This window comes from Nocardia stercoris (assembly GCF_003696265.1).
GTDB classification, from domain to species: domain Bacteria; phylum Actinomycetota; class Actinomycetes; order Mycobacteriales; family Mycobacteriaceae; genus Nocardia; species Nocardia stercoris.
This window is the reverse complement of sequence record NZ_RFFH01000008.1, coordinates 111,580-342,265: the sequence shown is the minus strand read 5'-3', so window position 1 is coordinate 342,265 and position 230,686 is coordinate 111,580. Positions and strand designations below refer to the sequence as shown.

145 protein-coding genes and 4 tRNA genes are annotated in these 230,686 nt (G+C 69.7%); 62 read left to right on the top strand and 87 right to left on the bottom strand.

Annotated elements, in window-relative coordinates:
- Positions 1-19 precede the first annotated feature (19 nt).
- The 5 genes from EBN03_RS20505 to EBN03_RS20485 all read left to right on the top strand — a co-directional run bounded on the left by EBN03_RS20505 (position 20) and on the right by EBN03_RS20485 (position 6,949).
- Positions 20-1,543 carry an amino acid permease gene (locus tag EBN03_RS20505; RefSeq protein ID WP_122189668.1) on the top strand — a complete coding sequence of 508 codons (1,524 nt, stop codon included), beginning with the start codon at positions 20-22 and terminating at the stop codon, positions 1,541-1,543.
- Positions 1,544-1,617: 74 nt separating this feature from the next.
- Positions 1,618-2,364, top strand: a complete 747-nt coding sequence (locus tag EBN03_RS20500; protein WP_122189667.1) for a DUF1989 domain-containing protein — start codon at positions 1,618-1,620, stop codon at positions 2,362-2,364.
- The gene (locus EBN03_RS20495) at positions 2,361-2,981 is read left to right on the top strand and encodes an urea amidolyase associated protein UAAP2 (RefSeq protein WP_122189666.1); all 621 of its coding nucleotides are present in this window, start codon (positions 2,361-2,363) and stop codon (positions 2,979-2,981) included. The genes EBN03_RS20500 and EBN03_RS20495 overlap by 4 nt, the downstream gene beginning before the upstream one ends.
- A complete protein-coding gene (locus EBN03_RS20490; RefSeq protein WP_122189665.1) occupies positions 2,978-5,074 on the top strand; it encodes a 5-oxoprolinase/urea amidolyase family protein in 2,097 nt (698 codons plus the stop codon). Before EBN03_RS20495 ends, EBN03_RS20490 begins: the two co-directional genes overlap by 4 nt.
- A gap of 87 nt (positions 5,075-5,161) precedes the next feature.
- Positions 5,162-6,949 (top strand): allophanate hydrolase, encoded by a 1,788-nt coding sequence (locus EBN03_RS20485; protein WP_199742891.1) that lies wholly within the window; start codon positions 5,162-5,164, stop codon positions 6,947-6,949.
- A gap of 85 nt (positions 6,950-7,034) precedes the next feature.
- Here EBN03_RS20485 and EBN03_RS20475 read toward each other — a convergent pair whose 3' ends face one another.
- Complete coding sequence (locus EBN03_RS20475; protein WP_233608481.1) at positions 7,035-7,790, bottom strand: DUF4097 family beta strand repeat-containing protein; 756 nt, start codon at positions 7,788-7,790, stop codon at positions 7,035-7,037.
- Between the two features lie 278 nt (positions 7,791-8,068).
- Between EBN03_RS20475 and EBN03_RS20470 the strand changes: the two genes are divergently transcribed.
- Entirely contained in the window at positions 8,069-9,115 is a 1,047-nt protein-coding gene (locus tag EBN03_RS20470) for a Fic family protein (RefSeq protein WP_158675691.1), read from the top strand.
- Between the two features lie 16 nt (positions 9,116-9,131).
- Here EBN03_RS20470 and EBN03_RS20465 read toward each other — a convergent pair whose 3' ends face one another.
- From EBN03_RS20465 to EBN03_RS20440, 6 genes are all read right to left on the bottom strand, one after another.
- Complete coding sequence (locus tag EBN03_RS20465) at positions 9,132-53,261, bottom strand: non-ribosomal peptide synthase/polyketide synthase (protein WP_122189663.1); 44,130 nt, start codon at positions 53,259-53,261, stop codon at positions 9,132-9,134.
- Between the two features lie 264 nt (positions 53,262-53,525).
- Positions 53,526-54,302, bottom strand: a complete 777-nt coding sequence (gene cobM / locus EBN03_RS20460) for a precorrin-4 C(11)-methyltransferase (protein ID WP_122189662.1) — start codon at positions 54,300-54,302, stop codon at positions 53,526-53,528.
- 167 nt (positions 54,303-54,469) lie between these two features.
- On the bottom strand, positions 54,470-54,895 hold the full coding sequence (locus EBN03_RS20455) for a PPOX class F420-dependent oxidoreductase (protein WP_122189661.1): 426 nt from the start codon (positions 54,893-54,895) through the stop codon (positions 54,470-54,472).
- A gap of 162 nt (positions 54,896-55,057) precedes the next feature.
- A complete protein-coding gene (locus EBN03_RS35560) occupies positions 55,058-56,593 on the bottom strand; it encodes an Ig-like domain-containing protein (RefSeq protein ID WP_158675690.1) in 1,536 nt (511 codons plus the stop codon).
- A gap of 182 nt (positions 56,594-56,775) precedes the next feature.
- Positions 56,776-57,393 carry a LuxR C-terminal-related transcriptional regulator gene (locus EBN03_RS20445; protein ID WP_122189659.1) on the bottom strand — a complete coding sequence of 206 codons (618 nt, stop codon included), beginning with the start codon at positions 57,391-57,393 and terminating at the stop codon, positions 56,776-56,778.
- Positions 57,390-58,535, bottom strand: coding sequence for a sensor histidine kinase (locus EBN03_RS20440; RefSeq protein WP_122189658.1), 1,146 nt, complete (start codon positions 58,533-58,535; stop codon positions 57,390-57,392). Before EBN03_RS20440 ends, EBN03_RS20445 begins: the two co-directional genes overlap by 4 nt.
- A 128-nt stretch (positions 58,536-58,663) precedes the next feature.
- Between EBN03_RS20440 and EBN03_RS20435 the strand changes: the two genes are divergently transcribed.
- Together EBN03_RS20435 and EBN03_RS20430 are read left to right on the top strand one after the other, a co-directional pair.
- Positions 58,664-59,764 (top strand): ABC transporter permease, encoded by a 1,101-nt coding sequence (locus EBN03_RS20435; RefSeq protein WP_122189725.1) that lies wholly within the window; start codon positions 58,664-58,666, stop codon positions 59,762-59,764.
- Between the two features lie 35 nt (positions 59,765-59,799).
- The gene (locus EBN03_RS20430) at positions 59,800-60,540 is read left to right on the top strand and encodes an ABC transporter ATP-binding protein (RefSeq protein ID WP_122189657.1); all 741 of its coding nucleotides are present in this window, start codon (positions 59,800-59,802) and stop codon (positions 60,538-60,540) included.
- A 4-nt stretch (positions 60,541-60,544) separates the two neighbouring features.
- On the opposite strand, the gene EBN03_RS20425 is transcribed toward EBN03_RS20430, so the two are convergent.
- Positions 60,545-61,117 carry a hypothetical protein gene (locus tag EBN03_RS20425; RefSeq protein ID WP_147471649.1) on the bottom strand — a complete coding sequence of 191 codons (573 nt, stop codon included), beginning with the start codon at positions 61,115-61,117 and terminating at the stop codon, positions 60,545-60,547.
- Between the two features lie 582 nt (positions 61,118-61,699).
- Here EBN03_RS20425 and EBN03_RS20420 point away from each other — a divergent pair.
- Together EBN03_RS20420 and EBN03_RS20415 are read left to right on the top strand one after the other, a co-directional pair.
- A complete protein-coding gene (locus EBN03_RS20420; RefSeq protein ID WP_122189655.1) occupies positions 61,700-62,050 on the top strand; it encodes a hypothetical protein in 351 nt (116 codons plus the stop codon).
- 114 nt (positions 62,051-62,164) lie between these two features.
- Entirely contained in the window at positions 62,165-62,596 is a 432-nt protein-coding gene (locus tag EBN03_RS20415) for a hypothetical protein (protein ID WP_122189654.1), read from the top strand.
- A gap of 226 nt (positions 62,597-62,822) precedes the next feature.
- Here EBN03_RS20415 and EBN03_RS20410 read toward each other — a convergent pair whose 3' ends face one another.
- The 6 genes from EBN03_RS20410 to EBN03_RS20385 all read right to left on the bottom strand — a co-directional run bounded on the left by EBN03_RS20410 (position 62,823) and on the right by EBN03_RS20385 (position 71,235).
- On the bottom strand, positions 62,823-64,760 hold the full coding sequence (locus EBN03_RS20410) for an acetoacetate--CoA ligase (RefSeq protein ID WP_122189653.1): 1,938 nt from the start codon (positions 64,758-64,760) through the stop codon (positions 62,823-62,825).
- 96 nt (positions 64,761-64,856) lie between these two features.
- Positions 64,857-65,672, bottom strand: a complete 816-nt coding sequence (locus tag EBN03_RS20405) for an HpcH/HpaI aldolase/citrate lyase family protein (protein ID WP_122189652.1) — start codon at positions 65,670-65,672, stop codon at positions 64,857-64,859.
- A 103-nt stretch (positions 65,673-65,775) separates the two neighbouring features.
- Positions 65,776-66,258 carry a MaoC family dehydratase gene (locus EBN03_RS20400; protein WP_122189651.1) on the bottom strand — a complete coding sequence of 161 codons (483 nt, stop codon included), beginning with the start codon at positions 66,256-66,258 and terminating at the stop codon, positions 65,776-65,778.
- Complete coding sequence (locus EBN03_RS20395) at positions 66,255-67,415, bottom strand: acyl-CoA dehydrogenase family protein (RefSeq protein ID WP_122189650.1); 1,161 nt, start codon at positions 67,413-67,415, stop codon at positions 66,255-66,257. The genes EBN03_RS20400 and EBN03_RS20395 overlap by 4 nt, the downstream gene beginning before the upstream one ends.
- Positions 67,412-69,652, bottom strand: a complete 2,241-nt coding sequence (locus tag EBN03_RS20390) for an ATP-binding protein (protein ID WP_407671187.1) — start codon at positions 69,650-69,652, stop codon at positions 67,412-67,414. Before EBN03_RS20390 ends, EBN03_RS20395 begins: the two co-directional genes overlap by 4 nt.
- A gap of 8 nt (positions 69,653-69,660) precedes the next feature.
- Positions 69,661-71,235: a carboxyl transferase domain-containing protein gene (locus EBN03_RS20385; protein WP_122189649.1), complete on the bottom strand. Its 1,575-nt coding sequence runs from the start codon at positions 71,233-71,235 to the stop codon at positions 69,661-69,663.
- A gap of 95 nt (positions 71,236-71,330) precedes the next feature.
- On the opposite strand from EBN03_RS20385, the gene EBN03_RS20380 reads away from it, so the two are divergent.
- The gene (locus tag EBN03_RS20380; protein ID WP_233608480.1) at positions 71,331-71,915 is read left to right on the top strand and encodes an SACE_7040 family transcriptional regulator; all 585 of its coding nucleotides are present in this window, start codon (positions 71,331-71,333) and stop codon (positions 71,913-71,915) included.
- 18 nt (positions 71,916-71,933) lie between these two features.
- Here the strand turns inward: EBN03_RS20380 and EBN03_RS35135 are convergent, their stop codons facing one another.
- Positions 71,934-72,749, bottom strand: a complete 816-nt coding sequence (locus EBN03_RS35135) for an SRPBCC family protein (RefSeq protein ID WP_233608479.1) — start codon at positions 72,747-72,749, stop codon at positions 71,934-71,936.
- On the opposite strand from EBN03_RS35135, the gene EBN03_RS35855 reads away from it, so the two are divergent.
- From EBN03_RS35855 to corA, 4 genes are read left to right on the top strand one after another with little or no spacing between them, the layout of a single operon-like run.
- On the top strand, positions 72,651-72,860 hold the full coding sequence (locus EBN03_RS35855; protein WP_407671192.1) for a hypothetical protein: 210 nt from the start codon (positions 72,651-72,653) through the stop codon (positions 72,858-72,860). The two genes, EBN03_RS35135 and EBN03_RS35855, sit on opposite strands and share 99 nt — an antisense overlap.
- Positions 72,848-73,273: a type II toxin-antitoxin system VapC family toxin gene (locus tag EBN03_RS20365; RefSeq protein ID WP_199742896.1), complete on the top strand. Its 426-nt coding sequence runs from the start codon at positions 72,848-72,850 to the stop codon at positions 73,271-73,273. Before EBN03_RS35855 ends, EBN03_RS20365 begins: the two co-directional genes overlap by 13 nt.
- Before the next feature lie 52 nt (positions 73,274-73,325).
- A complete protein-coding gene (locus tag EBN03_RS20360) occupies positions 73,326-74,171 on the top strand; it encodes a class I SAM-dependent methyltransferase (RefSeq protein WP_122189646.1) in 846 nt (281 codons plus the stop codon).
- A gap of 42 nt (positions 74,172-74,213) precedes the next feature.
- Positions 74,214-75,260 (top strand): magnesium/cobalt transporter CorA, encoded by a 1,047-nt coding sequence (corA, locus tag EBN03_RS20355; protein WP_325052090.1) that lies wholly within the window; start codon positions 74,214-74,216, stop codon positions 75,258-75,260.
- Positions 75,261-75,273: 13 nt separating this feature from the next.
- Here corA and EBN03_RS20350 read toward each other — a convergent pair whose 3' ends face one another.
- The 9 genes from EBN03_RS20350 to mftF all read right to left on the bottom strand — a co-directional run bounded on the left by EBN03_RS20350 (position 75,274) and on the right by mftF (position 118,735).
- A complete protein-coding gene (locus tag EBN03_RS20350; protein WP_122189644.1) occupies positions 75,274-75,909 on the bottom strand; it encodes a hypothetical protein in 636 nt (211 codons plus the stop codon).
- Between the two features lie 78 nt (positions 75,910-75,987).
- Complete coding sequence (locus EBN03_RS20345) at positions 75,988-76,698, bottom strand: NUDIX hydrolase (RefSeq protein ID WP_122189643.1); 711 nt, start codon at positions 76,696-76,698, stop codon at positions 75,988-75,990.
- Positions 76,699-76,844: 146 nt separating this feature from the next.
- A complete protein-coding gene (locus tag EBN03_RS34250; RefSeq protein WP_158675688.1) occupies positions 76,845-77,012 on the bottom strand; it encodes a hypothetical protein in 168 nt (55 codons plus the stop codon).
- Between the two features lie 119 nt (positions 77,013-77,131).
- Positions 77,132-77,392 (bottom strand): hypothetical protein, encoded by a 261-nt coding sequence (locus EBN03_RS33795; RefSeq protein ID WP_147471647.1) that lies wholly within the window; start codon positions 77,390-77,392, stop codon positions 77,132-77,134.
- Between the two features lie 752 nt (positions 77,393-78,144).
- Entirely contained in the window at positions 78,145-78,363 is a 219-nt protein-coding gene (locus tag EBN03_RS20335; RefSeq protein WP_122189641.1) for an MbtH family protein, read from the bottom strand.
- 22 nt (positions 78,364-78,385) lie between these two features.
- Positions 78,386-106,897, bottom strand: a complete 28,512-nt coding sequence (locus EBN03_RS20330) for a non-ribosomal peptide synthetase (RefSeq protein ID WP_122189640.1) — start codon at positions 106,895-106,897, stop codon at positions 78,386-78,388.
- On the bottom strand, positions 106,897-115,113 hold the full coding sequence (locus tag EBN03_RS20325) for an amino acid adenylation domain-containing protein (protein ID WP_147471646.1): 8,217 nt from the start codon (positions 115,111-115,113) through the stop codon (positions 106,897-106,899). Before EBN03_RS20325 ends, EBN03_RS20330 begins: the two co-directional genes overlap by 1 nt.
- A gap of 518 nt (positions 115,114-115,631) precedes the next feature.
- Positions 115,632-117,005 (bottom strand): GAF domain-containing protein, encoded by a 1,374-nt coding sequence (locus tag EBN03_RS20320; RefSeq protein ID WP_122189638.1) that lies wholly within the window; start codon positions 117,003-117,005, stop codon positions 115,632-115,634.
- Between the two features lie 266 nt (positions 117,006-117,271).
- On the bottom strand, positions 117,272-118,735 hold the full coding sequence (gene mftF / locus EBN03_RS20315) for a mycofactocin biosynthesis glycosyltransferase MftF (RefSeq protein WP_122189637.1): 1,464 nt from the start codon (positions 118,733-118,735) through the stop codon (positions 117,272-117,274).
- A gap of 428 nt (positions 118,736-119,163) precedes the next feature.
- Between mftF and mftR2 the strand changes: the two genes are divergently transcribed.
- Both mftR2 and EBN03_RS20305 read left to right on the top strand, forming a co-directional pair.
- Positions 119,164-119,781: a mycofactocin system transcriptional regulator MftR2 gene (gene mftR2 / locus EBN03_RS20310; protein ID WP_122189636.1), complete on the top strand. Its 618-nt coding sequence runs from the start codon at positions 119,164-119,166 to the stop codon at positions 119,779-119,781.
- Between the two features lie 164 nt (positions 119,782-119,945).
- Positions 119,946-121,010, top strand: coding sequence for a ferredoxin--NADP reductase (locus EBN03_RS20305; protein WP_122189635.1), 1,065 nt, complete (start codon positions 119,946-119,948; stop codon positions 121,008-121,010).
- A 4-nt stretch (positions 121,011-121,014) separates the two neighbouring features.
- Here EBN03_RS20305 and EBN03_RS20300 read toward each other — a convergent pair whose 3' ends face one another.
- On the bottom strand, positions 121,015-121,788 hold the full coding sequence (locus tag EBN03_RS20300) for a glutamate racemase (protein ID WP_122189634.1): 774 nt from the start codon (positions 121,786-121,788) through the stop codon (positions 121,015-121,017).
- A 178-nt stretch (positions 121,789-121,966) separates the two neighbouring features.
- On the opposite strand from EBN03_RS20300, the gene EBN03_RS20295 reads away from it, so the two are divergent.
- Positions 121,967-122,266: a hypothetical protein gene (locus EBN03_RS20295; protein WP_122189633.1), complete on the top strand. Its 300-nt coding sequence runs from the start codon at positions 121,967-121,969 to the stop codon at positions 122,264-122,266.
- 49 nt (positions 122,267-122,315) lie between these two features.
- On the opposite strand, the gene EBN03_RS20290 is transcribed toward EBN03_RS20295, so the two are convergent.
- Positions 122,316-123,506 carry an NAD(P)/FAD-dependent oxidoreductase gene (locus EBN03_RS20290; RefSeq protein ID WP_122189632.1) on the bottom strand — a complete coding sequence of 397 codons (1,191 nt, stop codon included), beginning with the start codon at positions 123,504-123,506 and terminating at the stop codon, positions 122,316-122,318.
- Between the two features lie 189 nt (positions 123,507-123,695).
- Here EBN03_RS20290 and EBN03_RS20285 point away from each other — a divergent pair, with 189 nt between their 5' ends.
- Together EBN03_RS20285 and EBN03_RS20280 are read left to right on the top strand one after the other, a co-directional pair.
- Positions 123,696-124,043, top strand: a complete 348-nt coding sequence (locus tag EBN03_RS20285; protein ID WP_122189631.1) for an SPW repeat protein — start codon at positions 123,696-123,698, stop codon at positions 124,041-124,043.
- Positions 124,044-124,667, top strand: a complete 624-nt coding sequence (locus EBN03_RS20280) for a TetR/AcrR family transcriptional regulator (protein ID WP_122189630.1) — start codon at positions 124,044-124,046, stop codon at positions 124,665-124,667. It begins immediately after the preceding gene.
- A gap of 60 nt (positions 124,668-124,727) precedes the next feature.
- On the opposite strand, the gene EBN03_RS20275 is transcribed toward EBN03_RS20280, so the two are convergent.
- Positions 124,728-125,795, bottom strand: a complete 1,068-nt coding sequence (locus tag EBN03_RS20275; RefSeq protein ID WP_122189629.1) for an alpha/beta hydrolase — start codon at positions 125,793-125,795, stop codon at positions 124,728-124,730.
- Between the two features lie 260 nt (positions 125,796-126,055).
- On the opposite strand from EBN03_RS20275, the gene EBN03_RS20270 reads away from it, so the two are divergent.
- Entirely contained in the window at positions 126,056-127,270 is a 1,215-nt protein-coding gene (locus tag EBN03_RS20270; RefSeq protein WP_122189628.1) for a lipase family protein, read from the top strand.
- A gap of 259 nt (positions 127,271-127,529) precedes the next feature.
- Positions 127,530-129,533 carry a hypothetical protein gene (locus EBN03_RS20265; protein ID WP_147471645.1) on the top strand — a complete coding sequence of 668 codons (2,004 nt, stop codon included), beginning with the start codon at positions 127,530-127,532 and terminating at the stop codon, positions 129,531-129,533.
- Here EBN03_RS20265 and EBN03_RS20260 read toward each other — a convergent pair whose 3' ends face one another.
- Positions 129,534-129,971 carry a nitroreductase family deazaflavin-dependent oxidoreductase gene (locus tag EBN03_RS20260; RefSeq protein ID WP_122189721.1) on the bottom strand — a complete coding sequence of 146 codons (438 nt, stop codon included), beginning with the start codon at positions 129,969-129,971 and terminating at the stop codon, positions 129,534-129,536.
- A 137-nt stretch (positions 129,972-130,108) separates the two neighbouring features.
- On the opposite strand from EBN03_RS20260, the gene EBN03_RS20255 reads away from it, so the two are divergent.
- Positions 130,109-130,657 carry a hypothetical protein gene (locus EBN03_RS20255; RefSeq protein WP_122189626.1) on the top strand — a complete coding sequence of 183 codons (549 nt, stop codon included), beginning with the start codon at positions 130,109-130,111 and terminating at the stop codon, positions 130,655-130,657.
- Here EBN03_RS20255 and EBN03_RS20250 read toward each other — a convergent pair.
- Complete coding sequence (locus EBN03_RS20250; protein WP_122189625.1) at positions 130,654-131,742, bottom strand: NAD(P)-dependent alcohol dehydrogenase; 1,089 nt, start codon at positions 131,740-131,742, stop codon at positions 130,654-130,656. The two genes, EBN03_RS20255 and EBN03_RS20250, sit on opposite strands and share 4 nt — an antisense overlap.
- 274 nt (positions 131,743-132,016) lie before the next feature.
- Here EBN03_RS20250 and EBN03_RS20245 point away from each other — a divergent pair, with 274 nt between their 5' ends.
- The 5 genes from EBN03_RS20245 to EBN03_RS20225 all read left to right on the top strand — a co-directional run bounded on the left by EBN03_RS20245 (position 132,017) and on the right by EBN03_RS20225 (position 136,877).
- On the top strand, positions 132,017-133,138 hold the full coding sequence (locus EBN03_RS20245; RefSeq protein ID WP_122189624.1) for a phosphotransferase family protein: 1,122 nt from the start codon (positions 132,017-132,019) through the stop codon (positions 133,136-133,138).
- A 5-nt stretch (positions 133,139-133,143) separates the two neighbouring features.
- Entirely contained in the window at positions 133,144-134,247 is a 1,104-nt protein-coding gene (locus EBN03_RS20240) for a hypothetical protein (RefSeq protein WP_122189623.1), read from the top strand.
- Positions 134,248-134,647: 400 nt separating this feature from the next.
- A complete protein-coding gene (locus tag EBN03_RS20235; RefSeq protein ID WP_122189622.1) occupies positions 134,648-135,328 on the top strand; it encodes a DUF899 domain-containing protein in 681 nt (226 codons plus the stop codon).
- A 101-nt stretch (positions 135,329-135,429) separates the two neighbouring features.
- Entirely contained in the window at positions 135,430-136,506 is a 1,077-nt protein-coding gene (locus tag EBN03_RS20230) for a Fic family protein (protein ID WP_122189621.1), read from the top strand.
- Between the two features lie 83 nt (positions 136,507-136,589).
- A complete protein-coding gene (locus tag EBN03_RS20225) occupies positions 136,590-136,877 on the top strand; it encodes a colicin immunity domain-containing protein (RefSeq protein ID WP_158675687.1) in 288 nt (95 codons plus the stop codon).
- A gap of 10 nt (positions 136,878-136,887) precedes the next feature.
- Here EBN03_RS20225 and EBN03_RS20220 read toward each other — a convergent pair whose 3' ends face one another.
- Positions 136,888-137,277 (bottom strand): DUF2510 domain-containing protein, encoded by a 390-nt coding sequence (locus EBN03_RS20220; RefSeq protein WP_122189619.1) that lies wholly within the window; start codon positions 137,275-137,277, stop codon positions 136,888-136,890.
- Between the two features lie 155 nt (positions 137,278-137,432).
- Here EBN03_RS20220 and EBN03_RS20215 point away from each other — a divergent pair, with 155 nt between their 5' ends.
- The gene (locus tag EBN03_RS20215; protein WP_158675686.1) at positions 137,433-138,326 is read left to right on the top strand and encodes a patatin-like phospholipase family protein; all 894 of its coding nucleotides are present in this window, start codon (positions 137,433-137,435) and stop codon (positions 138,324-138,326) included.
- A 60-nt stretch (positions 138,327-138,386) separates the two neighbouring features.
- Here EBN03_RS20215 and EBN03_RS20210 read toward each other — a convergent pair whose 3' ends face one another.
- The 8 genes from EBN03_RS20210 to hppD all read right to left on the bottom strand — a co-directional run bounded on the left by EBN03_RS20210 (position 138,387) and on the right by hppD (position 146,475).
- Positions 138,387-138,926 (bottom strand): LpqN/LpqT family lipoprotein, encoded by a 540-nt coding sequence (locus tag EBN03_RS20210; protein WP_122189617.1) that lies wholly within the window; start codon positions 138,924-138,926, stop codon positions 138,387-138,389.
- A gap of 170 nt (positions 138,927-139,096) precedes the next feature.
- The gene (gene tuf, locus EBN03_RS20205; protein ID WP_122189616.1) at positions 139,097-140,287 is read right to left on the bottom strand and encodes an elongation factor Tu; all 1,191 of its coding nucleotides are present in this window, start codon (positions 140,285-140,287) and stop codon (positions 139,097-139,099) included.
- 116 nt (positions 140,288-140,403) lie between these two features.
- A complete protein-coding gene (fusA, locus tag EBN03_RS20200; protein WP_122189615.1) occupies positions 140,404-142,506 on the bottom strand; it encodes an elongation factor G in 2,103 nt (700 codons plus the stop codon).
- 189 nt (positions 142,507-142,695) lie between these two features.
- Positions 142,696-143,166, bottom strand: coding sequence for a 30S ribosomal protein S7 (rpsG, locus tag EBN03_RS20195; protein WP_122189614.1), 471 nt, complete (start codon positions 143,164-143,166; stop codon positions 142,696-142,698).
- Positions 143,166-143,540: a 30S ribosomal protein S12 gene (gene rpsL, locus EBN03_RS20190; RefSeq protein WP_122189613.1), complete on the bottom strand. Its 375-nt coding sequence runs from the start codon at positions 143,538-143,540 to the stop codon at positions 143,166-143,168. Before rpsL ends, rpsG begins: the two co-directional genes overlap by 1 nt.
- Positions 143,541-143,847: 307 nt before the next feature.
- Positions 143,848-144,447 carry a DUF3558 domain-containing protein gene (locus EBN03_RS20185; protein WP_122189612.1) on the bottom strand — a complete coding sequence of 200 codons (600 nt, stop codon included), beginning with the start codon at positions 144,445-144,447 and terminating at the stop codon, positions 143,848-143,850.
- Positions 144,448-144,521: 74 nt separating this feature from the next.
- Positions 144,522-145,049 (bottom strand): DUF3558 domain-containing protein, encoded by a 528-nt coding sequence (locus EBN03_RS20180; RefSeq protein WP_122189611.1) that lies wholly within the window; start codon positions 145,047-145,049, stop codon positions 144,522-144,524.
- Between the two features lie 52 nt (positions 145,050-145,101).
- Entirely contained in the window at positions 145,102-146,475 is a 1,374-nt protein-coding gene (hppD, locus tag EBN03_RS20175; protein ID WP_233608478.1) for a 4-hydroxyphenylpyruvate dioxygenase, read from the bottom strand.
- Positions 146,476-146,626: 151 nt separating this feature from the next.
- On the opposite strand from hppD, the gene EBN03_RS20170 reads away from it, so the two are divergent.
- Both EBN03_RS20170 and EBN03_RS20165 read left to right on the top strand, forming a co-directional pair.
- Positions 146,627-147,148 carry an Lrp/AsnC family transcriptional regulator gene (locus tag EBN03_RS20170; protein WP_122189610.1) on the top strand — a complete coding sequence of 174 codons (522 nt, stop codon included), beginning with the start codon at positions 146,627-146,629 and terminating at the stop codon, positions 147,146-147,148.
- Between the two features lie 144 nt (positions 147,149-147,292).
- Positions 147,293-147,631: a hypothetical protein gene (locus EBN03_RS20165; RefSeq protein ID WP_122189609.1), complete on the top strand. Its 339-nt coding sequence runs from the start codon at positions 147,293-147,295 to the stop codon at positions 147,629-147,631.
- 6 nt (positions 147,632-147,637) lie between these two features.
- Here EBN03_RS20165 and EBN03_RS20160 read toward each other — a convergent pair whose 3' ends face one another.
- A complete protein-coding gene (locus EBN03_RS20160; RefSeq protein WP_122189608.1) occupies positions 147,638-148,750 on the bottom strand; it encodes a winged helix DNA-binding domain-containing protein in 1,113 nt (370 codons plus the stop codon).
- A gap of 99 nt (positions 148,751-148,849) precedes the next feature.
- Here EBN03_RS20160 and EBN03_RS20155 point away from each other — a divergent pair, with 99 nt between their 5' ends.
- Positions 148,850-149,260 carry a VOC family protein gene (locus tag EBN03_RS20155; protein WP_122189607.1) on the top strand — a complete coding sequence of 137 codons (411 nt, stop codon included), beginning with the start codon at positions 148,850-148,852 and terminating at the stop codon, positions 149,258-149,260.
- Positions 149,261-149,262: 2 nt separating this feature from the next.
- Here the strand turns inward: EBN03_RS20155 and EBN03_RS20150 are convergent, their stop codons facing one another.
- Positions 149,263-149,805, bottom strand: coding sequence for a nitroreductase family protein (locus tag EBN03_RS20150; RefSeq protein WP_233608477.1), 543 nt, complete (start codon positions 149,803-149,805; stop codon positions 149,263-149,265).
- 75 nt (positions 149,806-149,880) lie between these two features.
- Positions 149,881-150,855 (bottom strand): NADPH:quinone oxidoreductase family protein, encoded by a 975-nt coding sequence (locus EBN03_RS20145; protein ID WP_122189605.1) that lies wholly within the window; start codon positions 150,853-150,855, stop codon positions 149,881-149,883.
- 116 nt (positions 150,856-150,971) lie between these two features.
- On the opposite strand from EBN03_RS20145, the gene EBN03_RS20140 reads away from it, so the two are divergent.
- The 4 genes from EBN03_RS20140 (at position 150,972) to EBN03_RS20125 (ending at position 154,216) form a co-directional block, all read left to right on the top strand.
- The gene (locus EBN03_RS20140) at positions 150,972-151,280 is read left to right on the top strand and encodes a hypothetical protein (protein ID WP_122189604.1); all 309 of its coding nucleotides are present in this window, start codon (positions 150,972-150,974) and stop codon (positions 151,278-151,280) included.
- Positions 151,277-152,371, top strand: a complete 1,095-nt coding sequence (locus EBN03_RS20135) for a lytic transglycosylase domain-containing protein (RefSeq protein WP_122189603.1) — start codon at positions 151,277-151,279, stop codon at positions 152,369-152,371. Before EBN03_RS20140 ends, EBN03_RS20135 begins: the two co-directional genes overlap by 4 nt.
- A gap of 218 nt (positions 152,372-152,589) precedes the next feature.
- Positions 152,590-153,363, top strand: coding sequence for an acyl-[acyl-carrier-protein] thioesterase (locus tag EBN03_RS20130; RefSeq protein ID WP_199742890.1), 774 nt, complete (start codon positions 152,590-152,592; stop codon positions 153,361-153,363).
- A gap of 112 nt (positions 153,364-153,475) precedes the next feature.
- Positions 153,476-154,216 carry a hypothetical protein gene (locus EBN03_RS20125; protein WP_122189602.1) on the top strand — a complete coding sequence of 247 codons (741 nt, stop codon included), beginning with the start codon at positions 153,476-153,478 and terminating at the stop codon, positions 154,214-154,216.
- Positions 154,217-154,946: 730 nt separating this feature from the next.
- Here the strand turns inward: EBN03_RS20125 and EBN03_RS20120 are convergent.
- The gene (locus EBN03_RS20120) at positions 154,947-156,614 is read right to left on the bottom strand and encodes an FAD-dependent oxidoreductase (RefSeq protein WP_122189601.1); all 1,668 of its coding nucleotides are present in this window, start codon (positions 156,612-156,614) and stop codon (positions 154,947-154,949) included.
- A 190-nt stretch (positions 156,615-156,804) separates the two neighbouring features.
- On the opposite strand from EBN03_RS20120, the gene EBN03_RS20115 reads away from it, so the two are divergent.
- The gene (locus EBN03_RS20115) at positions 156,805-157,296 is read left to right on the top strand and encodes a SixA phosphatase family protein (RefSeq protein WP_122189718.1); all 492 of its coding nucleotides are present in this window, start codon (positions 156,805-156,807) and stop codon (positions 157,294-157,296) included.
- Positions 157,297-157,312: 16 nt separating this feature from the next.
- Here the strand turns inward: EBN03_RS20115 and EBN03_RS20110 are convergent, their stop codons facing one another.
- Positions 157,313-157,513, bottom strand: a complete 201-nt coding sequence (locus EBN03_RS20110) for a hypothetical protein (RefSeq protein ID WP_122189600.1) — start codon at positions 157,511-157,513, stop codon at positions 157,313-157,315.
- A gap of 98 nt (positions 157,514-157,611) precedes the next feature.
- Here EBN03_RS20110 and EBN03_RS20105 point away from each other — a divergent pair, with 98 nt between their 5' ends.
- The 3 genes from EBN03_RS20105 to EBN03_RS20095 all read left to right on the top strand — a co-directional run bounded on the left by EBN03_RS20105 (position 157,612) and on the right by EBN03_RS20095 (position 159,522).
- Complete coding sequence (locus EBN03_RS20105) at positions 157,612-157,980, top strand: VOC family protein (RefSeq protein WP_122189599.1); 369 nt, start codon at positions 157,612-157,614, stop codon at positions 157,978-157,980.
- Positions 157,981-158,059: 79 nt separating this feature from the next.
- A complete protein-coding gene (locus EBN03_RS20100; RefSeq protein WP_122189598.1) occupies positions 158,060-158,518 on the top strand; it encodes a MerR family transcriptional regulator in 459 nt (152 codons plus the stop codon).
- The gene (locus EBN03_RS20095; protein WP_122189597.1) at positions 158,515-159,522 is read left to right on the top strand and encodes an aldo/keto reductase; all 1,008 of its coding nucleotides are present in this window, start codon (positions 158,515-158,517) and stop codon (positions 159,520-159,522) included. Before EBN03_RS20100 ends, EBN03_RS20095 begins: the two co-directional genes overlap by 4 nt.
- Positions 159,523-159,558: 36 nt before the next feature.
- Here the strand turns inward: EBN03_RS20095 and EBN03_RS20090 are convergent, their stop codons facing one another.
- Complete coding sequence (locus EBN03_RS20090) at positions 159,559-159,870, bottom strand: GNAT family N-acetyltransferase (RefSeq protein ID WP_122189717.1); 312 nt, start codon at positions 159,868-159,870, stop codon at positions 159,559-159,561.
- A gap of 5 nt (positions 159,871-159,875) precedes the next feature.
- Positions 159,876-160,355 (bottom strand): carboxymuconolactone decarboxylase family protein, encoded by a 480-nt coding sequence (locus tag EBN03_RS20085; RefSeq protein WP_122189596.1) that lies wholly within the window; start codon positions 160,353-160,355, stop codon positions 159,876-159,878.
- A 100-nt stretch (positions 160,356-160,455) separates the two neighbouring features.
- Between EBN03_RS20085 and EBN03_RS20080 the strand changes: the two genes are divergently transcribed.
- A complete protein-coding gene (locus tag EBN03_RS20080; protein ID WP_122189595.1) occupies positions 160,456-161,133 on the top strand; it encodes a hypothetical protein in 678 nt (225 codons plus the stop codon).
- Between the two features lie 34 nt (positions 161,134-161,167).
- Here the strand turns inward: EBN03_RS20080 and EBN03_RS20075 are convergent, their stop codons facing one another.
- The 19 genes from EBN03_RS20075 to EBN03_RS19985 form a co-directional block, all read right to left on the bottom strand.
- The gene (locus tag EBN03_RS20075) at positions 161,168-162,475 is read right to left on the bottom strand and encodes a DUF1254 domain-containing protein (RefSeq protein ID WP_122189594.1); all 1,308 of its coding nucleotides are present in this window, start codon (positions 162,473-162,475) and stop codon (positions 161,168-161,170) included.
- 260 nt (positions 162,476-162,735) lie between these two features.
- Positions 162,736-163,878 carry a Fic family protein gene (locus tag EBN03_RS20070; RefSeq protein WP_122189593.1) on the bottom strand — a complete coding sequence of 381 codons (1,143 nt, stop codon included), beginning with the start codon at positions 163,876-163,878 and terminating at the stop codon, positions 162,736-162,738.
- A gap of 100 nt (positions 163,879-163,978) precedes the next feature.
- Complete coding sequence (locus EBN03_RS20065; protein WP_233608476.1) at positions 163,979-164,881, bottom strand: 2-hydroxyacid dehydrogenase; 903 nt, start codon at positions 164,879-164,881, stop codon at positions 163,979-163,981.
- A 122-nt stretch (positions 164,882-165,003) separates the two neighbouring features.
- Positions 165,004-168,960 (bottom strand): DNA-directed RNA polymerase subunit beta', encoded by a 3,957-nt coding sequence (locus tag EBN03_RS20060; protein WP_122189592.1) that lies wholly within the window; start codon positions 168,958-168,960, stop codon positions 165,004-165,006.
- A 97-nt stretch (positions 168,961-169,057) separates the two neighbouring features.
- Positions 169,058-172,564 carry a DNA-directed RNA polymerase subunit beta gene (rpoB, locus tag EBN03_RS20055; protein ID WP_122189591.1) on the bottom strand — a complete coding sequence of 1,169 codons (3,507 nt, stop codon included), beginning with the start codon at positions 172,562-172,564 and terminating at the stop codon, positions 169,058-169,060.
- Positions 172,565-172,968: 404 nt separating this feature from the next.
- Entirely contained in the window at positions 172,969-173,940 is a 972-nt protein-coding gene (locus tag EBN03_RS20050) for a hypothetical protein (RefSeq protein ID WP_122189590.1), read from the bottom strand.
- 9 nt (positions 173,941-173,949) lie between these two features.
- Positions 173,950-174,696, bottom strand: coding sequence for a hypothetical protein (locus EBN03_RS20045; protein WP_147471644.1), 747 nt, complete (start codon positions 174,694-174,696; stop codon positions 173,950-173,952).
- Positions 174,697-174,784: 88 nt separating this feature from the next.
- A complete protein-coding gene (locus EBN03_RS20040) occupies positions 174,785-176,023 on the bottom strand; it encodes an MCE family protein (RefSeq protein ID WP_122189588.1) in 1,239 nt (412 codons plus the stop codon).
- Positions 176,020-177,240: an MCE family protein gene (locus EBN03_RS20035; protein ID WP_233608475.1), complete on the bottom strand. Its 1,221-nt coding sequence runs from the start codon at positions 177,238-177,240 to the stop codon at positions 176,020-176,022. Before EBN03_RS20035 ends, EBN03_RS20040 begins: the two co-directional genes overlap by 4 nt.
- Positions 177,237-178,502: an MCE family protein gene (locus EBN03_RS20030; protein ID WP_122189587.1), complete on the bottom strand. Its 1,266-nt coding sequence runs from the start codon at positions 178,500-178,502 to the stop codon at positions 177,237-177,239. Before EBN03_RS20030 ends, EBN03_RS20035 begins: the two co-directional genes overlap by 4 nt.
- On the bottom strand, positions 178,502-179,512 hold the full coding sequence (locus EBN03_RS20025) for an MCE family protein (protein ID WP_233608474.1): 1,011 nt from the start codon (positions 179,510-179,512) through the stop codon (positions 178,502-178,504). The genes EBN03_RS20030 and EBN03_RS20025 overlap by 1 nt, the downstream gene beginning before the upstream one ends.
- Positions 179,513-179,629: 117 nt before the next feature.
- Positions 179,630-180,700, bottom strand: a complete 1,071-nt coding sequence (locus EBN03_RS20020; RefSeq protein ID WP_122189713.1) for an MCE family protein — start codon at positions 180,698-180,700, stop codon at positions 179,630-179,632.
- 17 nt (positions 180,701-180,717) lie between these two features.
- The gene (locus EBN03_RS20015; protein WP_267899300.1) at positions 180,718-182,067 is read right to left on the bottom strand and encodes an MCE family protein; all 1,350 of its coding nucleotides are present in this window, start codon (positions 182,065-182,067) and stop codon (positions 180,718-180,720) included.
- On the bottom strand, positions 182,067-182,933 hold the full coding sequence (locus tag EBN03_RS20010; RefSeq protein ID WP_122189586.1) for an MlaE family ABC transporter permease: 867 nt from the start codon (positions 182,931-182,933) through the stop codon (positions 182,067-182,069). Before EBN03_RS20010 ends, EBN03_RS20015 begins: the two co-directional genes overlap by 1 nt.
- Before the next feature lie 2 nt (positions 182,934-182,935).
- Positions 182,936-183,655: an MlaE family ABC transporter permease gene (locus tag EBN03_RS20005; RefSeq protein WP_233608486.1), complete on the bottom strand. Its 720-nt coding sequence runs from the start codon at positions 183,653-183,655 to the stop codon at positions 182,936-182,938.
- A gap of 86 nt (positions 183,656-183,741) precedes the next feature.
- Positions 183,742-184,806: an ABC transporter ATP-binding protein gene (locus tag EBN03_RS20000; protein ID WP_122189585.1), complete on the bottom strand. Its 1,065-nt coding sequence runs from the start codon at positions 184,804-184,806 to the stop codon at positions 183,742-183,744.
- Positions 184,807-185,077: 271 nt separating this feature from the next.
- Positions 185,078-185,464 carry a 50S ribosomal protein L7/L12 gene (rplL, locus tag EBN03_RS19995; RefSeq protein ID WP_122189584.1) on the bottom strand — a complete coding sequence of 129 codons (387 nt, stop codon included), beginning with the start codon at positions 185,462-185,464 and terminating at the stop codon, positions 185,078-185,080.
- 66 nt (positions 185,465-185,530) lie between these two features.
- The gene (gene rplJ, locus EBN03_RS19990) at positions 185,531-186,064 is read right to left on the bottom strand and encodes a 50S ribosomal protein L10 (RefSeq protein ID WP_122189583.1); all 534 of its coding nucleotides are present in this window, start codon (positions 186,062-186,064) and stop codon (positions 185,531-185,533) included.
- A 329-nt stretch (positions 186,065-186,393) separates the two neighbouring features.
- Positions 186,394-187,005: a MarR family winged helix-turn-helix transcriptional regulator gene (locus tag EBN03_RS19985; protein WP_122189582.1), complete on the bottom strand. Its 612-nt coding sequence runs from the start codon at positions 187,003-187,005 to the stop codon at positions 186,394-186,396.
- Between the two features lie 100 nt (positions 187,006-187,105).
- Here EBN03_RS19985 and EBN03_RS19980 point away from each other — a divergent pair, with 100 nt between their 5' ends.
- Together EBN03_RS19980 and EBN03_RS19975 are read left to right on the top strand one after the other, a co-directional pair.
- Entirely contained in the window at positions 187,106-188,533 is a 1,428-nt protein-coding gene (locus tag EBN03_RS19980; RefSeq protein ID WP_122189581.1) for an MFS transporter, read from the top strand.
- A 411-nt stretch (positions 188,534-188,944) separates the two neighbouring features.
- Positions 188,945-189,262 (top strand): hypothetical protein, encoded by a 318-nt coding sequence (locus EBN03_RS19975; protein WP_122189580.1) that lies wholly within the window; start codon positions 188,945-188,947, stop codon positions 189,260-189,262.
- 76 nt (positions 189,263-189,338) lie between these two features.
- On the opposite strand, the gene rplA is transcribed toward EBN03_RS19975, so the two are convergent.
- The 10 genes from rplA to EBN03_RS19925 all read right to left on the bottom strand — a co-directional run bounded on the left by rplA (position 189,339) and on the right by EBN03_RS19925 (position 194,417).
- Positions 189,339-190,052: a 50S ribosomal protein L1 gene (rplA, locus tag EBN03_RS19970; RefSeq protein WP_122189579.1), complete on the bottom strand. Its 714-nt coding sequence runs from the start codon at positions 190,050-190,052 to the stop codon at positions 189,339-189,341.
- Between the two features lie 93 nt (positions 190,053-190,145).
- The gene (rplK, locus tag EBN03_RS19965; RefSeq protein WP_122189578.1) at positions 190,146-190,580 is read right to left on the bottom strand and encodes a 50S ribosomal protein L11; all 435 of its coding nucleotides are present in this window, start codon (positions 190,578-190,580) and stop codon (positions 190,146-190,148) included.
- A gap of 158 nt (positions 190,581-190,738) precedes the next feature.
- Entirely contained in the window at positions 190,739-191,515 is a 777-nt protein-coding gene (gene nusG / locus EBN03_RS19960) for a transcription termination/antitermination protein NusG (protein WP_122189577.1), read from the bottom strand.
- Between the two features lie 147 nt (positions 191,516-191,662).
- Positions 191,663-192,076: a preprotein translocase subunit SecE gene (gene secE / locus EBN03_RS19955; RefSeq protein ID WP_122189576.1), complete on the bottom strand. Its 414-nt coding sequence runs from the start codon at positions 192,074-192,076 to the stop codon at positions 191,663-191,665.
- Between the two features lie 33 nt (positions 192,077-192,109).
- A tRNA-Trp gene (locus tag EBN03_RS19950) sits at positions 192,110-192,182 on the bottom strand.
- Between the two features lie 221 nt (positions 192,183-192,403).
- Positions 192,404-193,459, bottom strand: coding sequence for a fused (3R)-hydroxyacyl-ACP dehydratase subunits HadA/HadB (locus EBN03_RS19945; RefSeq protein ID WP_122189575.1), 1,056 nt, complete (start codon positions 193,457-193,459; stop codon positions 192,404-192,406).
- 184 nt (positions 193,460-193,643) lie between these two features.
- Positions 193,644-193,814: a 50S ribosomal protein L33 gene (gene rpmG / locus EBN03_RS19940; protein WP_011211653.1), complete on the bottom strand. Its 171-nt coding sequence runs from the start codon at positions 193,812-193,814 to the stop codon at positions 193,644-193,646.
- Positions 193,815-193,855: 41 nt separating this feature from the next.
- Positions 193,856-193,928, bottom strand: a tRNA-Met gene (locus EBN03_RS19935).
- Positions 193,929-194,015: 87 nt separating this feature from the next.
- Positions 194,016-194,088, bottom strand: a tRNA-Thr gene (locus EBN03_RS19930).
- Positions 194,089-194,336: 248 nt separating this feature from the next.
- Positions 194,337-194,417: transfer RNA gene (locus tag EBN03_RS19925), tRNA-Tyr, on the bottom strand.
- 265 nt (positions 194,418-194,682) lie between these two features.
- Between EBN03_RS19925 and EBN03_RS19920 the strand changes: the two genes are divergently transcribed.
- Positions 194,683-195,174, top strand: a complete 492-nt coding sequence (locus tag EBN03_RS19920; RefSeq protein WP_122189710.1) for a YajQ family cyclic di-GMP-binding protein — start codon at positions 194,683-194,685, stop codon at positions 195,172-195,174.
- Positions 195,175-195,284: 110 nt separating this feature from the next.
- On the opposite strand, the gene htpX is transcribed toward EBN03_RS19920, so the two are convergent.
- Entirely contained in the window at positions 195,285-196,157 is an 873-nt protein-coding gene (htpX, locus tag EBN03_RS19915; RefSeq protein ID WP_122189709.1) for a zinc metalloprotease HtpX, read from the bottom strand.
- Between the two features lie 151 nt (positions 196,158-196,308).
- The gene (locus EBN03_RS19910) at positions 196,309-197,331 is read right to left on the bottom strand and encodes a polyprenyl synthetase family protein (RefSeq protein ID WP_122189574.1); all 1,023 of its coding nucleotides are present in this window, start codon (positions 197,329-197,331) and stop codon (positions 196,309-196,311) included.
- A gap of 338 nt (positions 197,332-197,669) precedes the next feature.
- Between EBN03_RS19910 and EBN03_RS19905 the strand changes: the two genes are divergently transcribed.
- Positions 197,670-198,947, top strand: coding sequence for a geranylgeranyl reductase family protein (locus tag EBN03_RS19905; protein WP_122189708.1), 1,278 nt, complete (start codon positions 197,670-197,672; stop codon positions 198,945-198,947).
- A 59-nt stretch (positions 198,948-199,006) separates the two neighbouring features.
- Here EBN03_RS19905 and EBN03_RS19900 read toward each other — a convergent pair whose 3' ends face one another.
- Positions 199,007-199,510: a DUF2505 domain-containing protein gene (locus EBN03_RS19900; RefSeq protein ID WP_122189573.1), complete on the bottom strand. Its 504-nt coding sequence runs from the start codon at positions 199,508-199,510 to the stop codon at positions 199,007-199,009.
- A gap of 40 nt (positions 199,511-199,550) precedes the next feature.
- Between EBN03_RS19900 and EBN03_RS19895 the strand changes: the two genes are divergently transcribed.
- From EBN03_RS19895 to EBN03_RS19870, 6 genes are all read left to right on the top strand, one after another.
- Positions 199,551-200,006 carry a DUF3592 domain-containing protein gene (locus tag EBN03_RS19895; protein WP_199742889.1) on the top strand — a complete coding sequence of 152 codons (456 nt, stop codon included), beginning with the start codon at positions 199,551-199,553 and terminating at the stop codon, positions 200,004-200,006.
- A gap of 81 nt (positions 200,007-200,087) precedes the next feature.
- Positions 200,088-201,230 carry a glycosyltransferase family 4 protein gene (locus EBN03_RS19890; protein ID WP_122189572.1) on the top strand — a complete coding sequence of 381 codons (1,143 nt, stop codon included), beginning with the start codon at positions 200,088-200,090 and terminating at the stop codon, positions 201,228-201,230.
- 146 nt (positions 201,231-201,376) lie between these two features.
- Positions 201,377-202,621 carry a DUF1266 domain-containing protein gene (locus EBN03_RS19885; protein WP_158675684.1) on the top strand — a complete coding sequence of 415 codons (1,245 nt, stop codon included), beginning with the start codon at positions 201,377-201,379 and terminating at the stop codon, positions 202,619-202,621.
- A gap of 64 nt (positions 202,622-202,685) precedes the next feature.
- Positions 202,686-203,387 carry a demethylmenaquinone methyltransferase gene (locus EBN03_RS19880; protein WP_267899299.1) on the top strand — a complete coding sequence of 234 codons (702 nt, stop codon included), beginning with the start codon at positions 202,686-202,688 and terminating at the stop codon, positions 203,385-203,387.
- 145 nt (positions 203,388-203,532) lie between these two features.
- Positions 203,533-207,660 carry a bifunctional nitrate reductase/sulfite reductase flavoprotein subunit alpha gene (locus tag EBN03_RS19875; RefSeq protein ID WP_122189570.1) on the top strand — a complete coding sequence of 1,376 codons (4,128 nt, stop codon included), beginning with the start codon at positions 203,533-203,535 and terminating at the stop codon, positions 207,658-207,660.
- 147 nt (positions 207,661-207,807) lie between these two features.
- Positions 207,808-208,077 carry a hypothetical protein gene (locus EBN03_RS19870; RefSeq protein ID WP_147471643.1) on the top strand — a complete coding sequence of 90 codons (270 nt, stop codon included), beginning with the start codon at positions 207,808-207,810 and terminating at the stop codon, positions 208,075-208,077.
- 108 nt (positions 208,078-208,185) lie between these two features.
- On the opposite strand, the gene menD is transcribed toward EBN03_RS19870, so the two are convergent.
- From menD to EBN03_RS19855, 3 genes are all read right to left on the bottom strand, one after another.
- Positions 208,186-209,823, bottom strand: coding sequence for a 2-succinyl-5-enolpyruvyl-6-hydroxy-3-cyclohexene-1-carboxylic-acid synthase (gene menD / locus EBN03_RS19865; RefSeq protein WP_122189568.1), 1,638 nt, complete (start codon positions 209,821-209,823; stop codon positions 208,186-208,188).
- A 474-nt stretch (positions 209,824-210,297) separates the two neighbouring features.
- Positions 210,298-210,744 carry a DUF6918 family protein gene (locus EBN03_RS19860; protein ID WP_122189567.1) on the bottom strand — a complete coding sequence of 149 codons (447 nt, stop codon included), beginning with the start codon at positions 210,742-210,744 and terminating at the stop codon, positions 210,298-210,300.
- A 74-nt stretch (positions 210,745-210,818) separates the two neighbouring features.
- Positions 210,819-211,475 (bottom strand): PaaI family thioesterase, encoded by a 657-nt coding sequence (locus tag EBN03_RS19855; RefSeq protein ID WP_122189566.1) that lies wholly within the window; start codon positions 211,473-211,475, stop codon positions 210,819-210,821.
- A gap of 113 nt (positions 211,476-211,588) precedes the next feature.
- Between EBN03_RS19855 and EBN03_RS19850 the strand changes: the two genes are divergently transcribed.
- From EBN03_RS19850 to EBN03_RS19810, 9 genes are all read left to right on the top strand, one after another.
- Complete coding sequence (locus EBN03_RS19850; RefSeq protein WP_122189565.1) at positions 211,589-212,482, top strand: 1,4-dihydroxy-2-naphthoyl-CoA synthase; 894 nt, start codon at positions 211,589-211,591, stop codon at positions 212,480-212,482.
- 200 nt (positions 212,483-212,682) lie between these two features.
- The gene (locus EBN03_RS19845; protein ID WP_122189564.1) at positions 212,683-213,876 is read left to right on the top strand and encodes a hypothetical protein; all 1,194 of its coding nucleotides are present in this window, start codon (positions 212,683-212,685) and stop codon (positions 213,874-213,876) included.
- A gap of 132 nt (positions 213,877-214,008) precedes the next feature.
- Positions 214,009-214,395, top strand: a complete 387-nt coding sequence (locus EBN03_RS19840) for a VOC family protein (protein WP_122189563.1) — start codon at positions 214,009-214,011, stop codon at positions 214,393-214,395.
- A gap of 78 nt (positions 214,396-214,473) precedes the next feature.
- Positions 214,474-215,649, top strand: coding sequence for an inorganic phosphate transporter (locus EBN03_RS19835; RefSeq protein ID WP_122189562.1), 1,176 nt, complete (start codon positions 214,474-214,476; stop codon positions 215,647-215,649).
- A complete protein-coding gene (locus EBN03_RS19830) occupies positions 215,637-215,924 on the top strand; it encodes a hypothetical protein (RefSeq protein WP_122189561.1) in 288 nt (95 codons plus the stop codon). Before EBN03_RS19835 ends, EBN03_RS19830 begins: the two co-directional genes overlap by 13 nt.
- Positions 215,925-215,959: 35 nt before the next feature.
- A complete protein-coding gene (locus EBN03_RS19825; protein WP_122189560.1) occupies positions 215,960-216,310 on the top strand; it encodes a DUF3349 domain-containing protein in 351 nt (116 codons plus the stop codon).
- Between the two features lie 198 nt (positions 216,311-216,508).
- The gene (gene menE, locus EBN03_RS19820) at positions 216,509-217,651 is read left to right on the top strand and encodes an o-succinylbenzoate--CoA ligase (protein WP_199742894.1); all 1,143 of its coding nucleotides are present in this window, start codon (positions 216,509-216,511) and stop codon (positions 217,649-217,651) included.
- Between the two features lie 129 nt (positions 217,652-217,780).
- A complete protein-coding gene (locus EBN03_RS19815) occupies positions 217,781-218,794 on the top strand; it encodes an ATP-binding cassette domain-containing protein (RefSeq protein WP_122189558.1) in 1,014 nt (337 codons plus the stop codon).
- Positions 218,791-219,630, top strand: a complete 840-nt coding sequence (locus EBN03_RS19810; RefSeq protein WP_122189557.1) for an ABC transporter permease — start codon at positions 218,791-218,793, stop codon at positions 219,628-219,630. Before EBN03_RS19815 ends, EBN03_RS19810 begins: the two co-directional genes overlap by 4 nt.
- A gap of 52 nt (positions 219,631-219,682) precedes the next feature.
- On the opposite strand, the gene EBN03_RS19805 is transcribed toward EBN03_RS19810, so the two are convergent.
- The gene (locus EBN03_RS19805; RefSeq protein WP_233608473.1) at positions 219,683-223,603 is read right to left on the bottom strand and encodes a BTAD domain-containing putative transcriptional regulator; all 3,921 of its coding nucleotides are present in this window, start codon (positions 223,601-223,603) and stop codon (positions 219,683-219,685) included.
- Positions 223,604-223,714: 111 nt separating this feature from the next.
- Between EBN03_RS19805 and EBN03_RS19795 the strand changes: the two genes are divergently transcribed.
- Positions 223,715-224,584, top strand: a complete 870-nt coding sequence (locus EBN03_RS19795; RefSeq protein ID WP_122189556.1) for a 1,4-dihydroxy-2-naphthoate polyprenyltransferase — start codon at positions 223,715-223,717, stop codon at positions 224,582-224,584.
- Positions 224,585-224,590: 6 nt separating this feature from the next.
- On the opposite strand, the gene EBN03_RS19790 is transcribed toward EBN03_RS19795, so the two are convergent.
- The 3 genes from EBN03_RS19790 to EBN03_RS19780 all read right to left on the bottom strand — a co-directional run bounded on the left by EBN03_RS19790 (position 224,591) and on the right by EBN03_RS19780 (position 225,927).
- A complete protein-coding gene (locus EBN03_RS19790; protein WP_122189555.1) occupies positions 224,591-224,980 on the bottom strand; it encodes a phage holin family protein in 390 nt (129 codons plus the stop codon).
- Positions 224,981-225,118: 138 nt separating this feature from the next.
- Positions 225,119-225,706 carry a Clp protease N-terminal domain-containing protein gene (locus tag EBN03_RS19785; RefSeq protein WP_122189554.1) on the bottom strand — a complete coding sequence of 196 codons (588 nt, stop codon included), beginning with the start codon at positions 225,704-225,706 and terminating at the stop codon, positions 225,119-225,121.
- Positions 225,706-225,927, bottom strand: a complete 222-nt coding sequence (locus tag EBN03_RS19780) for a helix-turn-helix domain-containing protein (RefSeq protein WP_122189553.1) — start codon at positions 225,925-225,927, stop codon at positions 225,706-225,708. Before EBN03_RS19780 ends, EBN03_RS19785 begins: the two co-directional genes overlap by 1 nt.
- A 232-nt stretch (positions 225,928-226,159) precedes the next feature.
- On the opposite strand from EBN03_RS19780, the gene EBN03_RS19775 reads away from it, so the two are divergent.
- The gene (locus EBN03_RS19775; protein WP_122189552.1) at positions 226,160-228,124 is read left to right on the top strand and encodes a YhgE/Pip domain-containing protein; all 1,965 of its coding nucleotides are present in this window, start codon (positions 226,160-226,162) and stop codon (positions 228,122-228,124) included.
- Here EBN03_RS19775 and EBN03_RS19770 read toward each other — a convergent pair.
- From EBN03_RS19770 to EBN03_RS19760, 3 genes are all read right to left on the bottom strand, one after another.
- Positions 228,117-229,148 (bottom strand): AraC family transcriptional regulator, encoded by a 1,032-nt coding sequence (locus EBN03_RS19770; protein WP_158675683.1) that lies wholly within the window; start codon positions 229,146-229,148, stop codon positions 228,117-228,119. The genes EBN03_RS19775 and EBN03_RS19770 overlap by 8 nt on opposite strands.
- 94 nt (positions 229,149-229,242) lie before the next feature.
- Positions 229,243-230,328 carry an L-cysteine desulfhydrase Cds1 gene (gene cds1 / locus EBN03_RS19765; RefSeq protein ID WP_122189550.1) on the bottom strand — a complete coding sequence of 362 codons (1,086 nt, stop codon included), beginning with the start codon at positions 230,326-230,328 and terminating at the stop codon, positions 229,243-229,245.
- Positions 230,325-230,666: a DUF4229 domain-containing protein gene (locus EBN03_RS19760; RefSeq protein WP_122189549.1), complete on the bottom strand. Its 342-nt coding sequence runs from the start codon at positions 230,664-230,666 to the stop codon at positions 230,325-230,327. Before EBN03_RS19760 ends, cds1 begins: the two co-directional genes overlap by 4 nt.
- Positions 230,667-230,686: the final 20 nt, after the last annotated feature.

Here is a 230,686-nt window from a genome sequence, read left to right as displayed (position 1 = left end):
CGCCGAAGGAACCGTGCTCATGTCCGCCACCCTGGCCACCGCCACCCTCGCGCCCCCCGACGACGACTCCGACCTCGAAGCGTTCGGCTACCAGCAGGTCCTACACCGCAAGCTCGGCCGCTACGCCTCGTTCGCCGCCGGCTTCTCCTTCGTCTCCATCCTCACCACGATCTTCCAGTTCTTCGGCTTCGGCTACGGATTCGGCGGCACGGCGTTCTTCTGGACCTGGCCGGTCGTCTTCGCCGGGCAGTTCCTGGTCGCACTCAACTTCGCCGAACTCGCCGCCCGGTACCCGATCTCGGGCTGCATCTACCAGTGGTCGCGCCGGCTCGCCGGTGAGGTCGTCGGCTGGTTCGCCGGCTGGATGATGTTCATCGCGCAGATCGTCACCGCCGCCGCGGCCGCCATCGCCCTGCAGGTGGTACTGCCCACCGTGTGGAGCGGCTTCCAGTTCGTATCCGGCGATTCGGCCCTGACCAGCAGCAGCGGTGCCACCAACGCGGTGATCCTGGGCAGCATCCTGCTGGTCCTCACCACCGTCGTCAATATCGTCGGCATCGACTGGATGGCCCGGATCAACTCGATCGGCGTCACCATCGAGATCATCGGCGTCGCGGCCACCATCGCACTGTTCTTCACCCACACCGACCGCGGCGCCGCCGTCGTCACCCACACCACGGGTGCCGCACCCGGGCCGTACTGGGCCGCGTTCCTGGTCTCCGGGCTGATGGCCGCCTACGTCATGGTCGGATTCGACTCCGCCGGTGAGCTTTCCGAGGAGACCCGCAATCCCCGACGCGTCGCGCCGCGCACCATTCTCACCGCGCTCGCGGTGTCCGGGCTCGGTGGCGGCCTGATCCTGCTCGGCGCGCTGATGGCCGCACCCAGCCTCGACGACGGCAACCTGGCGAGCGGCGGCCTGGCCTACGTGATCTCCGCCAAGCTGGACGGGCCGGCGGGCAAGGTGCTGCTGACCTGCGTCGCCGTCGCGATCAGCGTGTGCACACTGGCCGTGCAGACCGCCGGCTCCCGGCTGCTGTTCTCGATGGCCCGCGACGGCCGAATGCCGTTCGCCCGCAAGCTGTCCGCCGTGCACCCGCGACTGGGCACCCCGATCTGGCCGTCCGTCGTGATCGGCGCCCTCGCCATCGCCCTGCTGGTCCTGAACCTCGGCAACGCCGCCCTGTTCGCCACCCTCGCCAGCGTGTGCATCGTGCTGCTGTACGCGGCGTATCTGCTGGTCACCGTGCCGCTGCTGGTGCGGCGGGTCACCGGGACGCTGGAGCCCGCCCCGGCCGGACTGTTCTCGCTGGGCCGCTTCGCAATCCCGGTGAACGCGGTCGCTGTGCTCTGGGGCGTCGCGATGGCGGTGAACCTGGCCTGGCCGCGGACGGAGGTGTACACGCCCAGCGGCGGCGGCTGGTGGATGCTCTGGGCCGCACCGCTGTTCGTCGCGGTCACCGTCGCCGTCGGAGTAGCGCTGTACCGCACCGTCGGCTCGGCCGCGCACCGCGACCCCGACCTCCGGCTGCAGCCCGCCTGACCCCTCCGACTCCCGGGTGGGCGTCCTCCTCCGCCCACCCGGGCCCGATTCTCCACTGCCGAAAGGACATCCGCATGACCAGCACGGCGACCACCAACGGTGCGCGCGACCACGCGCGCGCCCAGGCCGCGACCGCGACCATCGCCCGGCCCGACCTGCCCGCCGGGATCACCGATCCGGCGGTCGCGCAACGGATTCCGGCCGGTGGCTACGCCGGTGTCGTGCTCGGCCGCGGCAGCCGCGTCCGGCTCGGCGATCCGTTCGGCGCGGCCTGCGCCCACCTGCTGCTGCTGCGCGCCGAATCGCCGTGGGAGCGAATGAATGTGGCCGACACCATGAAGGTGCCGTGGCAGGCGTACCTCGGTGCCGGGCATCCGCTGCTCACCGACCAGGGCCGGGTGCTGGCGACCATCGTGTCCGACACCTCCGGGCACCACGACACCCTGTGCGGCCCGAGCGCGCAGGCCCGCCACGCACTACACCTCGCCGGCGCGAAACACGGCCTGGCACCGCGTGATATCGCCCCAACCGTCACACTGTTCCGAGGCGTGCGCGTGGAACCCGGTGGCGCACTGCGGACTACCGGAGCAGCCGGAGCGGGAACGGCCGTCGACCTGCTGCTGCATCTGCCCGCGATCCTGCTCGTCGCCAACGCGCCGCACCCGCTGGACCCGACGCCCGCAACGGATCTCGACCTGGTCGCGTGGGCGGCGCCGGGCGAGCTGAACGCCCTGACGGGCACCGACCCGGAATACCTGCGGGCCGTCGAGAACACCGAACAGGCCTGGCGGGCCGCGCACACCCAGGAGGACCTCCAGTGACCACCTCGACCGGCATCGTCGTCCGCGACGAGATCGTCCCCGCCTGCGCGCCCTGGTCCACCGTGGTGCGCGCCGGTGACCGCCTCGACATCATCGACCTGCACGGCAACCAGGCCGTCGACTGCCTGCTCTACGGCGCCGACGACCCCGCCACGCAGCGCTACAGCGCCCAGGCCACCGTGGCCGCCCAGGGCAACATCTTCCTCACCACCGGCAGCGCGCTGCGCACCGACTCCGGGCTCGTCCTCATGACCGTGGTCGAGGACGAGGTCGGCGACCACGACACCATCGCCGGCGCCTGCTCGCAGGAATCCAACACCCTGCGCTACGGTCACCACACCCGCCACCAGCACGCCTGTGTGGAGAACTTCCTGACCGCCGCCCTCGAATGGGGTTTGGGCAAGCGGGATCTCGTCTCCAACATCAACTGGTTCATGAACGTGCCGGTCGAGGCGGACGGCACCCTGGGCATCGTCGACGGGAAATCCGCTCCCGGCCGCAAGGTTTCGCTGCGCGCCGAGGTCGACACACTGGTGCTGGTCTCGAACTGCCCGCAGATCAACAACCCCTGCAACGGATTCGAGCCGACGCCCGTGCGCATGGTGGTGACGCGATGACACCGGTTCGAGCGGCGACCGCGACGGTCGAGCCCGCGGCCACGCCGAGTCCGGCCCGCGAGGTCGACCCCGGTGTCGAAATCGACGTCCGGGTGGACACGGTCGCGCCGACCGCCGCGGTGGAGGTTCTGCGCCCCGGAATGCTGACCACCGTGCAGGATTGGCCGGCCCGCACCGGGTACTGGCACGTCGGAGTGCCGCCGTCGGGACCGATGGACGACCTGTCGTTCCGGCTCGGCAACCGGGCTCTGGGCAATCCGGAGGGAGTGCCGGGACTGGAGTGCACCATGGGTGGGCCGGCGCTCCGCTTTCCCGACGGTGCCACGGTGTGCGTGACCGGTGCGCCGGCACCGGTCACGGTCGACGGGGTACCGGTGGAGCAGTGGCGGACCGTCACCGTCCCGCCGGGCGGGGTGCTCGACGTGGGGATGGTGCGCGGGCCCGGGATGCGCAGCTACATCCTGTTCGCGGGTGGTCTGGTGTGCCCCGAATACCTGGGCAGCGCCGCCACATTCACGTTGGGCGGGTTCGGGGGCACGGGTGGGGTGCTGCGCGCCGGAGACGTCCTGCGCACCTCCGTGACCGGGACCGGCAGGGAAAAGCACAGTGGCACTGCCGTTCCCGCCGACTGGCAGCCGGTGCTCACCCACCGCTGGGAACTCGCCGTCACCGAGGGACCGCACGGCGCACCGGAGTTCTTCACCCGCAACGACATCGACACCCTGCTGGCCACCGACTACGAGGTGCACTTCAACTCCGACCGCACCGGGGTCCGGCTGATCGGACCGAAACCGCAGTGGGCTCGGCCCGACGGCGGGGAGGCGGGCCTGCACCCCTCCAACATCCACGACACCGCCTATTCCATCGGCGCGCTGGACTTCACCGGCGACACCCCCATCCTGCTCGGCCCCGACGGGCCCAGCCTCGGCGGCTTCGTCTGCCCGGTCACCGTCGTCGCGGCCGAACGCTGGAAGCTGGGCCAGCTGACCCCCGGTGACACGGTGCGCTTCGTCCCGGTGCGGGCCGACCGCGCCGCCTCGCTGGCCGACGTCGGTCCCGCCCGCCGGGCGGACTGGCCCATCGTCCTGTCCACCGGCGGGGACGGCGACGACGGCATCCTCGCGCGCCGGGAAGCCGCGGACGGTACCGCGATCACCGTGCGCCGGGCCGGCAACGACGGCGTACTGGTCGAATACGGCGAGATGACATTGGATCTCGAGCTGCGGGCGCGCGTGCACGCGCTCTACGGTCACCTGCGGGCGGCCCGGGTCCCGGGAATCACCGAACTCACCCCCGGAGTGCGGTCGCTGCAGGTGCGTTTCGATCCGGACCGGCTGTCGACCGGGCGGCTCCTCGCGCTGCTCGCCGACGCCGAATCGTCCCTTCCAGCCGCCACCGACCTGGTCGTACCCAGCCGGACCGTGCACCTGCCGCTGTCCTGGGACGACCCGTCCACCCGGGAGGCCATCCAGCGCTACATGCACGGCGTCCGCGCGGATGCGCCGTGGTGCCCGTGGAACATCGAGTTCATCCGGCGGATGAACGGGCTGCCCGACGTCCAGGCGGTGTACGACACCGTGTTCGACGCCGAATACCTGGTGCTCGGTCTCGGCGACGTGTATCTCGGTGCGCCCGTGGCCACTCCGACCGACCCCCGGCACCGGCTGGTCACCACCAAGTACAACCCCGCTCGCACCTGGACCCCGGAGAACGCGGTCGGGATCGGCGGCGCCTACCTCTGCATCTACGGCATGGAAGGCCCCGGCGGTTACCAGTTCGTCGGCCGCACCACCCAGGTGTGGAACCACCGCTCGGACGGTAACGACGAAAACCCGTGGCTGCTCCGATATTTCGATCGCATCCGCTGGTACCCGGTCTCCACCGAGGAACTGACCGATCTGCGGGCCGACTTCGCGGCGGGCCACTGTGACCTGCGCACCGAGGACGGCGAGTTCCGGCTCGCCGACTACCGGAAGTTCCTGTCCGACAACGCGGACCCGATCGCCGAGTTCCGCGCCCGGCAGGCCGAAGCCTTCGCCGCCGAACGACAGTCGTGGGCGGACGCCGGGGAACTGGCGGGATCCGCGGTGTAGCCGCCACCGGCCGATGTGACACGCGGCGCCGGATCCGTCCGGCGCGCGGCGAACTACGACTTCAGGCTTCGGCCCGAAAGGTGAGACATGACTATCTGGATCGAGCAGCGCGACCCCGCCGAGGTCGAAGCCGACATCGCCTCGGCGCACGGCCCCTTGGCCGGATTGCGGTTGGCGGTCAAGGACAACGTCGATGTGGCCGGGATACCCACCACGGCCGGCTGCCCCGGCTACGCGTATCTGCCCGAGCGGGATGCGGCCGCGGTCGCCGCGATGCGGGCGGCCGGTGCGGTCGTGGTCGGCAAGACCAATCTGGACCAGTTCGCCACCGGCCTGGTCGGCACCCGATCGCCGTACGGCGCGGTGCCGGACACCCGTCGGCCCGAATTCGTCGGCGGTGGTTCGAGTTCCGGCTCCGCGGCGGCCGTGGCGTGCGGGGCGGCGGATATCGCGATCAGTACCGACACCGCCGGCTCCGGTCGGGTGCCGGCCGCTTACCAGGGACTCGTCGGGATCAAGCCGACCGTCGGAGTGATCAGCACCGCCGGTGTGGTTCCCGCGTGCCGGTCCTACGACTGTGTGACCGTTTTCGCGCGCGACCTGGACACGGCGAACCGCGCGATGGGCGTACTCGCCGCGGGCGCACCGGATCGAGCCTGGCCCGCCGACGTCCGGCTCGCCGCACCACCGAAACCGACTGTGGCGGTGTTCGATTCGCTGCCTCGCTGCGGTACCGCCGAGCTTGCCGCCTTCGAGCGCACCGTGAACGAGCTACGCGCCCAAGGTGTCTCGATCGTCACGATCGATCCCGAACCGTTCCTGGCCGCCGCACGACTGCTGTACGACGGCGCCTTGGTCGCCGAACGCTATGCCGCGGTAGGCGAATTCGTCGACGCGCACCCGCACTTGGTCGACCCCACTGTGGGCGCGATCATCGCCGGTGCCCGCGATCTCCCCGCCCACCGTCTGGTCTCCGACCTCGAGCAACTCGACCGGCTGCGCACGGCCGCGATGGCCGCCTTGGCCGGCGCCGATGCCCTGCTCGCGCCGACCACACCCGGACAACCTACGATCGACGAGGTCGCGGCCGACCCGGTCGGTGTCAACTCCTGGGTCGGCACCTACACCAACTTCTGCAATCTCTTCGATCTGTGCGCCGTCGCGGTTCCGGCCGGCCTCGCCGGTGCCGCCCAGTTCGGCGTCACCGTCTTCGCGCGGCCGTTCGAGGACGCGGTCGCCTTGGACATCGCGGCCCGAATCCCGTCCGCGCCGATCGATCCACATCCGTCCCCAGGGCGGGGTCCGCTGGCAGCAGCCCCGGCGATTCATCCACAACCGTCCCCAGCTGCCGATCCACAGCTGTCCACGGAAGCCGATCCGCAGCCGTCCGACAGCAGCGATCCACAGCACGCCGTCACCGGCCCACGCGGTTTCACCGGCACCGATCCGGCCTGGCCACTGTGGGTGGCACCCACCACCGACCTGATCGTCTTCGGCGCTCATCTCTACGACCAGCCACTCATGTTCCAGCTCACCGACCTCGGCGCCCGCTGGGCCGGCCCGGTTCGCACCTCCCCCGCCTACCGCCTCGCCGCCCTCGACACCGTCCCCCCGAAACCGGCTGTCACTCGCACCCCCGAAGGCACCCCCGGCATCTCCGTGGCAGCCGAACGCTGGATCCTCTCCCCCGCCGCCCTCGGCCGTTTCCTCACATCCCTCCCCAGCCCCATGCAACTCGGCGCGGTGGAACTCGACGACGGCACCTGGCACCCCGGCTTCTCCTGCACCGGCGCCGCAGCCGCCGCCGCCCGAGACCTCACCCCCCACACCAGCTGGCGCACCGCCCTCCCCCACCTGATGAGCAACTCGGACTGACCGACCGGCGCAAATCCCGTTGCCGCCCAACCAGAAACGGTCGTCTACCCCCGGAAAGCAGGGGTAGACGACCGTTTCTTCGGCGCTAGCGGCTGAAGGCGGAGATGTCGCCCTGGGTGGTGGTGGCGTGGATGTCGAGTTCGGTGGTGCCGTTGTTCCGCAGCGCGTTGCTGATTCGGCCCTTGCCGGTGTCGGCGTCGAGGGAGGCCGAGACGCCGGGGGCGGCGCCTACCGTGATGTCACCTGTTCGGGTGCTCAGGACGAGCGCGCCGCGCACGGCCTCGCCGATCCGGATCGCGCCACGGGCCGTGGTGATCTGCGCGGGGCCCGCCACCCGGCCGACCTCGACGTCGCCGTCGACCGCGGTCAGGTGCAGGCTCGCGGCCTCGTCGAGCGCGATCCGCCGGTAGGCGCCGTCGAAGTGGACGTCACCCAGGCGGCCGACGCCGCGCAGCTCGCAGCTGTCCGTGTTCGCCTCGACGTGCGAGCCGGCGGGCAGGTGGACGGTGACCTCCAGCGACCCGGAGGACCCGAAGTACTGGTTGCGCGGCTGCGGGGATTCGATCCGCAGGGCGCCGTCGGCGAATTCGACTGTCACCTGCTCGGCGGCTTTGACGTCCCGCCCCTTGGCCGGGTCGGTCGGCAGTACCTCGACGACGGTGTCGGAGCGGTCGGCGGCGATGAACGTGACGGTGCCGCAGGCGATGTCGACGGTGGCGGTGATCGGGCCGGTGGTCTGGAAGGTGGTCATGGCGGTCTCCTCGTGGTGTGCTCTGCTCAGGTCGGCCGGATCCGCGGATCCGGCCCGTGAGCCGGTCGGCGTCTCCGCTGAACTGCTCATGCGACTACCTTCGCCGGGCACGCTGATGCCGCCCTGACATACACCTGACGGATCCGCTGACACGGATCCGTCACCCGGAATCGGTGTGATCGCCGACGGCAGGCCGCATCCGGCGCCCAGTCGAGCCGAGGCCTGTTCCCCAGCGGTGGTGATGCCGGCTGTCAGCGGCGCCGGATACCGTTGTCGTCGGGATGTCGCGCCGGTGGAGGTGCTCAGGCTCCCGATTGTGGGTGTGTGTGGAAACGGGTGGAACTGGAACTGCCGTCTTCGTGCAGGCGATGCGTGAACAGCTCACGGCGGTCACCAAGCAGGCCGCCGAGATCGTGCACGGCGAGGAGACAGCGGCGATCGCGGCGCTCCGCAGCAAGGCCGGGACGGTCCTGGCCGACGACGAGTCGGCCGGCCGCCTGCTGGGCGGCCCGGCGGCGCCGACCGCGCACACGTGGACCGGCAACGAGCCACCAGAAACGATCCTCGGTCTGCACACACGAGCGCAGGTGATGCAGGAAGCCAGCCTGGTGATCGACAAACCGCTGATGGAAGTGGCTCTGGCCCAGGGCTATTCCAACCCCGAGATCCTTTTCGGCCGGGGCGCGTGGAGCGACTACCTGGATGCCCGGGCGTTCACCCGACTACACGGTGATCAGGATCTGAGTGTCGATTTCGTCACCGACCTGCATCGCAAACTCGCCCCGTCGCTGGACGGCCAATTCACGCCGAAGCGGCGCCGGGGCAGCTGGGATCGGCCGGTCACCGACAGCGAGGTGGCCGCCATCGAGGCGAACCCGCACGTGAAATTCCTTACCTCCGAGATTGTCCCGCTCAAGAACTGGGGAATCGAATATGTGACGAACGGGCGGGAAGCCATCGAGCGGGAGCTGAAGGCTACGGCCGACTGGTACAACACCGCCCGGCAGCAGCCCGGATACGACCCGTATCACCTCGCCGCCGAACTGCAGCATCGGATCGTATCCATCCATCCATTCGAGGATTTCAACGGGCGGGTGTCCCGCCTGCTGATGAACTGGTCGCTGGAACGGGACGGCCTGCCACCGAGCGTGTTGGAGGACTTCAACGCGGATATCGGCTCCAGCATTCCGGACTGGACGGATGCGGTGCGCGGCGGCAGCGACCTGTACGCCGCCCGTGCCCAGCGGATCGCCGAACTCGGCGACTCGGCCGATCCGGTCGACGCGTTCGGCCTGCGGCAGATACAGGGGCAGCTGGAGGCCAGTGGCCGGTCGGTACGCCTGGTGCCCGGATACGCGATGGACATCCAGCAGTGCCGGGCGCTGCTCGCCGAGCTGGGCGCCGCCAGCGGGTGACCGGTTCGCCTGCACGCTATTCCGCGATCACCCGGACCCCCGGACCCGCCGCCGTAGTGTCCTCGCCCGTCGCCGCGAACCAGTGCGTCACCTCACCCGACTCCAGATCCCCGGCGGTGTCCCCGGTCGGCAGGACCGACAAGGCGCCAGCCGTGGCGGACGCGAGGAATTCGTCCAGGGCCGTAGCTCCCGCGGTGGCGGTGGTGAACGTGGTCGACTCGTAGTCGATTCTGTTCGCGGTGCGGAGGGCCTCGGCGCGATGCAGCACTTCCGCCTGGGACAAGCGCAGCCATGTGTCGCCGACCGGGATCACGAAGGACGCGTCGCCGTCCTGGAGCGGCCGGGAGCGATCCGCGTAGGACACGGGATGGGCTGGTGCGGCTTCGATTTCGGCCCGAGTCTTCGGGTCGGACGGGACCAGCCAGCGCGCGTTGCTCGTGGCCGATTCGGCGCTGATACCGAAATCCGCTCCGGCGGAGACGATCTCACCGAAGGCGAGGCCGTCCGCGAACAGTGCCGCGGCACCGGCCTTCTGGATCGCCCACAGCGCCACGACCGCGTCGACCGACCGCGGCAGTGTCACCGCGACCACGTCGCCCGGACCGGCGCCGCGGGACATGAGCACCCGCGCCAGCTGTGCGGAGCGGGCGTCGAGCTCCTGGTAGGCGAGCTCGCTGTCCCCGTCGAGCAGCGCCGGAGCCTGCGGGTCCTCCGCGACCACGGCCTGCAGCGCCTTCGCCACCGACACCGCGCCGACCGGGTTCACGACCGCAGCGGATTCCACTGCGGCGACACCCGATTCGGCCAGGATCCGGGCCCGCTCACCGGCATCGAGGATCTCGATATCGCCGACCACGGCCTCCGGATCACCCAGCAGCGCGTCCAGCACCCGGTCCATCCGGTTCGCCAGGGTGGCGACCTCGTCGGCGGTGAACCGGCTCTCCAGGAACTTCCAGGTGATCTCCACCGTCGACTCGGCCACCACCAGCAATGTCAGCGGGTAGTGGGTGGCGTCGGTGGTACCGACCCCGGTGACCGTGAGCCCGTCGATGGAACTGGCCGCCGCGATCGCCTGCTTGTCCATCGGGTACGACTCGAACACCAGCAGGGTGTCGAATTGTGCTCCCGCACCGCCGATCCGCTGGATATCGGTGAGCCCCACGTAGTGGTGCTCGAGCAGGTCGGCCTGGGCCCGCTGCAGTCCGGTCAGCAGCTCGCCGACACCGGCGCGGGCATCGATCCGCACCCGGACGGGCAGGGTGTTGATGAACAGTCCGACCATCGACTCGACGCCGGGCAGTTCCGCCGGGCGCCCCGACACCGTGGCACCGAACACCACGTCGTCGCGGCCGGTGAGCCGGCCGAGCAGCACGCCCCACGCCGCCTGGATCATGGTGTTCACCGTGATCCCCAGCTCCGCGGCGTGTTTGGCGAGGCGGCGGGTCCGGTCCGCGTCGACCTCGGTGACCAGCTTGCCGATCGCGTAGGTCTCCGGCCCGCGCGGCGCGGGCGCCAGCGTGGTGGGTTCGTCGACCCCGGTGAGGGCCGCACCCCAGGCACGCAGCGACTCGTCCCAGTCCCGGCCCGCGAGCCAGGACAGGAAGTTCCGGTACGACGACACCCGGGGCAGCGCGGCCGTATCGCCGCGAACCGCGTACAGCACCAACAGATCCCGCATCAGCAGCGGCATCGACCACCCGTCGAGCAGGATGTGGTGGGTCGTGATCGCCAGGTGCCAGGCGTCGGCGGCGGTCCGGAACAGGGTGAACCGGAGCAGCGGACCGGCCGCCATGTCGAAGTGGGTCTCGCGGTCGACTGTCACCAGCCGATGCAGCTCCGGCATCCGTTGTGCCGCAGGCAGATCCGTCAGATCGACCTCGAACCACGGTGCCTGCGCCCGCGCCGGGACCAGCTGTACCGGACAGCCCGCGGCGTCGGTGGCGAAGGATGCCCGCAGGTTCGGGTAGCGGTCCAGGATGCCCTGCGCGGCGGCTCGCAGCCGCGCGACGTCGAGGACGCCGCCCAGGTCGACTACGGCCTGCATGGTGTACACGTCGACCGTCGCCTGCGTCATCATCGCGTGGAACAGCAGCCCCGACTGCAGCGGCGAGAGCGGCCACACGTCGCTCAGCTCGGGCAACCGCTGTTCCCACAGCTCGATCTCGGCCTGGCCGACCGTGACCAGCGGCAGATCCGACGGCGTCAGGCCACCGGCGTCGGCGTGCCGGGCGTGCTCGGCCAGCGCGGTCAGCGCCGCCACCCACAGCCGCGCGAACTCCTCGACGTCGGCGCGATCCAGCAGCCCGGCCGGGTAGGCGAACGCGGCACCCAGTTCGGGCCCGTCGGCACCGTCGGTGACGATCGCGTTGATATCGATCGTCGCGTTGGCCGGCATGTCCGGGTCCAGTTCGGCGTCGAGCCGGCCCAGGTCGGCCACCGGCACCCAGCCGATCTCGGCGAGCTGCGCGGGCACCTCGCCGGCCGAGACCCGGCCCAGATAGTTGAAGCTGATCTGGCCCGCGGACCCGAGCTGGTTCGCGGTGTCCGCGTTGAGATGACGCAGCAGGCCGTACCCGAGTCCCTTGTGCGGCACCGCGAGCAGCTGTTCCTTGACCGATTTCACGATGTCGCCCAGTGCTTTTCCGCCCGCGAACGCGTCGGACAGGTCGGCGCCGCCCAGGTCCAGCCGGACCGGGTAGGCCGCGGTGAACCAGCCGACAGTGCGCGACAGGTCCGCGCCCGGCACGACCTCTTCCTCGCGCCCGTGCCCCTCCAGCTGGATCAGTGCGGCGTCCCGCCCGCGCCAGCGGCCGACCGCGAGCGCGAGAGCCGAGAGCAGGCCGTCGTTGACGCCACCCCGGTACAGCCCCGGCACCGCGGTGAGCACCGCGTCGGTGACGGCCGCCGGCACCGACACCTCGACCCGTTCCACGGTGGCGAAGGTGTCGAGCACGGGATCGAAGGCCCGCGCGCCGAACAGCGGGTCAGGTGCCTCCGTAATCTGCTGCCAGAACGGCAGTTCCGCCATGCGGGTCGCGTCGGTGGCCGCCTCGGTCAGCGCGTGCGCCCAGCGGCGCATGGAGGTCCCGGTGGGCGGCAGCGTGACCGGCTGTCCGCCGGCCAGTTGTGACCAGGCCACCGCCAGGTCCGGGATCAAGATGCGCCAGGACACTCCGTCGATCACGAAGTGGTGGCCGACGAGCAACAGCACGTCCCGGCGCACCCCACCGTCGAATGCGAACCAAACGAACTGCGCCATCACGGCATTCGCCGGATCCAGGCGGCCGAGAGCGGCGTCGTAGGCCGCGCCGGCCCGCTCGGTCAGTTCGGCGTCGGTGATCTCGCCGGGCAGCTCGACCCGGTGCAGCAAGGCGTGCACGTCGACCGCACCCGGTTCGAGTACTTCGAACGCCCAACCGGCGCCGGCCCGGCGCAAGCGGGCGCGGAGCATGTCGTGGTGGTCCACGACCGCGGCGAGGGTGCCGGTCAGGATCTCGGGGTCCAGCCCGTCCGGCAGGCGCAGCGCCATGGTCTGCGAGAACCGGCTGTAGGTCGCGGTGCGGCCCAGGGTCGCGGCCAGGATCGGCGTCAACGGCACCGCGCCGGTGCCGCCGCCGGGCAGCTCGGCCAGCGCGCGCTGCTCGGATTCACCACTGGCCGTGGCGATCTCGGCGAGCCCGGCCACACTGCGGCATTCGAACACGTCCCGCGGACTGAATACCAGTCCGCGCGCCTTCGCCCGCGAGACCAGCTGGATGGACAGGATCGAGTCCCCGCCGAGGGCGAAGAACGAGTCGTCGAGTCCGACCTGGTCGACACCGAGAACCTCGCAGTAGATCTCCGCGATCACCCGCTCGAATTCGGTGGCGGGCAGCCGGAATTCGGCCGGGGCGAGCTGCGGGGCGGGCAGGGCCCGGCGGTCCAGCTTGCCGACCGGGGTCAGCGGGATCTCGTCGAGCACCACGATCGCCGACGGCACCATGTGCGCGGGCAGGATCCGCGCGGCATACCCGGTGAGCTCGGCGGGATCGATCGTGCGGCCTGCCACCGGGAGCACGTAGGACACCAGAACCGTTGCCCCGGACTTGGTTTCGCGCCCCATGGTGAACGCGAAGTCGAGGTCGGCGTGCCGGCCGAGCACCGCGTCGATCTCGCCGAGTTCGATCCGGAAGCCGCGGATCTTCACCTGGAAGTCGGAGCGGCCCACGTATTCGATCCGCCAGTCCACGGTCGGCACCGCCAGGTTGCCCCCGCGTTCGGCGGCGGGCGCGTACCAGCGCACCACGTCACCGGTCCGATAGAGGCGTTCGCCGGCCGCACCGAAGGGGTTGGGCACGAACCGTTCCGCGGTCAGACCGGGCCGGGCGCGGTAACCGCGGGCCAGCTGCGGCCCGGCCAGATACAGCTCACCGGTGACACCCGGCGGGACCGGCCGCAGCCGGTCGTCGAGGATCAGCGCGGTCATGCCGTGCACCGGCGCGCCGATGGTGATCCGGTCCCCCGGCACCAGTTCGCCGTAGGTCGCGATGACGGTGGCCTCGGTGGGACCGTAGGCATTGTGGTAACTGCGCTCCGGCTGCCACTTCGCCAACAGCTCCGGTGTGGTCACGTCACCACCGACGGCGGCGACGAGCAGCGGCGACTCCGCCGGGTCGACCGAGCCGAGCACCGCCGGCGTGATGATGGTGTGCGTGACCTGCTCGGCGCGCAGCAACTCGCCGAGGTCCGGGCCACCGATGACGGTGGCGGGCACGATCACCAGCGTCGCACCGGTCGAGAACGCGCACACCCATTCCATGACCGAGGGGTCGAAACTCGGTGAGCAGATGTGCAGGAACCGGTGGTGCGGTTCCAGCCGGTACAGGCTCGACGCCACCTCGGCCAGGCTCGCGACCGCGGACTGGATCACGGTGACGCCCTTGGGCAGGCCGGTCGAACCCGAGGTGTAGATGGTGTAGGCCGGATGCTCCGGCCGCAGCGGCCGAATCCGGTCGGCGTCGGTGACCGGCACGGCGAGCTGTGCGGCACAACGGATTTCGGTGGCCGGGTCGTCGAGAACCAGCCAGTCGACGTCGGCAGGCAGTTCACCCGCGTACACCGAACTCGTAATACCCAGCAGCGCACCGGAATCAGCGATCATGTGCCGCACCCGGTCCACCGGATAGCTGGGGTCGACGGGCACGTGCGCGCCACCGGCCTTGGTGATCGCCAGCACGGACAGCACAGTTTCGTAGGAGCGCGGCAGCGCGACCGCCACCAGCTCCTCCGGTCCGACCCCGCGCTCGATCAGCACCCGCGCCAGGCGCGTGGACTGCTCGTCGAGCTCGCCGTAGGTCACCGACGAACCGTTGTGGCGCACCGCGATCCGGTCGCGGCCGAGGTCGAGGCCACGGGTCAGCAGCTCCGGCAGCAGGCCGGTGGCGGCGATGTCCGCCCCGCGCATCGAGGTGAGCAGCTCGTGTTCCCGCGGCGCGAGCAGCGGCAGGTCACCGACCGGTGCCGTCGGCCGCTCGGCCACCCCTTCGAGCAGTCGGATGAACCGCTGCGCGAACACCTGGATCGTCGCCTCGTCGAACAGCGCGCTGGCATAGGCGAATTCGGCGTACATCCCGGCCGCACCGTCGCCGGACTCGCGGATGGTCAGCGTCAGATCGAATTTGACCGTATCGACCGCGAAATCGACTGCCGAGACATGCAATCCGGGCAGTTCGAAGCCGGCGTCCGGCAGATTCTCGAACGACAGCGCCACCTGGAACAGCGGGTTGCGCGCCGTGGACCGCTCCGGCGCCAGCAGGTCGACCAGCCGCTCGAACGGAACATCGCTGTGCGTGAAGGCCCGCAGATCGGTGTCGCGGGCCCGGCTGAGCAGGTCGCCGAAGCTCTGCTGCCCGTCGACCTGGGTGCGCAGCACCAGGGTGTTGACGAACATGCCGACCAGGTCGTCGAGTTCGCGCTCCCCGCGCCCGGCGACCACGGTACCGATCGCGATATCCGAGGTGCCCGACATCCGGGCCAGGAACAGCGCCAGTGCCGCGTGCACCACCATGAACATGGTCGCCTGCTGTTCGCGCGCGATCTCCCGCAGCCGCTCGTGCAGCGGCACGGCGATCGGGAACACCACCCGGCCACCCTGGAACGACTGCACGGTCGGGCGCGGACGGTCGAACGGCAGGTTCAGCTCGTCGGGCAGGCCGGCCAGCGCCTGTCGCCAGTACGCCGACTGGCTGCTGAGCAGACTGTCCGTATCGTCCTCGGACCCCAGCAGTGTTCGCTGCCACACGCTGTAGTCGGCGTACTGCACCGGCAGCGGCGCCCAGTTGGGTGCTTCCCCACCGGCCCGGGACGCGTAGGCCACCATGAGATCCCGGGTCAGCGGGCCCATCGACCAGCCGTCGGCCGCGATGTGGTGGGCCACGAACACCAGCACGTACTCCGGCTCGGCACCCGCGGGACCCGCCGGGTCGTGGACCCGGAACAGGCCGACCCGGAACGGAACCTGGGTCGTCGCGTCGAAGCCCTGTGAGACCAACTCGGTGACCTCGGCGCGGATCCGGTCCGCCGCGATGGGCACCGCGTCCAGCCGCACCGGCAGCGCCGACACCGGCAGCACCCGCTGCACCGGGCCGTTGCCCAGGTCGGGGTAGATGGTGCGCAGGACCTCGTGGCGCGCCAGGACATCGGTGACGGCCCGCGACAGCGCCTCGACCTCGAGTGCGCCGGACAGGCGGATCGCGATCGGGATGTTGTTCACCGACGAGGCCGGATCGAACTGGTTGAGGAACCACATCCGCTGCTGGGCCACCGACAGCGGGATCCGCTCCGGGCGCGGACCGGCGGTCAGCGCGGGCCGACCGGTGCCCGCGTGCCGTTCCACGCGAATCGCGAGCGCCGCCACCGTGGACGCCTCGAACAGCATGCGCACCGGTACCCGGGTGTCCAGCAGCGCGCCGAGCCTGGCCGCGACCTGGGTGGCCAGCAGCGAGTTGCCGCCGAGCCCGAAGAAGTCGTCGTCGGCGCCGATGTGCGCGGCCCCGAGCACGTCCGCGAACACACCCGCGACGGCCTCCTCGATCGGGGTCGAGGGGGCACGGTACGCGGTGGCCTCGAATTCGGGTTCCGGCAAGGCCTTTCGATCCAGCTTGCCGTTGACGGTGAGCGGGAGCTCGTCGAGCACCACGAAGGCGGTGGGCACCATGTACGACGGCAGCGCCGCGCCGAGCGCCGACTTCACCTGCGCCACATCGAGATCCACACCTACCAGGTAGGCGACCAAGCGATCGCCGGTGTGCGGGTCGGAGACGGCCAGCACCGCGGCCCGGGCGATCTGCGGCAGCACCAGCAGCGCCGCCTCGATCTCACCCAGCTCGATCCGGAAGCCACGGATCTTCACCTGGAAGTCGGTGCGGCCCCGGTACTCCAGCTCACCATCGGCGTTCCACGCGACCAGGTCACCGGTGCGATAAAGCCGGTCACAGCGAGGGGAGGAACCTGGAACACTGGCGCCTCGAGCCGAGGTGTCGGCAGAAGTAGTGCCGTGGTGACCGGTGGCCCCAGCGAAGGGGTTTGCGATGAAACGCTCGGCGGTGAGGCCCGGGCGGGCGAGATAGCCGCGAGCCAGTTGCGCACCAGCCAGGTACAGCTCGCCGGTGACTCCCGTCGGTACGGGGTGCAGACGCGAGTCCAGGACGTAGACATGGGAGTTCCACTCCGGCTTGCCGATCGGCACTGTGGCCCGGTCGGCGCCGGTCACCAGGTGGCTGGTGATCGAGACCGCGGCCTCGGTCGGCCCGTACAGGTTGAACAGATCCGCGCGGTTGGCCGCGCGGAACCGCTGAGCCACCGCGGCAGGCAACGCCTCACCGATCGCCAACACCCGCCGCAACGAACCACTCAACACACCACCGGAATCGGTCAACAGCGCATCCAGCATCGACGGCACCACATGCAGCGTGGTCACACCCTCGCGCGCCATCAGCTGGTTCAGATACGCCGGATCCCGATGACCATCGGCCGCCGCGACCACCATCCGCCCACCACACACCGCCGCCGACCAGAACTCCCACACCGACAAGTCGAACGTCGCGGCCGTCTTGAGCAGGACCGCGTCGTCGGCACCGAGACCGAATTCGGCCGTCTTCCACTGCAACTGGTTGACCACCGCACTGTGCGGCACGGCCACGCCCTTGGGGCGGCCGGTCGAACCGGACGTGAAGATCACATACGCCGTGTTCGACACCCGCAGCGGCTCGATCCGCTCGTCGTCGGTCACCGCGCCCGCCGGATAACCGGACAGCGCCGGGTCGTCGAGCCGCACCACCAGCTGTTCGGCGGGCACACCGGCATCGTCGCCGACAGCGAGCACGCAGCGTGGCGCGGCGGCGGACAGGATGTACTCCACCCGCTCGGCAGGCTGCTCCGGATCCACCGGCACGTACGCCCCACCGGCGACGCTCACCGCGTACATGGCGACCACCAGATCCACCGAGCGGCGCATCATCAGCGCGACTGGTGACTCCGGCCCGACACCCAGCGCGATCAGGTGCCGCGCCAAGCGGTTCACCCGCTCCGCGAGCTCGGCGTAGGTGCAGGTCGTACCGTCCGGCGCCACCAGGGCGACAGCGGACGGGGAGCGCAGCACCGCGGCCTGCCACAGGCCGGCCAGCGTGATCGTCTCGTCCACCGCGCGCGTGGTGGCGTTGCGCGCGAACAGCGCTGCGCCGCGCTCGGTTTCGTCGAGCAGTGCGATATCGCCGACCACGGTCCGCGGCTCGGCCACGATCGCGGTCAGCAGGCGCTGGAAGCGGTCGGCGAAGAGCTCCACCGTCTCCCGGTCGAACAGGTCGCTCGCGTAGGTGAGCACACCCGTGATGCCCTGCGGCGCACCCGATTCGCTGTAGCGGTCGGTGACGATCAGGTGCAGGTCGAACTGCGAGACCCCGGCGTCGAGGTCCAGACCGGTCACCGTGAGTCCGGGGAGTTCCAGCGCGGACTGGGTCAGGTTCTGGAACGACAGACCCACTTGGAACAGCGGGTGCCGGGCCGTCGAACGCACCGGGTTCAGCACCTCGACCAGGCGCTCGAACGGCACATCCGCGTTCGCGAAGGCCGCCAGATCCGTTTCGCGTTGCCGGGCCAGCAGTTCGGTGAAACCGGCCGCCGGGTCGACCCGGGTGCGGAACACCAGGGTGTTGACGAACATGCCGATCAGATCGTCGAGGACGGCCTCACCGCGCCCCGCCATCGGTGTGCCGATCGCGATGTCGTCGGTGCCGCTGAGCCGGGCCAGCAGCACCGCCAGAGCGGTGTGCACGACCATGAACAGCGTGGCGCCCTCGGCCCGCGCCAGCTCCTGCAGCTCGCGGTGCAGGTCGGCGTCCAGGCGCAGTTCCACCCGGCCGCCGGCGAACGACTGCACCGGCGGGCGCGGACGGTCGGTGGGCAGCTCCAACTGGTCGGGCAGCCCGGCCAGCGCCTGCCGCCAGTACGAGAGCTGCTGGGCAGCAGTCGATTCCGCATCCTCCTCGCTGCCCAGCACGGCGCGCTGCCAGATGCTGTAGTCCGCGTACTGGATCTCCAGCGGCGCCCAGCCCGGCGCCGCGCCGACGGCCCGGGCCGCGTAGGCGGTCACCAGGTCGCGGGTCAGCGGGCCCACCGAGGACCCGTCGGCCGCGATGTGGTGCACCACCATCGCCAGCACGTATTCCGGTTCCGGCGAACCACTCTCGGTGATCTCGAACAGCGCGACCCGCAGCGGCACCTCGACGGTGACGTCGAACAGCGTTCCCATCAGCTCGAGCACCGCGGCCTCGACGTCGGCCGCCGCGACCCCGCGCACCTCCAGCTCCGGCACGGCCTGCGACGCGGGCAGGATCACCTGCGCCGCACCGGATTCGGTCTGCGGATAGACGGTACGCAGAATCTCGTGCCGGGCAACGAGATCCGCGACCGCCGCCCGCAGCGCGGGCACGTCGAGCGCGCCGGTGAGCCGGACCGCGACCGGCACGTTGTAGGCGGCGGATTCGGCGTCGAAGCGGTTGAGGAACCACATCCGCTGCTGAGCGGGCGAAAGCGGAATGTATTCGGGGCGCGGCCCGGCGACCAAGGCGGTCCGGCCGCCCGTGCCGGCGTGCTCCTCGACCCGGCCGGCCAGTGCGGCCACCGTGGCGGCTTCGAACAGCAGCCGGACCGGCACCCGGGTGTCGAGTGCCGCGCCGAGCCGCGCGGCGACCTGGGTGGCGAGCAGGGAATTTCCGCCCAAGGCGAAGAAGTCGTCGTCGAGCCCGACGACGCCGTCCTCGATGTGCAGCACCGTCACGAAGACGCCGGCCACCAGTTGCTCGGTGGGCGTGACCGGCGCGCGGAACACCGCCTGCTCGAAGATCGGGGCCGGCAACGCATTCCGGTCCAGTTTCCCGTTGGCGTTGAGCGGGAGCGCGGTCAGCGGAACGAATACCGCGGGCACCATGTAGGACGGCAGTTCACCCGCGAGGGCGGCCTGTACCGCGTGCGCATCGAAATCGTCGGCGACGCCCGCGACGTAGGCCACCAGGCGGTCACCCAGGTGCGGATCGGTGTGCGCCAGCACCGCGGTCGCGGTGATCCCCGGCTGCCGCAGCAGGGCGGCCTCGATCTCGCCGAGCTCGATCCGGAAACCACGGATCTTCACCTGGAAGTCGGTCCGGCCGCGATACTCCAGCTCGCCGTCGCGGTTCCACGCCACCAGGTCACCGGTCCGGTACATCCGCTCGCCCGCGGCGAAGGGATCGGCCACGAAACGGTCGGCGGTCAGATCCGCGCGACCGAAGTAGCCGCGGGCCAGCTGCGCACCGGCGAGATAGAGCTCGCCGGATACTCCGGCGGGCACCGGGCGCAGGCGCGCGTCGAGCACGTAGACCCGAGAGTTCCACTCCGGCGTGCCGATCGGCACGCTCGCCACGTCGGCGTCGGTGACCAGATGGCTGGTGATCGAGACCGCGGCCTCGGTCGGCCCGTACAGGTTGAACAGGTGCGCGGCGTTGGCGCGCCGGAACCGCTGCGCGGTCGCCGCGGGCAGTACCTCGCCGATCGCAAGCACCCGGCGCAGCGAACCACTCAGCGCGCCACCGGATTCGGTGAGCAGCGCGTCCAGCATCGACGGCACGGCGTGCAGGGTCGTGACCTGCGCCGTGCGCATCAGTTCGTTGAGGTAGGCGGGATCGCGGTGGCCGTCGGCCGCCGCGATCACCAGGCGGCCACCACAGACCGCGGCCGACCAGAACTCCCACACCGACAGGTCGAAGGTGGCCGCCGTCTTCAGCAGCACGGCGTCGTCGGCGCCGAGCCCGAATTCCGCTGTCTTCCAGAGCAGCTGGTTGACCACGGCCGCATGCGGCACCGCCACGCCCTTGGGCCGCCCGGTCGAACCCGATGTGAAGATCACGTACGCCGGGTCCGACGGATGGATCGGGCGCAGCAGTTCGTCGGCCTCGATCGGGTCGCCCGGATAACCGGACAGGTTCAGCCGGTCGAGCCGGATCACCCCGGAGCCGATCGCCGCGGCGAAGTCCTCGTCGGTGGTCAGCACGCAGGCCGGTGCCGCGGTGTCGAGGATGTAGCGGATCCGCTCGGCCGGCTGCGCCGGATCGATCGGCACGTAGACCGCACCGGTCCGCGCCACCGCGTACATCGCGACCACCAGATCGATGGAACGGCCCACCGCCAGGGCGACCCGGTCCTGCGCGCCGATGCCGGTGTCGAGCAGGAAGCGAGCCAAACGGTTCACCCGGGCGTCGAGCTGCGCATAGGTCAGGGTCTGCAGCGGCGCACCTGGCCCGGCGGTATCGGCCAGCAGGGCGACGGCCGCACCGGCCGCCGCGACGGTGGCGTCCAGCAGCGACACCAGCGTCGCGGCGGCGTCCACCGGTCGCACGGTCTCGTTCCAGGTCCGCAGGATCCGGTCCTGTTCGGCGGGGTCGAGCAGGTCGATGTCCCCGACCCGCACCTGCGGATCGGCCAGCACCGCGTCCAGCACCCGGACGAATCGGTCCGCGAGGTCCTGCACCGTGGCGCGGTCGAAAAGGTCCACCGCGTAACCGAATTCGGTGACCAGCTCGGCGGGTGAACCGTCCGCGGTGTAGCGGTCGGCCAAGGTCACCTGCAGATCGGTCTTGGCCGGCCGCGCGTCGAAGTCGACCGCGCTCACCGACAGCCCGGGCAGCTCGAACGCCTGCTCGGCCAGGTTCTGGAAGGACAGACCGACCTGGAACAGCGGGTTGCGGGCCGTGGACCGCGCCGGATTGAGCACCTCCACCAGCCGCTCGAACGGCACGTCCGCGTGCGCGAAGGCCTCGAGATCGCGGTCGCGGACCTCGGCGAGCAGCCCGGCGAAGGATGCGGCGCCGTCGACCCGGGTGCGGAACACCAGGGTGTTGACGAACATGCCGATCAGATCGTCCAGTTCGCGTTCACCGCGCCCGGCGACGGGCGTGCCGACCGCGATGTCGGCAGTGCCCGACATGCGGGCCAGCAGGACCGCGAGCGCGGCGTGCACCACCATGAACAGCGAGGCGTTGTGCGCGCGGGCCAGATCCTGCAGGCGGGCGTGCCGCCGCGGGTCGATCTCGAAGCGGATCGCGTCGCCGCGGAAGGACTGGGCCGGCGGGCGCGGGCGGTCGGCCGGCAGCTCCAGTTGATCGGGCAACCCGGCCAGCGCCTGGACCCAGTAGGAGACCTGTTCGGCCGCAACCGATTCCGCGTCCGACTCGTCGCCGAGCACGGACCGCTGCCACAGTGCGTAGTCGGCGTACTGGACCGGCAGCGGCGCCCACTGCGGCACCTCGCCCCGCGCACGGGCGACGTACGCGGTCATGACGTCCCGGGCGAGCGGGCCCATCGAGGACCCGTCGGCGGAGACGTGGTGCACGGTGAACGCGAGGACGTGTTCGTCGGTGCCGGTCACCGCGAACAGGCCGACCCGCAGCGGGACCTCGGTGGTGACATCGAAGGTGGTGCGCGCGAATTCGGTGACGGCGGCGATGATTCCGTCCGTGGCCACGGGCACCGGCACCAGCGGCGTCACCACCTGCGCGGGCGTCAGGACCACCTGGTGTGGCCCGTCGGCCGAGCGCGGATAGATCGTGCGCAGCACCTCGTGCCGGGCGATCACGTCACCGACGGCCAGTTCGAGCGCGGCGACATCGAGGGCGCCGCGCAGCCGCACCGCGAGCGGAATGTTGTCCACCGCAGACGCACCGGGGTCGAACTGGTTGAGGAACCAGTAGCGCTGCTGGGCCGGTGACAGCGGAATCGGTGCCGGCCGGGCACCGGCCACGAGCCGCGGCCGGCTGCGCCCGGAGCCCGATGCCTGCTCGGCCCGGGCGGCGAGCGCGGCGACGGTCGGCGCCTCGAACAGGTCCCGCACCGACAGCTGGGTCTGCAGGGCGGCGCCCAGCCGGGCGGTCACCTGGGTGGCGAGCAGCGAGTTGCCGCCGAGGGCGAAGAAGTCGTCGTCCAGCCCGACCCCCGCCGCGCCGAGCACCTCGGCGAAGGTGCCGGCCACGATCTCCTCCACCGCTGTGACCGGCGCCCGGAATGCCTTGACCTCGAACACCGGCGCGGGCAGCGCACGGCGGTCCAGCTTGCCGTTCACCGTGAGCGGGATGGCGTCGAGCACCACCAGCGCGGCGGGCACCATGTAGGCGGGAAGCAGGCCCGCCGCCCCCGCACGCACCGACTCCGGATCCGCCGTCGTGCCCGCGTCGGGCACCAGATAGGCGACGATCCGCTGATCACCGGGCTGGTCCTCGCGCACGATCACCGCCGCCTGCGCGACACCCGGCTGCGCCAGCACCGCGGCCTCGATCTCACCCAGCTCGATCCGGAACCCACGCACCTTCACCTGGTCATCGGCCCGACCCAGATACTCCAGCTCCCCGAAGCGATTCCAGCGCGCCAAGTCGCCCGAGCGGTACAACCGCTCACCGGCGACACCCAGCGGATCGGCCACGAACCGGGTCGCGGTCAGATCCGGGCGCCCCAGATAGCCGCGCGCCAATTGCGGTCCTGCGACGTACATCTCACCTGGCACACCGACCGGCACCGGCCGCAACCGGGCGTCGAGCACATACACCCGCAGACCCGCGATGGCGCGGCCGATCACCGAACCGGTCTCGGCCACAACACTTTCCGCGTCCAGCACCCGGTGGGTCACATGCACCGTGGTCTCGGTGATGCCGTACATGTTCACCAGCTGCGGCGCGGAATCACCATGGCGGGCAACCCAATCCGCGAGCTTGCGCAGCTCCAGCGCCTCACCGCCGAACACGACGTAGCGCAACGACAGCGGTTCGAGCCCGGGGTCGGCGATCCGGTCGGCTTCGGCGAGTTGATAGAACGCCGACGGAGTCTGATTGAGAACCGTCACCCGCTCCCGACGCAACAACTCCAGGAACAACTCCGGCGAACGCGACACGTAATAGTCGACGACCACCAAAGTCCCACCGAACAGCAACGGACCCCACAGCTCCCACACCGAGAAGTCGAACGCGAACGAATGGAACAACGTCCACACGTCATCCGCCCCGAACCCGAACTCCCGATCGGTATTCGCCAGTAGCCGCACCACATTCCGGTGCTCGACCGCCACACCCTTCGGCCGCCCGGTCGAACCCGACGTGTAGATCACATAGGCCACATCACCCGCGGACAGCGTCCCGCGCCGATCCGCATCCGTCACCGGCGCATCCGATTCCGCTGTGCCGTCGGCATTCTCGTCGATCCGCAGCACCGGCAGGCCCGCGGGCAGCTCGATCTCGACCGTGTCGTCGACGATCACGCTCGACGGCCGCGCGTCCGCCAGCACATAGGCGATCCGCTCGGCCGGGTAGCTCGGGTCGATCGGCACATACCCCGCGCCCGACTTGATCACCGCGAGCAGTGCCACCACCAGGTCCAGCGAGCGCGGCAGCACGACCGCCACCAACGCGCCCGGGCCGGCGCCCGCGGCAATCAGCTTGCGCGCCAGCCGGTTCGCGCGCCTGTCCAGCTCGCTGTAGCTCAGCGACTCGTCGTCGAAGCGCACCGCGGTGCGGTCACCGCCCGCGTCGACCGCGATATCGAACAGGTCCGCCAGCGTGACATCGGGATCGGACAGTTCGGCGTCCTCGCCGGAGGACACCCAGTACCGCGACACCTCGTCCCGCTCGACCGCACCGAGCAGATCGATATCGCCGACGATCACGGTCGGCTCGTCAGCGACAGCACGCAGAATGCGCAGCAGCCTCGCCGCGAACGACGCGACGGTCTCGGCGTCGAACAGGTCCACCGCATAGGCGAACCGGGCCATCAGCCCACCGTCGGCGGCGCCGGCCGGCTGGTCGATGTCGAGCTGCAGATCGAACTTGGCGCTGACCGTGTCCAGCGGCAGGCCCTCGACCTGCAGGCCGGGCAGTTCGAAGGTGGCGCTGCCGGTGTTCTGGAAGGTGAGCATGACCTGGAACAGCGGGTGCCGGGCCTGCGAACGCGCCGGATCGAGCACCTCCACCAACCGCTCGAACGGAAGGTCGGCGTGCCCGAAGGCGGCCAGGTCGGTGTCGGTGACCCGGGCCAGCAGGTCGGTGAACCGCATCCCGGGGTCGACGGCGGTCCGCAGCACGAGGGTGTTGACGAACATGCCGATCAACGGGTCGAGGTCGCCTTCGCCGCGGCCCGCGACCGCGGTACCGATCGCGATGTCACCGGTGCCCGAAAGCCGGGCCAGCTCCAGCGCGAAGGCCGCGTGCACCACCATGAACAGGGTGGCACCGTGCGCCCGGGCCAGGTCCTCGAGCCGGCGCTGCAAGGCCGCGTCGACCGAGAACTCGTAGACCGCACCGCGGTTCGAGGCCACCGCCGGTCGCGGCCGGTCGGCCGGCAACTCCAGCCGGTCGGGCAGCCCGGCCAGTGCGGCCGACCAGTAGCCGAGCTGCTGGGCGGACAGGGATTCGGGATCGTCCTCGGCACCGAGGGTGGCGCGCTGCCAGAGCGCGTAGTCGGCGTACTGCACCGGCAGCGGCGCCCAGCCCGGCACCTCGCCGGCGGACCGCGCCGCGTACGCCACCATGACGTCGCGGGCGAGCGGGTTCATCGACCAGCCGTCGCCCGCGATGTGATGCACCACGAACACCAGAACGTGCAGCTCGTCGCCGGTACCGGCCGCGCGCAGCAGGGCGCCCCGGACCGGGACCTCGATGGTGACATCGAATCCGGTCCGGACCAGCTCGACGATCCGCTCCCGGATCTCGGCCTCCGGCACCGTGATCGGGGTGAGGTCGACGACGCGGTACCCGGCGGGCAGGATCTCCTGCACACCCTGGCCCGTGTCGGTCTGCGGATACCGTGTGCGCAGCACCTCGTGCCGGCCCACGACATCCTGCACCGCGGCCTGCAGCGCGGGCACGTCCAGGGCACCGGTGAGCAGCACCGCGAGCGGGATGTGGTCGACGGCGCTCGCGGGATCGAACCGGTTGCGGAACCACATGCGCTGCTGCGCGAGCGACAACGGGATCGGTTCCGGCCGGGGTCCGGCGACCGGTGCGGCCCGGCGTCCGGAACCGGCGTGCGGTTCCAGGCTCGCGGCCAGCGCGCCGACGGTCGGGGCCGCGAACAGCTGCCGCACCGAGATCGAGGTGTCCAGCGCGGCACCGAGACGCGCCACCAGCTGCGTCGCGATCAGCGAGTTGCCGCCGAGCGCGAAGAAATCGTCGTCGAGGCCGACCGGTCGGCTCCGGCCCAGTACCTGGGCGAACGTCGCGGCGACGGTCTGCGCCACCGGTGTGGCCGGAGCCCGGAACACCGCGGTCTCGAAGACCGGCGCGGGCAGCGCCTTGCGGTCCAACTTGCCGGAAGCGTTGAGCGGGAGAGCATCCAGCAGCACGAACGCGGCCGGCACCATGTACGCGGGCAGCGTCGCGGCCAGCTCCGAGCGGACGGCGTCGATATCGACGGCCCGGCCGGGCTCCGGGACCAGGTAGGCCACCAATTGGTCGCCCAGCGCGCTGCCGGTGTGGACCAGCACGACGGCCTGCGCCACGGTCGCATGGCCGGTCAGTTCGGTCTCGATCTCCCCGAGTTCGATCCGCAGGCCACGCAGCTTCACCTGGAAGTCGGTGCGGCCCAGGTATTCCAGCTCGCCGGCCTCGGTCCAGCGGACCAGGTCACCGGTGCGGTAGACGCGGCCCGACTCGCCGAACGGGTCGGCGACGAAGCGGTCGGCGGTCAGGTCCGGGCGGGCGACGTAGCCGCGGGCCAATTGTGTTCCGGCCAGGTACAACTCGCCCGGCACCCGCGGCGGCACCGGGTGCAGCCGCGCATCCAGGACATAGACCCGGGTGTTGTGCACCGGGCGGCCGATCGGCACCGACACCGTGTCGTCGCCGGTGACCTCGTGATAGGTCACGTCGACCGCGGCCTCGGTGGGACCGTAGAGGTTGTGCAGCCGGGCGCCGGTCAGCTCCCGCAGGCGCTGCGCGATGGTCGCCGGCAGGGCTTCACCGGAGGCGAATACCTGTCGCAGTCCGGTGCATTCGGCCGCCGCCGGGTCGGTGACGAACACCGCCAGCATCGACGGCACGAAGTGCACGGTGGTGACCGCCTCGGCCGCGATCACCCGCGCCAGATAGGCGGGGTCGCGGTGCCCGTCCGGCTTGGCGACCACCAGCCGGGCCCCGATCTGCAAGGGCCAGAAGAACTCCCACACCGACACGTCGAACGTGGCGGAGGTCTTCTGCAGCACGACGTCGGCCTCGTCGAGGCCGTACTCGTCCTGCATCCACACCAGGCGGTTGACGATCGCGGCGTGGCTCACCGCGACGCCCTTCGGCCGCCCGGTGGAACCGGAGGTGAAGATGACATACGCGGTGTTGTCCGGACGCAACGGCGCACGGCGATCCGCGTCGGTCACCGTGTCTGCGGACCACTTCGCCAGGTCCAGTTCGTCGATCACCACTGTCGTTGCGCCGGTGAAGGTCTCGGCCGCGGCGGCGGTGGTGAGGACACACACCGGCGCGGCGGTCTCTAGCACGTAGGCGATGCGCTCGGCCGGGTGATCCGGGTCCAGCGGCACATAACCACCACCGGCCACCACGACCGCGTACATGCCGATCACCAGATCCAGCGAGCGCCGCATCCCCAGCGCCACCAAGGTGTCCGGACCGACCCCGAGCGAGATCAGGTGCCGCGCCAGGCGATTCACCCGGGCGTCGAACTCGGCGTAGGACAGACTCGTCCCCTCGAAGGTGAGCGCCGTCGCGGCCGGTGTGCGCTGGGCCTGCGCCCGGAACATCGACGCCAGGGTGGCGTCCCGGTCCACCCGGACCTCGGTGGAGTTCCAGTCGCGCAGCTCCCGGACCACCTCGGCGGCATCCAGCATCGGGATGTCACCGACCGGCCGGTGCGGGGCAGCGGTGACCGCCCGCAGCAGCCGGGTGAAGCGCTGCGCGAACCGGGCGATCGTCGCGGCCTCGAACAGATCTATGGCGTAGATGAATTCGGCCGACATGCCGCCACCGGCGGCCGGGTCGAGTTCGGTGAGCACGAGCTGCAGATCGAATTTCGCGGTGTCGATCGGCAGGTCGACGCCGGTGACCGACAACCCGGGCAGCTCCAGCGTGGTGCGGGCCAGGTTCTGGAACGACAGCATCACCTGGAACAGCGGGTGCCGCGCCTGTGACCGGGCCGGATTCAGGATCTCGACCAGCCGCTCGAACGGCAGGTCGGCGTGCCCGAACGCCGCGATATCGGCGCCGCGCACCGACGGCAGCAGCTCCTCGAAGGGCAGACCGCCGTCGATCTCGGTGCGCAGCACCAGGGTATTGACGAACATGCCGACCAGGTCGTCGAGCTCGCGCTCACCACGACCCGCGATCGGGGTGCCGATCGCGATATCGGCGGTGCCGCTCAGCCGCGACAGCAGCACCGCCAGCGCGGCGTGCACGACCATGAACAGCGTCGCATTGTGCTCCTGGGCCAGCTCGGACAACCGGCCGACCAGATCGCCGTCGACGGTGACGGTGTGCACCGCACCCCGGCCGGAGGCGACCACCGGGCGCGGCCGGTCGGCGGGCAGGTCCAGCTGGTCCGGCAGCCCGGCCAGCGTCCGGCGCCAATACGAAACCTGCTGGGCGATGACCGATTCCGTGTCGTCCTCGGCGCCCAGCGCCGTGCGCTGCCACAGCGCGAAGTCGGCGTACTGGATGGGCAGCGGCCGCCAGGACGGTTCACCGCCCTCCACCCGCGCGCCGTAGGCGACCATGATGTCTCGGGTCAGCGGGCCCATGGAGAAGCCGTCGGCCGAGATGTGGTGCACCACCAGCGCCAGCACGTGCTCGGTCGGGCTGAGCTCGAACAGCCGGGCCCGCACCGGAGCCGCGGCGGTGACGTCGAATCCGGCCCGCACCAACTCGGTGAGCCGCGAGGGCAATTCGGCCGCGTCCACCTCGACCGGAGTCAGAGCGGGCACGACCTGTTCGGTGGGGAGGATCTCCTGGTGTGCCGTGCCGTCCAGGTCGGGGTAGCGCGTGCGCAGCGCCTCGTGCCGGGCCAGGACATCGGCCACCGCGACCTGCAGTGCCTGCCGGTCGAGCAGGCCGGACAACCGCACCGCGACCGGGATGTTGTCGACCGCTGACTCCGGGTCGAGGCGGTTGAGGAACCACATCCGGCGCTGGGCCAGCGACAGCGGTACCAGCGCCGGCCGCTGCTGCGGGACCAGGGCCGAGTGCGAGCCGGCGCCCGCCCCGGACTCGGCGTGCGCGGCCAGGGCGGTGACCGTTGCGGCGGCGAAGATCTCGCGCACCCCCAGCCGTGCGTCCAGTGCGGCGGACAGCCGGGCCGCGAGCTGGGTGGCCAGCAGCGAGTTACCGCCGAGAGCGAAGAAATCGTCGTCCAGGCCGATGTGCTCGCGGCCGAGGACCTCGGCGAAGACACCGGCCACGATGTGCTCGACCGGTGTGACGGGCGCCCGGAACACCGACGCTGCGAACACCGGCGCGGGCAGCGCCTTGCGGTCCAGCTTGCCGGACGCGTTGAGCGGGAAGGCAGCCAGCACGACGATCACCGCCGGCACCATGTAGGCCGGCAGCCTGGCCCCCAGCTGCTCGCGTACCTCGTCGGTGTCGACGGTGAGCCCGGGCGCGGCGACCACGTAGGCCACCAGCTGGTCGCCGGCGTGCGGGTCGGAACGCACCACCACGACCGCCTGCGCGATCTCGTCCAGCGCGGTGGCCGCGGCTTCGATCTCGCCGAGCTCGATCCGTAGACCGCGCAGTTTGACCTGGAAGTCGGTGCGGCCCAGGTACTCCAGTTCGCCGTCGGCGTTCCAGCAGACCAGGTCACCGGTCCGGTACATGCGCGCGCCGGCGGCGATCCGCCCGGCCTGTTCGGCGGCGAACGGATCGGCCACGAAACGGTCCGCAGTCAAGTCGGGGCGCGCTACGTACGCGGTGGCGAGCTGATCGCCCGCCAGATAGAGCTCACCCGCGACACCCACCGGCACCGGCCGCAGCCGGCCGTCGAGCACGTAGACCCGGGTGTTGGCGACCGGACGCCCGATCGGCACGGTCTCCACGTCCGCCGCGCCGACCGCGTGGTAGGTCACGTCGACCGCGGCCTCGGTGGGGCCGTACAGGTTGTGCACGGCCGCGCCGGTCAGCTCACGCAGGCGGTGCGCGGGCCGGGGCGGCAACGCCTCACCGGAGGCGAACACCAGCCGGAGCCCAGATTCGGCTGCGGCGGAACGGTTTTCCAGCTCAGCCACGAAGACGGTGAGCATAGAGGGCACGAAGTGGGTGACCGTCACGCCCTGCGCCGCGATCAGGTCGGCGAGGTAGGCGGGGTCGCGGTGGCCGTCCGGCTTCGCGATCACCAGCCGGGCCCCGATCTGCAAGGGCCAGAAGAACTCCCACACCGACACATCGAAGGTCGACGGCGTCTTCTGCAGGACGGTATCCGCGTCGGTGAGCCGATATTCGTCCTGCATCCACACCAGGCGGTTGACGATCGCGGCGTGGCTGACCGCCACGCCCTTCGGGCGCCCGGTGGAACCCGAGGTGAAGATGACGTAAGCGGTGTTCTCCGGCCGCAACGGCGCGCGCCGGTCGGCGTCGGTCAGCGGAGCGCCGTCGTAGGCCAGCAGGTCGACCAGGTCGATCCGCGCCTGTGGCGTATCGATGGCCAGGTCGTCGCCGGAGGTCAGCACGCAGATCGGATCCGCGGTCGCCAGAATGTATGCCGAGCGTTCGGCGGGGTGATCGGGGTCCAGCGGCACGTAGGCGGCGCCGGCCACGACCACCGCGTACATGCCGACCAGCAGGTCGATCGAGCGCCGCATACCCAGCGCCACCACCGATTCCGGGCTCACGCCACGCTCGATGAGCCAGCGGGCCAGCTTGTTCACCCGCAGCCCGAACTCGGCGTAGGACAGACTCGTCCCCTCGAAGCTGATCGCGACCGCGTCCGGGGTGCGCTGGGCCTGCGCCTGGAACAGCGAGATCAACGTCGCCGCGCGGTCGATCGGGCGCGCGGTGTCGTTGCGGGTCGCCACGAGGAGCCGGCGTTCGGCGGGGTCCAGCAGTTCGAGGGCGTCGACCGGTGCGTCCACCGCGGTGGTCAGCACGGTCAGGACCCGGATCAGGCGCTCGGCCAGCCGGGCGACGGTGTCGGCGTCGAACAGATCGCGCAGGTATCCGGCCCGGATCCGCAACGTGCGGTCCAGCTGGGCGATCAGGGTCAGCGGATAGTGGGTGGCGTCGGCGGCGTCCAGTCCGGTGACCGCCATGCCGTCGATATCGGCGGCCTGGGCCGCGATCCCGTCGGCGTCGACCGGATACGACTCGAACACCACGAGCGTGTCGAACAGCCCGCCGATACCGGCCGCGGCCTGGATCTCGGCCAGCCCGATGTAGTGGTGGTCGAGCAGATCCGCCTGCTCGCCCTGGGTGCGGGTCAGCAACGCGCGCGCGGATTCGCCGGGCGCGACCCGGATCCGCACCGGCACGGTGTTGATGAACAGGCCGACCATGTCCTCGACACCGGTCAGCTGCGCGGGCCGGCCGGAGACCGTGGTACCGAACAGCACATCGTCGCGACCGGTCATGCGGCCCAGCACGATTCCCCACGCGGTCTGCAGGACGGTGTTCGGTGTGACCCCGAGCTCGGTGGCCACGGCGATCAGCCGGGCCGTGGCCGCGGCGTCCAGTTCGAAGAGGTACTCACCGGACAGTGTGGTGAGCTCGCGGCCGGCAGCCGGCCGGGCGAGCAGCGTCGGCTCCGAGCTGCCGTGCAGCGCCCGCGTCCACGCGGCCAGCGCGGCCGAATGATCCTGCTGGGCAACCCAGTCCAGGAAGTGCCGGTAGGACCGGACCGGCGGCAGCGTCTCGGCGTCGGAGCGAGTCGCGTACAGCACCACCAGGTCCCGCATGAGCAGCGGCATGGACCAGCCGTCGAGCACGATGTGGTGGTTGGACACCACCAGCGACCATTCGGCGTCACCGACCCGCAGCAGCGTGAACCGCAGCAGTGGCGGCCGCGCCAGGTCGAACGGACGTGTCCGGTCCGCGGCGATCAGCTCGGCGGCCGCCGGTGTGTCCGGTCCGGTTGCCCGGCAGTCGAATTCGGACCAGTCGACCGGCACATCGTCGAGTACCAGCTGAGCGGGATTGCCGCGGTCGTCGGCCACGAACGCCGTGCGGAGGCTGTCGTACCGGTCCAGCAGCGCCTGCGCCGCATCCCGCAGCCGGTCGGCGTCGACCCGGCCGGTGAGGGTGAGCACCACTTGCGCCGTGTACACGTCGACCGACCCGGCCGCCAGCTGGGCGTGGAAGAGCAAGCCGCCCTGCAGCGCCGACAGCGACCAGACCTCGCGCAGTGCCGGATATCCCCGCTCCCAGCGGTCGATATCGGCCTGGGTGATCCGGACCAGCGGGAAATCGGACGGCGTGTGCCCGCCCGAGCCGACCGAACCAGCATGCTGCGCAACCGCTTCCAAAGCCTGTGTCCACAGGTCACCGAACTGGGTGACCTGGTCGGCGTCGAACAGTGTTGCCGGATAGCCGATCCGGGCGCTGAACCGGTCACCGACGACGATGGCATTGATATCCAGCGGCGCCATGGCGGGCAGATCCGCGTCGTAGGCACCGGCGAGATCGCCGAGCTCGGCCGCGGGGGTCCAGCCGAAGCCTCGCAGCGCGTCCGGCACCTCGGTAGCGCCGATCCGGCCCAGGTAGTTGAAGCTGATCTGGCCCGGCAGCTGCACCGGCAGACCGGCGGCGGTCTCCTCGTTCAGGTAGCGGAGCAGACCGTAGCCCAGGCCCTTGTCCGGCACCGCGAGCAACTGCTCCTTGACCGCCTTGATCGCCCGGCCGGTCTCGGGACCACCGGCCAGCGCGGCATCGATGTCGATGCCGGACAGGTCGAAGCGCACCGGGAAGATCGCGGTGAACCAGCCGACGGTCCGGGACAGGTCGGCACCCGGGACCAGTTCCTCCTCGCGCCCGTGGCCTTCCAGCCGCAGCAGCGCCGAGCGCCCGCCGTCGATGCCGAGCCGGTTCCGCCAGACAGTGACCGCCAGGGCCAGCGCGGCCAGCAGGCCGTCGTTCACGCCGCCGTGGAACAGCGCGGGCACCGTGGTGAGCAGCGCGCGGGTGGCCTGGGCGGACAGCTCCACCCGGTGGTGCGCGACCACCGCGGTGATATCGACCTCCGGGTCGAACGGACGGTGGGTCAGCAGCGGATCGGGTCCGTCGACGAGGTCGCGCCAGAAGTCCAGTTCGGCCGTCCGGTCCCGGGCGACCCGTTCCAGCGCGTGCGCCCAGGTGCGCATGCTGGTCGCGGGCGCGACCAGTTCCGGCACCCGGCCACCGGACACCTGCGCCCAGGCAGTGACGAAGTCCGGCACCAGGATTCGCCAGGACACCCCGTCGACTACGAGGTGGTGGGCGGCGACGATCAGGCGCCCCGGGCGGGCGGGACCGCCGTCGAGCCAGGCGAACCGGATCACCACGCCCGCTTCGGGATCCAGCCGGTCGAGCGTGGCATCCAGTGCGGCAGCGGCGATCTCGGCGAGTTCGGCATCCGAGACGGCCGGATCGAAGGCGGTGTGGTCGACGAGCGCGTCGACGTCGATCGTGCCCGGCGCCGCGGTCTCGACGATCCATTCGGCCCCGGCGTGCCGGCGCAGCCGCGCCCGCAGCATGTCGTGCCGGTCGAGCACGGCGGCCGCGGTGGCGACGATCCCGGCCCGGTCGATGCCCGGCGGCAGCTCCAGCGCCAGGGTCTGGTTGAACCTTCGGTAGGAGCCCGGCCGCTCGACCATGAACCGCACCACTGGGGTGAGCGGCATGACACCGACCCCGCCACCGGGCAGTTCGGCCAGCACGGGCGACGAATCACGCTGTCCGTCAGCGGTTTCGGCGACCGACGCGAGCCCGGCCACGGTCCGCTGCTCGAACACGTCGCGCGGACCGAACAGCACGCCGCGTGCCTTGGCGCGCGAGACCAGCTGGATGGAGACGATCGAATCGCCGCCCAGGGCGAAGAAGGAGTCGTCGATCCCGACCCGGTCCGCACCGAGGACCTCGGCGAACACCTCGGCAATGGTGTGCTCGAGCGGGTTGCGCGCCGCCCGGAACGCCACCTCGGTGGCGAACACCGGTTCGGGCAGGGCCTTGCGATCCAGCTTGCCGACCGGCGTCAGCGGGATCCGGTCGATAACCATGATCGACGACGGCACCATGTAGGCGGGCAGCCGCTGCCCGAGGTGTTCGGTCAGGGCCGCGACGTCGACGTGCGCACCGGGGGCAGCGTCCGGGTCGGCCGTGGTGTCCGGCCCGGCGGGTGTGGCACGCTTCGTTCCCACCACGTACGCGACCAGCGCGGTGGACCCGGCGGGGTTGCGGTGGCCGACGGTGACCGCGAAGTCGACACTGTCGTGCGCGGCCAGGGCCGCGTCGATCTCGCCGAGCTCGATCCGGAAACCGCGCACCTTCACCTGGAAGTCGGAGCGTCCGACGTACTCGACCTCACCGTGGTGGGTCCAGCGCACCACGTCACCGGTCCGGTACATGCGCTCACCGGGAGCGTGCGGGTCGGCGACGAAGCGGGCGGCGGTGAGCCCGGGCCGCGCGTGATAGCCACGAGCCAGCTGGATCCCGGACAGGTACAGCTCGCCGGCCACCCCGACGGGCACCGGCCGCAGGCGGGCGTCCAAGATCAGCGACTGCATACCGCGGATCGGGCCACCGATGGTGACCTGGTCGCCGGGCGCCAGCGGATCGCTGATGTTCGTCATGACCGTAGTCTCGGTCGGCCCGTAACCGTTGTAGAAGCGCCGATTGCGGGCCGATGCGCCTTCCGTCCCGCCCGGATCGCCCGCATTCTCCTGTGCCCCACCGAATTTCGTCACCAGATCGGCGGGGACCGCCTCACCACCGGCAACGATCACCCGCATACCCGCGAGCGCGCCGGAGTCCAGCGACGCCAACACCGACGGCGTGACGAAGGCATGCGTCACCCGTTCCCGCTGGATCAGCTCCGCGAGCTCGGCACCGCCGTACACCCCGGTCGGGCACACCACGAGCGTGCCGCCACCGCCGACGGCGAGCAGGAACTCCAGGATCGACGCGTCGAAGCTGGGCGACGCGAAGTGCAGTGCCCGCGTATCGGAATCGAGGTCGTAGCGGGCGTTCTGCTCGGCCCGGAAGTTGGCCAGACCGGCATGGGTGACCACCACGCCCTTGGGCACACCGGTGGAACCCGAGGTATAGATGACATACGCCGGATGCTGCGGCAGCACCGGGCGCACCCGGTCGGCCTGGCGCACCGGTCCGGCCGCGAAACCGGACAGGTCCAGCTCGTCGAGGACCAGCCAGTCCACCGAATCGGGCAGCTCACCACGGACCGCGGAGACGGTCACACCGAGCGGCGACCCGGAATCGGTGACCATGTGCGCGATCCGGTCCGCCGGGTACGCCGGGTCGACCGGAACGAACGCCGCACCCGACTTCGACACCGCCCACTCCGCGAAGTAGGACTCGTCCGATCGCGGCACCGCCACCGCGACCAGGTCTTCGGCACCGATCCCCCGCTCGATCAGCAAGCGCGCCAGCCGGTTCGAGCGTTCGTCCAGCTCACCGTAGGACGTGGTCCGGCCCTCGAACACCACGGCCGGAGCCTGCGGATCCCGAATCACGGCCTCCGCCAGCAACTCCGGCAGGATCCGCGGCTCCTCGGCCGCCAGCCCGGCGCGAGTGACCAGTTCGGCCCGCTCGGTCTCGTCGAGAATGTCGATGGCGCCCACCGGGATCGACGGGTCGGCCGCGATCGCGGCCAGTACCCGCAGCCATCGCTGCACGATCTCGGCGACCGTGGTCTCCTCGAACAGATCGGTGGCGTAGGTCAGGGCCAGTTCCAGGCCGGCGGACGGCCCGGCGCCTCCGGTGGACAGCTCCGACAGCGTGAACTGCAGGTCGAAGCGGGCGATGTTCTCTTCCAGGTCCAGCGCCGACACGGTCAGCCCGGGCAGTTCCAGGGTGGCGCGGTCGAGGTTCTGGAAGGCCAGCATCACCTGGAACAGCGGACTGCGGGCCTGGGAACGTTGCGGCGCAAGGAGTTCCACGAGCCGTTCGAACGGCACATCGGCATTGCCGAAGGCTTCCAGGTCGGTGTGGCGCACCCGGTCCAGCAGGGCGCTGAACGGTTCGGTGGCGTCCAGGCCGGTCCGCAGCACGAGGGTGTTGACGAACATGCCGACCAGGTCGTCGAGGGCGGCCTCACCGCGGCCCGCGATCGGGGTGCCGACGGCGACGTCGTCACCACCACCCAGCCGGCCCAGCAGGACCGCGAGCGCGGCGTGCAGCACCATGAACAGCGACGCGTGCTGACCGCGCGCGACCTCTTCGAGCGCGACGATCAGCTCGGGCGGCAGGGTCGCCGTGACGGTCGCGCCGCGATGCGAGGCCACCGGCGGCCGGGGCCGGTCGGCGGGGAGGGCGAGCTCGTCGGGCAGCCCGGCGAGCATCCGCTGCCAGTGGCCGACCTGCCGGGCCAGCAATGATTCCGGGTCGTCCTCGGCACCCAGTACCTCGCGCTGCCAGAGCGCGAAGTCGGCGTACTGCACCGGCAGCGGCGCCCAGCCCGGGGCACTGCCCTGGGTGCGGGCGGTGTAGGCGGTCATGACGTCACGGGCCAGCGGGCCCATGGAGAAGCCGTCGGCGGCGATGTGGTGCACCACTACGACGAGCACGTGTTCGGCGGCCGCCGACCCCACGCGTTCACTGTCGCGGCCGCCCATGTCCACTCGGAACAGCCGGGCGCGCAACGGAACCCGCTCGGCGACGTCGAATCCGGCACCGACGAAGTCGAGGACGGCGGTGTCGAGCTGGGTATCGGAGACCGGGTAGGCGCGCAGATCCAGCACGATCTCGTCGGCGGGCACCACCACCTGCATCGGGGTGCCACCGTGGTCGGGGTAGCGGGTGCGCAGCGACTCGTGCCGGCGCACCACGTCGTGGATGGCCAGTTCCAGTGCGGCACGGTCGAGTTCACCGGACAGCCGGATCGCCAGCGGCAGGTTGTAGGCCGCCGAGCCGGTGTCGTACTGGTTGAGGAACCACATGCGCTGCTGCGCGTAGGACAGCGGCACCGGCGCGCCGGCCGCTCGGGTGCGGGCCGCGAGCCCGGGCCGGGCCTCGGTGCCACCGGTGTGGGTGTCCAGCCGCGCCGCCAGCGCCTCCACGGTCGGCGCCTCGAACAGGGTCCGGACCGGAACGGTCACGCCGAGCGCGGCGCCGATCCGGGAGACCACGCGGGTCGCACTCAGCGAATTGCCGCCGAGGGCGAAGAAGTCGTCGGCGAGGCCGGCTCGCTGCAGGCCGAGGACCTCGGCGAAGACGGCGGCGACGGCCTCCTGGGCCGGGGTGCCGGGTGCGCGGAAGACCCGCGTGTGGGCGGCCGGTGCGGGCAGTGCACGGCGATCGAGTTTGCCGTTGACGGTCAGCGGGATCGTGTCGAGCAGCACCAGGCCCGTCGGCACCATGTACCCGGGCAGCACGTCGGCGGCGCCGTCGCGCACCGATTCCAGATCGAGTTCCACGTCGGGGGCGGGCACCAGATAGGCGACGATCCGCTGATCACCGGGCTGGTCCTCGCGCACGATCACCGCCGCCTGCGCGACACCCGGCTGCGCCAGCACCGCGGCCTCGATCTCACCCAGCTCGATCCGGAACCCACGCACCTTCACCTGGTCGTCGGCCCGACCCAGATACTCCAGTTCCCCGAAGCGATTCCAGCGCGCCAAGTCGCCGGAACGATAGAGCCGCTCACCGGCCGGGCCCATCGCGTCGGCCACGAACCGGGAGGCGGTCAGATCCGGGCGCCCCAGATAGCCGCGCGCCAATTGCGATCCCGCGACATAGATTTCACCCGCGACACCGACCGGCACGGGCTGCAGCCGGCCGTCGAGGACGTACACCCGCAGACCGGCGATGGCCCGGCCGACGACGGAACCACTTGCAGTGGCGATAGTTTCGGCATCCAGCACCCGATGCGAGACGTGCACCGTGGTCTCGGTGATGCCGTACATGTTCACCAGCCGCGGTGCCGAGTCACCGTGGCGGGCAACCCAATCCGCGAGCCTGCGCAGTTCCAGCGCCTCACCGCCGAACACCACGTAACGCAACGACAGCGGCGCAACCGCGGCCGGGCGGGCATCGAAACCGGTGGGCGCGGCATTGCGGTCGGCTTCGGCGAGTTGATAGAACGCCGACGGAGTCTGATTGAGAACCGTCACCCGCTCCCGACGCAACAACTCCAGGAACAACTCCGGCGAACGCGACACGTAATAGTCGACGACCACCAAAGTCCCACCGAACAGCAACGGACCCCACAGCTCCCACACCGAGAAGTCGAACGCGAACGAATGGAACAACGTCCACACGTCGTCGGGACCGAACCCGAACTCGGCATCGGTATTCGCGAACAGCCGCACCACATTCCGGTGCTCGACCGCCACACCCTTCGGCCGCCCGGTCGAACCCGACGTGTAGATCACATACGCCACATCGTCGGCGGACAATGCCTCACGCCGATCGGCGTCCGTCACGGGGCTCTCGCCCGCGTCGACCAGATCGGGTGCGTCGATCCCGAACACGTCGGCCCGGATCACCGGCAGCTCGGCGGGCAGTTCGACCCGCACGGTGCGGTCGACGACCAGGCTCGACGGCCGCGCGTCGGCCAGGACGTAGGCGATCCGCTCGGCCGGGTAGGCCGGATCGATCGGCACGTACCCCGCGCCCGACTTGATCACCGCCAGCAGCGCCACCACCAGGTCCAGCGAGCGCGGCAGCAGGACCGCCACCAGCGCACCCGGGCCGGCCCCCTCGGCGATCAGCTTGCGCGCCAACTGATTCGCCCGCTGGTCGAGTACGGCGTAGGTCATGGTGTCGTCGCCGAACTTCACCGCCACCCGGTCCGCGTGCGCGCGCACCGCGGCGTCGAACAGATCCGACAGGGTGAGCGCGGGGTCGGTGAAGCGCGTCGCCGCGCTCGGGGTGCCGACCCAGCGCTCGGCGACGTCGCGCCGCTCGGTCTCGCCGAGCAGGTCGATCGCGCCGACGATCACCGCCGGCTCGTCGGCCACGGCCCGCAGGATCCGCAGGAACCGGTCGGCGAAGGACGCGGCGGTGTCGCGGTCGAACAGGTCGGTGGCGTAGGTCCACGACATCCGCAGGCCGCCGCCGAGCAGCTCGCCGACGGTCAGCTGGAGATCGAATTTCGCTGTCCCCGGGTCGATGTCGAGCGCGGCGAGTTCCAGCCCGGGCAGGCTCGCCCTGGTAGCGTCGGCGGCGCCGGTTGCCTCGAAGGTCAGCGCGACCTGGAACAGCGGGTGGTGCGCCTGCGACCGGACCGGGCTGAGCACATCCACCAGGCGTTCGAACGGCACGTCCGCGTGCGCGAACGCGGCGAGGTCGGTGCGCCGCACCTCGTCCAGCAGCGCGGTGAATTCGGCCCCCGCGGGTACCGGGGTGCGCAATACCAGGGTGTTGACGAACATGCCGACCAGGTCGTCGAGTTCACGCGCACCGCGACCCGCGATCGGGGTGCCGATCGCGATATCGGTGCTGCCCGACATCCGCGCGGCCCAGGTCGCGAGCGCCGCGTGCACCAGCATGAACAGCGTGACCGCGCGTTCGCGCGCCAATGCGGTGAGTTCCGCGTGCAGCTCGGCGTCTACGGAGAAGTGGTGCGTGGCACCGGCATTCGTGGCGATCTCGGGCCGGGACCGGTCGGCGGGCAACTCGAGCACGCCGGGGAGCTCGCGCAGCTGTCGCGACCAGTAGGCGATCTGCTGCGCCGCAAGCGATTCCGGATCGGATTCGGCGCCCAGCACGCGGTGCTGCCAGCGCGTGTAGTCGATGTACTGGACCGGCAACGGTTCCCACGCCGGTGCGCGGCCGCGCACCCGTTCGGTGTAGGCCGCCACCACGTCCCGCAGCAGCGGGCGTAGCGAGAAGCCGTCGCCGCTGATGTGGTGCACAACCAGGACCAGTACGTGTTCGGTTGCGGCCGTGCCAGATTCGACGTGCAGCAGGTTCGCCCGGAACGGGATCTCCCGGGTGACGTCGAAGAACACCCCCGCCAGCTCGGCGATCCGGTCCGGAAGCGACTCGGCCGCAACCGGTTCGGAGGTCAGCTCGAACGGCACCTCGGCGGCCGGAATCACCTGCTGGTAGCCGACACCACCTTGTTCGGGATAAACCGTGCGCAGCACCTCGTGCCGGGCGATCACGTCCCGGATAGCCGCGGCGAACGCCATCCGGTCCAGGTCGCCGGTGAGCCGCACGGCAACCGGGATGTTGTGCACCGCGGTCGCGGGGTCGAAGCGGTTGAGGAACCACATCCGTTGCTGCGCGGGCGACAACGGCGCCGGGCCGCCGCCGCGCCCGGCCGCGGTCAACGGCACCCGGCCGCCGGTCCCGGCCCGCGATTCCAGCCGGGCGGCGAGCCCGGCCACCGTGGCGGCCTCGAACAGCAGCCGCACCGGAACCTCGGTGTCGAGCGCGGCTCCCAGCCGGGCCGCGACCTGGGTGGCCAGCAGCGAGTTGCCGCCGAGCGCGAAGAAGTCGTCGTCCAGGCCCACCCGGTCGGCGCCGATCAGGTCGGCGAACACCTCGGCCACGGCCTGCTCCACCGAGGTCGCCGGGGCGCGGAACGCCGCCATCGCGAAGGACGGCTCCGGCAGCGCCTTGCGGTCCAGCTTGCCGGATGCGTTGAGCGGGAACGCTTCCAGGAGCACGAAGGCGGCCGGCACCATGTACGACGGCAGGCGCGCGCCCAGTTCGGCGCGGACCGCGTCCAGGTCGAGGACGCCGGGCGCGGGGATCAGGTAGGCGACGAGCTGGTCGCCGGTGCGCGGGTCGGCCCGCACCACGACCACGGCCTGCGCGACGGCGGGCAGCGCGGTCAGCGCCGACTCGATCTCACCCAGCTCGATCCGAAGACCGCGCAGTTTGACCTGGAAGTCGGTGCGGCCCAGGTATTCCAGCTCACCGGCGGGAGTCCAGACCACCGCGTCACCGGTGCGGTAGAGGCGGTCGGCGACGGCGAACGGGTTCGCGACGAAACGCTCGGCGGTCAGGGTGGGACGCCCCACATAGCCGCGGGCGAGCTGGGCGCCGGCCAGATACAGCTCACCCGGCACACCCACCGGAACCGGCCGCAACCGCCCGTCCAGCACGTACACGCGGGTGTTGAACACCGGGGCACCGATCGGCACCGAGGTGGTGTCGGCGGCGGTGACCTCGTGATAGGTGACGTCGACCGCGGCCTCGGTGGGCCCGTACAGGTTGTGCAGCCGGGCCGCGGTCAGCTCCCGCAGGCGCTGCGCGGTGGTCGCGGGTAGTCCCTCACCGGAGGCGAACACGTGGCGCAGGGTCGAGGTGGCGGCGGCCGCGGTCGGCTCCGCCACGAATACCGCCAGCATGGACGGCACGAAGTGAGTGACGGTGACGCCCTCGGCCGCGATCAGCGCGGCCAGGTAGGCCGGGTCGCGGTGGCCGTCGGGCCGGGCGACGACGAGGCGGGCGCCGACCTGCAAGGGCCAGAAGAACTCCCACACCGACACGTCGAAGGTGGCGGGGGTCTTCTGCAGCACCACGTCGTCGGCGGCGAGGCCGTACTGGGCATGCATCCAGACCAGGCGGTTCACGATCGCGTCGTGTGCGACGGCCACGCCCTTGGGCCGGCCGGTGGAACCGGAGGTGAAGATGACGTAGGCGGTGTGCTGTGGCCGCAGTGGCGCGGTCCGGTCCGCGTCGGTGAGCGGGCCGCCGGGGTAGCCGGACAGGTCGAGCTCGTCGATCCGCAGTTGCGGCACAGTGGCTTCCGCGATCCCGGACAGTCCCGCGTCGGTGGTCAGCACGCACACCGGCTGCACGGTGTCGAGAATGTAGGCGATGCGTTCGGCCGGATGGTCGGGATCCAGCGGCAGGTAGGCACCACCGGCCGCGGTCACCGCGTACATGGCCACGACCAGCTCGATCGAGCGCCGCATACCCAGTGCGACAAGCGATTCCGGACCGACCCCGGCAGCCACCAGGTGGCGGGCCAGCTGCCGCACCCGGACCGCGAACTCGGAGTAGGACAGACTCGTCCCCTCGAAGCTGACCGCGACCGCGTCCGGCGTGCGCGCGACCTGCGTCTCGAACAGCGACACCAGGGTCGCGGCCGCGTCGTCGGACACCGTCGGCAGCGCGGCGTCGATCGGGAAGACCGTGTCGTTCCACCGCCGCAGCACCAGATCGGCTTCGCCGGCGGCCAGCACCGGCAGCTCCCCTACCGGCTGAGTCGGGTCGGCGGCGACCGCGCCCAGCACCCGCAGGAAGCGGCCGGCGAACGCCGCCGCGAAGCCGGCGTCGAACAGGTCGGTCGCGTACACCAGCTCGGCGGCCATTGCGCCGCCGGCCTCGCTGAGCGTCAGTTGGAGGTCGAATTTCGCTGTCTGCTGGTCGATTCCGAGTTCGGTGACCGACAGCCCGGGCAGTTCGAGCGCGGCCCGGCCCAGATTCTGGAACGACAGCATGACCTGGAACAGTGGGTGCCGGGCCTGCGACCGGGTCGGGTTCAGTACCTCGACCAGCCGCTCGAACGGCAGATCGGAGTGACCGAAGGCGGCCAGGTCGCGTTCGCGGGCCTGCGCCAGCAGATCGGCCACCGCGGCGGCGGTGTCGACCTCGGTGCGCAGCACGAGCGTGTTGACGAACATGCCGACCAGGTCGTCGAGCGCGCGGTCACCGCGGCCCGCGACCGGGACGCCGATCGCGATGTCGGCGGTGCCGCTCAGGCGGGCCAGCAGTGCGGCGAACGCGGTGTGCACCACCATGAACAGGGTGCCGCCGTGTGCGCGGGCGACCCGGGTCAGCGCCTCGATCACCTCTGCGGGCACCACGAAGCGGTGGGTGCCCGCGCGGTAGCCGGCGACTGCGGGCCGCGGGCGAGCCGCGAGCCGCAGTTCGTCGGGCAGTCCGGCCAGCGCGCCGCGCCAATAGTCGAGTTGGGTGCTGCTCAGCGCGGACGGGTCCTGCTCGAGGCCGAGCGTTTCGCGCTGCCACTGGGCGTAGTCGGCATACTGCACGGGCAGCGGCGCCCACCCGGGCTCCGAGCCCGCACTGCGGGCCAGGTACGCGGTCATCAAGTCACGCACCAGCGGCGTCATGGAGAAACCGTCGGCGGCGATGTGGTGCACCACCGCGACCAGGACGTGTTCGGTGGCGGTGAGCCGGAACAGCCGCAACCGGACCGGGGTCTCAGTGGCGACGTCGAAGCCACGGGCGGCGAATTGTGTGACGGCCGTGAACAATCCGGCGTCCGTCGCCGCGACGGCGGTGAGTTCCGGTAGCGCCGCGCTCGTGGGCAGCACCCGCTGGAACGGAACCCCGTCGTGCGCGGGGTAAACGGTCCGCAGCGATTCGTGGCGGGCGACTACGTCGGCGACGGCCGCGCGCAGCGCGTCGGGATCGAGGGTGCCGCTGAGCCGCACCGCGACGGGGATATTGTCCGCGGCGCTGCCCGGGTCGAAGCGGTTGAGGAACCAGATCCGCTGCTGTGCCGGCGACAGCGGCGGATATTCCGGCCGGATTCCGGCGGTGAGTGCCCGGCGCGCACCGGATCCCGCTCGCGATTCGACCCGCGCGGCCAGGGCGGCGACCGTGGGCGCCTCGAACAGCGCGCGCACCCCGATCTCGGCGGTCAGCGCGGCGCCGAGCCGGGCCACCACCTGGGTGGCGATCAGCGAGTTGCCGCCGAGTTCGAAGAAGTCGTCGTCCACGCCGATCCGGGGGCGGCCGAGCAGGTCGGCGAAGACGCCGGCCACGATCTCCTCGATCGGGGTCGACGGCGCCCGGAAGCGGCGCGCCTCGAACACCGGAGCCGGCAACGCACGCCGGTCCAGCTTGCCGGAAGCGTTGAGCGGGAAGCTGTCCAGTACCACCAGTGCGGCGAGCACCATGTACGACGGCAGCGACCGCCCCAGCGCGGCCTTCACCGCGTCGACCGCGACCGCGGTGTCCGGTTCGGGCACCACGTACCCGACCAACTGGTCGCCGGAGTGCGGGTCGGTGCGCACCACGACCACCGACTGTGCGATACCGGGCTGCGCCGCAAGCGCCGCCTCGATCTCGCCGAGTTCGATCCGCAGACCACGCAGCTTCACCTGGAAGTCGGTGCGGCCCAGGTATTCCAGTTCGCCGTCGGCGCTCCAGCGGACCAGGTCGCCAGTACGATAGAGGCGATCACCTGGGGTGGGGAAGCCTGGATTGGGGCGGGCTCGAGCCGCGATGTGGGCAGAACCAGTGACGTTACTGCGCGCGGTCCCAGTGCCTGGGTCGGTGCCGTCCCGCAATGCGATCTCGCCGGGAACGGCGCTGTCGGCATCCGCCGCCTTCGAGTTCGCGGTGGGTGCGGTGAAAGGGTTCGAGGCGGATTCAGTGGCGGCGCCGAACGAGTTCGCGGCGGATTCGGTATCCGTGGCAAAGGAATGCGCGGTGGATTCAGTGGCCGTGGCGAACGAGTCCCCGGCGGATTCGGTGGCCGTGGCGAACGAGTCCCCGGCGGATTCAGTGGCCGTGGCGAACGAGTCCCCGGATTCAGTGCGTGCGGTGAAGGGGTTGGCGATGAAGCGTTCAGCGGTGAGGTCGGGGCGGCCGAGGTAGCCGCGGGCCAGTTGATCTCCGGCCAGGTACAGCTCACCCGCTACGCCGGGGGGGACGGGCTGTAGGCGCGAATCCAGCACGTAGACACGGGTATTCCATACCGGGCGGCCGATCGGCACCGATATCTCGTCGACGCCGGTGACCTCGTGGTGGGTGACATCGACGGCGGCTTCGGTCGGACCGTACAGGTTGTGCAGGCGGGCGCCGGCCGACTCCAGCAGGCGGCGGGCGGTGGCGGCGGGCAGGGCCTCGCCGGAGGCGAATACCTGTCGCAGACCGAGGTTTTCGCGGTGGGCGCCGCCGAGGGCGCCCACGAACACCGAGAGCATCGACGGCACGAAATGCGCTGTGGTGACACCTTCGGTGGCGATCAGCTGCGCCAGGTACACCGGGTCGCGGTGGCCGTCGGGCTTGGCGATCACCAGCCGGGCACCGGTCTGCAAGGGCCAGAAGAACTCCCAGACCGACACGTCGAAGGTGGCGGGGGTCTTCTGCAGCACCGCGTCCACCGGGCCGATCGGGTATTCGTGCTGCATCCACAGCAGCCGGTTGACGATGGCGGCGTGGTCGACCGCGACGCCCTTCGGTCGGCCCGTCGAGCCCGAGGTGAAGATGACGTAGGCGGTGTGGCCGGGCCGGATCGGCCCGCCCCGTTCGGCATCGGTGATCGGCCCGGCGTCGTAGGCGTCCAGGGCCAGGGTGTCGATCTCGAGCACCGACAGGTTGCGGCCGGTGACGAAATCGTCGCGGCCGGTGGTCAATACGACCGCCGGGCGCGCGATGTTGAGCACGTGGTCGATGCGCTCCTCGGGCTGGTCCGGGTCCAGCGGCACGTACCCGCCCCCGGCCTCGAGCACGGCGTACATGGCGACGACCAACTCGAACGACCGCCGGATCGCCAGGGCCACCAGTGATTCCGCGCCGACGCCGAGCGCGATCAGCTTGCGCGCCAGCCGATGCACCCGCTCGGCGAACTCGGCGTAGCTGAGCTGTTCGCCGTCGAAGACCAGTGCCACCGCGTCCGGCGACGCGGCAGCCCGCGCCTCGAACAGGGCGACCAGATCCGTTGCGCTGCCGGGCAATCGACGCGCGGTGGCGTTGCGGGCGGTGAGCACGTCCACGCGTTCGGCGGGCGAGAGCAGGTCGATGGCACCGATCGGAGCCGCGGGATCCGCGACGACGGCAGCCAGCACCAGATCCAGCCGGCGGGCCAGGGCCGCCACGGTCCGCTCGTCGAAAAGGTCGCGCGCATAGGACAGTTCGGCCGACATGCCGGCGGGCTCGCCGTGCTCGTCCGGGGTCTCGCGCAGGGTCAGCTGCAGATCGAACTTGGCGGTGCCGGGGTCGTAGTCGATGGCGTCCACCCGCAGGCCGGGCAGCTCCAGACCGGCGTGCCGGGTGTTCTGGAAGGTCAGCATGACCTGGAACAGCGGGTGCCGCGCCTGCGATCGGGCCGGGTTGAGCACCTCGACCAGCCGCTCGAACGGCACGTCGGCGTGCGCGAACGCGGACAGGTCCCGTTCGCGTGCCTGCGCGAGCAGATCGGCGAAACCGGCATCCGGGTCGATCTCGGTGCGCAACACCAGGGTGTTGACGAACATGCCGATCATGTCGTCGAGCGCGGCCTCACCGCGGCCGGCGACGGGCGTGCCGATCGCGATGTCACCGGTGCCGGACAGGCGGGCCAGCAGCACCGCCAGCGCACTGTGCATGACCATGAACAGCGAGGCGTTGTGCCGCCGGCCCAATTCGATGAGCCGACGCTGGGTTTCGGCGGCGACGACGAACGGGTGACTGCCACCCCGGTAGCTCGCCACCGCCGGGCGCGGCCGATCCGAGGGCAACACCAGCTCGTCGGGCAGGTCCGCCAGGGCCCGGGTCCAGTACCGGATCTGCGCGCTGATCAGCGATTCCGGATCGTCCTCGGAGCCGAGCACTTCGCGCTGCCACAGCGCGTAATCGGCGTACTGGACCGAAAGTTCGTTCCAGGCCGGCTGCTCCCATGAGGTGCGGGCGGCGTAGGCGACCATGACGTCGCGGGCCAGCGGGCCCATGGACCAGCCGTCGGCGGCGATGTGGTGCACCACCATGCCGAGCACGTACTCGGTGCCGCTGATCTCGAAAAGCCGTGCGTGCAAGGGCACTTCGCCGGTCACGTCGAACGCCGTGGACGCCAGTTCGACCAGGTGCTCGAAGAGGTTGGCCTCGGTCACCGGGACCGGGGTGAGGTCCGGAACGATCTGCGCCGCATCGATGATCACCTGGACCGGGCCGTCCCCGGTCTCCGGGAACACGGTGCGCAGCGACTCGTGCCGGTCGATCACGTCGATGACCGCGACCTGCAGTGCGGCCAGATCCAGTTCCCCGGACAGCCGGATTGCGACCGGGATGTTGTTCACCGCCGAGGCGGCCGGGTCGCCGGATCCGGCGGAGAACCGGTTCAGGAACCACATCCGCTGCTGGGCCAGCGACAGCGGAATCTGTTCGGGCCGGGTGCGGGCCACCAGGGCGGTGCGCGCGCCGTCGCCCGCATGTGATTCGACGCGGGCCGCGAGCGCGGCAACCGTACTGGCCTCGAACAACATTCGGACCGGAACCCGGGTGTCGAGGGCGATGCCCAGGCGGGAGGCGACCTGGGTGGCGATCAGCGAGTTGCCGCCCAGTTCGAAGAAGTCGTCGTCGAGTCCGACCCGGGTCTGGCCGAGGACGTCGCCGAAGATCTGCGCGACGATCTCCTCGATCGGCGTGGTCGGCGCCCGGAAGGCCCGCACCTCGACGGTGGGCGCGGGCAGCGCGCGGCGGTCCAGCTTCCCGGAAGCGTTGAGTGGCAGGGCTTCCAGCACCATGAGCACGGAAGGCACCATGTAGGCGGGCAGCCGGCGGTGCAGGGCGGCCTTGATCGGGTCCAGGTCCACCGGGCCCGGTGTGGTGACCAGGTAGCCGACGAGCTGGTCCCCGGCGACGGTGTCGACGACGAGCACCACGGCCTGGTTCACGTTCGGCAGATCCAGCAGCGCGGACTCGATCTCGCCGAGTTCGATCCGCTGGCCGCGGAACTTCACCTGGAAGTCGGTGCGGCCGATGTATTCCAGCGCACCGGATTCCGTCGCGGTCGCCGGTGCCGTCCAGCGCACCAGGTCGCCGGTGCGGTACAGCCGGGACCCGGCGTCTCCGAACGGGTCGGCCACGAAGCGTTCCGCGGTCAGGTCGGGTCGCCCGAAATACCCTCGCGCCACCTGGATTCCGCCCAGATACAGCTCACCGGGCACACCCACCGGCACCGGCCGCAGGCCGGCGTCGAGCACATAGGCGCGGGCGTTGTGCACCGGGCGCCCGATCGGCACCGCGGTGGGCTCGGCGGGCACCGCCGCCGCGGTGGCGTGGACGGTGAATTCGGTGGGGCCGTACAGGTTGTGCACCTCGGCGGCGGAGAACTTGCCGAACGCGGTGACGGTAGCAGGGGGCAGCGCTTCACCGGCCACGAGGACCGCACGCAGCGTAACGTTCTGTGCGGCGGGCGCAGTGGCCGCGAATACCGACAGCATGGACGGCACGAACGAGGTCAGGGTGACCCGGTGGCGGCCGATCAGCTCGGACAGGTAGAGCGGGTCGCGATGCCCGTCGGGCGTCGCGATCACCAGGGTGGCGCCGACCGCGAGCGTGCCGAACAGCTCCCAGACCGAGACGTCGAAGGTCACCGGCGTCTTCTGCAGCACCACGTCGGTGTCGTCGATGCCGTATTCGGTGGTGATCCAGGTGATCTGGTTCAGCACGGCGGCGTGCGAGACCGCCACCCCCTTGGGGCGGCCGGTGGAACCGGAGGTGAAGAGCACGTACGCGGTGCTGTCCGCGAAGAGCGTGCCCCGCCGCTCGGCGGCCGTGATCGGGTCGGCGGAGTAGCCGTCGAGATCCAGCTCGTCGAGCACCACGACGGAGGTGCCGGTGCCGGCCTCGACCCGGTCGGCGGCGGTGGTGAGCAGGCAGACCGGGCGCGACGCGGCCAGCACGTAGTCGGTGCGTTCGGCCGGGTGGTCGGGATCCACCGGCACGTAGCCGCCACCCGCGGCCAGCGTCGCGTAGATGGCGACCAGCATGTCGATCGACCGCCGGATACCCACGGCCACCAGGGATTCCGGGCCCACACCGGCCTCGATGAGGTATCGGGCCAGTCGGTGCACGCGCGCGGCGAACGCTCCGTAGGACAGCTCGGCGACCGTCCCGTCGCCGCCCGGGTCGAAGATCAGCGCGGGCGCGTCCGGCCGCAGTCCGGCCCGGTGGGTGAACAGGTCCAGGACGGTGCCGGACCGGATCGGATGCGCGGTCCGGTTCCAGTCCCCCAGAACGACGGAACGTTCTGCGGCGTCGAGGATTTCGATTTCTCGGACCAGGGTGGTGGGCGCGGCGGCCACCGCGGCGAGCACCCGCAGGTAGCGGCGGCCGAATTCGGTGACGGTCGCCGCGTCGAACAGATCGGTCGCATAGGACACCACGGCCGAGAGGCCGGTCGGTTCCGCCTGCAGCCCACGGTGTTCGGTGAGCGTCCACTGCAGGTCGAACTTGGCGATGTCGACCTCGAGTTCCTCGGCACCGACGGTCAGGCCGTGCGCCTCCATCGAGGCTTGCGCCAGTTCCTGGAACGACAACATCACCTGGAACAGCGGGTGCCGCGCCTGCGAGCGGGTGGGATTGAGCACCTCGACCAGCCGCTCGAACGGGACGTCGGCGTTGGCGAAGGCCACGAGGTCGGATTCGCGGGTGCGGGAGAGGAATTCGGTGAACGGTTCGGCACCCACTACGTGTGAGCGCAGTACCAGGGTGTTGACGAACATGCCGATCAGGTCGTCGAGCGCCTGCTCACCGCGACCCGCCACCGGGGTGCCGATGGCGATATCGGTGGTGCCGCTGAGCCGGGCGAGCAGGATCGCCAGCGCGGAGTGCAGCACCATGAACAGCGAAACACCCTGGGCGCGTGCGAGTGCGGCCAGCTCGGCGTGCAGGTCGGCGTCGATCTCGAACAGCACCCGGGAGCCGCGGAAGGTCTGCACCGCGGGGCGCGGGCGGTCGACGGGCAGGTCGAGCTGGTCGGGCAGTCCGGCGAGTGCGCCACGCCAGTAGTCGATCTCGCGCGCGGCGAGGGATCCGGGGTCGTCCTCGGAGCCGAGCATCGCGCGCTGCCACACGCTGAAGTCGGTGTACTGCACCGGAAGCGGCGCCCAGCCCGGGGCGGAACCGTTCGACCGTGCCAGGTACGCGGCGGCGACGTCGTTGGCGAGCGGGCCGAAGGAGAAGCCGTCGGCGGCGATGTGGTGCACCACGAAGGCGACGGCGTAGTCGTAGCCGGACTCGGGCGAGTCGATCAGCTGGTAGATCCGGACCCGGATGGGCAGTTCCCGGGCGACGTCGAAGCCGCGGGCGGCGAATTCGGCCAGCTCGCGCGGCATCTCGGCCATGGTGAGCGGCGCTACCGGCACCTCGAAGTCGATCTCGTCGATCCCCAGCACCAGCTGATAGCCGCCGGTGCCGGAGGCCGGGAAGACGGTGCGCAGCGACTGCTGCCGCTCGATCACGTCGTGCAGGGCCGTCTGCAGCGCCTCGATGTCGACGGTGCCGCGCATCCGCACCACGAACGGGAGGTTGTAGGTGGGGACCGTCGGGTCGAACTGGTTGAGGAACCACATCCGCTGCTGCGCGGGCGACAGCAGAATCCGTTCGGGCAGTTGCTGAGCCACCAGCGGCGGCCGCGCGGGCTCGCCCGGGCCGGCTGCTTCGACCCGGGCGGCGATCCCGGCCACGGTGGGTGCCTCGAACAGCGCGCGCACTCCGAGCCGGGTGCCGAGGGCGGTGGAGATCCGCGCCACCACCTGGGCGGCGACCAGCGAATTACCGCCCAGGTCGAAGAAGTTGTCGTCGAGGCCGACGGCCTGCTGCCCCAGCACGTCGGCGAGGATCGCCGCGACGACCTCTTCGATCTGCGTTCGCGGGGAACGGAATCCGGTGGCGTCGGCCGTGAACAGCGGTTCCGGCAACGCTTTCCGGTCCAGCTTGCCGGAAGTGTTGAGCGGGAACGCGTCCAGCACCATGACCGAGGCCGGGACCATGTAGCCGGGCAGCTGCTCACCGGCGAACGCGGTCAGCGCGACCGGGTCGATCGAGTTGCCCGGCGCGGCAACGACATACGCCGCCAACTGCTGACCGGTCGCGGTATCGGCCACGAACACCGCGGCCTGGGCCACGGTGGGGTGCGCGAGCAGGACGGTCTCGATCTCACCCAGCTCGATCCGCTGACCGCGGAACTTCACCTGGAAATCGGTCCGACCGATGTACTCCAGCACCCCGGAAGCACTCCACCGCACCAGATCTCCGGTCCGATACATCCGCTCACCCGAACCCGAGAACGGATTGGCCACGAACCGATCCGAAGTCAAATCCGGACGACCCCGATAGCCTCGCGCCAGCTGACGGCCCGACAGATACAACTCACCCGGCGCACCGACCGGAGCCGGACGCAACCGCGAATCCAACACGTACACACCGACGTTCCACTCCGGAACACCGATCGGCACGGTCACCACGTCGGCGGCGGTGACCTCGTGATACGTGACCGATACCGCGGCCTCGGTCGGGCCGTACAGGTTGTGCAGACGGGCCGCGCTGATCTCCCGCAGTGCCGCACCGGTTTCCGGCGGCAGTACCTCACCGATCACGAACACCGCGCGCAGCGTGCGCAGCTGTGCGGCGGTCGCATGGCTGGCGAATACCGTGAGCATGGAAGGCACGAAGTCGGTCACGGTCACGCCGTGCTGTTCGATCATGTCTGCCACGTACAGCGGGTCCCGGTGGCCGTCCGGATCGGCCACGACCAAGCGGGCGCCAGTCAGCAAGGGCAGGAAGTATCCCCACAGCGACACGTCGAACGTGGTCGCGGTCTTCTGCAGATACACATCCGACACGCTCAGCCCGTATTCCTGCAGCATCCACAGCTGCTGGTTCACGATCGCGCGCTGCGAGACGGCGACGCCCTTGGGGCGGCCGGTTGAACCCGAGGTATAGATGACGTAGGCCGTATGGTCCGGGCGCAGCGGGGATCGCCGGTCGGCGTCGGTGATCGGCGCCGAGTCGAATCCGGAGACGTCGACGGTGTCGATCTCCAGCCGCCGGATGGTGGGCGGCAGTTCGAGGCGGTCCGTCGAGACGGTCAGGACACACACCGGCGCAGCCGATTCCAGAATGTAAGCAGTCCGCTCGGCAGGATGATCCGGGTCGATCGGCACATACGCACCACCGGCCTTCACCACCGCATGCATGGCGATCACCAACTCCAGCGACCGACGCAAACCCAACGCCACCAACGACTCCGGACCCACACCGTCGGCGATCAGCAAGCGCGCCAACCGATTCACGCGGGCGCCGAACTCCGCGTAAGTGAGCGTCGCGCCCTGGAACTCGACCGCGATCTCGTCCGGTGTCGCGGCGATCTGCGCGTCCAGCAGGCCCGCGAGGGTGGTCTCGGGGACCTCGTGACCGGCGGCATTCCACTCGACGAGCGTGGCGACCCGTTCCGCGACGGTGGTGATCGGCAGCGCCCACGGACGATCGTCGGTGGCCGCGGCCAGGAATCGGTCGAAGTATTCGAGGAACCGCGAATGATGCTGCTGGGCTTCGGCTTCGGTGTAGAGGTTGGGGTTGGTCTCGAAGTCGATCCGGGTCCGGGTGCCGCCCTGCGTCTGATAGAAGTTGACGCCCAAATCCTCGATCGCGCCGGTCGACAGCACATGCAGCTGCCCCTCCACCGTCCCCAGCGCGAGCCGGTCCTGGAACAGCATGATGTTCACCCAGGGGCCGAAGAACTCGGTGGTCACCACCCCGTCGCCGGCGCTGTCGCGGCGGATGTCCTCGTGCCGGTACCGCTGATGCCGCAGCGCGCCCGAGACCTCGACCGCCACCGCCCGCAGCAGTTCCGCGACCGTGCTGTCGTGGCCCACGCGCAGCCGCAGCGGCACGATATTCGAGACCGCACCACCGGAATTACGCATGGCGGCAGTGGTTCTGGCCGTCACCGGCAGGCTGAGGACGACTTCCTCGCTGCCGGTCCACTGCGCCAGATAGGCGGCGAAGGCAGCCAGCAGCAGGGCGGCCGGAGTTGTGTCGTTCGCCCGAACCGCGTTGGCCAGCAACGCCTCCCGGTCGGCGGACAGCACTTGCGAGACGATGCCGTTGTGCGGGGCGGGCGGGGCGCTGCGTCCGGTCAGGCCGGTGCCCTCGGCCAGGCCCCGCACCCGCTGCGCCCAGTACTCACGGTCGGCGGCGAATCGGGTGCTGTCGCGGTAGTCCAGCTCGGATTCGACCAGGGTGGCCAGCTCGGTGGCGCGGGACGGCGGCGGCTCGAGGCCGGCGACGGCGGCCGAATAGCGCTCGGCGACCCGGGACAGGTTGGTGACCGCGCCGAATCCGTCGAGTGCGATGTGGTGGGCGCGGGTGTACCAGAACCAGCGGTCCACGCTCAGCCGCAGTACCGCGGCCCGGATCAGGCGGTCGGTGAGCAGGTCGAGCGGGCGGCTGTATTCGGCGCGCATCCACGCGTGCGCGGCGGCCTCGGGGTCGGCCTCCGCCCGCAGATCGACCCGGATGACCTTGTCGTGCTGGGCGAGCGCGCGGTCGATGTACTGCATGGGCTCGCCGTCGCGCTCGACGATGCGCAGGAAGCCGGAGCCGAGATCGGAGGCGACGTCGATGCTGGCCTGCTCCAGCAGGTCGACGTCCAGGTCGCCGCGCAGGTCGACATACTGCGCGATGGTGACGGGAACCTGGGGGTCGAGGGCCTGGGCGTACCAGATACCGAGTTGCGCTGGTGAAAGCGGGAAGAGCTCCGTACTGCTCGGCTCGGTTCCTTCAGTGCCAGCTTCGTTGCCGCCGAACTCCCCGCGGTTCACCCGTAACCTCGCTTCCGGAACACCAAGCGGTGCTCCCCGACCCAACACGCCGAACGCCGACCCCTCACACATGCGGGGAACCGGCGTTCAGGTCCTATTTCACAGCTCGACCAGCAGAAGGTTCATGGGGCCTATCCATCCCATGGGCCGATGGCGTTACACCGGCCGGACCGCACCCGCGCATCGCTCCGGGCCGTCGCCGTACCTCACCGTCGAGTACCGAACCAATCTACCGGTTGATTCGGCGCTCGAACGCATCACGGTTCATAGCGAACCGGAATCGGACATACCGCCGACCTGCCGATTTCGGGCCGGGTCATACAAATGCGACACCGAACATTCGAGGGCCGGCGTGAGTGCGCGACCGATCAGGATCACCGCCGCCTGGCGCAGTTCGGCGGCCTCCACCGCGTCCGCGATATCGGCGAGAGTGCCACGCAGAACCAGCTGTTCGGGCTGCGAGGCGCGGTAGACGACCGCGACGGGACAGTCGGCGCCGTATTCGCCCGCCAGTTCGGCGGCGAGCGTACGGATTCGGGTGATCGCCAGATGCAGGACCAGGGTGGCCCGGGTGCGGGCGAAGCCGGCCAGTTCCTCGGAGGCGGGCATGGTCGTGGAACGCACCCGGGTGCGGGTCAGCACGACCGACTGGACCACTTCCGGAACCGTCAGCTCGGTACCGAGTACCGCGGCCGCGGCGGCGTACGCCGGGACGCCCGGGGTGACGTCCCACGCGATGCCGAGGGCGTCGAGGCGCCGGGTCTGTTCGGTCAGCGCCGAATACAGCGACGGGTCGCCGGAACACAGGCGGGCCACATCGTGCCCGGCGGCGTCGGCCCGGGCCAGGTGTGCGGTGATCTGGTCGAGGTCCAGGCCCTGGGTGTCGACGAACTCGGTGCCCGGCGCGCAGTGGGCGAGCACGTCGGGATCGAGGTAGGTGCCCGCGTACAGGCATACGGGCGAGTCCCGCAGCAGCGTCACCGCACGCACCGTCAGCAGGTCCGCGGCGCCGGGCCCGGCCCCGATGAAATGCACCGTCATGACCGCCAGCCTGTCACACGGCTACTCGCGCGCCACGAGCCCGTCACGCCACTGCCCGGCACCTGCCGGTCGTGCCGCTGCCCGACGCTCACCCGTCACGCCGCCGTCCGGCGCTTGCCCGTCATGTGGGCTGCTTCGGCACTTACCCTTTACGCCACTGCCGGGTGCTAGCCCGTCATGTCGAAGCCGCCGAGGATCTTGTCGGGCCGCACCCGCACCACCAGCTCTCCCGGCACACCGTTGCGCGCACCGAACTCCTCGGCCCGATCCGCCCCCATGTACCGGCCACCGATGGCCGTGGCGGTCCGCACAAGCTCGTCCAGGTCCTCCGACACCGTCGCGGTCCCCTGCACCTGCACGTATCCGTACGGCGGCGCCTCCAGATCGACGCACAGCGAGAGCCGCGGATCCCGCAGCACCGCACGCCCTTTCGCCGACTCCTTGCCGGTGTTGAATACCAGTTCGTCCCCGTCCAGGATGAACCACACCGGATTGATCACCGGCCGGCCGTCTTTGGTCACGAACGCCACCTTCGCGGTGCGCGTCCCCTCGGTCAGAAACTCCCGTACCCGCGGATCCGAGATCGTCAGCATGGGCCAACCCTACGACCGAACCCCCGGCATTTCGCCGCACGGCGTCGCCCGCGTCCGAGTCCGTTGTCGGGTCCACCGCGGAAATGCGGAAACGGCAGCAGGGCGAGGATGCCTGCTGCCGTTTCCGGCGGTATGAAGTCCAGTCAGCGGGCGATCAGCCGATCAGTGGCCGAGGGCGCCGGAGAGTCCGGAGAGGATGTCCATTGCGGCGCTGCCGCTGTTGCCCGAGGAGCCGGTCGTGGTGGTGACCGGGGCCGTGGTGGAGGTGACCGGCGTGGTGGTGGAGGTCGGGGGCACCGTGGTGGTGACCGGGACCGAAACCGTGACGGTCTGCGCCGCGGCGGTCGAGCCCAGGTAGCCGTCGGCACCGGAGTACACGGCCGAAATCGCGTGCGTACCAGCGGCGTTGAAGGTGTACGGCAGGGTTGCGGTGCCGTTGGCCACGGCCACCGGGCTGCCGATGTTCGCCCCGTTGTCCAGGAACTGGACCGTGCCGCCGACCGCGGCGCCGGCGGTGCCGTTCACCGCGGCGGAGAGGTCGACCGACTGACCGGTGGCCGCGGTGGCGGGAGCGGTCAGCGTGGTGGTCGTGGCCACCGCGGCGACGGCGACCGTCACGGTCTGCGCCGCACCGGTGGAGCCCTGGTAGCCGTCGGCACCGGAGTACACGGCCGAAATCGCGTGCGCGCCGGCTGTGGTGAACGTGTACGGCAGGGTCGCGGCGCCGTTGGTCACCGCCACCGGGCCGCCGATGTTCGCCCCGTTGTCCAGGAACTGGACCGTGCCACCGACCGCGGCACCGGCGGTACCGTGCACGGCCGCCGACAGGTCCACCGACTGACCGATCGTCGCGGTGGCGGGAACGGACACGGTGGTGGTCGTGGCCACGGAAGCCGCGCCGACGGTGATCGTGGCCAGGGGGCCGCCGCCGGCGTTCAGGGCGCTCTTGTTGTCACTGGGGATGCAGCGGGTGGGGGCCCACTGGGTGCCGAGCAGCGATGCCTTCGCCAGGGAGGTGTTGTAGTTCATGTCGTTGCCGTACGCGGCGGCACTGCCGGCCACCCGGACGGTCGGGGTGATGGTGCCGGCGGCGACGGCGGTGACGGTGACGTCGACGGCGGGCAGGCGGAACCAGCTGTCGCCGTTGGCATTCGTGGTGCCGTCGAGGTTCTTCTTCAGCTTGGGCGCGCGGATGCCGCCTTCGGTGTTGGTGCTGCTGGTCGGGCTGTTGCCGACCACCTCGTTGTTGCCCGAGAGCCGCAGGATCGAGCCGTTGGCGTCCACCACGCCGGAGTCGTTGACGCGCAACACGTTCGGAGCCACATTGTCGATGTTGACGGCGGTGCCGGAGACGACGTCGGCGCTGACCAGGGTGGCGTTGGCCGGGATGGCGAAGTCGTACTTGATCCGGGACAGGCTGGACGTGGTCGCACCGGAGTCCTTGTCCGGGTAGGACTGCGCGTCGGGCTGCACGCGGTAGGTGAAGGTGTCACCGACGTTCACGCTGGCGGGAGCGTCGACGGTGATGCCACCGGCGAGGGTCTTGTCGACCGTGATGATGGACTTGGCCTGGCACGAGTTGGTGAAGGTGATGTCGGCCGCCGCGGCGGTGCCCGGGTCGATGGTCAGGATCAGGCCTGCGATCACAGCGGCGCCGGTAACGGGTGTGGTGACACCACGTCGTGTCGTTGCGGGCATAGGTGCTCCTTGAGCCCGGATCGGTTCGCGATCGGGCATGGGATGAATTCGAACGAACCGGACAATACCGACACTGATTGAAACGTGTTCCAGTTGTGTTAAAAGTGAGCAAATCTTAAGCAGAGTTATTTCAGTTTCGCTTGGGAGGTTCGCAGCGGCGACAAACCCGCAGGTCGCGGGGGCTACAGTGCGCCGCGCTCGCGGGCGCGGGCAACCGCGGAGGTCCGCGATTTCACTCCGAGCTTGGCGTAGATGTGCACCAGGTGCGATTTCACCGTCGTCTCCCCCAGGAACAACTGCCGCGCGATCTCGCGATTCGAGTGCCCGTCGGCGACCAACCGCAGCACCTCGACCTCACGCGGCGTCAGAGCCGAATCCGGGGTGCGGACCCGGGTCATCAGCCGGGTGGCGACAGCCGGGGACAGCACACTCTCCCCCGACGCGGCGGCCCGGACCGCGACCAGCAACTCGGCCGGCGGGGTGTCCTTGAGGATGTAGCCGCACGCGCCGGCCTCGACCGCACCGAGGATGTCGGCATCGGTGTCGTAGTTGGTGACCACGAGAACTTGCGGCGGGGACGGCAAGGCACGCAACGCCGTTGTCGCATCGACTCCCGAATGCCCTTGCCCGAAGCGAAGATCCATCAGCACGAGTTCGACTTCGGTTGCGCCGCACAGGGCTACGGCCTCATCGGCGGTGGCCGCCTCACCGACCACCTCGATGTCCCCGGCGGTGGACAGCAGCGCGCGCAGCCCGGCGCGCACGATGGCGTGATCGTCGGCCAGCAGCACCCGGATCATGAGCGCTCCACCGGGAACGACACGGTGACCGCGGTGTGCCCGGGCTCGGATTCGACGCTGAGCGAACCGCCCTGCTGTTCCACCCGCGACCGCATGGTGCGCAGGCCGAAGCCCGGTACCGCCGGATCTTCCGGATCGAAGCCGACCCCGTCGTCCACCACGTCCAGCAGGATGCCGTCGTCGGCGTAGGTGAGCGTCAACCGGAGCCGCTCGGCCCCAGCATGCTGGACCACGTTGGCGACCGCGCCCTGCGCCACCCGCACCAGCGCCGCCTCGATCGGCATGGGCAGCCGCTGCGGCTCGCCCTCGACCACCAGCCCGGCCTGCAGCCCCGGGCCGCCGGCCCGCTCCGCGACCCGGGTCAGGGCCTCGGTGAGCGACTGGCCGTCGAGTACCGCGGGCGTGAGATCGCCGATCAGCTGGCGGGTTTCGGCGAGACTCTCCGCCGCGGTCTCGCGGGCGAGCCGGATCTGTTCCAGCGCGGGATGATCCGGTGCGGCCTGCTCCCCCGCGTGCAGCAGCAGCTGGATGCTGGCCAGGCCCTGGGCCACCGTGTCGTGGATCTCGTGGGCCAGGCGCTGGCGTTCGGCCGCGACGCCCGCGGCGCGTTCCTGTTCGGCGAGGGTGGCTCGGGTGGCGAGCAATTCGTCGATCAGCCGCTGTCGTTCCGCGGCCTCGCGGAACAGCGCGCCGTAGCCGAGCCCGATCGCGACCGCGACCAGCGCGCCCAGCACCGGGCCGACGACCGCACCCGCGGACCACCCGCGCTGGGCGGCGAAACCGATCACCGACACCGCGGTCGCCACGACGACCGCGACCATTCCCCAGATCCGCGGCAGCAGATGCATATAGAGGAAGAACAGCCCGAACACCAGATACACCGCGTCGGGCACGAGCCACAGCAGCACCAGCCACAGCAGGGTGAGACCGCCCAGCCAGACCTGGGCCGCGGTCGGGCGACCACGCAGCGCGATCCCGGCGAAGTACAACGCCAGGAACAGCACCGCCGTGACCACGACCACCCAGTGCGGGCCGTCGCCGGTCAGCGCCCGCACCACGACCACCGTGGTGAGCACCACCATCAGCGCGTGCAGGCCGATCTGCATGCCGGCGAAGACGGGGGCGAGGGGGGACCGATGCACTCTGCCAGCTTATGCGGGGTTACCCGTCCGGCATCCATCGAAAGGTGGATTCGCACACCCTCCGGAGGATGCGCGGTCCGGACCGTGCGGTCGATGTGCGCGCGGCCGCCGAGCGGGAGAGTCGAAGTATGTTCGTCGCACTACGTGAGTTGCGGGCCGCCCGTGGCCGATTCCTGTTGATCACCCTGGTGGTCGTGCTGGTCGCCGTCCTGGTCAGTTTCCTGAGCGGCCTGACCGCGGGCCTGGGCCACCAGAACATCTCCGCCCTGCAACGCCTGCACGGCCAGGTGCTGGTCTTCGCCGACAACGGGTCGACCCCGTCGTTCGACGCCTCGGCGCTGACCGCCGACCAGGTCCGGTCCTGGCAGCAGGCCGGGACGGCCGAGCCGGTCGGGATCGGCCGCACCCAGGCCGTCCGCACCGGCGAGCACGTGCAGGATGTCGCGGCCAAGAGCGCGGCACCCGCGCCCGGGTTCGGCTCGGCCTCGCCGCAGCCGGTGGTCGTGATCGGCACCGACGGGACCGCCTTCGGCTATCCGGCCGCAACCCCCGGTTCGGTGATCCTGAGCGCGCCCGCCGCCAAGAAGCTCGACGCCACGACGGGCGACCACGTGAGCATCGGCGGCACCACCCTGACCGTCGCCGCGGTCGGTGGCGACGACTGGTTCGGGCACGGCCCGGTGGTGTGGACCTCGCTGGCCGACCAGCGGGCCGCGGATCCGGCCGCGCCGGCCGCGACGGTCCTGGTGACCTCCGGGATCGCCGACCCCGCCGCCGTGGCCGCGGGCACCCACACCACCACCGTGGCCGTCTCCGACGCACCGACGGCGCTGTCGTCCTACCAGGCCGAGCACAGCTCGCTGACGCTCATGACGGTCCTGCTGCTCGCCATCTCCGCACTGATGATCGGCGCGTTCTTCGTGGTGTGGACCATGCAGCGCACCGCCGACATCGCCACGCTCAAGGCGCTGGGCGCCACCACCCGATCGCTGGTGCGCGATTCGCTCGGTCAGGCGCTGCTGGTGCTGGTCACCGGTTCCGCGGTCGGGGTCGGGGTGACGGCGCTGGCGTCGCGGTTGATGGGCGATTCGATGCCGTTCGTCCTGGACGCGTCGACCACGCTGCAACCGGCCGTCCTGCTGACCGGGCTCGGTGCGCTCGGTGCCGCGGCGGCACTGCGCTTCCTGGCTTCGGCCGACCCGCTGGCCGCGCTCGGCCGCAGCCGCTGAGCCCGGAATCCGCCACTGTCTGTTCAGGAGTTGTCATGACGACCACACTCACGGTCACCGATGTGACCCTCACCTACCCCGACGGGCTCACGCGCACAACGGCTTTGGATCGGGTGTCGTTCCGTGCCGGTGGCGGGTCCGTCACCGGGATCACCGGCCCCTCCGGATCCGGCAAATCCTCTCTGCTGGCGGTGGTTTCGACTCTGCAGCGCGCGGACACCGGCACGGTGACCCTCGAATCCGGTGGCAGCACAGTCGATCTGACCGGCCTGAGCCGCCGCGACGCGGCTACGGTGCGCCGCAAGGAGATCGGCATCATGTTCCAGCAGCCGAACCTGCTGCCGTCGCTGACCGCGGTCGAACAGCTCGAGGTCACCGGGCACCTGGGTGACCGGGTGTGCGTCCCGCAGCGCGTGCGCCGGGCGACCCGGGCCCGGGCCATGGACCTGCTGGACGCGGTCGGCCTGACCGAGGTGGCGCACCGCCGCCCCGCGCAGCTGTCGGGCGGGCAGCGGCAGCGCGTGAATCTTGCTCGCGCCCTGATGAATTCGCCCGCGCTCCTGGTGGTCGACGAGCCGACCAGCGCACTGGACTCGGCGCGCGGCGCGGCGGTCCTGGACCTGATCATCGAGCTGAGCCGGCAGCACGACGCGGCGACCCTGCTGGTCACGCACGACACGACGCATCTGGCCCGCATGGACGAGGTGTTCCACATGGCCGACGGAAAGCTGATCCACGATCGGATCCAGGGCCGCAACGGCCCGCGCGCCGGCTAGGAACTCAGGCGGCGGTGGGGACGACCGGCGACTCGACCGGTGCCGGCGCTTCGCGGGGTGCCGCCGGCTGCCGGGTCTGCGGCGCGGCGGACACGATCACCACGGTCCGTTCGATGCGCTGGGTGACCCGGCCGCCGGCCACCTCGACCACGGTGACGGCCAGGTCCTCGGCGAGGCTCAGATCGTCGGCGGCCTGGGCGTAGATCGTCACGAACAAGTCGCGGTCGTGGTGGTGGCTGGTGGCCGGGCAGCCCGAGGTCACCATGATCGCGGCGGCCAGCGCCGCGGCCGCGCCGGGCACGACCAGTCGTCGGCCGCTCGCGAGCTGTTCGACCAGTTCGAACGGGGAGGGGTCGGTGGCGAACGGGCTGGACCGGAAGTGCTGCCAGCGCCGGATGGCCGGGAACGACTCGAAGTCGCCGCGCCCGTGCCAGCGGCGGCGATTGGTCTCCAGGATCCGTTCGGCCGCGGCCCGTATCCGCAGGGCGTCGCCTGCTACGCAGGCCAGCCGGACCTGTCGGCATTCGGCGATCGTGAGTTCGCCGGCCGGAACGTCGGGGGTGAAAATCATGCTCACGACGCCTCCACCGTGTTCGGTCCGCGGGCCGCGCACGACCCCCCGGATCAGGGACAGAAAAAGTCGACTGATGTCGGTTACCACGCGCCGCGATGGCGAATCACATCGCGCCACAGGGACATCGGAAGTCATGACACTGCCGGGACCGCGCCCGGGCCGACTTCGTACTACCCCAGATCAGCGAATGTGCAGTTAAACGTCTGCTTGGCATTCGAGCCGAGTTGCCTTCGGCCCCGGGGTCGACCCGCAACGATCGAACGGTCATTCACTCCCGACCTCCCGAGCGCTCTCGAATCGGACCAACCTCCCGAAATGCCGCCGAAAACTGAGATTACCCTCGCCTACACAGCATGATCAAGACGCGGTTATCGAACGGTGACCAGCACCGGCGACGGCGGCGTCGCACCACCTTCCAGCTCGAGTCTGACGTTGCCGATCGATAGCTGAACCGGCCACCCGTCGCACCCCTTCCTCCCGCACAGGAAGTTCCCAGCCCCGCGCTGAAATCGGGCTCCGACGTGACTAGGATGAATCCGGCGGTGGCGCACCACGACCGCGCTACCAGGCTAGGAGCAACTCGGAATGAACAAGCAGGTCAAGGGCTTTGCCGTATTGATGGGCGCGGCCGCCGTGTCGATCGCCACCGCCGGCACCGCGAGCGCCGACGACATCGCCCCCGGCGTCAGCTGCGACGGCCTGACCTGCGCCAACGACACCGACGTGGCCTACGTCGTGACCGGCGTGGCCGACTGTGTGACCGGCCTGCTCCCGCTGCCGCACATCGTCGGCTGGCCGGATCTGCCACCCACGATCCAAGGCTTCCCGTTCAGCCAGGTGGCGCAGCCGCACAGCACGGTGACCCTGACCCCGGCGTGCACCGACCTGCCGCTGCAGGCCTGGCGGATCACCGGCGCGGAACCTTCCGAACAGTAGTGTCCGCCAAGGGAACCGGTCGCTGGGCACGCGACGCGGACGGCTCGTAGACTGTCGCTGAACTGCCTTCGGGGCAGCCGATTTCCAGAGTTCTTCGCGAAGAGGGGGACAGCGGTGAGCAGTCGCCGTCAGATCACCGTTCTCACCGGCCGGGTGGCCGCACTCGGCGCGGTGCCGGTGGCACTCGCAGTCCTGTGCGCGGGCCTGTCCCACGCGGCGCCCGGCGACGGGCACCAGCAGCCCGGGGTCACGGTCCAGCCCGGGGTGAACGCACCGGGCGCCGGCGACCCGCCGGACGAGAACAACGCGATCATGCGGACACCGACCACCACGGCCCCGCCGCCGCGCTACGTCCCGTCGCGGCCCACCACCGAAGAGCCGGAGCCCGAACCCGAACCGGCCCCGGAGGTCCCGTGGTGGCAGGCCGGTTCCGCCGCCCTGCCGGACGTGAACTCGATGATCCCCACGATCACCGTGCCGACCTTCGAGCTGCCGAGCCTGCCCGCGCTTCCCGGCCTGCCCGGGCCGGACGCACCCGGCAACTAGAACCGAGAGCACGGACCCGTCGAGGTCCGTGCCCGGTCCGGCAACGCGAGACGTACCCGCCGACGTCGGTCCCGGTCCGGCACAACGCGGACCGGTCGAGGTCGGTCCAGGTCCGGCGCAACGCAAGACGGACCCGTCTAGGTCGGTCCCGGTCCGGCACAACGCGAGACCGACCTGTCGAGGTCGGTCCCGGTCCGGCACAACGCGATACGGACCCGTCGACCGGCTATCCCTTCGGAACCTGCACGGCCGCATACCAATCGAGCAGGTCCGGGTCGTCGACGGCGCTGCGTTCGACCACCTTCGCCGGGTCGGCGCCCTGGAACAGCTTCTTGATCGGGACCTCGAGCTTCTTGCCGGTGCGGGTGTGCGGGATCGCGGGCGCGGCGATCACCACATCGGGCACGTGCCGCGGCGAGACCTCGGCCCGGATCACCGCAGCGATGCGCTGCTCGAGCTCCGGGCTCAGTTCGGCACCGGCCGCCGGGACCACGAACAGCGGCATCCAGTAGCCGCCGTCGGGTAGTTCGACGCCGATGACCAGCGCCTCGGCGATCTCGGGCAGCGATTCCACGGCCTGATAGATATCCGCCGAACCCATCCGGATGCCGTGCCGGTTCAGGGTGGAGTCGGACCGGCCGTGCACCACGACACTGCCGTGCTCGGTGAACGTGATCCAGTCACCGTGCCGCCACACACCGGGATAGGTGTCGAAATAGGCTGCGCGATAGCGAGATCCGTCGGGGTCGGCCCAGAAGGAGACCGGCATGGACGGCATCGGGGCGGTGACCACCAATTCCCCGACACTGCCGCGCACCGGCTGTCCGGCCTCGTCCCAGGCGTCCAGCGCCACACCCAGGAACGGTGCCGACAGCTCACCGGGCCAGACCGGGACGGTCGGTGCGCCACCCATGAAGGCCGACACCACGTCGGTGCCGCCGCTGATCGAGGCGACCTGTACGTGGTCGCCGGCGTTCTCGCCCAGCCAGAGCGCCGAGGACTCCGGCAGCGCGGAGCCGGTGATACCCACCGAGCGCAGCGCGGACAGATCGTGGTCGCGGCGCGGCACGGAACCGGCCTTCATACAGGCGAGCACGTAACCCGGGCTGGTGCCGAAGACGGTGGCGCCGGTGCGAGCGGCGATGTCCCACAACGCATCCGCGGCCGGATAGGTGGGGCTGCCGTCGTAACAGACGATGGTGGCGCCGACCAGAAGGCCGGCGACCTGGAAGTTCCACATCATCCAGCTCGGGCTGGTGTACCAGAAGAAGGTGTCGGCGGGACCGATGTCCGACTGCAGGGCAACGGCTTTCAGGTGTTCCAGCAGAACTCCCCCGTGCCCGTGGACGATTCCCTTGGGCAGGCCGGTGGTGCCGGAGGAGAACAGGATCCACAGCGGATGGTCGAAGGCGACCGGCGTGGTGACCGGCGCTTCGCACGCCGACGCGGAGACCTCGTCGAAATCCAGTGTGCCGTCGACACGTTCGCCGAGCCGGGAGACCACCACGGTGGCCCGCAGCCGCGGCAGCCCGGCCCGCAGGGCGGCGATGTCGGCCCGCTTGTCGTGGGCCTTCCCGCCGAATCGGTAGCCGTCGGCGGTCACCAGCACCACCGGCTCCAGCTGGCCGAGCCGGTCCAGGGCGGCCTTCGCCGAATAGTCCTGGCCGCAGGCACTCCAGATCGCGCCGAGGCTCGCGGTGGCCAGGAACGCCACGATCGTCTCGGGCACGTTCGGCAGGTACCCGACCACCCGGTCACCGGGACCGACGCCGAGCTCGCGCAGGGTCCGCGCGAAACGTGCGGTGCGGCCGAGCAGTTCGGCCCACGACCATTCGGTGCTGCTGCCGTCCTCGGCCGCGTACACGATCGCCGGGCGGTCGTCGCGCGCCTGCGCGGCGATGCGGTCCACGTAGTTGAGGGTGGTGCCCGGGAACCATTGCGCGCCCGGCATTTCCGTGGAGGCGAGCACCGGCTGCGGTGCGGGCCCGAAACCGAACCACTCCCACAACGTGCCCCAGAACGCGGCCGGATCCGCGACCGACCACTCCCACAGCTCCCGGTACCCGGGGAAGGACCGGCCCGCACGCGGCGCGGCGAACTCCGCGAACGCCGTGATCTGCGCCCGGGCTACGTCGGCCTCGGTCGGCACCCACTGTGGTTCCATCCCGCACTCCTCCTGTGAAACATCTGCCGGCGAACCCACATCCGCCAGCCACTCTGGCACATCCCGCGCCCCGACCGGACTCCTACCGAACAGCTGTCAGCGCACGTCTCCGGCCCGCCGCAGGATCCGCTCGGCCTGCTTGATGATCGGGCCGTCGACCATGCGGCCCTCGAAAGTGAAGACACCGAAATTGCCCTCGACCTCGGCTAGTAGCCGGCGTGCCCAGTCCACCTCCGCGGGGGTGGGCGCGTAGGCGGCGCGGATCACCTCGACCTGCGACGGGTGAATGGCGACCTTCGCGTCGAAACCGACCGCGACCGCGTCGTCGGATTCCGCTCGAAGTCCGTCCAGGTCGCGGATGTCCAGGTACACCGAGTCCAGCGCGAAGCGGCCGAATGCCTTGGCGGCCAACAGCGATGCCGTCCGGACGTGGCGGGCGAAGTCCCGGTAGGAGCCGTCGGCGTTGCGGCTGGAGTTGCCGCCGAGCGCGGCCACCAGGTCCTCCGCACCCCACATGACACCGATCGCGTTGGGGGCCTGCACGATATCGGCGACCCGGACCGCGCCCAGCGGCGACTCGACCAGGACGACGACCTCGTAATCGCGCAGTGCCGCAACCTGTTCGGCGGATTCGCTCTTGGGCAGCATGAGCCGCCGGTAGCCGGTCCGGGCCAGGGCCGCCAGATCGAGCGCCTGATCCTCGGTACCGGCCGCGTTGACCCGCACCACGGTGCGCTCGGGGTCCAGCGGCGTCGCCACCAGAGCTTCGCGCGCGACCGGGCGGTCGGCGGCCGCGACGCCGTCCTCGAGATCGAGGATCACCACATCCGCGGCCGCGGCGGCCTTGGCGTATCGCTCGGGACGGTCGGCCGGGCAGAAGAGCCAGGCCGATCCGGGTAGCTGCCAGGTCATGCCGATCGCCTCCGCAACGCTGACTCCGGCCCGAGCGCACAATGTTCGGCTCGAGCCGGCAATTGTTGCCTGTAGACCGCGATGATTGTGCGCTCAGGCCGGATCACACCGGCTCCTTCCGCACAAGCGTCTTCCGGACCGCGGTCGCCACCACGTCCCCGTGCTGGTTGCGGCCGGTGTGGGCGAAGGTGACGATGCCTTCGCCGGGGCGGCTGTTCGATTCCCGCTTCGCCGTGACCAGGGTTTCCGCATAGAGCGTGTCACCGTGGAACATCGGCTTCGGGAAGGCGATCTCGGAGAAGCCGAGGTTGGCCACGATGGTGCCCTGGGTCAGCTGGGCGACCGACAGGCCGACCAGGGTCGACAGCGTGAACATCGAGTTCACCAGGCGGGCGTTGAACGGGGGCAGCGCGTCGGAGACGGCCGCGTCCAAGTGCAGGGCCTGGGTGTTCATGGTCAGCGTCGTGAACAGCACGTTGTCGGCCTCGGTCACGGTGCGCCCGGGCCGGTGCTCGTAGAGCACACCGACCTCGAACTCCTCGAACCACAAGCCGCGCTGCACGATCCGGCGGACGGGCTCGGTCACAATCCCAGCTCCCGGCCGATCAGCATGAGCTGCACCTCGGTGGTGCCCTCACCGATCTCCAGGATCTTGCTGTCGCGGTAGTGCCGGGCGACGACGGTCTCGTTCATGAAGCCCATGCCGCCGAACACCTGGGTGGCGTCGCGGGAGTTGTCCATCGCGGCCTCACCGGCCACCAGCTTGGCCACCGCGGCGGCCTTCTTGAACGGCTTGCCGGACAGCATGAGTGCGGCGGCGTCGTAGTAGGCGGCCCGGGCGGCGTGCGCCCGCGCCTCCATGCGCGCGATCTTGAAGGCGATCGCCTGGTAGCTGCCGATGGTCTTGCCGAACGCCTCCCGCTCCCCCGCATAACGCACGCATTCGTCCACACAGCCCTGCGCGACACCCACCGAGACGGCCGCGATGGCGATGCGGCCCTCGTCGAGGATACGCAGGAAGTTCGCGTAGCCGCGGCCCTCGTCGCCGAGCAGATTCTCCTGCGGCACACGGCAATCGGTGAAGGCCAGCGGATGCGTGTCCGAAGCGTGCCAGCCCAGCTTGTGATACGGCGGTTCGACCACGAAACCAGTTGTGCCCGAGGGCACGATGATCGTGGAGATCTCCTTCTTGCCGTCGCGCTGCCCGGTGACGGCGGTGACGGTCACCAGCTTGGTGATGTCGGTGCCGGAGTTGGTGATGAACTGCTTGCTGCCGTTGATCACCCACTCGTCGCCGTCGCGGACCGCGGTGGTGCGGGTGCCGCCGGCGTCGGAGCCGCAGCCCGGTTCGGTGAGGCCGAAGCCCGCGAGCGCCTGGCCTGCGACGAGTTCGGGCAGGTAGCGCTCCTTCTGCTCCTGGGTGCCGAAGCGGTAGATCGGCATGGCGCCCAGCGAGACACCGGCTTCCAGGGTCATGGCCACGGACTGATCCACCTTGGCCAGTTCCTCGAGCGCCAGGCACAGGGTGAAGTAGTTGCCGCCCATGCCGCCGAACTCCTCCGAGAACGGCAGGCCGAACAGGCCCATGTCACCCATGCCCTTGACGACTTCGTACGGAAAGCTGCGCTCGGCATCGTGTTTCGCGGAGACCGGCGCGACCACCTGCTGGGTGAAGTCCCGGACCGTCAGCGCGAGCTGCTGATACTCCTCCGGGAGAGTCCCGGTGGACAGATAGTCGGTCATCGCTGTGCTTCCTTCACGTCGTTGTTCACATCTGCTGCGGCGGAACCTGTTTCGACCGGGACGACCCGGGCCAGGACCTGCTCGAGCCGCACCTGGGCGCCGGCGGCTGCCGTCAGTTCGACGGTGCCCGCGATCGGCGCGGTCAGGGTGTGCTCCATCTTCATCGCCTCGACCACCACGATCGGGTCGCCCACGGCCACCGTCGCACCCGGTTCGACCAGGACCGCGATCACGGAACCCGGCATGGGGCTGAGGACCTCGGCCTCACCGACGTGTGCGGTGTCGGCCCGCAGGCGCTGTTCGGCGACCTCGCGGACCTGCGCGACACCGGTGGCGTCGGCGACCCACAGGTGGCCTTCGTGTTCGGCGACACGATAGGTGCGGCGGATGCCGTCGAGGGTCACAGTGAGCACGGCGGCGGTGTGTGGTGCGCTGGGCCGCTGCGCGGCAGGCGATCCCGGGTGCGCAGTGGTGGCCGGGCCGAAGCCCGTCGGTTCGATTGCGGCACTGAGGGTCCGCGACAGTCCGGCACCGGGCGCGCTGCCGGTCTCCCCAGCGACGGCGCCGCTGAGCTCGCCGGTGCGGCGAGGTTCGTCGGCGGCACCCGGCTCGCCGGCGCCACCCGGACCGGCGGCACCGTCGACTGTGACGACTACCGTTGCGGCCGATGGTTTTCCGGTGATCGCGACGTGCACGGTCCGGTCACCACCGCTGAGGCGCAGCACGGTCGGCGCGGCCGGAGCTCCCGCACGCCAGCCGTCGGGGATCTCCCACACGCTGGACGGCGTTGTCGGCCAGCGCCGGAGCCAGCGGGACACCGCGGCAGCCACGAACTGTTCGTCGCCGACCGGAGCGGGGGTGAAGTCGGGAGCGCGCAGATCCAGCAGCGCGGTATCGAGCCGACCGGCCCGAACGTCGCTGTCCGCCAACAGGAAACGCAGGAAGTCGATATTGGTGGTGACGCCGAGCACCTGGGTGTCGGCCAGGGCCCGGTCGAGTTTCGTGAGCGCCGCCGCACGGTCGGGGGCCCACGCGACGATCTTGGCCAGCATGGGGTCGTAGTCGCTGCCGACCACCGTGCCGGTGCGCAGGCCGGAGTCCACCCGCACGCCCGCGCCGGCCGGTTCGGCCAGCGCCAGCACGGTGCCGCCGGTGGGTAGGAAGCCGCGCGCGGGATCCTCGGCATACACCCGAGCCTCGATCGCGTGACCACGCAGCGCGATCTCGTCCTGGGCCAGGCCCAGTTTCTGCCCGGCTGCCACCCGCACCTGGCATTCCACCAGGTCGACGCCGGTCACCAGTTCGGTGACCGGGTGCTCGACCTGCAGTCGGGTGTTCATCTCCATGAAGAAGAACTCGTCCGGGCGATCGGCGGAGACGATGAATTCGACCGTGCCGGCGCCCACGTAGTCGACGCTGCGCGCGGTGTCGCAGGCCGCCTGGCCGATCCGCTCGCGCGTGGCCGCGTCCAACAGCGGCGAGGGCGCCTCCTCGATCACCTTCTGGTGACGGCGCTGCAGGCTGCATTCACGTTCGCCGAGGTGCAGGACGTGGCCGTAGCCGTCGGCGATGATCTGCACCTCGATGTGCCGGGGCCGGGCGACGAAGCGCTCCAGGAACAGGGTGTCGTCACCGAACGCCGCGCCCGCCTCGCGCCGCGCGCTGACCAGGGCGGCGGGCAGGTCCTGCGGATCGTCCACCCGGCGCATACCCTTACCGCCACCACCGGCGGACGGTTTCACCAGCACCGGATAACCGATTTCGGTTGCGGCGGCGATCAATTCGGCATCGGTCAGGCCGGGCCGGGCGATACCGGGCACCACCGGCACCCCGAATTCGACCACCGCGTTCTTGGCCGCGATCTTGTCGCCCATGATCTCGATGGCGCGCGCGGAGGGGCCGATGAAGGTGATGCCGGCCGCGGCCAGTGCCGCCGCGAACGCCGAGTTCTCCGACAGGAAGCCGTATCCCGGGTGCACGGCCTGCGCACCGCTCGCGACCGCGGCCGCGACCACCTTGTCGATGTCGAGGTAGCTCTCGCGGGCCGGGGCGGGACCCAGCCGGACCGCGAGGTCGGCCTCGCGCACGTGCAGCGCGTCGGCGTCGGCGTCGCTGTAGACAGCCACCGAGCGAATACCCAAGCGGCGCAACGTCCGCATGACCCGGACCGCGATCTCGCCGCGATTGGCGACCAGCACGGTGTGGAACTCGGCGAGGGAGGAGTTGTTCATCGTCATGGTCGTGGTCACATCCGGAAGACGCCGTAGGAGACGGGTTCGAGCGGGGCCTGCGCACACACCGAGAGCGCGAGGCCGAGGACGGTCCGGGTGTCGGCCGGGTCGATGACCCCGTCGTCCCAGAGCCGGGCGGTCGAGTAGTACGGATTGCCTTGGTGCTCGTACTGTTCGCGGATCGGCGCCTTGAACGCCTCCTGCTCCTCGGGCGTCCAGGCGTCGCCGAGCTGCTCGCCGCGAATGGTCGACAGCACCGACGCGGCCTGTTCCCCGCCCATGACCGAGATGCGGGCGTTCGGCCACATCCACAGGAAGCGGGGCGAATACGCGCGCCCGCACATGGAATAGTTTCCGGCGCCGTAGGATCCGCCGATCACCACGGTCAGCTTCGGGACCCGGGCGCAGGCGACCGCGGTCACCATCTTGGCGCCGTGCTTGGCGATCCCGCCGGCCTCGTAGTCGCGGCCCACCATGAAGCCGGTGATGTTCTGCAGGAACAGCAGCGGGATCTTGCGCTGGTCGCAGAGCTCGACGAAATGCGCTCCCTTGAGCGCGGATTCGGCGAACAGCACGCCGTTGTTGGCCACGATGCCGACCGGGTGACCGTGGATGTGGGCAAAGGCGGTGACCAGGGTGCGGCCGTATTCGGCCTTGAATTCCTGATATTCGCCGCCGTCGACGATCCGGCCGATGACTTCCCGTACATCGTATGGGGTGCGGAGGTCGACCGGGACCACGTCGTACAACTCGTCCTGCGGCGCAACGGGTTCCACAGCGGGACGAACCGGCCAGGGGGCCGGCGGCGCGGGTGGCAGGGTGGCCACGATCTCGCGCACGATGCGCAGGGCGTCGGTGTCGCTGTCGGCCAAATGGTCGGTGACGCCGGAGACCCGCGAGTGCAGGTCGCCGCCGCCGAGCTCCTCCGCGGTCACCACCTCACCGGTCGCGGCCTTCACCAGCGGCGGGCCGCCGAGGAAGATGGTGCCCTGGTTGCGCACGATGACGGTCTCGTCGCTCATGGCGGGCACGTAGGCGCCGCCCGCGGTACACGAGCCCATGACCGCGGAGATCTGCGGGATGCCGCGGGCGGACATGTTGGCCTGGTTGAAGAAGATGCGGCCGAAGTGTTCCCGATCGGGGAAGACCTCGTCCTGGCGGGGCAGGAAGGCGCCGCCGGAATCGACCAGGTAGATGCAGGGCAGATGGTTCTGCGCGGCCACCTCTTGGGCGCGCAGGTGCTTCTTGACCGCGATCGGATAGTAGGTGCCGCCCTTCACGGTGGCGTCGTTGGCGATGATCAGGCATTCGCGGCCCGATACCCGCCCGATGCCCGCGATCACGCCCGCGCCCGGGCAGTCGTCGCCGTACATGCCGCCGGCGGCCAGCGCGGACAGCTCGAGGAAGGGGCTGCCCGGGTCGAGCAGTTGGTTCACCCGCTCGCGGGGCAGCAGCTTGCCGCGCGCGACGTGCCGTTCCCGGCTGCTCGCCGAGCCGCCCAGTGCCGCGGTGGCCTGCTTGTCCCGCAGCTCCGCCACCAGCGCCTGATGGGCCGCGCGGTTGCCCACCGCTTCCCGAAGTGCCGTCATCGCGACCGTCCTGCCAAGTTCGGTTAGTTGTCAATAACTGAGATTCAAGATAATCTCGATTAACTGAGTTGTCCAGTGACCACGGAGGAGGGACCGTGAACAGCGCGGAACCCACCCGCCGTGAACTGTTGAAAGCGCAACGCCGAGAAGAACTCCTGCGCGCCGGTGCCCGGCTGTTCGCCGAGCGCGGCTACCCCGGCGTCCGGCTCGACGACCTGGGTGCCGCCGCCGGCATCAGCGGTCCCGCCGTCTACCGCCACTTCCCCAACAAGGAGGCGGTACTGGTCGAGTTGCTGGCCGGTATCTCCAACGAGCTGCTGTCCGGCGGGCAAGCGGTCGCGGCCGCCGCCGCATCCCCCGCCGCGGCGCTCGAGGCCCTCGTCGACTTCCACCTCGACTTCGCATTCAGCAAGCCCGAACTGATCCGCATCCAGGATCGCGACCTGGAGAGCCTGCCCGCCACCGAACGGCACCGGGTCCGCCGCACCCAGCGGCAGTACGTCGAGGTGTGGGTGACGGTCCTGCGCGACCTGCATCCCGAGCTGCCCGAAGCCGCGGCCCGGGTACAGGCCCATGCCGCGTTCGGTCTGATCAACTCCACGCCGCACAGCGCGCCCACCGCGCAGTCGGGGCGCGCCCGGCCGATCCTGCGCGAGATGGCCCTGGCCGCGCTGCGCTGATCAGGCCGTGCCCACCCCTCAACTCGAGCGGGTCGTGGTCCCGCGCAACTCCCGTTCGGCGGCGCGTACCGCCGCGGCGAGACCGCCGTAAACATAGGGCGCGGACAGTTCGGTCAGGATGCCGGCGAAATGGCGGGTCTTCATCTGCAGATCCACGTGCCAGTGCACATGGGTGGCATTGCCGCGAATCGATTCGAACGTGACGACGCCGTCGTGGTCCAGCGGCGGTATCGAATGCCGGATCTGGTAGCCGAAACTGTGCGGCGGGTCGTAGGCGACGATCTCGTTGTTGAACCGGAAGAACGGCAGAATTGCCAGCCGCACCGCACCGACGCCGTGCTCCTCGGTCGCGCCCGGGCGGATCAGGGTCACCCGACGCACGAGCGCCAGCCGTTCATAGTTGGTTCCGTCGTTGAACCATTCGAAAACGGCTTCGATGGGGGCGTGAATCGTCCGATCCAGTTCGACGGTGTGCAACGCCCTGCCTTCTACTGTTTCCGAACGGTCCTGTCGTGGGGAGGTTACGGGTGTGCCGGGCGTCGCGGCCAGTGATTCCGGGCAAACCGATACAGGTTCGATACGCGGCGCATCTGCCGCCCGCTCGGCCGGTCCGACCCGTTCCGGTACCGAATCCGACCACGCGCGCAATCGTCCGGCAATCACGCGGCAGCCAGCCGCACGTCCGACTTGCGCTGAGGCCCGACGGTATGCTGGCATACCATGAAACGAACAACCATCAAGCTTCCCGACGACCTCGACAGCAGAGTCCGCCACGAAGCGGCCAGACGGGAGATGACCGTGTCCGAATGGACCCGCGAAGCGATAGCCGCGCACCTGCCGAACGACGGAGCTCGACATTTCGGCGCGGCCGGAGCCGGCCGCAGTGGACGATCGGATATCTCCGAGCGGATCGAAGAGATCCTGCGCGGGGAGTGGGACCGATAGCCCGGCTGATCGTCGATGCGGGTCCGCTCTACGCCTATGTCGACGCCGACGACGCCCACCACCGAGCAAGCCTGAAGCTGCTGCAAACACACCGGGGCCCACTGGTCGTGCCAGCCCTGGTCATCACCGAAGCCGCCTATCTGATCGGCACCCGGCTCGGCGCCGACGCCGAAGTGCGTTTCCTCGGCGACTTCGCCGAAGGCCTTTTCGAAGTCGAGCCCGTCCATCCCGCCGACTGGCTGCGGATCGCCGAACTGGTTGCCCGATACCGCGATCGGCCCTTGGGCACCGCGGACGCATCGGTGATCGCAGCCGCCGAACGACTGAAGATCACCCAGATCGCGACGGTCGACCGACGGCACTTCTCCGCGGTGCGGCCGCGGCATGTCGAGGCGTTCGAACTTCTGCCGTGACGAATTCGAACCACTTCCGGTGGGAATTCGCGGGACCACGTAGCGTGACGGGGTGCTCGAATCCAAGCCCAGCATTACCTGTGTAACCACTGCGGTGACGCGGGCGTGTCATCAGGTTGCGCCGGACCCGCCGGTGTTCGCCGATCCGCTCGCGGTGCCGATCCTGGGGATGGATCCGGTGGAGTTGCGGGAGAAGACCGCGGGGACCGACAACCTGGGGCGGCGGACGTGGCGACTGTTCCTGGCGGCGCGGGCGCGGTTCGCGGAGGAGACCATCGCGGCGGGGGTTGCGGCGGGGGCGCGGCAGGTGGTGTTGCTCGGGGCGGGGCTGGAGACGTTCGCGTACCGGAATCCACACGCCGGGGTGCGGGTGGTGGAGGTCGACCATCCGAACACGCAGGTGATGAAGGTGCATCTGCTGCGGCAAGCCGGGATCGCCGTGCCGGAGACGGTGGCCTTCGCGCCGGTGGACTTCGAAACCCAGAGCCTCGCCGACGGGCTGGCGGCGGCCGGGTGGCGGCGGGACGAGCCGGCGGTGTTCGTCTGGCAGGGAGTGCTGATGTACCTCGAGCGGCCCGCGATCGCGCAGACGCTGGAATACGTGGCCGGTCAAGGTGGGCCGGTGCATCTGGTGACCGACTACCTGCAGCCGGTGAAACCCACCGACCCCGAGTTCTTCCACGCACAGGACAGTGATCTCGCCGCCGCCGGTGAACCGATCCACACCCGGGTCACCCCGGACGAGGTCGCCGAACTGTTGCGGTCCTACGGGTTCGCCGACATCGACGATCGGTCCACGGACACCCTGCTGCGTGACTACGGCGCGTGGACGGCCGACGACACCGCTTGGGACATGTCGCATGTGGTTCGTGCGGTTCACCGCGGCTCGGCCGCATAAGACGGCTGTCCGATAACTTCCCTATGCACTAGCATGCGGCGAATGCCCGTGCCTTCGTTCCGTGGTCGCAAACAGTCCGGTGCGGCGCTTCCGGCCGGGCCGATCGTCGACTGCGCGGTCTACGCCGACGGTGTCCGGCTGCCGGGCTGCAGCGACCCCGCCGTCGCGCTGGCGGCGGTGCGCGAGCGGCCGGATAGTTTCCTGTGGCTGGGCCTGCACGACCCGGACGAGTCGCTGATGGCCGAGCTGGCGCGGACCTTCGGGTTGCATCAGCTCGCGGTCGAGGACGTGCTGGATCCGGGGCAGCGCCCCAAGGTGGAACGCTACGACGACAAGGTCCTGCTGATCATGCGGACGGTCGAATACGTGGAGCACGTGCGGCTCACGGTCAGCGAGATCGTGAACACCGGACAGATCACGGTGATCTGCGCGCCCCAGTTCGTGATCACGGTGCGGCTCGGGAATCCGAGCGAATTACGCGGCGTCCGTGCGGACCTCGAGCAGAAGCCGCAGCTGTTGCGGCACGGGCCGACCGCGGTGCTGCACGCGGTCGCCGACCATATCGTGGACATGTACGTCGAGGTGTCCGACGATATCAGCGACGAGATCGACGATATCGAGGAGCGGGTGTTCAGCCCGGGCGCCGGCCTGGCCGTCGAACCGATCTACCAGCTCAAGCGCGAGGTGGTGGAGTTCCGGCGGGCGGTGGCGCCGCTGACCGTCCCCCTGCAGCAGCTGGCCAGCGGCCCGGAACCCGAGCTGCCCAAGGAGATTCGCCGCTACCTGCGCGACGTATCGGATCACCAGACCCAAGTCGCCGACCACATCCGCGACTACGACGAATCACTCAGCGCGCTCATCAATGCCGCGCTCGCGAAAGTCGGTGTGCAGCAGAACACCGATATGCGCAAGATCTCCGCGTGGGCGGCGATCGCGGCGGTACCCACCGCGATCGCCGGAATCTACGGCATGAATTTCAAATTCATGCCCGAACTCGATTGGAAATACGGCTATTTCGTGGTTCTCGGTCTCATGGTGACCGCATGCGTCGTGTTGTTCTTCAATTTCCGCCGCAACAATTGGTTGTGAATCACCCTCCGGCTCAGGGCATCCGGGGCCACGGGTAGAACGCCAGATGCAGCAGCAGGATCACCAGGCCGGTCAGGACGATCGCGGCCGCTGCCGGAATGCGCAACTCCAGGTATGCGACGGTCCGGAACAGGGTGGGGAACGGGACATCTCGCGACCAGAAGTAGGCGAGCAGGCTGGGTACGACCACCCACAGCAGGGCGACCGCGCCGTAGAGAACATAGGCACCGGAATAGGTTCCCGGATGCACATGCCGTGCGGCACCGGCGAATACGGCCGCGGCGATCAGAGCCGCAGCTGCGAGCACGAGGTAGCCGCCGAGGCCACCGGCGCGCACCAACTCGCCGTATCGCGTGGTGCGACCGCCCGGCGTCACCGCCCGATCGGTCACCGGCGGTAGCGCGTTCAGCTGTGGAATCGCGTAGTAGCCGAGCAGGACGATGACCGCGACCACGATCAACCGCACCCACGCGTGCGCATCGGCCAGATGCCCGACCGTCGAAGAGATGGTCGGCCAGTCCCCGGCCCGGAAGACCGCCGCCAACTCGGGCCCGGCGATCGCCGCCGCCGCCAGCCCCCACATCACATATCCCCAGAATTCCGACGATTTCCCGGCCGCCGTCGGCACTCCGGCACCATTGCCAGTCATAGCAAAGGTGTACCACCGCAGCGGGATCTGATGTGCCGGTAGCCGAACCGGTACCGGACCGCAACGCCGCAGCCGAAATCAGCTGGGCCGGGCGAGTGGCGGATGCAGCGTGCGGGCCGGGCCGGATCGGTAGAGCTGGGCGGAACGGCCGCCGTCACGTGTGGTGGCGCGGCCGGTGGGCTCCAGGAAACCGGGGATTCCGGTTGCCTTGCGATGGAAGGTTCGGGAATCGAGTGTGGTGCCCCAGAAGACCTCGTAGACGCGGCGTAATTCGGCGACGGTGAATTCCGGGGCGCAGAACTCGGTGGCGATCGGAGTGTGCACCAGCATGTCCCGGGCGGCATCGACCGCGTCGGCGAGAATTCGGTGGTGGTCGAAGGCAATTCGGCCCGGGTCGGCGAGGACGCGGTCGACCGGGTGGATCGCGGCCGCCTTGGCACTGGAACCAGGTTGTGGCGGTGGCAGATTCGGGGTCAGCGTGAGATAGACGGTGCTGATCACCCGGCCGCGCGGGTCGCGGCCCGGCTCACCGTAGGTGGCCAGTTGTTCGAGGCGCAGGCGGTCGGCGCGAATTGCTGTCTCTTCTCGCAATTCTCGGACCGCGGCGGCGGAGAGGCTCTCTTCCGGGCGGACGAAACCCCCGGGCAGCGCCCAGCGTGCGCGATGTGGCGCGTGTAGACGCTGAATCAACAAGGCGCACAGTGTGTCGTTCATTGTCACTCGGGAACCGAGCGTCAACACAACCAGTTCGACCGAGACCGCAGCATTGAAGCGAAAAGCATCGGTCATACCGGCCATTGTATTCGTCACCGTGACGGTAGCCGCCGGGTGCGGTCAGGCCGAATGCCGCGACAGGCAAAACCCTGCCGCGGCATCGACATTCGCTACCAGGCCCGCCGGTTGCCAGGCCCGCCGGACGGCAGGCCTGCCGGACATCAGGGGGCGCCGTGGTTGAACGTGATGGACGAACCGTTCGACAGGGCCCACGCGATCGCGTTCACGACGTTGTCCAGGCTGGAGCTGCCGGTGTTGAACGCCGGCGGCGGGGACGTCGAGATGGAAACCGCCGTGGTCGTGGTGACCGGCACAGTGGTAGTGGTCATGTGGGTTCTCCTTCAACGATCTCGGAGACCGAGAGTCAGGGGTGTGGGTCAGGCAGCCGCAATGGCTGAAACAGTGAGCACCAGGCAGATACGGCCGGCCGGCCGCTCGGCCGCTCGGATCAGGGCTGGTAACCGATCGAGCTGCCGGCGGCGAGGAAGTTCAGCACCTGGGTCAGCATCTGCCCGTACATCGCGGTCGGGTCGGTCGTCGTGGTGGTCGTCGTCGCCGTGGCGGTCGTGGTGGTGACGGCCGTGGTGGTCGTGGTCACGGCGGTCGTGGTGGTCACCGGCACGGTGGTGGTCACAGGCACGGTCGTGGTGACCGGAACCGTGGTGGTCACGGGCACGGTGGTGGTCACCGGGACAGTGGTGGTGGTCACTGGTGGTACTTCCTCTCATAAGCCACGGACACTCCGGCTCGGAAGCCGGTACGACCGTGCGGAACCGCTAGCCCGGTTCCGAGTCCTTGGTCGGCCGATGGTCTTTCGACCACCGGACGTGTTCGAGTGCCGAACGGCCCGCGCGGAGAGGCACAATCGGCGGCGCACCGGACCGGGAGCGGCAATCCGTCCGGCACTCCGGCCCATACGGGCACAGGCAGTGCTGACATCAGCAACTCCCCCGTGACCGGCACGGCCGGTGGCGCCGATCGACTCCGGAGAGCGACGACGAGCAGCTCCCAGCGAACCGGCCGATAGGCCGATCTGCTCGGTGGCATCCGTCCCGGCGCACAGTCCGGCCCGAATGCCCCTGAGGACGACACCGTCTCGACACGCCGTGCCGAGATCGCGGATCGGTCTCGATCTTCAAGGCGCTGTAGATGATGCCAGATACGTCACGTTTTGTCTGCACTGTGCTCAAATTCGCCATATCGAAGTGAAATAAGCGCTGTTCAGAGACATGTGCGCCCTATCACATGCCGGTAAATCGAATAGCCGAAGGCCTTCCCGCGGCTGTTTCACGCCAATACCACAGTTTCCGAACCGCTGCCGAACAGCGGCCCGCGACGGTAATGTCGATGGCTTTCCGGCGGGCCCGCGCACCGCGGCATCGGACACCGCCGCGGCTACGCGCCCCGGACTGTTCCCAGGGCGCAGTGCAGGGGCTCTTACAGCGCACAGCACGGCAGGCCTCAGTTGGCTTCACTGCTCATCGAGTCGACCAGCGATTGCGGGCGCATATCCGTCCAGTGCGACTCGACATAGTCCAGACAGGCCTGTCTGGCATTCGGGCCGTGGGCAATGGTCCACCCACTCGGGACCGACGCGAACACCGGCCACAGCGAATGTTCGCCCTCCTCGTTGACCAGTACGTAGAACTGCGCATCATCGTCGTCGAAGGGGTTTCGCATACGACATACCTTTCGTCCGTGGCTAATTGAGTCCGAGCAGCAGCTCTTCGACGGCAGGCCCGATCACGGCCAGCGCGTCCATCGAGGCCATCTGCCGATGTTCGGCCGCTACCGGACGGTCCACGATCGAGCCGTCCACGTAGCCGCGCCAGGTCTGGGCCGCGGACGGCGCCAGCGACGAGCTGAAGTAGTCCAGGCGGCCGTGGAAGACCGGTGGCCGGTACTCGGGGATCAGTTCCACCGAGCGCACCGCGCTGCGATAGATGTTGCGTACCCGCTCGGGCGTCAGCGTCGTCAGCTCCGCCGGGATCTGGCCGCACAGGGTGGCCAGCGCCTCCGGCGACAGATCGTGCAGATCGCCGTCGGTGGGCAGCTGCGCGTCGTCGATCCCGATCTCCGCCAGCGCCGCCCGCAGCGACTCCCGGAAGTCGGTGACCTCGAGAACCGGCGGCGAGTCCAGGTTCACCAGCAGATCGACCCGCGCACCGGCGGCCTCCAGCTGGACCGCGACCTCGTGCGCCAGCACACCACCCAGCGACCAGCCCAGCAGGTGGTACGGGCCGTCCGGCTGCGCGGCGCGGATCTCGCGCACGTAGCGAGCGGCCACCTCCTGCAACGAATCCGGGAGGTAACCGAGGTCCGCGGCGGCCGGTGTCTGCAGACCGTAGATCGGACGGTCCGTGACGTACTGGGTGAGCGGCGCGAAGCACCACGACAGCCCACCCATCGGGTGGATGCAGAACAGCGGTGCCCGGCTGCCCTCGGCCCGGATCGTCAGCAGCACGTCCAGCGCTGCCTCCGCGGTCGGGTCGAAGCCCGGCAGCGCGTCGGGCACCTCGATGCGGTGCCCACCGGCCGCCGCGCCGATCTGCCCCGCGAGGCCGGCCGGTGTCGGGTCCGCGAAGACCGCCAGCACCGGAACCTTCACGCCGAACTCGGCATTCAGCTCCGAGGTCAGCCGGACCGCGGTCAGCGACGTACCGCCCAGCTCGAAGAAGCTGTCGTCCATGCCGACTCGCTCCACGTCGAGCACCTCGGCGAAGATCCGGCAGACCCCGGACTGCACCGGGCCTTCCGGAGCCCGATAGGTCTTGGCCTCGAAGACCGGTTCCGGCAACGCCTTCCGGTCCAGCTTGCCGTTCGCATTGAGCGGCAACGCATCCAGCGAGACGAAGGCCTCCGGCACCATGTAGGACGGCAGCGCCGCGCCGAGCGCGGACTTCAGCTGCGCCACATCGAGTTTCGTACCCGTAGCCACCACGTAGGCGACCAGGCGGTCACCGCCGTGGTGGACCCGGGTGAGCACCGCGGCCTGGGCGATCTCCGGCAGCGCCAGCAGCGCCGCCTCGATCTCACCCAGCTCGATCCGGAAACCACGGATCTTCACCTGGAAGTCGGTGCGGCCCCGGTACTCCAGCTCACCGTCGCCGTTCCAGGCGACCAGGTCACCGGTGCGGTACATGCGCTCACCGGCGGCGAACGGGTTCGCCACGAAGCGATCCGCGGTCAGATCCGGGCGCCGGAAGTAGCCGCGCGCCAGCTGCACGCCCGCCAGGTACAGCTCACCCGACACACCGGCCGGCACCGGGCGCAGGCGCGCGTCCAGCACGTAGACCTCACTGTTCCATTCCGGCGCACCGATCGACACCGACACGGTGTCGGCTTCGGTGACCCGGTGGCTGGTGATCGAGACCGCGGCCTCGGTCGGACCGTACAGGTTGAACAGGTCCGCACGGTTGGCCGCGCGGAACCGCTGAGCCACCGCGACGGGCAGGGCCTCACCGATGGCGAGCACCCGGCGCAGCGAAGTCGTCAGCCTGCCACCGGATTCGGCGAGCAGCGCATCCAGCATCGACGGCACCACATGCAGCGTGGTCACACCCTCGCGCGCCATCAGCTGGTTCAGATACGCCGGATCCCGATGACCATCGGCCGCCGCGACCACCATCCGCCCACCACACACCGCCGCCGACCAGAACTCCCACACCGACAAGTCGAACGTCGCGGCCGTCTTGAGCAGGACCGCGTCGTCGGCACCGAGACCGAATTCGGCTGTCTTCCACTGCAACTGGTTGACCACCGCACTGTGCGGCACGGCCACGCCCTTGGGGCGGCCGGTCGAACCGGACGTGAAGATCACGTAGGACGTGTTCGAATCCCGCAGCGCCGCACGGCGTTCGGAGTCGCGCACCGGTGCCGCCGAATAACGGCCCAGATTCAGCAGGTCGATGCGGACCTGGGCGGTGTCGATCGGCAGATCGGCGCCCGAGGTGAGCACGCACACCGGATCCGCCGTCGCCAGCACGTATTCCGTGCGCTCGGCCGGATGATCCGGATCGACGGGCACGTAGACACCACCCGCCGCGGACACCGCGTACATGGCGACCACCAGATCGACCGAACGACGCATCGCCAGGGCCACCCGGGACTCCGGCCGCACGCCGAGCGAGATCAGGTGCCGCGCAAGGCGGTTCACCCGGGCCGTGAGCTCGGCGTAACTGATCCGGGCACCGTCCGGCGCGACCAGGGCCACCGCGTCCGGGGCCGCGAGGGCGGTCCGGTCCAGCAGCTCCGGCAGCGTGGCGGCCGCCGTGGGCAGCGCCGCGGCGGTGTCGTTCCACTGCCGCAGGATCCGGTCCCGCTCCGCCGGCTCGAGCACCTCGATGGCACCGACCGGTGTCGTGGGCGCGGCCGCGACCGCGGCCAGGATCAGCTGCAGCCGGGACGCGAAACCGGCGGCGGTGGCCGCGTCGAACAGCGCCGTCGAATACGTCAGCGTCGCCCGCAGCCCGGCGTCCGCCGCGGCGGTCCGGTCCGCCACGATCAGGTGCAGGTCGAACTGCGAGATGAGGTAGTCGAAATCGGCTGCCGAGACCGACAATCCGTTCAGCTCGAACGCCTCGTCCGCATAGTTCTGGAAGGAGAAACCGACCTGGAACAGCGGATGACGAGCGGTCGACCGCACCGGGTTGAGCACCTCGACGAGCCGCTCGAACGGCACATCCGCGTGGTCGAACGCCGCGAGGTCCCCGTCGCGCACCGCGGCCAGCAGCTGGTCGAACCCGGCATCCGGATCGACCTGCGCCCGCAACACCAGGGTGTTGACGAACATGCCGATCACGTCGTCGAGCCGCGCGTCACCACGGCCCGCGACCGGGGTTCCGACCGCGATGTCACCGGTCCCGGACAACCGGGACAGCAAGACCGCGAATGCCGCGTGCACCACCATGAACAGGGTGGCGCCGCGATCACGGCCCAGCGCCGCGAGCCGCTCGGACAGCTCCGCGTCCACCTCGAAGGTGACCTGGGCGCCCTCCGGCGAGACCACCGCGGGGCGGGGCCGGTCGGTGGGCAGTTCCAGCTGGTCGGGCAGCCCGGCGAGCGCGTCCCGCCAGAACCGCAGCTGGCGCGCGACCAGCGACTGCTCGTCCGCCTCGTCCCCGAGCCGGGCCCGCTGCCACAGCGCGTAGTCGGCGTACTGCACCGCCAGCGGAGCCCACTGCGGGGCGACACCGGCCTGCCGGGCCGCGTACGCCGCCATCACGTCCCGCGCCAGCGGCGCCAGCGAGGAACCGTCGGAGGCGATGTGGTGCACCACCACGACCAGCACGTACTCGTCGGCCACCCCGCGCGGCGCGAACAGGCCCACCCGCAACGGCACCGACTCGGTGACATCGAAACCACCGGTCCAGAACTCGGTCACGGCCGCGGTCAGCTCGGCAGCCGGCACCTCGGTCACCGACACCGCGGGCGCGGTGTAGCCGGCGACGATCACCTGGACCGGCCCGTCGTCGGTCAGCGGGTACACGGTGCGCAGCGACTCGTGCCGCGCCACGACGTCGGCGATCGCCGCGTTGAGGGCCGCGATGTCCAGCGCACCGGTCAACCGCATGGCCAGCGGCATGTTGTAGGCCGCCGACTCACCGTCGAACCGGTTCAGGAACCACATGCGCTGCTGGGCCGGCGACAGCGCCACCGGGCCGTCGACCGTCCGCGGCACCAACGCGATGTCACCGGCACCGGGGGCGGTGCCGTCGACGGCCGCGGCGAGCGCGGCGACCGTGGCGTGGGTGAACACGGTCCGCAATGCGACCTGGACACCGAAGCGGGAACCCAGGCGGGCCGCCAATTTCACCGCGGTCAGCGAGTTTCCGCCCAGGGCGAAGAAATCGTCGTCCAGGCCGGCACGGTCCAGGCCCAACAGTTCGGCCAGGATCTCCGCCACACCGATCTCGGTGGCAGTCACCGGGGCACGGAACTCCGCCACCCGGAACACCGGCTCCGGCAACGCTTTACGGTCCAGCTTGCCGACCGCGTTCAACGGCAGGGCGTCGAGGACCATGATCGCCGACGGCACCATGTACGCGGTCAGCGAGCGGGCCGCGAACCCGCGCAGCTCGTCGGCGTCGATCACCCGGCCGACCGCCGGCACCACGTACGACACCAGCGACACCTGACCATCGGTTCCGGTGTGGCCCACCGTGACCGCGAGTCCGACACTCTCGTGCGAACCCAGCACCGAGTCGATCTCGCCGAGTTCGATGCGCAGACCGCGGACCTTCACCTGGAAGTCGGTGCGGCCCAGGTACACGATCTGCCCGTCGCGGTTGCGGCGGACCACGTCACCGGTGCGGTAGAGCCGGTCACCGGCACCGAAGGGGTTGGCCACGAAGCGATCCGCGGTCAGATCGGGGCGGCCGAAGTAGCCGCGGGTGACCTGGTTGCCCGCCAGGTACAGCTCACCGGCGACGCCGGCCGGGACCGGGCGCAGGCGGGCGTCGAGAACATAGGCCTGCGCGTTCCACACCGGCAGGCCGATCGGCACCGCACCGGGCACACCGTCGAGTGCGGGAGCGTGGATGGCGTGGACGGTGAACTCGGTCGGACCGTACAGGTTGTACAGTTCGGCCGGGCTGACCCGGCGCAACGCGGTCACATGCTCGGAGGTGAAAGCCTCACCGGCCACCAGCAGCGCGCGCAGCGACGCGATCGACGCCGCGGCAGGCGGTAGGGCGCTGACCGCGTCGGCGAACACGCTCAGCATCGACGGCACGAACGAGGTGATGGTCACCTGTTCGGCGGCGATGACCTCCGCCAGATACCCCGGGTCCCGGTGCCCGTCCGCGGTGGCCACCACCAGGCGGGCACCGACGATCAACGGCCCGAACAATTCCCACACCGACACGTCGAACGTGGCCGGCGTCTTGAACAGCACCACATCCGCGGCGTCGAGCCCGTATTCGGCGGTGATCCAGCGGATCTGGTTCAGCACTCCGGTGTGCGGGACCGCGACACCCTTCGGGCGGCCGGTCGAGCCGGAGGTGAACAGCACGTAGGCGACGTTCGAACCACGCAGCGGCGCAATCCGATCCGCGTCCGTCACCGGTTCGGCCGGGTACGGCGCCAGATCCACGCCGTCGAGGTCGACCACGGGCGCGGTGATCGCGGCGGAGCGGACGACCTCGTCGAGGTCGGCGCGGTCGCGACCGGTGGTGAGCAGGCACACCGGGCGCGCGGTGTCGAGCACGTAGCCGAGGCGCTCGGCCGGCTGGTCGAGGTCCAGCGCGACGTAGGCACCACCGGCCTCCATGATCGCGTACAGGGCGACCACGAAGTCCAGCGAACGTCGCAGGCCCAGGGCCACCAGCGTTTCCGGGCCGACACCGGCGCCGATCAGGTGCCGCGCCAGGCGGTGCACCCGGGCGGCGAATTCGGCGTAGGTCAGCTCCGCGCCGGCCTCACGGTCGACGATCGCGACCGCGCCGGGCGTGGCCCGCACCTGGGCGTCGAACAGCTCCAGCACCGTGGTCGCGGTGCCGAGGTCGCGCTCGGTGTCGTTGTAGCCCACCAGTTCTCGCTGCGCCTCGGCGGCGGTCAGCAGCGGGATGTCGCCGATCAGCAGATCGGGGTCTCGCAGCACGGCGGCGAGGACCCGGCCGAAGCGGCGCAGCAGCCCGGCGGCGGTGGCCTCGTCGAACAGGTCGGTGGCGTAGGTCAGCACGATCGGCAGCGTGCCGTCCGCGTCGGCGCGGTCCGCGACCGCGAAGGTGAGGTCGAACTTGGCCGGCGGCTCGGCGAAGTCGATGCCCTCCAACCGAAGTCCCGGCACCTGCGGCGAATTGTCGCCGAAGGATAGGTAGTTCAACGCCACCGAGAACACCGGGTTGCGGGAGGCGTCGACCTCGATACCGAGTTCGGCGACCACCTGCTCGAACGGCACTGTCGCGTGGGCGAAGGCGGCCGTGTCCACCGTGCGGGTCTGCGCCAGCAGGCCGGCGAACGTTCGGTCCGAACGCGGCTGGGTCCGCAGCGACAGGGTGTTGACGAACATGCCGACCAGATCGTCGAGCGCGCCCTCGCCACGACCCGCGATCGGCGTGCCGATCACGATGTCGTCGGATGCCGAGAGCCGGGCCAGCAGCACCGCCAGCGCGGCATGCACCACCATGAACCCGGTGGTGCGGTGCGCGGCCGCCACCACCGGCAGCAGCTGCGCGATCTCGGCGCCGATCCGGGCGCTCGTGTCGGCGCCGCGGCCCGACATCTCCACCGGGCGCGGCCGGTCGGTCGGCAGGGCCAGCTCGTCGGGCGCACCGGCCAGTGCCGTACGCCAGTACTCCAGCTCGGCGCCGCCGACCTGTTCCAGCACCCGGTGCTGCCACAGGGCGTAGTCGGCGTACTGCACGGGCAGCGGCGCCCAGCCGGGAGCCGCGTGCATCGTGCGCGACAGGTAAGCCGTGATCAGGTCCCGCAGCAACGGTTCCGTCGAGGCCGCGTCACCGGCGATGTGGTGCAGGACCAGGACCAGGACACAGCTGTCGGCGGATTCGCGGACGAGCATCGCCCGCACCGGCAGTTCGGTGGTCAGATCGAAACCGGCCCAGCCGAACCGCTCGATCCGGTCCCGCAGGTCGGGACCGGCCGATTCGACGATCAGCTCCGCTTCGGTACCGGCGGGCAGGATCACCTGGTAGCCGGTGCCGTCGGCGTCGACCGGGTAGATCGTCCGCAGCACCTCGTGCCGGGCGACGACGTCGGCGAGCGCGGCGGCCAGCATCGCGGTGTCGAACTCGCCGCGAATCCGGACCGCGGCCGGGATGTTGTAGGTACCCGACGCCGGGTCCAGGCGGTTCAGCAGCCACATGCGGGTCTGGGCCGGCGACAACGGAATCCGCTCCGGCCGCTCCCCCGCCACCAGCGCGGGCAGCGCCGGTCCACCGGCCGCGGCACGCGCGGCCAAGCCGGCCACGGTCGGTGCCTCGAACACCTCGCGCAGCGAGATCGCCGCGCCCAGTACCGCATTCACCCGGGTGACCAGACGCATGGCGAGCAGCGAGTTGCCGCCGAGCGCGAAGAAGTCGTCGTCGGCGCCCACGGGGACGTCCGCGCCGGTCACCTCGGCGAAGACCGCGGCGACGGCCTCCTCCTGCGGTGTGCCGGGCGCCCGGTAGGCAACGGCCTCGAACTCGGGCTCGGGCAACGCCTTCCGGTCGAGCTTGCCGTTGATGTTCAACGGCAGCGCGTCGAGCGCGACGAACGCCTCCGGCACCATGTAGGACGGGACGACCGCGGCGAGCGCGGACTTCACCTGCGCCACATCGAGATCCGCACCCACCAGGTAGGCGACCAGGCGGTCGCCGGTGGCGCCGGAGCGCGCGAGCACCGCCGTCTGCGCGACTCCGGGCAGCGCCAGCAGCGCCGCCTCGATCTCACCCAGCTCGATCCGGAAACCACGGATCTTCACCTGGAAGTCGGTGCGGCCCCGGTACTCCAGCTCACCATCGGCGTTCCACGCCACCAGGTCACCGGTCCGGTACATGCGCTCACCGGGAACGAACGGGTCGGCCACGAACCGGTCGGCGGTGAGGTCCGCGCGGCCGAAGTAGCCGCGGGCCAGCTGCGCGCCGGCGAGGTACAGCTCGCCGGATACGCCGTCGGGCACCGGGTGCAGACGGGCGTCGAGCACATACACCCGGCTGTTCCACTCGGGCGCACCGATGGACACCGAACCCCGGTCGGCATCGGTGACCAGGTGACTGGTGATCGAGACCGCGGCCTCGGTCGGCCCGTACAGGTTGAACAGATCCGCGCGGTTGGCCGCGCGGAACCGCTGAGCCACCGTGGCAGGCAACGCCTCACCGATCGCCAACACCCGCCGCAACGAACCACTCAACACACCACCGGACTCGGTCAACAGCGCATCCAGCATCGACGGCACCACATGCAGCGTGGTCACACCCTCGCGCGCCATCAGCTGGTTCAGATACGCCGGATCCCGGTGGCCGTCGGCCGCCGCGATCACCAAGCGCCCACCGCACACCGCCGCCGACCAGAACTCCCACACCGACAGGTCGAACGTGGCAGCGGTCTTGAGCAGGACCGCGTCGTCGGCACCGAGACCGAATTCGGCCGTCTTCCACTGCAACTGGTTGACCACCGCACTGTGCGGCACGGCCACGCCCTTGGGGCGGCCGGTCGAACCCGACGTGAAGATCACGTACGCCGTGTTCGAGACCCGCAGCGGCGCAGTGCGATCCGCGTCGGTGACCGGCGCGTCCGCCACGGCGGACAGATCGAGCGCGTCCAGCCACAGCAGCGGCGCCGAAACCGTGTGCCGTGCGGCGAAGTCCGCGTCGGTGTCGGTCAGCACGCACACCGGGGCCGCGGCGTCGAGGATGTAGCCCACACGCTCGGCCGGCTGGTCCGGGTCGACCGGCACATAGGCGCCACCGGCCACCGTCACCGCGTACATGGCCACGACCAGATCCACCGACCGGCGGAAGGCCAGCGCGACCCGGGATTCCGGGCCGACACCGAGTGCGATCAGCTGCCGGGCCAGGCGGTTCACGCGCTGCGACAGTTCGCCGTAGGTGACGGCGCTGCCGTCGGCCGCGACGAGCGCGACCGCGGCGGGCGTGGCCGCCATGGTGTGCTGCAGCGCCGACGCCAGGGTCGCGGTGGTGTCCACCGCGTGGGCAGTCGCGTTGCGGGCGGTCACCGCGGCGGCGCGCTCGGCGGCGTCGAGCAGTTCGAGGTCGCCCACCGCGGTCCGCGGCGCGGCGACCACGGCCAGCAGCAGCCGCTCGAAGCGGCGCACGAAGCCCGCGACGGTCGCGGCGTCGAACAGATCGGTCGCGTAGGTGAAGAAGCCGGAGATGCCTTGCGGCGCACCGGATTCGTCGTACCGGTCGGACACGATCAGGTGCAGGTCGAACTGCGAGACCCCACCGTCGAACTCCAGGCCCGCGACCGTCAGGCCGGGCAGCGCCAGCTCGATCTGCGCCAGGTTCTGGAACGACAGACCCACCTGGAACAGCGGGTGCCGTGCGGTCGACCGCACCGGGTTGAGCACCTCGACCAGCCGCTCGAACGGCACGTCCGCGTTCGCGAACGCGGCCAGGTCGGTCTCGCGCTGGCGGGCCAGCAGCTCGGTGAACGGCGCACCGGCCTCGACCCGGGTCCGGAACACCAACTGGTTCACGAACATGCCGATCAGGTCGTCCAGCACCGCCTCACCACGACCGGCCACGGGTGTGCCGATCGCGATGTCGTCGGTGCCGGACAGCCGGGCGAGCAGTACCGCGAGTGCTGTGTGCACGACCATGAACAGCGTCGCACCCTCGGTACGCGCCAGATCCTGCAGTGCCGCGTGGAGTTCCGCCGACAGCTCGACCTCGGCCCGGCCGCCGGCGAAGGACTGCACCGGCGGGCGCGGCCGATCCGACGGGAGCTCCAGCTGATCGGGCAGGCCGGCGAGCTCGCGGCGCCAGTAGCTGATCTGCTGCGCGGCAACCGATTCCGGGTCGTCCTCGCTGCCGAGCAGCTCGCGCTGCCAGATGCTGTAGTCCGCGTACTGCACACTCAGCGGCGCCCAGGCGGGCGCCTCGCCACCCACACGAGCGGCGTAGGCGAGCATCAGGTCACGGGTCAGCGGGCCCATGGACGAGCCGTCCCCGGCGATGTGGTGCACCGCCATGGCGAGCACGTATTCCGCTGTCGCGGAACCGGTTCCAGCGAGCCGGAACAGCACGACCCGGAACGGCACCGCCGCGGTGACGTCGAAGGTCGTACCCAGCACCTCGAGCACCGCGGCCTCGAGGCCGGCGGCATCCAGTTCGCGGACCTCCAGTTCCGGAACCGCCCGGGCCACCGGCAGGATCACCTGCACCGCACCGGCCTCGGTGTCCGGGTAGATCGTGCGCAGCACCTCGTGCCGGGCCACCACGTCACCGATCGCGGCCCGCAGCGCGGCCACGTCCAGGTCACCGGTCAGGCGCACCGCGGCGGGCACGTTGTAGGCGCTCGCCTCGGCGTCGTGCGCGCCGACCGCGAACCGGTTCAGGAACCACATGCGCTGCTGCGCCGACGACAGCGGGATCCGTTCCGGACGCGGCCCGGCCACCAGCGCCTTGCGGCCACCCGCGGTCGCCCACCGGCCCAGCTGCGCGGCCAGCGCCGCGACGGTCGAGGCCTCGAACAGCTGCCGCACCGGCACCCGCGTGTTCAGCGCTTCGCCCAGGCGCGCCGCGACCCGGGTCGCGACCAGCGAGTTACCGCCGAGCACGAAGAAGTCGTCGTCGAGTCCGATGCTGCCGGGCTCGATCTCGAGCACGGCCGCGAAGACGCCCGCGACCAGCTGCTCGACCGGGGACACCGGCGCCCGGAACACCGTGCGCTCGATCTCGGGCACCGGCAATGCCTTGCGGTCGACCTTGCCGCTGGCGTTCAACGGCAACGCGTCGAGCTGCATGATCACCGCGGGCACCATGTACGAAGGCAGTTCGGCCGACAGTGCCGACTGCACCGCACGCTGGTCGACCACGTTCTCGGCGACGACGTAGGCCACCAGCCGGTCGCCGTTGCCGTCGCGGTGTGCCACCACGACGGTCGCGGTGATGCCCGGACGGCGCAGCAGCGCAGCCTCGATCTCGCCGAGCTCGATCCGCAGGCCGCGGATCTTGACCTGGAAGTCGGTGCGGCCCCGGTAATCCAGTTCGCCGTCGGCGTTCCAGGTGACCAGGTCGCCGGTGCGGTACATCCGCGCACCCGCGACGAACGGGTCGGCGACGAACCGGTCCGCGGACAGGTCGGGGCGTTCGAAATAGCCGTGGGCGAGCTGGGAACCCGCCAGGTAGAGCTCGCCCGCGACCCCGTCCGGGACGGGCTGCAGGCGGGCGTCGAGCACGTACACCCGGGTGTTCCACAACGGCACACCGATCGGCATCGACACCTGGTCGGCGTCGGTGACAGCGTGACTGGTCACATACACCGCGGCCTCGGTCGGGCCGTAGGCGTTGACCAGCGCGGCGGTGTTGTGGCGGCGGAACCGCTGCGCGGCCGCGGCCGGCAGCGCCTCACCGGCAGCCACCACCCAGCGCAGCGAATCAGTTAGTGCGCCACCGGATTCGGCGAGCAGTGCGTCCAGCATCGAGGGCACCACGTTCAGCACGGTGACGCGGTGACGGGCGATCAGCTCGTTGAGGTAGACCGGGTCGCGGTGACCGTCGTCGGCCGCGATCACCAGGCGGGCGCCGGACGCCACGGGCGCCCAGAACTCGCCCACCGACACGTCGAACGTCGCGGGGGTCTTGAGCGCGACTACGTCGTCGCCGGTCAAACCGAATTCAGCGGTCTGCCAACGCAACTGGTTGACCACCGCACCGTGCGGCACCGCGACGCCCTTGGGGCGGCCGGTCGAGCCGGAGGTGAACAGCACGTACGCGGTGTTCGAAGCACGAACGGGCGCACGGCGATCCGCATCGGTCACCGCGGCGGCCGAGACATCCGACAGGTCGAGCGTGTCGACCACCAGCACCGGCGCCACGCCGGCGTCCGCCGGGAGCCGCGCGGCCGTGGGAGCGTCGGCCAGCACGCACACCGGCTTCGCGGTGGCGAGCACGTAGGCGGCCCGTTCGGCGGCACCGTTCGGGTCCACCACGACGTAGGCGCCGCCGGCGGCGGTCACCGCGTACATCGCGACCACGAGTTCGACCGAGCGCGGAAGCATCAGCGCAACACGGGATTCCGGACCCACACCGAGGCCGATCAGGTGCCGGGCCAGCCGGTGCACCCGCGCGGCGAGTTCGGCGAAGGAGATCTCGACGCCGTCCGCGGTCACCAGCGCCACCGCCGCCGGATCGGCCGCCAGCCGCTCGGTCAGCAGCGCGGACAGGGTCGCCGCACCGTCCACCGGATGCCCGGTGTCGTTGCGCCGCACCACGACCGCGTCGCGCTCGGCCGCGTCCAGCAGGGCCAGATCACCGACCGGCGCGGTCGGCGCGGCGACGATCGCCGTGAGCAGGCGTTCGAACATGGCCGCGAACCGGGCGGCCGTCGACTCGTCGAACAGCGCGGTGGCGAAGGTCAGCTCACCGCTGATGCCGCGCGGCGCACCGGAATCGGCGTATCCGTCGGCCAGCACCAGATGCAGGTCGAACATCGAGACCCGGCTGTCGAATTCGGCCTCGGCCACGGTCAGGCCGGGCAGTTCGAAGCGGTGCTCGGCCATGTTGTTGAACGAGAAGCCGACCTGGAACAGCGGGTGCCGCGCGGTGGAACGCACCGGGTTGAGCACCTCGACCAGCCGCTCGAACGGCACGTCCTGGTGGGACAGCGCCGCCAGATCGGCATCGCGCACCCGGCGCAGCAGTGCGTCGAAACCGGCGGCCGGATCGACCTCGGTCCGCAGCACCAGCGTGTTGACGAAGGTACCGACCAACCGGTCGAGCTCGGCGACACCGCGACCGGCCACCGGCGTACCAACCGCGATGTCGGTACCGCCGGACAGGCGGGCCAGCAGGGCCGCGAAAGCCGCGTGCACCACCATGAACAGGGTCACGCCGTTCGTGCGGGCCAATTCGGCCAGGCGCGCGTGCAATTCGGCGTCGACAGTGACCGGGACCCGGCTGCCCGCCGGCGAGATCACCGCGGGCCGCGACCGGTCGGTCGGCAGCTCCAGCTGATCCGGCAGCCCGGCGAGGGCCCGCGTCCAGAACCCGAGCTGGCGCGACACCAGCGAGTCCGGGTCGGACTCCGCGCCCAGCCGCTCCCGCTGCCACAGCGCGTAATCCGCGTATTGCACCGGCAACGGCGCCCACTCCGGCGTCCGGCCGTGCGAGCGCGCGACATAGGCCGCCATCACATCCGCGGCCAGCGGCGCCAGCGACACACCGTCGACGGCGATGTGGTGCGCGACCACGATGAGCACGTACTCGTCCGGCACACCGGCCGGCGCGTACAGCGCCACCCGCAGCGGAATCTGCCCGGTCACATCGAATCCGGTCGAACCGAAGGCCGACACCGTCGAGACCAGTTCGGCCGCGGGCACCTCCACGACCGACAGCCGCGGCAGCGTCACCTCGTCGAGCGACCGGATCACCTGCACCGGACCGGATTCGGTCATCGGGTACACGGTGCGCAACACCTCGTGCCGCGCCACCACGTCCGCGATCGCCGCGGTCATGGCCGCGACGTCCAGCGCGCCGGACAGCCGCAGCGCCATCGGCACGTTGTAGACCGCGGATTCGCGGTCGAACCGGTTGAGGAACCACAGGCGCTGCTGCGCCAGCGACAGCGGCACCGGGCCCGTCCCGGTGCGCGGCACCAGGGCCACGGATTCCCGCTGCGGCGCGGTCGCGTCCAGTGCGGCGGCGAGGTCGGCCACCGTCGGGTGCGAGAACACCGCACGCACGGTCACCTCGGCATCGAACCGGGCTGCCAGCCGTGCGGCCAGGCGCACAGCGCTCAGCGAGTTACCGCCGAGGGCGAAGAAGTCGTCGTCCAGACCGGCGCGCTCGAGCTCGAGCACCTCGGCGACGATTTCCGCGACACCGATCTCGGTCGCCGAGACCGGCGCCCGGAACTCGGCGACCCGGAACACCGGCTCGGGCAGTGCCCGACGGTCCAGCTTGCCGACCGGAGTCAACGGCAACGCGTCGATCACCATGATCGAGGCGGGAACCATATAGGAGATGAGCGAGCGGCCGGCGAACGCCCGCAGCTGCTCGGGATCGACGACGTGGCCGGCCGCGGGGACGACGTAGGACACGAGGGCGGTGTCGCCGGACGAGGTCGTCCAGCCGAGCGTCACCGCGGTGGCGACGTCGTCGTGCGCGGTCAGCACCGCGTCGATCTCACCGAGTTCGATCCGCAGGCCGCGGACCTTGACCTGGTCGTCGGAGCGGCCCTGGTACTCGAGGACGGTGCCCTGTGCGCTGCGCACCCAGCGGGCCACGTCACCGGTGCGGTACATGCGCTGACCGGCCAGGTACGGGTGTGCCACGAAACGTTCGGCGGTGAGCGAGAACCGGTCGTGGTAGCCGCGACCCAGGCCCGGACCGGCCAGATACAGCTCACCGGAGACACCGTCGGGGACCGGCCGCAGCCGCTCGTCGAGCACCATGCCGGACACGCCCGGTGCCAGGGGACCCAGCACCAGCCGCTGGTCCGCGTGCAGCGGCGCACTGACCGTGGCGACGATCGTCGTCTCGGTCGGGCCGTAGCCGTTGTGGACCGTGCGGCCACCGATGTCCCAGCGCTCGACCAGGTCCAGGCCGAAGCCCTCGCCACCGATCTGCAGGAATTTCACCGTCGGCATCCGAGCCGGGTCCATGGTCTGCAGCACCGACGGGGTCATGAAGGTGTGGGTGGCCCCACCGGCCTCGACGACCGCGGTCAGCTCGTCCCCACCGAAGACGTCGGGCGGGACGATCACCGTCGCGGCACCGGCCGCCAAAGCCCACAACAGCTCCAGCATGGCCGCGTCGAAACTCGGCGAGGACCGGTGCAGGACCCGGTCTGCCGCGGTGATCGGGGTCCGGTTGCGCAGCGCACCGGTCACCGCGGTCAACCCGCTGTGCGTCACCGCGGCGCCCTTGGGCAGACCGGTGGAACCGGAGGTGTAGACCAGCCACACCGGGTTGGCGACGCGCACCGGGCGCACCAGGTCGGCGTCGGTCAGCGGCGCCGGGTCCTGGGTGGTGATCAGCGCCGACTCTGCCGCGCCGTCGACGACCAGCCATGCCACGTCACCGGGCAGGCCGGCGGCGCTGGCCGCCACGGTGATACCGACCGCCGCGGCGGAATCGGTGAGCATGTGCTGGATGCGGTCGGCCGGGTAGGTGGGGTCGACCGGCAGGAACACCGCACCGGTCTTGGCGACCGCCCAGAACGCGATCATCGACTCGAACGAGCGCGGGATCGACACGGCCACAACGTCTTCGGCACCGATACCGCGGGCGATCAGCAGCCGCGCCAGCCGGGTCGACGCCGCGTCGACCTCGCGGTAGCTCAGCTGCCGGGAGCCCAGGATCAGCGCCGGGCCGTCGGGGTTGCCGGTCACGGCCGCCCGGATCAGCTCGGGCAGGGTGCGTGCCGCGAGCGCGGGACCGCCGGAGCGGGTGACCGATTCGGTGTGCTCGATCGGGGTGAGCAGGTCGATGTCACCGATCCGCACCTCCGGGTCGGCGAGGACCGCGCCCAGCACGCGGCTGAACCGCCGCAGCAGGGTGGCCGCGCTCTGCTCGTCGAACAGGTCGACGGCGTAGACCAGTTCGATCGGCAGGTGCCCGTCGACGTCGAGTTCGGCACCCACCCCGAAGGTGAGGTCGAACTTCGCCACCGTCTCGGCGAGTTCGATCGCCTCCAGCACCAGGCCGGGTACGCCGTGCGAACCGTCTTCCAGCGGCAGGTAGTTGAGCGCGACCGAGAACAGCGGGTTGCGGTTCTGCTCGGTCTCGATGCCCAGCTCGGCGACGATCTGCTCGAACGGCACGGTCGCGTGCGCGAAGGCGGCCGTGTCCACCGCGCGGGTCTGCGCGAGCAGCTCGGCGAAGGTGCGGCCGGATTCGGGCTGGGTCCGCAACGCCAGCGTGTTGACGAACATGCCGATCATGTCGTCCAGTACGGGTTCACCGCGGCCGGCGACCGGCGTACCGATCACCACGTCCTCGGTGCCGGAGAGCCGGCCGAGCAGCGCGGCCAGCGCGGCGTGCACCACCATGAACGGAGTCGTGTTGTGCCGCTTGGCAACCGCGCGCAGGTTCGCGGCGGTGGTGCTGCCGATCCGGGCGGACACGGTGGCCGCGCGGCCGGAGGGTTCGGCCGGGCGCGGCCGGTCCGTGGGCAGCGGCAGCTCGTCGGGCGCACCGGCCAGCACGGTCCGCCAGTACTCGATCTCGCCGGCACCGATCTCGGCCAGTACCCGCTGCTGCCACAGCGCGTAGTCCGCGTACTGCACCGGCAGCGGCGCCCAGGCCGGGGCCTCGCCCGCGCTGCGGGCCAGGTAGGCGGCGATCAGGTCGCGCAGCAGCGGCGCGTCGGAGTCACCGTCACCGGCGATGTGGTGCAGCACGGCGACCAGCACCCAGCTGGTCTCCGATTCGCGAATCACCAAGGCCCGCACCGGAAGTTCGTGGGTCAGGTCGAATCCGGCACCGGCGAAGGCGGTGATCCGCTCCAGCACCCGGTCCGGTTCGGCGCCGACCAGGCTCTCGACCGCCAGTTCCAGGGTCGTGGACTCGGGCAGAATCCGCTGACAGCCCTCGCCGCGCTCGTCGACCGGGTAGACGGTGCGCAGGACCTCGTGGCGGGCCAGCACGTCGTCGAAGGCGGCCTGCAGCGCGGCCGGGTCCAGGTCGCCGAGCAGCCGCACGACAGCAGGCATGTTGTAGGCACCCGATTCCGGCGCGATGCGGTTGAGCACCCACATCCGGGTCTGGGCCGGGGACAACGGGATTCGCTCCGGGCGCGGGCCGGCCTGCAGCGCCGGCAGCGCCACCGTCGAACCGTGCACCCGGACCGCCAGTTCGGCCACCGTCGGCGCGAGGAAGATCTCGCGGACCGTCAGCGCCGAGCCGAAAGCGGCGTTCACCCGGGCGACCAGCCGCATGGCCAGCAGCGAGTTGCCGCCCACGGCGAAGAAGTCGTCGTCGGCGCCGATCCGGTCGGCGCCGACCAGGTCGGCGACCAGCTGCGCGATCACGGCCTCGGTGCCCTCGGCGGGCGCCCGGAACGTGGTTGCGGCAGCGGTGAACTCGATGCTGGGCAGGGCCTTGCGGTCGAGCTTGCCGACAGAGGTGCGCGGCATCTCGTCGAGCACCACCAGGTGCGCGGGCACCATGTAGGCGGGCAGGCGGTCCCGCACGTGCGCGAGCACGGCGTCGGCCGACACGGCGCCACCGGCACCGGCCACGTACCCGACCAGGCAGTCGGTGCCCGCGGCGTCGGTGGCGGCCAGCACGATCGCCTGCGCCACACCGGAAGCCGACTCCAGGGCGGCTTCGATCTCACCCAGCTCGATCCGGTTGCCGCGCAGCTTCACCTGGAAGTCGTTGCGGCCCAGGTACACCAGGTCACCGTCGCGGTTGCGGCGGACCAGGTCGCCGGTGCGGTACATCCGCTCACCGGCCACGAACGGGTCGGCGACGAACCGCTCCGAGGTCAGCGGCGCGCGCCCGATGTAGCCGCGGGCCAGCTGGACACCGGCCAGGTACAGCTCACCGGCCACCCCCGCCGGGACCGGCTGCAGCCGCTCGTCGAGGACGTAGGCGCGGGTGTTCCAGCCCGGCCGGCCGATCGGAACCTCGAATTCGGGTAGCTCCGTGCCGAATTCGTGGAAGACCGTGGAAATCGCGGCCTCGGTCGGGCCGTAGGTGTTGTGTACCAGGCCGCCGACGTGCTCGCGCAGTTCGGCGAGTAGTTCCAGCGACAGCGCCTCACCACCGGTGTGCAGGTGCCGTAGCCCGGCCAGTGCCGAACCCTCACCCTCGGCGATCAGCGCCGCCAGCACCGACGGCACGTTCTCGGTGACCGTGATGCCCTGCTCCCGCATGGTGCGGGCCAGATACGGCAGGTCCAGGTGGCCGCCCGGCCGCAGCAGCACCAGCGGCGCGCCGACCAGGGCGGGCAGGAACAACTCCCACACCGACACGTCGAAGGTCAGCGGCGCGCGCTGCATGATCCGGTCGGCGGCGGTGACCTCGTAGCGGCTCTCCAGCCAGCGCAGCTGGTTGACGATCGCGCGGTGGCTGGTGCCGACGCCCTTGGGCAGACCGGTGGATCCGGAGGTGAACAGCACGTAGGCGAGGTGGTCCGGGTGCAGTGCGGTGACCCGGTCGGCGTCGGTGATCGGCTCGGCCGACAGCGAGCGCTGGGTGGCGGCGATGTCGACGGTCCGGACCGCCGCCGGCACCCGCAGGTTGGTCCCGGTGACCGCCAGCACGAGGCGGGCACCGGCGGTGTTCAGCGCGTAGGCGATGCGGTCGGCCGGGTGTTCGGGGTCCAGCGGCAGGTAGGCGGCACCGGCGGCGGCGATCCCGTGCAGCGCGACCAGCAGTTCGATCGACCGGACCGCGGTGACCCCGACGACGGTGTCGGGGCCCACGCCCTGTTCGATCAGGCTACGGCCCAGGCGGTTCGCGCGCGCGGCGAGCTGCGACCAGGTGACGGTCCGCTCGTCCACGCGGGCCGCGATCCCGTCCGGGTCGGCGGCGGCACGGCGGTCGAGCAGCCCGGCCAGGGTCTCCTCCGGCAGCGCGTGCGCGGTGGCGGTGGCGTCGCCCAGCAGTTCGGCGCGCTCGGCCGGGGCCAGCAGGTCGACGTCACCGGCGGCGGCCGCCGGGTCGGCCAGCAAGGCCCGCAGCACCCGCTCGTAGCGGGTCAGGAAACCCGCGGCGGTGTCGGCGTCGAACAGGTCGAGCGCGAACTGCAGTTCCACCTCGATTCCGGCCGGGGCACCGTCGACATGGGTGTCCTGTAATGTCCAGTCGAGGTCGAAGGCGATCGGCTGACCTGCCGCGTCGAGTGCGGTCACGGTGAGGCCGGGCAGCTCGAGTTCGGTCCGCGCCAGGTTCTGCAGCGTGAAGCCGACCTGGTACAGCGGCGAATGCGCCTGCGAGCGAACCGGGTTCACGGCTTCGACGACGGACTCGAACGGGACGACGGTGTGGTCGAAGGCGGCCAGGTCGGTGGCGCGGACCGTGGCCAGGACCTCCTCGAGGGTGTCGTCGGCGCGAATTCCGGTGCGCAGCACCAGGGTGTTGACGAACATGCCGACCAGGTCGTCGAGCGCGGCGTCACCGCGGCCGGCGACCGGGGTACCGATCACGATGTCCTCGGTGCCCGACAGTCGCGACAGCAGCACAGCCAGGACCGCGTGCAGCACCATGAACGGGGTGACCCGGTGTGCGGCCGCGAATTCCACGACGGCGGCATGTAGTTCGGCGTCCAGGCGGCCGGTGACGGTGCCGGACCGGTAGCTCGCGACGGCGGGGCGCGGCCGGTCGGAGGGCAGGGTGAGCACCTCGGGCACACCGGCCAGCGTGCTGCGCCAGAACGCCAATTGCTCCGCCATGACCGAGGTTTCGTCCGTCGCGGCACCGAGGGCGGCGCGCTGCCAGAGCGCGAAGTCCGCGTACTGCACCGGCAGCGCGGTGAATTCCGGTGCGAGACCGGCACTTCGCGCCACATAGGCGGTTATCAGGTCACGGGTCAGTGGCAGCAGCGACCAGCCGTCGGTGGCGATGTGATGCACCACGAACAACAGGATGTGTTCGTCGGTGCCGTCGAGCCGGAACAGGCGGGCCCGCACCGGGACTTCGGCGGTCACGTCGAAGGTGGTGGCGGACAGTTCCGTCACGAGCTCGGGCAGGCGGTCCGCGGTGACCGTCTCGACGGCCGCTTCGATCGGACTCGCGGGCAGGACGACCTGCACCGGCTGACCGTCGTGCTCCGGGTAGACGGTGCGCAGCGTCTCGTGGCGTTCGACCAGGTCGGCGATGGCCGCGTGCAGCGCGGCCACGTCCAGGTCGCCGGTCAGGCGCAGCGCCACCGGCACCACGTAGCCGCGGCCGTCGTCGAAGCGGTTGAGGAACCACATGCGCTGCTGGGCGTAGGTGAGCGGAATCGAGCCGCTGCGATCCTGCGCGACCAGCGGCGGCAGCGCCGCAGTCCGCATCGAATCCAAGTGGGCCGCAAGGGCTTCCACGGTCGGCGCCTCGAACACCGCGCGCACCGGAATGCGGAGGTCCAGCGCCGCGCCCAGCCGCGAGACCAGGCGGGTCACGATCAGCGAGTTACCGCCGAGCGCGAAGAAGTCGTCGTCCAGTCCGACCTTGTCGATACCCAGGACGTCGGCGAACACGCCGGCGACAGTGAGCTGCACGGTCGCCAGCGGGGCACGGAACGCGGCCACGACGGCCGGCGCGGGCTCGGGCAGGGCCTTGCGGTCCAGCTTGCCGACCGGGGTCAGCGGGATCTTGTCCAGCACCGTGATCGACGGCGGCACCATGTAGGCGGGCAGGCGCTGTCCGACGAACGCGGCCAGGGCGGCCACGTCGATCGTGGCGCCGGGCACCGGCTTGACGTAGGAGGCCAGCGAGGTCAGCCCGGTGCCGTCGCGGTGGCCGACGGTCACCGCGAAGTCGACGGCCTCGTGCGCGACGAGCGCGGAATCGATCTCGCCGAGCTCGATCCGGTGGCCACGCACCTTGACCTGGAAGTCGGAGCGGCCGACGTACTCGATGTCGGCGTCGGCGGTCCAGCGCACCACGTCACCGGTGCGGTACATCCGCTCGCCGGGCAGGTAGGGGTTGGCCACGAAACGCTCGGCGGTCAGGCCCGGCCGACGGTGGTAACCGCGGGCCAGCAGGATGCCGGACAGGTACAGCTCACCCGGAACCCCGACCGGGACCGGCCGGAGCCGGTCGTCGAGGATCAGGGCCTGCGCACCCTGGATCGGGCCACCGATGGTCACCCGGTCGCCGGGCCGCAGCGGGTCACTGTAGTTGGAGATGACCGTGGTCTCGGTCGGTCCGTAACCGTTGAAGAACCGGCGACCCTTCGGCGCCGAACTCTGTTCCGGCGCACCGAACTTCGTCACCAGTTCGGCGGGAACCGCCTCACCGCCGATGATCATGACGCCGACGCCGCCCAGGTCGGCGGGCTCCATGGACGCCAGCACCGACGAGATGGCCGACATGTGGGTGACCCGCTCGGACCGGATCAGCTCCGCCAGCTCGGCGCCACCGTAGACACCGACCGGGCACACCACGAGCGTGCCGCCGGCACCGATGGCCAGCAGCATCTCCAGGATCGACACGTCGAAACTCGGCGACGCGAAATGCAGTGCCCGCGTGTCGGAGTCGACGTCGAAGCGGGTGATCATCTCGGCGCAGAAGTTCGCCAGGCCGACATGGGAGACCACGACGCCCTTGGGCACACCGGTGGAACCGGAGGTGTAGATGACGTAGGCGGGGTGCTCGGGCAGGAGCGGGCGCACCCGGTCGGCCTGGGTCACCGGATCGGCCGAGTAGCCGGACAGGTCGAGGTCGTCGAGCACGAGCCAGTGCACCGACTCGGGCAGGCCCGCGCGCACCGCCGCGACCGTGAGACCCACGCGTGCACCGGAATCGGTGACCATGTGGGCGATCCGGTCGTCCGGGTAGGCCGGATCGACCGGCACGAAGGCCGCACCGGACTTGGTGACCGACCACTCGGCGAAATACGACTCGTCCGAGCGCGGGATCGCCACCACGATCAGCTCTTCGGCTTCGGCACCCAGCTCGATCAGCTTGCGCGCCAGCCGGTTCGATCGGGTATCGAGGTCGCCGTAGGTGGTGGTGCGGCCCTGGTAGACCACGGCGGGCGCCTGCGGGTCGATCCCGGCGGCGTGGGCCAGCATGTCCGGCAGGAGCTGTGCGGGAGCCGGCGGACGACCGAACCGGGTGGTCAGCTCGACCCGTTCCGCCGGGTCGAGAATCTCGATGGCGCGCACCGGGATCGACGGTTCGGCCGCGACCGCTTCGAGGACTCGCACCAAGCGGGCGGCGAACCCCTGCGCGGTGTGCTCGTCGAACAGGTCAGTGGCGTAACCGACGGTCAGCGTCATGCCCCCGTCGGGGGCATGAGTGAAGGAGAACTGCAGGTCGAATCGAGCGACGTTGTCGCCGACCGTGTCGAGTGCGGCGACGGTCAGGCCGGGCAGGTCGATGCCGGTCTGCTCCAGGTTCTGGAAGGCCAGCCCCACCTGGAACAGCGCGTTGCGGGCCTGCGAGCGCTCGGGGGCCAGGATTTCGACCAGGCGCTCGAAGGGAACGTCGGCGTGCGCGAAGGCACCCAGATCCATTTCGCGGACCCGGGCCACCAGGGACCCGAACGGTTCCGCGGCCTCGATGCCGGTGCGCAACACCAGAGTGTTGACGAACATGCCGACGAGGTCGTCGAGCGCGGCCTCGCCACGGCCCGCGATCGGCGAGCCGATCGTGACGTCCGCGCCGCCGCCGAGACGGTTGATCAGCACCGCGAGCGCGCTGTGGACGACCATGAACAGCGAGGCGTTGCGGTCGCGGCCCACCGTGTCGAGCGCGGTGATCAGTTCGGCCGGAAGCTCGGCGCGCACGCTCGCACCGCGCATCGAGGCGACGGCCGGACGCGGCCGGTCGGCCGGGAGGGTGACCTCGTCGGGCGCGCCGTCGAGAACCTGCTGCCAGTACGAAATCTGCTGGGCGAACAGCGATTCCGGGTCCTGCTCGCTGCCCAGCACCTCGCGCTGCCAGGCGGCGAAGTCGGCGTACTGCACCGGCAGCGGCGCCCAGCCGGGGGCGCTGCCGTGGGTGCGGGCGGTGTAGGCGGCCACCACGTCGCGAGCCAGCGGGCCCATGGAGAAGGCGTCGGCGGCGATGTGGTGCACGACCACGGCGAGGATGTGTTCGTCGGCAGCGATGCGGAACAGCTCGGCGCGCAACGGAACCTGCTCGACCACATCGAAGCCCGCGCCGACGAACTCGACGATCTCGGCGTGGGCGTCGGTGACGTCGCGGGGGGACAGCTCGACCGCGACCGCGCTCGCGGGCAGTACCTCCTGGACGGCGGTGCCGTCCAGCTCGGGATAGCGGGTGCGCAGCGGCTCGTGCCGGTCGATCACGTCGCGGACGGCGGATTGCAGTGCGGCCGCGTCCAATCGGCCGGTCAGGCGGATGACCAGCGGCAGGTTGTAGGCCGCGGAGGACGGGTCGAAGCGGTTGAGGAACCACATGCGCTGCTGCGCGTAGGACAGCGGCTCGAATTCGGCGCGGGTGCGTGCGACCAGCGCCGGGCGCAGCGTCCCGCCGGACGAGGCGGCCAGGCGAGCCGCGAGCGCCTCCACCGTGGACACCTCGAACAGCAGGCGCACCGAGACGTCGGTGCCGAGAGCGGCGCGCAGCCGGGCGGCGACCTGCGTGGCGATCAACGAGTTGCCGCCGAGCGCGAAGAAGTCGTCGCCCAGGCCGACCCGCTCGACCTGTAGCACCTCGGCGAAAACGTCGGCCACCGCGCGCTGCACCGGGTCGCTGGGCGCGCGGAACCGGCGCGCCTGCAGGTTCGGCTCGGGCAGTGCCTTGCGGTCGAGCTTTCCGCTGGTGTTGAGCGGCATGGCATCGAGCTCGACCAGCACGGTCGGGACCATGTAGCCGGGTAGTCGGCTGGACAAGCCCACGCGCACCTGTTCGGCGTCGAAAGTCGTTCCCGGAGTGGCCACGACGTAACCGGCCAGGTAGTCGCCGGTCGGCGCGGAGTTCACCGTGACCGCGGCCTGCGCGACCTCGGGAGCCGCGAGCAGCGCGGTCTCGATCTCGCCGAGCTCGATGCGCTGACCACGGAACTTCACCTGGAAGTCGACGCGCTCGAGGTAGTCGAGTTCCCCTTCCGCGGTCCAGCGCACCAGGTCACCGGTGCGGTACATGCGGGTACCGGGGGTGAACGGGTTGGCCACGAAGCGGTCGGCGGTGATGTCGGGGCGCTGCTGGTAGCCCCGGGCCAGCTGCACACCGGCGAGGTAGAGCTCACCCGGCACCCCGATCGGGGTGGGGTGCAGGCGCGAATCCAGCACGTACGCCTGGGTGTTCCACTCCGGTTCACCGATGGTGACCGTATCGCGGCCGGTGACGGTCACGTAGGTGACGGCCACCGCGGCCTCGGTGGGACCGTAGAGGTTGTGCAGGTCGGCATCGGAGACGGCAGCGAAGGCGGCGACGGTCTCGGCGGGCAGCGCCTCACCGATGACGAAAACCTCACGCAGCGTGGCGAGTTCGTCGGCGGTGGCGTAGGTGGCGAACACCGACAGCACCGACGGCACGAAGTCGGTGATCGTGATCTGCTGCCGCGCCACGGCCTCGGCCAGGTAGCGCGGGTCGCGGTGGCCGTCCGGGACGGCGAGCACCATCGCGGCGCCGGCCCGCAGCGGCAGGAAGTAGCCCCACATGGACACGTCGAAGGTGGCGACGGTCTTCATCAGGTAGCGGTCCACGGCCGCCATCGGGTACTCGGCGGCCATGAACACCAGGTGGTTGGCGATCGCGCGGTGGGTCACCGACACACCCTTGGGCTTGCCGGTGGAGCCGGAGGTGAACAGCACGTAGGCCGGGTGCTCGGGCAGCAGCGCGGTGGTGCGCTCCCGGTCGTGGACCGGGCCCGCGGCATAGCCGGTGAGGTCGAGTTCGTCGATGCACTGCACGGGCGCCGCGGCGCCGACTGGTGCCGCGAAACCGACTGTGGTGGTGGTCAATACGAGCACCGGGCGGGCGGTGTCGAGGATGTGGCCGATCCGGTCGGCGGGGTGCGAGGGGTCCAGCGGGACGAAGGCGCCGCCGGCGCGCAGGACCGCGTACATGGCGATCACCTGCTCGATCGAGCGCGGCATGGCGAGCCCGACGAGCGATTCCGGGCCGACACCGCGCTCGATCAGGTATCGGGCCAGGCGCGAGACCTGTTCCGACAGTTCGGCATAGGTGAGTTCGGCGCCGGTCTCGTCACTGACCAGCGCGGTGCGCCGCGGGGTCCGCGCCGCCTGGGCGTCGAAGCCCTGGTGCAGGTACTGCTCGTGCACCCGCGCGCCGGTGGCGTTCCAGCTCTGGGTGACGTAGTCCAGTTCGCTGCCGTCGAGCAGTGCGACGTCGCCGACGACGGGATCGGTGCCGTCGGTGAACGCGGCGAGCAGGCGGAGGTACTTGGCGCCCAGCTCGCGCACCGTGTCGGCCTCGAAAAGGTCGGTGGCGTAGGTGAATTCGAGGCGGTAGCCGGCGGCGTCGGTGTCGGTGACGATCAGCTGCAGGTCGAACTTGGCGAAGCCGGGGTCCAGTGCCAGCGACTCGGCGGCCAGGCCGGGCAGCTCGAGCCGGGTGGCACCGATGTTCTGCATGAACAGCGCGACCTGGAACAGCGGGTGCCGGTTGCGGGCGCGCGGCGGGTTGAGCACCTCGACCAGGCGTTCGAAGGAGACGTCCCGCTGGGCGAAGGCACGGATGTCGCGGTCGCGGACTCCGGCGAGCAGTTCGCTGAAGGTGTCGGCGGGTTCGACGCCGGTGCGCAGCACCAGGGTGTTGACGAACATGCCGACCAGCTCGTCCAGGGCGGCGTCACCACGGCCGGCGACGGGGGTGCCGATGGCGATATCGGCGGTGCCGGACATGCGCGCCAGCAGCACCGCGAGGGTGGCGTGCAGCACCATGAACGGAGTGGCCTTGCCCTGCTGGGCGATTCGCTCCACGGCGGCGCGCAGCTCGGCGTCCACTTCGAGGGTGACGGCGGCACCCAGGTAGCTGGACTCGGCCGGGCGCGGCCGGTCGGCCGGCAGGTCGATCTGGGCGGGCAGTTCGCGCAATTCCTCGGTCCAGAACGAGAGCTGCTGTGCGGCAATCGATTCCGGGTCGGACTCCGCGCCCAGGATCCGGTGCTGCCACAGGGCGTAGTCGGCGTACTGGATCGGCAGCGGGGCCCACTGCGGGGCGGACCCGGCGGCACGGGCCGCGTAGGCGGCCACCAGATCCCGGGTCAGCGGCAGCATGGAGACGCCGTCCGCGGCGATGTGGTGGACGGAGAGCACGAGAACGTACGCGGCGACCGCCGGGTCAGCGGATTCGACTGCGTCAGAGTCGGTTTCGCCACTCAGGCGCAGGAGACGGGCGCGCAGCGGCACCTCGGCGGCGACGTCGAAACCGCGACCGGCGAAGGCGCGGACGGCGGCCTCGACGTCGGCGGGGGCGGCGTCGGTCACGGACAGGTCGTAGGCCGGGCCGCCGTCGGGAGTCGTTGCGGTGCAGACGGTCACGACCGGATCGACGACCTGGACCGGGCCGGTGGCGGTGAGCGGGTAGTGGGTGCGCAGGACCTCGTGGCGGTCGACGACGTCGGCGATCGCGGCGGCCAGGGCCGGGACGTCCAGTACACCGGTCAGCCGCAGCGCGTGCACGATGTTGTCCACGGCGGACGGGTCGGCACCGGCGGCAATCGCCGCGGGACTGCCGGATTCGTCGCAGGCCAGGCGGTTGAGGAACCACATGCGCTGCTGGGCGGGCGAGAGCGGCAGCACAGCCGGGCGCTCACCGGCGACCAGCGCCGGGCGCGGGACGGCCGGTTCGCCGGCGGCCGCGGCGAGCCGGGCCACCCCGGCGGCGGTGGGCAGCTCGAAGAAGTCGCGGACGTCGAGCGAAATACCCAGGGCCGCGGTGATCTGCGCGATGGCCCGGGTCGCGATCAGCGAGTTGCCGCCGAGCGCGAAGAAGTCGTCGTCGGCGCCGACCCGCTCGGCGCCCAGCAGATCGGCGAAGATCCGCGCCACGGCCTGCTCCGCCGGGGTGGCGGGCGCACGGTATTCCGTGGTACCGGAATCGAAGACCGGGTCCGGCAGCGCCTTGCGGTCGAGCTTGCCGTTGGCGTTGACCGGCATCTCGTCCAGCACCGTCAGGACCGACGGCACCATGTACTCGGGCAGCTGGGTGCGGGCACCCGCGAGCACGGAGGAGGGGTCGACTACGTGGCCGTTCGCCGCGACCACGTAGCCGACCAGGTGGTCGCCACCGGCGTGGTGGTACAGCACCACGACGGCTTGGGCGACGGAATCGTGGTGCAGCAGAGCTGCTTCCACGTCCCCCAACTCGATCCGCAGACCGCGCAACTTCACCTGGAAGTCGCTGCGGCCCAGGTACTCGAGCTCGGGCAGGCCGCCGTCGCGCGACGGCAGCCAACGCACCAGGTCACCGGTCCGGTACATCCGGTCACCTGGGGCACCCTCGGGGTTCGCGACGAACCGGTCCGCGGTCAGCGCGGGCCGTCCTGTGTAGCCGCGGGCCAGCTGGACGCCGGCGAGGTACAGCTCGCCGACGACTCCTTCCGGGACCGGGCGCAGGTTGTCGTCGAGGACTAGGAGATCGGTGTCGTCGGCGGCCGACCCGATCGGAACGGTGACCAGGTCGTCGGCGGTGACCTCGTGCACGGTCACGTCGATGGCGGCCTCGGTCGGACCGTAAAGGTTGATCAGCGCGGCGCCGCTGACATCGCGGAACGCCGCCGCCGTCGCCGGCGGGAGTGCCTCGCCGGAGGACATCACCGCGCGCAACGAATCCGGCACCGTTCCGGCCGCCGCGGCCTCGGCGACGAACACCGACAGCATGGAGGGCACGAAGTGGGCGACGGTGATGTCGTGGGCCGCGATGGCGTGGAGCAGGTAGGCGGGGTCGCGGTGGCCGTCGGGTGCGGCGATCACCAGGCGGGCGCCGACCTGCAGGGGCCAGAAGAACTCCCAGACCGACACGTCGAAGGTGAACGGTGTCTTCTGCAGCACGGCGTCGGCGGCGGTCAGCGGGGTCATCCGCTGCCGCCAGCGCAGGTTGGCGATCACCGACCGGTGCGACACCGCGACACCCTTGGGCCGGCCGGTCGATCCGGAGGTGAAGATGACGTAGGCGATGTTGTCCGACATCGGCTGCGGCAGTTCGGGATTCGAGCTCGGCGCGGAAGACGCCGGGCCGGTCACGGTGCGCTCGAACTCGTCGATGCACAGCACCGGGACACCCGCCGGGGTCTCGGGGCGGTCGGCGGTGGTGGTCAGCACCAGCGCCGGGGCCGCGACATCGAGCACGTACGCGATGCGGTCGGCCGGGTGCTCCGGGTCCAGCGGCACGTACGCGCCACCGGCCGCGAGGACGGCGTACATGCCGACCAGCAGTTCCACCGACCGTCGCACCGACAGCGCGACCATGACGTCCGGGCCGACACCGGATTCCACGAGCCGGTTCGCGAGCGTGCTCACCCGGGCGAAGAATTCGGCGTAGGTCAGCTCCTCGGACCCGAACTGCAGGGCGATCGCGTCCGGGGTGCGGCGCACCTGCTCTTCGAACAGCGAGGTCAGGGTCTCGATCGGGGACAGCCGCGGCGACAGCACGCCACCGGCCGCGTCCAGGCAGTCCTCGAGCAGTTCGTCGAGCACCTCGGCCAGCGCGCCGTCGCGGCCCTCCAGCAGGCTCGGCAGCTGGCTGGAGACGACGACCTGCACCAGCGCCTCGGCCTCCAGCACACCGTCCATGGCGATCGCCAGCGCGTCGACCTCGAGCGCCAGCGCGCCGTAGCTGACGGTGAGCTCACCGTCGCGCACCGCGATCCGGTCCGGGTCCAGGTCGGCGACGGTGCTGATCAGGAACGGGAGATCTCCGGCGCCGTAAGCACTCCGCAGGACAGCAGGGCTGCCGAGGCGGCGGACTGCGGTCGACTCTGCGTGCGTCATCAGAGATTTCCTCCTGTAGAGCTGTCGGATCGGAGAGCCAGCGCGCGCGCTTCCGTGGCGAGCGTTCGCAACGCTTGGGTGAGACCGCCGGCGCCGAGGGCGGAGATGACGCCGGGGACCAGCCCGGCCAGCGCGATATTGACCAGGGCCTCGGGCTTCGCCGCCGCGCCCATGGCCCGGGCGGTGGCGGTGATCTTCGTGGCGAGGTCGCGATAGGTGACGGACCGTTCCCCGAGCTGGAAGGCGACGGCCTCCGGGACGGCGGTGGCGGCCGCGGCGATCAGGCCGGGCAGTTCGGCGAGCGGGATACCGTTCGCGGGCTGCCGTTCCGCGGCGGCGGGCCGCACCGTGCGCCGGTTGCGCTCGTCCTCGGTGCGGACGTCGATGGCGCGGATCGCCATGGCCGGGTCACCGGCGACGGTGGCCAGGATCTGCCGCAGCCGCTGCGCGAGCAGTTCGACGGTGGCGGCGTCGAAGATGTCGGTGGCGTAGGACCAGTGGGTCCGCAGCCGCCGCACGGCGCCGTGCGCGTCGTAGTCCTGCAGCACGGTCAGGTGCAGGTCGACCTTGGCTTCCGCGGGGAAGTACTCCAGCACCTGGGCCCGCACGCCGGGCAGGGCCAGGCCGCTGTCGGGGATGTTCTGGAAGGTGAGCATCGCCTGGAACAGCGGGCTCACCCCGCTCGCCCGGCCGCGCGGGCCGAGCACCGACTCCACGACCCGTTCGAAGGGAACGTCGCCGTTGGCGAAGGCCGCCAGGTCCCGGTCGCGGACCCGGTGCAGCAGTTCGGTGAAGGTGGCCTTCGGGTCGATGTCGGTGCGCAGCACGACGGTGTTGACGAACATGCCGATCAGTTCGTCGAGCACCCGATCACCGCGTCCGGCGACGGGCACACCGATGGTGATGTCCCGCTGCCCGGAGAGCTTGCCCAGCAGCACCGCGAACGCGGTGTGCACGATGCCGAACAGGGTGGTGCCCTGCTGGCGGGCGAGCGCGTTGAGCCGTTCGGTGAGGTCGGCGTCGAGCTCGAATTCGACCGCACTGCCGGTCATCTCGCGACGGACCGGGCGGGGCCGGTCGGTCGGCAACGCGAGTTGTTCTGGAGCGCCGGCGAGTTCGTCGGTCCAGAAGGCGAGCTGCTGCGCCATGACGCTGCCGGCGTCGCCGACGTCGCCCAGCCAATCCCGTTGCCACTGGCTGTAATCGGCGTACTGGATGGCCAGCGGCTCCCAGTCCGGCTCGGTTCCGGCGAGGCGGCTGGTGTAGGCCAGCATCAGGTCCTTGGTCATCGGCGCGACGGAGAAACCGTCCGCGGCGATGTGGTGCAGCACCACCGCCAGCAGGTAGTCGGTGCCGGAGCCGGCCGGCTGGAAAAGCCGGACCCGCAACGGCACCTCGTCGGTGACGCGGAACGCGGCGTTGACGAAGTCGGTCAGTTCGGCGTCGAGGCGGTCGGCGGCGACGGGAACGGGGGTCAGGTCGTAGGCGACGGCGCCGGGCGCGAGCACTTCCTGCACGGCGACGCCGTCGCGCTCGGGGTAGCGGGTGCGCAGGATGTCGTGGCGGCCCAGGACATCCCGCAGCGCGGCCTCGAGCACGGGCAGGTCGACGGCGCCGGAGAGCCGGATGAAGGCCGGGACGTGGTAGGCCGACGAGTCCGGCTGCAGCCGGTTGAGCACCCACATCCGCTGCTGCGCCAGCGACAGCGGCGCGGGACCGCTCCCGGCCCGGCGGGTGGGTACCGGCCGGGCGTCGCGTTCCTCGGCGGTCGCGAGCCGTTCGGCGAGCCCGGCGACGGTCGGTGCCTCGAAGATCGACGCCAGCGGCACCCGCACACCGAGCACCGCGCCGATGCGAGCGGCCAGCCGGGTCGCCATCAGCGAATTACCGCCCAGGGCGAAGAAATCGGTGTCCAGCCCGATCCTGGCCTGTTCGCTGTCGACCCCGACCACCTCGGCGAAGGTCTGCGCGACCAGCCGCTCGGTCACGGTGCCGGGTGCCCGGTACACCTCCTGGAAGTACTCGGGTTCGGGCAGCCGGGCCCGGTCGACCTTGCCGTTGACGGTGAGCGGCAACGCGTCCAGCACCACGATCGAGGCGGGCACCATGTAGGCGGGCAGCTCTCGGGTGAGTGCGTCCCGCAGTCGCTGCGCGGCGGCCTGCCGCGCCTCGGGTGCGGGCGCACCGGCGGAGAACACTTCCGGCACAACGGCATACGCCACCAGGCGGGCACCGGCGTCGCCGCCGCGGTGGGCGGTCGCCACGGCGGCGGTCACCCCGGACAGTCCGCGCAGCGCGGTCTCGATCTCGCCCAGCTCGATGCGGAAGCCGCCGATCTTGACCTGGAAGTCGGCGCGGTCGAGGTACTCGAGCACGCCGTCGCCGCGCCAGCGGACCACGTCGCCGGTGCGGTACATCCGGGCGCCCACGTCGAACGGGTCCGGAGTCTCGTCGGAGTCGAGGTAGCCGGCGCCGGCGAACGGGTCGGCGACGAACCGGTCGGCGGTCAGCGCGGCCCGGCCGAAGTAGCCGCGGGCCAGCTGCGCGCCCGCGAGGTACAGCTCGCCGGGGACCCCGACGGGCACCGGCTGCAACCGCCCGTCCAGCACGTAGACCCGGCTGTTCCAGGCCGGGGTGCCGATCGCCACGTTGTGGGCGGGCCGCTCGGTGACCGGGAAGGCGGTGATCGAGACGGCGGTCTCGGTGGGGCCGTAGAGGTTCACCAGGGTGGCGGCGCTGCTGTTCTCCAGGAATTCGACGGCGGTCGCCGACGGCATCGCCTCACCGATGGCCAGCACCGCGCGCAGCGATGCGGGGACCTTGCCACCGGCGAGCAGCATGCCCAGCAGCGACGGGACCGGGTGCAGCACGGTGACGTCGTAGGTGTCGATGAGCTCGCGCAGCCGGTCCGGGTCGCGTTCGTCTCCGGCGGCGGTGACGACCAGCGAACCACCGCTGACCAGCAGCGACCAGAACTCCCACACCGACAGGTCGAAGGTGGCGGGCGTCTTGAGCAGGGCCCGGTCGGTGCTGCCGAGGTCGTAGGTGGTGCACAGCCAGCGCAGCTGGTTCACGATCGCCGAGTGCGGGATGGCGACGCCCTTGGGCCGGCCCGTGGAGCCGGAGGTGAAGATGATGTACGCGGTGTTCGAGGGGCGCAGCGGCGCACCACGTTCGGCGTCGGTGACCGGTCCGCTCGCATAGCCGGACAGGTCGAGCCGGTCGACGTCGAGCAGCGGAACCGAGACACCGGATACGGCGGCCGCGGCGTCGGCGGCGGTCAGCACGCAGGCCGGGTTGGCGGTGTCGATGATGTAGGCGATCCGGTCGGCCGGGTGGTCGGGGTCGATCGGCACGTACACGCCGCCGGCCTTGACCACGGCGTGCATGGCGACGACCAGGTCGATGCTGCGGCGCAGGGCGAGGATCACCGGCACCTCGGGGCCGACGCCGATGTCGAGCAGTCGCCGGGCCAGCCGGTTCACGCGCGCGTCGAATTCGCTGTAGCGCAGCGAGATCCGGCCGTCGGCGGACAGCAGGGCGACCGCGTCGGGGGTGGCCGCGACCTGTTGGTCGACCAGGTCGGCCAGCGTCGCCGGAACCAGCGGGTGGCCGGTGCGGTTGGCGTCGTGCAGCAGTTCCCGGCGCATCCGGTCACCGAGCAGATCGATCGAGCCGATCAGCGTGTCCGGCTGCGCCACAATGCTTTCCAGTACCATCCGCAGGGCCGCGGCGAAGCGCTCGGCGGTGGCGGCGGTGAACAGCTCGCTGGCGTAACCCAGTTCCAGGTCGAGGCCGGCGGGCTCGCGCTCGTCGGTGTAGTGGTCGAACGCGAACAGGTGCAGGTCGAACTGGGCGATCTCGTCGTCCAGATCGATCCGGGTCGCGGTCAGGCCGGGCAGCTCCAGCGTGGCCTTGTCGTGGTTCTGGAACGACAGGCCGACCTGGAACAGCGGGTGCCGGGCGGTGGAACGCTCCGGGTTGAGCACCTCGACGAGGCGCTCGAACGGCACCTCGGCGTGCGAGAAGGCGCCGAGGTCCACGCCGCGCACCCGGTTGAGCAGCGCGGGGAAGGACTCGTCGGCGACGACCTCGGTGCGCAGGACCAGCGTGTTGACGAACATGCCGATCAGGGGCTCGATCTGGTCGTCGCCGCGGCCGGCGATCGGGGTACCGACGGCGATGTCGCTGGTCCCGGACAGCCGGGCGAGCAGCGCGGCGAACGCGGCGTGCACGACCATGAACAGTGTGGCGCCGTGCGCGTGGCCCAGATCGACCAGCGCACGGTGCAACCGGTCGTCGAGGGCGAAGCCGACGCGTCCGCCGCGCAGGCTCTGGCGGGCCGGGCGGGGGAAGTCGGTGGCCAGGTCCAGCTGGTCGGGCAGGCCGGCCAGGGTGGTCCGCCAGTAGTCGAGCTGACGGGTGACCAACGAGTCGGGGTCGGATTCGGCGCCGAGCAGCTCGAGCTGCCACAGCGCGTAGTCCGCGTAGCCGATGCGCAGCGGAGCCCAGCCGGGGGCGGAACCGGTGGAGCGGGCCAGGTAGGCGGTCATGAGGTCGTGCATGAACGGCACCACCGACGAGCCGTCGGCGGCGATGTGGTGCACGACGAAGGCGAACACGTGGTTGTCGGCGGCGATGCGGAACAGCCGGGCCTGGATCGGGACCTCGACGGTGACGTCGAACTCGGTGCCGGTCAGCTCTCGAAGCTGTTGTGGCAGTTCATCTTCGGTGATATCGGCGATCACCAGGCCGGTGGTGGTGCGGCCGGACGGCAGGATGACCTGGACCGGGCCGGTGGCGGTCTGGGGGTAGACGGTGCGCAGGGTCTCGTGCCGGTCGATCACGTCGACGAGTGCGGCCGCGAAGGCGTCGGTGTCGAGGGCGCCGCTCAGCCGCAACGCCATCGGCATGTGGTAGGCGGCCTCGGCGGCCGCCGCGCCACCGACGGAGAAGCGGTTGAGGAACCACATCCGCTGCTGGGCGGGCGAGAGCGGCAGCTGGGCGGGCCGCGGGCGGGCGGCGAGCCGCGGCCGCGCGGTGTCGGCGGTCTCGGCTTCGGCGCGGGCGGCGATCCCGGCGACGGTCGGGGTCTCGAACAGCGCGCGGACGCCGAGCCGGATCCCGAAGGCGCCCGAGATCCGGGTGACCAGCTGGGTGGCGATCAGCGAGTTGCCGCCCAGTTCGAAGAAGTTGTCGTCGATACCCACGAGCGGGCGGCGCAGCACGTCGGCGAACAGCCCGGCGACGACCTCCTCGGCCTGGGTGCGCGGCGCCCGGTAGCCGGCGGCGGCGGCGAACACCGGCTCCGGCAACGCTTTCCGGTCCAGCTTGCCGGAAGTGTTGAGCGGGAACGCGTCCAGCACCATGACCGACGCGGGAACCATGTAGCCGGGCAGCCGCTCACCGGCGAAAGCGGTCAGCGCGACCGGGTCGATCGAGTTGCCCGGCGCGGCAACGACATACGCCACCAGCTGCTGACCGGTCGCGGTATCGGCCACGAACACCGCGGCCTGGGCCACGGCGGGGTGCGCGAGCAGGACGGTCTCGATCTCACCCAGCTCGATCCGCTGACCGCGGAACTTCACCTGGAAATCGGTCCGGCCGATGTACTCCAACACCCCGGAAGCACTCCACCGCACCAGATCTCCGGTCCGATACATCCGCTCACCCGAACCCGAGAACGGATTGGCCACGAACCGATCCGAAGTCAAATCCGGACGACCCCGATAGCCTCGCGCCAGCTGACGGCCCGACAGATACAACTCACCAGAAGCGCCGATCGGTACCGGACGAAGTCGCGAATCCAGCACGTACACACCGACATTCCACTCGGGAACACCGATCGGGACGGTCACCACGTCGGCGGCGGTGACGTCCCGGATCGTCGCCGACACCGCGGCTTCGGTGGGTCCGTACAGGTTGTGCAGTCCCGCGGTGCTGATCGCCCGCAGACCGGCACCGGTTTCCGGCGGCAGCGCCTCACCGATCACGAACACCGCGCGCAGCGTGCGCAGCTGTGCGGCGGTGGCGTGCGCCACGAAGACCGTGAGCATGGAGGGCACGAAGTCGGTGACGGTGACGCCGTGTTGCTCGATCATGTCGGCCACGTACAGCGGATCGCGATGGCCGTCCGGGTGCGCCACAACGAGTTTCGCGCCGGACATCAACGGCAGGAAGTAACCCCACAGCGAGACGTCGAAGGTGGTCGCGGTCTTCTGCAGGTACACATCCGACGCGTCGAGCCCGTACTCGTGCAGCATCCACAACTGCTGGTTCACGATCGCGTGGTGCGAGACGGCGACGCCCTTGGGGCGGCCGGTGGAACCGGAGGTATAGATGACGTAGGCCGTATTGTCCGGTCGCAGCACGTCGCGGCGATCGCGGTCGGTCACCGGCGCGGCCGAGAAACCGGAGACGTCGAGGCGGTCGAGTTCGACCCGGCGCACGGCGGCGGGCAGTTCCAGCCCGTCGGTCGAGACGGTCAGGACACACACCGGCGCAGCCGATTCCAGAATGTAGGCGGTCCGCTCGGCGGGATGGTCCGGGTCGATCGGCACGTACGCGCCACCGGCCTTCACCACCGCGTGCATGGCGATCACCAGCTCCAGCGACCGGCGCATACCCAACGCCACCAACGACTCCGGACCCACACCGTCGGCGATCAGCAAGCGCGCCAACCGGTTCACCCGGGCGCCGAACTCCGCGTAGGTGAGCGTCGCGCCCTCGAAGTCCAGTGCCACGTTGCCGGGAGTCGCGGCGATCTGCGCGTCCAGCAGCGCGGCCAGGGTGGTTTCGGGGACGTCGTGGTCGGCGGAGTTCCACTCGACCAGGGTGCGGGCCCGTTCGGCGTTGGTGGTGAGCGGCAGTTCCCACAGCCGCTGCTGGTCGGGCGCGGCCAGGAAACGGCTGCAGAACTCGATGAACCGCGAATGATGCTGGCGCGCTTCGTCTTCGGTGTAGAGGTTGGGGTTGGTCTCGAAGTCGATCCGGGTCCGGGTGCCGCCCTGCGTCTGATAGAAGTTGACGCCCAGGTCCTCGATCGACCCGGTCGAGAGCACATGCAGCTGACCGGAGATCTCCCCCAGCGTCAGCTGGTCGTGGAACAGCATGATGTTCACCCAGGGACCGAAGAACTGGGTGGTCACCACACCGTCGCCGGCGCTGTCGCGGCGGATGTCCTCGTGCCGGTACCGCTGATGCCGCAGCGCACCGGAGACCTCGACGGCCACGGACTTGAGCAGCTCGGCGAGGGTGGTGTCGTAGCCGACCCGCAGCCGCAGCGGCACGATGTTGGAGGTGGTGCCGCCGGAGCGCCGCATGGCGGCGGTGGTGCGCGCGGTCACCGGCAGGCTGAGGATGACCTCCTCGCTGCCGGTCCACTGCGCCAGGTACGCGGCGAACGCGGCCAGCAGCAGCGCGGCGGGCGAGGTGTCGTGGCGCTCTACGGCGGCGGCGAGCAGCGCCTCGCACTCGGGGGCCAGCGCCTGGGTCACCACGCCGTTGACGGCGGCGGGGGCGGCGCTGCGCCCGGTCAGGCTGGTGCCCTCCTCGAGGCCTTCGACCCGCTGCGCCCAGTACTCGCGGTCGGCGGCGAATCGGGTGCTGTCGCGGTAGGCCAGTTCGGATTCGACCAGGGTGGCCAGCTCGGTCGCGCGGGACGGCGGCGGCTCGAGACCGGCGACGGCGGCCGAATAGAGCTCGGCGACCCGGGACAGGTTGGTGACCGCACCGAAACCGTCGAGTGCGATGTGATGGGCGCGGGTGTACCAGAACCAGCGGTCCACGCTCAACCGCAGCACCGCGGCCCGGATCAGGCGGTCGGTGAGCAGGTCGAGCGGGCGGCTGTATTCGGCGCGCATCCACGCGTGCGCGGCGGCCTCGGGGTCGGCCTCCGCCCGCAGATCGACCCGGATCACCTTGTCGTGCTGGGCGAGCGCGCGATCGATGTACTGCATGGGCTCGCCGTCGCGCTCGACGATGCGCAGGAAACCGGTGCCGAGATCGGTGGAGACGTCGATGCTGGCCTGCTCCAGCAGGTCGACGTCCAAGTCGCCGCGCAGGTCGACGTACTGCGCGATGGTGATCGGCACCTGCGGGTCCAGGGCTTGGGCGTACCAGATTCCGAGTTGCGCCGGGGACAGCGGGAACGCGTCCTGCGCTCCGTCCACCGCGTTCGACTCGGGAACCGACCCACCTAGTTCCGTACCCTGCACCGGAGCCTCCTACGACGAAATAAACTGCTACCCATCGCTTTCCGGGCAGCACAAAGCAAGCCTTCGCACCACCGGAGATGCATCGGCCGGGCGTACCACGGGATGTGGGTACGGCGAATCAGCGCGCCACCGGCACTGTCGGCCGATGCCCGGATTCACCGGGGAATGCGAGATCGAATCGAAATTGCGCGACTGTGGACGGCGGTTAGCGCGCCTGCGCGGAGAGTGCCGAGCGGGCCGGGGCGCGAACGCGGCCGGCTGCGGCGACGATGACGAACAGCTTCAAATCCTCCAACTCTGTGGCCACGCTGCCCCGTGACCATGTTCCCTGCGTCACGTTTGTGATCTGTACATCACTCCCGTGCATCGCGAACACTAGGCGATCGACAGATAAAGAGGAAGCTGATCCCTCAAAAAAACCGAACGATCGTCCGGCGGTGGCCCGGGCCGGACGAAAATGTGCACGGTGTCACAGTTTGACCGACCAGTGTGAGCCACCACACTTTCAGAGCCGGACTCTAGGGCGCGAAACGTTGCATTTGCGTTGCATCCGCCCCGAGTCGCCGGTCCAGCACCCGGATTTTCGCCTCGATCTGCGAATACAGCGGCGAATCGCGGTCCACGGTGTCCCGGTAGGCCGCCCAAGCGGCCGCGTCGTCGCGCCCTTCGGCACCCGAGGTCCACCGCCCGAGGACCCCGGCGTCACGAGAACGCAACACAGCGGTGCGCAACCGGACGCGCAACTCATCCCGAATGTCTATGACTCCGGGCGCGGTCGAGCGCGGCAGCACCGGGCCCGTGTAGTGCCGGACCGCCGAGTCGACGTCCCCGGAATCCAGTGCTGCGCGCAGCGCCTCGATGTCGGTCGCCAGATGCACGGTCAAGCGGTAGGGCCGCGATCCGATGGCCGCCGAGCCCACCACCGCGCGCAGCCGCGACATGGCGGCCCGGATCGTGGCGTTGTCCAGATCGGCGTCGTCGAGCAGCAGGGCCAGGTGATCCGCCGACAGCCCCTCGGGGTGCTCGGCGAGCAACAGCAGGATCTCGGCGTGCCGCTGCGAGACCTGCACCCGTTCACCGTTCACGCTCAGATGCGACTGCCCCAGCCCGAGCACGTCCAGTCCCAGCCGCAGCTGGGAGCCGGATTCGGGTTCGGGCCGGCCCACCTCCTGGGTGCGGTCGCCGGTGTAGCCGGCCCGGACCGCGGCCAGCACCAGGTCCATCTCGGCGGCGGTCGCGGCCGCCTTCACCAGGGCGAGGATCTCGGGCCGCGCCACCCGGACGCCGCCGGCGATCATCAGCACGCCGATCAACCGGCCGTCCTGGTCGTGCACCGGGGCCGCGGCACCGGTCAGCTGGTGCATCCGGTGCAGGAAGTGTTCGGGACCGTGGATCCACGCCGCGCGCCCGGTGCGCACCACCAGGCCGATGGCGTTGGTGCCGACCCGGCGCTCGCTGAGGTCGTCGCCCTCGCGCAGGCCCATCTCGGCGGCGGTCGCCACCCGGTCCGGGTTGCCGTGTACCGACAGCACCCGGCCGAACTGGTCGGCCACCACCACGATGAGTCCGGTGCTGGCGGCGTCCTGCAGCAGCAGTTTGTCGACCAACGGCATCACGGCCGCGATCGGGTGCGCTGCCCGGTAGCGCTCGAGGTCGGCGCCGCGCAGGCCCCGGCTGTCGACCACGTCGAGGGGGTCGACACCACCGCGCACACTGCGTAACCAGGATTCGAGGACCAGCGGCCGTAACAGGCCGGGTAACTGATTCAGCTGGTCGCCGCCGACACCCAGGTATCCGTGCGCCTGCGTGGCATAAGCTTCGAGCGCTCCGAGCTGCGACCCTGACTCCGCGCCCGGTTGCGGCGAGCTTCCACCCGCATGATTGCTGATCATTTGCCTTTCTTTCGCTGGGCACAACTCTACCGGCGGGTTTCGGCGCGCATGGGCGACTTGGGTGCTTTGTCCGTCAGGTCACACCCGTATCGTGCACCGGTCACGGGGTGGTGCCGCACACATTCGGCGCCGGCTGTGCCGGGGGCGGCTGTCCGCCAATTCGACTGTCCGAGTGCGTCCTTCGTCCGGGATGCCGTACGGCAGGCGAAAAACACCGCGCCGCACCGGCAGTGGCCGGTGCGGCGCGGAGGTCGATCGGGACCGGGTCAGACGCAGGTGAGTACCGCCGCCCGCCGAGGTGCCGGCGGGGGCGTAGGGGCGGGCTCGGGCCGGCCCCGGCGGGCCGCGCGGGCGGCCAGCATGCTCAGTAGCGACGCCCACCACACGCCGGTGCCGTACGCCAGATCGTCCAGGCGCTTGCACACCACGTAGCGGACCGGGTCGAGTCCGCCGGTGTCGCGGTGGGTGTACCAGTCGGCGATCCCGTCGGCCACCGCCATGGTCACCGCGATCCGGCGCACCCGCCGCGACACCAGCATCGCCAGAACCGTCAACGGCCAATAGTTTCGGCACACCGCCGAGGCGAGGCGCCACAGCGCGGCGGTGAGCGCGCGGCCGGCGCACAGGGCGGCCATCTCGGCCGGGTTGTCGAGTTCGATGAAGGCCCGGCGCAATCGGAGTACCGCGGCGGCGATCGTGACCACACCACCCAGCAGCCCCCACCTGGTGAGGCTGGACAGCATGATCGCGGCCACCGCCGCCCAGGCCGGGGCAGGCGGCTGCTGCGGGCCGGCCACGGTCCGGCGGGCCTGCGGCGCCTCGGCGGCACCGTGATTCACCTTGCGCGCGAACCACTTTCCGAACGAGACCGGATGGTCACAGGTGACCCGGGCCGCGGGCTCGTAGCGCAGTCGCCAACCATCGCGTTCCAGGCGGGCGCACAGGTCGGCGGCCGGGTCGCTGTCGGCTGTGACCGGCCGGGTGCCGGTGAATCCGCCGGCGGCCAGCAGGGCCCGGCGCCGCACCAGCAGCGCGGTGTCGGGCACGCGTGGCACCGCGCCACCGGCGGAGACCTCGGCCTCGCGCCGCCCCCGGTCCAGCTCGGACCGCGTGTGCTCGTAGCGGCCCAGCACGGTGGTGTAGGCCTCGTGCGCCACGATCCGCGGGGCGACCAGTGCCACCTCGGGGTCGCTGAAGTGCCCGAGCATCACCTCGAGCCAGCCGGCTCGCGGCACCACGGCCGGATCGAGCAGCGCCACGAATTCGGTAGTGGCCGCGCGCAGTCCACTGTCGCGGGCGGCGGCCGGGCCGAGCGCGCGGTCGTGGCGCAGCACGGTGACCCGGCAGCGGCCGCGGTCGGCGGGCAGCCGGACCGGGCGGGACGAGCCGTCGTCGACGACGACCACACTGTGCCCGCGCAGGCCGGCGAGCAGCCGGACCAGGCCGTCGTGGTCGTCGCGATAGGGCACGACCACGGTGACGTCCTCGGGCGCGGGCAGCAGGCGCGGACGCGGATTGGCCACGCCGGAGTCCAGCAATCTCCGGGCGACCGAGGCTGAGGTGGGGTCGGTGACCTCGAGGTAGCCGTCTCCGATCAGGGCGGCCGCCTCCGGGGCCAGTCGCAGCAACCTGGCCGGCGAGCCACCGACGAGGATTCGACCACCCGAGTAAGCACGCACCCGCGGATCGATTCGCACCCCGAACCCGTCCGGCAATCGACCATGGCGCATTCCAGGAATGTTAGGGGGTGATCGGCGCCGCAGCCGTGCGTGTCGGAAAAACCGCGGGGATTTCGCCGCGAAAAGTCCGGCCGCCCTGCGCGACCGCCCGACGACGGGCTGTGAACGCTGCGAAAATTCGGCGGCAATGGTCTCGCAAACTTCGTGACAGGTTTCTGTCGGCAATTCGCGACCGTAAGTCGAGTAACGCTCGGCAATCCCCCGGCAGCACAGTCCCGCTCGCGGATCCCCGGCCCGCCGCCGATCGGCACGGTTGCGCTCGTTCTCGCACCTGGCTGCCGGGACTGGGCACTAGACTGCGGAAGGAATTCGAGCAGTGCACAACGGAGCAGGGTGTGGTGCCGGCTGACGACGGGGGCCGCGAGCGCCACCCGAGGCCTGCGGACCGGCACGCACGAGGTGACATGGGAGTCGCAAGAATGCAGTCGAGTGGGGGCGGAAACGCGCTGTCCGAGGCGGAGATCGTCGAGGCGGCACTGCGCGTGGTCCGCGAGGACGGCGTGGCGAAACTGTCGATGCGCCGGCTGTCCCGGGAGCTCGGCGTCTCGCCCATGGCCCCCTACTACTACGTCGCCGACAAACGGGAACTGCTCGATCTGGTGGCGACCGCGGCCCTGACCGGAGTGCGGGCGCCCGCGCCCGATTCGGGCCCGTGGCAGCAGCGGTTGCGTGATCTGGTCGACCAGATCGACGAGAAGCTGCGCAAGCATCCGGGCCTCGGCGACCTGTTGATCGAACAGATGCTGAGCAAGCAGCTGGATCTGATCGCGGCGGTGCTCGAGATCCTGTTCGACGCCGGGTTCGACGAGCGCAACGCGCTCTCGGCCTACGCCACCATCCACACCTATCTGTTCGGCCGGGCCCGGGTGAACCCCCGCGACACCGCGCCCCAGGACCTGCCCTGGCCGGACGCGGTGGCGCGGGTCATGCCGCACATGGGCGACCTGCGCGGGAAGTACGGCTACGACTTCGGAATGAACGTGATCATCGCGGGCCTGGAGGCCCAGCTGACCGCCGCGGACTACTCGGCGGGCTGAGCCGACCTGGGTGAATCGTCCCACAGTAAAAATCTGGGTCGACGCGTCGCGCGACAAAACTAGAACAGGTTATAGTTTGGTAGGACGTCCGGAATCGGCCGTCTCGGCCCGCCCGCTAGGGTCGGTGCCGCACCTGTTCCACCGCCAGGCCCCGAGAGGACATCATGACCACCGTGGACCCCGTCGTCCCCCACACCTCGCGTTCGGCCGTGCTGCGCGTCCAGCAGGTGATCGCCGAGACGGCGGACGCGTGCTCGCTGGTGTTCGACGTTCCCGAGGAACTCGCCGAGCGGTTCAGCTACCTCCCCGGCCAGTTCCTCACCCTGCGCATCCCCAGCGACCGCACCGGTTCGGTGGCCCGCTGCTACTCGCTGGCCAGCTCGCCGCACACCGGTGAGGCCCCGAAGGTCACGGTGAAACGGACCGTCGACGGTTACGCCTCGAACTGGGTGTGCGACAACGTCCACGCCGGCGACCGGATCGAGGTGCTGCCGCCCTCGGGCCTGTTCACCCCCAAGGACCTGAACGCCGACCTGCTGCTCTTCGCGGCCGGCAGCGGCGTCACGCCGATCATGTCGATCCTGAAGTCGGCGCTGATCCGCGGCACCGGCCAGGTCGTGGTGATCTACGCCAACCGCGACCCCGAGTCGGTCATCTTCGCCACCGAACTCGCGGAACTGACTGCGGCGCACCCGGATCGGCTCACCATCCTGCCCTGGCTGGAGTCCGAGCGCGGCGGCTTCCCGGACGCGGCCGCCCTGGCCGAGCTGGCCGGCCCCTACACCGAGTACCAGTCCTTCATGTGTGGTCCCGGCCCGTTCATGGACGTCGTCCACGCGGCGCTGGCCCAGCTGTCGGTGCCGCGCGAGCGCATCCACGCCGAGGTCTTCAACTCGCTGTCCGGTGACCCGTTCGCCGAGCACGAGATCGTCGAGGTCACCGCGGAGGAGGCCGCCGACGCGGCCACCGTCGAGGTCGAACTCGACGGCGAGGTGCACACCATGAGCTGGCCGCGCAGCCGGACTCTGGTCGACATCATGCTGGACAAGGGCCTGGACGTGCCCTACTCCTGCCAGGAGGGCGAGTGCGGCTCCTGCGCCTGCACGGTGCTGTCCGGCAAGGTCGAGATGGACCACTGCGAGATCCTCGACGAGCAGGACATCGCCAACGGTTACATCCTCGGCTGCCAGGCCCACCCGGTCACCGACGAGGTCAAGATCCAGTTCTGAGGCGTCAGCCCTCGCGCGCGACTACCCGCCCGAGCAGCCGCCCCGACTCGTAGGCGGCCGCGCTGGCGGGTAGTTCACCCGGCCGGCCACTGTTGACCACGGTCACGGTGCCGGATCCGCCGGCCGGTCGGCCCAGGGCGTCGATCCGCCGCAAGGTTTGCGCCGCAACGGCTTCCGCGCTGTCGAAGAGCCGGACCGCGGGCGGCAGCGCGGCCACGATGGCGTCCACCACCAGTGGGTAGTGGGTGCAGCCCAGCACGACCCCCTCGGTTCCCGGCGGGGTCTGCGCCACCGCCGCGGCGATGGCCGCCTCGACCGCGTCGAGATCACCGCGGTCGATGGCGTCGGCCAGGCCGTGACAGGCCACGCCGGTCACGTCGGCGTCACCGCCGAACCGGGCGATCAGATCGGCCTGATAGCTGCTGGCGGTGGTGGCCGCGGTCGCCCACACCGCCACCGTCGAGCACACCGCCGCCGCCGGTTTGATCGCCGGAACGGTCCCGATCACGGGCACCTGCGGGCCCACCTCGGCCCTAACATGTTCGAGCGCGGTGACACTGGCCGTGTTGCACGGCAGCACGATCACCTCGGCGCCGAGCCGCAGTGCCTGCCGGGCCGTGTCCAGTACCCGGTCGATGACCCACTCCGTTGGCTTCGGCCCCCAGGGAGCGCCGTCCGGGTCCGCCTGCAGCAGCAGATCCAGGTCCGGCCGCAACCTGCGCAACCACGCGGCGGTCGGCAGCATCCCCAGTCCGGAGTCGATGAGCGCGACGATCACAGCGACAACTGTATTCGTGCGACCGGGCTGCGAACGAAACGAGACCGGCAGGCGTGCCCCAGCAGCCAGGCCCGCGAAACGCAAGCCCCCGAAATCGGGGGCACTCGAACCTCTGACGAACAGGACAGTTCGCCATAGGCTGGCAGCCCAGAACGCGTCCGCCAGCGATTGGATTCCCGTGTTGTACAAGCCCTTCCGCGCCACCATCGGCGCGATCGCGATCAGTGCCGCCCTGGCCGGCGCTGCCGGAACCGCCGCGGCCGCCCCGGTCGCGCTCACCCCCGCCCCTGCCCCGGTAACCAACCCGGCCGCCACCCCGCTCGGGACGCTCAGCAGTTCGTCGCCGATCTCCGGAGCGGCCGGGAACGTACTGTGGAACGTCTTCATCGAAGCGCCGGTAGCCGCGTTCTTCGCGCTCTGCAATCTGGTCGCATCGTCGGGCCCCGCCCCCGGCCCCGACAGCACCTGCCAGTTGTGAACCCGGTCCGGGCTCGGTGCGATCGCGCACGAGCCCGGACCGATCGGGTCTAACCGGCCAGATTGGCGCGCATCTTCATCACGTCGCCCGCCCGGCCCGCACCGGCGACCGCGACGAGTTCGCCGGCGGCCAGGTAGTGCACCAGGAATTTGCGGCCGGCGTCGACCACCTGGACCTCGTCGGCGGCGGACGGGTCGCCCAGGACCTGGATCTTCAGGTCGTACTGGTCGCTCCACACGTAGGGGACGCCCGGGGCGGGGGCCGCGGTGCCGAGCAGGGCCGCGGCCAGCAGCCGGGCCTGTTCGCCCGCGCTGGACCAGTGTTCGAAGCGGCGCGGGTGCGCGTCGGGGCGCGCCCAGGCCGCGACGTCGCCGACGGCCCACACGCCGGGCACCTCGGTGCGTCCGGCGGCGTCCGCCAGCACACCGCCGCCCTTGGCCGGGTCGGCCAGCGGCACACCGGATTCCGCCAGCCACTCGGTGACCGGAGCGGAGCCGACGCCGACCACGACCAGGTCGGCCGCCAGCTGCGAGCCATCGGAAAGGGTCGCCACCCAGCGGGATTCGGTGCCGTCGGCCGAATCATCCTTGACCACAAGGGATTCCAGGCCGACGCCGCTGCGCACGTCGACGCCCTGCTCCCGGTGCAGGTCGGCGACCATTGCGCCGACCTCCGGCCCCAGCGCCGCCGCCAACGGCGTCACCTGCGGCTCCACCAGCACCACCGACAGCCCCCGCGCGCGCAGCGTGGACGCCACCTCGCACCCGATGAACCCGGCGCCCACCACGAGAGCCGTTGCCGCCGAACCGTTCTCCTTCGCGAGCAGGGCTTCGACCTGTCCGCGCAGCTCCGTGGCGTGGCCGTGCTGTCGCAGGACGTGCACACCCTCGGGCAGCCCCGGAATCCGACGCGGGCGCAGACCGGTCGCGATGATCAGTTCGTCGTATTCCAGCTCTTCGCCGTCGGCGAGCCGCAGCCGCCGGTTCGCGGTGTCGACGCCGATGGCCGGGGACTCGAGGCGCAGCTCGATGTCCTTCTCCACGAAGAACTCCGCCGGCTTCAGCGTGGTGTCGTCCAGCTCGCCGAGCAGGAACTTCTTCGACAGCGGCGGACGGTCGTAGGGCAGCCGGCCCTCGTCGCCCAGCAGCACCAGGCGACCGGTGTGGCCCGCCTTCCGCAATTCCTCAGCCGTCTTGAGCCCGGCCAACCCGGCTCCCACGATCACGATCGAGCCGGTCATCACGGCTTCTCCTCTGTCTCTGCGCTTCGTTGCGTTACGCCCATCACTGTAAGGCAAACCTCGCCATATCACGGTGACGCCGATCACAGCGCAATCGCCACGCAACCGTGTCCGAATCGATGTCGACCGACCGGTCGATCAGGCATATACCGAGGTCAGAGGTTTTCTGCATGCTCAGAAGGAGGAGACATGTTCAACGAAACCCGTGCCGCGGACTCCCTCGCGGTAATCCTCGGCATCCTCGTCGCGATATCACCGAGCTGGCTGGACCACAGCACTCGCTCGATGTGGACCATGATCGTGCTCGGTGCCCTCATCGCCCTGACCGGCCTGGCGCAGATGGCCCGGCCCGCGATGACCGAACTCGACTATGCGATGGGACTGTTCGGCGTGCTGCTGTTCATCGCCCCGTGGGTGATGAACTACCACGACCTGACCGGCTCCGCCTGGTGGTCCTGGATCGTCGGCGTGATCACGGTGCTGGCCGCACTGGCCGCGATGCCGCAGATGACCGGCCGGATGCACACGGCACATTAGATGCGTTCGCCCGATCCGCAGCACCGATCCACGCGCACGCTGATCCTCGACGCCGCCGAACAACTGTTCGCGGCCAACGGATTCGATGCGACGGCGACGGCGGCCATCGCCGCCGCCGCCGGCGTGCCGAAGGGACTGATCTTCTACTACTTCCCCACCAAGGACGCGATCCTGTCCGCCCTGATCGCCGAACGGGTTCCGGCCCAATCGCTTCCGGATCTCGCCAGTGTGGTCCGCCCGGGTGATCCGGCGACCAGCCTGATGAACCTGGACGCCGCGCTGAACCTGCGCGGCCAGCGGTCGTCGGTGCTGCGGGTGATCCTGTGGCGGGAGGCCGACGGCCACCCGGACGTCCGCGCCCAGCTGCGGCGCCTGCGCGACCAGCTGCTCGACGTCACCGCCCGGGTACTGCAGGCCAGCACACCCGGCCCGGTGGCGCCGGGCACCCTGCGCGACTGCGCCGCCGCCTGGGTGTCGGCGCTGTTCTCCATCGTCACCACCGACCGGCTGCGCGCCCTGGACGGCCTGGCCGGGCCGGGTACCGACGAGATCGGCACCGTGTCCCGGGTCGTGGCGGCGGCCCTGTCCCACCTGACCGAGCCACTGCCGCATCCGATCCGGTAACCGAGACCGCCCGCCCCCGGAAACCCGGGGACGGGCGGACCTCCGGCGTCGTTGCCGGGCTCAGATACCGAGACCCTGTGCGAGCACGGGCCACGAGCTGATGAAGTCGTCGTGCCAGTAGCCCCACGAATGGGTACCGGTGGGCCGGAAGTTCGCTGTCACCGGGATACCCAGGTCGTTGAGCTTGTTCACCAGGTTGTGCGTGCAGTAGTCGACGCCGGCCTCGATGACACCGCCGATGATGATCTGGTTCGCCAGACCGCCCGGACCGGGCAGCGTGTACGGACCGTTCAGCTGATCGTACTGCCCGGGAATCCCGGTGCCGGTGGAGATGTAGAGATCCAGGCCGCGCAGTTGGTCGGCGTGCACGTACGGGTCGTTGTCCACCCAGCCCTGCGAACCGTCCGGGCCCCACATGTTGTCGGTATCGCCGCCGCCCCACACGTCGACGGTCATCTTCACGAAGCGCGAGCCGATCGGGTCGGAGGTCTGCGCGCAGCCGGAATACGCGGCGGCCGCCTTGTACAGGCCCGGTTTGGCGATCGGCAGCGCCAGCACGGTGGTGCCGGAGGTGGACAGGCCGGCGATGGCGTTGACACCGTTGGTGCCGAGCGCGGCGTCGATCACCGGCGGCAGTTCCTCGGTGAAGAACGTCTTCCACTTGTTGCGGCCCAGGACCGGGTCGTCCTTGATCCAGTCGGTGTAGTAGCTCCAACGGCCGCCGATGGGCTGGACGACGTTGACGTTCTTGTCGCCGAGGAAGCCGCTGACGATATCGGTCTGATTCACCCAGGACGCGCTGTCCTCGCCGCCGCCGGCGCCGTTGAGCAGGTACAGCACCGGGCGCGGGACCGACGTGTCCGCCGGGCGCTGCACGTCGATGGTGATGTCCTTGCCCATGGCGGCCGACCACACCGACAGCCGGATGTTGCGGCCGTTGTTCAGCTGGGCGCTGTCGATCTTCGAGCCGTCGGGGGACGTGACCTGGGCCAGCAGACTCTGGTTGTCGATGATCGGGTCGCCGCACGCGGGCCCGCCGACCACGGCGGCCGAGGTGTACACGAAGGTGCTCGCCAGCACTCCCGCCAGGACACGCGTGCCACGGATCCGGTTCCTGTGCCGCCTCATGGCCGCTGCCTCCCGAGTCATCGAAAAAAGTCGATAGAAAACAGAACGAACAGACCGAAAAGCACAATTCGCCCGATCACCCGGGCCGGTAACCACGCCAAATTACACACTACCGAAATCCCTTCGAACAGTAGGGCGTCGGCGCGGCCACGGGGGTGATATCGCCGACACAAAAGCGCGTGTCGCGCGACATATCGGGCGACGGTCGCTTGGATCCCTGGGGACATCCGACACCGAACGCAATTCGGGAGACCATTCGCATGAAGAAAACTCGGGCATGGTTGTACGGGATCGCCGGTGTTCTCGGCGGTCTCGCGCTGACCCTCCACACCGCGCAACCGGCGATCGCGCAACCGTGCTTCGCGGCCGCCGACCCTGACCCCTTCTTCGCCGCACCCGGCGATATCGGCGATTTCGCCCCCGGCGACGTCATCGACTCCAAGGGCATGCCGCCGATACCGGCGTTGCCCGGGGTGGGCGTGACCCTGGTCAAGTTCCGTTCCTCCGACTCGCACGGAAATCCGATCGCCGCTACCACGACGGTGCTCACCCCGCCATGGCGCGCACCCGGATCGCCGCTGATCTCGTATCAGGCGTTCATCAATTCGCTGGGTTCGCAGTGCGGTGTCTCGAAGGCGATCTACTCGGGAGACCTGGCCAGCGGCATCCGTGAGGTGCCGATGTTCAACCTGTGGCTGGACCGCGGCATCACGATCGCCTTGCCGGACCACCTCGGCCCGACCTTCGCTTACGGCGCAGCGAAATTGGGCGGGCAGATCACGCTTGACGGCATTCGTGCCGTGCAGCGCGACCCGCAGTTCGGGGTCGCGAACGCGCCCACGGTGCTGGCCGGATATTCCGGCGGCGGCATGACCACCGGGTGGGCCGCCGCCCTGCAACCCAGCTACGCCCCCGACCTGCACCTGGCCGGCGCGGCATTCGGCGGCGCACCCGAGAATCTGGTGGAGATGATGAGCGGCATAGGGTACTCCGCGCATCCGGCGTTCGGTCTCGCGTTCGCCGCGGCGATCGGACTGGAACGCGAATATCCCACCGAGTTGCCGATCAGTGAACACCTCAACGCGCTGGGCCGCGATATCGAGGCGCAGATGTCCAATTCCTGTGTGGGCCAGCTACTCGCATTGGGCGCCGGGCACAGTGTCACCGATTTCGCCACCGACACGACGCTCGCCGACGACCCCTCGGTCCTCGACGTGTTGAACCAGAACAGCCTCGACCAGTACCCCGGGACACCCGCCATCCCGATCTTCGAATGGCACTCGCCCAACGACCCGTTGCTGCCGGTGGACGCGATCGAACGGACCGACGGGCGCTGGTGCGCGGCCGGTGTTCCGGTGACGACACTGCAGTTCCCGATCGGCGAGCATCTCACGACAGCGGTTTTCGGATTTCCGGAGGCGTTGGCCTGGATCGAATCCCGGATCAGCGGCGTGCCTGCGCCGTCCAACTGCTGAACCGGGCTACGGCCCTGCCGTCGTCGGCTCGCCTGGTATACGGTGGGCCGACGACGGGAAGGTACAAATGACGGGTATGGATGCCGATTTCGCCGATTCCGGAGAATGGCGACACGCCCGTCTACCCGACTCGCACCGCGCCGACAGCCGGCCGGCCACCGGAGCCGGATCGACCGGCCGTCCCGACCCGGCTTACGCCGACGCCCTCTGGGCGATGACCGACCCGAACGCACCGAGCCCTTCCAGGACACCAGTTTTCATGTCGCCCTCCCCCGAATCCGCCGTCCCGTCGCCGCAGGACTCGTCCGTCGACCCGAGCTGGGGCGGGCTGGACATCGTGTCGCAGTGGACGGCTCCCGCAGCCGAAACCTCCACCACCACGAGCGGATTCACGGGTTATTCCGCGCCGCCGGCCATTTCGGAACCGCCGAGCGGGCGCCGCGCCGCCCCCGAGCGCCTGTCCGCCCCGCCGCTGCCGACCCGGACACCGCACGAGACGGTGATTCCCGAACCGGCCGGCCGGTTCGCCGAGGTGCCGCGGCCGATCGGCACCGAATCCACCGGCACCGCACCGCAACGCGCGGTGATGTCGGACGTATCCCGGCCGACGGTGTCGGAGGTGCCGCGCGCCCTGCCCGGCGCCGATTCGGCCTACGGCCTGCTTGCCGACGCGAACCGGAGCATGCTGCCGGATTCCGGGGGCCACGGTGTCGCGTCCGCCTACTCGGCGCCGACGGCGTTCCCGGAGCCGGCGCTGACCGTGCAGCCCGAGCTGCCCGCGGCCGCCGAGTCGCCGCTGACCAGGTTCACCGAGCCGCCGCGCGTGTCCGGGGCCACTCCCACCGCCTTCCCCGAACCCGTTCGGGCACTGACCGAAACGCCCGCGATCACCTGGCCGGAGGAGCAGTCGGCGGCCACCTGGACGCCGCGCCCGCTGTCGGGTCTCACCACGCCCGACGCGGGCCACACCGAGATACCGGCGGCCGCCGAGCCCGCGAACCCGGCGGCCCGGTTCACCGTGCCCGACCGCCCCGAACTGCCCCGGCCCACACTGTCGGGCCCGATCGAACCGGACGTCTCCTCGACCTCGATCACCGACTCGAACCTCCCGGTCTACCGCGACCCGGCTCGTGACGCCGTGGATGTGGCACTGCCGGTGCGGGATTCGAATGCGCGACTGCCTCGCGCGGCACGTGGCACGGACACCGGTGTCCCGCGGCTGTCCGGGCCGGGCCGGGCCGACGCCGAGCCGGTCCAGCGGGCCGCGGAGTCGCGACTGACCGAAACCGGTTGGCCCGAGCCGGTTTCGCCGGCGCCCACAGTCGGGTCGGCCGGGTTCACCGAGCCCGCGACGCCGGCGGCCGCGGAACCGTTCGGCAGCTCGCTGTCGGCCACGGGCAGTTCGCTGCCGCAGTCGACGGCAAGCTCCTTGCCGCGGCCGGAGCGCAGCGTGCCGTCGGCCGTCGAGGGCCTGCTCGCGTCGGAGCCGGTCGAGTCCACGCCGCCGCAGCCGGTCGGAACCGCACTGCCGCAACCGATCTCGGGTTCGCCGTCTCAGGCGAACGGCAGCTCGTTGCCCAATTCGAACGGCAGCTCGCTGTCGAGTTCGAACGGCAGCTCGCTGCCGAGTTCGAACTCCGGCTCGCTGTCGAGTTCGAACACCGGCTCGCTGTCGAGCGCCAACGGCAGCTCGCTGTCGGCGGCGAACGGCAACTCGGTGCCGCGGCCGGACCGGGGCGCGCACGCGGATTCGCCGCGCGCGGTCACGCCCGAGGCGGCCGGGCGGCCGATCATCCGCCGGCACCAGCCGGTCACCACCGAGCCCGACCGGGCGACCGAGCCGGAGCGCACGTCTGAGCCCACCGACACCGATTCCGTTGCACAGCCGGTGGTTACGGCTACGCCACGATCGGAGACCGGCGGCAGCCGGCACGCTACCCCGAGTCGGCCCGCGTTCTCCCCGACCGTCCACCCCGCACCGGAGCCGTCGTATCAGACGACGGTGCCCGCCATGCCGGTCGTGCCCGACGAGACCGAAGATCCCGCGACCGTGGACATGCGGCTGGTGATGCGGCTGATGGTGGCCAGCAACGCGTTGATCGCGGCCGCCGACGCGGCACCGGCCAGCGACCCGGCCGTGACCCCGGTGGTCAAGGCCGCCCACCAGGCGCACGCCGCCGCGGTGGATGTGGTGTCGGCGTGGTTCGGTGGCCGCGGGCAGATGCGCGAGTTCGCCGCGGCGCTGCTGGCCGCGACGGAATAGCTAGCGCGGGTTGCGCGGTCGCAACACGACGACGGGGATCGGGCGCGAGGTCTGCGCCTGGTACCCGTCGTAGCGATCGTGGTTGTTGTCGTTGACGATCCGCCAGCGGCGCGCGTACTCGACGTCGCCGGGCAGCTCGATACTCGCGGTGGCCTGGATCCGGCGGCGGCCGATCTGGATCACACACTCCGGGCGGGCCTTCAGATTGGCCAGCCAGCCCGGGGGTTTCGCGGCACCGCCGTTGGAGGCGACGACCAGATAGGCCTCGCCGTCGCGGGCGTAGGTCAGGGCGTTGGTGCGCGGCTTCCCGGTCTTGCGGCCGACCGTGCGCAACAACAGCGTCGGGTTCCCGAACAGCAGCCGGTGACCGAGCAGGCCGTCGGTGGCCTCGTAGATCGCCTGGTGGACTTGCAGGACCTTGCCGAAGAGACTCGCCATGCCGACACATTCTGCCGTCGGCGGCGGGCCGCGCATCCTGCCACGCCGGACGTGCACCTGACATTCGACGGGAACCGGGCAACGGCGCGCCGCGTCAGACCGGGAGACAACACCACCGACGACTCCCGGAGGGTGCAGTGCCACACCAGAGCCGATCGACCGCGCAGCGGACCCTGACCGCCGTCGACTTCGAGGTCTACCTGCTGATGACGATGCTGTGCCGCGCCGCCGCCAAGTCCGCGGCCCTCACCCGCCTCGGGCTGACCCTCGACGACGGCCGCCGGATCAGCGACGCGGTCCGCGTCCATCTCGACGGCAGCCCGAGCCGGTTCGCCGCGGTGGCCGAATTGTTGGGCCTGGCGCCCACCGCGTATCTGCTGCACACCGAATCGTTGCGCCTGTGGCCGGATTTCCGGCTGCTGCTGGCCGCCGGACGGCACGGCACCCTGGCCTACGCGACCTTCACCCGTGCCGCCGGCGTGAGCACACAGCTACCGCCGCCGTCTGCGCTGCGACCGTGGAGCACGACGCGCGACGAACTCGCCGCCGCGTACGGTCCGCTGCGCACCACCGATCACTGTCCGCCCCACGAGGCGTACACCTTCCAGCACGCCGCGGGCACCTGCACCGCGACGTTCAGCTGGGGGCTGCTGATGGAACTGGACGCCTCGGGCGCCGAGTCCTAGAGCACCAGAACGGGTTTGATGGTGCTGCCGGACTCGGCGTCGTGCACGGCCTGGTTGATCTCCCAGAACGGGTAGGTGCGGATGACCTTCTCGATCGGGAACTTCCCGGCCCGGTGCCAGGCGATCAGCTGTGGAATGAATTCCTGTGGGTCGCAACTACCTTCGATGCAACCCCGCACGGCCTTGCCGTTGCCGGTGAGGTGGCCGATCTCCAGGTCCATGGTGGGCTCGCCGAGCCCGACCAGGACCAGGGTGCCCATGGGGGCCAGCGCCTGCAGCGCAGTGGCGATCACCGGGTTCAGTGCGGTGGTGTCCAGGGCGAAGGTCGCGCCGCCGCCGGTCGCGGCATGCACTTGGGCCACAACATCTTCGGCGGCGCCGTCGATGACGGTCGAGGCGCCCAGCTCCTTGGCGACGGCCAGGCGTTCGGCGGACAGGTCGACGGCGACCACGTTCTCGACGTCGAGGGCGCGGGCCGCCAGGAGCGCGGACATGCCGACGCCGCCGACCCCGAAGATCACCACGGAATCGCCGGGCCGGGGCCGCATCACGTTGGCGACCGCGCCGGCGCCGGTCTGCACCCCGCAGCCGAACGGCGCGTAGGTGACCAGGTCGGTGTCGCGGTCGACCACGACCACGTTGCGCCGCGAGACCAGGGCGTGGGTGGCGAAGCTGGACTGGCCGAAGAAGGCGCCCATGACGCGGGTGCCGTCGATACTGAGCGGTGAGGTGAAGTCCGCGCGGCCGCCGGAGGTGTTCAGGATGACGAAGTTCTCGCAGTACGACGGCAGCCCGCTCGTGCAGCGGGAGCAGTCGCCGCAGCTGCTGTAGGTGAGCAGGACGCGGTCGCCGGGCCGCACGTCGGTGACCGCGGAGCCGACCTGTTCGACGATGCCGGAGCCCTCGTGGCCGAGCACGATCGGCAGTTCGGCGGGGAACACGCTCTTGGTGACGAGGTCGGTGTGGCAGACACCGGTCGCCACGATGCGGACCAGCACCTCGTCGGCGCGCGGGTCTTCCAGAGTCACGGTTTCAAATGCCAGGGGCGCGTCGGCGCCGCGGGCGACAGCAGCGGTGATGTCCATACTTCGTAGCTCCTCTACGCCGGATCAACGTCCGGGCGACCGTCCTATCCTAGACCCCGGGTCTAAGATTTTCTAGAACTTGTTCCACGAATTTTTCGCGGGTAAAACACACTAAGTGCCACCGGAGAACCGGCAAGCCCAATCGGCGAAAGGCACGGAAATGGAACACGTTCCCAAATAGCCGTGCCGGTCCGCGCAGCCGCCGCCACCGGCAGCGTTCCCGGATTCCGGCCCGCCTCCCGCAGGTCGCTTTTTACGAGGAGTTCAGACACCGATGTCGACCCCGGACCACAGCTGGAAACTCACCGTTTCCGACCGCGACGACGACACCGTCGCCGCCCGCCTCGTCGAATGGCTGGCCACCCGGGTCGGCTCGGACGCGCCACCCCGGCTCACCTCGCTCACCAAACCGAAGACCGGCGGGATGTCCAGTGCCACCCTGCTCTTCGACGCCGAATGGGAAGCCGGCGGCGAGACCACCGGCGGGTCCTTCGTCGCCCGGCTGGCCCCGGAGGCCAGCTCGTTCCCGGTGTTCGAGACCTACGACCTGGCCGGCCAGTTCGCGGTCATGACCGGGGTCGCGGCCGCCACCGACATCCCCGTACCCAGCCTGCACTGGCTGGAGACCGACCCCGACGTGCTCGGCTCGCCGTTCTTCGTGATGAGCCGCGTCGACGGCCGGGTCTGCGAGGACAATCCGCCGTACGTGTTCGTCGGCTGGGTCTTCGACGCCATACCCGAGGAGCGGCTAGAGCTGACCCGGCACACCGTCGACGTCATCGCCGACATCCACGCGATCGGAGATCCGGCCGCGAAGTTCCCCACCCTGGACGGGCCGGGATCCGGTCTGCGCCGCCACTTCGAGGCCCAGAAGGCGTGGTACGACTGGGCGCTCGCGCGCGACGGCTACCGGATTCCGTTGCTGGAGCGAGCCTTCGACGTACTGGAACACTCCTGGCCGACGGAATCCGGTGCGGACGTGCTCAATTGGGGCGACGCACGCCCCGGGAACATCCTCTTCGACGGCTTCACCCCGGCCGCGGTACTGGACTGGGAGATGGCCGCGATCGGGCCGCGCGAGCTCGACCTGGCCTGGCCGATCCTGATCCACCGCTTCTTCCAGGACATCTGCACCCGCTTCGACCAGCCGGGCCTGCCGGACTTCTTGCGCCGCAGCGACATCGAGCGTCTGTACACCGAACGCACCGGCCACGTCCCGCAGGACCTGGACTGGTACCTCACCTATGCCGCGCTGCGCCACGGCATCGTGATGGCCCGGATCAAGCGGCGCATGATCCACTTCGGCGAGGACACCGACACCGCCGACCGCGACGACTACGTCATGCACCGCCACCTGCTGGAGAGCCTGCTCGACGGCACCTGCGAATGGGATTGAGCCACATGATCATCGGACCGCTGGACGAATACCCGATCCACCAGGCGCCGCTGCCGATGGCGCGCGCGGCCACCAGTGACCGGAACTTCTACGACCGCAACTACTTCAACGCCATCGACACCGTCGACGACACCATGCTCGTCACCGGATTCGGCGTGTACCCGCACCTCGGCGTGGTCGACGCCTACGCCGTCGTGCGCCGCGGGAACGCTCAACGCGCGGTGCGGTTCTCCGACGCGCTCACCCAGCGCGGGCTGGACTCGGCCGTGGGCGGCTACCGGATCGAGGTCGTCGAACCGCTGCAGCGGGTGCGGGTGATCTGCGAGCACGAGGACCTGGCCTTCGACCTCACCTGGGACGGTTCGTTCCCGGTCGTCCAGGAGGAACCGCACCTGATCGTCACCGGGATGAACCGGCCGATCATCGACGCGCAGCGGTTCGCGCAGGTCGGGACCTGGTCGGGCACGCTGGCGGTGGAAGGCACCGACTACGCCGTCACCCCGGACCGGTGGATCGGATCCCGGGACCGCTCGTGGGGCATCCGGCCCGTCGGCGAGGCCGATCCCGCGGGCCGGCTGGCCGACGAACCCGCGGGCGGCTTCTGGTGGCTGTACATGCCGCTGCGCTTCGACGACTACACGATCACGATCATCATTCAGGAGAACCCGGACGGGTTCCGCACCCTCAACGACGCCACCCGGGTCTGGAAGGACGGGCGGGTCGAGCAATTGGGCTGGCCGCGACTGCATTTCACCTACAAATCCGGCACCCGCATCCCGCTCGGCGCCCGGGTGGAACTCACCACCCCGGACGGCAAACCGCTCGAACTCGAGGTCACCGCACGCACTTTCGTGGCGCTGCACGTCGGCGCCGGGTACGGCGGTGACCCGGACTGGCAGCACGGACAGTGGAAGGGCCGGGGCTGGTCGCAGTCCCAGGCGTACGACCTCACCGATCCGGCGCTGACCGGGCGGATCCCGTTCGGCGTGATCGACCATGCGGCCTCCGCGCGGTGCGGTGACGACGTGGGCGGCGGGCTGTTCGAACACGCCAGCATGGGACGGCACGACCCGAGCGGGTTCGCCGACTGGGGTTCGGTCGCACCGTAATCGAGGCACGGCCGCACCGATCCGGTTCGGCGGCAGGCGATCCGGTCCGACCGCCCCACATGGCTCGGCAACAGCCGATCTCGTGCGGACGGAACCAATCGAGTTCTGCGGCTATGCAATACGTGTCGAGAGTGACCGAACTGGTTCGACGGCAGCATAATCCGAGTCGGCAGCATCCGATCCGATTCGTCGGCCCGCGACGCCGCATGCTATCCGGTGTCGGCTCGGGCGGGGGGCCGAAGCGCCCAGGTCGAGCCCATGTTCGAGAAGTCCTTCACTGCAGGTCGACGGGCGGGGCCGGAGAACTACCAGCACAGGTAGGCCGCCCGCACCGACGAATTCGCGGCGCCGGCGTCGTCTACATCGGTAGTCCATGCCGTACCCCACTCCGGGAGGTCCCATGACCAGCACCGCACTGCCCCCGATCGTCGACGCCGAGACCTGGCGGCGCGAACTCGACGCCCTGCGCGTCCGCGAGAAGGCCGCCACCCGCGAACTCGACGCCATCGCCGCCCAGCGGCGCCGGCTGCCGATGGTGCAGCTGCCCGACTACGTGCTCGAAGGCGCCGACGGTCCGATCCGGCTGGCCGACATCTTCGACGGCCACTCGCAGCTGATCGTCTACAACCACATGTGGTTTCCCGGCGAGGAATGGCAGTGCCCGGGCTGCACCGGATACACCGCCCAGTTCACCCGGCCCGAGTTCCTGGCCAACTACGACGCGCGGTTCGTGGTCGTCACCCAGGGCCCGATCGACGAGGCCCTCGCCTACCGGCGCCGCGTCGGCAACAAGCTCCCCTGGTACTCCACCGCGAACAGCCCGTTCGGCGCCGACGTCGACGCCCCGCCCGGCGGCGGTTTCGCGGTCAACGTCTTCCTCCGCGACGGCGACACCGTCTACCGCACCTGGCACACGAACGGCCGCGGCACCGAACAGCTTTCCCACGCCTTCGCCCTGATCGACGCCCTCCCGTACGGCCGCCAGGAGGTCTGGCAGGACTCGCCGGAAGGCTGGCCGCAGAGCCCCACCTACAGCCGCTGGGCCGGCTCCCAGGACATCGCGAAGCTGTACGGAGAGTAGATACCTACCCGATGTGACAAGAAACTTTGCATGTCCCGATGTCATGTAAAGAAAGCGAGAAAAACTTTACATGAGCATCTCCATGTGCAAAGTTTCTACGCATGACGACCTGGCGGCCGGATATGCCATACAACGACCTACCAGCAGTTCCGCGCGACCAGATGGAGACCCACACCACCCTGAAGGCCGCGATCGCCGCCAACAAGGCCCTCGCGAAACTGGATCAGGCCGCGAAGGCAATGCCGAACCCGACCGTCCTGATCAACACGATCCCACTGCTGGAAGCCCAGGCCAGTTCGGAGATCGAGAACATCGTCACCACCACTGACGCCCTCTTTCGCCACGTCGAGGACGAAGCTAACGCCGACGGGGCCACCCGGGAAACCCTCCGGTACCGCCGCGCCCTGCGCATCGGGTACGACCACATCCACGATCGGGGTCTCACCACCTCCACCGCGATCGAGGTGTGCAGCACGATCAAGGGCCGCGAGATGGCGTTGCGCTCCCTCCCCGGCACCCGCATCGCGAACCCAGCCACCGGCGCAGTCATCTACAGTCCCCCTGAAGGGCGGGACATCATCGCCACGAAGATGGGCGAGTGGGAACACTTCATTCACACCAACGATGACATCGACGCCCTGATCGTCATGGCCGCAGCGCACTACCAGTTCGAGGCCATCCATCCGTTCACCGACGGCAACGGCCGAACCGGGCGAATTCTCAATGTCCTGATGCTCTGCCACGCCGGCCTGCTCCATCTGCCGGTGCTCTATCTCTCGCGCTACATCATCGACACCAAGAAGCAGTACTACCGATGCCTCAGTGCGGTGACCGCCGAGTCCGCGTGGGAGCCATGGTTGCTATACATCCTCGAAGGTGTCACCCGAACGTCCGAGGCGACCGTGCGCAAGATCGACGACATCCGCAACCTTCAGGACGACTTCGCCGCACGCGCCCGGGCCGCTACCAAAGGCGGCGCCGACTCGGAGTTCCAGGCGGCGCTCTTCGAACAGCCTTACTGCAGAATCGCCACGGTGATGGACCGCTGCAACGTTTCGCGACCCACGGCAACCAAGTGGCTGGCCACACTGGCCGATGCGGGGATGCTGCACGACAGGCGGGTCGGCAAAGACCGGCTGTTCATCAACCGAGAGTTTCTCCAGGTCCTGACGGCCTGACGGACCCGAGGCGCCATCGGCTGGCGACCGCACTCGCGCGCGGATGCTGTCGAAGGTGACAGTTTCGGGGCAGGATGGAAACCATGTCCACGAGCGCAGCGGTGCAGCAGATGCTCGACCGGTACGAGGAAGTGATCCGCCGGTTCGTTACCGGGGAGACGACCGCAGACGAGTTCGAGTCCGACTACCGGCAGCTGTTCGCGAACGACCCGGAGAAGGTCGAGAGCAGTGAGCACCAGGCGCTGGAGGGGCTGGCCGCGGAGGTGGACGACTATATCTCCGATCCGGAGACCAGGGATCAGATCGGCGGGCTGGACGGCGACGCGCTGCGGGCGTGCGCGCGGGCGACGTACCGGCGGCTGTACGGCTGAGTGTGCCGGCTCAGTGCGGGAACAGCAGGAACGGCGCGGCGACCGCGGCGATGGTGCCGACGATGGCGGCCGCGCACAACGGTTCGCGGCGCTTCACCGCCTGGATGGACAGCGAGATCGGGATCAGGCCGAAAATCACGAAGTGCGTGTAGTTGTCGACGACCAGGTACACCAGGCTGACGACCACCGCGACGATCGACAGCCGGCTGCGGTCCCAGAACTGCCCGGACGGTTCCGCGGCCCGGTGCCGGCTGGGCGCGGGCTGCGCCGGGGCGGGCCTGCTCTCGTCGGTCCAGGCGTAGCCGTCCCAGCGCCGCAGGTCGGTCGGCCGAGCCGGGTCGGGATACCAGCCGGGCGCCATGAACTGGTGGCGGGTGCCGTCCTGGCTGTGGGTGCTCATCTCGGGTGACCTCCGGGTCGTCGTCCGTACTGCTCGATGGACGTAGTCAACCCGGCGGGCCTTGCCGCTTCCTTGCGAAATCCCAACGACGCGACAGGGGCGAAATTCGACAAGTTCTTGACATCAACCGGGGTCGAGGTCTTACCGTTACGACCGTGAGCGACACATCGAATTCCGCAACCGGCACACAGCCGAATGGCACGAAACTAGCACTGCCACAACAGGATTCATCACTGCACGACCGCGCCCTGGTGCTGGGGCCAGGTGGCCCGGTCGGCACCGCGTGGCTACTGGGCCTGGCGGCCGGGCTACGGAAACAGGGAATCGACCTCGGCGCCGCGGATGCCGTAGTCGGCACATCGGCCGGCGCGATCGCCGCCGTCCTGCTCACGCGCGGAGTGGACCTGTTCGACCACGCCGACCCCACCGCGACCTCCGCCGAAAAGGTTGCGCTGGTAATCGATCCGGCAGCGATGGTGGCCGCCTTCGGCGCCGGGCAGGGGCTGGCCGACGGTGACGACCCGGTGCGGGTACGGCAGGAGATCGGGCGAATCGCCAAGGGCGCGAACACGAGTCCCGCGACGGAACGGATCGAGCGGTTCGCCGCCGCCTACGGCACCGGCCCCTGGCCCCACCCCGGCCTGCTGATCCCCACCGTCGGCGCCGAAGCCGGTGTCCCCGTGGTGTGGTCGGCCGCCGACGACGTACCGGCACACCTCGCGGTAACCGCGAGCACCGCAATGCCCGGCCTCTCCGCGCCGATCCCGATCGGGGACCGCACCTACTACGACGGCGCCTTCCGCAACGGCTCCAACGCCGACCTCGTAGCCGCCGCAAAGACATTGGTGCTGATCGAGCCTATGGCCCACCTCTTCCCCACCCCGGCGCCGGAGGGTCCCGCCACCGTGCTCCGGATCGGCCCCGACACCGCATCCCGCACCGCGATCGGCCCCGACCTCAACGACATGGCCCGCTGGCCCGCCACTTTCGCGGCCGGCCTCGACCAAGCCGAGAGCGAGGCAAGCGCATTGCGCGCGGTGTGGAACTGAGGCGCCGCCCCGCGCGACCGCGGCGAGACGCCGCGATCGACGCCCAGCTGAGCGTGTCGCCTAGGCGCCCGGCACTACTTCGGGAACCCCGATCTCCAACCGGTCCACCAGATCCCGGACCTCGTCGGGCACCGGCTCGTCCCCCCGCAACACGGTCACCGTGAACTGCACCAGATGCTGCACCCCCGCCACGTCCACGAACGCATACCGGGTAGCCGCCCACAGCCGGTGCGGGGCGAACAGGTAGGTGCCGGTGATCCGGGCCGACGGAAACCGCTGGTAGTCGGCGTAACTGGCCGACTCCTCGACCCATTCGGGCAGGGTCGCGGCCTCGTTCAGGGCCCGGGTCAGCGCGCCGCGGGCATCGACCGGCGCGGACAGCCGGCCGACCGACAGCAACGCGTTGTCGGCCCATTGCGCGCCGGGTACCGGCGCGGCCGCCCACACCGCGTACACCAGGTCGTCCGGCAGCCCGGTGATCGGCCCCCAGCCGGCCGGGACCGCCACCCGCAGGTCGGGTGCGCCGGCGGTGGCCGGGTGGACCGCCTCCGAGGCCACGCCCTCCGCGGCGAAGAATTCGGCCAGGGTGTTCGACGTCATCAGTTTCTCTCCTCAGGTTGCCCGACTACGCAACCAGCCCGAACACGCCCGCGCAACCGGGGGCGGGCACTTGTGGATCGATTCGCCGGAAGTTCACCAGTCGTCCATACATGCGAAAAGGGCCGCTCCCCAAGGGGAACGGCCCTCTTCAGACCAGAGGTCTCAGATCATCACTTGACGATCTTGGTAACCCGGCCGGCGCCGACGGTACGACCACCCTCACGGATGGCGAACCGCAGACCCTCGTCCATGGCGACGGGCTGGATGAGCACGACGCTCATCTCGGTGTTGTCGCCCGGCATGACCATCTCGGTGCCCTCGGGGAGGGTCACGACGCCGGTCACGTCCGTGGTACGGAAGTAGAACTGCGGGCGGTAGTTGTTGAAGAACGGGGTGTGGCGGCCACCCTCGTCCTTCGACAGGATGTACGCCTGGCCCTCGAACTCGGTGTGCGGGGTGGTGGTGCCGGGCTTGACCACGACCTGGCCACGCTCGACGTCCTCACGCTTGATACCACGCACCAGCAGACCGACGTTGTCACCGGCCTGGCCCTGGTCGAGCAGCTTGCGGAACATCTCGATACCGGTGATGGTGGTCTTCGTGGTCTTCGGACGGATGCCGACGATCTCGACTTCCTCGTTCACGTTGATCACACCACGCTCGACACGACCGGTGACGACGGTGCCACGACCGGTGATCGTGAAGACGTCCTCGATCGGCATCAGGAACGGCTTGTCGGTCTCACGGACCGGGTCCGGGATCGACTCGTCGACGGCGTCCATCAGGTCCTCGACGGACTTGACCCACTGCGGGTCGCCCTCGAGCGCCTTCAGACCGGAAACGCGCACGACCGGCGCGTCCTCGTCGAACTCCTGGGAGGCCAGCAGCTCGCGGACCTCCATCTCGACCAGCTCGAGGATCTCGTCGTCGTCGACCATGTCGGCCTTGTTCAGCGCGACCAGGATGTAGGGCACGCCGACCTGACGGGCGAGCAGCACGTGCTCACGGGTCTGCGGCATCGGGCCGTCGGTGGCGGCCACGACCAGGATCGCGCCGTCCATCTGGGCGGCACCGGTGATCATGTTCTTGATGTAGTCCGCGTGGCCCGGGGCGTCGACGTGCGCGTAGTGGCGCTTGTCGGTCTGGTACTCGACGTGGGAGATGTTGATCGTGATACCACGAGCCTTCTCCTCCGGCGCCTTGTCGATCTGGTCGAACGCGAACTTCTGGTTGACGTCCGGGTACTTGTCAGCCAGAACCTTGGTGATAGCCGCCGTCAGCGTGGTCTTGCCGTGGTCGACGTGACCGATGGTGCCGATGTTGACGTGGGGCTTCGTCCGCTCGAACTTCGCCTTCGCCACTGTTGTCCTCCTGGACTGTTGGTGCTTGCTTGCGCAGCAGTGCGTTTTTTATTTACAGGGGGTCGTTCCGACTCCCGGCGCCGGCCCGGACGCTAACACGTCCGGGCCGAGAGCAATTACTCGCCGGTCGCCTTGGCGATGATTTCCTTCGAGACGTTCGCGGGAACCTCTGCGTAGGAATCGAACACCATGGAGTAGTTCGCGCGACCCTGGGTCTTCGACCGCAGGTCACCGATGTAGCCGAACATCTCCGAGAGCGGAACCAGCGCCTTGACGACACGGGCACCACTGCGTTCCTCCATGGCCTGGATCTGGCCACGGCGGGAGTTCAGGTCGCCGATCACATCGCCCATGTAGTCCTCGGGCGTGATGACCTCGACCGCCATGAGCGGCTCGAGGATCACCGGACCGGCCTTGCGGGCCGCTTCCTTCAGGGCCATCGCGCCGGCGATCTTGAACGCCATTTCCGAGGAGTCGACCTCGTGGTAGGCGCCGTCGAGCAGCGAAGCCTTGACATTGACCAGCGGGTAGCCGGCGAGCACGCCGTACTGCATGGCGTCCTGGATACCGGCGTCGACCGAGGGGATGTACTCGCGCGGCACGCGACCACCGGTGACCTTGTTCTCGAACTCGTAGGTCGCACCGTCCTCGCCGACGAACGGCTCCAGGGCGATGATGACACGAGCGAACTGGCCGGAACCACCGGTCTGCTTCTTGTGCGTGTACTCGTACTTCTCGACCGACTTGGTCAGGGTCTCGCGGTAGGCGACCTGCGGCTTACCGACGTTGGCCTCGACCTTGAACTCCCGCTTCATGCGGTCGACCAGGATGTCGAGGTGGAGCTCGCCCATACCGCCGATGACGGTCTGGCCGGTCTCGGCGTCCAGCTTGACCGAGAAGGTCGGGTCCTCTTCGGCCAGCTTCTGGATCGCGGTGCCCAGCTTCTCCTGGTCGGACTTGGTCTTGGGCTCGATCGAGACCTCGATGACCGGGTCCGGGAAGGTCATGGACTCCAGGACGATCTGGTTCTGCGGGTCGCAGAGGGTGTCACCGGTGGTGGTGTCCTTCAGGCCGATGACCGCGTAGATGTGGCCGGCCACGGCCTCGCCGACCGGGTTCTCCTTGTTGGAGTGCATCTGGAACAGCTTGCCCAGCCGCTCCTTCTTGCCCTTGGTCGAGTTGATGACCTGGGCACCGGACTCCACCTTGCCGGAGTACACGCGGACGTAGGTCAGCTTGCCGAAGAACGGGTGCGCCGCGATCTTGAACGCCAGGGCCGCGAACGGCTCGTCGGAGCTCGGCTTGCGGACCAGGACCTCGTCCTCCTTGCCCGGGACGTGGCCCTGGGTGGACTCGACGTCCAGCGGGGAGGGGAGGTAGTCGATGACGGCGTCGAGCATGGGCTGCACGCCCTTGTTCTTGAACGCCGAACCGCACAGCACCGGGTAGAGCTCGGAGGCGACGGTCATCTTGCGGATGGCGCCCTTGATCTCCTCGACCGAGAGCTCCTCGCCACCGAAGAACTTCTCCAGCAGCGCCTCGTCGGACTCGGCGACGGTCTCCATCAGTTCCTGGCGGTAGATCTCCGCCTGGTCCTTCAGGTCCTCGGGGATGTCGATGACCTCGTAGGCCTCACCGAGCTTGGTCTCGCCACGCCACACCTTGGCGTTGTTCTCGACCAGGTCGACGATGCCCTCGAAGGAGTCCTCGGCGCCGATCGGCAGCTGGATGACCAGCGGCTTCGCGCCCAGGCGGTCCTTGATGGTCTGGACGGTGAAGTAGAAGTCGGCGCCCAGCTTGTCCATCTTGTTGACGAAGCAGATACGCGGGACGTCGTACTTGTCGGCCTGCCGCCAGACCTGCTCGGACTGCGGCTCGACACCTTCCTTACCGTCGAAGACGGCGACGGCACCGTCGAGCACACGCAGCGAGCGCTCCACCTCGACGGTGAAGTCGACGTGACCCGGGGTGTCGATGATGTTGATCTGGTTGTCTTTCCAGAAGCAGGTCGTCGCGGCGGACGTGATCGTGATGCCGCGCTCCTGCTCCTGCGCCATCCAGTCCATGGTGGCGGCGCCATCGTGGACTTCACCGATCTTGTAGGTGATACCGGTGTAGAAGAGGATGCGTTCAGTAGTGGTGGTCTTACCGGCATCGATGTGCGCCATGATGCCGATGTTGCGGACCCTGTTGAGGTCGGTGAGCACGTCCTGTGCCACGGAAATCTTCCCCGCTCTGTCTGTTAGACGCTCAGGCTTAGTTGGGATTGGCCAACAATTTGTTCAACGCCGGGTGCGGCGCCTGCGTTGGTTCCGCAGGCATAGTGCCGCACCCGGCAGTGACTCGCCTCCCGGCCGTTCCCCGTCACAGGAGCGCTGTGCGCCCGATCAGGTGGTCCGGGAGCCGGTTCACCAGCGGTAGTGCGCGAAGGCCCGGTTCGACTCGGCCATCTTGTGAGTGTCCTCACGACGCTTCACCGACGCGCCGAGGCCGTTGCTGGCGTCCAGCAACTCGTTGGCCAGACGCTCGATCATGGTCTTCTCACGGCGCTGCCGCGAGAAGTTCACCAGCCAGCGCAGCGCGAGCGTGTTCGCGCGGCCCGGACGGACCTCGACGGGCACCTGGTAGGTGGCGCCACCGACACGACGGGGCTTGACCTCGAGGGCCGGCTTGACGTTGTCCAGCGCGCGCTTCAGGGTCACGACCGGGTCGGTGCCGGTCTTCTCGCGCGCCTGCTCCAGCGCACCGTAGACGATACGCTCGGCGGTCGACTTCTTGCCGTCCAGCAGGATCTTGTTGACGAGCTGGGTGACCAGCGGGGACCCGTAGACCGGGTCGTTGATCAGGGGGCGCTTCGGAGCGGGGCCCTTGCGTGGCATTAGCTATTTCCCTTCTTGGCGCCATAGCGGCTGCGGGCCTGCTTGCGGTTCTTCACACCCTGGGTGTCCAGCGAGCCGCGGATGATCTTGTAGCGCACACCGGGGAGGTCCTTCACACGACCGCCACGCACGAGCACCATCGAGTGCTCCTGCAGGTTGTGACCCTCACCCGGGATGTAGGCCGTGACCTCGACCGCGCTGGTCAGGCGAACACGCGCGACCTTACGCAGCGCGGAGTTCGGCTTCTTCGGGGTCGTGGTGTACACGCGGGTGCACACGCCACGACGCTGCGGGCTCCCCTTCAGGGCCGCAGTCTTGGTCTTCGCGACCTTGTCGCGGCGACCCTTGCGGACCAGCTGGTTGATGGTTGGCATAGACCGGCTTTCCTTATTAGTAACCAGGTGTCTGGAATGTCATCTGTAGGTCTTCATCGAGCTTTCACCCGGCGACCCGATTCACGTTCCACGCGCCCCGGGGTCGGGCGTGTCGCGCGCAGGTCAGCGGCCCGATCGCGGGCACGCTGAGGAGGTCGGCCGCTTTCGCTGGCTTACGTCCTGCACACGAGCTGCCCGACAGCTTCCGGGCACAGCGATCCACGATACCCGCACGCCCGAACCGGGGCAAAAACGGGGTGCCGTCGACCCCGAATCCGCCCTGGTGACCGCCGTCCCGCGCGACCCCTCAGCGCGACAGGTTCAGCGTCAGTTCGGCCAGTTTCGTCGCCGCCGCGCACGGGTCCGGGCCGCCCGGGCTGTAGTTCACCCACCAGCCGATGATGCCCGTGTCGGGGGCCGGCGCCATGATCCCGCAGGATGTCGGATCGTTGGGCCGGCGCACCTGCAGCGACCGCCGGCCCTGCACGGTTGTGTCGGAGGTGGTGTAGCCCAGCCGTTCGTTGTTCTGCTTCTCGATGGTCAGCGAGCCCATCTCGTACCAGTTGAGCGTGGCCATGCCGTCGCCGCCCGGTACCCCTTCCAGGTCCCACATGCATACCGCGCCGTTGAACTCGCCCTGCACGGCCTGGGCGCCGACGGCCTTGACCATCTCGGCCTCCTGCACCACCTCGCACTCGTGCAGCAGTTTGTCGAAGTCCATCGAGGTGCCGCCGCTGCCGCCGGCGGGCAGCGCGGTGCCCTGCACCGTCTTGCCGCAGCCGGACACCGTGACCGCGAGCACCGCGGCCACCGCCAACAACAGGGCCGGTCGCAGCCGCCCGCGCGCACCACCCGGCCGGGCCGGCGTGCCGTGTGCCGTCACCTGGCTCCCCTCTCGTTCGCTCATCGCTACGCCTCGCTGACGCTCGGCTCCGCGATGCGCGAGGCGCGCTGGCCACATGATTCGCTCACTTCGTTCGCTCACTGCAACCGCTGCACCGTGAGTGTGGCCAGGGCCAGGTTGCGCGCGCACGGGTCGGCGTGGGCGGCACCGAAGATGCCCGCCGAGGTCGACCATTCGAAGAAGTCGTCGCCGAGCTGCACGGCCAGGTCGCACACCATGCCGTTCTCGCTGGCGTCCTTGAAGCCCGGCTTGCCGGCGACCTCGATGTTCTCCGGATTGCGGCCCTCCGAGGTGACCCAGGCCTTCTCCCGGCCGATCGGGCTGCCGCGGTAGGAGGCGAAGGTCACGGTCGGCCCGTCGAGGCCGCCACCGGACCAGTTGCAGCCCACCGAGTTCTTGAACGAACCGGTGATCGCGCCCAGGCCGCCCACCGTCTTCACCTCGTCGTCGGTCACGTGCCCGCACTCGCCGACGAACGGGCCCAGCGTCGCGACCTTCAGCGGCGGCTTCACCGCCGGCTGATTGTCGGTGGATCCCTGCGACCCGCACCCCGCCGACAGCACGACGACTGCCGTCCCCGAGACGATCGCCGCCATCAATCGCATGCCTGGCACTCTACCTACGATTCGCGGGCGTCACCGGCTCGCGGCGCAGGGCTCACAGATTGCCGCGAGCGTCCTGTTCGCGCTCGATCGCCTGGAACAGGGCCTTGAAGTTCCCCTTCCCGAAGCCCAGTGAACCGTGTCGTTCGATGAGCTCGAAGAACACCGTGGGCCGGTCGGTGAGCGGGCGGCAGAAGATCTGCAGCAGATAGCCGTCCTCGTCGCGGTCGACCAGGATGCCGCGGGAGCGCAGGTCTTCGATCGGCACGCGGACCCGACCGATGCGGGCGCGCAGTTCGGGATCGTCGTAGTAGGCGGCCGGGGTGGCGAGGAATTCGACGCCTTCGCGGCGCAGCGCGTCGACGGTGGCCAGGATGTCGCCGGTGGCCAGGGCGATGTGCTGCACGCCCGGGCCGCGATAGAACTCCAGGTACTCGTCGATCTGGGATCGCTTGCGGCCCAAGGCCGGTTCGTTGAGCGGGAACTTGACCCGATGGTTCCCGTTGGCCACGACCTTGCTCATCAGAGCCGAGTACTCGGTCGCGATGTCGTCGCCGACGAATTCGGCCAGATTCGTGAAACCCATGACCCGCCGGTAGAACTCGACCCATTCGTCCATCCGGCCCAGCTCCACGTTGCCCACCACGTGGTCGATGGCCTGGAACAGCCGCGGCGGCGCGTCGGCGCGCGGCTGATAGCCGGATGTGCGGGCGACGAAGCCGGGCAGATACGGTCCCGCGTACCGGGAACGGTCGACCAGGGTGTGCCGGGTGTCGCCGTAGGTGGCGATCGCCGCGCTGCGGACGGTGCCGAAATCGTCTGTGCTGTCGTGTGGTTCGACCAGGATGGTGGCGCCCTGCGCCCGCGCCCGGTCGACGCACTTGTCGACGTCGGGTACCTGCAGCGCGATATCGGCGACGCCGTCGCCGTGCCGATCGTGGTGCGCCACCAGCGGACTGTCCGGGTCGACCGCGCCGGTGACCACGAAACATGCTCCACCGCTGCGCATTACGAAGGACTTGTGGTCGCGGTTGCCGGTCTCGGGTCCGGAGTAGGCGACCAGCCGCATACCGAACGCCGATTCCAGATAGTGCGCGAACAGGGTGGCGTTGCCGACGATCCACACCACCGCGTCCCAACCCAGTACCGGGAACGGGTCCGCGGCAGCGTCGTAGTCGACCAGACCGACCAGCTGCCGCAGCGTCGCGTCCGTGGGTTCGTCGACACCCACGGACGCGGCACCGGCGAACCCCGCGGCGGCCGGCGGGCGGGTCCGCGCGCGTCGGCGGCCGGGCGTCCGCGGCAGGGAGCGCTGCGGCGCGCCGTCCACCGGTACCGCGCTGCCCCGCCGGGCGACCGGGGCAGAGCTGGTACGCGGTTGATCCGGGACGAGCGCGCGGCGCGCGGGCGGCAGCTGATCGGCGGTCATGGCTCAAGTAACCGACGATTCACCCCGCTTGGCAATCTCCGGGGATTTCTGTGGACATCCTGGCCGATTTCACCATCACCGACCGCTCGATGCTGGACAATTCGTATAGCTGGAGCAGCGGAAGCCCGGCCGGAGGACCAGGAGGCGCCCCATGGCACCCACCGACGCGAAACTGGACGAACTGGACCTGGCGATCCTCGACGCCATGCACCGCTACCAGAAGGCCGGCATCCTCGAACTCTCCCGCCGCACCCGCGTCGCCCGCGCCACCGTGCAGTCCCGGATCAACCGCATGGAGGAATCCGGGGTGATCGCCTCCTACGACCCGCAGCTCGACGTGACCGCCGCCGGATTCGACGTGCAGGCGTTCGTCACCCTGGAGATCGCCCAGGGCGCGCTCGACGCCGTGACCGCCGACCTGACCGCGATCCCCAGCGTCATCGAGGCCTACGCCACCACCGGCTCACAGGACGTCCTGTGCCGCATCGGCGCCGACTCGCACAGCGGGCTGCAGGAGGTCCTGCTCAGTATCGACCGCAGCCCGGCGGTGGTCCGGTCACACAGTGTGATCGTGCTGTCCACCGTGGTCGCGCCCCGCACCCTGCCGCTGCTGAGCACCCGCACACCCACCGGGACCAGCAAAGCGCCCGCGTACCGGCATCCGGAGCGCTGAGCGCCGCGGCCTCGGTGCCGATTGTCACGAATACCCTTGTAGCCCAAGCATTTCTGCACAAGGCTGGCCAGTGCGTGTCTCGAACAGCGGACCGGTCCGGCGAATGCGCTCCGCCCCGAGATCGGGTGGCACTACGGTGCGCGCATGTTCGACTCGAAACCCGCCCGCCTGCTCGCAGGCGTGGTCACCGTCGCCGGCGCGCTCACCGCCGGCGCCGGAGCCGTCGGTGCCACGACAACTCCCGTCACTGCCGCACAGACCACGCTGCCGCCCGTGCCCGTTCCCGCCGGGAGCGCATCCGGTTCGGCCGGTGCGCTCTCCGGCTCGACGGGCAGCTCAACCGACAGCTTCCTCGGCTACCTGCTGTGCGGCTCCCCGCATCTGGTCTACCTGCCGCAGACCGGCACCTGCGTGGTCCTGGATCCGCTGCCGCCGATCCCCACCCCGACCCTGTCCCCGCTGCCGCCGGTGCCCGCTGCCTGATCCGGCTCAGGGCTGCAATGTTGCTCCGGGCGCGAGGATTTCGACCGCATGCCGGAGATCCGGTTCCAGGAAGCGCAGCAGCGCGGCGCCTTCCGCTTCGACCTCGGCCGTCTCGGCGGAGGTGTACAGGCGATCGGGCAGCACCCGCAGCCGAGCGGCGGTCTTGTCCGTGAACACCTTGTACCGGCCCGCCACGAAACCGTCCACCAACAGCGGTGACACCTGGGATGCCATGTGCCGCAACACTAGTGGGCGCCCGCCTGGGATGATCCGGCTGCGGTCGGCGTGCGAGAGGTACACGTTGTCGTACCAGCCGAGGAAGCGCGCCGGAGCGGGCCGGTCCGGGTCGGCCAGGACCGCGTCGGCGGCGTCGTAGAGGGTGCGACCCCGCGCGTCGGTGTAGGTGCGGACGCGGTCGCCGAGCGTATCGAGCGCCTTCTTGATGCCGGTGAGCCGGGACCAAGCCTGCACGTCCATGGAACTCGCCGGGCCGTAGGCGCGCAGGTAGCGCAGCACCAGTTCCGCGGCCGGGTAGGTGTGATCGAGCGGGATGCCCAGCCAGGGCTCGATCCGGGACCACACCGGGCGGCTGTTGTTCTTCCACAGGCCGCGCGGCGGGGTCTGCAGCACCGGCAGCTGATAGAGCCAGGTCTGCAGCACGGCACCGGCGTCGCGGTCCGGGTATTCGCGCGCGGCGATCTCGCGCAGCGCGGCGGCCGGCATCGGCTCGTCGCCCAGCGCTTTCTGCCCGCGGGCGCGGACCTCCTCCGGGTCGAGTCCCACCATCGCGCCGTAGTTGAATCCCTTGCGGAACGGCGCCTTCTCCAGCTCGGGCTGGATGTGCGGCACGATCCGCACCGCGTCGGCCGGCGTCACCAAGTGAATCGTGCCGCGCATCACCGTGATTCGCACCAGGGATCGCTCGTGCAACGCCCGGTCCAGCTGCGTCGGATCGAAATCCACTGTGCGGCTCCATAATCCGACGAACGGCGGCATCGTGTCCTGCGCCTGCAGGCCGACCAGCTCGTCGCAGATCCGCGCCGCGTCGAAACGCATCCGCTCCAGCAGGTGATGCCGGTCGAGCAGCGTGCGATTGAGAATCCGGTCGGAGAGCTCCACTCCGCCACGCTAGCGCGGCCCACCGACATCCCGGCCGCCGCGCGAACCGGTCAGGAATCGAGAAGCATCCCGGCCGCACCGGCTCCTACCGTCGATGACATGGACATCATCATCAACTGGACCTTCCTCCCGCACTCCGACGCCGACGCCTCCCTGGCCTTCTACCGCGACGTACTCGGCTTCGAGGTCCGCAAGGACGTCGGTGACGGCCGGATGCGCTGGATCACCGTCGGATCCCCCGACCAGTCCGACGTCTCCATCGTGCTGCACCCGCCGGCCGTCGAACCCGGTACCACCGACGAGGAGCGGGCCACCATCGTCGAGATGATGGAGAAGGGCAACTACGGCCGCATCGTGCTGGCCACCCGCGACCTCGACACCGTGTTCGACAAGGTGCAGGCCGCCGGCACCGAGGTCCTGCAGGAGCCGACCGTGCACCCGTACGGGATGCGCGACTGCGCCTTCCGCGACCCGGCCGGCAACCAGATCCGGATCCAGGAACTGGACTGAATTCAGTTCGGCGCGAAGGCGTCTCGCCGCAGGTCCGCGACACTGCGCCGGCCCCGCTCGGTGGCCAGCGGACCTGCCGGGCGGCCGATCGCGGTCATCGACACGATGTGCCAGCCCGGGGCCGGCGCCAGGTCGGCGCTCAGTGCCGCCAGATCGAAGGCGCGGAACTGGTGGCAGGCCAGGTCCATCGCCTGCGCCTGGATGGTCAGGTGGGCGACCGCCTGGCCCAGGTCGTAGTCGGCGAAATCCGAGTACGGCAGATCGGTGTCGTCGACGAACCGGCGGGTGAGATTCACGATCAGCGCCGACGCGTCGGCGGCCCACGCCCGGGAACTGCGGGCGAGATGCCGGGTGATCGTCGGGTGGATCGGGTCGCCACGGCGGGCGGGGACGAACGCCCACGGCTGGGAGTTCCCGGCCGAGGGCGCCCAGCGCGCCGCTTCCAGCAGCAGGTCGATCTCGTCCACGGTCACCTCGTGGTCCGGATCGAATCCGGCCGGACTGTAGCGGGCTCGCAGGAGCGGGTGCAGGGTCTGCTGTTCCACGGGCGAATCCATGTACAGCGGTAAGGCCCTGGGCGCCACGGCTATTCCCGCGGAATCGGCGTGGCGCCCGGAACCTCAGCGGACGGTGACGACCACCTTGCCGGTCGCGGTCCGATCGGCCAGTGCACCCACCGCGGCGGCGGTCTCCGCGAGCGGGAACAGGACCGGCTGCGGCGGCGCGATCTTGCCGGCGGCGAGCAGCGGCCCGACTTCGGCCCACTGTTGTTGCAGGTAGCCGGGATTGGTCATGGCGTACTCGCCCCAGGCCGCACCGACAACCTCGACATTGTTGAGCAGCAGGCGGTTGACTTTCACGGTCGGGATCTCGCCGGCGGTGAAGCCGACGACCAGCAGGCGGCCGCCCTGGGCCAGGCAGCGAATGCTGTCGGTGAAGCGATCGCCGCCGACCGGGTCGAGGACGATGTCGACACCGCGCCCACCGGTCAGTTCCTTCACCGCCGCGAGCCACCCGTCGACCAGCACCACATCGGTGGCACCGTTGGCCCGCGCCACCTGCGCCTTCTCCTCGGTGCTGACCACCGCGATCACCCGGCCCGCACCCAGCGCCACCGCCATCCGCAGCGTCGACGTGCCGATACCGCCGGCCGCGCCGTGCACCAGCACGGTCTCACCGTCGGCCAGCCGCCCGCGCTTACGCAGGCAGAAGTGCACGGTGAGGTCGTTGAAGATGACACCCGCACCCGCCTCCATCGACACCGTGTCGGGCAGCGGGAACACCATCTCGACCGGGGTCACGGCCACCTCGGCCGCGGCATTGCCGAGCAGCGTGAGCGCGGCGACCCGGTCACCCGCCCGCACATGCGCGCCCTCCGGCGCCTCCCGCACCACCCCCGCCACCTCACAGCCGACGACGAACGGCAGCTGAGGCTTCATCTGATACAGCCCCTGCGTCATCAACACGTCGGGGAACGCGATCCCGGCCGCGTGGACGTCGATGACGACGCCACCGGGGAAGGCCGCCGGCTCCGGAATATCGACGATTTCGATCGCGTCGGGGCCGTCGAGCCTACTCACCTGTGCAGCGCGCACTGCCTACCTCCTCGTCGCTGAGCCTGGAGTCGAAACTAGCCGGGCGCAACGACCGCTGTCCACGGACCGCTGTCGTTGGTTACGCTGGGCGAGCCGACCACACGAGGGGGACTCAAATGGGTGACGACAACGGCAGTTTCAGCATCGACCTGCACGCACTGCAGACCTTCGGCGACGACTTGCGTTCGGAGGCAACGGCGATCATCGGCCTGAAACCCGATCTCGCGGCGGCCGCGGGCGCACTGCCAGGCACCGACTGGAACGCCACCTGCACTGCGGCGGACACCTCGGTCGACCAGGCGATGAAGCGGATGGGGGCCCGCTACACCGCCATCGCGGATTCGATCGAGCAGGCCGGGAAAGCCCTGCAACTCACCGTGGATCAGTTCGCCACCGACCTGAAGCAGATCGGAGAGCAGGTATGACGACCGTCGCCGACGTCCTGGCCTGGCAGCCGGAACTGCTCACCACCGCGAGCACCGCTGTCACCACCGCGCACACCTCCCTCGATCAGAAACTGAGCGACGGCGTCACGAAGGTGAACGACATCGACTGGAAAGGCCACGGCGGCGAGCAGGCCAGGGCGCGCATGGAGGAGGAGCGCACCAAAGGCTCGGCGGTATCCGACGCCCTGATGAAGCTCGGCAAGGCCCTCAGCGACCAGGTCGGCAACCTGGACACCGCCAAGAGCGCCGTGCAGACCGCCGTGGACACCCCCCGCAACGCCACGGGCCCCGCCGACTGCCCCGGCTTCGAAGTGGACGAAGAAAAGGTTCAGGTCAGCGCCGCGAAACGAATCGCATGGTGGGGCACCCAGCACCTCAGCCAGGCCGACCTGGACAAGAAGACCCTCGAGGAGAACCACACAGCCGCACAGGACGAGCTGACCTTGACCACCGCGCTGGCGCAGGCGGTCGGTGTCGCACAGGCGGCGATCGACGCGGTGAACAAGGCGAAGACCGAGGTGGACACGGCATACCAGGGGCTGGGTGACCCGACCGCGGTCGGGTCGGCGGCGAAGTGGCCGAGCGACACCGGAAACACCAACGGCCATAACAGCAGTACCGGTGGTACCACCAGCCACGGTAGCGGCGAGATCCACGGTCCGGTCGGTACCGCGAACACGACCAGCGGCGGGCCGCCGTCGACCACGCCGAGCGGCGACGTAAAGGAGTGGATCGAGCAGGCGAAGAAGATCCTGATCGAGATGGGCTACCCGCCGGAATCCATCGACGAGAACGCCATCGCGACGATCATCGAACACGAGTCAGGCGGTAATCCGAACGCGATCAACAATTGGGACAGCAACGCGGCCGCCGGTCACCCGTCCAAGGGGCTGATGCAGACCATCGACAGCACCTTCAACGCCTACGCCGCCCCAGGCCACACCGACATCTGGAACCCGGTGGACAACATTGTCGCGGCGACCAGGTACTCCATCGCCAATTACGGTTCGCTGGGCGCGGTACCCGGGGTGGCGGCGGTCAACAACCACCAGGGTTACGTCGGATATTGATCGGTAAGCGGCCGGTCCGCCGTAGGACACGGCACCGCGCGGTCGACGCGGTGTACCGCGCGTCCACGGTGCGGTATCGACGGCGTGTAGCGACCTGTTCGCAACTGTGTCGGGTGAGTGTCGGGCATTTGGGCATCAAGCTGTGACCTTGCACCCGTAGAGTCGTGCCGAAAGCAACGCACAGATCGCAGCACCACCGTGCCGCGCGAGGAGCACCAGTGTCACTCGATGAGCCACTCGCCCCGCTGACCGCGGAAGGCATCGGCTTCACTTCGACGTGGGCAGTAAGAGCCGGCGACGTCGACCCGTACCACCGGTTGCGGCTGGACGCGGTCGCGCGATACCTGCAGGACATCGCGACCGAGGAGACGCACGCGAGCACGATCCGGAATACCGATCCGGATTGGATTCTGCGGCGGACGGTCATCGACGTGGTCCGGCCGGTCACGTTCCCGGACCGGGTCGAGCTGCGCCGCTGGTGTTCGGCGCTGTCGACCCGCTGGGCGAATATGCGGGTGCGGCTGACCAGTGACAACGGTGGTCTGATCGAGACCGAGGGGTTCTGGATCAAGATCAACGCCGCGACCAACCTGCCGACCCGGATCAGCGACGAGGGCATGGCCTACCTGGGCCGCACCGCGACCGAACAGCGGCTGCGCTGGCGGCCGTGGCTGTCGGACACGCTGCCGCCCGCCTCCGAGAGCGATGTGGCGTTCCCGTTGCGTGCCACCGACATCGACCAGTACAACCACGTCAACAACGCGGTGTACTGGCAGATCGCCGAGGGATTCCTGATCGACTACCCGAAGCTGGTGGTCGGTTCGCACCGCGCGGTCATCGAATACCTGGCGCCCGTGCTGGCCCGCCAGCAGATCAGCGTGCGCAGCCGGTACGAGCCCGCGGGCGCCGGCGGCCATCCGCTGCTGCAGTTGTGGCTGGTGGCCGACGGCCAGGTCGCGACGATCGTGAAGATCGGCCCGCTGCCGCACTGATTCGCGCCGCGATACCCGCCCGGCGCGGCTGACCGCCGCGTGTGCCCTCCCCTGCCAGCATGGTGCCGGGCGGTGGCGCTCGGCCGCCGTCGGTCACACAGGAGGGTTCGGCGTGCACAAGACTCGGCTGGCACTACTGATGGCTGTTCCGGCGGTACTCACGGCACTGACTGCCTGCGGACATTCGTCCGACCACGCGCCCACGACCACCGCGAAGGCGACGCCGGCCCCGCCCGTCACGACCACCGCCGCAGCGCCTCCGACGCACAACACGATCCTCCCCGTGCCCACCACCGAACCGCTGGCCGGCGCCCAGGACGTCGACTGCGGCCCGCTGCTGGCCTCCAACGGGCAGACCGCGCAGATCATCGCGGTGGCCACCAGTTCCGGCGTGGTCGGCTGCACCGAGGCCGTCACCATCGCCACCCGGTACGCGACCGCGCAGCACACCGGCGACGCCACCCTCGTCGACGGCTGGACCTGCGAACCGCAGCCCGACACCGAAAGTCCGTTCGTCTGCTTCAAGGACGGCTTCGTCATCGATCTGCGGGGCGGTGGCGGCCCGGCGTCCCCGGCGGTCCCGCCGCCGCCCACCACCACGGTCCCGCCGGCACCCGCCGACGTGAACTGCGGGCCGGTCACCGACGCCGGCGGTGGCAGCCGCACGGTGATCGCGGTGAGCACCCCGGCCGGCGTGGTCGGGTGCACCGAGGCGATCACCGTCGCCTCTGACTACGCCACGCAGATCGCGCCGTCGGACGCGTTCACCGTCGACGGGTGGGACTGCCACGCCCAGGGCCCGGGATCGGCGTGCGCCAAGGACGGACTGGTGATCAACCTGCTCGCGCACTGATCGACCCGCGCACAGCATTGCCGGCGCGGCATTGCCCGGGCGCATCAGCCGCTCGGCATCGACCCCGCACAACGTTGCCCGCCAGGCCTTGCCCGCGCACAACGTGCCCGCTGATCGGCAGCCCGGCCCCCGCCCAGCACCGGCAGTGCCCGCGCACAACGTCGTCCCGCCCGGCAGCGCCCGTGCACAGCGTCGCCCTACCCGGCAGCGCCCGCGCACAACGTCGCCCTACCCGGCAGCGCCCGCGCACAACGTCGCCCTACCCGGCAGCGCCCGTGCACAGCGTCGCCCCGCCCGGCAGCGCCCGTGCACAGCGTCGCCCTACCCGGCAGCGCCCGCGCACAACGTCGCCCCGCCCGGCAGCGCCCGCGCACAACGTCGCCCCGCCCGGCAGCGCCCGCGCACAACGTCGCCCCGCCCGGCAGCGCCCGCGCACAACGTCGCCCGACCGCATCAGCCGCTCGACGCGAGGAGCCGCCGACCCCAGGGTCGGCGGCTCCTTATTGCGTTCTATGAACTCGACTGCGTCAGTGCGCGATCCGCAGTAGACAGGCACGACGCTGCGCCAGTTCGACTGAGCCGGAAGCACATCCAGTTCGCGACTACCGAACCCCACCCCGACGGCACTGTCCGGCACCGCGCACACCGCACGGCCCCGATGCGGCGCACGCGGTGCGAGTTCCGCTGCGCTGCCACGGAATCCGATGCACGGACCCGAGGCGCGACCGGCTCAGTCCTGTGCGGCCTTGAGCATGTCCGACAGCGAGGTGAACTTGACCCGGGGACGGCCCGCGGCCTTGCCCGCGCTCCGCTCGGCGGCGTCGATGGACTTCCAGCCCTCGCGGCCGACCAGTTCCGGCTGCCGCTCCGCCAGCAGAGCCTGCAGCGCGGCACGATCGCCGGTGGGGGCGGTCAGTGCGCCGGAGATGAAGTCGGCGATCAGCTGCTCGACCGTCTCCTGCGCGTCGACCCGGTTCGAGCCGATGACGCCGCGCGGGCCACGCTTGATCCAGCCGCTGACGTACACGCCCGGGACCGGTGCCGCACCGTTCAGGACGCGGCCCTGATCGTTGGGGATGGTGCCGGACTGCTCGTCGAACGGCACGTCGGCGACGGCGGTGCCGCGGTAGCCGATCGAGCGCAGGATCAGGCCGGTCGGCAGCGTCTCGGTCTCGCCGGTGCTGCGGGCGACCTCGCGGCCGTTCTCGACCACCAGTTCGTTGCGGGCGATCTCGACGGCCTCGACCTTGCCCGCACCGAGCACGGCGGTCGGCGAGGCCAGGTAGCGGAAGACGATCCGGCGGCGGTCCGGGTTCGGTTCCTTGGCCGCGTACTCCTTGGCCAGCTGATACTTCAGCTGGACCGACGGCTCGATCTCCGGGTCGTCGAGCGCGGCCTGGCTGACCGGGTCCAGGTCGAGTTCGGCCGGGTCGACGACGATGTCGACGTTCTTCATGTAGCCGAGGGCCAGGAACTCCGGCGAGGAATAGGCGGCCTGCAGCGGCCCACGCCGGCCCAGTACCACGACCTCGCGAACATTGCTGCGCCGCAACGCTTCCAGCGCGTGGTCGGCGATGTCGGTCTTGGCCAGCTCGTCGGGGTCGGTGGTCAGCACGCGGGCCACGTCCAGGGCCACGTTGCCGTTGCCGACCAGCACCACGCGCTCACCGGACAGGTCGAACTCGCGGTCGGCGAAGTCGGGGTGGCCGTTGTACCAGGCGACGAACTCGGTGGCGGAGTGGCTGCCGGGCAGGTCTTCACCGGGCACGCCGAGATGCCGGTCGGTGGCGGCACCGACGGCGTAGATCACCGCGTGGTGGTGGGCGAGCAGCTCGTCGTGCGAGATGTGCTTGCCCACCTCGACGTTGAGGTAGTACTGCAGGGTGTCGCGGCGGAACGCCGACTCGAACATCTTCGCGACGCCCTTGGTGCCCTGGTGGTCGGGCGCCACACCGGCACGGACCAGGCCGTACGGGGTGGGCAGCCGGTCGATCATCTCGACCTCGACGTCGGCGCGGCGCAGCAGCTCCTCGGCGGCGTAGCAGGCGGCGGGCCCGGCACCCACGATCGCGACTCGCAGGGTGCCGAGGTCCTTGCTCGGGCGCGGCGGTACCGCGATCGCGTCGAAATTGGCCTCCAGCGGGTGCCGCTGGAACCACGCCGCGTTCATGTCGCGGTAGCGAGCCAGCGACGCGGTCAGGTCCTCCTCCGCGAAGATCGCCTCGACCGGGCACGCGTCGACACAGGCACCGCAGTCGATGCAGGTGTCCGGATCGATGTACAACTGCTCGGTCTGCGCGAACTCCCGCTGATCCGGAGTGGGCCGAATGCAGTCGACAGGGCATTCGGGAACGCAGCTGGCGTCGTTGCAACAACGCTGCGTGATGACGTAGGCCATATCTCGATCCTCGAACCTTATGTGGGGCCGTCCACCCCATTTTTGACGGGCGGACGGGGTCACTGTGACCGGGGGATGACCCGGGTTGGCCAGTGACGCCGTCCACAAGTGTGCCTCGAGAGTGGTACGCATCTCATCGCGGCTCCGGTGATCGCCCGTCGCGGCCCGTGGAGGGCATACGGTGATCACCATGGCTGCGACCCTCATCCTGATGCGCCACGGTAAATCCGGCTACCCGGCCGGTGTCGCCGACTTCGACCGTCCGCTGGCCGAACGCGGCGTCCGGGAGGCCGGACTGGCCGGTGACTGGCTGCGGGCCACTCAGCCGGCGGTGGACGCGGTGCTGTGCTCGGCCGCCACCCGAACCCGGGAGACGCTCGCCGCGACCGGCATCAGCGCGCCGGTGTCGTACGAGAAGTCGATCTACGAGGCCTCGCCACGCACACTGATCGAGCTGATCCAGCTGACCGACGACGCGGTGGAGACGCTGCTGCTGATCGGCCACGCGCCGGGCATCCCGTGGACGGCGTGGGAGCTGGCGGCGAACCGCAGCTCCCCCGATGCCGAGGAGCTCAGCCGCAAGTACCCGACCTCCGCGCTGGCGGTGCTCGAGTTCGACCGGCCGTGGCGGGACGCCACACCGGGCACCGGGGAGCTGTTGCGCTTCCACGTGCCCCGCTGACGCCGTTGCCGGCGGCTCAGCCGAGCAGCCTGCCCCGAACGACCACGACGACGCCGAACACGATCAGCACGAGAAGCGCGACGAACCAGTTCGTCAGCCACCACACCACGCCGAGTACGGCCAGCACCGGTAACAGTGCGATGGCCGCGATAACCGGACTCTCCTTGACCGTTTCGAGCGCCGATCTAGCACGGACCCGGTCGATGTCTTTCCCCATGCAGCCAGGGTAGGCCGCGCGAGCGGGCCGCGCATCGGTCCTGTGACAGCCGCACACTCGCACCCGAACTTGTCGGACCCCGATGCCACCATGGCCCCATGGAATGGAAAATCGAGTTGGTCGTGCTCCCGGTCACCGATGTCGACCGGGCCAAGGAGTTCTACACCCGCGTCGGCTTCCACGCCGACTTCGACGAGAGCCCCAGTGCCGAGGTGCGTTTCGTGCAGTTGACGCCGCCCGGATCGGGCTGCTCGATCGCCGTCGGCAAGGGGATCACCGATGCCGCGCCCGGCAGCGTGCAGGGCATGCTCATGGTGGTGCCCAGTGCCGAACAGGCCTATCAGCAGCTGGTCGCGGCCGGTGTCGAGGCGACGCCGGTCAAGGACGAGGGCTGGGGTCTGTTCACCTATTTCGCCGATCCGGACGGCAACAAATGGTCGGTGCAGCAGCTGCCGGCCCGCGGCTGACATTTCTCGCCGATCCGCTCTTGGTTGGAGTGCACTCCAACCCGCTAGCGTCGACCACGTCGAGAGGGAGGCCCACAGGATGGACGCGAGAGCGGATCAGGCGAGCGACCCCGGCGCCTACGAACGGCCGCGGTACTCGATCGGGGAGGTCGCCGAGAAATCGGGACTGACCCGCGACACGCTGCGCTGGTACGAGCGGATCGGCCTGATGGACTACGTCAGCCGCGACCACACCGGCAACCGGCGCTTCAGCGACCGCGATCTGGACTGGCTGCTGCTCATCGGCCGGCTGCGCACCACCGGCATGTCGGTCACCGACATGGTCGGCTACGCGGAGCTGGTGCGTACCGGGGATTCCACGATTCCGCAGCGGCTGGCCATGTTCCGCCGCACTCGCACCGAACTCCTCTCCCGCATCGACGAATTGAATCAAGCCGTGGCCGTTCTGGACTGCAAGATCGCCAACTACGAGGGCGATCCGGCACCCGACTGGCGGGACGCGGTGAAACGGCACGAGCGCAAGGAGATCACGGCATGACCGGCACGCACACTCTCCCGACCACCGACCTCGGCGGCATCCGGGTCGGCGCACAGGGTTACGGCGCCATGGGTATCAGCGAGTTCTACGGCGAAACCGATCTCACCGAGGCACGCGCGACCCTCGAACGCGCCCTGGAACTCGGCGTCACCCTGTTCGACACCGCCGACATCTACGGCAGCGGGCACAACGAGGAATTCGTCGGCGAATTCGTTCGGGCACATCGTGATTCAGTGGTGTTGGCCACGAAATACGGCATCGTCCGCAAGGCCGACGACCCGGCGTATCGCGGGATCGACAACTCCCCCGCCTACATTCGGCAGGCCGTGGAGGCCAGCCTGCGCCGGCTCGGCATCGACACCATCGACCTGTATTACATGCACCGGCTCGACAGGCGGTATCCGATCGAGGAGACCGTCGGTGTCATGGCGGAACTGGTGGCGCAGGGCAAGGTGCGCCTGCTGGGCCTGTCCGAGGTGACCGGGCCCGAACTGCGGGCCGCGCACGCCGTACATCCGATCGCGGCCGTGCAGTCGGAGTGGAGCCTGTTCTCCCGCGACGTGGAACAGGGCGTGGTTCCCGCCGCCGCCGAACTGGGTGTCACCTTCGTGCCGTACTCGCCGCTGGGTCGCGGATTCCTCACCGGCACACTGCAACTCGCGCAACTCAGCAGCGGCGACTTCCGCGGTCACATGCCGCGGTTCACCGGCGAGAACGCCATCCGCAATCAGGAACTGCTCGCCCCGCTGGCCGAGATCGCGGCGGCCCGGGGCCTGACCACTGCCCAGGTCGCGCTGGCGTGGGTCCACGCCCAGGCCCGCACGCACGGGCTCGGCGTGGTCCCGATTCCGGGAACCCGCAGCCGGCAGCGGCTCGCCGACAATGTCGCTGCCGCGACGGTGACCCTGTCCGAGGCGGAACTGGCCGCGCTGGAACCGATCTCGGCCCAGGTGAAGGGAAACCGGTACGCGGATATGACCTTCACCTCCGCGGGTCGCGAATAGCCCTCGCGCTGAATTCGATTCGGCGCCGAGTCGAATTCAGCGCTGCACCCCCTTGCCCACCACGTGGGCGTCGAACTCCGGGTGCTTGTCCAGCCAGCCCTTCAGGAACGGGCAGCGGGCGACCACCAGCAGATCGCGTTCGATCACATCCTCGACGGCCTCGCGGACCAGAACGTCCCCGAGGCCGATCGCGGTGAACTCCGTGTCGACCTCGGTCGCGATGAAAACGATGTCACGGTCCCGCTCACGGAATTCGGCGAATCCGGCCAGCCGGTCCCCGTACCACACCTCGAATCGGTGCTGTGCGTCGTTTCGCGCAACGGTTGCCGTGACCGCCTGGTCCGTCATGAAACTCACTTCTCCTTCCGCGGCCGCACCGGATGCCTGCTCATGATCGAGACTCGATTGAAGGCACCCATGGTGGTCGCGATCCAGACGACAGTTGCCGCCTGGCTATCCGACATGTATTGCCGCGCAAGAGCATACTCGCGGTCGATCTTGTCCTCGCGGGGTAGCTCGGTGGTCGTCTCCGCCAGCGCCAGGGCCGCCTCCTCGATTTCCGTGAACAGCGTGGTGCGCCGCCATCCGGCCAGTACATCCAGTTGCTGTTGGGTCGCCCCGGCCACCAGGGCGGCCTTGGTGTGCAGGTTCAAACAGAACGGGCACCCATTGATTTGCGAGACCCGAACGTTGATCAATTCGACGAGTCGTTCATCGAGTCCGGCGCGGTGTGCGGCCGCGCGCACCGCGGTGTGGACCGCCGCCAAGGCGGCGTACACCTCCGGTTCCTGCTTGTCGATCCAGATCCGGTCTTCGGCGCGATATCCGTCCACAGCCGGATGGTAGAGCACCGAAGCAGCCGTTCCGTGTCCGTCCCTGATCCTGTGGGCTCGCTGCAGTACGCTCGGCCGCGCAGACGAAAGGTGGGTCTTGATGTTCGAGCGCGCCGTGGCGCACACGATGGAATTCGTCGTCCGCCGTGGTACCGGCGTCCGCGATCCGCTGGCGGCCAGGTACCTGGAACGGCTGCGGCGCAAACATCCCGACCGCAGTCCGGCCGAGATCGAGCGGGGGCTGGAGACCCGGTACCTGGTCGCGGTCACCGCGGGCGGCGCGGTGGCCGGTCTGGTGGCCGCCGTCCCCGGGGTGGGGACGATTCTGGGTTTCGCGGTCGCCGGGCTGGAATCGGTGCTGTTCCTGGAAACTTCCGCGCTCTACGCCACCGCGCTCGGGCAGCTGCACGATGTCGAGCCGTTGCCGCCCGGGGACAAGCGGCTGCTGCTCAGCCAGGTGGTGTTCGGGATCGGCGGCGCCGAACTGATGTACGGCCAGAGCGCCGCACATGCGGCGAAGGACTGGGCCGCGAAGGTCGGCGACCGCGTCCCCGGCATCCGTTCCATCGAGAACCCGCTGCTCAAGCAGTATGCGGTGCGCTTCCTGGTGCGTCGCGGCCTGCTGCTGTTCGGCAGCGCGCTGCCCGCGGGAATCGGCGCGGTCATCGGCGCCACGGGCAATCACGCCCTGGGCCGGGCCGTGGTCACCAACGCCCGCGACACCTTCGGCCCCGCGCCGGCGTACTGGGACGAGCCGCGGGCCTCATCGGCCCGGTAGCACTCCGAGCGCAATATCCTTGTACGCCAGTCGATTACCCCGCCAGCGGGCGCACCGGCGGTGGTGTCCAGGTGCCGTCCAGCGCCGGACCGAGCGGCGCGTAGAGGCGCATGGTGATCCCGATCGGCCCGGTCGGCGCGGGCAGCCAGTTGGCCTCGCGATCGGGCCCGGGGTTCTTGCGGCTCACCAGGATGTCCAGTGAACCGTCGGCGTTGTACTTCAGCTCGTCGCGGTCACCGATGGCGAACCGGTTCAGCTCGTTGGCGATCTGGAAGCCCTCCCCGTCGTACATGGTGATCGACCAGAAGGCCGCGACCGGCGGCAGCCGGCCGGCGTCGAAGTGGATCACATAGTCGGTGTCCCCGGTCATCGGGTTGCCGTCGGCATCGGCGAGCAGCAGCGGATAGATCGCGTCCTCCGGCGGGTTCGCGCCCAGCCCGACCTGGGTGACCGCGGCCCGGGTCAGATAGTTGTCGCCGTAGACCCCGATCGTTCCGAGCAGGTTCATCCAACCGTTCACGGGCAGTGCCAGTTTCGGCACCGAGGCGTGGATGGCGGCGAGTCCGGCGGCGGCACCGGCCTCGACCTCGGCCAGCTCGGCGGCGGTGAACCGGGTGGCATCGAAGTTCTCGCCGGGCACGATGCCCAGCGCGGCGATCCGGGCCAGCTGCGAGAAGTCGGTCGCGTGCGGCGGATTCACCGCCAACGCGGTCGCGGCGGTGGCGAAGAATTCGACGGCGGCCATCCCGTTGACCTGCCGGAGCGGCTCGATGTCGGTGCGCACGTCGGGATCGGGGCGGAACGGCTCGGGCTCGCGGATCTCGGCGATCGACATGCCGTCCTGGAACGCGTTGACCGCGGCAAAGTCTCGCGGTCCGTTGGTCTGGGTCCGGCCGATCACCCAGACCTGCGGTGTCGGTGCCGTGATCACCGGTATCCCGGCGGGCAGCGGCCCGCGCTCACCCGGCCCGGCCACGACGATGTCGAGCGGCCCGGTACCGGTGGTGCGCTTGCCCGGGTTGGCGAACACGTCGGTCCAGGCGTCCAGCATCGGCAGCATGTAGAACCGCCCGCCGCTGTCGGGTACCCGGATTCGGACCGGCGTGCGATCCAGGTCGAGCCACGCCGAGGAGTAGAGCGTGTCGAAGTTCGGGCGGACCACGCCGCGAAAGTCGGCGTCGGGGAACTGTCGCAGGTGGTGGAACCGATTCGGGGGCCCGAAACTGCCGCCGGCGGGGGCATTGACCTGCTGTGCCCGGGTCACATGCATGGTGACCAGCGGATACAGGTAGATGTACGCTTCGCGACTCAGCGTCGTCAGATCGTCGGACAGCTTGCCCATCGTGCCTCCACTGCTCAGTGACGCTCTCCGGCTCCGCCCTGGCAACTATAGAGCAATCAAGACGGCACGATCGGCGGCGGGCCGGTTGCGAGAGGGTGACCCACCCGACACAACAAGGTCGCTACCGAGTAGCAACACCCCGCGCCGCCAGCCGACTGCGCGGTCGCCGACCCGACATCATCCGAAGAATATTTGCCGCAAATTCGCCAACATCGGTCCGCGGGACGACAGATGCGGCCCGGGGCCAGCGCCCGTCGTGGTCACCACCCACGCAACGTCGCCATGATCGAACGGTAGGCGCCGATCCGTTGCTGCCCACCGGATACCAGCGGAGGGAGGATCCGCTCGATCATCCGGTAGCGCTCCACCGCGCCTTCCAGCCGGAACGCCGCCACCGGATCCACGTCCGCGCCGCGCGCGATCCGGTTCGCGATCGTGTCGTAAGTGGCACTGCCGCGACGCACTACGTCCGCCCAATCCGTCGGAGTCGAGGTGAGATCGTGGTAGTGCTCCAGCAGACCGGGCGACAGGCCGTCCCGCTCCAATGACCAGTTCATCAGCAGCCGAGAGACCCGGCCGTTGTAGTCCGGAAATGGGTGAACCGCGACGAGCCGCTGCTCCAGCTCGGCGGCAAGCCGATACGGGTCGTAACCGGGACCGGCCCGTTGGTCGTTGTACCACTTGCTGAGCGACCGAAGCTCCTCCTCGACCGAACCCGTTGCATGAGCGCCATATTCGATACCACCGCGCGGGAACTGATCGGTTCCACCGGGAACGTAGCGCAGCAATGGATTCGCCTCGATGGCCGCGATCTCGGCATCGCCGAGTTCCTCGGGAAGGACACCGATCATGGACCCGGACCGAAATTTCCCGGCGATTTCCGGTTTCGCGAAACCGGCCGCCCGCCGGTGTAGTTCGGCGATGAAGTCCGGATTCAGCTCGCCCTCACCATATTCCCGGGCGAAGGCGCGAGCATCCAGGTATCCCGCCCACTCCGCTTGCCCGAACAGCAGTTCCGGATTCGGATGACCGGACACCACACCGAACTCCAACAGCGGACGGTCGATGAACAATCCGGCTTCCAGCGCCCTGCGCGCCGGAGTGTCGAGCCCCAACTGCGCCGACCGTTGTTCGATCAGCGTGGCGAGATCTGTTGCTGCCGTGTGGTTGCCGACCTGCGGTGCGGTGTCCCGAAGTTCCGGAACATGCGGCGAGCTCCCGGCGGCCGCCTCGATTCCCACCTTGTCGCCGACCGATCGGCGCAGCCCCACGGCAGCCGCACTGGTGTGCTCGGAAAGCGCTTCGGACGCCTCGTGGCCCGCCGTTCCCAGCCGCTCCCCGATCCGCTCCAGCAGCCTCGGCACCGCCACTGCCGGCTCGAATGCGTCCACGCCCCAAGACATCCCGTCGCTCCACCGCGGCCCGATATCCGACGCGGCCGCATGAGACTTTCCACGGTAATGCCGAGGCTCGCACCTCCCGGTGGTGACGAGACCCGATCCGTCAGCGGTGCCCGCCCGGGACCACGAGGTTCTCCAGCTCTTCCCCCGCGACGAGATGCGCGAGCTGGCGTTCGACCAGCCGCCTCGCCCGTGGCGTGAACGAGTCCGAGCCGCCCGCCACGTGTGGGGTGATGATCACGCCCGGCAGCGACCACAGTGGGTGTCCACTCGGAAGTGGTTCCGGCGCAACCACATCCAACGCCGCGCGCAGCCGTCCCGCCGCCACTTCGGCGGTCAGCGCCGCAGTGTCGACCGAGGTCCCCCGCCCGACATTGACCACTAGTGCTCCGTCCGGCAGCGCGGCCAGCTCGGCCGCACCGAGCAGCCCCCAGGTCTGCGCCCCGCCCGGCAGCACCGCTACCAGGATGTCGGCCTCCGGCAACAACTTCGGCAGCTCATCGATCCCGTGTACCCCGGCCCGCGCCGTCCGAGCGACCCGGGTGACCACCGCCTCCCCCGCCAGCAGATACCGCTCGATCGCCCGCCCGATCGACCCGTACCCCAGGATCAGCACCCGGCTGTCGGCCAACGATCGTGTGTGCGCGTGATCCCACACGCCCGCGGCCTGCGCCCGCGCCCACCGCGGCAGATCCCGTTGCGCCGCAAGGATCAACGCCAGCGTGTGCTCGGCGACGCTCAGGTCGTGCAGCCCCCGCCCGTTGGCCAGGCACACCCCCGCCGGCAACACCGGCAGTATCTCCTCGAACCCCGCGTTCAAGGTCTGAACCGCCCGCACCGCAGGCAATTCCGCGATCAACTCCACCGGCCGCCGCCCGCGATCGTAGGGCAGCACGAAGAATTCGACATCGCCGAGCCCCCCGGGCAGCTCTTCCCCGCCGTCCCACACCGAGACCTCGACCCCCGCCGGCACCACCAGATCACCCCACGGCACCAACACACGCATCCGGATCAGCCTCCGCCCTCGCACCTACGACAGTGCCCCGAACGATACCGACCGCACGTGCACAGCAAAGGCCCCCGCCCGGGAACCCGGGCGGGGGCCGAATGCTGTTGCGGTCCTACCGATTACCGGTAGTCGCTGAACCCGTAGTCGTCCAGCGGGACAGCCGCACCCGTCGAAGTGCCGAAGCCCTCCGGGGTGTAGTAGGTGTCGTCGTAGGACGGCACCGCGTAGGCGGCCGCGCGGGCCTCCTCGGTCGGCTGGACCTGGATGTTGCGGTAGCGGTTGATACCGGTACCGGCCGGGATCAGCTTACCGATGATCACGTTCTCCTTCAGGCCGATCAGCTTGTCGGAGCGGCAGTTGATCGCGGCATCGGTGAGCACGCGGGTGGTCTCCTGGAAGGAGGCCGCCGACAGCCACGAGTCCGTCGCGAGCGACGCCTTAGTGATACCCATCAGCACCGGCCGGCCGGCCGCGGTCTCACCCGCGCCCTCCGCCATGACCCGGCGGTTGACCGACTCGAACTCCGAGCGCTCCACCAGCGAACCGGGCAGGAACTCCGTCGCACCCGAGTCGATGATGGTGACGCGCCGCAGCATCTGCCGGACGATGACCTCGATGTGCTTGTCGTGGATGGACACACCCTGCGACCGGTACACCTCCTGGACCTCGTGGACCAGGTGGATCTGCACCTGACGGGGGCCCATCACGCGCAGCACCTCGTGCGGGTCCGCGGAGCCTTCCAGCAGCTGCTGGCCGACCTCGACGTGGTCACCGTCCGCCAGCAGGCGCTCGGTGCCGTCGTCGTGCTTGAACACGCGCAGTCGCTGACGCTTCGACAGCTTGTCGTACACGACCTCGTCCGAACCGTCGTCCGGAATGATCGTGATCTTGTAGAAGCGGTCGTCGTCCTCCAGCCGCACCCGGCCCGAGACCTCCGCGATCGGCGCCTTGCCCTTGGGGACACGGGCCTCGAAGAGCTCCTGGACACGCGGCAGACCACCGGTGATGTCGTCACCGGCGACACCACCCTGGTGGAAGGTACGCATGGTCAGCTGGGTACCCGGCTCACCGATGGACTGGGCGGCGACGATACCGACGGCCTCACCCACATCGACGAGCTTGCCGGTCGCCATCGAGCGGCCGTAGCACATGGCACACACACCGGTACCGGAGGTGCAGGTCAGCACGGAACGGACCTTGACCTCGGTGACACCCGCCTCGAGCAGCGCGTCGATGGCCGGGTCGCCGATGTCGTGACCCTTTTCCACGATGACGTTGCCCTTGGCGTCGACGATGTCGACCGCCGCGGTCCGCGCGTACGCCGCGGTCTCGACGTGCGCGTCCCGGATCAGCGAGCCGTCCGGCTGCTTCTCCGCGATCGTCATCACGATGCCGCGCTCGGTACCGCAGTCCTCCTCGCGGACGATGACGTCCTGCGACACGTCCACCAGACGACGGGTCAGGTAACCCGAGTCGGCGGTACGAAGCGCGGTGTCGGCCAGACCCTTTCGCGCACCGTGGGTGTTGATGAAGTACTCGAGCACGGTCAGGCCCTCACGGAACGAGGACTTGATCGGGCGCGGGATGAACTCACCCTTCGGGTTCGTCACCAGACCCTTCATACCGGCGAGGGTACGAGTCTGGGTGAAGTTACCCGTCGCACCGGAGTCGACGATCGTGATGACCGGGTTGTCCGGCGGGTAGTACGCGCGCAGCGCCTTACCGACCTCTTCGGTGGCTTCCTGCCAGATCTTCACCAGGGCGTTGTTGCGCTCCTGGTGGTCGAGCGCACCACGCTGGTACTTCTTCTCGATCTGGTCGGCCTGGCCCTCGTAGCGCTCCATGATGTCGGTCTTCTCCGGCGGAACGAGAACGTCCGACATGGAGACGGTGACACCGGAACGGGTGGCCCAGTAGAAGCCCGCGTCCTTGAGCTTGTCGACGGTCTGCGCCACCACGATCATGGGGTAGCGCTCGGCGAGGTCGTTGATGATCGTCGCCTGCCGCTTCTTCGGCATCTGCTCGTTGATGAACGCGTAGTCCGCCGGGAGCAGGTTGTTGAAGATGACCCGGCCCAGGGTGGTCTCCGCGATCCACACGTCGCCGCGCTGCCAGCCGTCGGGGAACAGCTCCGCCTCGACGTCCTTCGGCGGGCGCTGGTCGTCGAGACGCACCTTGATCAGCGACCGGACGGTCAGCTCACCACGGTCGACGGCCATCTGCGCCTCGGCGGGCGAGGAGTAGACACCGAATTCCGGCGCGTCCTTGGTGGCCGGGCGGTACTCACCCTTGGCGCCCTCTTCGAGGCGGGTCAGGTAGTACAGACCGGTCACCATGTCCAGACGCGGCATGGCGAGCGGGCGGCCCGACGCCGGCGACAGGATGTTGTTCGAGGACAGCATCAGGATGCGGGCCTCGGCCTGCGCCTCCGCGGACAGCGGGAGGTGCACGGCCATCTGGTCACCGTCGAAGTCGGCGTTGAACGCCTCACAGACCAGCGGGTGCAGCTGGATGGCCTTACCTTCGACCAGCAGCGGCTCGAAGGCCTGGATACCCAGACGGTGCAGGGTGGGCGCACGGTTCAGCAGCACGGGGTGCTCGGCGATGACCTCTTCGAGGACATCCCACACCTGCGGCCGCTGCCGCTCGACCATCCGCTTGGCGGACTTGATGTTCTGCGCGTGGTTCAGGTCGACCAGCCGCTTCATGACGAACGGCTTGAACAGCTCGAGCGCCATCAGCTTGGGCAGACCGCACTGGTGCAGCTTCAGCTGCGGACCGACGACGATGACCGAACGGCCGGAGTAGTCGACACGCTTACCGAGCAGGTTCTGCCGGAAACGACCCTGCTTACCCTTGAGCAGGTCGCTCAGGGACTTCAGCGGGCGGTTACCCGGGCCGGTGACCGGCCGGCCGCGACGGCCGTTGTCGAACAGCGCGTCCACAGATTCCTGCAGCATGCGCTTCTCGTTGTTGACGATGATCTCGGGCGCGCCGAGGTCGATCAGTCGCTTCAACCGGTTGTTGCGGTTGATCACCCGGCGGTACAGGTCGTTGAGGTCGGAGGTCGCGAAGCGGCCACCGTCGAGCTGCACCATCGGCCGCAGTTCCGGCGGGATCACCGGGACGGCGTCGAGGACCATGCCCATCGGCGAGTTGCCGTTGGCCTGGAACGCGGCGACGACCTTGAGCCGCTTGAGCGCGCGCAGCTTCTTCTGGCCCTTGCCGGTGCGAATGGTCTCGCGCAGGCTCTCGGCCTCGGCGTCGATGTCGAAGTTCTCCATCAGCTTCTGGATGGCTTCGGCACCCATCGCGCCGGTGAAGTACTCGCCGTAGCGGTCGGTGATCTCGCGGTACAGCATCTCGTCCACGATCAGCTGCTTGACCGACAGCTTGGTGAACGTGGTCCAGATCTCGTCGAGCCGGTCCAGCTCACGCTGGGCGCGGTCGCGCAGCTGACGCATCTCGCGCTCGCCGCCGTCCTTGACCTTGCGGCGGACGTCGGACTTGGCGCCCTCGGCCTCCAGCTCGGCCATGTCGGCCTCGAGCTTCTGGGCGCGGGCCTCGAGGTCGGCGTCGCGCTGGTCGGCGACGGCCTTCTTCTCGACCTCCATCTCCGCCTCGAGCGTGGACAGCTCGTTGTGGCGGAGCTCCTCGTCGACACCCACGATGACGTAGGCGGCGAAGTAGATGATCTTTTCCAGATCCTTCGGCGCCAGGTCGAGCAGGTAGCCCAGACGGGACGGAACACCCTTGAAGTACCAGATGTGGGTGACGGGCGCGGCCAGCTCGATGTGGCCCATCCGCTCACGACGCACCTTGGCGCGGGTCACCTCGACGCCGCAGCGCTCACAGATGATGCCCTTGAAGCGGACGCGCTTGTACTTGCCGCAGTAGCACTCCCAGTCCCGGGTGGGACCGAAGATCTTCTCGCAGAAGAGGCCGTCCTTCTCCGGCTTCAGCGTGCGGTAGTTGATGGTCTCCGGCTTCTTGACCTCGCCGTAGCTCCACTGGCGGATGTCTTCGGCGGTGGCCAGGCCGATCCGGAGTTCATCGAAGAAGTTGACGTCTAGCACGTAACTTCCTTTCCCCTTGGAAGGGTAGGTATTTCGAGCAAAAAGTCGCTAATTCTCTTGCCTCCCGGGGTCTTTCGACCCCGGGAGACCGAACCCGTTACTGCGCGAGGTCGTCGACCGTGGCAGCTTCGTTGCGGGACAAGTTGATACCCAGGTTCGCGGCAGCGCGCTCCAGGTCCTCGTCCTCACCTTCCCGCAGCTCGATCGCCGCGCCGTCCGAGGACAGCACCTCGACATTGAGGCAGAGCGACTGGAGCTCCTTGAGCAGAACCTTGAACGACTCCGGGATACCCGGCTCCGGAATGTTCTCGCCCTTGACGATCGCCTCGTAGACCTTGACGCGACCGACCACGTCGTCGGACTTGATCGTCAACAGTTCCTGCAGGGTGTAGGCGGCGCCGTAGGCCTGCATGGCCCAGCACTCCATCTCACCGAAACGCTGACCACCGAACTGCGCCTTACCACCCAGCGGCTGCTGCGTGATCATCGAGTACGGACCGGTCGAACGGGCGTGGATCTTGTCGTCGACCAGGTGGTGCAGCTTCAGGATGTACATGTAGCCGACCGAGACCGGGTACGGGAACGGCTCACCGGAGCGGCCGTCGAGCAGCACCGACTTCCCGTTCTCGTTGACCATGACGTCGCCGTCGCGGTTCGGCAGGGTCGAACCCAGCAGACCCGCCAGCTCGGCGTCGCGGGCACCGTCGAACACCGGGGTGGCGATGTTGGTGTCCGGCTCCTGGCCGAGCATGTCGGCGGGCAGGTTCTTCGCCCATTCCGGCGAGCCCTCGACCTTCCAGCCGGCCTTGGCCACCCACCCGAGGTGGGTCTCCAGGATCTGGCCGATGTTCATACGACGCGGCACACCGTGGGTGTTCAGGATGATGTCGACCGGGGTGCCGTCGGGCATGAACGGCATGTCCTCCTTGGGGAGGATCTTGCCGATGACACCCTTGTTGCCGTGGCGGCCGGCGAGCTTGTCGCCGTCCTGGATCTTGCGCTTCTGGGCCACGTACACCCGGACCAGCTCGTTGACGCCCGGGGGCAGATCGTCGTCGTCGTCGCGCGAGAACACGCGCACCGAGATGACCTTGCCGGACTCACCGTGCGGCACCTTCAGCGAGGTGTCGCGGACCTCGCGCGCCTTCTCACCGAAGATCGCGCGGAGCAGCCGCTCCTCGGGGGTCAGCTCGGTCTCACCCTTCGGGGTGACCTTGCCGACCAGGATGTCGCCGTCGCGGACCTCGGCACCGATGCGCACGATGCCGCGCTCGTCGAGGTCGGCGAGGACCTCGTCGGAGACGTTCGGGATGTCCCGGGTGATCTCCTCGGCACCGAGCTTGGTGTCGCGGGCGTCGATCTCGTGCTCCTCGATGTGGATCGAGGTGAGGACGTCCTCTTCCACGAGGCGCTGCGACAGGATGATCGCGTCCTCGTAGTTGTGGCCTTCCCACGGCATGACGGCGACGAGCAGGTTCTTACCGAGGGCCATCTCACCGTTGTCGGTGCAGGGGCCGTCGGCCAGGACCTGGCCCTTCTCCACCCGCATGCCCTCGTCCACGATCGGACGCTGGTTGGCGCAGGTGCCCTGGTTCGAACGCTCGAACTTGCGCAGGCGGTAGCTGCGGCGGCTGCCGTCGTCGTGCATGACGGTGACGAAGTCGGCCGAAACCTCTTCGACCACACCGGCTTTCGCGTTGACGATGACGTCGCCGGCGTCCACCGCGGCGCGCAGCTCCATACCGGTACCGACCAGCGGCGACTCGGAACGGATCAGCGGCACGGCCTGACGCTGCATGTTCGCACCCATCAGGGCACGGTTGGCGTCGTCGTGCTCGAGGAACGGGATCATGGCGGTCGCCACCGACACCATCTGGCGCGGGGAGACGTCCATGAACGTCACCTCGGTCGGCAGGACGTATTCCATCTCCTCGTTGCCGCGGCGCGCGAGGACCCGGTCCTCGACGAAGTTGCCGTCGGCGTCGACCGGCGAGTTCGCCTGGGCGCGGACCTCACGGTCCTCCTCGTCGGCGGTCAGGTACACGACCTCGTCGGTGACCCGGCCACCCTCGACCCGGCGGTACGGGGTCTCGATGAAACCGAACGGGTTGACCCGCGCGTACACCGACAGCGAGCCGATCAGGCCGATGTTCGGGCCTTCCGGGGTCTCGATCGGGCACATGCGGCCGTAGTGCGAGGGGTGGACGTCACGGACTTCCAGGCCGGCGCGCTCACGGGACAGACCACCCGGGCCCAGCGCCGACAGACGACGCTTGTGGGTCAGACCCGACAGCGGGTTGTTCTGGTCCATGAACTGCGACAGCTGCGAGGTGCCGAAGAACTCCCGGATCGCCGCCGTGATCGGGCGGATGTTGATCAGGGTCTGCGGCGTGATCGCCTCGACGTCCTGGGTGGTCATGCGCTCACGCACGACGCGCTCCATGCGGGACAGACCCACACGCAGCTGGTTCTGGATCAGCTCGCCGACCGTCCGCAGGCGACGGTTACCGAAGTGGTCGATGTCGTCGATCTCGACCGGGACCTCGCGGCCCTCGGGCGCGGTCATGAAGCGGTCGCCCTGGTGCAGGCGCACCAGGTACTCGATGGTGGTGACGATGTCCTCGCGGGTCAGCACCGAACCGATGACCGGCTTGTCGAGGTTCAGGCCCAGCTTCTTGTTGACCTTGTAGCGGCCGACGCGGGCCAGGTCGTAGCGCTTCTCCTTGAAGAACAGGTTCTCCAGCAGGGTCTGCGCGGACTCCTTGGTCGGCGGCTCGCCCGGACGCAGCTTGCGGTAGATGTCGAGCAGCGCCTCGTCCTGGCCGGCGGTGTTGTCCTTCTCCAGGGTCGACATCATGATCTCGGAGAACCCGAAGCGCGCGACGATCTCCTCGCTGGTCAGGCCGAGGGCCTTCAGCAGGACGGTGACCGGCTGGCGACGCTTGCGGTCGATACGGACACCGACGGTGTCGCGCTTGTCGACGTCGAACTCCAGCCACGCGCCGCGGCTGGGGATGACGCGCACGCTGTGCAGCAGTTTCTCGGTGGTCTTGTCGATCTCCTCGGCGAAGTACACGCCCGGGGAGCGGACCAACTGGGAGACGACGACGCGCTCGGTGCCGTTGATGATGAACGTGCCCTTGTCCGTCATCATCGGGAAGTCACCCATGAAGACGGTCTGCGACTTGATCTCACCGGTGTTGTTGTTGATGAACTCCGCGGTGACGAACAGCGGCGCCGCGTAGGTCATGTCCTTTTCTTTGCACTCGTCGATGGACGCCTTGACGTCCTCGAAGCGAGGGCCGGAGAAGGACAGCGACATGGCGCCGGAGAAGTCCTCGATCGGGGAGAGCTCCTCGAGCACCTCCTCGATGCCACCGATCGGGTTCACGTCGCCGCGCGCGACAGCGCGTTCCCGCCAGTCGGGAGAACCGACCAGCCAGGCGAACGATTCGGTTTGCAGGTCCAGGAGACCTGGTACCTCTAGAGGTTCACGGATCTTCGCGAAAGAAACCCGCTTCGGGGCTCCGGGCACCGCGTACGCGCTACCCCCCGTGTTGGCCTTGGTCTGGGTGGAGACTGCCAAGATGCGTCCTTCCAGCACCTCACGCGAGCCGCTGGGGTGCCAGTACGTACGTGGCACCACAGCGACTGTCGCTTGTCTGCTACAGAGTGAGAGTCCCGCTGGTTGACACCCCGACGAACCCCGAACAGCAGAAAACGGAAGTAACACCGGTGGACGGTGGAACTTTCGTCGGCGAACAAGGTGTGGACAGGAGGCAGCCAGCGCAAAGACCAAACGTACACCCAAACAAAGGGGGTGTCAAAATACCACCCAACCCGAGCTTCGGGGAGCTACCACGCCGTCGATCTGTGGCGCTGGCTGCGCTCAGACGTTCGACAGCGTTCGAGCCGCTCGACCCGGCTGCTCTACCCCGGCTGGGTTGCCGTTGTTGTGAATAGCGTGACGGTTCGGGCGGGACTCGTCAAGTGGGGCTCCGACCCGGCTCAGCGGTCGGCGATCTCACTGGCGAGCCAGTGGCCGTTCGTCTTCTGCATCCGGAGCACGATCGGGCCGCTCGCGGTCTCTTGCGGCACCCCGTCCTTGGTCGCGCTTACCACCAGGTTGACCAATAGCTCGGCGTGATCGCCGGTGAGCATAGTCACACCGATCGGGTCCGCGGTAGCCGTCGCCGTGGACTGCGCCTGCTGGATCGCGGAGACCGTGGTGTCGGCGAAGGAGTCGAAATCGGTCCGCATCTTGCCGGTGACGACCTTGTGCACGGCGTCCTTGTAGCCGCCGACGGTCTTCGAGTCGTAGGAGTACACGGTCTGCAGCGCGTTGCGGGCTGCGGCGGTGACCTCCGCGGTGGCGGCCGGGTCGGCATAGGCGCGATTACCGCCGCCGGGCACGCCCGGACGGAACGCCGCGAGGACGGCGAACGCGGTGAGCACCGCGGCGGCCGCGGCGACCACGATCAACCGGCGGCCGGCCAGAGCGCCGGCGAAGGACCGGCCGCGGCGGGGGCTCGAGGCCACGACCTGCGCGGATGTGATCTCGTCGGCCGAGTTCGATTGTGCGGCAGCGATTTTCACCGTCGCATCGGCAGTGGATGCTTCAGCCACGGCGTCGGCCGTCAACACCTTCGCCGTGGCGTCGGCAGCCGCGGACACCGCCGTGGCGTCGGCAGCCGCGGACACCGCCGTGGCGTCGGCAGCGGCGGACACCGCCGTGGCGTCGGCGACGGGCGTTTTCACCGTCGCGTCGGCGACAGACGTGCTCACCGTCGCATCGACAGGCACTTTGACCGTCGCATCGGCAGGCGCTTCCACGGTCGCGTCCGTAAGGGACGCTTTCACGGTCGCATCCGCAGCGGGCGCCTGCACGGTGGCGTCGGCGCCGTTCGGCGCGCTGCCTCCGTCGTTAGCGGCGGGGCGCTTGCGGGGGGTGATGCGGTTGACGGGACGTCGGGTTGCCATTGCGGTCTCCTACGATCCCGGCGCCGGGGCCGGGGCGGGGGCGCCTGCGGACGGCGCGGGAGCATTCGGGTCCGGGGCGCCAGGCGCGGCCGGAGCGGGCGCGCCGGCACCCGGGGCGCCGGCGGCGGGCTTACCGGCTTCCAGCGGGACCAGCTGCCCGAGGGAATTGGCCTGGTCGGCCTTCCAGGTGCCGCCGGTGGCGGTCATGTCCAGCGTCCAGGTGGTGCGGAACATCTGGGCCGGCACACCCGGCGCGCTCTGGGTCAGCTGCAGCACCACGATGGCGGTGGCCTTGGTCCGTTCCGAGTCCAGTGAGGTCAGGGCCGAACCGAGGACCTTCGCGTCGACCTTCGCCTTCGACTGTTGCGCGGCCTGCTTGATCCGGTCCCGGTTCTGGTGCAGCTGATCGAGCATGTCCCCGGTCATCGACGACTGCATGGTGTCGATCGAGCCGTCGACATTGTCGGGGTTCATCGACGAGAGGTTGATCGCCGCCTGCCGGGCCGCGTCCAGCGCGCTGTCGCGCGCCGCGGCCCGCGGGCCGTCGGTGAACCACATCGCGCGCGCCCAGCCGACCCCGAACCAGCCGGCGGCCACCAGCGCGACCACCGCCCAGACGGCCGCGGCCGCCGTCGCGACGGTCCGCAACCGCGGGGTCACTTGTGCCGGGCGGGCCGTGGGGCTCGCGGAATCGATCGCCTCGGCCGCGTCCGTCGCCTCTGCTTCGGACGACCGGGTCTGCGCCTCAGAACTCACCGCTGCACCCTATCCGGTCTGCTCAGACCTATCGCGCACCCCCGAGCAACAGCCCGGGCGGTACCCATTCCAGCGTTGTCGACACCCACTACTTCTGGGTGACGCCGATGAGCGGCGCCAGCTGACTGGCCAGCGGGGCCAGGTTCAGCTTGTCGGGGTCGACCTTGGGGGTCTCGTCCCAAGGCTGCGGCACCAGCGGATCGGCCAGGTTCGCCCGTTCGCCACCGCGGACCGCGGTCACACTGCCTTGCGGCACAGCGCATTTGGCGTCGGTATTGAACGGGAAGTCGTCCCTGGTGTCGTCGAAGTCGGGGTTCTGCGCCTTCATCCGGTTCAGGATGGCCTGGGTGCCCTCGTAGCCGATGGTGCAGGCCGGCGGGTTGTTCGTCTCCAGCACCAGGCCGAAGTGGCTGGTGTTGTCGCCCGGCGCGGTCATCGAGCCACCCCACGACAGGATGGGCAGCATCTGCAGCAGCGGCCGCAGCGCGTAGTACTGCGGCGAGACCGCCAGCAGCAGCTGCCGCAGGTTGGCCAGGTCCGTAGTAAGCGGGGCACCGCTGCGGGTGAGCAGGGTGCCGATCTCGTTGCCGGCGTCGGTGCCGGTGCCGATCAGCCGCCGGATGTCGGGGTCGTTGCTGCGCAGCTGCGCGGCGACCTTGTCGAGGCCGTCACTGAATTGCAGGATGGCCGGCGACTGGTCAGCCTGGGTCTGCAACACGATCTGGGCGTCGTGGATCAGCTGCACGGTCTGCGGCAGATTCTCGGCCGCGGCCTGGCTCACCAGGTTCAGCGAGTCCAGCAGCGACCGCAGGTTGTCACCCTGGCCGTCGAACGCGCGGCCCAGTTCGGTGACCGTGGTCCGCACCGCGGCCAGATCGGTACTGGCCGCGAATCCGTTCACGCTGGCCAGCAGGTCTTCCACCTTCACCGGCAGCTGGGCACCGTCGATGACCGAGCCGTCGCGCAGATACGGGCCGCCGGCCCGCGCGGGCTGCAGGTCGACGAACTGCTCACCGATCGCCGAACGGTCCGCCACAACGGCTTTCGCGTCGTCCGGGATCTTCGGCTTGTTGGTGTCGAGGTCCAGGCGCACCACCACGCCGTCGGTGGTGACGTCGGTGGCACCGACCCGGCCCACCGGCACCCCGCGGTAGGTGACCTCGGCGCCCGGCGACACGTTGCCGGTGCGGGGCATCTCGACCTTGACGTGGTAGACCCCGAAGCCGAGCAGATGGTCCAGGTGGACGTAGTTGGCACCGACGTAGACGATGCCGAGCACGGCGATGATCACCAACGCCACCAACTGATTACGTACGAGGCGAGTCATCGCGGCGGCACCCCCAACTGGCCGAGGATCGAACCGATCGGGTCATCGGGCAGGCCGGGCGGCAGGACCGCCAGGCTGCCGGGCAGCGGCACCAGCGAGATCGTGGGCCAGCCCGGGCGCGGCCCGTTGCCGTTGTAGTACGGATTGTCCGGCGCCACCGGCACCGGACGGCCGACCGGCGGGATGTACACCGGATCCGGTTTGCCCACACCGAGATTCGACAGCGTGGTGCCGATCTGCAGATCGACCGACAGCCAGGTGTTCACCGAACCGCCGATCGCGGACTTGATCGCCTCGTCCGGGAACGGGTAGGTGGGGACCAGCGGGAACGCGGTCACCAGGTCCGGCGCGGACCTGCCCAGTTCCTGCAGTGTGGGGCGCAGCGCCTGCAGGTCGGCGATCAGATCGTCCTTGGACTTGTCCAGCACCGCGAAGCCGGCCTGGCCGACCCGGTCGAGCTGGCTCAGCAGGCCGATCAGTTCGGGCCGCTGCTGGTCGAGGATCTTGATCCCGGCCGGCAGTTCGTCGAGGATCTTGCCGAGCTGCTGGGTCTGCCCGCTCACTCGGGTACTGAGGGTGTCCAGGCTGTCGAGCGCGTGCTGGATGTCACCGATCTGGGTGTTGAGGCCGTCGATCAGGGTCTTGGCCTGTTCCAGCAGGTCCCGGGTCTGCTTCTCGTGACCGTCGAGCGCGGTGTTCAGTTCGGTGACGATCGGCTTCAGCTGCGCGATCCCGCCGCCGTTGAGCAGCAGTGACAGCGCGCCGAGCACCTGCTCCACTTCGGTTGCGGTGCGGGTGTTCTCGATCGGAATGGTGGCGTGGTCGGCGAGCTTCGCCGGTGCCGCCTCCTTGGGCGCGGACAGCTCGACGTACTTCTCGCCCAGCAGGTTCGACTGCTTCACCTCGGCGTGCGCGTTGGCGGGCAACTGCACCGAGGAGTTCACGACCAGATGCGCGACCGCGGTCCAGCCGTCGCGGCCGATACCCAGCGACTGCACGCGGCCCACCGGCACGCCGTCGAGCTTCACCGCCGACTGCGGTACCAGGTCGAGCACGTCGGCGAAGTCGGCGTCGATGTGCAGCGGGTGCGAGCCGACATCGGCGCCGCCGGGCAGCGGCACGTCGTAGATGCCGTGGCTGCCGCAGGCGGTGACCAGCAGGCTCACCGTGCCCAGCACGGTGGCCGCGCCGGCGGTACGCACGCGACGGGCGGTCACTTCGGGCCTCCCTGCGACGGCGGCAACCGATCCGAGGGCGTGCCCGGTACGGTCCCGGGTACGGGGTTGCGCTGGATGTTCTCGTTGCTGAGCACACCGAAGGGCAGGATCAGCGTCGGCGACTGCACGGCGGCGGTCACCGCGCCGGTGATGTTCTTGCAGTTGTCGATGATCGGCCGCATCTGCTTGCCGAGCGCCTCGAACTGCGGGTCGCCGGGTCGCAGTTGCCCCAGGTCGATCAGCTTGCACATGACGCCGAACGGGTCCTGCAGGTCGGTGAGGTTGGCGCGCATGTCCAGGGTGCCGGACTCACCGTTGTGCACGTTCACCAGGTTGCTCAGTGCCAGTGGCAGTTTCGGCAGCGCGGCGGCCAGGTCGGCCCGCTGGTCGGCCAGAGTCTGGGTGAGGGTGGTCAGCGCCTGCGCGTTGCCGGCGATCTGATCCTGGTTCTCGCTGATGTAGCGGGCCACGTCGCCGAGCGCAATCGACAGCAGGTTCAGCGACTGCCCGAGGTCGTCGCGTTCGGTGGCGAGGAAGCCGGCCAGGCTGGCCAGCTGCCCGTTGAACGTGCGCACGTCGCTGTCGTGCTGGGCCAGGGTGGTGACGAAGGTCTGCAGATTCTTGACCGTGTCGAACAGGTCGCCACGCGAATCCGACAGGGTACGAGCCGCTTTGGACAGCTGCGTCATGCTCGCGGCGAGCGCGTCGCCGTTACCGGCGAGGTTCTCGGCGCCGCTGCGGACCAGTTGGTTGAGGGCGCCGTCCTTGTTGGCGCCGTTGGGCCCCAATGCATCCGAGAGTTGCGTGATGCTCTGGTACAGCCGGTCGACCTCCACCGGAGTGGCGGTGCGGTCGCGCGGAATCGTCGCGGCGCGAGCCATTTTCGGGCCACCGCGATAGACCGGGGTGAGCTGGATGTAGCGGTCGGACACCACCGACGGGGTGATCTGCGCGGCGCGGGCATCGGCGGGAATATCGAAGCCGCGGTCGACCTTCAGCACCACCTTCACCTGATCACCCTGCGGCGTCACCGAATCGACCTTGCCGACCGGCACACCGAGGATCCGCACGTCGGAACCCTGGTAGATACCGACCGAGCGATCGAAGTACGCGGTGATCTTGGTGGTGTTGTAGGTGTCGTAGATCCACCACGCCGCACCGCCCAGCACCAAGGCGCCGACCAGCACGAACGACAGGACGATCTTGGTGCCGCGGCTGGAGTTCCGCAGCTTGGTCAACAGGTCACGCGGATGGGCGTTCATCAGTTACCTCCCAACGCGCGAACCGGCGGCCGGTCGCCCGGAACCTCGGGCAGGGCCGGCGGGGTCAGGTTGACGATGACCGCGTCGAACCAGCGACCGGTACCGAGCACGCTGGCGTACAGGCCGTAGAACGGCGCCGCCAGGCTCAGGGTCTTGGACAGATCCTGCTGGTGGGCATCGAGCATGTCGATGGCCTTCTTCAGGTTCTCCAGCGCGGGCGTGGTCTGCTGCTCGTTGTCGGCGACCAGCGCTGTCAGTTCCGCGGACACCGTCTTGGCGCCGGTGAGCAGCTGCTTGATCGACTGCTGACGGGTGTTGAGTTCGGTGAGCAGCTGGCCGCCGTTGGCGATCAGCCGTTCGAACTCGGCATTGCGGTCGGCGAGCACCTTGGTGGTCTTGCTGGTGGCGGCGAACAGCTGCTTGAGCTGGTCGTCACGCTTGGCCACGGTCTCCGACAGCCGCTCGACACCGTCGATGGAACTGCGGATGTCGGCGGGCGTGCCGGAGAAGGCGTCGGCCAGTACCTGCATGCTCTGCGCCAGCTGGGCGGTGTTCGTGTTCTCGATGCTGCTGGCCGCGTCGCTGAACGCGTCCACCACGTCGTAGGGAGATACCGTGCGCGACAACGGAATCCGCTTCGACGGATCCGCCACCTTCGTACCCCGCGGGTCGAGCGCCAGGTACTTCTGCCCGAGCAGCGTCTTGATCTGGATCGACGCGGTGGTCTCGTCCCCGATCCAGGCATCCTGGGTGCGGAACTTCACCAGCACCCGGTCGCCGTCGAGGGATACACCCGACACCGAGCCGACCTTGACCCCGGCGATCCGCACCTCGTTACCGGCGTGCAGACCCGCGGCCTCGGTGAACTCCGCGGTGTAGGTGACCCCGGCGCCGATGATCGGCAACTTGTCCACATAGAACGCCGACAGGGTGATCAGCACGGCCATGAAGGTGCCGAGCGCGCCGATGAACGCGGGGCTGCGCCGGCCCAGCAGTACGCGGTCATCCATGAACGGTCACCCCCTCCGAACCCATGTGATCAGGAAATCCCGCGAGCGCGCCGGAACACAAGCCCCGGTTGCGGACCCGGCCGCGGCGCCCGCCGGGGATCGTGCTGTATCGGTTCCTCATCCGCGACCGCCCTTTCCGTGACAGCGCGGCGCCGGGTTGGTGTAGAGCGGCTGGTTCACCGTGGGCAGCGCGGCCGGCACCGAGAGTTGCGGCGCGGACTGCGCGCCCGGGCCCGCCACGATGTCGATGCCGCAGAGGTAGAACTGGAACCAGGAGCCGTAGCTGGCGGCCCGGCCCAGCTTCTCCAGCTTGATCGGCAGGTTGGTCAGGGCCTCGTTCACCTCGGGCGAGCGGTCGTCGAGGGTGCCGGTGAGCTGGCTGAGACCGGCGATCGAACCCTGCAGGGTCGGCCGGGTCGGCACCAGCAGGTCGGCGGTGGCCGAGGCCAGGTTGCCCAGCGAGGTGACCGCGGAACCGATCGTCCCGCGTTCCGCGGCCAGGCCGCTGACCAGAGCCTCGGTGTTCACGATCAGCTGGTCGAGCTGGTCGTCGCGCGCGTTGACGGTGTCGAGGATGTGGTTGAGATTGGTGACCACCGAACCGATCACGGCGTCCTTGTCGGCGATCTTGTTGGTCAGCGAGGCGGTGCTGGCGACCAGGTCGTGGATCGTCCCCGACTCACCCTGGAACACCTGGATGATCTCGTAGGACAGTTTGTTCACGTCGTCGGCGGTCAGCGTCTGGAACAGCGGCCGGAAACCGTTGAACAGCGTGGTGAGGTTCAGCGCCGGATGGGTCTGCTCGAGCGGAATGGTGCCGCCCGCCTTGATCTTTCGGCCCTGCTCCCCCGGCCCCTGCTCGAGCGCCAGATACCGCTGCCCGACCAGATTGCGGAACCGGATGGTCGCGGTGGTCGACGCGGGCAGCCAATTACGGTCGGACACATCGAAACTCACCTCGGCCAGCGACCGGTCGACGATCCGCACGTTCTTCACGGTGCCCACCCGGACACCCGCGATCCGCACGTCGTCACCCGGGTTCAGCGAGGTGGCGTCGGTGAACCGGGCCTTGAATTCGGTGCCGCCGCCGGAATAGTTGGCGATCGTCAAGCCCAACAGCCCGGTCGCCAGGACCGTGACCACGACGAAGATCGCCAGCTTGGTCAACGGGCCGCCCAGCCCGCGCAGCAGCTCGGTACGGAACCTCACTTCACACTCACCTCGCTACCGCGCAGGGCGGGTGCACCGATCCGGGTCACCCAGGTCGGCACCTGGTCCGGCGACACCCCGTTGGCGGCACCGTAGATCGCGCCCAGCGCCTGGGTCTCGGCCGGCGAACCGATCATGGTCGTGGCCTGCGGCCCGAAGACCGAGAACTGGGCGGCCGGCAGCTGCCCGGCGTTCTGGTCGCCCGGGTTGCGGCTCGGCGGCTGGTAGGAGCCGTCGTTCAGCGGGCCCGCCGGGTACTGGCCGGCGTCATGGAACGGGGTCTCCGGGAAACAGACCGGGCCGTGCTCGTCGAACCAGCGTGGCTCGTCCTGGTTGGGCAGGTACCGGCCGCGCGTGTTGGTGAGCTGGATGCTCACCCGCGAACCCGGCAGGTCGGTGCCCTTACCGAAGATGTTGTCGATCCGCGGTTTCAAGGCCGCGAAGTTGGCCAGCGCGCACGCGTACGCGGGCGAGTACTCGGCCAGCAGCTGCAGTGCGGGCCGCGAGTCGGCGGCCACGTCGATGATGTTGTCGTGGTTGGCCGCCAGGAAGTCGGCGGTCTGCGCCGAGGTCGGGGTGAGCACCGCGTACAACGTGTCGATCTGCGAGCGCTTCTGGATCACCGTCGCGTTCAGCGTGCGCAGGTTGTCGAGGGTGTCGACCAGTTGCGGCAGCGCGTCGGAGTAGGTGTCGGCGACGGTGGCCAGGTTGTGCAGATCGCTCTGCAGCGCGGGCATCTCGCCGTTGATCCCGGTGAAGACCTTGTCGAGCCGGTCGATGGTGTCACCGAGGTTCTTTCCCTGCCCGACCAGCGCCTGCGACAGCGCACCGAGCGTCGCGCTCAGGTACTGCGGCGGGATCGACTGCAGCAGCGGCAGCACGTTGTCGAGCAACTCGGAGACCTCGATCGCGTTGCCGCTCACGTCCTGATGCAGGGTCGCGCCGGCGTGGATCGGCTCACCCGGCTGTTCCGGCCACACCAGATCCACGTAGCGCTCACCGAACAGCGTCTTCGGCAGCAGGCGGGCGGTGACGTTCACCGGCACCTTCTCGACCTTGCCCGGGTTCAGCGACAGGTGCAGCGTGACCTTGCCGGCCTCGGAGTCGCTGGAGCGCACGGTCCCGACCGTCACGCCCCGCACCTTCACGTCGGCGTCGCGGGTGAGCGCGTTGCCGACCGAGTCGGTGATCAGGTCGACACGCATGTCGCTGACCCAGGTCTTGTTGTAGATGTTGATCGTCGTGTACACGAACAGCACGGCCATCACGAAGAACAGCACGCCGAGCGTCCGGATCCGAATCTTCTCCAGCCGGGCCGCCGCGGCCGGGCTGCGGCGCCGCGCCACTAGCCGGCCACCCTGACCGTGGTGGTGGTGCCCCAGATGGCCAGACTCAGGAAGAAGTCGAGCACGTTGATCAACACGATCGAGGTTCGCACCGCACGGCCCACCGCCACACCGACCCCGGCCGGGCCGCCGGTGGCGTTGAACCCGTAGTAGCAGTGGATCAGGATGATCACGAACGCGAAGACCAGCACCTTGAGGAACGAATACAACACGTCCTCGGCCGGCAGGAACAGATGGAAGTAACTGTCGTAGGACCCGCTGGACTGCCCGTTGAACCACACACTGATCTGTCTCGACGCCAGATAGGTGCCGAGCAGGCCGACCACGTACAGCGGGATCACCGCGACGAATCCGGCGATCACCCGTGAGGTGACCAGGAACGGCACACTCGGAACCGCCATCACCTCGAGCGCGTCGATCTCCTCCGAGATCCGCATCGCACCCAGTTGCGCGGTGAAACCACAACCGACCGTGGCCGACAGGGCCAGCGCCGCGACCAGGGGCGCGAGCTCACGAGTGTTGATGTAACCGGTCAGGAAGCCGGTGAGCACCGAAGTGCCCAGGGCGTCCAGGGCTTTGAAGCCCTGCAGGCCGACCACCACACCGACCGACATCGACATCATCACGACCACGCCGATCGTGCCGCCGATCACCGCGAGCGCGCCGGAACCGAAGGTGACCTCGGCCAGCAGCCGCGTCACCTCCTTGCGGTAGCGGACCGCGGTGCGCGGGATCCACGCGATGGCAGTCGAATAGAACGCCATCTGCTCACCCGCGCGGTCGACGACCTCGACCGGGCGATGCAAAGCCGCGCCGACCGACCGGGCGGCGCGGGAAGCGCGGGTACTGCGACGGGATACGACCATACTCACTGCCCCTTCGCCGGAACGACCTGCAGATACACCAGCGTCAGCAGCAGATTGACGAAGAACAACACCAGGAAGCTGATCACCACGGACTGGTTCACGGCCTCCCCTACACCTTTCGGGCCACCCTTCGGGTGCAGCCCCTTGTACGCGGCGATCACTCCGGCCAGCAGGCCGAAGACCAGCGCCTTGATCTCGCCGATCCAGAGGTCCGGCAGTTGCGCGAGCGCGGAGAACGACGCCAGGTACGCACCCGGTGTACCGCCCTGCAGCGCCACATTGAAGAAGTAGCCGCCGCCGATGCCGACCACCGCGACCAATCCGTTGAGCAGCAACGCGACCAGCATCATGCCGAGTACCCGGGGAACCACCAGCCGTTGGATGGGGTCGATACCGAGAACTTCCATCGCGTCGATCTCCTCGCGGATGGTCCGCGAGCCCAGATCCGCGGCGACCGCCGCACCGGCCGCGCCGGAGATGATCAGGGCGGTCACCACCGGCGCCGCCTGCTGGACGGTCGCCAGCACACTGGTCGCGCCCGTGAAGCCTTCCGCGCCCAACTGTTTGATCAGTGAGCCCGTCTGCAGTGCGACGACCGCACCGAACGGAATCGCGACCAGTGCTGCCGGGAGAATCGAGACGCTGGCGATGAACCAGGACTGCTCGATGAATTCACGCCATTGGAAAGGACGGCGAAAGGTCTTGCGCGCCACGTCGATCATCAACGCGTAGACCTTGCCGATCTCGGCGAACCCGGACTCGACCGGTGCTCGCCAACCAGCCGAAGTCTGAGTCACGGCTGCAGATACTACCCGTTTGCCCGGTTTTGACGAATTGTCTGGTCAAACGAGTTTCCGGCCTCCGTTGTGTACGCCGGCATAATCTGCGTCTGGCCCTCTTCCTCCATGGACTCCCGGATCGCCACCTGCGCCGAATGCGGCAGCGTGTGCAGGATTTCCATGACCCGCTGGCGGCGGCGCTCGACGGCCTGCCGGAACGGCATACCGGGCTGCGCCTTCATCTGCGGGATGATGCCCTCGATCTCCTCGGTGCCGGAGTCGTAGTGGCCGGCGTCGGCGAGCGCCTGCTCGCGCGCCATCTGCGCCTCGTCCTTCTCCTCCGACATACCGATCGGGCCGACCATGCGGCCGTTGAGGAACTGCTTGACCACCGGCTCGTCGGAGGTGAGCAGCACCTCGCGCGGGCCGAACATGACCAGCTGGCGGCGGAACAGCATGCCGATGTTGTCGGGCACGGTCCGGGCCAGGTTGATGTTGTGGGTCACGATCAGGATCGTGGCGTCGATCTGCGCGTTGATGTCGATCAGCAGCTGCGCCAGATAGGTGGTACGAACCGGGTCCAGACCGGAGTCCGGCTCGTCGACCAGGATGATCTGGGGGTCGAGCACCAGGGCGCGGGCCAGGCCGGCTCGCTTGCGCATACCGCCGGAGATCTCGCCCGGGAGCTTGTGCTCGGCACCGAGGAGACCGGTGAGCTCGAGCTTCTCCATGACGATCTTCTTGATCTCGGATTCGCTCTTCTTGGTGTGCTCGCGCAGCGGGAACGCCACGTTGTCGAACAGGTGCATCGAGCCGAACAGCGCGCCGTCCTGGAACAGGACGCCGAACAGCTTGCGGATCTCGTAGAGCTCCTTGTTCGAGCAGGTGGTGATGTCGGTGCCGTCGATGAAGATGGAGCCGCGCTCCGGGCGCAGCAGGCCGATCAGCGACTTCAGGAAGACCGACTTACCGGTACCGGACGGGCCCAGCAGCGCGCTGACCTCACCGGAAGGCAACGTCAGGGAGACGTCCTGCCAAATGCGCTGCGAACCGAAAGACTTGGTTACACCCTCGGTCCTGACCTCGACGCCCACGCCTTACCTCCACAAGCTTCTGATGACACGCCCCTCGACCGATGTCATCGCATTTAATTAGCGCAGCTGTGACGCGCCGCACCGAGTGCGGCTCACTGTATCGCATGAAACGGACACTGCCCAGCTTAGTCAGCGCCACACTCGGCACTGCGAAAGCGATGGGGTCACAAACCACCTGATCGAAATACCCGCGCGACCGGTTCCACAAACGACGAACGGGCGGTCCCGAAGGACCGCCCGTTCGCGCAGGAACGTCGTATTCGACCGAACCTTACTTGACCGAAACCTTGGCGCCGGCCTCTTCCAGCTTCGCCTTGGCGGCCTCGGCGGCCTCCTTGGCGACCTTCTCCAGGATCGGCTTCGGGGCACCCTCGACCAGGTCCTTGGCTTCCTTCAGGCCCAGGCCGGAGACGATCTCGCGGACCACCTTGATGACCTGGATCTTCTTGTCGCCGGCACCCTCGAGGATGACGTCGAACTCGTCCTGCTCCTCGGCGGCCTCGGCCGGAGCGGCGGCGCCACCGACAGCGGCGACGGCGACCGGAGCGGCCGCGGTGACCTCGAACTTCTCCTCGAACGCCTTGACGAAGCCCGAGAGCTCCAGCAGGGTCATCTCCGAGAAGATGTCGAGCAGTTCTTCGGTGCTGAGCTTAGCCATGATGGCTCCTTTCGATTGGGCTCTCCACCAGCCGGTTCCGGCGATGGAGAAAGTTGGTGGGGTGGTTTATTCGGCGGTCTCGCCGGCAGCGGCCTTCTTGTCGGCCAGTGCCTGCGCCAGGCGGGCGACCTGCGAGGCGGGGGCGGCGAACAGGCCGGCGGCCTTGTTCATGTTGCCCTTCATCGCGCCGGCCAGCTTGGCCAGCAGGACCTCGCGGGACTCCAGGTCGGCGATCTTCTCGACCTCGGCCACGGACAGCGCGGCGCCGTCCATGTAGCCGCCCTTGATGACCAGCGCCTTGTTGTCCTTGGCGAACTGCTTGAGCGCCTTGGCGGCGTCGACCGGCTCACCGTGGATGAAGGTGATCGCGGTCGGGCCGACGAAGAGCTCGTCCAGGCCAGCGACGCCCGCCTCGGCGGCCGCCAGCTTGACCAGGGTGTTCTTGGCGACGGAGTAGGTCGCACCAGCGCCGAGGGCGCGACGCAGCTCGGTGAGCTTGCCGACGGACAGGCCGCGGTACTCGGTGACGACGGTGGCCGTCGACGACTTGAACTGCTCGGCGATCTCCGCGACCGCGGTGATCTTTTCGGGCTTTGCCATACTTCGCCTCCTCTCTGGATGTCGGTTCCTGATGTACTACCGACTCACGAGGGGCCTCCGGGAGGAAACAGTCCCGGCCGGAAAAGCAAACGGCCCCGGACGCAGGGCGTTCCGGGGCGATAAGAATCAATTCGAGCTCACGCTCGGTTGTTTCCCGTCCTCGGCTCTCCCTGCGTGGGCCGCCGGCTTCATGGCCGGACCTTCGACTGCCCGGGGGCAGCGACCTACGGTCTTCGGTAGAACGATGGGGGTGGGCACCGAACTGGCCGGTGACCGTTGTCCAGAGTAACGCACCGGGCCCCATCTGCCAAAACGGGGGTCGGCCGGGCTCAGCGCGCGGCCGCCGGGTCGCCCTGACCGACTGCGGGACCGAGCAATTGAGCGCGTTCGCCGTGGGCGGTGAAGTCGTCGACCATGCGGTGGCTCAGCCGGGCGACGATCGCCAGGTCCTCGTCGCTCCACTCGGCGAGGGCCTCGCGCATGGCGTTGCGACCCGCGGCGTTGATGGCGTCGATCACATCCCGGCCGGCCGGGGTCACCCGGATCTGTTGTGCGCGACGGTCGTCGGGGTCGGCGTCGCGACGGACCAGACCCGCCTCCTCGAGCCGCCGCACCTCCCGCGTCACGTGTGGTGCTTCGACGTCGAGCCGGGCGGCCAGCTCCCCCAGCCGCATCGGTTCACCGGTCGCGACCAGCACCCCGAGCAGCTGGCTACCTGCGCGTTCGATGGCGACACCGGCGGCGGCGGCGATCCGGCCGTGCCGCCGGGCGCGGGTCCACAGGTAGGACATGCGGGTCAGGGCCTCCTGCAGTTCGCGCAGTGCGGCTTCCGGGGGCTCCCGCCGGGCGACCCGGTGCGACGCACCCGCCGGTAGCCGGCCGTGGTCGTGCTCGGCACGGTCCGGTCGGCGGGAGGTGGGGTTGGCGTTCGGGTCCGGCATGCGGTAATCATAGGACTCCTATTACTTAACTTAGGTAATTACAACTCCGGAAGCCCGGAGCTGGATCTGCGGCCGGCCCGGCCGGCGATGAGGAGCCCCGATGTCCACGACCGTCTCGCCCGAGGTCGCCACCCCGCCCCGCGCGGACAAACCCGCCCACCTCGGCGCGACCCTGTTCGCGCTCTGCGCCGCGGGCCTGGTGGTCTCGCTGCAGCAGACCGTGGTGATCCCGCTGCTGCCCCGGCTGCTGTCCCAGCTGCACACCGACGTCGGCGGCGTGACCTGGCTGTTCACCGCCGCCCTGCTCACCGGCGCCATCGCCACCCCGCTGCTGTCCCGCTTCGGCGACATGTACGGGAAGAAGAGCATGGTGCTGGCCTGCCTGACCCTGCTGACGCTCGGCTCGATCGTGTGCGCGCTGGCCGGATCACTGCCGATCTACATCCTCGGCCGGGCCCTGCAGGGCACCTCGGCCGCCATGATCCCGCTGGCCATCGGCATCATCCGCGACACCTTCCCGCGCGAACAGCTGACCACCGCCATCGGCGTGGTCAGCGGCACCATGGGCGTCGGCGGGACCGTCGGCATGCTGGTCACCGGCGCCATCGCACAGCACACCACCAACCCGCACCCGATCTTCTGGATCGTCGCGGCGATGGCCGCCGCGACCCTGGCGATCATCACGGTCACCATCAGCGACACCGGCGCCCGGCACGGCGGTCGGCCGGACATCGTCGGCGCACTGCTGCTGGCCGGCCTGCTGACCTGCCTGCTGTTGGGCATCAGCGAGGGACCCAGCTGGGGTTGGGGCTCCACGCGGGTCGTCGCCCTGCTGATCGGTGCCGTCGTGCTCACCGCGGTCTGGGTGGTGGCCGAGCTGAAGGTGGCGCAGCCACTGGTGCGGATGCAGCTGCTGGCGGGCCCGAAGTCGTTGTCGGCCAACCTGATCTCGGTGCTGCTCGGCTTCGCGATGTATGGATCCTTCACGCTCATCTCGAATTTCGTGCAGGCGCCGCACGACAAGCTCGGTTACGGCCTGTCCGGCTCGGTGCTCGACGTCGGCCTCTACGGTCTGCCCAGCACCGCGCTGATGACCTTCTTCTCCTTCCGCGCCGGACGCATCGTGGCCCGCATCGGCGCCGCGTACACGCTGGCCATCGGGTCGCTGTTCGCGGCGGCGTCGGCGGGCTGGCTGGCCGTGTCCAACGGGCACGTCTACGACATGCTGGCCTCGAATGCCCTGCAGGGCACCGGTTTCGGTATCGCCTACGCGGCGCTGGGCACGCTCGCGGTGCAGCACGTTCCGATGAGCGAGAGCGGTATCGCCTCCGGGATCAACTCGCTGGTCCGCACCACCGGTGGCGCGGTCGCCGGTGCGGTCACCGCGTCGCTGCTGTCGACCTTCACCATCACCGGTACCCACATTCCGGCCCTGCACGGCTACACGCTGAGCTTCGTGATACTGGCGGTGGCGGCCCTGGCCGGCGCCGCGGTCGCCGTGGGACACGGGCTGCGACACCGGGACTGACACTCTATATATCTGCGGCACAGCACGACCGGCGCGGAATTGGCCGAATATCCTTCTTACATAAGGTATTTCGGCACAATTCCGCGCCGGTTCCGTCGCCGGAAAACCCGGCGCGCAGCCGGACGAATTCCCACCCGGCGATCTCGTGAATCGTCGCCCACCGACGTGCTGAGAGGTTGCTGGGATCGGCCGATCAATCCCGGAATATGCGACCTATTGGACGCTATGCTGACCCCGTGGTCGAGGACAGCATCGACGGCAAGACCGTCTACGAGATCTGGCCGCCGGGGCGGATCGCCCCGGTCGACTGACCACAGCCCGGTCATCCCCCGCAAGCCCCCAAAATTTGGGGATTACCGCGTAATCCAGCATTGGTTACAGTTCGCTCACCCCTTGCGAACGGAGCTGTACATGAACCGAACTCTCACGAAAACCCTTGCCGCCGGCCTCCTGGCCACCGGCGTGTACACCGGGGCCGGTGTCGCCGGCGCCACACCGGCCGGAATCTCGTTGCAGCCCACCGACACCGCCGCGTCCGACACCGCCGGATCCTTCGCGACCGGCGCGGTATTGCCGTTCGCGTTGAGCGCCATGGCCGTCTGCAACGGGTTCACCTCCGCCGTCAACGCCCCGCCCCCGGCCAACCCGCTGCTCTGCTCGATCGCGACCGCACTCACCAGCCCCAGCGGCCAGGTTCTCGACAGCCCCAGCGGCGCGAACCTGTCCTGAGACACCACGCGCGAACGCCGAAGGGCCGGTACGGAATCCGTACCGGCCCTTCGGGTTTGCGTTACTACGCGGGTGCTTACGCGTCCTCTTCGGTGAGGTTGCGGGTGCGGTTCGGGTCCACCGGGATGCCCGGGCCGGTGTTCGTCGAAATCGTCACCTTCTTGACGTAGCGACCCTTCGCAGTGGAAGGCTTCGCACGCATGATCTCCTCGAGCGCGGCGCCGTAGTTCTCCACCAGCTTCTTCTCGTCGAAGGAGGCCTTGCCGATCACGAAGTGAAGGTTGGCCTGCTTGTCGACGCGGAAGTTGATCTTACCGCCCTTGATGTCGTTGACCGCCTTGGTCACATCCGCGGTGACGGTGCCGGTCTTGGGGTTCGGCATGAGGCCACGGGGGCCCAGCACACGCGCGATCCGGCCGACCTTGGCCATCTGGTCCGGGGTGGCGATCGCGGCGTCGAAGTCCAGCCAGCCGCCCTGGATGCGCTCGATCAGATCCTCGGCGCCCACGGCGTCGGCACCGGCGGCCTCGGCCTCGGTGGCCTTGTCGCCGACCGCGAACACGATCACACGGGCGGTCTTACCGGTGCCGTGCGGGAGGTTCACGGTGCCACGGACCATCTGGTCCGCCTTACGCGGGTCGACACCGAGACGGACCGCGACCTCGACGGTGGCGTCGGTCTTCTTGGTGGAGGTCTCCTTCGCCAGGCGGGTCGCCGCCAGCGGGGAGTACAGGGTGTCGCGGTCGACCTTGGCGGCCGCCTCGAGATAAGCCTTGCTTCGTTTTGCCATGTTGCTCTGTCCTGTTCAGTAAGTCAGCAGTGGTTGTCGGGCCTGGCCGGCCCTCCCACGGGATCCCCGACCGCGCACGCGCGGCCACGAGGATTACTCCGCGACGAGAATGCCCATCGAGCGCGCGGTGCCGGCGATGATCTTCGCGGCCTGCTCGAGGTCGTTCGCGTTCAGGTCTTCCTGCTTGGTCTTGGCGATCTCCAGGATCTGGTCCTTGGTGACCGTGGCGACCTTGTTGCGGTGCGGCTCGGCCGAACCCTTCTGCACACCGGCGGCCTTCAGCAGCAGCTTCGCGGCAGGCGGAGTCTTCAGCTTGAAGTCGAACGAGCGGTCTTCGTAAACCGTGATCTCGACCGGGATGACGTTGCCACGTTGCGACTCGGTCGCCGCGTTGTACGCCTTGCAGAACTCCATGATGTTGACGCCGTGCTGACCCAGCGCGGGGCCGACCGGCGGCGCGGGGTTGGCCTGACCGGCGGTGATCTGGAGCTTGATGAGCCCAGAGACCTTCTTCTTCTTCGGGGGCATCTTTCTTCCTTGGTTAGGTTTCTTACGGATTCCCGTAAGCCTGTCCGGGACATGTGCCCACGGCAAATGCCGTAGGCACAACCCGCTCAGTCTAGTCAGCGCCGTTCTGCGGCCCAAACCGGGTAGCTCGCCTCACGGCGAGGCGGACAAGCGCGCTACTAGATCTTCTCGACCTGGGTGAACGCCAGCTCGACCGGAGTCTCGCGACCGAAGATCGACACCAGCACCTTGAGCTTCTGCTGCTCGGCATTGATCTCGGAGATGCTGGCCGGGAGCGTAGCGAACGGGCCGTCCATGACGGTCACCGACTCGCCGACCTCGAAGTCGACCTCGATGGACGGCTTCACGATCGCCTCGGCGGCGGCCTCGCCGGTGGTCGCGGCGGCGGCCTTCTTCGGCTGCTGCTGCTCCTGCGGGACCAGGAACTTCACCACGTCGTCGATGGTCAGCGGGGACGGGCGCGAAGTGGCGCCGACGAAACCGGTGACACCGGGGGTGTTGCGGACCGCGCCCCAGGACTCGTCGTTGAGGTCCATGCGGACCAGGATGTAGCCCGGCAGCACCTTGCGGTTGACGTTCTTGCGCTGACCGTTCTTGATCTCGACGACCGACTCGGTCGGCACCTCGACCTGGAAGATGTAGTCCTCCAGGCCCAGGTTCTGGACACGGGTCTCGAGGTTGGTCTTGACCTTGTTCTCGTAGCCGGCGTAGGAGTGCACGACATACCAGTCACCGGGCGCGCGGCGCAGCGCGGCCTTCATCTCGGCGACCGGGTCTCCGGAACCGGCGGGCGCGTCGGCCGTCGCCTGCTCGTCGGACTCGTCCACGACGGTCTCGGCGGCGTCCTGGTCAGCCTCGGTGTCCACTGCGTCAGCCACGACTACCTCGTCGTCGACGGGGAATTCGTCGGATGTGCCGTTCTCCGGGGTGCTCACTGGGCACTCGCTTCCTGTGTCGTCACTAACTTCCTCTAGCGTGCCGGGGCCGAACTCCGCGGCCGCACCATCCGGTGCGCCCCCGCTCCGCCCACAGTGTGCTCCGCTCGTCCCGCTTCCGGGATGAACACCGGCGCCGCTGGTCAGCTAGCCGAAAAGCCAGTTGACACCCTGGGTGAACGCGATGTCCAGTCCCGCGATGAACGCGACCGTGAAGATCACGAACACCAGGACCACGACCGTGTAGGTGACCATCTGGTTGCGGTTGGGCCAGATGACCTTCCGCAGTTCCGCGACCACTTCGCGCAGGAAGATGATCAGACGCTGGATCGGGTTACCCGAGCCCTTGTCGGCCTTCTTCGCGGCCTGCTTGCCCTTGCCGGCTTTCGCCGCCTTGCCCGAGGGCCGGTCGAGCGTGGCCACCGAGCCGGAATCGCTTCCGGCGGCCTCGACGCGAGTCCGGCGAGACGACCGCTTACCGCTCGGCCGACTCACCGCAGCGGCGGGTTCGCCCTGGTCGGCGTCGTGCACGCCGCGGCGAATGTCCCGCTCGTCACCCACGTCGATCCTCTCTCGTCGCTGGACAATCCAGTGCAGGGGCGACAGGACTTGAACCTGCAACCTGCGGTTTTGGAGACCGCTGCTCTGCCAATTGAGCTACGCCCCTTCGGCTGGAACATATCCAGCACAAGGTGTTCTGTTCAGTTGTAAGGAGTGCGCTACACACACGCGCGCCGCTCCGACAATGGTACCGGTCCGGTGGAAACCACCGGGAAACCAGCCCCTTTCAGAGCAGCGCGCAGTTGCTGGCGACCCCAGAGACCCGAGTGTACGGTACGGACCCGCCGGGATGCCAATCGGCGGCCGCCGGCTGGCCACAGCAGGCCGTCAGCGCAGCTGGACCGTGGCGGTAGCGCGGCCGAAGATCTTGCGACCCTCGGATTTGGCGGTGATCGCGATGACGGCTGTCCGCGTCGCCGGATCGGTGGACTTCACCCGGCCGGAGAACTCGATCTGCGCCGGGGTGTCGACCGGGACGTACACCGGGCTGGTGAAGCGCACGCTGTAGTCCTTGACCGAACCCGGGTTGCCGAGCCACGACGTGATCGTCGCGGCGGCCAGGCCCATGGTGAGCATGCCGTGCGCCACCACGTTGTCCAGGCCGACCATCTCGGCGATGCTGTCGCTCCAATGGATCGGGTTGCCGTCGCCGGATACGCCCGCGTAGTTGACCAGATCGCCGCGCGTGATGCTGCGGTAGCTCACCGGCAGTTCGTCGCCGACCGCTACGTCCTCGAAGGCACGAGTCCCCGGGCCGGCGGTGACGACCGGCATGACCAGCGGGGCGCCCTCGGCCCGCATCGGGGCGGACGGCCGCTCGACCCGCGGGTTGCCGGTCATGCCCTGCACCAGCACGTTGTTGACCGCGCTGACGAGCTTCTCGTCGACCTCGACACTGGTCCGGCCGACCAGTGTGGTGTAGGCGACCATGACCAGCTCGTCACCCGAGGTGACCACATTGCGGGTCACGAGGATGTCGCCGCCGAACGCCTGGCGGAACGAGTGCAGGTACACGTCGGAGACCAGCCGGTCGCCGACCCTGATCGGGCGGTGGAACTCCAGGACCATGTCGGTCTGCATGATCTGGCTCAGGTCGTATCCGGTGACGATCTCTTCGAACAGGCGCATGTTCGCCTGGATGCCGACCTTGGAGAAGAAGGTGAGCGGCGCGATGAGCGACTCGTGACCGAACTCGGCGGCCCCGGCCTCGTCCCAGTGCGCCGGGTGCTTGTCCTGAACCGATCGCGCGTACTCGCGGATCTGCTCCCGACCGACCTCGAAGTAGTCCTCGACGCAGTAGTGGTGCCCGACGTGGGCCGCCGCATTGGCAGCAGGATCGAAGGCCGGATCTGCTTCCACGTCGATCTCGGTGTTGATGGTCACGAACGCTGTCCCTCTCTGCCCCGGGTCGGGGAGTCTCCGGTCTGGTTCACTTCCGCCCGCCCACACTGGCGATGCTGTCCAACGGCAAATGCCGGAGAGGGAAGTGAATCCCTACTCCGGCACTCGGGGCTGGTGTAGCTGTAGAAACAGCTGCGGCTACGCGGGGCAGCCGGCACGCGAAGTATCAGCGCGACTCTCGGTGCGCCCGGTGGGTGCCGCAGTTCGGGCAGAACTTCTTCAGCTCGAGGCGGTCCGGGTCGTTACGCCGGTTCTTCTTGGTGATGTAGTTGCGGTGCTTGCACTGCTCGCAGGCCAAGGTGATCTTTGGCCGGACATCGGTGGACTTCGCGGCCACGATATTCCTTCTTTCCGGTCAACCTGAGGTCGAATATGGGGTAGCGATGGCCGGACTTGAACCGGCGACACAACGATTATGAGTCGTTTGCTCTACCGACTGAGCTACACCGCCATATGCACGACAAAGCGGTGGCCTCCGCGCCGGCTTCCCGATGCCCTGGGCTCGAGTGCCGAAGCGGAAACCACCGGCAATCCGGCGAGCCCCCTAACGGAATCGAACCGTTGACCTTTTCCTTACCATGGAAACGCTCTGCCGACTGAGCTAAGGGGGCGCGGCTTGTCTGCGACGGTCTCGGTAGGCCGTTCGCTGAAGCCTTGAAAGAGGTTACACACGAAACGGTGCCAGTACCAAACCCGCAGCGTAGGGCCTGATTTTCCGGTCTTTTCGATCGCTTCGGGCGAAGTGCCGGGCGATCGCGGCCGCCGAGCGCCCCGCACCTGCGCGAGCGCGACCGCCGTCACGCCATCCTCCGGAACGCGAAAGCCCCCGCGGACCGGAGTCCACGGGGGCTTCCCGAGGTGGCAGATGAAGGATTCGAACCTCCGTAGCTTGCGCGGCTGATTTACAGTCAGCTCCCTTTGGCCGCTCGGGCAATCTGCCTCAACACGCTGTCTAGGCGCGGTGAAGAGAATACAACGAACCGGGCCCATCGATGCAAACCGGCTGGTCGCAGCCACGACCGGACCACGCCCACCTCCTACCTGCCGCACCCCCGCCGGCGGACTACTATCGTCGGGCGACAACCGATTTCGCGCGGGCCGGGCAAATTCGCCGGGTATGCCCGGGATCGGATCGGCGCCCGAGTCGGGTGCCGGAGAGCGGGCGGCACCCGGCCGCCCGCACGAAACCCGGAGAGGCGGGGAGCGTGGCCGATTCGTCGTTCGACGTGGTGAGCAAGATCGACCGGCAGGAGGTCGACAACGCCCTCAACCAGGCGGCCAAGGAGCTGAACACCCGCTACGACTTCCGCGGCACCGGGGCGAGCATCGCCTGGTCGGGCGAGGAGAAGATCATCCTCGAGGCCGAATCGGAGGACCGCGTCAAGGCCGCGCTCGAGGTGTTCCGCGAGAAGCTGATCCGGCGTGATATTTCCCTCAAGGCCTTCGACGCCGGCGAGCCCGCCGTCTCCGGCAAGACCTACAAGATCACCGGGACCCTGGTCGAGGGCATCACCCAGGAGAACGCGAAGAAGATCTCCAAGAAGATCCGCGACGAGGGCCCCAAGGGCGTCAAGGCGCAGATCCAGGGCGAGGAGCTGCGCGTCAGCAGCAAGAGCCGGGACGACCTGCAGCAGGTGATCTCGCTGCTCAAGGGCGCCGACTTCGACATCGCCCTGCAGTTCGTCAACTACCGCTAGAAACTCCCCCGCCTCTCCGCGTTTCTTGGCGCGGCTCGTGTGCCGTTGCGAGTCGGCAACGCTTGGCGGCGGTACTACCGCACGGCGACTTCGGGCGTACCCGGTGAGAATTAGTGGCCGGCCATGCGCTGGAGACGGGCGATCCGTTCGGCCGTCGGCGGGTGGGTGGAGAACCAGCGGGCCGCGCGGTCGCCGACGCGGAACGGGTTGGCGATCATCAGGTGCGACTGGGCAGTGAGCTGGGGTTCGGGCGGCAGGGGGGCCGCCTGGACGCCGGACTCCAGCTTGCTCAGCGCCGACGCCAGGGCCAGCGGGTCGCCGGTCAGGGCCGCACCGGATTCGTCGGCCTGATACTCGCGTGAGCGGGACACCGCCAGTTTGATCAGCGAGGCCGCGATCGGGCCGAGCAGCGATACCAGCAGCACACCGACGATGTTCGGGCCCTCGTCGTCGCGCCCGCCGCCGAACGCACCGGCGAAGAACGCCAGGTTGGCCAGACCGGAGATGACCGCGGCCAGCGCGCCCGCGACCGATGAGATCAGGATGTCGCGGTTGTAGACGTGGGACAGTTCGTGGCCCAGCACCGCGCGCAGCTCCCGCTCGTCGAGCAGGTTCAGGATGCCGCTGGTGCAGCAGACCGCCGCGTGCCGCGGGCTGCGGCCGGTCGCGAACGCGTTCGGTGAGGCGGTGGGGCTGATGTAGAGCCGGGGCATCGGCTGCCGCGCCGAGGTGGCCAGCTCCCGCACGATCCGGTACATGGCCGGGGCTTCCAGCTCCGACACCGGCTGCGCGTGCATGGCCCGCAGCGCCAGCTTGTCGCTGTTGAAGTAGGCGTAGGCGTTCATGCCGACCGCCAGCAGGATGGATATCCACAGGATGGTCGGGTTGCGGAACATGGCGCCGGCGAACACGATCAGCGCCGAAAGGCCGACCATCAACCCGAAGGTCTTCAAGCCGTTCCCCCACCCACTGTGACCGTGCATCGGGCTCGCCTGCCTCTCGGATTCGCTGGACATACCGTTCGTTATGTAAACGGCTGTCACCGTGCCGAAGGTTCCCGGGCAGATCGACGACAACTGGGAACCAGCGACGGACTACAGCTGGTTCCCAGTGTGGCGGCTCGAGCGTTCGGCGCTAGCCGACGCGCTCGATGGTGTAGCGGATCAGCCGGTCGAGGGCCTGATTCGCGGGACCGGCGGGCAGTGCCGACAGTTCGGCGTGCGCGATGTCCGCGTAGCCCTGCAGCTTCTCCTTGGCCAGGACCATGCCGCGGGACCGGCCCAGCAGCTCCAGTGCCTCGGCGACCTCGGCGTCGGTCTCGAGCGGGCGGGCCAGCAGCGTGCGCAGCCGGTCGCCCTCGGCGCCCTCGTCGCGCAGCGCGTACAGCACCGGCAGGGTGTGCACGCCCTCGCGCAGGTCGGTGCCGGGCGTCTTACCGGACTGCTCGGACGCCGACGAGATGTCGATGATGTCGTCGGAGATCTGGAAGGCCGTGCCCACCGCGTCACCGAGCCGGGCCAGCCGCTCCACATGGTCGGGGCCGGCGCCGGAGAAGGTGCCGCCGAAGCGGCCGGCGGCCGCGATCAGCGAGCCGGTCTTCTCCCACACCACCCGCAGATAGTGGTCGACCGGGTCCTGGGACTGCTTGGCGCCCAACGTCTCTCGCATCTGGCCGGTGACCAGCTCGGCGAAGGTCTCGGCGATGATGCGGACCGCGTCCGGACCCAGCGTCGACACCAGCCGGGAGGCGTGCGCGAACAGGTAGTCGCCGGCCAGGATGGCGATGTTGTTTCCCCAGCGCGCGTTGACGCTGGGCGCGCCGCGGCGCATGGTGGCCTCGTCCATCACATCGTCGTGGTAGAGGGTGGCCAGGTGCACCAGCTCCACCACGGTGCCCGCGGTGATCAGGTCCGGATCGGTCGGACGGGGACCCAGCTGACCGGTGAGGATGGTGAACAGCGGCCGGAACCGCTTGCCGCCGGCCCGCGCCAGGTGCAGCGCGGCCTCCTGCAGGAATTCCTCACCGTCGGAAAGCTCGCTGATCAGCAGCTTTTCGACGTCGACCAGGCCGTTGCGCACGGTGGCGGCGAGTTCTACGTCGCCTAGATCGACTCCGGCGACGACCGTGCCCTGTCCGGCGACTGCCGCGTCGCTCATCCGACTGTGCTCATCTGCGCGCCGCGCTCGCTCATGGTCGTCTCCCAACGCCGCTCCGAACCCCACACTCAAGAACCTAGCGTGTCGCGCTCTCAGCCTTCCCACGAACACGGTCCCAGTGCGAGGAAACCGACATCCGCGCCTGCCCGGCTCCGACCGCCGCAGGCGGCCCGCGAGCCGAAACCGCTTGCGCGCGTCGGCACCTCGGTCCGATCGGCCGCTTTCGCCACGTGCGCGCGGATCCGGCCGGGCCGGGCGCGCCCCGGATCGGGTGCCGCCGGGCCCGCGGTCACGGCCCGCGCTGCGACCGGGGCGAAACGGCCTGCGAGGATGGTGGCATGGGTGGACAGCAGGACGAGTCGCACGGTTCCACCGGCAACGGCCCCCAGGTGCCGGACCGGGTGGAGGTACTGGTCGTGGGCGCCGGACCGGCCGGCTCGGCCGCCGCGGCGTGGGCCGCGCGCGCGGGCCGGGACGTGCTGCTCACCGACTCCGCGGTGTTCCCGCGCGACAAGACCTGCGGCGACGGGCTCACGCCCCGGGCGACGGCCGAATTGGAGAAGCTGGGCCTGGCCGGCTGGCTGCGCGAGCGCACGGTGAACCGGGGCCTGCGGATGTGCGGGTTCGGGCGCGAGGCCGAACTGAGCTGGCCCGGTGGATCCTTCCCGGCATGGGGAAGCGCGGTGCCGCGAACCGAGCTCGACGACCGGCTGCGGCGCACCGCGATCGAGTCCGGTGCCCGCATGACCGACGGCACCCGTGTGGTCGATGTCACCCGCGACGGCGCCCGGGTCACCGGCGTGACCGTGCAGACCGCCGACGGCACCCGCGAGATCGCTTGCCGCACACTGATCGTGGCCGACGGGGTGCGGTCGCCGGTCGGAAAGCTGTTGGGCCGCACCTGGCATCGCGAATACGCCTACGGGGTCGCCGCCCGCGCCTACCTGAAATCGGAACGCCACGACGATCCGTGGATCACCTCGCATCTGGAGCTGCGCGACGCCGACGGCACCCTGTTGCCCGGGTACGGCTGGGTGTTCCCGCTCGGCAACGGCGAGATCAACATCGGTGTGGGTTCGCTGGCCACGGCCCGGCGGCCGTCGCATGTGTCGCTGAAACCGCTACTGCAGCATTATGTTTCGCAGCGGCATGCGGAATGGGAGTGCCGGGGCGACGCGCGCGCGGTGGCCTCGGCGCTGCTGCCGATGGGTGGCGCGGTGTCGGGTGTGGCGGGCCCCAACTGGGCGCTGGTCGGCGATGCCGCCGGCTGCGTGAACCCGCTCAACGGTGAAGGTATCGACTACGGGCTCGAGGGCGGGCACATGCTGTCGGGGCTGCTCGACGCGCCCGATCTCACCCAGGTGTGGCCGGATATGTTGCGGGCCAGGTACGGTCGCACGTTCTCGGTGGCGCGGCGGCTGGCCGCCCTGGCCACCGCGCCGCGCACGGTGCCGCTGGGCGGGCCGCCGATGATGCGCTCACGGACCTTGCAGCGCATCGCGATTCGCGTCATGGGCAATCTGGTCGACGACGCCGACACCGATCTGGTGGCCCGCGCCTGGCGCACCGCCGGCCGCGGCTCGATGCGCGCCGACCGGCTGGCACCGTTCAGCTGAACCTCGGCCGGTGGAAGGCCACCCGCGACGTTGAGGGTGGCCTTCTCTCACGCGTCCTCTCACGCGTCGGCTTTGGCCAGCCACTCCTCGATGAACTTCTTCTCGCCGGTGACCACGCGCTGCAGCAGCTGTTCGGCCAGCGGCTCGATGGCACCGCCGACCAGCGGAACCTTCACCTCGACGGTGCCGGCGTACTCGATCTCGGCGCCCTCGGCGGTGGGGCGCATGGTGGAGGTGCCCGACATCTCGGTGGTGATGCCGGTGGTGCTCGCCACGAAGGTGCCGGTCGCGGTCTCGCCGGTGAGCCGTCCCCAGTCGTCGATGCGTTCGAAGGACAGTTCGCTCTTGAGTACCTTGCGGACCAGGGCCGGAACCTTGTCCTGCGCAGCGGTTTCGGTCATTCGGATCCGGATGGTCTCGGACCCTTCCGGATGGGACAGTTCGACTCTGGCGGTATCGGAGGCGGCGAAGCGCGCCTGCCACATCTGGTCGTTGACGATCGCCCGGTGAAGCTCGGCTACCGGGACTGCATAGGGCACGGTGAAGCTGAATTTACGGGACATGCCCGCAAACGCTAGCGGAGCGGTCGACTAGCCTGGCGCGGTGTCGGAAACCAGCCAGTCTGATGAGGTGCCGGTGGATCGTCGGGCCGCTCGGCTGCGCCGGCTGAAGATCACCGTGGTGATCGCGGTGGTGACGTTCACCGTCCTCCCGGTTCTGCTGGTGTTCGCGGCCTGGCGCAACGACATGCTGATCGATTCCGACAAGGGCGTGACGAGCGCCGAGGTGCTGTCCGCCGGACGCATGCGGTCTGCTGTGATCTTCGTCACTCCGGACGGTGCGACACACAACCCACGCGTGGGCGTCCTGTACCCGACGAAGCTCATCGCGGGCGAGCGGATCAACGTCGAATACCGGCGCAGCGATCCGGAGCTCGTCCGGGTGGCCGGGCGAGATGTCCGGGTAGCGATCGTGCCCGCGCTGTCCGTGATCGTCGTGGCGTGGGCGCTCGCACTGCCCGCGCTGTGGTTGCTCCGACGGCTGCGGCGGCGTACGTGAGAAGCAACTGTTCCCCGAAACTTCGCACTCAGGTCACGTGGCCGATTGGACTCGGCGTTGCGGACTGACCAGACTCGTCCTGTGCGAGTAGCGATCGTCTCGGAGTCATTCCTGCCGAATATGAACGGTGTTACGAACTCCGTACTCCGGGTGCTCGATCACCTGGAGCGCAACGGGCACGAGGCGCTGGTCATCGCGCCGGATTCGGTCCGCGGTGAACCGCCCGCCCCGCGGGAGTACGGCAAGTTCCCGGTGGTGCGGGTGCCCGCCGTCATGGTCCCGAAGATCAGCTCGCTGCCGGTCGGCCTGCCGCAGCCCGTCATCACCGCCGCCATCGACGAGTTCGACGCCGACGTGGTGCACCTGGCCTCCCCCTTCCTGCTCGGCGCCGGCGGCCTCGGCGCCGCCCTGCGGCTCGGCCTGCCGTCCGTGGCGATCTACCAGACCGATGTGGCCGGTTTCGCCTCCAGCTACGGGCTCGGCCCGGCCCGCCGGGCCGCCTGGGCCTGGACCCGCCGCATCCATGTCCGCGCGAACCGCACCCTGGCGCCCTCCTCGGCGGCCGCGGCGGATCTCGCCGAGCACGGCATCCCCCGCGTGCACCGCTGGGCGCGCGGTGTCGACATCAACCGGTTCAACCCGTCGGCACGTGACCCGCAGCTGCGGGCAGCCTGGCACAGCGACGACAAGCTGATCGTCGGGTTCGTGGGCCGGCTCGCGCCCGAGAAGCACGTCGACCGGCTCGCGGTCCTGGCCGACGATCCCGGGATCCAGCTGGTCATCGTCGGCGGCGGTCCGGAGCGGCAGCGGCTCGAACAGCTGATGCCGACCGCGATCTTCACCGGCGAGCTCGGGGGTTCAGCGCTCGCGCAGGCCTACGCCAGCCTGGACGTGATGGTGCACCCGGGTGAGCACGAGACGTTCTGCCAGGGCGTGCAGGAGGCGCTGGCCGCCGGGCTGCCGGTCGTCGGGCCCGACGCGGGCGGTCCGCGCGACCTGATCTCCCACTGCCGCAACGGATACCTGCTGCCGGTGGCCCGGTTCAGCGAGCTGCTGCCCAGTGCCATCGGTTCGCTGCGCGACCCAGACCTGCGCGCCCGGTTCGCCGCGGCGGCCCGCAAGTCGGTGCTGCACCGTACGTGGCCGGCGATCTGCACCGAGCTGATGGGCCATTACGAAGCGGTGATCGGCAGCAGCAGCGAAGGGCTGTACCGCACGGCCTGATCGGCTACCCAGCGGTAATCTGCACAATTGGCACACTTCCGGCAACAATGGTCTCGGCGGCCTTGCCGCTTCCGGGACCATTCCGTGATCGTGTGAAGACCCGAACTTCCCGCACCACAATGGTTGTGGCGCTACAGTTGATCGCCATGGGGGACACGCAGCCGCTGCCTTCGTCGGCACTCTATGCCGACCGGATCATCGCGTGGGTACCGCCGACCGACGGATATGACCCGTGTTGGCGACCACCCAGCAAAGTCGAAGCCGCCCTGCTGAGCGCCAAGCGCAACGGCGACTGGCGCGGCTACATCGAGGTGCTGCGCGGCGCGGCGGTCTTCCATCGCACCACCCGCGCCGCCGCCGACAGCGGCCAGGCCTACGACATCCCGACCGTCTGGGACCCGCGGCTGCACACCTACTGCGAGCCGCTGTACACCGCCGGGGAACTACCCGCCGCCGAGGCCGAGATCGTCTACATCGGTAAGCATTTCGAGAACCACGTCGCCCCGGAGGCGCACGTCGACCACCGCCACTACCTGGCCGTCAACCCCGGCACCCCGGTCGAGGTGTACTTCCCCATGACCACCGAGAACCGCCGCACCCTCGCCCGGGTCGGTGCCGCCGTGGTCGGCCCGCACGCGGCCGGGGTGCACACACTGTGGAACCGGCCGCAGCGCGGCGAGGTCGCCTTCGGCCTGGGCTGCGCCGCACTGCTCAACGCCAACAACGGCAGCCCGTGGAACGAGCTGGGCCACGGCGACTTCGGCTACGACTACGACCGCCGGCTGCTCGCCGAATGGTGGGGCATCACCGACCGCGCCACCCTGCGCGACCAGCTCGCCACCCTGCTCGACACCCAGGCCGGGTGGACCTGGGAATTCGTGCTCAGCATCCGCGAGGCCCTGGAACGGGTCGAGGGCGGCCCGGTCGATCCGGTGCGCTGGCGGGCCAAGGTCACCGCGGTGCTGGGTGAGCGGCTGTCGCGGGTCGGGCGCCCCGAGGACCACACCACCGAGGTGTCGGTGCTGTGCCGGCTGGTCGGCCGGATCGTGCGCTACGAGCAGCGATTCCGCGCGGACGGTCTGCTGCCGATCGACGGGCACGTGCGATCGGTCCAAGCCTGGGACCTGGGCCGGGCGGCGGCCGTCGCCCGCTGGGGTGCCGCGGCCCGATACTGCTCGCTCGCCGAGGCGCAGCGCACCATCACCCGCGCCGGTGAACTGGTCCGCCCCTACTACGACTCCTGGGAAGCGCTGGCCGCCGGCTACATCATGGGCCGCTGCCTGCACTTCGACGGCGAGGAGTTCGGGCACTGGTATCTGGAGATGGTGGAGACCGCCCGCCTGCTCGCCGCCGCCCCCGACGGGCCGTGGCAGACCCAGCCCTGGAAGTAGAACCGCGCGCGAGACCCGAGCCCGGGGAGTTCGTTTCGGCTTCCGGCGGTTACTGTCGTCTCTTGTGAAGACTGAGTCGTTTCGGGCCTCGTTGGACAAGCAGCCGCACGAGGTAGCGACCATGTTCGACGGGGTGGCGCGGCGGTACGACCTGACCAACACCGTGCTGACCGGCGGTCAGGACCGGTACTGGCGGTGGGCGACCCGGCGCGCGCTGGCCCTGCGGCCGGGCGAGCGGGTGCTCGATCTGGCGGCGGGAACGGGGGTGTCGACCACCGAGTTCGCCAAGTCCGGTGCCTGGTGTGTGGCGGTCGACTTCTCGCAGGGGATGCTGGCGCAGGGACGGTTCCGCGGGGTGCCGATGGTCGCCGCCGACGGAATGGCACTTCCCTTCGCGGACAACGTCTTCGACGCGGTCACCATCAACTACGGGCTGCGCAACATCGTCGACCCGGATGTGGCGCTGCGCGAGATGCTGCGCGTGACCAAGCCGGGCGGCCGACTGGTGGTGGCCGAGTTCTCCACCCCCACCTTCGAGCCGTACCGGACCGTCTACCGGGCGTTCGTCACCAAGTTGCTGCCGCGGGTCGCCGGAGTGGTCAGCAGTAACCCCGACGCCTACGAGTACCTGGCCGAGTCGATCCAGGCCTGGCCGGACCAGCCGGAGCTGGCGGAGCGGATCGCGGGCGCGGGCTGGTCGCAGGTGCGCTGGCGCAACCTCAGCGGCGGCGCGGTGGCGCTGCACCGCGGCTACAAACTCGGCTAGAAATCCGACCGGCACCCGGTCTCACCTGCATTGATGTGACGCGGGCCATAGCTCACAGGGAAAATTTCCGGCTGTGCGGAGGTTCGTCACCTGACGCTAACGTCGGGAAAACCAGCCGCAAACGACCGCTGGCAAAGATAGCTTCATGCCGGACGCACCAGCCCCCCGCCAGACGAGCGCCACGTGCTCGTACTGTGGCGTGGGCTGCGGCATCCGGGTCCGGACCACGACCGGCGCCGGCGGCAGCCCCGTCATCGCGGCGGTCCGGGGCGACAAACTGCACCCGGTCAACGGCGGCCGACTGTGCACGAAGGGCGCCACACACACCGAGCTGATGCGGGCACCCGGTCGGATGACCACCGCCTACCGGCGCGAACACCGCGACCAGCAGCCCGAACCGTTCCACATCGACGCCGCGATCCGCGAGACCGCGGGCCGGTTGCGAGCGATCGCCGAGACACACGGGCCCGACGCGGTCGCGATCTACGTATCCGGTCAGATGTCGCTGGAGGCGCAGTACCTGGCCACCAAGCTGGCCAAGGGTCATCTGCGCACCATCCACCTGGAGTCCAACTCGCGGCTGTGCATGGCGGGGGCGAGCACCGGATACAAGCAGTCGCTGGGCGCCGACGGCCCGCCCGGTTCCTACGACGATCTCGACCACGCCGACCTGTTCTTCGTCTCCGGCGCCAATATGGCCGACTGTCACCCGATCCTGTTCCTGCGCATGGTCGATCGGCTCAAGGCCGGTGCCCGGCTGATCGTGGTGGACCCGCGACGCACCGAAACCGCCGCGCGCGCCGACCTTTTCCTGCAGATCGCGCCCGGCACCGATCTGGCGCTGCTCAACGGGCTGTTGCACCTGCTGGTCGACAACGGTGACATCGACAAGGATTTCATCGCCGAACACACCCAGGGGTGGGAGGCCATGGAAGAGTTCCTCGCCGACTATCCGCCCGCCCGCGTCGCCGCCGTCACCGGCCTGGCCGAGGCCGACATCCGCACCGCCGCCCAGTGGATCGGCGAGGCCGGGGAATGGATGTCGCTGTGGACCATGGGGCTCAATCAGTCGACCCACGGCACCTGGAACACCAACGCGCTGTGCAACCTGCACCTGGCGACCGGCGCGATCTGCCGCACCGGCAGCGGCCCGTTCTCGCTGACCGGGCAGCCGAACGCAATGGGCGGTCGGGAGATGGGCTATATGGGCGCGGGCCTGCCCGGACAGCGCAGCACGCTGTCGGCGGCCGACCGGCGGTTCGTCGAAACCCGGTGGGGCATAGCGGAAGGCACCATTCGCGCCGAGGCCGGGTCGGGCACGATCGAGATGTTCCGGAAGCTGGCCGCGGGAACCGTGAAGGCCGCCTGGATCATCGGCAGCAATCCGGTCGCCTCGGTGCCGAACCGCAAGACCGTCATCGCCGGGCTGGAGGCCGCGGAGCTGGTCGTGGTGCAGGACGTGTATCCCGACACCGCGACCACCGCCTACGCCGACCTGCTGCTGCCCGCCACCCTGTGGACCGAATCCGATGTGGTGACGGTGAATTCGGAACGCACCGTGAGCCTGTCACAGCGCGCGGTGGATCCGGTGGGCGACGCGCGCCCGGACTGGCTGCTGATCGCGCAGATCGCCACCGCCATGGGCTACCCGGGCTTCGAATTCACCTCCAGCGAGCAGGTATTCGAGGAGATCCGGGACTTCGCCAACCCGGCGACCGGTTACGACCTCACCGGCATGAGCTACGCCGCGCTGCGCGAAGGGCCGATGCAGTGGCCGTGCGCCGATCCGGCGCGGCGCCGCAACCCGATTCGCTATCGCAACGACGGCACGGTCACGCCGCAATACACCGCCGCGGACGGCACGGTGCCGGCCCTGGCCTTCCCCACCGAGAGCCGGCGTGCGGTGTTCTGGCCGCGGCCGCACCTGCCGCCCGCCGAGCTACCCGACGACGACTATCCGTTCCTGCTCAACACCGGCCGGTTGCCGCACCAGTGGCACACCATGACCCGGACCGGGCGAGTGGACAAGCTGACCAAACTGACCGGCGAGCCGTTCGTGCAGGTGCACCCCGCCGACGCGCAGCGGCTGGAGATCCAGCCGGGTGACCAGCTCGAACTCACCTCCCGTCGTGGTCGTGCGGTGCTGCCGGTGCTGATCAGCGACCGGGTCCGGCCGGGCGAATGCTTCGCGCCCTTCCACTGGAACGACGAGCAGGGGGAATACGTGACCGTGAACGCCGTGACCAACGACGCGGTGGACGCCGATTCGCTGCAGCCGGAATTCAAGGCGTGCGCGGTCGCGCTGCGCAAGGTCGCGCCGATGGTGACCGTTCCCGAGGCGCCGCCGATACCGGTCGCGACGCCCGCCGAGCATCCACTGGCCGCCATGCTGGGCCTGGAAACTCCGGCGGCACCCACACTTTCGGAGTCCGAGCGGATCTACCTCGGCGGATATCTCGCCGCCCTGCAGACCCTGCCGGTGCGGGGCCAGCCGGTGCTGCCCGAGACCGCGCCGATGGCGCCGCGCACCCGGCTGTGGGTGGACGGCCTGCTGGCGGGCATGTATTCGCGCGGCACCGCGCAGTCGGCCGGAACCGAGAGCGCCGCGGCCGAAGCCGCGACACCGATCACCGTGCTGTGGGCCTCGCAGACCGGGACCGCGGAGGAGTTCGCCGCGTCCGTGGCCGGCCGCCTCACCGAATCCGGTTACGCACCACGGCTACTGGACATGAACTCGTGTGAACTGTCCGACCTGACCGGGGACGCGCTGGTGATCACCAGCACCTTCGGTGACGGTGGCCCGCCGGACAACGGTGCGGACTTCTGGGAACGCCTCTACGACAGCGCGAACCGGTTCGACGATCTGCGCTACGCCGTGTTCGCGCTGGGCGACTCGTCCTACGACGACTTCTGCGCGCACGGGCGCAAGGTCGACGAGACCCTGGCCAAGCGCGGCGCGACCCGGCTGCTGGCGCGAGTGGACAGCGAGCCCGACCACGACGAACTCTCGCAGCGCTGGCTCGCGGACGTGCTGTCCGCGCTCGCGAACACGACTGTGCCGACGGAAGATTCGCGGATCGCGCCTACCGCGCCGACTGCGACCCGGCCGGTCGAGACCGCCGCCCGTTCCCTCGGCCGGATCCGTACCGCACCACCGTCGTTCACCCGCAATTCGCCGGTACTCGCTCCCCTGGTGCGTAATTCGCTGCTGTCCAAGCCCGGTTCGGGCAAGGAGGTGCGGCAGTTCGGGTTCGACCTGTCCGGCCTCGAGGCCGGATACGAGGCGGGTGACTCGCTGGGGATCTGGCCGACCAATTCCGAAGCGCTGGTGGCGGAGTGGCTGTCGGTCACCGGACTGGACGGCAGCCGCGCGGTCGAACTCGACGAGCGGGAGGTATCGCTGGCGGAGGCGCTGCGCACCCACTACGACATCAGCAAGGTCGGTACCGATCTGCTGAATTTCGTTGCCGCGCACAACAGCAGCGCCCGGCTGGCGAAACTGCTGCGCCGCGACAACCGCAACGAACTCGACGGCTACCTGTGGGACCGGCAGGCCGTGGACGTGCTGCGGGACTTCCCGGTCCGGACCGGGCTGGTGGATTGGCTGGGCACGCTGAAAAAGCTGCAACCACGCCAGTATTCGATCTCGTCGAGTCCGCTGGTGAGCCCGGCCGAGGTGCAGTTGACGGTCGCGGTGGTGCGCTACGGCGAGGCCGCGGCCCGGCGCGGCGGTGTCTGCTCCACCTATCTGGCGGATCGGGCGCGCGACACGGCGGTGCCGGTGTTCCTGCAGCGGGCGCCGCACTTCCGGCCGCCGCTGGACCCGGGTGCGCCGATGATCATGATCGGCCCGGGCACCGGGATCGCGCCGTTCCGTGGCTTCCTGCAGGAACGGCAGGCGCGCGGCTGCCGCGGCCGCAACTGGCTGTTCTTCGGCGACCAGCATGCCGACGAGCACTTCTACTACCGCGACGAATTGGAGGGCATGTTCCGCTCCGGCTTCCTGACCCGCCTGGACCTCGCCTTCTCCCGCGACCAGCGCGAACGTGTCTACGTCCAGCACCGGATGATCCAGCACGGCGCGGAACTGTGGTCGTGGCTCGCCGAGGGCGCCCACCTGTACGTGTGCGGTGACGCGGCCCGGATGGCCCGCGACGTGGACGACACCCTGCTCACGATCGCGCGGATCCACGGCAAGCTGGACGCGGACGGCGCGCTCGCGTTCAAGAAGCGGTTGGTCGCGGAGAAGCGCTACGTCCGCGACGTGTACTGATCGGTCCATCGCCCCCTTGCCAGGCCGGGCGCAACGAGGGCATCCTCGACAGGGACAGCACGCACCGATCCCCTGTTCCGTACCGCCTGTTCCGCGGTCCCGATCAGGCCCGCCGAGCACGGGGTCGCCCGGAGAGGAGCAGCATCGATGGCAAAGCCCGTGAACGCCCAGCCGGCCACCGACGACAGCGTGCCCGACGCCGACCTCGCCGAGCAGTCGGTCCCCGCCGACCCCGCCGACGAACTGCCCGCCGGCACCTACAACGGCACCCTCGTGGTCGGATCCGCCGAGGCCGCCGAGGCCGACGTGCTCGAACAGTCGATCCCGGTGCCGATGGACGAGGACTACCGCGACGACGACACGTACCCGGACGGCACACCGGACGAGTACGAGACCCCGGACGCCGCAGACCTCTGAGCGGCGGTCATCCGACTCGGCCGGGTCGACCGACCGCCGAGGCACGACCGCGGTTGCGGCACAACCGGGCCCACGCACCGAGCCGGAATCTCGACCGGCAGGCTTCGCTCAGTCGTCGGCCGGTGCGTCCATGCCCACGCGCATGGCGGTGTGCAGTTCCCGCAGCCCCGACCGTTCGGTGGCCACCTCGAGCACACGCATGCCCGGCGCCGGCCGCGACAGCCGGTCGGCCAGTTCGGCGGTGTCCACCTGGCGGTGCGGGATCCGGTAGGCGGCGCACAGCGCGGCCAGATCCATCCCGTGCGGGGTACCGAACACGCGCTCGAAGACGCCCGCGTACTGCGGGTCGCCCTGTTCCAGGAGTTCGAAGATGCCGCCACCGTCGTCGTTGGCGACCACGATGGTGAGTTCCTCCGGCCGCGGTTCGGTAGGGCCGATCAACAGGCCGGACGCGTCGTGCAGGAAGGTCAGGTCGCCCATCAGGGCCAAGGTGCGCCCGGGGTGGCACAGCGCGGCACCGATCGCCGAGGACACGGTGCCGTCGATACCCGCCACACCGCGGTTGGACAGCACCCGGATGCCGCGCTGCGGCGCCCACACCAGGGCGGTGTCGCGGACCGGGTTGGAGGCGCCGAGCAGCAGCTGATCGCCCTCGCGCAGCGCGGCGGTGACGACCTCGGCCACGTGCAAGCCGGTGGGTTTCGGGTGCCGGGCGAGTTCCTCGCCGACCACGCGGCGGGCCAGGGCGTCCATGTCGCGGCAGCGGGTCAGCCACTGTGCGCTGGGCGCGCCCGAGGTGACGGCCCGGGTGCCGGTGCCGACCACATTGCCGGAGACGTCGGGCCAGCGCGGGCCGGTGGTGAGCGCGAAGACGGTGACGTCCGGGTCGGAGAGGACCTTCGACACCTGCCGGTGCAGGGTGGGGCGGCCGGTGATGATCGCCTGCCGGGGCCGCAGCAGCGGCAGCGCCAGCGGGTGCAGGGCCGGACCGTGCATGGGCGCGGTCGGTTCGGCGACCGTGGGCAGGCCGGCCAGTTCGGGGCGGTGGCCGGCACCGTGCCCGGAGATGACGACCGTGTCGGGGGTCAGGTCGATCGGCAGCGGCACGTCCAGGGTGGCGAATTCGGTTGCGGTCCAGGCTCGCCCGTCGGGGCGCCCGGCCGGCACGGATTCACCGGGCTCCGAGTCCGGGACCAGCGGCTCGCGCAGCGGGATGTCGAACTGGACCGGTCCGGCGTTGCCGGAGCGGGTGCCGCGGGCGGCGGCCAGCACCCGGCACACCGCCGAACGCCACACGCTGTTCTGGCTGCGGTAGCCGTCCTCCAGTTCGGCGAGGCCGAGGCTGATCGCGGCGCGCACCTGGCTGCCGAACAGGCCGAACTGTTCCACGGTCTGGTTGGCGCCGCTGCCGAGCAGTTCGTAGGGCCGGTTGGCGCTGAGCACGACCAGCGGGATGCGCGCGTAGTTGGCCTCCAGCACGGCCGGGCCGAGATTCGCGACGGCCGTCCCGGAGGTCATGACGATCGGCACCGGGCGGCCACCGGAGACGGCCAGGCCGAGGGCGAGGAAGCCGGCGGCGCGCTCGTCGATGCGCATGTGCAGCCGCAACCGGCCGGCGGCGTCGGCGGCTTCGAGCGCGAAGGCCAGTGGGGCATTCCGGGATCCCGGACACAACACGACGTCGCGCACACCTCCGCGCGCCAGCTCGTCGACGACGACCCGGGCCTGTGCTGTGGAAGGGTTCACCCTCCCAGCCTGTCACGCCCCGGGCGACGGCGAACCGTCACCCTGCTCACAACGCGGCGGCGCCGCCGATATCCTCCGGGCGCCGGCGACCACGGCGACGGACGTGATATAGCTCGCACCGATCACCGCGAATACATGAAACTATGCGACTGTCGAGCGAATTCCACACCGCGCCAATACGAGTCGGCTCCGGCACACCGATATGGCTCCTGGGCAGCCGGATTAAAAATCCACCGAACCAGATACCGTCAAGTAATAACTGCGCCACGGATTTCCGGTCGGGCCGCCGGACGTCGAAGTCGGAGATAACCATTCGGATACGGCATCGGATCCGGCGCGCGGCGCGAGGGCGCGAATATTCAGCAACCGATTCCGAAAGGGCCGGAGCCGCAATCGGGTCGACGGCACCCCGGACACGGCCGAGGGCCCGATGCACCCGCGCGGAACGCGGGACATCGGGCCCTCGGCGGCTTACTACTGAGCGTGCTTCTGCACCAGGTCGCCCACGCGCGGCAGCGCCTCTTCGACGTGCTTCTTGGCGGACGACCGCAGGGCCGAGTACGCCTTCTTCAGGGCCGGACGGGACGAGCTCTCGGCCCGCGCGTCGGTGATGGCCAGCAGGGACTCGGCGACCTCGTCGCTCTTGGAAACCAGGAGGTCGGCGAAGCTACCGCTCCCCGAAGCCTGGAACTCGGTCCAGTAGGGCTGGAGCTGCTCGAGGAACTTCGGCGAGAACGAGGCCAGCGCCTCGGAGATGATGGTCGGGCTGACCTTCTTGGCCGCCGCCAGTCCACCCTTCAGGGCCAGACCGGACGCGCCGCCCTTGTCGGACACCTCCGCTTCCAGAACCTCCTGGGCGTCGGACAGGAAGGCCGCGCGCTTGGTGTCGTCGAGCAGGGATTCAGACAGTGCTGCAACCACTTTCAGGTTCCTCCGGATTGTTTGAGATGAACGAGCGTGGCCAACTATACGGCCTGAACGCAGCATTCACACGGCTACGGCTGCCAGGGCCGCAACTGCACCATCAGGCCTTCACAATCGGCCAGCACGGTTTCGGATTCGTCGAGAAGTCTTGCGCTGACGAATGTTTTGCGGCCCTCGACCCGATCGACGGTGCCGACCGCGTGCAGCGGCTTCTGCAACGGCGTCACCTGGCGGTAGTTGACGTGCAGGAATGCGGTGCGGCTCACCGGCCTTCCGGCGTAATGCATCATCCAGCCGAACATGTCGTCGAACAGCAGCGGCAGTACACCGCCGTGGACGGCATTGTTACCGCCGAGGTAGTAACGCGAGAATTCACCGCGCATCGTCATGCCGGTCGGCCCGGCCGTGGTGATCTGCCAGGGCAGCAGCAACAGCTGGCCACGCGCGGGCAACGACGTGGTGCGGCCGGCCGGGCCCTGACGTTCGGGTGCCTCGTAGGGCGCGAGTAGGTCGGCCAGTTCACGAGCGCGGTGCAGCGCGTCGGCGTAGACGGAGTCCGGCGCGTCGACCGTGGAGGTCAGATCCTGGAGCCGGCGCATGGTCTCGACGAGTTCGCCGAATTCGCGCGGCGGGTTGGCCGCGACCATCTTCGGGAAACCGCCGTGCTTCTCGTATCGATCCGGATCGATCGCGCTGGTGTCGATCACCGGATCCAGCCGTTCACTCATATCTGCACGGTAGCGCGTTTTCTTACGCTGTCTAGTCCACTGTGACCGGGTCGTACCGGCGACCGGGTGCCACAGGGCACCTGCGAACCGCTGCCATACGGCAAGATTGCCTCGTGACCTTCAAGCCTGAGCTGTGGAAGCCCGTTGCGGGTTTCGAGGACCTGACCGACATCACCTACCACCGGCACGTCGAACAGGGCACCGTCCGCGTCGCCTTCGACCGGCCGGAGGTCCGCAACGCCTTCCGCCCGAACACCGTCGACGAGCTGTACCGCGCTCTCGACCACGCCCGGATGAGCCCCGACGTCGGCGCGGTGCTGCTCACCGGCAACGGCCCCAGCCCCAAGGACGGCGGCTGGGCGTTCTGCTCCGGCGGCGACCAGCGCATCCGCGGCCGCAGCGGCTACCAGTACGCCGACGGCGAGACCGCCGACACCGTGGACGTGGCACGCGCCGGCCGCCTGCACATCCTCGAGGTGCAGCGGCTGATCCGCTTCATGCCGAAGGTGGTCATCTGCCTGGTCAACGGGTGGGCCGCCGGCGGCGGGCACAGCCTGCACGTGGTCTGCGACCTGACCCTCGCCAGCCGCGAGCACGCCCGGTTCAAGCAGACCGACGCCGACGTCGGCAGCTTCGACGGCGGTTACGGCAGTGCGTATCTGGCGAAGATGGTGGGACAGAAGTTCGCCCGCGAGATCTTCTTCCTCGGCCGCACCTACACCGCCGAGGACATGCACCGCATGGGCGCGGTGAACGCCGTGGTCGACCACGACCGGCTCGAGGACGAGGCCCTGGAGTGGACCGCCGACATCCTCGGCAAGTCCCCGCAGGCGCAGCGCATGCTCAAGTACGCGTTCAACCTGACCGACGACGGGCTCGTCGGCCAGCAGCTGTTCGCCGGCGAGGCGACCCGCCTGGCGTACATGACCGACGAGGCGATCGAGGGCCGGGATGCGTTCCTGGAGAAGCGATCCCCCAACTGGACCGGATACCCCTACTACTTCTGAGCCGGCCTGCGCGAGTTCGTCTGGCGCAGTGACGTATTCGAGGCCACCGCACAACCGGGCGAGTAACCCGGTTGTGCGGTGGCCTTTCTCGGCCCCCATCGGAACGATTTCGTTCACCGCGCGTTCGCGACGGGTTCACAGCACGAGCATCCGGCACTGCCAGCGTGTGGGCGCCGGACTTGCAGAACCCGAGGAATCCCATGCCTGTACGAACCATCCACAAGGCGGTCGTCGCCGCCGCGGCCGTCACGCTCAGCACCATCCTGGCCGGACCGGCCGTCGCGGACCCCAACGACAGATCCGGACAGGACGATTCGTACAGCCTCGCCGTGTACGGCGACGCCCCGTACGGCACCTCCCCGACCGACACCAGCGAAACCGACGCGACCCCGGCGTTCATCGACGCGGTCAACGCCGACAAGTCGATCCACGCGGTCGTGCACGTCGGTGACATCCACTCCGGTAGCCAGTACTGCACCGAGGCCTATGACCGGCAGGTCGCCGGCCTGTGGTCCGCGTTCGAGAAGCCGCTCGTCTACACCCCCGGCGACAACGAGTGGGCCGACTGCCACAAGAAGAAGGAAGGCGGCGGCGTGTACAACGCCACCACCGGCCGGATCGACTACGTCACCGACAGCAGCGGCAACCCGGTCGACTACGCCCAGGGCAACCCGATCGACAACCTCGCGCTGGTCCGGTCGATCTTCTTCCCGGCCCCCGGCGCAACCCTCGGCAAGGGCAACCTGAAGGTGCTCTCGCAGGCCCAGGTCGACAACAGCGCGCACCCGGCCGACAGCCAGTACGTCGAGAACGTCATGTGGCAGCGCGGCGGCACCGAATACGTCACGATCAACCTGCCCGGCGGCTCGAACAACGACGCCGACCCCTGGTACGGCACCCCCACCGCCTCCCCGCAGCAGACCGCCGAGGCCGCCGACCGCACCGCCGCCGACCTGCGCTGGCTCGACCGCGCCTTCGAGACCGCCGCGCGGCAGCAGGCGACCTCGGTCGTCGTGCTGACCCAGGCCGACATGTGGGACGTCGACGGCAAGTCCCCCGCCCACCTCACCAACTACGAGCCGGTGATCCAGAACCTCGCCGCGCACACCACCGCGTTCGGCAAGCCGGTCCTGCTGCTCAACGGCGACTCGCACACCTACCGCTCGGACAACCCGCTGCAGCAGGCCTCGCCCTGTGTCGGCGACGCGAACGTGTGCGCGGGTGACGCGTGGACCGCGCACCCGAGCTACAACGTGCCGAACTTCCACCGGATCGTGGTGCACGGCAGCACCTTCCCGCTCGAATACCTGCGGCTGACCGTGCACTCGCAGGCGCAGCCGGCCGCGGACACCTCGTTCGGCCCGTTCAGCTGGGAGCGCGTCACCGACAAGTAGGTCCCCCGACCGGACTTCGCGGCGGCACACCCTCCCGGTGTGCCGCCGCAACCGTTTCCGGCCGCGTATCGGGTACGACACGAGCCGGCCGAAGTACCGGACGGGCCGCCCGCGGCGTGGGAAGGTCGTGGCATGGAGATCCTCGGGAGCCGGGTGATCGTGCGGCCGGCGGACTACGAGCGCAGCCTGGCGTTCTATCGCGACGGACTCGGGCTGGCGATCGCGCGGGAGTATCCGGGCGGGACGGTGTTCTTCGCCGGGCAGTCGCTGCTGGAGATCGCCGGACACGGCCGGGACGAGGCCGCGCCGGGCGGGTTCTCCGGCGCCCTGTGGCTGCAGGTGCGCAATGCCGTGAAGGCGGAGGCGGACCTGACCGCGCGCGGCATCACCGTCGACCGGCGGCCCGTGCGTGAACCGTGGGGGTTGATCGAGATGTGGCTGCACGATCCGGACGGCGTCCCGATCGTTCTGGTCGAGGTTCCCGCCGATCACCCGCTGCGGCGCGATACCCGGGTCTGAGCTGCGCGCAAGCGTGGCGAATGGACCGTTCCGGGGGGTCTGTCGCGAACCTGGCAACCGGTAAAGAACACTGTCTGGGTGACCGCCGAACTCGTCGTGCTGCTCATCGTCATCGCGACCGCCCTCGCGTTCGACTTCACCAACGGCTTCCACGACACCGCCAACGCCATGGCCACCTCCATCGCCACCGGGGCGCTCAAGCCGCGCACCGCCGTCGTGCTGTCGGGGCTGTTGAACCTCGTGGGGGCGTTCCTGAGCGTGGAGGTGGCGGCCACGGTCGCCGCCGGAATCGTGCGGCTGGACAAGGTTTCCGGGACACCGCTGCTGGTGATCGTGCTGTCCGGTCTGGTGGGCGGCATCCTGTGGAATCTGCTGACCTGGCTGCTCGGCCTGCCGTCGAGTTCCTCGCACGCGCTGTTCGGCGGCCTGATCGGCGCCACCATCGCGGCGCTCGGCCCGGCGGGCGTGATCTGGTCGGCCGGGAGCAAGGGCGTGGTCGCCAAGATCATCGTGCCGGCGGTCGCCGCGCCACCGGTCGCGGCACTGGTCGCCGGGGTCGCCACCTGGCTGATCTACCGGATCACCCGCGGCAGCGACCCGGCCGCGGTCGGGCGCGGATTCCGTTGGGGTCAGATCGGGTCGGCGTCGCTGGTGTCGCTGGCGCACGGCACCAACGACGCGCAGAAGACGATGGGCATCATCTTCCTGGCGCTCATCGCGCACGGCACCGCCAAACCCACCGACGAGCTCCCGTTCTGGGTCATCGCGGTCTGCGCGGGCGCGATCGCCGGCGGAACCGCGGTGGGCGGCTGGCGGATCATCCGCACCCTCGGCAAAGGGCTGGTCGACATCGAGCCGCCACAGGGACTGGCCGCCGAATCCGCAAGTGCGGCAATCATTCTCACCTCGGCCGAATTCGGCCTGCCGCTGTCCACCACCCAGACCGTGACCGGCGCGATCCTCGGCACGGGCCTCGGCCGGCCCGGCGCCGAGGTGCGCTGGTCGGTGCTGGGCCGGATGGCGGTCGCCTGGCTGCTGACCCTGCCGGCGGCCGCGCTGGCCGGTGGCGCGTGCTGGTGGATCGCGCACCTGATCGGCGGCCTGCCCGGCGTGCTGACCATCTTCGCGCTGTTGGTCGCCGCCGCCGCGGCGATCTACCGGCGAGCGCGGTCCGCCCCGGTCACGGCCGGCAATGTCAACGACGAATGGCCGGCCCCGCCCGCCGGCGTGAAGGGAGAGTCGTGCACACCCTGACCACCGACCTGCGGGAACTGGCCCAGGTGACGGCCACCGCGCTGCTGTTCGGCGCCGGCCTGCCCACGATCTTCGCGATCGCGATCCGGCTGCAGTCCACCGCGACCGAATCCGGGGCCGACGGGCGCGGCACCGCAAACTCGGTGCGACTCGCGGCCGGCATCGGCTCGGCCCTCTGCTACGCGGTGGTGGCGGCGGCCGTTCTGGCCGGTGTCCTCTATGTGGCGAAGGGCTTCCTGGCGAGCCGCCTCGACATCCATCTGTTCAGCCTGTGACACGAGCGATAGCCAGTACCACCGGAAGGTGAGCCATGACTCTCGACCCGACCTCCCCGCATGAGACCGGCGGCCGCCTGCCGCGACAGGCCGTCCTGAGCAAGGTGCTGGCCTGGCTGCGGGCCGGCTATCCACAGGGAATTCCCAGTACAGACTATGTGGCACTGCTCGCCGTACTGCACCGGCGGCTGACCGAAACCGAGGTCGGATCAGTCGTCGCACAGCTGGTCCGGGAGCGCGACGGCGAGGACGCGGTGCACCCCGACGAGATCGCGGCGGCCATCGTCCGAGTTGCCAAGGAACAGCCCGGCGAGGACGATATCGCAAGAGTGGCTTCGCGGCTCGCTGCCGGCGGATGGCCGCTGGCGACACCGACGTCCGACTGATCCGTCTCCGAGCGAAGAGCGCAGGTTCGATGCCCCAGCAACTACGCAGGCAACTACGCAGCACAGCTCATATGCGAACGGTTCACCACCACGCGGTGTGCGAAGCGACTACAGGCGCGGTGACCGACCCGTGCGCGGGCCGGTCCTGTTGACATGACACTATCGGCCAACGTGAGCAGTACCCTGCGGACCCTTCCCATGCCCACCGGGGCATATGTGGGCGACGTGATGCCGCACCTGCGTGCGGCGCTGGACGGCCACGGGCCGGCCTGGTTGCCGATCCCGTCGTCCGACCGCCGCGAAGCGCAGCGCCTCTCCGGCGCCCTGCGGCCGGGTGAACCGATCGAAGCCGACGTCGCCCTCGTGGTGACCACCTCCGGAACCACCGGCGTCCCCAAGGGCGCGATGCTGGGCGCGGAAGCCCTGCGCGCCAGCGGCGAGGCCACCCACGAACGCATCGGCGGCCCGGGCCAGTGGTTGCTGGCCCTGCCCACCCATCACATCGCCGGCGTGCAGGTGTTGTTGCGCAGCATCCTCGCCGGCACCGAACCCGCGGTACTCGACGTGTCCGGCGGTTTCCTGCCGCGCGGCCTGGCCAGCGCGGTCGCCGGGATGACCGGGGAACGGCGGTACACCGCGCTGGTCCCCACCCAGCTGATCAAGGCGCTCGAGGAGCCGGTGGCCGCGGACGCCCTGGCCCAGCTCGACGCCGTCCTGATCGGCGGCGCGCCCACCCCGCAGCCGGTGCTGGACCGGGCCCGCGAGGCCGGGATCACGGTCGTGCGCACCTACGGGATGAGCGAGACCTGCGGCGGCTGCGTCTACGACGGCGTGCCGTTGACCGGCGCGAAGGTGAAGATCGAGGACGGCCGCGTCATGCTCGGCGGCGCGATGCTCGCCAAGGGCTACCGCGGCCTGCCCGAGCATCCGGCCTTCGCCGAACCCGGCTGGTTCCGCACCGACGACGCGGGCACCTTCGAGGACGGCGTGCTGTCGATCTCCGGGCGACTCGACGAGGCCATCATGACCGGTGGTCTGCTGGTGATCCCGCAGGTGGTGGAGGCCGTGCTGGCCACCCATCCCGCGATCAGCGAATGCGTGGTGCTCGGCCTGCCCGACGACCGGCTGGGCCAGCGGGTCGCGGTCGCGGTGGTGCCGGCGCCCGGCGCCACGGTCACGCTGGACGAGCTGCGCGACCACGTCGTGGCCGAGCTGGACCCGATCGCCGCACCCCGCGAGCTGGCGATTCTGGAGGAACTGCCGTTGCGCGGTCCCGGCAAGCCCGACCGAGTGGCGCTGCGCGCGCAGATGATCGCCGACGGCGCGGACCTGCTGGACTGACCCCATACCGCCCGGCGCAAGCGCTTGCACCGGGCAGTTCGCCTTGCGCAAGCGCTTGCGCCCGGTGGTCCGCTCCTTGCGCAACAGCGACGCAAGGGCGACGCAAGACCGCCCCCGCACAGTAGGTGCATGACACAGAACGCACCCGCAAACACCCTCGCGATCGAGGCGGAGGGGCTGGTCAAGGTCTTCGGCGAGCAGCGTGCGGTGGACGGCGTGAGCCTGGCGGTGCCGCGCGGCGCCGTCTACGGCGTGCTCGGACCCAACGGGGCCGGTAAGACCACCACCATCCGCATGCTCGCCACCCTGATGCGCCCCGACGGCGGCAGCGCCCGCATCTTCGGCCACGACGTGGTGGCCGAGCCGACCGCGGTCCGCTCGCTGGTCGGCGTCACCGGGCAGTACGCCTCGGTCGACGAGAAGCTGAGCGCCACCGAGAACCTGATGATCTTCTCCCGCCTGCTCGGGCTGAGCCGCCGGGACGCCCGCAAGCGCTCCGCGGAACTGCTCGAGGAGTTCGGGCTCACCGAGGCCGCGAACAAGTCGCTGGAGCACTTCTCCGGCGGTATGCGGCGCCGGCTCGATCTGGCGGCCAGCCTGATCGCGACCCCGCCGCTGCTGTTCCTCGACGAGCCCACCACGGGCCTGGACCCGCGCACCCGCGCCCAGATGTGGGACACCATCCGGCGTCTGGTCCGTGAGGGCGCGACCGTCCTGCTCACCACCCAGTACCTGGACGAGGCCGACCAGCTGGCCGACAAGATCGCGGTGATCGACCGCGGCAAGGTCATCGCCGACGGCACCTCCAACGAACTGAAGGCCTCCGTCGGCCTGTCGGCGCTACAGCTCACGCTGGCCGACGCCGACCGGCTCGGCGAGGCCCGAGTTCTGGTGGGCGAGTTCCTGTCCCGGGCCGTGGGCCGGACCGTCGAAGCCAGCATCACCCCCGAGGCCGGGCGCCTGACCGCGCCACTGGCCGACCCCTCGGTGACCGCCGACCTGCTGATCCGCTTGCGCGACAGCGACATCCGGGTCGAGGAGATCACCGTCAGCAAGCCCAGCCTCGACGAGGTTTTCTTCGCCCTGACCGGGCACGCCGCCGAGGAGTCCGACACCGACGCCGAACGGAGCGCCGCAGCATGACCACCACAACTCTCGAACCCACCGCACCCGAGGTGCGGCAGCCGGCCCCGATTCCCCAGGTGAGCAACCACATCGGCATGCGTCGCACGCTGGCCAACTCGCTCACCATGGCCTATCGCGGCCTGCTCAAGATCAAGCACAACCCGGAGCAGCTGTTCGACGTCACGATCCAGCCGATCCTGTTCACCGGCCTGTTCACCTACATCTTCGGTGGCGCGATCGCGGGCAGCGTGCACTCGTACCTGCCGATCCTGATCCCCGGCATTCTGGTGCAGACCGTGGTGCTCACCTCGGTGGTGACCGGCACGCAACTGCGCGAGGACATGGACAAGGGCGTCTTCGACCGGTACAAGTCACTGCCGATCGCCCGGATCGCCGCCCTTGCCGGTGCCCTGATCGCCGATATGGCGCGCTACGGCATCGCCACCACCCTCACCATCGGGATGGGCCTGATCCTGGGCTACCGCCCCGGCGGCGGTGTGGCGGGTGTGCTCACCGCCGGCCTGATCGTGGTGTTCTGTTCCTTCGCGATCAGCTGGATCTGGGCCCTGGTCGGGGTGACCGGCAAGAGTGCCGCCGCGGTGCAGGGCATCTCGATGATGATCATGTTCCCGCTGACCTTCATGTCGGGTGCCTTCGCCTCGGTGGCCACCATGCCGGGCTGGATGCAGGCCATCAACAAGGCCAACCCGATCTACTACATGGTCAACGCCTGCCGTGAGCTGATGAACGGCAACGTCTACAGCCACAATCTGGTGTTCTCGGTGGTCGGTTCGGCGATCGTGATCCTGATCTTCGCCCCGCTCGCGGTGCGTGCCTACATGCGGCGCGCTTGAGGGCAGTACCGGATCGGACCCGGCGGCCGTGTGCCGCCGGGTCATTCGGTGTCTACGTGGCGAGTTCGTCGAACAAGGCCAGCAGCCGGACCGCGGTAGCGTGCCGGGAGAGCTGGTTCGCGGCGGCCACCGCGGCGTCGATCCGGTCCGCTCCCACCCGGGACTCGTGCAGGTCGCGATGCCGGGCCCACAGCACGGATACCACGTCCTGCCGGGCACGCACCCGCGGCGCGGCCGCGAACAGGGCAAGGCCGGGCTCCGACTCCGGATCACGCTGCAGCAGATACGAACCCATCACGCAGGCCGCGACACCGAGCTGCGGCAGATCCTGGAATTGGGACAGCCGCTGCTGGACCTCGGCGATGATCTCCGTAGCGAGATCGGGCACTTCGCCGGTCCGGCCGTGGAGCACATGTGCCCCGAAAGCGAAGCAGGCCGCGGGAAGTGCTCCAGGACCCGGGGTCACGCTCTCCGGGCTGTGCCACTGCATCAGCGGCAGTACCGAGCGAGCCCGCCGCAGGCCGGTGTCCACATCGCCTTCGGCGAGGGCCAATTCGGCCCAGCCACCGTGGATCGCCGCCCGCCGCGGATTCGGCCGCAGCACCGGGTCATCCGGGCCCTGGCCGGGATCGAGATATCCGGCGGCCAGCTCGAGTTCCCGCCGGGCTGCGGACAGGTCTCCGGATCCGATCAGCGCCTGCGCGAGATAGCTTCGCAGTTCGACACTTTCGTCATACGCGCGCAGCAGCAGCAGATTCTCGGCCGCCTTGCGGTAGTGGCGGGCGGCGGTCGAGTATTCACCGGCCTGCGCGTGCAGCTGGCCCAGATGCTGGGCCGCCATGGCACCGCCCCAGATGTCGGTGTCGGTGAGGTACTCGATACCGCGCAAGGCATCCCGCATGGATCCGGGGTAATCGCCCGCGTTCTCTCGGATATTGGCCCGCAGGAACAGCGCCTGGCAGCGGACCCGCCGGTCTGCCGACCGGGAACCCGCGATCAGTACCCGGCCGACCGCGCCGATGGTCGGGCGCGCGCAGAGAATGGCGCCGAAGAACTGTGACAACGCATTCAGCTCGACGCCCGAACGCAGCAGCCGGCGTGCCCGGGTGCGGATCCGGGCTACGCTGCGCATGCCGTCGTCCTGGATGTACATCAGATGGCCGGCCAGCAGCACATGCGACGCCATCTGCAGGTCACCGGTCGGCTTCGGGCCCGGCGGGCCGGGTGGGATGGCGAGCAACCGTGCGGCCCAGCTGATCAGATCCATATGCGCGCCACGCACCATCCAGGCCACGCCGAGCACCGGGAACACCTGGTATACGGTGTCCGGATCGCCGGTATCGCAGGCCCAGCGCAGTACGGCGATCAGATTGTCGGATTCCGTGATCATCGCCAGCATGCCGGCGGCCTGATCGGCCTCGATGTACGTCTCCATCGTGGACACCCCGAATTCCCTGGCCCACCGGGCCATCCGGGTCATCACGACCGCCTGCTCCCCGGCTGCGGTCAGCTGCTCCTCGCCGAATTCCCGAACCGTCTCCAGCATTCGGTAGCGGGTGCCGGTCTCGTCCTCCAGCACCGTCAGCAGGGACTGGGTGACCAGCCCTTCCACCGCAGCGGCCACATCGTCGACGCCGTCCGCACTCGCGACCAGTTCGGCTGCGGCGGAGGTGAATCCGGACGGGAAGCGGCACAGCCGGCGCAGAGCGATGCGTTGCGGTTCGTCGAGCAGGTTCCAGCTCCACTCGATCACCGCGTGCAACGTGCGATGGCGGGCCGGAGAGCTGCGATCTCCGCTGCGCAACAGGGTGAATCGGTCGGCCAGCCGTGTCTCGATCTCCTCCACGCTGAGCGTGCGGGCGCGGGCGGCGGCCAATTCGATGGCCAGCGGGAGACCGTCGAGGGTGCGGCACAGGCGGGCCACGGTCGGCCCGTCCAGGCGGATCGACGGCCGGACCGCCCGGGCGCGGGCGGCGAACAGTTCGGTGGCGGGCGACCCGGCGTCGTCGATCGCCAACGGCGGCAACGGATATACCGTCTCGGCGGTGATCTCGAGCGGCGACCGGCTGGTGGTGAGCACGGTCAGGCGGTCGCAGGTGCCGATCAGGTCGGCCACCACCTCGGCCACCGCGTCGACGAGATGTTCGCAGTTGTCGAGGATCAGCAGGATGGCCCGCGCGGAGAGCGCGTCCCGCAACCGATCCCGGGCGTCGCTGGTCCGGCGAGGCCGCAATACGCCCGTGTCCCTGGCGGTTTCACCGACACCGAGCACGGCGCTGATCGCCGCCTCCACCTCGACCCGCGCGGCCTCGGCATCCTCGGGGTCCGACCGCACCGATGCCAATTCCACCAGCACGACCGGCATCTCGGGAGCGAGGCGGGTTCCGAGCGCATTGGCCACCCGGGTCTTTCCGGTACCGCCGGGACCGAGCACGGTGGTGACCCGCGACGAACGCACCAAGTCCTCGATGGCGCCCAGGTCGGCGGCCCGGCCCAGCAGCGGGTTCGGTGCGGCACGCAGGCCGAGTGCGGTGGGCTGATGGAGCCCTCTGTCGGACAAGTGATTCGGATCGAACGCCGCACCGCCGACTGGTGCCGCTGGGTGCGGTGTCATGCGGTCGCCAGCTGGGTGCACCTGTGACGCCGCGGATTCCACGAACCGGTGACCCCCTGCGCGATCCGCCGCAGCGGAGCCGAAACCAGTTCGACTGGACTGTGATTCGGCGAGTTCGGTGGTGACGTCGCTGCACCCGAAATTGTCGCGACCACCGCCGAAACTGCCGGGGCTACCCTGCGGCACAGTGCCGCCCGCGTCGGGTCGGCTCTCATCCCCGTTACCGTGCGACCCACCGGAACCGAGCGCGCCGGTATCACCGGAACCGCCTACAACACCACCGGATTCGTGTGCGGCGCCACCGTGACCTGATGCCCCGCCACCGGGGCCACGTGCGGCACTGTCGGAGCCACCTGCGCCGACACCGTAGCCAGGCGCTCCAGCGCGACCGGAACTGTTTGCGGCACTAGCGGATTCGCGCCTATCACCGTCTCCGGCGCCGCTCGGCGCGCGGTCGTCCGGACGACGGACCCGGGTCTCGACCGGGTCGCCGCGCAGAATCGTGGTGTTCAGCGCCACCGCAGCGGGTCCCGGGTCGGCACCCAGTTCGTCGACGAGGCGGTGACGCAGGGCCGCGAACACGTCCAGCGCCTCGGTCCCCCGCCCGCTCGCGGCGAGCAGCCGCATCAGCGTGGTGTGCGCGGGCTCGTCGAGGGGTGCGGCCGCCGTGCGGCGGCGGGCGATGTCGATCGCGCCCGGCAGGTCGCCTACCGCTTCACGGATGGAGAGTTCGAGCTCGTCCAGGGCCGCCCAGCGCGTCGCGGCCAGGTCGATCAGTTCGTCGGCCACCGGCCCGGACGGCAGCCCGGCGCCGGGCTCGCCGCGCCACAGCGAGCGGGCCTGCTCGACCACCGCGAGCGCCGCACTGTCGGCGGCGTCGGCGTGCAGTTCGCGCGCGTGCCGTTCCAGCCGGCGGGCCAGGGTCAGGTCGACCTGTTCCTCGCGCAGCAGCAGCCGGTAGCCGGCCGGGCCGATCTCCAGCACGCCCTCGGGCAGCGCGGAGCGGAGCCGGGAGACCTGGGTGTGCAGGGCGTTCATGGGTGCGCGCGGCGGTTGTTCGCCCCAGACGTCGTCGATCAGCGCCTGCGCGCTGCGGCTGCGGCCGGGGTGACAGGCCAGCGCGGCGACCAGCAGCCGGGCCCGCGCGCCCGGAACCGCGGCGAGTTCCGGCATGTCCGCGATGGGCGATGCGGCTGTGGCGCCGGAGTCCGGCGCTGCCGCACCGCGCCGGGCCGGACCCGCGTCCGCGCGGCGGAGGGCGATCTCGCCGAGCAGTGCGATCCGGACCGCACCGGCGGCGGGATCGGCGATGCGGGGGCGTGTCCCGGCGTCGCCGGCAAAGCTGTCATCTGCAAACATGCTCTCGCCATCATAAGTCGGGCATCGGCCGGGCACCGGGTCCGACGTCTCACCGGTGGTGGACGGAGTCGGGGCCCGGACCGTCCGGCGGGCTGGATATAGGCTGCTGATATGGCTAGTGCTGCTCAATGGCTCGAGGGTGCGCGACCCCGCACCCTGCCCAACGCGATCGCACCGGTGCTCGTCGGCACCGGCGCGGCCGCCTCGCTCGACGCCGCGGTCTGGTGGAAAGCCCTGCTGAGCCTGCTGGTTTCGCTGGCGCTGATCGTCGGGGTCAACTACGCCAACGACTATTCCGACGGGATCCGCGGCACCGACGACGACCGGGTGGGGCCGTTGCGGCTGGTGGGGTCGGGGCTTGCGAGCCCGGCGGCGGTCCGCAATGCCGCGATCGTGAGCCTGGGTATCGGCGCGGTGTTCGGTCTGGTGTTGGTGCTGGTCACCGCGTGGTGGCTGCTGCTGGTCGGCGCCGCCTGCCTGGCGGGCGCCTGGTTCTATACCGGGGGCCGTAACCCGTACGGGTACAGCGGTTTCGGGGAGATCGCGGTCTTCGTGTTCTTCGGGTTGATCGCGGTGCTGGGCACCGAGTTCGTGCAGGCCGAGCGGGTCGACTGGGCCGGGCTGGTGGGCGCGGTCGCGGTCGGGTCGTTCTCCAGCGCGGTGCTGGTCACCAACAATCTGCGCGATATCCCCACCGACACGGTGTCCGGGAAGACGACGCTGGCGGTGAAGCTGGGCGACACCCGGACTCGCACACTGCATCTGGCGCTGATGATCGTGCCGTTCCTGGCCACGATCGGCCTGGTGGCCCGCACGCCGTGGGCCCTGGTAGGCCTGGTCGCGCTCCCGCTGGCGGTGCGGGCCAACGCCCCGGTGCGCGGTGGCGCGCAGGGGCCGGGGCTCATCCCGTCGTTGAAGGACACCGGCCTGGCCATGCTGGCGTGGTCACTGGTGACCGCACTGGCGCTGGGCCTGGGCTGACGCCGCTCAGCGCTCGTCGGGAACGGCGAAGCTCAGCAGCCAGTTGACCACCGAGATCACGATGCCGGCCAGCACGGCGGTGCCGAATCCGTGGATCTCGAGGCCGTACTCGCTGCCGTCGGTGATCTTGGCGGTGAGCAGCAGCATCAGCGCGTTGACCACCAGGACGAACAGTCCCAGGGTCATGAACATCAGTGGCAGCGACAGCATCTTGACGATCGGTTTGACGAAGGCGTTGACCAGGCCGAACACGGCCGCGACGATCAGTGCCACGACCACCTTCCCGGTGGTGCCCTTGTCGGCCGGGCTGATCAACTCGATGTTGTGCACCAGCTTGGTGGCGACCCAGATGGCGACGGCGTTGATGACCAGGTGCATTCCTACGCGGACGAACATGCGGCCAGCGTAACCGCACCACCTGTCGCGCGCGGTCCGGTTTTCGTGCCGTCGCCGGGCGTTCACGCGGGCCGAGCGCGCTGCGGTGCCGGGATCGCGGACGAATTCCGGGCACCGTAGCGCTCTCGGCGCGCGACGTCAGGCGGCGCGGTCGAGGAAGGTGCGGACGCTGTCCCCGACGCGGCGGACACCGTCGGGGCCACCGAGCAGTTCGGTGACGACCGGCCCGGGTGCGCGCACGATACCGAGGACCAGATGGCCGGCCTCGATGGTCTTGTCCCCGCGCGAAACCGCTTCGCGCAGGCCCAGTTCCAGGGCTTTCTTGGCGTCTTCGGCGAACGGGATGTGCCCGGTGTGCACGCTGCCGCCCCGCAGGAACCGGCTGCGCCGGGATTCCGCGGCGGGGACCGCCCGCTCGAGTGCGTCGGCGCCGAAGACCGACTCGAGGCTGTCGCGGACGGCATCGAGGTCGATGCCGATGGATTTCAGTGCGGCGGCGTCGGCTTCGCCCAGCGGCTCGCCGGTTCGCCTGCCGTACAAGGCGGTTCGCAGGCTGTCGGCGGTGACCCCGTCGGCCGCGAGGGTCGCGCGCAGCCCTTCGTCTGGGCAGGCCACCAGCCCGAGCAGCAGATGCTCGGCGCCGATGCGCGGAGTGCGCAGTTCCCGCGCTTCTTCCTGGGCCACGACCACCGCGTGTCTCGCGGTCTTGGCGAATCGTTCGAACATCAGCGGACCCCGCCTCTCCGGTTGTACTTCTGGTGGACCGCCTGCCGGCTGACCTCGAGCGCGTCCGCGATCGCTTGCCAGGACCAGCCCTGTGCGCGGGCATTGGTCACCTGGATCGCTTCGAGTCGCTCGAGCAACCGCCGCAGTGCGAGCACTGCGCGGAGCCCGACCGTGGGGTCGGGACTGCCGGCCGCGGCCGCCAGAGTCGTTGCTTCACTCATGAATGTCAATTTACGTTGACATGCGCGCGATGTCAACAAAAATTGACACCAATCCGGGGGCATAGCGGCCGCCCTGGGGTGGCATCGCGGCCGATTCGTCCGCATCACCGACCGGGATCTCCGGCCACGTACCTAGCCTGAGGGCCAGCCCTCGCAGACCCGGACCAGGTCGCGGCCACTGTCACGCCCGACCGATCCGAGCGCGAGGCGACGTGAGCGAAGGAATGCGAAGATGACGAAACTCTCGGCCGGCGGGCCGGTCGGCCGGTGGCTGCGCGCGGTTCCGCGCGCGGCGCTGGTACGCACGGCCGTGGTGTTGTTCCTGATCGTGCCGGCCCTGATCTCGGCCGTCTTCATGTGGACCATGTGGGATCCCACGGTCTACTTGAAACAGGTCCCGGTCGCGGTCTCGAACGACGACCAGGGCGCGGTCGTCGACGGCAAGACCCAGAATCTGGGCACCGAGATCCTCGACGGGGTCACCGCGGGCGGCGATCTGCAGTACCACCGGGTGAACAGCGCCGAAGCGCTGGCCGGGGTCCGGGAGAACCGCTACGCGTTCTCGATCGTCATCCCGCGCGACTTCACCCGCGACATCTCGAGCGTCACCGACGCCCGACCCACCAAGGCGCACATCGTGGTCTGGTGCAACGACCTCAACGGGACGCTCACGCCCTCGGTCGTCCAGGGTGTACTCGCCGACGCGCAGCGGCAGATCACCGCGACCATCGGCAAGGAGTACGCGAACCAAGTCCTGGTCGGAATCAACACGCTCGGTTCGGGTCTCGGTGACGCGGCGCAGGGCGCGGGCCAGGTCACCGACGGCGCACGGCAGCTCGACTCCGGTGCGGGGCAGCTGGCGAGCGGACTCGACGACGCCGCATCCGGTGCGGCCCAACTGAATACGGGTGCCGGGCAACTCCATACCGGCGCAGCGCAATTGGCGGACGGCGCGCAGCAGCTGGTCGGCGGGACCGATCAGCTCGGCGACGGCGCGGTCCAGATCCGCGACGGCATCGACTCGGTGATCACTCCGGCGCTCGACGCCCTCACCCCCGCGCAGCGGCTCGCCCAGGACCTGCAGCCGTTCCTGGACCAGTGGCGGACCGGCGGCGATCCCGCCCTCGCCGACGCCGCCACGCAGCTGACCTCCCTGCTCGCGGAGACCCGCTCCGACAACCCGGACGGACTGGTCGGCCAGCTCACCCAATTGCGCGACGGTACAAGGGAACTCGCGCGCCAGCTCACCGATCCGGCCGCCGACTACCGTTCCGGGGTACTGCAGCTGGCCGACGGCGCCCGCCAGTTGCGGGACGGCGCCGGGCAATTGAGCACCGGCGTCGGACAGCTCGACCAGGGCCTGATCCAGCTGCGGGACGGCGGCCACCAGCTGCAGCAGGGCACCACCCAACTCGCCGGCGGCACGGACCAATTGGATGCCGGGCTGCGCGACGGCGCGGCGCAGGCACCGCACATCTCCGACGTCGACGCCTCGGCCGGCATGTTCAGCGAGCCGCTGGACCTGGACGTGCACAACCAGCACCCCAGCCAGGTGGTCGTGAACGGCGATCCCACCCACAAGGACCTGGCCGACGGATCCGGCCCCGCACTCGTGCTGCTGGCCAGTTTCCTTGCCGCCCTGGTGATCTGGATGCTGCTCGGTGCGGTGCGCGCGGGCCGGCTCGCGAACGTGACCGTCGCGGCGGCGGCGCGCTCGGTGGCCGGCCGGGCCGCGATCGGCGCGCTGCTGGGGGCTGTGGCCGCCGCGGCGGCGGCCGCGTTCGGCTCCTCGGTGGGCTGGGCACCGCAGAACTGGCCGGTGATGAGTCTCGTTGTGGTGCTGGTCGGTATCACCGCGGCGGTCACCATGCAGACCTTCGTGGTGGTGCTCGGCCGGGTGGCCGGATCGATCACCGCGGTGTGCTGGTACATGATCCAGATCTTCGTGTTCGGCGGCATCTTCCCGCCGGGCACCACCCCGACCCCGTTCCGGCCGTTCAAGGACCTGGCGCCCATGACCTTCGGCTTCCGGGCTGTCGTTCGCGGCGATATGGCGTTGTACGACACCATGTTCTGGGTGTCGATCACCATGCTGGTGGCGATGTCTGTTGTGGCCGTGGCGATCTCGATCGCCGCCGTCTACCTGCGCGGAAGGCGCGCCGAGCCGGCACCGGCCCTGGCGCTCGCCGCTACGTGAGGTCGCGGGAGTCCCGGCGGACGGTACTGGGCGGGCGGCCGGTCCAGCGCTGGTAGGCCCGCCGGAACTCTCGGGCGTCGCTGAACCCGGTCCGGCGGGCCACCGCGTCGATGGTGATCGCCGGATTGCTCAGCAGCACTGTGGCATAGCGTTCCCGGACCCGATCGCGCAGCGCGCTGAAGGTCTCACCGGCCGCGCCGAGTTGCCGGCGCAGCGTGCGCTCGGAGACGTGCAGTTGCTCGGCGACCGCGGCCATGGTCGGCGCGGTCGCCATGCTCAGGCTCAGCACCGCTTCGACCTCCGCGACCAGGTCCGGCGCCGGTGATTCCGCCAGCAGCCGCCGGCAGCTCGCCACGGCCGTGGCCCGGATGGTGGCGTCGTGGGTGGCCAGCGGCCGACGCAGGTACTCGACCGGGAAGACCAGGTGGTCGGCGCCGGCCGCGAACCGGATCGGGCATTCGAAGTACCGATGGTATTCGGCCACGTAGGGCGGCGGCGGATAACTGAGCTGCACCGAGACCGGAGCGCAGTCGGCGCCGATCATGGATCGGGCGAGCGCGACCACACTGCACATCGCCTCCTCCACGACGAGCACGGTCAGCTCCGGATCCGGGAACCGCTGGCGCAGCGACAGCACCACCACCCCGTCCGCGATCTCGGCCTCCGCGTCCACGAGAGTGCCGGAGGCGCGGTGCAATTCGAGCGCGATCTCGAAGGCCTCGGCGACCGACGCGGAGGTGCGCACGGCCAGCCCGACCATCCCGAACGACAACAGGAAGTCCCGCCGGCCCAGCCGCATCCCCACCGGTTCGCCGGGCATGGACCGCAGCGCGCGGCGCAGAATCGTCGCGGTCTGCCGGTACGGGACCCGGACCTCGGGCGAGGTGAGCTCGTCGGGGTCGACGCCGGTGCCGGCGAACCAGGACGCCACGGGCGCGCCGTCCCGGCGGCCCAGATCGACCAGGCCGGCCAGCACTCTGGGCGGGATCACCGGTCGCAGCAACGGGTCGGTCGGCAGGGTCATGGGTCTTCTCAGCTCACTACACGGACCTGCAGAATGACGCATTCCTGATCACTTGTCCAGGATGAGATGATCCGGCGAGGCCAGGTAGCGGCGTCTACCCGGTCCAGTTACCGGTGGCGACGAACTCGTCCAGCACCGCCTGCGGGCCGGACAGGTCCATCCCCTGCTCGGCGACCCAGTCGTCGTCGAAGTAGGTCCCGGCATAGCGGTCGCCACCGTCGCACAGCAGCGTGACCACGCTGCCCCGGCGCCCCACGGCCCGCAGTTCCGCCACGAGCGCGAACGCACCCCACAGATTGGTACCCGTGGAGCCGCCGACCCGGCGGCCCAGCACCGTGCTCGCGTGCCGGCAGGTGGCGATCGACGCCGCGTCGGGCACCTCGATCATCCGGTCCACCACCTGGCCGACGAAGGACGGCTCGACCCGCGGCCGGCCGATTCCCTCGATGCGCGAAGGCATCCCGGTCTGGTAGCCGGCGTCGGCGGTCTCGTAGCCGCCGAAGAACGCGGAGTTCTCCGGGTCGACCACGGCCAGCCGGGTGGCGTGCCGCCGGTACCGGATGTAGCGGCCGATCGTGGCGCTGGTGCCGCCGGTGCCCGCGCCGACCACCACCCAGTCCGGCACCGGATGCGTCTCCAAAGCCATTTGCTGGTAGATCGATTCGGCGATGTTGTTGTTGCCGCGCCAGTCGGTGGCGCGTTCGGCGTGGGTGAACTGGTCCATGTAGTGACCGCCGCACTCGGCCGCCAGCCGCGCCGCCTCGGTGTAGATGTCGGGCGCGCGATCCACGAAATGGCAACGGCCACCCTGTGCTTCGATCAGCGCGATCTTCTCCGGGGAGGTCTTCGCCGGCACCACCGCCACGAAGTCCAGGCCCAGCAGAGCCGCGAAATACGCCTCACTGATGGCGGTCGAGCCCGAACTGGCCTCCACCACCGTGGTGTCCGCACCCACCCAGCCGTTGCAGATCGCGTACAGGAACAGCGATCTGGCCAGCCGATGCTTGAGACTGCCTGTGATGTGGGTGGATTCGTCCTTCAGATACAGCTGCACGCCCCACTCCACCGGCAGCGGATACCGCAGCAGGTGGGTGTCGGCGCTGCGTTGCGCGTCGGCCTCGATCAGCCGGACCGCGTCGTCGACCCAGTCGCGGGAAGTACTGCGATCGCAGTACTTCACTCCTCGTCCTCGCCGCGCAGCCGCGCGCGCAGGTCGGCCTTGTCCGCCCGGCGCTTCTCGTCCACCTCGGCGATGCTCTCGTTCAGCCGGACCCGCAACCGGCGGAACGCCACCATGGACAGCGGCAGCGACAGGATCACCGCGAACAGCAGGGCGATCAACAGCGGTAGTTCGACGTTCAGCAAACGTGCGACACCGAGGATTATCGCGGCGAGCACGGCCGCGAGCGCCAACCGCGCCAGGGTGTACAGGGCGAAGTTGCGCGCCAAGCGCCGACCGGCCGTGCCCGAGGCGGCCGGGCTGCCCGGGTCGTTCTCCGGAAGGGATGCATCACTCACGCCGACCAGCCTATGCGCTC

Bases quoted from the DNA above. Each gene is read 5' to 3' on its own strand.
- EBN03_RS20170 (WP_122189610.1), top strand. From the start codon at position 146,627: ATGGCACCCACCGACGCGAAACTGGACGAACTGGACCTGGCGATCCTC.
- EBN03_RS20090 (WP_122189717.1), bottom strand. From the start codon at position 159,870: ATGACGGACCAGGCGGTCACGGCAACCGTTGCGCGAAACGACGCACAG.
- EBN03_RS20335 (WP_122189641.1), bottom strand. From the start codon at position 78,363: ATGCGAAACCCCTTCGACGACGATGATGCGCAGTTCTACGTACTGGTC.
- EBN03_RS20250 (WP_122189625.1), bottom strand. From the start codon at position 131,742: ATGGACATCACCGCTGCTGTCGCCCGCGGCGCCGACGCGCCCCTGGCA.
- EBN03_RS20185 (WP_122189612.1), bottom strand. From the start codon at position 144,447: ATGAGCGAACGAGAGGGGAGCCAGGTGACGGCACACGGCACGCCGGCC.
- EBN03_RS20390 (WP_407671187.1), bottom strand. From the start codon at position 69,652: ATGACGATGAACAACTCCTCCCTCGCCGAGTTCCACACCGTGCTGGTC.
- EBN03_RS20095 (WP_122189597.1), top strand. From the start codon at position 158,515: ATGACCGGCACGCACACTCTCCCGACCACCGACCTCGGCGGCATCCGG.
- EBN03_RS20265 (WP_147471645.1), top strand. From the start codon at position 127,530: ATGTCGCCCTCCCCCGAATCCGCCGTCCCGTCGCCGCAGGACTCGTCC.
- EBN03_RS20430 (WP_122189657.1), top strand. From the start codon at position 59,800: ATGACGACCACACTCACGGTCACCGATGTGACCCTCACCTACCCCGAC.
- EBN03_RS20330 (WP_122189640.1), bottom strand. From the start codon at position 106,897: ATGACGCACGCAGAGTCGACCGCAGTCCGCCGCCTCGGCAGCCCTGCT.
- EBN03_RS20285 (WP_122189631.1), top strand. From the start codon at position 123,696: ATGTTCAACGAAACCCGTGCCGCGGACTCCCTCGCGGTAATCCTCGGC.
- EBN03_RS20260 (WP_122189721.1), bottom strand. From the start codon at position 129,971: ATGGCGAGTCTCTTCGGCAAGGTCCTGCAAGTCCACCAGGCGATCTAC.
- EBN03_RS20345 (WP_122189643.1), bottom strand. From the start codon at position 76,698: ATGACCGATGCTTTTCGCTTCAATGCTGCGGTCTCGGTCGAACTGGTT.
- EBN03_RS19875 (WP_122189570.1), top strand. From the start codon at position 203,533: ATGCCGGACGCACCAGCCCCCCGCCAGACGAGCGCCACGTGCTCGTAC.
- EBN03_RS20350 (WP_122189644.1), bottom strand. From the start codon at position 75,909: ATGACTGGCAATGGTGCCGGAGTGCCGACGGCGGCCGGGAAATCGTCG.
- rpsL (WP_122189613.1), bottom strand. From the start codon at position 143,540: ATGCCAACCATCAACCAGCTGGTCCGCAAGGGTCGCCGCGACAAGGTC.
- EBN03_RS20245 (WP_122189624.1), top strand. From the start codon at position 132,017: ATGTCGACCCCGGACCACAGCTGGAAACTCACCGTTTCCGACCGCGAC.
- EBN03_RS19855 (WP_122189566.1), bottom strand. From the start codon at position 211,475: ATGAGTGAACGGCTGGATCCGGTGATCGACACCAGCGCGATCGATCCG.
- EBN03_RS19825 (WP_122189560.1), top strand. From the start codon at position 215,960: ATGACTCTCGACCCGACCTCCCCGCATGAGACCGGCGGCCGCCTGCCG.
- EBN03_RS19775 (WP_122189552.1), top strand. From the start codon at position 226,160: ATGACGAAACTCTCGGCCGGCGGGCCGGTCGGCCGGTGGCTGCGCGCG.
- EBN03_RS20490 (WP_122189665.1), top strand. From the start codon at position 2,978: ATGACACCGGTTCGAGCGGCGACCGCGACGGTCGAGCCCGCGGCCACG.
- EBN03_RS20225 (WP_158675687.1), top strand. From the start codon at position 136,590: ATGTCCACGAGCGCAGCGGTGCAGCAGATGCTCGACCGGTACGAGGAA.
- EBN03_RS19885 (WP_158675684.1), top strand. From the start codon at position 201,377: ATGGGGGACACGCAGCCGCTGCCTTCGTCGGCACTCTATGCCGACCGG.
- EBN03_RS20320 (WP_122189638.1), bottom strand. From the start codon at position 117,005: ATGATCAGCAATCATGCGGGTGGAAGCTCGCCGCAACCGGGCGCGGAG.
- hppD (WP_233608478.1), bottom strand. From the start codon at position 146,475: ATGACCGCCGATCAGCTGCCGCCCGCGCGCCGCGCGCTCGTCCCGGAT.
- EBN03_RS19815 (WP_122189558.1), top strand. From the start codon at position 217,781: ATGACACAGAACGCACCCGCAAACACCCTCGCGATCGAGGCGGAGGGG.
- EBN03_RS19805 (WP_233608473.1), bottom strand. From the start codon at position 223,603: ATGTTTGCAGATGACAGCTTTGCCGGCGACGCCGGGACACGCCCCCGC.
- EBN03_RS20065 (WP_233608476.1), bottom strand. From the start codon at position 164,881: ATGCGTGTGTTGGTGCCGTGGGGTGATCTGGTGGTGCCGGCGGGGGTC.
- EBN03_RS20135 (WP_122189603.1), top strand. From the start codon at position 151,277: ATGACGACCGTCGCCGACGTCCTGGCCTGGCAGCCGGAACTGCTCACC.
- EBN03_RS20120 (WP_122189601.1), bottom strand. From the start codon at position 156,614: ATGGCCTACGTCATCACGCAGCGTTGTTGCAACGACGCCAGCTGCGTT.
- EBN03_RS19910 (WP_122189574.1), bottom strand. From the start codon at position 197,331: ATGAGCGACGCGGCAGTCGCCGGACAGGGCACGGTCGTCGCCGGAGTC.
- EBN03_RS20445 (WP_122189659.1), bottom strand. From the start codon at position 57,393: ATGATCCGGGTGCTGCTGGCCGACGATCACGCCATCGTGCGCGCCGGG.
- EBN03_RS20110 (WP_122189600.1), bottom strand. From the start codon at position 157,513: ATGGGGAAAGACATCGACCGGGTCCGTGCTAGATCGGCGCTCGAAACG.
- EBN03_RS19780 (WP_122189553.1), bottom strand. From the start codon at position 225,927: ATGAGTGAAGCAACGACTCTGGCGGCCGCGGCCGGCAGTCCCGACCCC.
- EBN03_RS19975 (WP_122189580.1), top strand. From the start codon at position 188,945: ATGAACCGAACTCTCACGAAAACCCTTGCCGCCGGCCTCCTGGCCACC.
- menE (WP_199742894.1), top strand. From the start codon at position 216,509: ATGCCCACCGGGGCATATGTGGGCGACGTGATGCCGCACCTGCGTGCG.
- rpsG (WP_122189614.1), bottom strand. From the start codon at position 143,166: ATGCCACGCAAGGGCCCCGCTCCGAAGCGCCCCCTGATCAACGACCCG.
- rplJ (WP_122189583.1), bottom strand. From the start codon at position 186,064: ATGGCAAAGCCCGAAAAGATCACCGCGGTCGCGGAGATCGCCGAGCAG.
- EBN03_RS19985 (WP_122189582.1), bottom strand. From the start codon at position 187,005: ATGCCGGACCCGAACGCCAACCCCACCTCCCGCCGACCGGACCGTGCC.
- EBN03_RS20030 (WP_122189587.1), bottom strand. From the start codon at position 178,502: ATGAACGCCCATCCGCGTGACCTGTTGACCAAGCTGCGGAACTCCAGC.
- EBN03_RS20270 (WP_122189628.1), top strand. From the start codon at position 126,056: ATGAAGAAAACTCGGGCATGGTTGTACGGGATCGCCGGTGTTCTCGGC.
- EBN03_RS20115 (WP_122189718.1), top strand. From the start codon at position 156,805: ATGGCTGCGACCCTCATCCTGATGCGCCACGGTAAATCCGGCTACCCG.
- EBN03_RS20280 (WP_122189630.1), top strand. From the start codon at position 124,044: ATGCGTTCGCCCGATCCGCAGCACCGATCCACGCGCACGCTGATCCTC.
- EBN03_RS20210 (WP_122189617.1), bottom strand. From the start codon at position 138,926: ATGACGTCGAACACCCTGGCCGAATTCTTCGCCGCGGAGGGCGTGGCC.
- EBN03_RS20420 (WP_122189655.1), top strand. From the start codon at position 61,700: ATGAACAAGCAGGTCAAGGGCTTTGCCGTATTGATGGGCGCGGCCGCC.
- EBN03_RS20235 (WP_122189622.1), top strand. From the start codon at position 134,648: ATGACCAGCACCGCACTGCCCCCGATCGTCGACGCCGAGACCTGGCGG.
- corA (WP_325052090.1), top strand. From the start codon at position 74,214: ATGCCCGTGCCTTCGTTCCGTGGTCGCAAACAGTCCGGTGCGGCGCTT.
- htpX (WP_122189709.1), bottom strand. From the start codon at position 196,157: ATGCACGGTCACAGTGGGTGGGGGAACGGCTTGAAGACCTTCGGGTTG.
- EBN03_RS20230 (WP_122189621.1), top strand. From the start codon at position 135,430: ATGACGACCTGGCGGCCGGATATGCCATACAACGACCTACCAGCAGTT.
- EBN03_RS20070 (WP_122189593.1), bottom strand. From the start codon at position 163,878: ATGTCTTGGGGCGTGGACGCATTCGAGCCGGCAGTGGCGGTGCCGAGG.
- EBN03_RS19980 (WP_122189581.1), top strand. From the start codon at position 187,106: ATGTCCACGACCGTCTCGCCCGAGGTCGCCACCCCGCCCCGCGCGGAC.
- EBN03_RS20080 (WP_122189595.1), top strand. From the start codon at position 160,456: ATGTTCGAGCGCGCCGTGGCGCACACGATGGAATTCGTCGTCCGCCGT.
- EBN03_RS19845 (WP_122189564.1), top strand. From the start codon at position 212,683: ATGCCTGTACGAACCATCCACAAGGCGGTCGTCGCCGCCGCGGCCGTC.
- EBN03_RS20155 (WP_122189607.1), top strand. From the start codon at position 148,850: ATGGACATCATCATCAACTGGACCTTCCTCCCGCACTCCGACGCCGAC.
- EBN03_RS20275 (WP_122189629.1), bottom strand. From the start codon at position 125,795: ATGAGGCGGCACAGGAACCGGATCCGTGGCACGCGTGTCCTGGCGGGA.
- EBN03_RS20180 (WP_122189611.1), bottom strand. From the start codon at position 145,049: ATGCGATTGATGGCGGCGATCGTCTCGGGGACGGCAGTCGTCGTGCTG.
- EBN03_RS20505 (WP_122189668.1), top strand. From the start codon at position 20: ATGTCCGCCACCCTGGCCACCGCCACCCTCGCGCCCCCCGACGACGAC.
- EBN03_RS20025 (WP_233608474.1), bottom strand. From the start codon at position 179,512: ATGGATGACCGCGTACTGCTGGGCCGGCGCAGCCCCGCGTTCATCGGC.
- mftF (WP_122189637.1), bottom strand. From the start codon at position 118,735: ATGCGCCATGGTCGATTGCCGGACGGGTTCGGGGTGCGAATCGATCCG.
- EBN03_RS20005 (WP_233608486.1), bottom strand. From the start codon at position 183,655: ATGATCGACGTGGCGCGCAAGACCTTTCGCCGTCCTTTCCAATGGCGT.
- EBN03_RS20040 (WP_122189588.1), bottom strand. From the start codon at position 176,023: ATGACTCGCCTCGTACGTAATCAGTTGGTGGCGTTGGTGATCATCGCC.
- EBN03_RS19810 (WP_122189557.1), top strand. From the start codon at position 218,791: ATGACCACCACAACTCTCGAACCCACCGCACCCGAGGTGCGGCAGCCG.
- rplK (WP_122189578.1), bottom strand. From the start codon at position 190,580: ATGCCCCCGAAGAAGAAGAAGGTCTCTGGGCTCATCAAGCTCCAGATC.
- EBN03_RS20395 (WP_122189650.1), bottom strand. From the start codon at position 67,415: ATGACCGACTATCTGTCCACCGGGACTCTCCCGGAGGAGTATCAGCAG.
- cobM (WP_122189662.1), bottom strand. From the start codon at position 54,302: ATGACGGTGCATTTCATCGGGGCCGGGCCCGGCGCCGCGGACCTGCTG.
- EBN03_RS19790 (WP_122189555.1), bottom strand. From the start codon at position 224,980: ATGTTCGTCCGCGTAGGAATGCACCTGGTCATCAACGCCGTCGCCATC.
- EBN03_RS19905 (WP_122189708.1), top strand. From the start codon at position 197,670: ATGGGTGGACAGCAGGACGAGTCGCACGGTTCCACCGGCAACGGCCCC.
- EBN03_RS19785 (WP_122189554.1), bottom strand. From the start codon at position 225,706: ATGTTCGAACGATTCGCCAAGACCGCGAGACACGCGGTGGTCGTGGCC.
- EBN03_RS20385 (WP_122189649.1), bottom strand. From the start codon at position 71,235: ATGACGGCACTTCGGGAAGCGGTGGGCAACCGCGCGGCCCATCAGGCG.
- EBN03_RS19840 (WP_122189563.1), top strand. From the start codon at position 214,009: ATGGAGATCCTCGGGAGCCGGGTGATCGTGCGGCCGGCGGACTACGAG.
- EBN03_RS20075 (WP_122189594.1), bottom strand. From the start codon at position 162,475: ATGGGCAAGCTGTCCGACGATCTGACGACGCTGAGTCGCGAAGCGTAC.
- EBN03_RS20240 (WP_122189623.1), top strand. From the start codon at position 133,144: ATGATCATCGGACCGCTGGACGAATACCCGATCCACCAGGCGCCGCTG.
- rplA (WP_122189579.1), bottom strand. From the start codon at position 190,052: ATGGCAAAACGAAGCAAGGCTTATCTCGAGGCGGCCGCCAAGGTCGAC.
- rplL (WP_122189584.1), bottom strand. From the start codon at position 185,464: ATGGCTAAGCTCAGCACCGAAGAACTGCTCGACATCTTCTCGGAGATG.
- EBN03_RS20485 (WP_199742891.1), top strand. From the start codon at position 5,162: ATGACTATCTGGATCGAGCAGCGCGACCCCGCCGAGGTCGAAGCCGAC.
- EBN03_RS20290 (WP_122189632.1), bottom strand. From the start codon at position 123,506: ATGACCGGCTCGATCGTGATCGTGGGAGCCGGGTTGGCCGGGCTCAAG.
- EBN03_RS34250 (WP_158675688.1), bottom strand. From the start codon at position 77,012: ATGACCACTACCACTGTGCCGGTCACCACGACCACGGCGGTTTCCATC.
- EBN03_RS20410 (WP_122189653.1), bottom strand. From the start codon at position 64,760: ATGGAACCACAGTGGGTGCCGACCGAGGCCGACGTAGCCCGGGCGCAG.
- EBN03_RS20165 (WP_122189609.1), top strand. From the start codon at position 147,293: ATGTTCGACTCGAAACCCGCCCGCCTGCTCGCAGGCGTGGTCACCGTC.
- EBN03_RS19795 (WP_122189556.1), top strand. From the start codon at position 223,715: ATGGCTAGTGCTGCTCAATGGCTCGAGGGTGCGCGACCCCGCACCCTG.
- EBN03_RS20305 (WP_122189635.1), top strand. From the start codon at position 119,946: ATGACCACCGTGGACCCCGTCGTCCCCCACACCTCGCGTTCGGCCGTG.
- EBN03_RS20050 (WP_122189590.1), bottom strand. From the start codon at position 173,940: ATGGCAACCCGACGTCCCGTCAACCGCATCACCCCCCGCAAGCGCCCC.
- EBN03_RS20140 (WP_122189604.1), top strand. From the start codon at position 150,972: ATGGGTGACGACAACGGCAGTTTCAGCATCGACCTGCACGCACTGCAG.
- mftR2 (WP_122189636.1), top strand. From the start codon at position 119,164: ATGCAGTCGAGTGGGGGCGGAAACGCGCTGTCCGAGGCGGAGATCGTC.
- EBN03_RS20010 (WP_122189586.1), bottom strand. From the start codon at position 182,933: ATGGTCGTATCCCGTCGCAGTACCCGCGCTTCCCGCGCCGCCCGGTCG.
- EBN03_RS19900 (WP_122189573.1), bottom strand. From the start codon at position 199,510: ATGTCCCGTAAATTCAGCTTCACCGTGCCCTATGCAGTCCCGGTAGCC.
- EBN03_RS20475 (WP_233608481.1), bottom strand. From the start codon at position 7,790: ATGAGCAGTTCAGCGGAGACGCCGACCGGCTCACGGGCCGGATCCGCG.
- EBN03_RS19870 (WP_147471643.1), top strand. From the start codon at position 207,808: ATGGCAAAGCCCGTGAACGCCCAGCCGGCCACCGACGACAGCGTGCCC.
- EBN03_RS20105 (WP_122189599.1), top strand. From the start codon at position 157,612: ATGGAATGGAAAATCGAGTTGGTCGTGCTCCCGGTCACCGATGTCGAC.
- EBN03_RS35560 (WP_158675690.1), bottom strand. From the start codon at position 56,593: ATGCCCGCAACGACACGACGTGGTGTCACCACACCCGTTACCGGCGCC.
- EBN03_RS20100 (WP_122189598.1), top strand. From the start codon at position 158,060: ATGGACGCGAGAGCGGATCAGGCGAGCGACCCCGGCGCCTACGAACGG.
- EBN03_RS20405 (WP_122189652.1), bottom strand. From the start codon at position 65,672: ATGACCTGGCAGCTACCCGGATCGGCCTGGCTCTTCTGCCCGGCCGAC.
- EBN03_RS20455 (WP_122189661.1), bottom strand. From the start codon at position 54,895: ATGCTGACGATCTCGGATCCGCGGGTACGGGAGTTTCTGACCGAGGGG.
- EBN03_RS20435 (WP_122189725.1), top strand. From the start codon at position 58,664: ATGTTCGTCGCACTACGTGAGTTGCGGGCCGCCCGTGGCCGATTCCTG.
- EBN03_RS20500 (WP_122189667.1), top strand. From the start codon at position 1,618: ATGACCAGCACGGCGACCACCAACGGTGCGCGCGACCACGCGCGCGCC.
- EBN03_RS20470 (WP_158675691.1), top strand. From the start codon at position 8,069: ATGCGTGAACAGCTCACGGCGGTCACCAAGCAGGCCGCCGAGATCGTG.
- EBN03_RS20220 (WP_122189619.1), bottom strand. From the start codon at position 137,277: ATGAGCACCCACAGCCAGGACGGCACCCGCCACCAGTTCATGGCGCCC.
- EBN03_RS19770 (WP_158675683.1), bottom strand. From the start codon at position 229,148: ATGACCCTGCCGACCGACCCGTTGCTGCGACCGGTGATCCCGCCCAGA.